Annotated in this window: 179 protein-coding genes and 3 tRNA genes (1 of these 182 cut by a window edge); 106 read left to right on the top strand and 76 right to left on the bottom strand. The window is 35.2% G+C overall.

Annotated elements, in window-relative coordinates; translation table 11 throughout:
- The first annotated feature begins 650 nt into the window (after positions 1–650).
- The 9 genes from NTX65_12400 (at position 651) to NTX65_12360 (ending at position 7,884) form a co-directional block, all read left to right on the top strand.
- A complete protein-coding gene (locus NTX65_12400) occupies positions 651–1,214 on the top strand; it encodes a hypothetical protein (GenBank protein MCX6170137.1) in 564 nt (187 codons plus the stop codon).
- 286 nt (positions 1,215–1,500) lie between these two features.
- Complete coding sequence (locus NTX65_12395) at positions 1,501–2,103, top strand: ATP-dependent Clp protease proteolytic subunit (GenBank protein MCX6170136.1); 603 nt, start codon at positions 1,501–1,503, stop codon at positions 2,101–2,103.
- A 194-nt stretch (positions 2,104–2,297) separates the two neighbouring features.
- Complete coding sequence (locus NTX65_12390; protein MCX6170135.1) at positions 2,298–3,101, top strand: hypothetical protein; 804 nt, start codon at positions 2,298–2,300, stop codon at positions 3,099–3,101.
- Between the two features lie 40 nt (positions 3,102–3,141).
- Positions 3,142–3,414 carry a helix-turn-helix domain-containing protein gene (locus tag NTX65_12385; GenBank protein MCX6170134.1) on the top strand — a complete coding sequence of 91 codons (273 nt, stop codon included), beginning with the start codon at positions 3,142–3,144 and terminating at the stop codon, positions 3,412–3,414.
- Positions 3,411–4,475, top strand: coding sequence for a tyrosine-type recombinase/integrase (locus NTX65_12380; protein ID MCX6170133.1), 1,065 nt, complete (start codon positions 3,411–3,413; stop codon positions 4,473–4,475). The genes NTX65_12385 and NTX65_12380 overlap by 4 nt, the downstream gene beginning before the upstream one ends.
- 51 nt (positions 4,476–4,526) lie before the next feature.
- Complete coding sequence (locus NTX65_12375) at positions 4,527–4,979, top strand: hypothetical protein (GenBank protein ID MCX6170132.1); 453 nt, start codon at positions 4,527–4,529, stop codon at positions 4,977–4,979.
- Between the two features lie 109 nt (positions 4,980–5,088).
- A complete protein-coding gene (locus NTX65_12370; protein ID MCX6170131.1) occupies positions 5,089–5,658 on the top strand; it encodes an NADAR family protein in 570 nt (189 codons plus the stop codon).
- A gap of 84 nt (positions 5,659–5,742) precedes the next feature.
- Complete coding sequence (locus NTX65_12365) at positions 5,743–7,089, top strand: hypothetical protein (protein MCX6170130.1); 1,347 nt, start codon at positions 5,743–5,745, stop codon at positions 7,087–7,089.
- Between the two features lie 69 nt (positions 7,090–7,158).
- A complete protein-coding gene (locus tag NTX65_12360) occupies positions 7,159–7,884 on the top strand; it encodes a hypothetical protein (protein MCX6170129.1) in 726 nt (241 codons plus the stop codon).
- A 179-nt stretch (positions 7,885–8,063) separates the two neighbouring features.
- Here the strand turns inward: NTX65_12360 and NTX65_12355 are convergent.
- A tRNA-Ser gene (locus NTX65_12355) sits at positions 8,064–8,150 on the bottom strand.
- A gap of 152 nt (positions 8,151–8,302) precedes the next feature.
- On the opposite strand from NTX65_12355, the gene NTX65_12350 reads away from it, so the two are divergent.
- Positions 8,303–10,147, top strand: coding sequence for a glycoside hydrolase family 13 protein (locus tag NTX65_12350; protein ID MCX6170128.1), 1,845 nt, complete (start codon positions 8,303–8,305; stop codon positions 10,145–10,147).
- A gap of 53 nt (positions 10,148–10,200) precedes the next feature.
- On the opposite strand, the gene NTX65_12345 is transcribed toward NTX65_12350, so the two are convergent.
- From NTX65_12345 to NTX65_12335, 3 genes are all read right to left on the bottom strand, one after another.
- The gene (locus tag NTX65_12345) at positions 10,201–11,208 is read right to left on the bottom strand and encodes a DUF4249 family protein (GenBank protein ID MCX6170127.1); all 1,008 of its coding nucleotides are present in this window, start codon (positions 11,206–11,208) and stop codon (positions 10,201–10,203) included.
- Positions 11,205–13,424 carry a TonB-dependent receptor gene (locus NTX65_12340; protein MCX6170126.1) on the bottom strand — a complete coding sequence of 740 codons (2,220 nt, stop codon included), beginning with the start codon at positions 13,422–13,424 and terminating at the stop codon, positions 11,205–11,207. Before NTX65_12340 ends, NTX65_12345 begins: the two co-directional genes overlap by 4 nt.
- Before the next feature lie 115 nt (positions 13,425–13,539).
- Complete coding sequence (locus NTX65_12335) at positions 13,540–13,698, bottom strand: DUF5989 family protein (GenBank protein ID MCX6170125.1); 159 nt, start codon at positions 13,696–13,698, stop codon at positions 13,540–13,542.
- A gap of 128 nt (positions 13,699–13,826) precedes the next feature.
- On the opposite strand from NTX65_12335, the gene NTX65_12330 reads away from it, so the two are divergent.
- The gene (locus NTX65_12330) at positions 13,827–15,806 is read left to right on the top strand and encodes a GDSL-type esterase/lipase family protein (protein MCX6170124.1); all 1,980 of its coding nucleotides are present in this window, start codon (positions 13,827–13,829) and stop codon (positions 15,804–15,806) included.
- A 167-nt stretch (positions 15,807–15,973) separates the two neighbouring features.
- Here the strand turns inward: NTX65_12330 and NTX65_12325 are convergent, their stop codons facing one another.
- Genes NTX65_12325 through NTX65_12305 form a run of 5 tightly spaced genes read right to left on the bottom strand, consistent with a single transcriptional unit; the run spans position 15,974 to position 27,103 of the window.
- Positions 15,974–17,854, bottom strand: coding sequence for a T9SS type A sorting domain-containing protein (locus tag NTX65_12325; protein ID MCX6170123.1), 1,881 nt, complete (start codon positions 17,852–17,854; stop codon positions 15,974–15,976).
- Positions 17,855–17,914: 60 nt separating this feature from the next.
- Positions 17,915–18,940 carry a PorV/PorQ family protein gene (locus tag NTX65_12320; GenBank protein ID MCX6170122.1) on the bottom strand — a complete coding sequence of 342 codons (1,026 nt, stop codon included), beginning with the start codon at positions 18,938–18,940 and terminating at the stop codon, positions 17,915–17,917.
- A 33-nt stretch (positions 18,941–18,973) separates the two neighbouring features.
- Positions 18,974–22,657: a hypothetical protein gene (locus NTX65_12315; protein ID MCX6170121.1), complete on the bottom strand. Its 3,684-nt coding sequence runs from the start codon at positions 22,655–22,657 to the stop codon at positions 18,974–18,976.
- 47 nt (positions 22,658–22,704) lie between these two features.
- A complete protein-coding gene (locus NTX65_12310) occupies positions 22,705–25,386 on the bottom strand; it encodes a TonB-dependent receptor (protein ID MCX6170120.1) in 2,682 nt (893 codons plus the stop codon).
- Between the two features lie 43 nt (positions 25,387–25,429).
- Entirely contained in the window at positions 25,430–27,103 is a 1,674-nt protein-coding gene (locus NTX65_12305) for a peptidylprolyl isomerase (GenBank protein MCX6170119.1), read from the bottom strand.
- 249 nt (positions 27,104–27,352) lie between these two features.
- Here NTX65_12305 and NTX65_12300 point away from each other — a divergent pair, with 249 nt between their 5' ends.
- From NTX65_12300 to NTX65_12240, 13 genes are all read left to right on the top strand, one after another.
- Complete coding sequence (locus NTX65_12300) at positions 27,353–28,393, top strand: LacI family DNA-binding transcriptional regulator (GenBank protein ID MCX6170118.1); 1,041 nt, start codon at positions 27,353–27,355, stop codon at positions 28,391–28,393.
- A 163-nt stretch (positions 28,394–28,556) separates the two neighbouring features.
- Positions 28,557–29,459 carry a ribonuclease HIII gene (rnhC, locus tag NTX65_12295; GenBank protein MCX6170117.1) on the top strand — a complete coding sequence of 301 codons (903 nt, stop codon included), beginning with the start codon at positions 28,557–28,559 and terminating at the stop codon, positions 29,457–29,459.
- A gap of 45 nt (positions 29,460–29,504) precedes the next feature.
- Entirely contained in the window at positions 29,505–30,608 is a 1,104-nt protein-coding gene (locus tag NTX65_12290; protein ID MCX6170116.1) for an ATP-dependent 6-phosphofructokinase, read from the top strand.
- Positions 30,609–30,673: 65 nt separating this feature from the next.
- Positions 30,674–30,750, top strand: a tRNA-Asp gene (locus NTX65_12285).
- Positions 30,751–31,059: 309 nt separating this feature from the next.
- Complete coding sequence (locus tag NTX65_12280; GenBank protein ID MCX6170115.1) at positions 31,060–31,398, top strand: RNA-binding protein; 339 nt, start codon at positions 31,060–31,062, stop codon at positions 31,396–31,398.
- A gap of 118 nt (positions 31,399–31,516) precedes the next feature.
- Positions 31,517–32,275, top strand: coding sequence for a class I SAM-dependent methyltransferase (locus NTX65_12275; protein MCX6170114.1), 759 nt, complete (start codon positions 31,517–31,519; stop codon positions 32,273–32,275).
- 177 nt (positions 32,276–32,452) lie between these two features.
- On the top strand, positions 32,453–32,983 hold the full coding sequence (locus NTX65_12270) for a PDZ domain-containing protein (GenBank protein MCX6170113.1): 531 nt from the start codon (positions 32,453–32,455) through the stop codon (positions 32,981–32,983).
- Between the two features lie 17 nt (positions 32,984–33,000).
- Positions 33,001–34,488: an NEW3 domain-containing protein gene (locus NTX65_12265; GenBank protein MCX6170112.1), complete on the top strand. Its 1,488-nt coding sequence runs from the start codon at positions 33,001–33,003 to the stop codon at positions 34,486–34,488.
- A gap of 9 nt (positions 34,489–34,497) precedes the next feature.
- The gene (locus NTX65_12260; protein MCX6170111.1) at positions 34,498–35,250 is read left to right on the top strand and encodes an ABC transporter ATP-binding protein; all 753 of its coding nucleotides are present in this window, start codon (positions 34,498–34,500) and stop codon (positions 35,248–35,250) included.
- A gap of 84 nt (positions 35,251–35,334) precedes the next feature.
- Positions 35,335–36,735, top strand: a complete 1,401-nt coding sequence (locus NTX65_12255) for an ABC transporter permease (GenBank protein MCX6170110.1) — start codon at positions 35,335–35,337, stop codon at positions 36,733–36,735.
- Between the two features lie 12 nt (positions 36,736–36,747).
- Positions 36,748–38,217 (top strand): ABC transporter permease, encoded by a 1,470-nt coding sequence (locus NTX65_12250; protein ID MCX6170109.1) that lies wholly within the window; start codon positions 36,748–36,750, stop codon positions 38,215–38,217.
- 148 nt (positions 38,218–38,365) lie between these two features.
- The gene (locus NTX65_12245; GenBank protein MCX6170108.1) at positions 38,366–38,770 is read left to right on the top strand and encodes a hypothetical protein; all 405 of its coding nucleotides are present in this window, start codon (positions 38,366–38,368) and stop codon (positions 38,768–38,770) included.
- 1 nt (position 38,771) lies between these two features.
- Positions 38,772–38,960, top strand: a complete 189-nt coding sequence (locus NTX65_12240) for a hypothetical protein (GenBank protein ID MCX6170107.1) — start codon at positions 38,772–38,774, stop codon at positions 38,958–38,960.
- An 11-nt stretch (positions 38,961–38,971) separates the two neighbouring features.
- On the opposite strand, the gene NTX65_12235 is transcribed toward NTX65_12240, so the two are convergent.
- Positions 38,972–39,460 (bottom strand): thioredoxin family protein, encoded by a 489-nt coding sequence (locus NTX65_12235; GenBank protein ID MCX6170106.1) that lies wholly within the window; start codon positions 39,458–39,460, stop codon positions 38,972–38,974.
- A 102-nt stretch (positions 39,461–39,562) separates the two neighbouring features.
- Here NTX65_12235 and NTX65_12230 point away from each other — a divergent pair, with 102 nt between their 5' ends.
- From NTX65_12230 to NTX65_12220, 3 genes are all read left to right on the top strand, one after another.
- Entirely contained in the window at positions 39,563–40,399 is an 837-nt protein-coding gene (locus NTX65_12230) for a transglutaminase-like domain-containing protein (protein MCX6170105.1), read from the top strand.
- Positions 40,400–40,423: 24 nt separating this feature from the next.
- Positions 40,424–40,753 (top strand): GlsB/YeaQ/YmgE family stress response membrane protein, encoded by a 330-nt coding sequence (locus NTX65_12225; protein MCX6170104.1) that lies wholly within the window; start codon positions 40,424–40,426, stop codon positions 40,751–40,753.
- 272 nt (positions 40,754–41,025) lie between these two features.
- Positions 41,026–41,964 carry a hypothetical protein gene (locus NTX65_12220; protein MCX6170103.1) on the top strand — a complete coding sequence of 313 codons (939 nt, stop codon included), beginning with the start codon at positions 41,026–41,028 and terminating at the stop codon, positions 41,962–41,964.
- A 20-nt stretch (positions 41,965–41,984) separates the two neighbouring features.
- Here NTX65_12220 and NTX65_12215 read toward each other — a convergent pair whose 3' ends face one another.
- Positions 41,985–43,475, bottom strand: a complete 1,491-nt coding sequence (locus tag NTX65_12215; protein ID MCX6170102.1) for a T9SS type A sorting domain-containing protein — start codon at positions 43,473–43,475, stop codon at positions 41,985–41,987.
- Positions 43,476–43,710: 235 nt separating this feature from the next.
- Between NTX65_12215 and NTX65_12210 the strand changes: the two genes are divergently transcribed.
- On the top strand, positions 43,711–45,771 hold the full coding sequence (locus NTX65_12210) for a thioredoxin domain-containing protein (protein ID MCX6170101.1): 2,061 nt from the start codon (positions 43,711–43,713) through the stop codon (positions 45,769–45,771).
- Positions 45,772–46,189: 418 nt separating this feature from the next.
- Here the strand turns inward: NTX65_12210 and NTX65_12205 are convergent, their stop codons facing one another.
- The 4 genes from NTX65_12205 to NTX65_12190 form a co-directional block, all read right to left on the bottom strand.
- Entirely contained in the window at positions 46,190–47,350 is a 1,161-nt protein-coding gene (locus tag NTX65_12205; protein ID MCX6170100.1) for a hypothetical protein, read from the bottom strand.
- A 17-nt stretch (positions 47,351–47,367) separates the two neighbouring features.
- Positions 47,368–49,797 carry a hypothetical protein gene (locus NTX65_12200; protein ID MCX6170099.1) on the bottom strand — a complete coding sequence of 810 codons (2,430 nt, stop codon included), beginning with the start codon at positions 49,795–49,797 and terminating at the stop codon, positions 47,368–47,370.
- A gap of 308 nt (positions 49,798–50,105) precedes the next feature.
- On the bottom strand, positions 50,106–51,266 hold the full coding sequence (locus NTX65_12195; GenBank protein MCX6170098.1) for a metallophosphoesterase: 1,161 nt from the start codon (positions 51,264–51,266) through the stop codon (positions 50,106–50,108).
- Positions 51,267–51,275: 9 nt separating this feature from the next.
- On the bottom strand, positions 51,276–52,166 hold the full coding sequence (locus NTX65_12190) for a hypothetical protein (protein MCX6170097.1): 891 nt from the start codon (positions 52,164–52,166) through the stop codon (positions 51,276–51,278).
- A 270-nt stretch (positions 52,167–52,436) separates the two neighbouring features.
- On the opposite strand from NTX65_12190, the gene NTX65_12185 reads away from it, so the two are divergent.
- Entirely contained in the window at positions 52,437–53,390 is a 954-nt protein-coding gene (locus tag NTX65_12185) for a recombinase zinc beta ribbon domain-containing protein (GenBank protein MCX6170096.1), read from the top strand.
- 700 nt (positions 53,391–54,090) lie between these two features.
- On the opposite strand, the gene NTX65_12180 is transcribed toward NTX65_12185, so the two are convergent.
- From NTX65_12180 to NTX65_12165, 4 genes are all read right to left on the bottom strand, one after another.
- A complete protein-coding gene (locus NTX65_12180; GenBank protein ID MCX6170095.1) occupies positions 54,091–54,375 on the bottom strand; it encodes a BrnT family toxin in 285 nt (94 codons plus the stop codon).
- Positions 54,376–55,453: 1,078 nt separating this feature from the next.
- Positions 55,454–57,427 (bottom strand): hypothetical protein, encoded by a 1,974-nt coding sequence (locus NTX65_12175; GenBank protein MCX6170094.1) that lies wholly within the window; start codon positions 57,425–57,427, stop codon positions 55,454–55,456.
- Between the two features lie 239 nt (positions 57,428–57,666).
- Positions 57,667–58,032, bottom strand: coding sequence for a hypothetical protein (locus NTX65_12170; protein MCX6170093.1), 366 nt, complete (start codon positions 58,030–58,032; stop codon positions 57,667–57,669).
- Between the two features lie 62 nt (positions 58,033–58,094).
- On the bottom strand, positions 58,095–58,736 hold the full coding sequence (locus tag NTX65_12165) for a hypothetical protein (protein MCX6170092.1): 642 nt from the start codon (positions 58,734–58,736) through the stop codon (positions 58,095–58,097).
- 283 nt (positions 58,737–59,019) lie between these two features.
- Between NTX65_12165 and NTX65_12160 the strand changes: the two genes are divergently transcribed.
- A complete protein-coding gene (locus NTX65_12160; GenBank protein MCX6170091.1) occupies positions 59,020–60,480 on the top strand; it encodes a M20/M25/M40 family metallo-hydrolase in 1,461 nt (486 codons plus the stop codon).
- Between the two features lie 461 nt (positions 60,481–60,941).
- On the opposite strand, the gene NTX65_12155 is transcribed toward NTX65_12160, so the two are convergent.
- The 5 genes from NTX65_12155 to NTX65_12135 all read right to left on the bottom strand — a co-directional run bounded on the left by NTX65_12155 (position 60,942) and on the right by NTX65_12135 (position 67,238).
- Positions 60,942–61,682 carry a hypothetical protein gene (locus tag NTX65_12155; GenBank protein ID MCX6170090.1) on the bottom strand — a complete coding sequence of 247 codons (741 nt, stop codon included), beginning with the start codon at positions 61,680–61,682 and terminating at the stop codon, positions 60,942–60,944.
- Between the two features lie 53 nt (positions 61,683–61,735).
- Complete coding sequence (locus NTX65_12150; protein ID MCX6170089.1) at positions 61,736–64,144, bottom strand: hypothetical protein; 2,409 nt, start codon at positions 64,142–64,144, stop codon at positions 61,736–61,738.
- Positions 64,145–64,249: 105 nt separating this feature from the next.
- Entirely contained in the window at positions 64,250–64,975 is a 726-nt protein-coding gene (locus NTX65_12145) for a class I SAM-dependent methyltransferase (protein MCX6170088.1), read from the bottom strand.
- An 83-nt stretch (positions 64,976–65,058) separates the two neighbouring features.
- Positions 65,059–66,480, bottom strand: coding sequence for a glycosyltransferase (locus NTX65_12140; GenBank protein ID MCX6170087.1), 1,422 nt, complete (start codon positions 66,478–66,480; stop codon positions 65,059–65,061).
- A 35-nt stretch (positions 66,481–66,515) separates the two neighbouring features.
- Positions 66,516–67,238, bottom strand: coding sequence for an FkbM family methyltransferase (locus NTX65_12135; protein MCX6170086.1), 723 nt, complete (start codon positions 67,236–67,238; stop codon positions 66,516–66,518).
- Between the two features lie 760 nt (positions 67,239–67,998).
- Here NTX65_12135 and NTX65_12130 point away from each other — a divergent pair.
- The 3 genes from NTX65_12130 to gmd are packed head-to-tail and all read left to right on the top strand — an operon-like array spanning position 67,999 to position 71,460.
- Positions 67,999–69,342 carry a nucleotide sugar dehydrogenase gene (locus NTX65_12130; protein ID MCX6170085.1) on the top strand — a complete coding sequence of 448 codons (1,344 nt, stop codon included), beginning with the start codon at positions 67,999–68,001 and terminating at the stop codon, positions 69,340–69,342.
- A 32-nt stretch (positions 69,343–69,374) separates the two neighbouring features.
- On the top strand, positions 69,375–70,331 hold the full coding sequence (locus NTX65_12125) for a GDP-L-fucose synthase (GenBank protein ID MCX6170084.1): 957 nt from the start codon (positions 69,375–69,377) through the stop codon (positions 70,329–70,331).
- Positions 70,332–70,338: 7 nt separating this feature from the next.
- Positions 70,339–71,460 carry a GDP-mannose 4,6-dehydratase gene (gene gmd, locus NTX65_12120; protein ID MCX6170083.1) on the top strand — a complete coding sequence of 374 codons (1,122 nt, stop codon included), beginning with the start codon at positions 70,339–70,341 and terminating at the stop codon, positions 71,458–71,460.
- A gap of 410 nt (positions 71,461–71,870) precedes the next feature.
- Here the strand turns inward: gmd and NTX65_12115 are convergent, their stop codons facing one another.
- The 18 genes from NTX65_12115 to NTX65_12030 form a co-directional block, all read right to left on the bottom strand.
- Positions 71,871–72,593, bottom strand: a complete 723-nt coding sequence (locus tag NTX65_12115) for a glycosyltransferase family 2 protein (protein ID MCX6170082.1) — start codon at positions 72,591–72,593, stop codon at positions 71,871–71,873.
- Between the two features lie 32 nt (positions 72,594–72,625).
- Complete coding sequence (locus NTX65_12110; protein MCX6170081.1) at positions 72,626–73,747, bottom strand: glycosyltransferase family 4 protein; 1,122 nt, start codon at positions 73,745–73,747, stop codon at positions 72,626–72,628.
- A 5-nt stretch (positions 73,748–73,752) separates the two neighbouring features.
- Positions 73,753–74,601: a glycosyltransferase family 2 protein gene (locus NTX65_12105; protein MCX6170080.1), complete on the bottom strand. Its 849-nt coding sequence runs from the start codon at positions 74,599–74,601 to the stop codon at positions 73,753–73,755.
- Between the two features lie 23 nt (positions 74,602–74,624).
- A complete protein-coding gene (locus NTX65_12100) occupies positions 74,625–78,317 on the bottom strand; it encodes a hypothetical protein (protein ID MCX6170079.1) in 3,693 nt (1,230 codons plus the stop codon).
- A 333-nt stretch (positions 78,318–78,650) separates the two neighbouring features.
- On the bottom strand, positions 78,651–79,421 hold the full coding sequence (locus NTX65_12095; protein MCX6170078.1) for a class I SAM-dependent methyltransferase: 771 nt from the start codon (positions 79,419–79,421) through the stop codon (positions 78,651–78,653).
- 10 nt (positions 79,422–79,431) lie between these two features.
- Positions 79,432–80,472: a glycosyltransferase gene (locus NTX65_12090; protein MCX6170077.1), complete on the bottom strand. Its 1,041-nt coding sequence runs from the start codon at positions 80,470–80,472 to the stop codon at positions 79,432–79,434.
- A gap of 3 nt (positions 80,473–80,475) precedes the next feature.
- Complete coding sequence (locus NTX65_12085; GenBank protein MCX6170076.1) at positions 80,476–82,695, bottom strand: hypothetical protein; 2,220 nt, start codon at positions 82,693–82,695, stop codon at positions 80,476–80,478.
- 113 nt (positions 82,696–82,808) lie between these two features.
- Complete coding sequence (locus NTX65_12080) at positions 82,809–84,107, bottom strand: hypothetical protein (GenBank protein ID MCX6170075.1); 1,299 nt, start codon at positions 84,105–84,107, stop codon at positions 82,809–82,811.
- Between the two features lie 141 nt (positions 84,108–84,248).
- Entirely contained in the window at positions 84,249–85,121 is an 873-nt protein-coding gene (locus tag NTX65_12075; protein ID MCX6170074.1) for a polysaccharide deacetylase family protein, read from the bottom strand.
- The gene (locus NTX65_12070; GenBank protein ID MCX6170073.1) at positions 85,121–86,107 is read right to left on the bottom strand and encodes a lysylphosphatidylglycerol synthase transmembrane domain-containing protein; all 987 of its coding nucleotides are present in this window, start codon (positions 86,105–86,107) and stop codon (positions 85,121–85,123) included. The genes NTX65_12075 and NTX65_12070 overlap by 1 nt, the downstream gene beginning before the upstream one ends.
- Positions 86,104–87,141, bottom strand: coding sequence for a GNAT family N-acetyltransferase (locus tag NTX65_12065; GenBank protein ID MCX6170072.1), 1,038 nt, complete (start codon positions 87,139–87,141; stop codon positions 86,104–86,106). The genes NTX65_12070 and NTX65_12065 overlap by 4 nt, the downstream gene beginning before the upstream one ends.
- 15 nt (positions 87,142–87,156) lie before the next feature.
- Positions 87,157–88,035, bottom strand: a complete 879-nt coding sequence (locus tag NTX65_12060) for a glycosyltransferase family 2 protein (protein MCX6170071.1) — start codon at positions 88,033–88,035, stop codon at positions 87,157–87,159.
- Between the two features lie 22 nt (positions 88,036–88,057).
- Positions 88,058–88,990, bottom strand: coding sequence for an SDR family oxidoreductase (locus NTX65_12055; GenBank protein MCX6170070.1), 933 nt, complete (start codon positions 88,988–88,990; stop codon positions 88,058–88,060).
- 30 nt (positions 88,991–89,020) lie between these two features.
- Positions 89,021–91,333 carry a glycosyltransferase gene (locus NTX65_12050; protein MCX6170069.1) on the bottom strand — a complete coding sequence of 771 codons (2,313 nt, stop codon included), beginning with the start codon at positions 91,331–91,333 and terminating at the stop codon, positions 89,021–89,023.
- Between the two features lies 1 nt (position 91,334).
- Entirely contained in the window at positions 91,335–92,231 is an 897-nt protein-coding gene (locus tag NTX65_12045) for an FkbM family methyltransferase (protein ID MCX6170068.1), read from the bottom strand.
- Positions 92,232–93,629, bottom strand: a complete 1,398-nt coding sequence (locus NTX65_12040) for an ABC transporter ATP-binding protein (protein ID MCX6170067.1) — start codon at positions 93,627–93,629, stop codon at positions 92,232–92,234. It lies immediately after the preceding gene.
- Complete coding sequence (locus NTX65_12035) at positions 93,629–94,453, bottom strand: ABC transporter permease (GenBank protein ID MCX6170066.1); 825 nt, start codon at positions 94,451–94,453, stop codon at positions 93,629–93,631. The genes NTX65_12040 and NTX65_12035 overlap by 1 nt, the downstream gene beginning before the upstream one ends.
- Before the next feature lie 53 nt (positions 94,454–94,506).
- Positions 94,507–95,556 carry a glycosyltransferase family 1 protein gene (locus NTX65_12030; protein ID MCX6170065.1) on the bottom strand — a complete coding sequence of 350 codons (1,050 nt, stop codon included), beginning with the start codon at positions 95,554–95,556 and terminating at the stop codon, positions 94,507–94,509.
- A gap of 39 nt (positions 95,557–95,595) precedes the next feature.
- Between NTX65_12030 and NTX65_12025 the strand changes: the two genes are divergently transcribed.
- Positions 95,596–97,497 carry a tetratricopeptide repeat protein gene (locus NTX65_12025; protein ID MCX6170064.1) on the top strand — a complete coding sequence of 634 codons (1,902 nt, stop codon included), beginning with the start codon at positions 95,596–95,598 and terminating at the stop codon, positions 97,495–97,497.
- A 266-nt stretch (positions 97,498–97,763) separates the two neighbouring features.
- On the opposite strand, the gene NTX65_12020 is transcribed toward NTX65_12025, so the two are convergent.
- Both NTX65_12020 and rpiA read right to left on the bottom strand, forming a co-directional pair.
- Entirely contained in the window at positions 97,764–103,952 is a 6,189-nt protein-coding gene (locus tag NTX65_12020; GenBank protein ID MCX6170063.1) for a T9SS type A sorting domain-containing protein, read from the bottom strand.
- 1,070 nt (positions 103,953–105,022) lie between these two features.
- The gene (gene rpiA, locus NTX65_12015) at positions 105,023–105,856 is read right to left on the bottom strand and encodes a ribose 5-phosphate isomerase A (GenBank protein ID MCX6170062.1); all 834 of its coding nucleotides are present in this window, start codon (positions 105,854–105,856) and stop codon (positions 105,023–105,025) included.
- Between the two features lie 525 nt (positions 105,857–106,381).
- Here rpiA and NTX65_12010 point away from each other — a divergent pair.
- From NTX65_12010 to NTX65_11855, 32 genes are all read left to right on the top strand, one after another.
- On the top strand, positions 106,382–106,780 hold the full coding sequence (locus tag NTX65_12010) for a four helix bundle protein (protein ID MCX6170061.1): 399 nt from the start codon (positions 106,382–106,384) through the stop codon (positions 106,778–106,780).
- Positions 106,781–107,117: 337 nt separating this feature from the next.
- The gene (miaB, locus tag NTX65_12005; protein MCX6170060.1) at positions 107,118–108,473 is read left to right on the top strand and encodes a tRNA (N6-isopentenyl adenosine(37)-C2)-methylthiotransferase MiaB; all 1,356 of its coding nucleotides are present in this window, start codon (positions 107,118–107,120) and stop codon (positions 108,471–108,473) included.
- 11 nt (positions 108,474–108,484) lie between these two features.
- On the top strand, positions 108,485–109,195 hold the full coding sequence (locus NTX65_12000; GenBank protein MCX6170059.1) for an SPOR domain-containing protein: 711 nt from the start codon (positions 108,485–108,487) through the stop codon (positions 109,193–109,195).
- 73 nt (positions 109,196–109,268) lie between these two features.
- Positions 109,269–110,375 carry a sigma-54 dependent transcriptional regulator gene (locus NTX65_11995; GenBank protein ID MCX6170058.1) on the top strand — a complete coding sequence of 369 codons (1,107 nt, stop codon included), beginning with the start codon at positions 109,269–109,271 and terminating at the stop codon, positions 110,373–110,375.
- The gene (locus NTX65_11990; protein MCX6170057.1) at positions 110,362–110,913 is read left to right on the top strand and encodes an LptE family protein; all 552 of its coding nucleotides are present in this window, start codon (positions 110,362–110,364) and stop codon (positions 110,911–110,913) included. Before NTX65_11995 ends, NTX65_11990 begins: the two co-directional genes overlap by 14 nt.
- 18 nt (positions 110,914–110,931) lie before the next feature.
- Positions 110,932–112,407: a glycosyltransferase gene (locus NTX65_11985; protein ID MCX6170056.1), complete on the top strand. Its 1,476-nt coding sequence runs from the start codon at positions 110,932–110,934 to the stop codon at positions 112,405–112,407.
- Positions 112,404–113,072, top strand: coding sequence for a hypothetical protein (locus tag NTX65_11980; protein ID MCX6170055.1), 669 nt, complete (start codon positions 112,404–112,406; stop codon positions 113,070–113,072). The genes NTX65_11985 and NTX65_11980 overlap by 4 nt, the downstream gene beginning before the upstream one ends.
- A 192-nt stretch (positions 113,073–113,264) precedes the next feature.
- Positions 113,265–113,870, top strand: coding sequence for a DNA-3-methyladenine glycosylase (locus NTX65_11975; GenBank protein ID MCX6170054.1), 606 nt, complete (start codon positions 113,265–113,267; stop codon positions 113,868–113,870).
- Positions 113,867–114,907 carry a glycosyltransferase family 9 protein gene (locus tag NTX65_11970; protein ID MCX6170053.1) on the top strand — a complete coding sequence of 347 codons (1,041 nt, stop codon included), beginning with the start codon at positions 113,867–113,869 and terminating at the stop codon, positions 114,905–114,907. Before NTX65_11975 ends, NTX65_11970 begins: the two co-directional genes overlap by 4 nt.
- On the top strand, positions 114,904–115,770 hold the full coding sequence (locus NTX65_11965; protein ID MCX6170052.1) for a DUF3108 domain-containing protein: 867 nt from the start codon (positions 114,904–114,906) through the stop codon (positions 115,768–115,770). The genes NTX65_11970 and NTX65_11965 overlap by 4 nt, the downstream gene beginning before the upstream one ends.
- 170 nt (positions 115,771–115,940) lie before the next feature.
- Entirely contained in the window at positions 115,941–116,897 is a 957-nt protein-coding gene (locus tag NTX65_11960; GenBank protein ID MCX6170051.1) for a CPBP family intramembrane metalloprotease, read from the top strand.
- Between the two features lie 8 nt (positions 116,898–116,905).
- Positions 116,906–117,247, top strand: coding sequence for a hypothetical protein (locus NTX65_11955; protein ID MCX6170050.1), 342 nt, complete (start codon positions 116,906–116,908; stop codon positions 117,245–117,247).
- Positions 117,248–118,078 (top strand): phosphatidate cytidylyltransferase, encoded by an 831-nt coding sequence (locus tag NTX65_11950; protein ID MCX6170049.1) that lies wholly within the window; start codon positions 117,248–117,250, stop codon positions 118,076–118,078.
- A gap of 80 nt (positions 118,079–118,158) precedes the next feature.
- Positions 118,159–119,442 carry a 30S ribosomal protein S12 methylthiotransferase RimO gene (rimO, locus tag NTX65_11945; protein MCX6170048.1) on the top strand — a complete coding sequence of 428 codons (1,284 nt, stop codon included), beginning with the start codon at positions 118,159–118,161 and terminating at the stop codon, positions 119,440–119,442.
- Between the two features lie 28 nt (positions 119,443–119,470).
- Entirely contained in the window at positions 119,471–120,745 is a 1,275-nt protein-coding gene (locus NTX65_11940; GenBank protein MCX6170047.1) for a GWxTD domain-containing protein, read from the top strand.
- Between the two features lie 123 nt (positions 120,746–120,868).
- Entirely contained in the window at positions 120,869–121,840 is a 972-nt protein-coding gene (locus NTX65_11935) for a PfkB family carbohydrate kinase (protein ID MCX6170046.1), read from the top strand.
- 38 nt (positions 121,841–121,878) lie between these two features.
- Complete coding sequence (locus NTX65_11930) at positions 121,879–123,708, top strand: BamA/TamA family outer membrane protein (protein ID MCX6170045.1); 1,830 nt, start codon at positions 121,879–121,881, stop codon at positions 123,706–123,708.
- Positions 123,708–124,349: a ribonuclease HII gene (locus tag NTX65_11925; protein MCX6170044.1), complete on the top strand. Its 642-nt coding sequence runs from the start codon at positions 123,708–123,710 to the stop codon at positions 124,347–124,349. The genes NTX65_11930 and NTX65_11925 overlap by 1 nt, the downstream gene beginning before the upstream one ends.
- Positions 124,350–124,434: 85 nt before the next feature.
- A complete protein-coding gene (locus NTX65_11920) occupies positions 124,435–124,794 on the top strand; it encodes a YraN family protein (protein ID MCX6170043.1) in 360 nt (119 codons plus the stop codon).
- A 277-nt stretch (positions 124,795–125,071) separates the two neighbouring features.
- Complete coding sequence (locus NTX65_11915) at positions 125,072–125,878, top strand: ABC transporter permease (GenBank protein ID MCX6170042.1); 807 nt, start codon at positions 125,072–125,074, stop codon at positions 125,876–125,878.
- Positions 125,863–126,612, top strand: a complete 750-nt coding sequence (locus tag NTX65_11910) for an ATP-binding cassette domain-containing protein (GenBank protein ID MCX6170041.1) — start codon at positions 125,863–125,865, stop codon at positions 126,610–126,612. Before NTX65_11915 ends, NTX65_11910 begins: the two co-directional genes overlap by 16 nt.
- A gap of 11 nt (positions 126,613–126,623) precedes the next feature.
- Positions 126,624–127,661 carry an MlaD family protein gene (locus NTX65_11905; GenBank protein MCX6170040.1) on the top strand — a complete coding sequence of 346 codons (1,038 nt, stop codon included), beginning with the start codon at positions 126,624–126,626 and terminating at the stop codon, positions 127,659–127,661.
- 113 nt (positions 127,662–127,774) lie between these two features.
- The gene (locus NTX65_11900; GenBank protein MCX6170039.1) at positions 127,775–131,086 is read left to right on the top strand and encodes a SpoIIE family protein phosphatase; all 3,312 of its coding nucleotides are present in this window, start codon (positions 127,775–127,777) and stop codon (positions 131,084–131,086) included.
- A 113-nt stretch (positions 131,087–131,199) separates the two neighbouring features.
- Positions 131,200–133,977 (top strand): excinuclease ABC subunit UvrA, encoded by a 2,778-nt coding sequence (gene uvrA / locus NTX65_11895; protein ID MCX6170038.1) that lies wholly within the window; start codon positions 131,200–131,202, stop codon positions 133,975–133,977.
- Positions 133,978–134,059: 82 nt separating this feature from the next.
- Positions 134,060–134,776, top strand: coding sequence for a hemerythrin domain-containing protein (locus NTX65_11890; GenBank protein MCX6170037.1), 717 nt, complete (start codon positions 134,060–134,062; stop codon positions 134,774–134,776).
- On the top strand, positions 134,777–135,379 hold the full coding sequence (locus tag NTX65_11885) for a LuxR C-terminal-related transcriptional regulator (protein ID MCX6170036.1): 603 nt from the start codon (positions 134,777–134,779) through the stop codon (positions 135,377–135,379). It begins immediately after the preceding gene.
- A gap of 191 nt (positions 135,380–135,570) precedes the next feature.
- Positions 135,571–138,060: a ferrous iron transport protein B gene (gene feoB, locus NTX65_11880; protein ID MCX6170035.1), complete on the top strand. Its 2,490-nt coding sequence runs from the start codon at positions 135,571–135,573 to the stop codon at positions 138,058–138,060.
- A 9-nt stretch (positions 138,061–138,069) separates the two neighbouring features.
- Positions 138,070–138,228 carry a hypothetical protein gene (locus NTX65_11875; protein MCX6170034.1) on the top strand — a complete coding sequence of 53 codons (159 nt, stop codon included), beginning with the start codon at positions 138,070–138,072 and terminating at the stop codon, positions 138,226–138,228.
- A gap of 241 nt (positions 138,229–138,469) precedes the next feature.
- Positions 138,470–138,898 carry an SRPBCC family protein gene (locus tag NTX65_11870; GenBank protein ID MCX6170033.1) on the top strand — a complete coding sequence of 143 codons (429 nt, stop codon included), beginning with the start codon at positions 138,470–138,472 and terminating at the stop codon, positions 138,896–138,898.
- A gap of 41 nt (positions 138,899–138,939) precedes the next feature.
- Positions 138,940–139,395, top strand: coding sequence for a DUF1572 family protein (locus tag NTX65_11865; GenBank protein MCX6170032.1), 456 nt, complete (start codon positions 138,940–138,942; stop codon positions 139,393–139,395).
- Positions 139,392–139,847, top strand: a complete 456-nt coding sequence (locus NTX65_11860; GenBank protein MCX6170031.1) for an EVE domain-containing protein — start codon at positions 139,392–139,394, stop codon at positions 139,845–139,847. Before NTX65_11865 ends, NTX65_11860 begins: the two co-directional genes overlap by 4 nt.
- On the top strand, positions 139,828–141,210 hold the full coding sequence (locus tag NTX65_11855; protein MCX6170030.1) for a deoxyribodipyrimidine photo-lyase: 1,383 nt from the start codon (positions 139,828–139,830) through the stop codon (positions 141,208–141,210). The genes NTX65_11860 and NTX65_11855 overlap by 20 nt, the downstream gene beginning before the upstream one ends.
- Before the next feature lie 26 nt (positions 141,211–141,236).
- Here the strand turns inward: NTX65_11855 and NTX65_11850 are convergent, their stop codons facing one another.
- Both NTX65_11850 and NTX65_11845 read right to left on the bottom strand, forming a co-directional pair.
- Entirely contained in the window at positions 141,237–141,740 is a 504-nt protein-coding gene (locus tag NTX65_11850) for a TlpA disulfide reductase family protein (protein ID MCX6170029.1), read from the bottom strand.
- Positions 141,737–142,318, bottom strand: a complete 582-nt coding sequence (locus NTX65_11845) for a thioredoxin family protein (GenBank protein MCX6170028.1) — start codon at positions 142,316–142,318, stop codon at positions 141,737–141,739. Before NTX65_11845 ends, NTX65_11850 begins: the two co-directional genes overlap by 4 nt.
- Before the next feature lie 160 nt (positions 142,319–142,478).
- Here NTX65_11845 and NTX65_11840 point away from each other — a divergent pair, with 160 nt between their 5' ends.
- Both NTX65_11840 and NTX65_11835 read left to right on the top strand, forming a co-directional pair.
- Positions 142,479–143,945, top strand: a complete 1,467-nt coding sequence (locus NTX65_11840) for a PQQ-dependent sugar dehydrogenase (protein MCX6170027.1) — start codon at positions 142,479–142,481, stop codon at positions 143,943–143,945.
- Between the two features lie 99 nt (positions 143,946–144,044).
- The gene (locus NTX65_11835) at positions 144,045–144,542 is read left to right on the top strand and encodes a hypothetical protein (protein ID MCX6170026.1); all 498 of its coding nucleotides are present in this window, start codon (positions 144,045–144,047) and stop codon (positions 144,540–144,542) included.
- 43 nt (positions 144,543–144,585) lie between these two features.
- On the opposite strand, the gene NTX65_11830 is transcribed toward NTX65_11835, so the two are convergent.
- Positions 144,586–144,870, bottom strand: a complete 285-nt coding sequence (locus NTX65_11830; GenBank protein MCX6170025.1) for an HU family DNA-binding protein — start codon at positions 144,868–144,870, stop codon at positions 144,586–144,588.
- A 209-nt stretch (positions 144,871–145,079) separates the two neighbouring features.
- On the opposite strand from NTX65_11830, the gene NTX65_11825 reads away from it, so the two are divergent.
- From NTX65_11825 to NTX65_11815, 3 genes are all read left to right on the top strand, one after another.
- Positions 145,080–147,146, top strand: coding sequence for a hypothetical protein (locus NTX65_11825; GenBank protein MCX6170024.1), 2,067 nt, complete (start codon positions 145,080–145,082; stop codon positions 147,144–147,146).
- Between the two features lie 71 nt (positions 147,147–147,217).
- Positions 147,218–150,085: an alpha-amylase family glycosyl hydrolase gene (locus NTX65_11820; GenBank protein ID MCX6170023.1), complete on the top strand. Its 2,868-nt coding sequence runs from the start codon at positions 147,218–147,220 to the stop codon at positions 150,083–150,085.
- A gap of 4 nt (positions 150,086–150,089) precedes the next feature.
- On the top strand, positions 150,090–150,539 hold the full coding sequence (locus tag NTX65_11815; protein ID MCX6170022.1) for a hypothetical protein: 450 nt from the start codon (positions 150,090–150,092) through the stop codon (positions 150,537–150,539).
- Positions 150,540–150,542: 3 nt separating this feature from the next.
- Here NTX65_11815 and NTX65_11810 read toward each other — a convergent pair whose 3' ends face one another.
- Positions 150,543–151,304: an RNA methyltransferase gene (locus tag NTX65_11810; protein ID MCX6170021.1), complete on the bottom strand. Its 762-nt coding sequence runs from the start codon at positions 151,302–151,304 to the stop codon at positions 150,543–150,545.
- 132 nt (positions 151,305–151,436) lie between these two features.
- On the opposite strand from NTX65_11810, the gene NTX65_11805 reads away from it, so the two are divergent.
- Positions 151,437–151,509, top strand: a tRNA-Thr gene (locus tag NTX65_11805).
- 230 nt (positions 151,510–151,739) lie between these two features.
- On the opposite strand, the gene NTX65_11800 is transcribed toward NTX65_11805, so the two are convergent.
- Positions 151,740–152,144, bottom strand: a complete 405-nt coding sequence (locus NTX65_11800; protein ID MCX6170020.1) for an ArdC family protein — start codon at positions 152,142–152,144, stop codon at positions 151,740–151,742.
- A gap of 937 nt (positions 152,145–153,081) precedes the next feature.
- On the opposite strand from NTX65_11800, the gene NTX65_11795 reads away from it, so the two are divergent.
- On the top strand, positions 153,082–153,741 hold the full coding sequence (locus NTX65_11795; protein ID MCX6170019.1) for a hypothetical protein: 660 nt from the start codon (positions 153,082–153,084) through the stop codon (positions 153,739–153,741).
- Positions 153,742–153,790: 49 nt separating this feature from the next.
- Here NTX65_11795 and NTX65_11790 read toward each other — a convergent pair whose 3' ends face one another.
- Positions 153,791–154,474 (bottom strand): hypothetical protein, encoded by a 684-nt coding sequence (locus tag NTX65_11790; GenBank protein ID MCX6170018.1) that lies wholly within the window; start codon positions 154,472–154,474, stop codon positions 153,791–153,793.
- 1,157 nt (positions 154,475–155,631) lie between these two features.
- Between NTX65_11790 and NTX65_11785 the strand changes: the two genes are divergently transcribed.
- The 3 genes from NTX65_11785 (at position 155,632) to NTX65_11775 (ending at position 156,997) form a co-directional block, all read left to right on the top strand.
- Positions 155,632–156,174, top strand: coding sequence for a D-Ala-D-Ala carboxypeptidase family metallohydrolase (locus tag NTX65_11785; protein ID MCX6170017.1), 543 nt, complete (start codon positions 155,632–155,634; stop codon positions 156,172–156,174).
- A gap of 102 nt (positions 156,175–156,276) precedes the next feature.
- Positions 156,277–156,534 carry a hypothetical protein gene (locus NTX65_11780; GenBank protein MCX6170016.1) on the top strand — a complete coding sequence of 86 codons (258 nt, stop codon included), beginning with the start codon at positions 156,277–156,279 and terminating at the stop codon, positions 156,532–156,534.
- Between the two features lie 73 nt (positions 156,535–156,607).
- On the top strand, positions 156,608–156,997 hold the full coding sequence (locus tag NTX65_11775) for a 3TM-type holin (protein MCX6170015.1): 390 nt from the start codon (positions 156,608–156,610) through the stop codon (positions 156,995–156,997).
- 52 nt (positions 156,998–157,049) lie between these two features.
- On the opposite strand, the gene NTX65_11770 is transcribed toward NTX65_11775, so the two are convergent.
- Positions 157,050–157,904 carry a nucleotidyl transferase AbiEii/AbiGii toxin family protein gene (locus tag NTX65_11770; GenBank protein ID MCX6170014.1) on the bottom strand — a complete coding sequence of 285 codons (855 nt, stop codon included), beginning with the start codon at positions 157,902–157,904 and terminating at the stop codon, positions 157,050–157,052.
- Positions 157,885–158,889 (bottom strand): type IV toxin-antitoxin system AbiEi family antitoxin, encoded by a 1,005-nt coding sequence (locus NTX65_11765; GenBank protein ID MCX6170013.1) that lies wholly within the window; start codon positions 158,887–158,889, stop codon positions 157,885–157,887. Before NTX65_11765 ends, NTX65_11770 begins: the two co-directional genes overlap by 20 nt.
- 312 nt (positions 158,890–159,201) lie before the next feature.
- On the opposite strand from NTX65_11765, the gene NTX65_11760 reads away from it, so the two are divergent.
- From NTX65_11760 to NTX65_11750, 3 genes are read left to right on the top strand one after another with little or no spacing between them, the layout of a single operon-like run.
- The gene (locus NTX65_11760; GenBank protein MCX6170012.1) at positions 159,202–159,564 is read left to right on the top strand and encodes a helix-turn-helix transcriptional regulator; all 363 of its coding nucleotides are present in this window, start codon (positions 159,202–159,204) and stop codon (positions 159,562–159,564) included.
- Positions 159,548–160,276 (top strand): ImmA/IrrE family metallo-endopeptidase, encoded by a 729-nt coding sequence (locus NTX65_11755; protein MCX6170011.1) that lies wholly within the window; start codon positions 159,548–159,550, stop codon positions 160,274–160,276. The genes NTX65_11760 and NTX65_11755 overlap by 17 nt, the downstream gene beginning before the upstream one ends.
- Positions 160,260–160,799 (top strand): hypothetical protein, encoded by a 540-nt coding sequence (locus NTX65_11750; protein ID MCX6170010.1) that lies wholly within the window; start codon positions 160,260–160,262, stop codon positions 160,797–160,799. The genes NTX65_11755 and NTX65_11750 overlap by 17 nt, the downstream gene beginning before the upstream one ends.
- A gap of 104 nt (positions 160,800–160,903) precedes the next feature.
- Here NTX65_11750 and NTX65_11745 read toward each other — a convergent pair whose 3' ends face one another.
- From NTX65_11745 to NTX65_11705, 9 genes are all read right to left on the bottom strand, one after another.
- Positions 160,904–161,818 (bottom strand): TIR domain-containing protein, encoded by a 915-nt coding sequence (locus NTX65_11745; GenBank protein MCX6170009.1) that lies wholly within the window; start codon positions 161,816–161,818, stop codon positions 160,904–160,906.
- Positions 161,819–161,949: 131 nt separating this feature from the next.
- Positions 161,950–163,902, bottom strand: a complete 1,953-nt coding sequence (locus NTX65_11740; GenBank protein MCX6170008.1) for an ATP-dependent helicase — start codon at positions 163,900–163,902, stop codon at positions 161,950–161,952.
- Between the two features lie 35 nt (positions 163,903–163,937).
- On the bottom strand, positions 163,938–164,663 hold the full coding sequence (locus tag NTX65_11735; protein MCX6170007.1) for a SprT family zinc-dependent metalloprotease: 726 nt from the start codon (positions 164,661–164,663) through the stop codon (positions 163,938–163,940).
- The gene (locus tag NTX65_11730; GenBank protein MCX6170006.1) at positions 164,653–167,682 is read right to left on the bottom strand and encodes an HsdR family type I site-specific deoxyribonuclease; all 3,030 of its coding nucleotides are present in this window, start codon (positions 167,680–167,682) and stop codon (positions 164,653–164,655) included. The genes NTX65_11735 and NTX65_11730 overlap by 11 nt, the downstream gene beginning before the upstream one ends.
- A 9-nt stretch (positions 167,683–167,691) precedes the next feature.
- Positions 167,692–168,723, bottom strand: a complete 1,032-nt coding sequence (locus NTX65_11725) for a hypothetical protein (protein MCX6170005.1) — start codon at positions 168,721–168,723, stop codon at positions 167,692–167,694.
- Between the two features lies 1 nt (position 168,724).
- On the bottom strand, positions 168,725–170,002 hold the full coding sequence (locus NTX65_11720; protein MCX6170004.1) for a restriction endonuclease subunit S: 1,278 nt from the start codon (positions 170,000–170,002) through the stop codon (positions 168,725–168,727).
- Positions 169,999–172,509, bottom strand: coding sequence for a type I restriction-modification system subunit M (locus NTX65_11715; protein ID MCX6170003.1), 2,511 nt, complete (start codon positions 172,507–172,509; stop codon positions 169,999–170,001). Before NTX65_11715 ends, NTX65_11720 begins: the two co-directional genes overlap by 4 nt.
- A 53-nt stretch (positions 172,510–172,562) precedes the next feature.
- Positions 172,563–173,348: a nucleotidyl transferase AbiEii/AbiGii toxin family protein gene (locus NTX65_11710; GenBank protein MCX6170002.1), complete on the bottom strand. Its 786-nt coding sequence runs from the start codon at positions 173,346–173,348 to the stop codon at positions 172,563–172,565.
- A gap of 82 nt (positions 173,349–173,430) precedes the next feature.
- A complete protein-coding gene (locus NTX65_11705) occupies positions 173,431–174,279 on the bottom strand; it encodes a type IV toxin-antitoxin system AbiEi family antitoxin (GenBank protein ID MCX6170001.1) in 849 nt (282 codons plus the stop codon).
- Positions 174,280–174,630: 351 nt separating this feature from the next.
- Between NTX65_11705 and NTX65_11700 the strand changes: the two genes are divergently transcribed.
- The 7 genes from NTX65_11700 (at position 174,631) to NTX65_11670 (ending at position 183,980) form a co-directional block, all read left to right on the top strand.
- Complete coding sequence (locus tag NTX65_11700) at positions 174,631–175,479, top strand: hypothetical protein (GenBank protein ID MCX6170000.1); 849 nt, start codon at positions 174,631–174,633, stop codon at positions 175,477–175,479.
- Between the two features lie 145 nt (positions 175,480–175,624).
- On the top strand, positions 175,625–176,206 hold the full coding sequence (locus tag NTX65_11695) for a helix-turn-helix domain-containing protein (protein ID MCX6169999.1): 582 nt from the start codon (positions 175,625–175,627) through the stop codon (positions 176,204–176,206).
- A 45-nt stretch (positions 176,207–176,251) separates the two neighbouring features.
- Positions 176,252–177,364, top strand: a complete 1,113-nt coding sequence (locus tag NTX65_11690) for a tyrosine-type recombinase/integrase (protein ID MCX6169998.1) — start codon at positions 176,252–176,254, stop codon at positions 177,362–177,364.
- On the top strand, positions 177,364–179,670 hold the full coding sequence (locus NTX65_11685) for a bifunctional DNA primase/polymerase (GenBank protein MCX6169997.1): 2,307 nt from the start codon (positions 177,364–177,366) through the stop codon (positions 179,668–179,670). Before NTX65_11690 ends, NTX65_11685 begins: the two co-directional genes overlap by 1 nt.
- A 738-nt stretch (positions 179,671–180,408) precedes the next feature.
- Positions 180,409–180,999 carry a hypothetical protein gene (locus tag NTX65_11680; GenBank protein MCX6169996.1) on the top strand — a complete coding sequence of 197 codons (591 nt, stop codon included), beginning with the start codon at positions 180,409–180,411 and terminating at the stop codon, positions 180,997–180,999.
- A 56-nt stretch (positions 181,000–181,055) separates the two neighbouring features.
- Entirely contained in the window at positions 181,056–181,859 is an 804-nt protein-coding gene (locus NTX65_11675; GenBank protein ID MCX6169995.1) for a DUF5683 domain-containing protein, read from the top strand.
- A gap of 33 nt (positions 181,860–181,892) precedes the next feature.
- Positions 181,893–183,980, top strand: coding sequence for a carboxypeptidase regulatory-like domain-containing protein (locus NTX65_11670; GenBank protein ID MCX6169994.1), 2,088 nt, complete (start codon positions 181,893–181,895; stop codon positions 183,978–183,980).
- A gap of 39 nt (positions 183,981–184,019) precedes the next feature.
- On the opposite strand, the gene NTX65_11665 is transcribed toward NTX65_11670, so the two are convergent.
- Entirely contained in the window at positions 184,020–185,039 is a 1,020-nt protein-coding gene (locus tag NTX65_11665) for a tyrosine-type recombinase/integrase (GenBank protein ID MCX6169993.1), read from the bottom strand.
- Positions 185,040–185,585: 546 nt separating this feature from the next.
- Between NTX65_11665 and NTX65_11660 the strand changes: the two genes are divergently transcribed.
- The 3 genes from NTX65_11660 to NTX65_11650 are packed head-to-tail and all read left to right on the top strand — an operon-like array spanning position 185,586 to position 188,570.
- Complete coding sequence (locus NTX65_11660; GenBank protein MCX6169992.1) at positions 185,586–186,221, top strand: PIG-L family deacetylase; 636 nt, start codon at positions 185,586–185,588, stop codon at positions 186,219–186,221.
- Positions 186,218–187,360 (top strand): glycosyltransferase family 4 protein, encoded by a 1,143-nt coding sequence (locus NTX65_11655; GenBank protein MCX6169991.1) that lies wholly within the window; start codon positions 186,218–186,220, stop codon positions 187,358–187,360. Before NTX65_11660 ends, NTX65_11655 begins: the two co-directional genes overlap by 4 nt.
- A gap of 1 nt (position 187,361) precedes the next feature.
- Complete coding sequence (locus tag NTX65_11650) at positions 187,362–188,570, top strand: hypothetical protein (GenBank protein ID MCX6169990.1); 1,209 nt, start codon at positions 187,362–187,364, stop codon at positions 188,568–188,570.
- 120 nt (positions 188,571–188,690) lie between these two features.
- Here the strand turns inward: NTX65_11650 and NTX65_11645 are convergent, their stop codons facing one another.
- Positions 188,691–190,166, bottom strand: coding sequence for an RNB domain-containing ribonuclease (locus NTX65_11645; protein MCX6169989.1), 1,476 nt, complete (start codon positions 190,164–190,166; stop codon positions 188,691–188,693).
- A 484-nt stretch (positions 190,167–190,650) separates the two neighbouring features.
- On the opposite strand from NTX65_11645, the gene NTX65_11640 reads away from it, so the two are divergent.
- The 13 genes from NTX65_11640 to NTX65_11580 all read left to right on the top strand — a co-directional run bounded on the left by NTX65_11640 (position 190,651) and on the right by NTX65_11580 (position 205,546).
- Positions 190,651–190,845 (top strand): hypothetical protein, encoded by a 195-nt coding sequence (locus NTX65_11640; protein MCX6169988.1) that lies wholly within the window; start codon positions 190,651–190,653, stop codon positions 190,843–190,845.
- Between the two features lie 593 nt (positions 190,846–191,438).
- The gene (locus tag NTX65_11635; protein ID MCX6169987.1) at positions 191,439–191,864 is read left to right on the top strand and encodes a hypothetical protein; all 426 of its coding nucleotides are present in this window, start codon (positions 191,439–191,441) and stop codon (positions 191,862–191,864) included.
- A 151-nt stretch (positions 191,865–192,015) separates the two neighbouring features.
- Positions 192,016–195,360 (top strand): CusA/CzcA family heavy metal efflux RND transporter, encoded by a 3,345-nt coding sequence (locus tag NTX65_11630; GenBank protein ID MCX6169986.1) that lies wholly within the window; start codon positions 192,016–192,018, stop codon positions 195,358–195,360.
- A 2-nt stretch (positions 195,361–195,362) separates the two neighbouring features.
- Entirely contained in the window at positions 195,363–196,727 is a 1,365-nt protein-coding gene (locus NTX65_11625) for a TolC family protein (protein ID MCX6169985.1), read from the top strand.
- 88 nt (positions 196,728–196,815) lie between these two features.
- Positions 196,816–197,190 carry a four helix bundle protein gene (locus tag NTX65_11620; GenBank protein MCX6169984.1) on the top strand — a complete coding sequence of 125 codons (375 nt, stop codon included), beginning with the start codon at positions 196,816–196,818 and terminating at the stop codon, positions 197,188–197,190.
- A gap of 1 nt (position 197,191) precedes the next feature.
- A complete protein-coding gene (locus NTX65_11615) occupies positions 197,192–198,475 on the top strand; it encodes an efflux RND transporter periplasmic adaptor subunit (protein ID MCX6169983.1) in 1,284 nt (427 codons plus the stop codon).
- Positions 198,476–198,526: 51 nt separating this feature from the next.
- Positions 198,527–198,856 carry a hypothetical protein gene (locus tag NTX65_11610; GenBank protein MCX6169982.1) on the top strand — a complete coding sequence of 110 codons (330 nt, stop codon included), beginning with the start codon at positions 198,527–198,529 and terminating at the stop codon, positions 198,854–198,856.
- Positions 198,857–198,952: 96 nt separating this feature from the next.
- Complete coding sequence (locus NTX65_11605; protein ID MCX6169981.1) at positions 198,953–199,474, top strand: cytochrome c; 522 nt, start codon at positions 198,953–198,955, stop codon at positions 199,472–199,474.
- A gap of 424 nt (positions 199,475–199,898) precedes the next feature.
- Positions 199,899–200,537 carry a DUF305 domain-containing protein gene (locus tag NTX65_11600; protein ID MCX6169980.1) on the top strand — a complete coding sequence of 213 codons (639 nt, stop codon included), beginning with the start codon at positions 199,899–199,901 and terminating at the stop codon, positions 200,535–200,537.
- 561 nt (positions 200,538–201,098) lie between these two features.
- Complete coding sequence (locus tag NTX65_11595) at positions 201,099–201,329, top strand: hypothetical protein (GenBank protein ID MCX6169979.1); 231 nt, start codon at positions 201,099–201,101, stop codon at positions 201,327–201,329.
- Between the two features lie 59 nt (positions 201,330–201,388).
- Entirely contained in the window at positions 201,389–202,072 is a 684-nt protein-coding gene (locus tag NTX65_11590) for a hypothetical protein (protein ID MCX6169978.1), read from the top strand.
- Positions 202,073–202,146: 74 nt separating this feature from the next.
- A complete protein-coding gene (locus NTX65_11585) occupies positions 202,147–203,766 on the top strand; it encodes an AarF/UbiB family protein (GenBank protein MCX6169977.1) in 1,620 nt (539 codons plus the stop codon).
- Positions 203,767–204,013: 247 nt separating this feature from the next.
- Positions 204,014–205,546 carry a T9SS type A sorting domain-containing protein gene (locus NTX65_11580; GenBank protein MCX6169976.1) on the top strand — a complete coding sequence of 511 codons (1,533 nt, stop codon included), beginning with the start codon at positions 204,014–204,016 and terminating at the stop codon, positions 205,544–205,546.
- Positions 205,547–205,680: 134 nt separating this feature from the next.
- Here the strand turns inward: NTX65_11580 and NTX65_11575 are convergent, their stop codons facing one another.
- The 8 genes from NTX65_11575 to NTX65_11540 form a co-directional block, all read right to left on the bottom strand.
- On the bottom strand, positions 205,681–206,613 hold the full coding sequence (locus tag NTX65_11575; protein ID MCX6169975.1) for a hypothetical protein: 933 nt from the start codon (positions 206,611–206,613) through the stop codon (positions 205,681–205,683).
- A gap of 56 nt (positions 206,614–206,669) precedes the next feature.
- The gene (locus tag NTX65_11570) at positions 206,670–206,972 is read right to left on the bottom strand and encodes a hypothetical protein (protein MCX6169974.1); all 303 of its coding nucleotides are present in this window, start codon (positions 206,970–206,972) and stop codon (positions 206,670–206,672) included.
- Between the two features lie 52 nt (positions 206,973–207,024).
- Entirely contained in the window at positions 207,025–207,291 is a 267-nt protein-coding gene (locus NTX65_11565; GenBank protein ID MCX6169973.1) for a hypothetical protein, read from the bottom strand.
- A 26-nt stretch (positions 207,292–207,317) separates the two neighbouring features.
- On the bottom strand, positions 207,318–209,774 hold the full coding sequence (locus tag NTX65_11560; protein MCX6169972.1) for a protein kinase: 2,457 nt from the start codon (positions 209,772–209,774) through the stop codon (positions 207,318–207,320).
- Between the two features lie 2 nt (positions 209,775–209,776).
- Positions 209,777–212,413, bottom strand: coding sequence for a protein kinase (locus NTX65_11555; protein ID MCX6169971.1), 2,637 nt, complete (start codon positions 212,411–212,413; stop codon positions 209,777–209,779).
- Between the two features lie 182 nt (positions 212,414–212,595).
- Positions 212,596–215,085: a protein kinase gene (locus NTX65_11550; protein ID MCX6169970.1), complete on the bottom strand. Its 2,490-nt coding sequence runs from the start codon at positions 215,083–215,085 to the stop codon at positions 212,596–212,598.
- A 55-nt stretch (positions 215,086–215,140) separates the two neighbouring features.
- Complete coding sequence (locus NTX65_11545) at positions 215,141–215,479, bottom strand: STAS domain-containing protein (protein MCX6169969.1); 339 nt, start codon at positions 215,477–215,479, stop codon at positions 215,141–215,143.
- A gap of 12 nt (positions 215,480–215,491) precedes the next feature.
- The gene (locus tag NTX65_11540) at positions 215,492–216,808 is read right to left on the bottom strand and encodes a SpoIIE family protein phosphatase (GenBank protein MCX6169968.1); all 1,317 of its coding nucleotides are present in this window, start codon (positions 216,806–216,808) and stop codon (positions 215,492–215,494) included.
- Positions 216,809–217,167: 359 nt separating this feature from the next.
- On the opposite strand from NTX65_11540, the gene NTX65_11535 reads away from it, so the two are divergent.
- Positions 217,168–219,147, top strand: a complete 1,980-nt coding sequence (locus tag NTX65_11535) for a hypothetical protein (GenBank protein MCX6169967.1) — start codon at positions 217,168–217,170, stop codon at positions 219,145–219,147.
- Between the two features lie 60 nt (positions 219,148–219,207).
- Entirely contained in the window at positions 219,208–220,563 is a 1,356-nt protein-coding gene (locus tag NTX65_11530) for a thioredoxin-like domain-containing protein (protein ID MCX6169966.1), read from the top strand.
- A 30-nt stretch (positions 220,564–220,593) separates the two neighbouring features.
- Here the strand turns inward: NTX65_11530 and NTX65_11525 are convergent, their stop codons facing one another.
- Complete coding sequence (locus tag NTX65_11525; protein MCX6169965.1) at positions 220,594–222,177, bottom strand: DEAD/DEAH box helicase; 1,584 nt, start codon at positions 222,175–222,177, stop codon at positions 220,594–220,596.
- An 836-nt stretch (positions 222,178–223,013) separates the two neighbouring features.
- Here NTX65_11525 and NTX65_11520 point away from each other — a divergent pair.
- A complete protein-coding gene (locus NTX65_11520; protein ID MCX6169964.1) occupies positions 223,014–225,455 on the top strand; it encodes a TonB-dependent receptor in 2,442 nt (813 codons plus the stop codon).
- A 206-nt stretch (positions 225,456–225,661) separates the two neighbouring features.
- Positions 225,662–228,913, top strand: a complete 3,252-nt coding sequence (locus tag NTX65_11515; protein MCX6169963.1) for a S41 family peptidase — start codon at positions 225,662–225,664, stop codon at positions 228,911–228,913.
- Between the two features lie 446 nt (positions 228,914–229,359).
- On the opposite strand, the gene NTX65_11510 is transcribed toward NTX65_11515, so the two are convergent.
- The 4 genes in view from NTX65_11510 to fliD are tightly spaced (at most 48 nt apart) and all read right to left on the bottom strand, a layout consistent with a single transcriptional unit that may run on beyond the window.
- Complete coding sequence (locus NTX65_11510) at positions 229,360–229,761, bottom strand: response regulator (protein MCX6169962.1); 402 nt, start codon at positions 229,759–229,761, stop codon at positions 229,360–229,362.
- A gap of 48 nt (positions 229,762–229,809) precedes the next feature.
- Positions 229,810–230,061 carry a hypothetical protein gene (locus NTX65_11505; protein ID MCX6169961.1) on the bottom strand — a complete coding sequence of 84 codons (252 nt, stop codon included), beginning with the start codon at positions 230,059–230,061 and terminating at the stop codon, positions 229,810–229,812.
- A complete protein-coding gene (locus NTX65_11500; protein MCX6169960.1) occupies positions 230,062–230,397 on the bottom strand; it encodes a hypothetical protein in 336 nt (111 codons plus the stop codon).
- Positions 230,397–230,686, bottom strand: partial view of a flagellar filament capping protein FliD gene (gene fliD / locus NTX65_11495; GenBank protein ID MCX6169959.1) — the 3' end only. The gene runs 1,546 nt beyond the window's last position; the window shows 290 of its 1,836 coding nt (coding positions 1,547–1,836); the start codon falls outside the window, past its right edge; its stop codon occupies positions 230,397–230,399. The genes NTX65_11500 and fliD overlap by 1 nt, the downstream gene beginning before the upstream one ends.

Below are 230,686 nucleotides of genomic sequence, written 5' to 3'. Positions count from 1 at the left end.
ACAAGAAGATAGGCGCATAAATAGAAGTCTTTATGCTGATAGTATTTCGAATCCATTGGGATTCTCCTAGTTTAATAAATTAATAGGTTTTCAGTCAATGATAGAATTACAGTTGTCAGATAGGCTGTTTTGTGTGTATCAAGTATTCAATTGCTATGATTAAGTATAAATGATTCTGGAATATAAAGCCAAGTTTTATTTTCAAAAAATGAAAGATTTTTTTGGCTCTGTAACTTGTTTTAAATAAGGGGTTTCCGGTGTAGGTTTTGTTGGTTCGGCGGTTTTTCAGTGGCAACAAGCATTAATGACTTGTATTTTTATTTACCTTTTGATGTTGGGCTAAGAGTTTGTTTTGGAGAAGAAGAAAAGATTGTTTTTTAAGCTAATCAACTTCGGCTGAAATATATTTTTTCTGTCTCATTTGAAATAATGGTCAAACTTCTGTATTTTTGTATTAGTGGTGATTCTTTGATGAAAAACCCAGCCATGAGAATGCTTGGACTAAGTGGTGGAGTTGCTGGTAAATAGACCCCGACTTTCTCAATATAATGGCATACATAATAAGAAACGATATTTTTTCCTCTCAACTCCGGGATTATAATTCTTCCTTATAAACTTTTTTTAGAACTGTAAAGTTTATAAGGTGAAATATGCTCAAATCATCAAAGAAGCCATCTGGCGCTCCATTAAGTAATCCGGATTATGCATTATCAGGAAATAATAATTCGGAAGGTGTTAATTCCTCATCATCTCTGCAATACTTAGGTTTCAGTAATAGCTCATCCTCAATTGAGGACGATCTTCAGATAATTCGTAATAGAAAAAAAAGAATCTATTTAAGATTTACTAATTATCCGAACGATCAAAAGCTTATTGAAATTTATCCTGATCCTAACAAAGCTCCAATCGTAACTGAGCCTTCAATTTATTGGACATATTTTTCTTACCTATTCACGAATCAAGACAAATATTCCTTATCTGATTACGCTAAAAAATCAGGCCTTTCTAAATTCGATACGTTCAAGAAAGGAGTTGCAGTTGAACCATTTAGAACCGCAGCAACTCGATTGTACAATTTAGTAAAAGGTACCCAACATAATGAAGCGAAAGAAATCGCTGAATCAATTCGAAGATCAATTGTCATTTCTAGTAGAGGAAAACAAAAGTTAATCGAATTCATTCATTTACCATTCATTCAGTTTGAAGTTTTTTAGTAGCACACGACTTGTTTCTGTTCAGAGACCAATTTCACATAAGAAATTGGTCTTGCTATTTCAAGATATGACAAACCATTTCACACAATTTCACAATAGAATAAAATGTTGCAAGGACATTCAAAATGTTTCTTTTTTTATTTAACGCAGGAAATACGAAATGTTCTTTGAAATACTGATTGGATTAGCAAAGCCTAATCGTTCCCCAATAAGGTTACGGGGATAAAAGTAGCCTTAGAAAATATTATTAACTAATTCTTTACTAAATAATTAAAAGGAAACAAAAGTGAAATTTTTAAACAGATTAAATAATGACGGCAGCATAAATCCAGAGAAAGTTAGTAACAATATGCAATGTGGAATTGACGTACATGATAGGATGGTGTTTTCTGATCCACAAATTCAGTTATTATCCTTGGGCGATTTCGTTCTACGTTGTAGATCAATTATTAATCAAAGCGGAGATGATAAGTCTGATCTTAATTTCTTTATATCATCATATGGGGGTGATGTTCATACTGCTTTAGGGATCATCGATTATATGCGCATTATGAAGCTAAAAGTAAATACCATTGGAATTGGGCCTATCATGTCAGCAGCCGTTCCGATCTTAGCTAGCGGCACTGGTAAAAGATCAATCACCAGAAACTCAGTAGTAATGATTCATCCAGTTTCTGCAATGTTTAATGGTACAGCATTAGACCTGACCAATGATGTTGCGCAAGCCAAGCAGTCTCAAGATAAGATTTTCGGAATACTAGGGAAGTACAGCACACAAACTGCTTCATTCTGGAAAAAGAAAGCTTCAACTAATTTTTATTTATCTCCCGAACAATGCCTTTCTTTTGGTTTGGTCGATGAAATAATCGACGACCATCAAAAGATCTAGATGAATGGAAAAAACCGGGGGATCTACCAATCCTTCCGGTTTATTTTTCCGGGTCAAAATCTTAAAAAAACAAAAGGATAAAAAATGAAAAGCCTCATGTATCCATTACATGGAACTGATATTCCTCCGTAAAAAGACAGCATCCTTATATCGAGAGGATTTAGCTCCTCATATTAACTTTAACAAATAAATACATGAAAAATAAAAAATCAATAAATACTCAGAAGCACAGAGATTGGACGAATAAATCGTTCAATTTCATCCACGGGTGTGAGCACGGCTGTCTGTATTGTTATTCTCTTGAAATGGCAACGCGTTATGGGTGGAATAATCCAAAGGATTGGACTACAGAAAGAGTTCGGCAACATGATCTTAATAAAAAGATCGGAAACGTTGGTGAACTAGTTATGTTCCCTTCATCTCATGATATAACACCGACACATCTTGAGGAATCTATACAGTTCCTTAGAAAAATTCTGGAAGCTGGCAACGATGTATTAATAGTCAGTAAGCCACATCCCGAATGTATCGAAAGAATCTGCAAAGAGTTTGATCAATGTAAAAACAAAATATTGTTCAGATTCACAATTGGTTCTACAAATGATAAGGTGCTGAAATTCTGGGAACCAAACGCTCCTAGTTTTAAGGAAAGACTCTCTTGTTTGAAACATGCATTTGATAATGGATTTCAGACAAGTGTTAGCTGCGAACCGATGTTGGATAATCACATTGAGCGAGTAGTTAAACGAGTTGATCCTTATGTAACAGAAACAATCTGGATGGGAAAAGCCAATAGACTTCTTGGTGTTACCGGACGCGGTCGTCTTGAGTTTAACGGTCATCTAAATCCAGAGACAGAAAAGAAAGCTCTGCAGTTAATTGACTGGCAAAGCGATCAAAACATTATCAAGCTTTACGAATTACTTCATACTAATCCGAAAGTTCGTTGGAAAGAGAGTATTAAATCAGTGTTGCGAAAGCATTCTCTTCCGGTTTGATGATAGATACTTATTTATAAAATTCGGCATAAGATGAGTAATGGCGAAGAAGATATGTATCCCCGCTCTTGATAGCGAGGGCTCTTCTGATCACCAGATGTTAAACAGCTCTAAGTTCTTTGACAAATTGAATATTCTATTTCCAAACAAAATTCAATTCACGATTAAAGAAGTAGCAACGATTCTAAATCTCAGCTACGATTTTGTTCGCGAGAAGATATCCGGCGGATCAATAACCGCTGTAAAGTTTGGAGATAGATATATGATAAGCGTTTTTGAGCTTGAGCGAATTTTAGCGCAAGGTGTCAAATGAGTAAGATACGCAAACTGGAAAATGGCGGGTACCGCGTAGACGTTACTACTTTTGAAGGTATTCGTTTACGCCCGACCTTCCCCAGAAAAGAAGATGCTTCAGATTACATCGCTACAATTGAAAAAGAGAAGCTTGATTTCAAACTAGAGCGCCATGGTGTTCGCAGAAGAAAAATCAAATTCTCTGATGCAATTGACAGCGCAATTCTGGAGAAAAAGTCTCTAGCTAATAAATCGTATGTGAAGTACAAGTATGTTTTTGAAACACTGCTTGAATTCGCAGACGCTAATGGGCTAAAGCATATTAACGAATTCACAACTTCTCATGCAGATGAGTTCAAGAAAGTTCTGATGCAAAGCAATGCATCACCTAAGACGATAAATTTCTATTTGACAGCGATTAAATCTCTGTTCAAGGAACACGTCTTGCGGGATATCATTCTGAAAAATCCATTTGATTCTGTGAAATTAGAAAGGGTGAAGCAAAAAACTCTTCTCGAAAGAGAGGAGGATTACTATGATACTTCAGAAATCACTGCTTTCTTTTTGCAGGAAATGGATCCAAAGTTTAAGATTGCTTTCATCGGACTTTTCTTAACCGGTATGAGGGTAGACGAATTCATTAATCTAACTTGGGAACGTGTGGATTGGAAGAACAAGCTTCTCCAGATTAGAAGTGTTCCCGGCTTTGTAACAAAAAATGCTTCTTCGGAACGTGATATACCTATGAGCAACGTGTTATTTCAGGTTGTTAAATCTCTGAAAGAAAGCACGTCCTCAGAATATATTTTCGTCCATCCGAAGGGTAAAAAACTTAGCGAAAAAACCATGCTTAGTGCCTGTAAAAAAATCGCTAAAAAAGCCAAAATTAAGAAGAACGCAACTAATCACAAGTGGAGACATAGCTTTAACTCCCATCTTAGTCAACAAGGCGTTGATTATTCAGCAAGGCAATACTTGATGGGACACAAACCTCAGTCAATGACGGATCACTACACTAAAGTAGATCCGAAGAAATTGCATGAGGTGATTTCTAAGTTAGATAGTTTAATTAATTATTAACATTCAGCTGCTGTCGAAATTGACGGCAGCAAATTTATTGTGGAATTATTTATGATAGAATATGATTTCGAGGAAGTAAAAGATAAAAAATTGGCGGATTTGAATAATGCGTTCAGTCTTTTTATAGAAGAAGATCCTATTAAAGAAACTTACGACATTAACAATGCTATTTTTTTAAGGATAAATAACAATTATATCAAATGCCAGTTTGAAATAGATGCCATTGGGGAATTTGATTGTATCGAGGCTACCAGAGTTGAGTTTGGAATTGATTTTGTTAAAGGAATGGAAATCTATAAACCATTAATTAAGAAATACAGCATTGACTCTAAAGACGTTGATTCAGTTTGCTTTAATTTGGACCAAGTCTTGCAATTTCAAATAACTTTGGAAGCTACTACTTTGAACGAATTGGTTCAAAAACTAAAGAGCTTTTTTAGAGAATGGCATAAAGAAAGAAGAGACCAAGCTTCGGCATTCTGTAAAGAATTCAATTTGAGCTGACCACATTATTCCTAATTCTCAGTCAGTACTAATTAATTTATTTCAAATAATATAAAACCGTCACAACTGTGGCGGTTTTATTAAATCATAAAAAAAGGTGAAAAATATAATGCAAAAATTAAAAGGGATTATTCTTGGTCCTGAGGAAGTAACAATAACAAAAGTAAAAGATCCCGGTGGTTGGCTCTCAAATATGTCGCCACACCCAATTCAACATGACGGGAAAATATTTAGAACTGCTGAGGCTTTATTTCAGTGGCTCAGATTTTCAAATCATCCGGGTGTCCAAAGTACAATTCTCGAACAAAAATCTCCGATGGGAGCGAAGATGAAAGCCCGAAAAAATCGTAATCTTCTCGGCCGAGGTGAAAAATGGGATGAGGCACTGGATGATATTCCAAGAATGAAAGAATGCCTAATACTTAAACTCGAACAACATCCGGATCTTAAGCAGCGATTGATAGAAACCGGTGATGCAATCATTATTGAAGATTGCACAACACACGATAGAGAATCCGCTCGATTCTGGGGTTCAGTGAAAGTAGATGGCACTTGGGTGGGAGAAAACAAACTTGGAAAACTTTGGATGGAAATACGAGATGAAATAGTAGCTTCTAAAAACGATGGATATTTACAACTCTGCCGTGCAATTCTTTATGGCTCATCGGTTTCGGAATAATAATTAACATACAAATAATAACTTAAAAAGCCGTCACGTAACAGTGGTGGCTTGATATTTAATATCTAAGAAAAGGCTAATTAAATGAATACAATAAAAAGAATAATAGTTACACTCTCAGCAGCATCATATTCTAAGACTACTGACATAATCAACAGAGCCCGCACTTTATCGATTAATAATATAACTTTCATTCCCGATGAACAGCCACTACTACCAGATGGACTTAACAATTATGAGCGATATGAGTACTTAAAAGAAACACTTGTTGTTACAACTCGCAAATCAACTCCGTTTGTGACAACTTTTGCTTCACCCGGTAAAATAGTTGAAGACCTTGGTTCGATCCTAACCCTTAACTGGCATTGTTCTTATAATTGCCAGTTTTGTTATTTGATAGGATCAATGTATCAGAGACAATGGCAGGAAGTCTATGTAAATATTGATGACTTAGAAAAGCAGATTGTGCTGGAACAATTTGTTCACTGCTCAATTCTAACTATTTGGACTATGCTTAGTCGTTTATCAAATGAAAAGCTGGTTAAGATTCCGAAAAATCTGAAACAAACAGCCGATTGGTTAAGAAAGCGATTTATAATTGAGAATATTGATTCCGATCAAAAAGCAAAAGACTTTTTAGATACTAACCTCGATAAAATATTTAATAGGCTGGATCAGAATATTGATCACACTACTAGGGAACAATTGACCAAAAGCATACCACAATATTATCAAGCTAATCGGAAAAATCTTCCGTGGCTGAATGTTTCGGAGTATACAGATTTTTTGGCTATTGATCCTTTAACTGATTTTTCATCAGACCTTATCAGAATGTTAGATAAGTATCCAGAGCTTCAGATAAGTATGCGAACTAAGTCTACAAATGTTACTAACCTATTAATGTGTAAATCGAAGAGCCGTCTGAAGATAGCAATCAATCTTAATACGAAATATGCAATTGACAATTATGAAATTGGTGCAGCCTCTTTGATTGAAAGGATCGATGCTGCGAAAAAGATTCAGGCGGCAAAAGGAATTCAATTAAAAATAGTAGTAGAACCCATCATGGTCTATAATGGGTACAAATCTGACTATCTTCAATTAATTGATCAGATTAAAAAAGAAATTAATTTAGATAATGTCATTGATTTCTCTTTTGGCGCTGTTCGGTATAAAACCAAATTAGTAAATCAGATTAATAAATTTATTCCACAAAACAATCTCTTCATGAACGATGCGAATCTAATCAACTATCCTAAAGACAGAATACGCTATCATGAATCAATCAGAAAGAACATTTACCAAATGATTATTAAAGAACTTAAATCACATAAAAATCTGGTCATTAGATTGTCCGCTGAGACACCGGAGATGTGGGATGAAATCGGGTTAAACAAAGAGGCTCATATCGCTAAGTCAGTGAGTCAATAAACAATATAATATCTATAATTCCAAGCCGTCTCGTAACTGTGGCGGCTTTTGTTGTTTAAAGGAGGCTATATGAACATGATTGAACTATCAAAATATTTACAAGACGAACAAGCTGCGGAAAATTACCTATATGAAAAAGGAATCCTAAAAAGATTTACCGAATGCCCACACTGCGGATCAGATAAACTGGGGCATCTCAGTCGGAGCCGTATTAAGTGTTACAAGTGCAAGAAAGAATGGCACAAGAGGAAAGAAAGTTTTCTCGAAGGGAGACATATCAGTTCATCAATTTTTTTAGGAATCGTAAAACTATACTCAGATGGGTTCGGAGTCACACGGATATGCGCCGAATTAAATCTTGATAGAAAAACAATTCTTGAGATAGTTCCCTTATTGAGATCATTAATCATCAATCGTACAATTTTAGATCAACTAAAAGAGGTATTAGAATTCAGTATCACTCAGAATTCATCCAATAAAATAAATGTACGATTTCCAATAGTTTCTAAAAGTTGCGTAGGAGAAAAAGTAGCTGCAATTGTAAAAATCAAGAAAGTTAGACTACCTGATAAGTCCTTTTCTATCACAAGCAATCTTGTATGGCAGAATCTGGAAATGGCTGCAGAATGGAACACCGTCCATAGATTCGCCAATTATTTGCACTCACAGTTGATTAATTACCGAGGCTTGAGCTCGAAGAGTTTTAATGAATACTTGCTTGAACTTATTGAAAGATTTAATAATAGTGAAAAAAAATTCTTCGATATACTTATTGAAAAATTGAAAATTACTTAGGGTGGTTAAAACTCCACCTGTCTGGGGGTAGAGCATGTTTTACTCAACAAAGTTGTGCCATGTTTGTGCCAAGTACACATCTTTTAGGGCCATATAAGCCGTCTAGGCAGACCCCTTTTAAAAACAAAAACCTCGAAAACAGCGTTTAATTGATATAATCGAGGTTTTATTTTACTATGCGGAGAGTCAGGGATTCGAACCCCGGATAGACTTGCGCCTATAACGGTTTTCAAGACCGCCGCATTCAACCACTCTGCCAACTCTCCATTTGCATAACACTTTTCAAAAAGCGCCCACAACAATAGAAAAAAAAAACTTAATTCTCCATATTGAATAGGTCCATTTTTACTTTATGATTCTGTTTAAAGATAGATATATTTCGTGCGTTTATTAAGAACACTTTAAAAAGTGAGGCAATATGAAGATCGTAAAATTTGCTGCTTTATTTGTATTCTGTACCTTACTTACCGTTTCGGGACAACAACAGAGACAATTAGATCGTGTCCCAGAGTGGGCAAAAGAAGCAATTTGGTATCAGATATTTCCCGAAAGATTTTCGAATGGAGATAAATCAAACGATCCCAAACCTGAAGACATGAAAGGTGCATGGCCATATTTTGTTCCCGATGGATGGCAGAATCATCCATGGACAAGCGATTGGTATAAACTGCAGTCATGGGAAATTAAAACCGGAAAAGATTTTTATTGGAATGCAGGCGTCCGCAGATACGGCGGGGATATTCAAGGAATAATTAACAAACTCGATTATTTAAAAAAGTTAGGCATCAACGCAATTTTCTTGAACCCGATTTTTGAATCACCCTCACTTCATAAATACGATGCATCAATGTATCATCACATAGATAATAATTTTGGACCGGATCCTAAAAAAGACAGAGAAATTTGGGCAGAAGAAAATCCCGGTGATCCATCAACCTGGCAATGGACTACTGCAGATAAACTTTTTTTAAAATTAATTAACGAATGCCATAAACGCGGAATGAAAATAATTATTGACGGGGTCTTCAATCATACCGGAACAACATTTTGGGCATTTCAAGACATTGTAAAGAATCAGCAAAACTCTAAATACAAAAATTGGTACACAATAAAATCTTGGGATGAACCTTCTGCTGGGAAAAAGTTTGATTATGAAGGGTGGCTTGGTGTAAAAGATCTTCCTGAAATTCGTGAAGATGAAAACGGACTTGTAAAAGGTCCCCGCGAACATATTCATGATATTGTGAAAAGATGGATGGACCCGAACGGTGACGGAAATCCTAATGATGGAATTGACGGCTGGCGTTTAGATGTTGCCGAAATGGTAAATCATAATTTTTGGAAAGAGTTTAGAACATGGGTGAAAGGAATAAATCCAGACGCATATATTGTTGGAGAAATATGGTGGGACGATTGGTCAAAGTATAAAATGATGAATGCCTCGCCTTGGCTTAAAGGTGATGAATTTGATGCAGTTATGAATTACCGGTTTGTACGCGCGCTGAAAAATTTTGTAATAAATAGAAAAGATCGGATTGGACCACAAGGATTGATCGATTCATTAAACACTCTTTACAAAGAGTATCCGGCTGAAAATACTTACGCAATGATGAATCTTTTAGATAGTCATGATGTCGAACGTGTGGCGTCTATGGTTGTTAATCCGGATCTTTTGTACGATCACGGCGGAAATCCTGCACAGACAAAAACATTCGATGTCCGCAAGCCGGATGAAAATGAACGGCTGATTCAAAAACTCATTGTAGGAATGCAGTTCACATTGCCCGGCGCGCCTCATATTTATTACGGCGACGAAGCCGGTATGTGGGGCGGAGACGACCCAGATTGCCGTAAGCCGATGGTTTGGAAAGAATTTAAATATGAAACTGAAATAACTCACCCATTCGGATTACAGCGACCCGCAGATGAAGTTAAGTTTGATGAAAATATTTTTAAGTGGTATCAAAAAATGGTTTCAATTCGTAAAGAAAATAAAATTTTATCTCTGGGAGATATCAACTTTTTTGTATTTGATGAATCAAAGAAGATAATGGGTTACAAGCGCTCGTTTGAAGGAGAGAATATATTCGCTATCATAAATAATAATTCCCTCTCAGATAAAATTGAATTGACTAATGAGAAGTTATCTGCTGGAAAGAGTATGTATATTGATTTAATTACCGGGAAGATGATTAATGCAATTGGAAGTAAAATTCAAGTTGATTTGAATCCGTATCAAATTCTTTTGTTAAAAGAGAAATAATAGACGAATAAATTGAATCCTGTGGAGGAAGAAACGAAAGGTCATGACTAAATTTATTTAGTTGATGACTCCGGCAGATAGCCAAATTTTTTGAGAAGATAATTATCGTCAAATTTGATGGTTCTCTTTGTTTGAGAATACGAAGCAAAGAAACCTAATCCTCCATTTATATTGGTCATGTCTGCTGGAAAATTTCGGATTGTAAAACCATAGTCGAAATAGAGTTTCGAATTGTAATATTTGGATAAGTTTTCGTCAAACAATAAGATTTCAATTTGTATCGGGCCCACATAATATGTGCTTTTTTTCAAATCTCCTTCCGAAATTTCTTTAAGCGCCTGTTCAACTAATTTTCGCTCAATGTGCAATTCATCCTTTAATGAAACATCATTGTAATCGAACCCGGTTTGAATCCCTTCCTGTAAAGTGCTTATTGGTATTTGTTTCACAAACAAGGTCTTCTTTCCGGTTTCATCTTTATGGTAATAGTTGAATGATATTCTCTTTGCTTTGAACAAATAGGGGTTTTCATTCTTCCAAAATACATTCACATAGACACTATCATAGTTGTAAACTATTAGAGGAGGAATGAAAATTAAATTTGTGGTTTTGGATTCATCAAAATTAATTTTACCTGGCACCGTTGTTTTTGAAGTCAATTTTTGTCCATCTGGAAGATTAACACTCAGTTCTATTTCACTGTTATAATCAGGACGAAAAGATTTTAAATATGAATACTTCGATGGAGAATTGTACCGGGGATTTAGATTATTGTTATCTAGAGTGTCTCTAAAATAATAAGTTGTTCCTTTATTGATATACTTGATCGAAATCTGGGATCCTAACATTACCGGATCCTCACTTAGAGTACTTGGATCAAATCCAGCAACATCATATAAATGTGATATGTAGGCACATTGTAAAGTAGTATCTCCTCTTAGCAGCAAATTCACAGAATATTTTTGAGTCAATTCACCTTTGGGAGATAAATTCTCATCGCAGCTGAATAGCCATATAATCAAAGGAATTATAATTAGTATTAAGGTGAAGTGTTGTTTCATATCTCAATCTTCATGGTGGCTGTTAAAAGAAATGGCAGCATATTAACTCTCTTTCCGGTAGTTTGCTCGAAGTAGTAGATGTTTGCCCGGTTATAAACATTTATAGCGCTGACATCCAAGTGTAGCCGCATAAAATTCAGATTTAAGTTTTTTGATAGCACCAGGTCAAGTCTGTGATAGTCAGGTAATCGTGCAGCATTTTTATTGGCAAAGTATGTAACCGGGAAGATAGAATTATAAATTCGATAGTCATTTAAGAAATTATTTAATGACAATTTATCATAGTAGCCTGATTGTTGTGTAAACGGATAACCTGAATTGTACGCCCAGTTGGCACTAATCTGCCAATCGTCAGCCAAGTTTAATGTTAGAGATATATTTAGGTTATGTCTTGAATCATATCTTGGCACATAACGAATTCCCTCGACTTCTTTGAAGGCCCAGCTTAAAGTATATGAAATGGACAGATCAAAAGGGCTTAAGTGAGATTTCATCTGCACTTCTTGCCCGTAAGATTCACCGGAACTTGCTAGAAAATCCGGATCAGAAAAAGTTACCTTCTTTTCATTCAAAGTAGGTGATGAAATTATTTTTTTATAGTAGGTTTCAAGATCAACCGAAAAATATGAGGACAAATTCGATGAGATACCAAAAATATAATGAACCGCTTTTGATTTCCTTAAATATCCCGGTATCACAATAACCGGATCGAATAGAGACAGAACTTCCCTTTCATCAACAATTGTTGTTAGGTCTTGCTGGTAAATACCAAAGGCACCTTTCAGTGAAATTTCCGGAGTTAACAAATAGTTAATACTTACACGTGGTTCTGCAAGATCACCTTCTGCAGGAAGATCACGCGATAGATTGAACCGCATGCCGATATCCGCACCAAAATTTGATAGCCTTAAAAATTTGTAACTGAGATACGCTTCCATTGCAATTCCCGCATCACCGACATCAACTTTATAATCAAAATTATTTAATAAAAATAATTTTGTTGATAATGATTTTACTTCCGCCCCGATATTAATTTCATCCTTGCTCTCAAAAACATATAGAAAATCTGTAGAGACGGTAAAGTTGGTAACTTCGTTTGATTTGGGTCTGATATCACTTTCTTTTGGGATAATTTCATTTTTATAGTTGCTTACTGAAATCCCAAAATCCAAAAAAAGCGGATTCTCGCCGACAGAAAACATTCTCATTCCCCAATTATTATTGGCCCATTTGTAATCTGGGGTTTTAACGTCTTCATATTTTAGATTGTCTTTACTCCATAAACCCATTAATGTAATTTTAGATCCGTTTAAAAAATTAGGATTAGCAAAATTTGCTTTAGCTGATAGATCGAAAAAATCCACAGGCAGATCGTTATTATTAACAAATTTCTTTAATATGTTTTTTGAAGTACTTTTTCTTCCGGAAAGATAAAACGAACCATAAGGAAGAGGACCTTCCAAAACTCCTTTTAACGATAAAAAGCTTGCCGATAATTTAGCCGCATATTTATTCTTATCACCATCTTGAGTTATTATGTTCACAACAGAAGAAAGTGCTCCACCATATTTAGCGGGAAATCCACCTTTGAAAAATTCGACATTGTTAATTAAATCCAGGTCCATAACGCTGAAAAGTCCGATTGCATGAAACGGATAATAAATGGGAATGCCGTCTAAAAGAATTAAATTCTGATTCGTTTCTCCGCCTCTAACATTAAATTTTGCCGAAACATCGCCCGTAGATTGTACACCCGGCAATGAAAATAATGACCGCAGTAAATCCGCTTCTACACTGTGCGGCAACGCTGCAAGATCTTTAAGTGTGATAATTGTTTTACCCAGATCCGGGACATTTTTTTCTTTTATCATATACTCAATTTTTTCTATGGCCTGAAACTGGATACTTGTTGGACTTAAAAGAATTTCAAGATCCGTGACTTTATTGTTTTCAACTATAACGCTTAATTGTTTTGTCAGATAACCAATGTAAGAAACAATAACAGAATATTTTTTATTTGCCGGAAGAGATCTTATAACAAAGTACCCTTTATTATTTGTTGAGGCTCCAATAGCTTCCTCCTTGATTAATACATTTCCAAAAGCCAAGGCTTCTAATGTCGTAGAATCTCTTACGATGCCCCGGATTGTTCCTTTTTCTTGTGAAGAGACAATACCTGTAAGAATAAAAATTAAATAAATTGTTTTTTTGATCATATCAACTTTTTAATCGCGAAGATTAATTTGATTTGAAGAATTTCAGTCGTCTTTGATCTTTGAATAAATTATCAATTTTTGCGGCTTCAAAAAATTAGAGTGGCGTTTGAACAAATTAGAAAATTGCATATATAAAAGGGGCAAGTGCAGAACCCTTTGTTAAAATTATTAATCCGCCAAGAATAATTAAGAAAAACACAATTGGCATCAACCACCATTTTTTTCTTTCACGTAAGAAAGTCCAGAGTTGACCGATTGTTGAAAGCTTGCTCATTTATTCCCTCAAGGTTATTCTTTATTTACATGTACAGTCTACTCATAAAAAACATTTCAGTCAAGAATTCATTTTTTTCTCTTTATCATTTTTGTTTATTTTAATAATAGTAATCTGCTGGAGTTAAATTGACACTCAACAAAAAACAGATTTATTTTACTGAAAAAAAAAGAAGAAAATTTTCAGCTGAAGAAATTTCCAAAAAGCTAAATATCCCGATTGAAGAAATCAAGCAGTATCTCAATTCACATCCGGTTCAACAAACTCCATTTTATTTTTACATCATATTGATTTCCATCCCAATACTATTTTTTATTTTGCTCGAAGTTGGGCTTCGTATTTTTTCTTACGGCATTGATTTATCTATGTGGGTAAATCCAATTAACGGCAAAATGATGCTAAATCCGGATGTAGCACACAGATATTTTTCAACCGTGAAAAACGTTCCGACCTCAATAGAGGATATCTTCGATTCGGAAAAAGCACCGAATGCATTTCGTGTGTTTATATTGGGTGAAAGCAGTGCTGCAGGCTATCCTTACATGCCGCTGGGATCTTTCTCACGATATATCCGCAAGCGGTTAGAGATTGTTTATCCTAATACAAAAATAGAAGTCATTAATCTTGGACTTACTGCTGTAAACAGCTACACAGTTAGAGATTTTATACCAGGTGTTCTTCAGCAAAAGCCGGATTTGATTTTAATCTATACCGGACACAACGAGTATTATGGAGCACTCGGTGTCGGCTCTATTGAATCCTTCGGAACATCTAGAACGTTTGTAAATCTAGTTCTTAATCTGAATAAATTTAAGACAACTCAATTGCTTAGAGATTTTATTCAATGGTCTGAAAAAATCTTTTCCAGCGAACAAACTGCAAAAACCGGAACATTGATGTCGCGCATGGCTAAAGATCAAACCATAACTTTAGAGTCTGATAATTACAAAATTGGTTTAGAACAGTTCCAAGATAATATGCGTGATGTAATAAAAATGGCCAAAGATGCAGACGTTCCTATAATTCTTGGAACGTTAACGAGCAATTTGAAAGATCAGAAACCATTCATTTCTTTAAAGATTGATAAATTTCCACTTGCCGAAAATGTTTTTTTTGAGGCAAGAAGTGCTTATAGCTCCGGTAACTATAAGAGAGCGGATTCACTTTTCAGATTTGCAAAGGATCTAGATGGACTTCGCTTCAGAGCACCGGAAAAAATTAATCAGATTATTAGGCGTTTCGGATCTGAGTTTGACGTTCCGATCGTTGATGTAGATTCCGCTTTCAATGCCGAAAGTTTAAACGGAATTGTTGGCGATAATTTAATGACCGATCATCTTCACCCGACTTTACAAGGATACGAGTTAATGGGCAAAGTCTTTTTTGAAATGATGAAAAAAGAAAATGATTTGCCAAAAAATTCTGCAGCTGCAATACCATACGAGAAACAAGATTCTACTACAATCGCTCAATTCCCGTTTTCAAAGATGGATTCTACAATCGCTGTTTATAGAATTAAGTTGCTCAAAAATGATTGGCCTTACATTGATTCTCGAAACAAAATTCCCGACTCACAATTGCTCGATCAAAAAACATTTGAAGATTCTCTTGCGTATAAATGCGTTACAAAGGGAATTTCATGGATTGATTGTCATCAGGAATTGGCTGATAAATATTTAAGAGAAAAAAATGTTGACGGTTTTTTGCAGCACATAGAAATTTTAATTTACCAATATCCGATTGTGGTAGAATATTATGATTTTATTGATAAACTTGGTCTTGATTTAATAAAAGATAAAGAATTTGATAAAGCATACAAAGTATTTCTGAAACGATACCAAATTAAGCCGAACGATATCTCAACCAAATGGCTCGGCACTATTGATTTGAATTTTTCACGAATTTCGGCGGCAATTAAATATCTTGAAGAAAGTGTACGGTTTAACAAGGCTGACACACAAACGCTTTATAATCTTGCCGGTGCATACGCATTGAACAAAGATTACAAAAAAAGCTTTGATACAATTACCAGAGTTTTGAATTCCGACCCAAACTATCCCGGTGCGCAAAATTTAATGCAACAATTGCGTAGTCATTTGGAGAAGTGAGTTTATTGAAATATGAGTTGTGGATAATGAGATATTGATAATGTTCCAATTAAATGAAATAATTTAATGCGCAATTAAAAATCAACGATACTCTTTAAAATAAAAATCCCGCTTATTCAGCGGGATTTTTTCTAATCGCTAATAGCTTAGCATTAAAAGGTGTGCAATTACTTCATCAGAATCATTTTCTTGGTAACGTTGAAATTTCCAGCCTCAATTCTGTAAAAATAAACACCGCTGCTTAACTTTGAAGCATCAAATTCATATGAATATGAACCGGACTTCATTTGTTGATTTAGTAGTGTTGCGGCTTCTTGGCCTAAAACATTATAGACTTTCAAACTAACCAATTCATCAGAAGGAAGAGTAAATTTAATCTTTGTAGTAGGATTAAATGGATTAGGATAATTTTGTGATAGCGTAAATGTTGTAGGAACAGTATTCAACTCCTCAACACCGGTCAAAGTACGCGGTGCAAGTTCATATTCGCTTGCAGGCTTTGCGGCGTCTCTTGTATATTTATCCACTATTACAAAATAAGGTTGTTGAAATTGTCCTGTACCTGACATAGGAATATATCTAACTCTTCTATTCCAGTTGTCAAAACCCGTCTGTTCACTCTGCAAAGAACCGTCAGCTGTGTGAGCAAATTGATATGTGTACATAAACCCATTAAAACCACCAGCGGGAATGTGTAATGACACTGAATAAATATTACCACTTTCTAATGTCAATCGGGCACTTCTGGATTGATCTTCTTTCCAACCCATAACTTGCGCCCAAGCTGCTTGACCGCACACCAAGTAAACTGAATCCTGAGCTGGATCAAATACGATCGGCACTTTAGCCGGATCCATTGCATTAGTCATATCCACTTTGAATACTGCCGTCAGACCTGGACCAGCCGGTACAATATATTTAGGATCAATGTCATTAAAATAGTATACAGCTGGGTCAGTATTTTGACTTTGTGATCCAGCGAATATTACGGAACGGTTCCCACCTCCTGTTGAAAATGGTCTTTCATACTGCGCATCACCAACAAGTGCACCTTTTTCAGTTCTCAATTGCATCTTGAACTTATATAGTTCCGCTTGTCCAACTTTTTCTCCAACAAAAGCAATGGAATTGAAAAACTGGTTTGGACTAATTGGGTCCTGGAACATTGTTGATTTACTTCGATCGTTGTCTCCCCATCCATTGAAAGCACCTCTTATTTTCAGAGTATCAATTGCAGGGTTAAACATATTCATCATTGACATCGGGGTCATATCAACTGTAAAGTTAATTGCACCATCTTTTAGAGTAACTGATGGATCTGTATCATTCCAGAACTTTGTAATTGCCTGGGCACCGTCAACAATCCACGTTTCTCTATTACCAGATCCGGTTGCAAAGTTATCTTCCCATGGAGTTCCGCCGCTTTTATCATTGAAGAGGAATTTGTAATGAATAAGCTGGGCAGAATTAATCGGTATTAAAGCAGTGTAAGTTGAATCAGCCGCGGGTCCCGTTAACTGGTTTGCGGTTGTATTCCAGCCGTTAAAATCACCGGCTACGAATACTTTACCTGTTACCGAATCTAACTTCTTCTGCTTGAAAGGAATTCTCATATCAATCTTAAAGGTTACGTCTGCAGAAGCTCCAGAAGGCATTACTTCATTATTAAAAAACACTACTGGAACAGTTGCTACAGCAGTAACCGCAAATTCACGGTTATGTGAATCTGTAGCTTGATCACTTTCCCAGACATCGGCAGTTACACCGGTACCGTGTTTGAAGTAATACTTATACTTTGCGGTACCCGCTGCGCAGGCAATTGTTGCCCGATAAATTTTGCTATCCGCGGAAATTGGAGTCATGTCGGTTGTGCCCCAATTATTAAAATCTCCTCTTACTTGAATTACATCTTTAGTTGGATCAAATGTTGTCTTTGCAATTTGTACAGACATGTCCACCTGAAATGTAACATTGAAAGTCTGTGCAACTGCAGTTGAAATCCAAGCGCCGAAGAAGAGAACTACAAAAAGTAATGCGTACTTTTTCATTGTGCCTCCATTAGTTGGTTTTGAGTTTATCCATTATAAAATGGAATTTTTTTAATAACTTCAAAAACTTAACATCACACCGAAACTGTGGACGTTATCAAGATATTGCAATTTTTGAAACGAATAATCAATCGATATTTTGAAAAACTTTAATCCATCATATTTAATACCTGCACCAAGAGTCAAACCTTCTTGAGTTTCTTTTAAGAAAAGAGCTTTGTAACCTCCTCTAAAAGAAATTAGATCGTTGAATAAAGAAATCTCTCCACCGACATCGACCCACTGATTATTATCATTTGGGTGAATTGCATCTACAGAAATTGTAAATCTGTTTTGATTGAGAATTTGAAAATCTCTCGAGATACCGACTTGTAATCGCAATGGAAGGTCGAATTGTTCAGTTGCAAGATTTGCATCAAGAGTATTATTACTTCCGGCTCTAGTCGCGTCTGCGATATGGCGTATAAGAAGATCTTGACCACTCATTTGCATTTTCGATCCATAATTTGATATACTACTTGCAAAGCGAACACCATAGAATGGTGTTTTAAAAATGGTCCCGATATCGAATGCAAATGCATCCGCATAAGAATTATAAATATTTTCGCGGATATACTTCACGTTTGCACCTACAGCAAATTCTTCTGTAATATTTCGTGCAAATGAAAGTGCAAATGCATAACTGCCTGCTGAAAATTTTTCTCCTGTACCTTCAGGATAAAGTTCTGTTGTAACATACATGTCACCGACATTCATTGCAGTAATACTAATTCCAATAGTTCCAACACTACTGAGAGGCATTACTAAGCCAAAATAATTAACATTAATATCAGCGAACAATTTAGTATAAGTAAATAAAGTTTGTACCTCATTAACGTTTGAAATGCCGGCCGGGTTCCAATACATGGCAGAAGCATCATTAGCGATCGAAGAAAATGCTCCACCCATTGCATTTGCTCTCGGGCCCAATCCGATACTTAAGAATTTAGCGGCGGAGGTTCCTGTTTTTGTAACTTGCTGCCCATTTATTGGTTGCAGAAGTGCCGCAGCTAAAATCAATCCAAATAATAATTTTATTTTTATCACGACTCACTCCTTAATTTTTTCGTCCGATAACAATTATTTAATTACTGCAAATTTGCCAATCTTCGCTCCAACCCCAGGTGCATCTATTTGATAGACATAAACACCATAAGAAATAGAAAGATTGTCTTTTGTTAGCATATTCCAATCTGCAGTTCCATCGCTAAGCGGATTATCGTGTTGGATCTCATTAACTAATTCACCATTAACCGTAAAGATTCTAATTGTGCATTTTGGCGGTAGGTGAGTAAAATGCAACGAGCGTGGACCGCGTCCGCTGTTATATGGATTCTTCGGCTCCCATGTTGCACTTGATACGTATGGATTAGGCACAACTTTAATATTATCTAAATCAGCACTCGCATTAACCGGATCAATTTTTGGTGAATGCGCAACAAACCTAAATGCATCTCCGGATAAGAATGGTTTTTTCAATTTAAGATCAATTTTATCTCCAGACTTTGGCAATCTAGTCCCCAAAGTTGCATCAGGAGAATCAAAAAGATAGAACCACCAGGTATAAACAAGATTTCCGTTTTGATCTGGTTCTAAGAAAATAATTCTATCTTTATAAATACCATTAGTGGAAAGTAGACCATCGGTACCGTCCACTTCAAGAAATGCAAAATCAATATATTTTTGATTGGTCACATTATATACTTTTAAATTTGTTTGTTTAGATGGGAATGGCCTACCAGCAAGTGTTATTGCTTTGGAAGTTCCAAAACCGAGTGCACCAAATTCTATACGATAATCGTTTGGTCTTTCTTCACCTTTGATACCGCCAGGGTAAACAAATTTTTCAAAAGCATAATTTACAATCTTTGGATCGTTCCAATTACTAATTGATCTATCAAGTTCAACCCGAGGTGCATTATTGAATAGTAGTCTAAACCCATCGGTTAAAGGCTGTTCATAAGTTGGATCGAGGTTTTTATTTTTATTCACAATAATAACATTATCGGTTGAATCCTTTAGGGTCCAGTTCTTGGTAGTGAGCGTATCTGGGACAGTCGAATTCTTTGCAATTTTAATAGTGTCTTCAAATGTGATATAATAAACATGCCCATCTCGTATTTTATTTATATCAACAATATTGTAATTGACTGTTCCGGATGTTGAACCTCTTGCAAGTGTAAAATTGCCGAGGGATGGTTCTACATAACCGCCAGATGGAGCTTCCGGTTTAATGCGGGCAACATTAGATCCAAGTTTTACACTTCCATCGGCTTGTAAACTTACTCTTATAGGACATTCAGCGGGAACAATTTGGCCGGCTACAAATCCTTTACTGTAAGATGTAATTGCATAATAGTAGGTAAATCCATTCCTAGCAGTAGAATCAACAAATGAATGCTTAAGACCATTGTCGCTTCCCGTCCAAAAATGAATGCCCTCTATACCTACGGGTTCATAACCTTTAATTCCATCAACGAGATCAAATTGCGCAATTGGTAATTTGAACTGTCTGGAACCGGCTCCGTTTGTGATTACAGAAGCATCTATAAATGCCGGATCCGAGGCTCTGTAAATTCTGTAACCTTCAAAGTTATGTCCATCTCCTCCGATTTTATCTAAATAGGAATCGAACGATGCTTCGGCTTTGTCATCCCAATAAAGAGTAACTTTATTGTTACCAGGTAATGCCGTTAATGTTGGAGTGTTTGGTGCACTCGCAAATTGGTAATCATTATTATACGTCTCTTGTACTCTAATTCTTTTCTTAAGGATTTCATTTTTTCTATAACTACCATCAGGATCGTTTGCAGGACCATTTGCCAACACAACAGCCACTGAGAATGGCTCGGTTTGACCGGATTGTAACGGGAATAAACTGCACGAAACAAATAGATCGTAATCAGCCGCATGAATTAACTGTGGGTCGTAGAATTTTCCGGGAATCATATAGTCGAACCACATTGTAGCGTCACTTTGAATATTTAGACTTCCTGCAGGTTGATATTGAGCATTTGTAATTCCAATTCTATCTGTCTCATGAACATCTGTTACATCAATATTTGGTTCGCCGGGTAATCCAAATCGTGCGCCAGAAGTTGGTTTGCCATCTCCTTCTCCAAGATCTCCGGTATCAGGTACACCATCAAGACCAACATCATCTCGTAAAACATTCCAATCGTAATCATCATCAAGTCCATTATCCCGTGCTTCATCAATCATCACATCAATACCTTCATCAATTCCTTCGTCTATAGCTCCATCATTATTATTATCAATGCCATCTGCATATTTATTACCAAGAGTTGACTGAACAACATTATAAAGCACAATTTTATCATTAACTCTGTAGCGATAATAAGGTGCATCATGAGTAGCCTGATCTATCATTGCTTGAGTAATTTTAGGACTCCCATCTTCGCCATCGCCGTCGTTATCAATTTCATCTTTGAAAGGTAGTCCTATTTTGTCAGCGGTTAATTCAATTAATTGTACTTGCCCATTTTGGAAAGAATCTAACGGGGGCCAAAGTTTCCAGCGATTATTTGCAGCCTGATCGACCATTGATTGAGTAACAATTGGACTGTTAGTTTCTACATGGAACGGGCGAATTCTGGATGACAACCAACCTGGTTTAAGCGGCTGGGCTACACCATCCGCATAAACAACTCCTGTTTGTGTGCCAAATGCAATGTGAGTTTGGTTCTCATCAACAAGTCCATTACCGTTGTCATCTATTCCGTTATCTGGAATTTCACCGGCAAGTATGTCCAGAGTTACGATTGGCCCTGTTTCAGGGCTGTCCCCATCGTCATCAATTCTGTTATGTGCATTTCCAGGCGTTTCCAAAAAAGTTACACCAACAATTCCAACCGGATCGTTCCCGAACTCCGGAGATCTATTTGATCGTGTCCGTGAGAATGCAATTGCATTTAAGATATCGTATTCTGAAATATTATCTTGTGCATCGGGGTTTCCTCCGACAAAATCTGCATGCCACATTGTAACACCAAATTTGGGAATGTCTTTTGTACCATCATTTCTAATTTGAAAAAGAAGATATAGTGCATCTTCCACAAGAACTTGTGACCATGCGAGCGTTCTCGATTCAACTATGATTCCCATTCCCTTTCGTGTCAAATCCGTGCTATCTGGGAAATAGTTGGTGTATCTGGTATAGCCATCATCTGAAGCACGATAATACATTTCCTGATCTGCATTAAATTTATTTTTTCCAAAATATCCATTCCAGGAACCCCGCCAGCCTGGGTCAAGTGCATCGTTTGTCCTATCAGGCCAAGATGTAGGCCATGTAGAAGGGTCAACACTGGTTGCAATTTGATTTGCCTTCTCATTGTGATATCCCGGAACTGGTTCAAGATTCCAGCTCTTGCCTTCGGGCGATTGACGGAAGTCAGATACATCAATTATGTGCTGTAGTTTTCCTGTATTATCAGTTACTTCACCACCCATCATTAAAGCCTCAAGTGCAAGGTAAACTTGACCAGTATTTTTGGGCCATTCATATGGCGTTTGAACCGAGTATGGATATTGTCCTCCCTCGCGGCCTGTAAAACCAAAATTAAAAATGGTTGCACGAATTTGGTTTCCCTCCATCTGCCCCTTTACTCTTTGTGTTACGTCTCCTCTCTCTTTACCTGGTTTATAGTGCCCGGGAATAAATGGGACCCATTGTGCCGAGAGATCAACTGTCAAGAGAATCGTTATCACAAAAGCAGTCACTAGTTTGAATTTTCTAGTCATTTATTTCTCCTTATTAATCTTTTTTAAACTTATTCCTAATCATAGAATTAAAATTGAAATTCAAAACCAAATTGAATATTACGCGGTTCGCCATAGTTATAAGGATATTTCAAATATTCCGCAACCGACGTTGGGCGGCGAGGATCAGCACCAACATTTTGCCCACTTGTTGTAAAATCCGGCTGACCGGTATCTCCAAATACATTTACCACAACTCTTGTATCAAGCAAATTAAAGACCTGGAGAAATGCTGTAATATTGAATCCGGCAAGTTTAAAAGATTTATTCGCTTTCAGGTCAATCACAAACTGATCTGGTTTTCTTCTACTGTTTTCTGTAAGTCCGGAAGTAATTCCACGCTCAGCAGTAAATTGTGTAATCGAAGGTGTATATGGAAGACCCGTGCCGTACCTACCAATTAAACTTACACCCCAATCAACATCGCCGACATACATTGAAAGATTCAAAAGGTGTCTTTGATCCCAAGATAATGGTAGTAGATAAAGTTTTGGTTCTGCGTTACCCTGCTGCTGATAAAAAGCATCCTCTGGACTCGAGTTGCTTCCTTCAGCAACCTGATATGTATAATTCAAATCAATTGAGTAGTGATTTGAGAATCTTTTGTTAAGATTAAGTGTAATTCCTTTTACATTGGAGTAATCTTTGTTTATGTAAGTTGAATATGAGACCAAATTTCTTGTTACAATTAGGGCCCCGGCAGTTACCCAGTTTCTTATATCGCGGTAAAATCCTGTAATATCAACATTAAAATCATCAAAGAAATCTTGGCGGAAACCAATTTCATAAGTTGTAGTTTCCTGTGGTTTCAAATCCGGGTTACCGTATGGTCCGTAAAAATTTCCTGTATTAGGCACATAGTAAGGCCCGTTGTTGAACAGATAAGTAAATGTTGGAATCTGTAAAAACTGTCCGTAAGAAAAATGGAGAACACCTTTGTCGCTGATTGGATAAGCAATACCAAAACGAGGGCTGATTGCCGATTTAGCTTTAGCATTTTTATAGAAGAAGGGATCTCTTTCAACAATAGAAAGATTTTTCAATTCCGATCTTAATGGCAAATTAATGTTTGGATCGGTTGGATCAACTAAGACTTTTCCACGCGAATCAAAATAATCGAACCTCAAGCCAAGGTTTATTATCACACTTTGATATTCGATTTTATCTTGAAAGTACGCCGAAAACTCAACCGGCTTATTATTGAATTTTTGTCTGTTCGGAGAAGTTTCAATAGGGATTGAAGGAACAAATGGAGTGGCCGGAATACCATTTACCAACAACGGCTCTAGATTATAATTATCGAAAGATAAATCATGAATTCGTCCTTCCACACCAAGCTTAACTAAATGATTTTCCGAAATCTGATTAGTGTAATCAATCTTTGCAATATTGGAATTAGTTTCTCTCCAAAAACGATTTAGATTGGTTCCCTTGGTTAAAAATTGGTAAGCAACTGTGATAAGGGAATCCGGATGCATATACCGTGGATCTTGCGGATCATCATATAATTGCGCTCTATAATCTCTAAAAAATTTAGATGCTTTCAATGTATAGAATGACGAATTGTTTAAGGTATGAGTAAGTGTAAAAGTTGCATTGTAACTGTGAGATACATCTAAATTATCTCCATCCGGATTTAATTTAAATGCATGGTTATAATTTTTATAATTTTCTTTGGAGTAAAGAATTTCTGCATTCAGTTTAATGTTAGAAGAAACGGCAAAGCTTATATTCGCTTGTCCGATAAAACGTTTATTCCAATTCATCGGGACGAGAGAACTGTCGCCCGGTTGTCCTGAAGGTAGATAATCTCTCCATCCGTATAAATATCCGTCATCATAAGCGTATCTGCCGTTTATAAAGAATCCAATTTTATTTTCCGTATACGGAACAGAGCCGCTTATACTTCCCTGGAAGTTATAATTTTTAACGGGTTTAAATTTATTTGTACCCGGAAAATAATCTGTGAAATTGCTTAAGTGATCTCCGCTATAAACTTTTATATCACCTTTGAACTCACGCCCGCCTTCTTTTGTAACCGCATTAACTATACCAGACATGGCTTGTCCGTATTCAGCATTAAATGTTCCGCTGATTACTTGAAGTTCTTGAATACTTGAGTTATCAAGCTCAATGCCGCGGCTGTTATCATAACTGTCTGAAACGGAAATTCCATTTACCCAATAGGCAATTTCAGACGATCGTCCGCCTCTTATATGAAATCCACCGGCAGCATCTTTTGTAACTCCTGCTTGAAGCTGAAGTATGTCGTTAATTTCTGCAACTGGCAGATTTTTAATTTCTTCGGAAGTAACTCTAGTCTGGCTTGAGGTTATATCTTTCTGAATTTTCTGTACGTTGCCTTGGACAACAATTGCCTGCATTTCAACAGCAGTCTCATCAAGAGTTGCATCTTGATTGGTAGTTAAGTCAATCGAAATCTGGACATTTTGAACCACCTTAGACTGATATCCCACATATTGGAATTTTAAATTGTACTTTCCTGGCGGGATATTAAGGATAAGATACTTACCATCGATATCGGTTTGTGCTCCAATTGACGTACCCTCCAGCATAACACTCACAAACGGAAGGCCTTCGCCTGTTTTTTTATCAGTAACCCTACCAGTTAATTTGCCAGTTGTTCCGGCAAATAAATTAGCTGATAGAATTATGACCAATAATAACAAAACAGTAAATTTTTTTTTCATGGTGCCTCCAGAAAAAGCTGTTAAATGTTTTAAAGAAACTTTATCAATTATTCATGATCGCACTGCCTAGCAATTTTTCATCTATACTTATTTTAACTTTTGATTTTATCCTATTTACATATTCATCAACTAACAATGAGGATTTTTCTTTCTTAGCCAGATTTTCTGCAATCTTTTTAACTTGATCAAAATTCTTTAGCTGACCATTTTTTTTTCCTATGACTTTAAATATTCCGTACATCTCTTGAATTTTAATCGGGCCAATAACTTTATTAATTTCACTCTTCCAAAGTGTGTCCTTTAGAATTCCATATTTTGACAATTCAGCAAATCCCATAATTCCTTTATTCTTGGCAGACCATTCCCTCAATGAATATTTCTCAGCTAATGAACCAAAGTCTGAATTGTTTTTTAAGTCATTGATAATATTTTCTGCTAATGATTTATCCTTCAAAATGATTTCCTGTACATTCATTTCATCTGATGCTGTAAAATATATTGAATTGTCGTCATAGAATTTTTTGATTGTGCTATCCGGTAAAGTCACAGCATCACTAATCTCTTTTCTTTTATAGGCCAAATAAATCATATTATGGTACTTTGGAATAATATTTCGAACAGCCGGATTGACATCATAACCTTTCTCAACTGCAATTTTGTATAGAATATCTTGTAATACAATTCCAGCAATAGCAGATTTTAAGTTGTCAATGGAAACTATTTTTTCTCGATGGAATGTAGGAATTTCATTTAATCTTCTTTCAATTTCATTCTGCTTATAAGATCTACCGGGGTATTTCACACAGATAGACGAAGAAGAGAAAGGTTTTCGAATTTCGGCAGATTCTGCTGATGAATATGGTAAATTATCTAAAATTTTCCCAAGCAATTTTTCATTGAACAACAATTTATCTGGAGTGAAATGTGTGTTTATGTAATCCTCTTCTGCAGGTTTTTTCTTTCTTAATCTTACTACTCCTTCCATATGATGTTTTTTACGAATAAACTCATCTTCGGTTAAGAGAGGATGAGGTACACGGTCTTCCAATTTTATAATGCTGTAACCATTTTTTGTTTTTACTGGCTTCGATATTTCACCAATTTTTAATGAATATGCTGCATCTTCAAACGCTGGATCCATGTCTCCCCAAGAAAAATAACCAAGGTATCCACCGTTATTTTGAAGAGTTGAATCGGTAAAAACTTGCTTAGCTAAAACTTTGAAATCAGCTCCGGTCTGCAAGAGCTGATACAAACTATTTGCTTCTTCCTCGGTTTGAGCAAATAAATGACGAGCACTAAGCTTTTCATTAGACCGATAGTAAGCTTCTCTAATTTCGGCATCAGTTACAGTAATTTTTGCGTAAATTTCTTGATCTTCCAGATAAGCAAGAATTGTTTGCTTGTCGGCCCATTTTAATTCTTTTTGGTATTCCGGATCGTTAAATATTTTTTTATTATCGTCATAATAATAAAGAAGAATTTCATTTATCATATTGTTCATAATTGATTTACGAAGAACAATATTGTCTTTTATGCCGGTAGAAAAGATATAATCGCTACACCGGGTAACAAAATCTTTTACCGTTATCTGATGTGATCCTACAGAGGTAATTACTTGATTAGGTAGCGCTAACTGTTGAGATTTGAGAGAAGAGTTGATAAAAAATAAAATAAAAAGAATAAATTTGAACCCAGCCTTATACTGTGTTTTCATTTTTACATTTCAGTAAGGTAAAAAACAAAGGATCAAAAGAATGACCCAACTTGTGATTTCCGTAAAAGTGCGATTGGTTTGATTTTCAATATTAATTTACTAAAACCATTAACTAAAAATCAAATTATTATTGATAGGATTCTTTTTTTACATTCCTGTTGTACAGCGTAATTTGAACAAATACTTTCACTATTTTTTAACATCTATTTCATTATGTTAAATAGTAATTTCTCCGGAAAAAGATGACCCATGAATAAAATAATACGTCCTAAACAAGTAACGCTAAACGACATTGCCCAAAAATTAGGTGTTTCAATTATCACCGTCTCGAAAGCTTTGCGAGGACATCCGGATATTTCCCATAACACTACTGAGCTCATTAAAAAAACTGCAGATGACTTAGGATATTCACCTAATTTCATGGCACGAAATCTAGCTTCAAGAAAATCCAATACTATAGGCGTTGTTCTTCCACAAATTTCACATCATTTTTTCAGCTTGATTATGGATCAGATTTATAATTATGCAATGATGATCAATTACGAAGTCTTTCTTACGGTTTCTCAAGAAAATGCCGAAATGCAGAAGAAACAAATTCAAACTCTTCTTTCAATGAGAGTTGATGGCATAATCATTTCAATTTCTCAAGATACCAACGATTTCGGAATCTTTGAAACCGCTAAAAACAGACAGGTGCCGTTAGTATTTATGGATCGCATTCCTAATTTGGACAATTGTAATACTGTTACAGTTGATGACAGAGGCGGCGCCTATAAAGTAATCGATCATGCGATTAATCTCGGATATAAAAAGATTGGTCATTTCGCAGGCTATACAAATATTAACATCGGACGGGAAAGAATACTTGGTTTTACACAAGCGATGACCGATCATGGATTTGAAGTTAACCATGATTGGATTTTAGAAGGTGACTTCGGTGAAAAGAGTGGTTACGATTCTTTCATGAAATTGTATCACGATAAAAATCTTCCGGATTTAATTCTTGCGGTAACATACCCGGTTGCAATCGGTATTTATACTGCAGCGAAAGAAGTCGGGATGAAAATTCCGGATGATATTGATTTGATCTGCTTTGGAAATTCTCCAGTTCAGAATTTCTTATCACCTCCGCTTAGCTGCGTCAATCAACCGGCAGAAGAGTTAGCAACTAAATCGATGGAACTTCTTCTGGATAACATTGACAATATTGGTGATTTTATAAATAAAAACATTGTCATAGATACTGAATTAATATTGCGCGGCACTTGTATTAAATGCAATAAATGTTAAGCAGAAAATTGTTTGTCTACCGGTCGGATTAACAATTACTTACATCTATTGGTCTAACTTGTTTACAAAATTGATTTGAGCAATCTCCACTGAATTTATTACCTTTTGCAACTTAATAAACTTTTACTTTCATAATCTTTTTTCTAAGGATCTGAACATTCAAATGGAAATTGAAGACAAGGCCAAAAAGCAAATTGAATCACTGCGCCTTCAATGTGAAAAGGAAGGACTTTTCAATTCACAATTATCGAAAAAAGATTATAATTATGAATTCACGGTAAACAGCGGAAAGGAAAAAATTAAGGTTCAGGTTTATTTCGGTAAAAAAGGAATAAAAACTATTCTTCAAGGTGATTTGAAATCTAATCTTTACAAAAAACTAAATAATCTAATATTAGATGAACCTAAACTTGATTTGAACGACTCGTCGTTTATAGAGCCGGTAAAATATATAGGTTCGGACGAATGCGGCAAAGGAGATTTTTTTGGACCGCTTGTCGTAGCGGCTGTATTTGTAAATGAAGAGACTAAAAAGCAACTTACAAAAGTCGGGGTTCGTGACAGCAAAGACTTAAGCGATAACATGATTACCTTATTGGCTAAAGAAATAAAACATATAATTGGTGAAAATTTCGAGATAGTTAGAGTTAATCCTCACAAGTACAATGAATTATACAAACAATTCAATAACCTCAATAAACTCCTTAACTGGGCTCACTCTAAAGCAATTGATAATTTGCTCGATAATACAATGTGCAAATTTGTCATTACTGATAAATTCAGCAAAAAAGAATTGGATGTGGTTTCTCTTTCTAAACATTCTGATGTTGAGTTTATTCAAGAAACCAAAGCCGAAAAATATATTGGGGTTGCTGCCGCATCGATTCTTGCAAGGAACAGTTTTGTTGATTGGTTTGAATCTCATTCAAGAAAAGGGCTGGTTCTGCCAAAGGGTTCATCAATTGAGACTGAAAAATTTGCAAAAAAATTACTCCAAAAAATCGGAGAAGAAAAATTGAGTGAACTTGGAAAATTACATTTCAAAACTTTTGCAAAAATAAAATAGTTCTGAAGCTTCATAAATTTTTCATCATAAGTAACGGGTAAACAAGTGGCTAAATCAAAAGTAAAAAGAATTGGTATTTTAACCGGGGGTGGAGATTGTCCTGGATTGAATGCTGTAATACGCGGTGTTACTAAACCGGCACAGGATATGGGTTTGAAAGTGCTTGGTATTCTTGATGGATTTGAAGGACTCGTTGAAGGGAAATCTCATGAGCTATACAATAAAGATGTATCCGGAATTTTAGCAACCGGAGGAACAATCCTTGGCTCCTCTAATAAAGGAGATCCGTTTCATTGGCCGGAAGAAATTAATGGTAGACTAAAAATAGTTGACCGCTCAAAAGATGCGATGAGAAATTATCTTGCATGGAATATTGATGCTATGATAGCAATTGGCGGCGATGGAACAATGCACATCTCAAATAAATTGAGCCAGATGGGAATGAATATCATCGGTGTTCCGAAAACAATTGATAATGATCTTGAAGCAACCGATCAAACATTCGGGCACGACTCCGCTCTTTATGTTGTCTCGGAAGCATTAGATCGCCTGCATACAACAGCTTCGGCGCATCACCGTGTTATGGTTATAGAAGTTATGGGAAGATACGCAGGATGGATTGCTCTGAACGGCGGTTTGTCCGGCGGTGCGGATATAATATTAATTCCTGAACTTCCATTTGATTGGAATGTGGTTTATGATAGAGTTATTCAAAGAAATATGAGCGGAAAAAGATTTAGTCTTGTTTGTGTAGCGGAGGGCGCCAAACCTAAAAACGGTTCATTAATTACAAAAGCAAAAGACATAAGAAGAACCGATCCGATTCAGCTTGGTGGCATCGGCGAGTATGTCGCAAAGATGATCTCTGAAAATACTGGATTAGAAACACGTTATACCGTACTTGGGCATCTGCAGAGAGGCGGAAGTCCATCACCTTTCGATAGAATATTAGCTACAAAATTTGGAACGAATGCTATTCAACTCGCCGTTAAAAAACAATTTGGAAAAATGGTTGCCTTAAAAGGAGCAGAAATTAAAAGCGTTCGCATTGTAGATGCAATTGCACGGCAGAAATTAGTCAAGCCGAAAGATCAAGCAGTATTAGCTGCAAGTGCAGTAGGTGTAAGTTTCGGGACAGAAAAATTATAACTCTTGCTTTGGATATGGTTTAATTGCTATTTTTGTCCGCCCTTAAAAAAGGCACGTTCTTTTACGGGGTCGTAGTTCAGTTGGTTAGAACGCCTGCCTGTCACGCAGGAGGTCGCGAGTTCGAGTCTCGTCGGCCCCGCCACTTAGACTGTTAAAAGAGATTTCTGAAGTATAGAAATTATTATGCGTGCAATAATATACAGCACGTTAACGAAACAATAATTCCACATTGATTAAGGAAGGGAATTAAGTTCTTAAATTTTAACTCTGAGCAACAATTAATTTAGCGATTCTAAATTAGATGGAAGAGAATCTTCACATCAACCTATTTTCTCCTTATCCAATTTAATCTCCGTCATATACGTTTTTCATTTAACTCGTCTTGAGTCGGATCGCAAATCGGTTATTTAATTTCTTGTCAGGGAAATAAAAACAACAAAAGGAGTAAGTGATGAACATTTACGTAGGTAATTTATCCCAGCAAGCAACCGAACAAGATTTAGAAGGTCTTTTCAAAGAATTCGGCGCCGTAGCAAGCGTAAAAATTATACGCGATATGTTTAGCGGCGAATCAAAAGGTTTTGCATTCGTAGAAATGAATGACAAAGCCGCCGGTACAAAGGCAATTGAAGAACTAAACACCAAAGAAGTAAAAGGCAAAAAAATTGTTGTCAACGAAGCTCGTCCTAAAACAGATACCAGACGCGGCGGCGGCGGCGGTGGAAACCGTGGCGGTGGCGGCGGAAATCGTGGCGGCGGAAGCAGCGGCGGTGGCGGAAAACGCTGGTAATATTTTTTTTAATTTTTGATTATCTTATATTGTGTTTGCCCCTAGGGCATATTCTAAAATAATTATAGGGATCTTGGTCCCACTACTTGCATCCCGCCTCTTGGCGGGATTTTTTTATATGAAAATGACAACCAATTATAACAACCTCTCACCGGACTATGATTTACGTTATAAAGTAAATCCAATGGAGGGAATCAATAAAGCACTTCTCAATATCATTTCTGAAAATAAATTTAGCAATATTCTTGAGATTGGGTGCGGAACCGGGCATTGGCTGAAAAAATTAGATCATGGCCTCAACAAATTCGGTGTTGATTTTTCTGCGGGAATGCTTAAAGAAGCGCAAAGGAACATTAACAAAATTAATTTGATACGCGCCGATGCCAATTCCCTTCCCTTTGCCAGCAGTAAATTTGATTTTATCTTTTGTGTCAATGCAATCCATCAATTCGAGAATAAAAAAGAGTTCATTCGGGATTCTTCCCGGTTTTTAAAACCAGATGGAGTTCTAACAATAATTGGTTTAGATCCGGGTAATAAAAATGATAACTGGTATATATATGATTTCTTTGAAGGTACACTTGAAAAAGATTTGAACCGGTTCCCCTCATTCGAATTAATTGAGCTCTGGATGAAAGAAGCCGGATTGCGGAATGTTAAAATAAATATTGTGGAAAATATTATTAATGATATGACCGGGGAAGAAGTTTTTAACGACACATTTTTACTTAAGAACCAATCATCACAACTTGCCTCATTGAGCGACAAAGAATACTCTGCTGGAATCAATAAGATAAAGGAAGCGGTAGAGATAAATCCGAAAATGATTTTTCCAGTCAGACTAAGTTTTATTTCTGTCTCCGGGAAGAATATTTAATCGTATAAAATTGTAAATCGACCGGGGAATTAAGTCCTCCCTTTATTAGTTAATATTAATTAAAAAATGTTAAGAACTGTTAAATGTCAATCGTGATTGATAAAAACCGGCAACTTTTTTTATCTCATGGAACTCTAACGGTATAACATTTCAGGCTACAAGCTAAGGAGAACTCAAATGAACCGTTTTATTACTACTACATTTATTTCACTTTTATTTATTTGCAATATCATGTCTGCCCAGCAGATGAAAACATTTAGTTTTAACAAAGATGCAGCAGAATTTTTTCCGGAGATTAAAGGGATGGCAATCTTCGAAAATGGAAAGGTTGTGCTAGGTCCAATGCCCGAATCTGATCAGCGGGAAAAAATATATCAGCAGCTCGATCTTCAGACCGGTGATGAAATACAATTTGTAAACGGTAACAGAATTAAAACCATGAGTGATTTCAAAAAATATTTCGGCACTGCTGAAGTAGGAAAAGAAGTTAAGCTGGGAATAAAGAGAAATGATCAGCGCTTTATTGTCTCATTTATAAAAGCAAAACAGGAGATGGGAGGAAAACAGGTTATTAGAATCGGCGGTGATGGCACCGGCAATATGAAAGTTGAGAGTGGAAAAGTTATTGTAGGGAATAAAAAACTTGACCCGGATTCACTGAAGAAAGCCGGCGGAAATGTTATCATCAAATCTGAAAAGAAAAAATAATTTAGCCAAGAGGACAGATGAAAAAACTGATACTGTTATTATTCATTCTAATAGTAGGCGATCTTTGTGCTCAATCCTCGGGATCTTATTACAATCCTAAAGACGATAAATACCGTTTGCTCGGATTGAAACGCGCAAAAGAACAATATGATGTTGCCAAATCCGATTACGATCGTCAACAGGCAATGTTTGGTAAACAACTGATCTCACAACAGGAATTACAACGATCGAAAAGTGTTTACTCCGACGCCGAAGTAAATTATTACCAGGCGCTGCTCGCAGTTTTGTTTGAGGAACAATATGTAACCGTTGCCGAAGCCGTAAAATACCAATCAAAAGACGGCAAAAAACATGTAAGACTTAAACTTGCCAACGCTTCAAGCGGCGGAGAAGAGTTTAAAAAACTTATTAACATTGAAGATGCGTTATTCAAATCTCTGCAGCCGGAAGTAGTTAATAATATTTATGTCTCTATTCTGAACGGATCAAACTCAATAATAAGCCAACCGTATGAAGCTAAAATAGATGAGTTGCATTACGGGAAACCGCAGACAATTGATTTCACACTGCTTCAGGATTTAGATGAAGTTACTGTAAACATAATTTATGGTAATGGAACACAACGAGCGCCCAAAATTTTTCTCCAGAAAGATCAGTCTGTAAATAAAGTTGTTCTACAATCAGATCAATTCTCACAGGAAGTTGATCTTGGCGGCTCGGCTTCATTTTCAATGTCGTTAGAACTTTTCAGCGGGACTACAAACACTTATAAATTAGAAGCAGTTAATCTCCCAAAACAGATAAATAAATTTTTTGTTGATCCGGCTACACAAGCACGTTTGAGCCAATTCAAATTCGGCGAGAGTACTCAAACACGTAAAACAAATTTGCAAGTCTTTCTACCCGACCGTTCAACCGGTGAAGTACAGATTGATAAACCGATTTCATTCTTTGTTCTGGCAATTCCGTATGACAAAGTAAACAGTATCGATTTGAACGAAGATAGAATTTGGAAAAAGGAAGAATTAGATAAACTCGATATAGGTTATCTTAAACTAGAGATCATACCGCGAGGCACTGGCGAATTAAAAGTAAACTCGGGACAACTCTATTTTTCGATTCTGCCGGGAAATAAAATTGAAGTGCCGATCGATATTAAGAACGAAGGAACTCGCCGTCTTGACAATGTTGAATTTGAACTTGATCTTCCTTTGAATTGGACTCAATCGATCAATCCGAAAATTGTTGAATCAATTGATATCAGAGAAGAAAAACGAATCGTATTCACATTAACACCCCCGGACAATGTTACAGTCGGCAAATATGATATCCGTCTGCGCACAACATGTCTGGCAGATGATAAATTAGTAAAAGCCGAAGACAAGACAATCACTATTGAAGTGAAACAATCCGACAATGTAATCGGGACCATCTTGATTGTATTATTAATTATAGGTCTGGTTGCTGGAATAGTAATATTCGGAATTAAACTTACAAGAAAATAGAGGTGAAAAATGAGTGAGCAAAATGGAAATTATCCTATGCTGCAGGCTGTACATCTAACCAAAAAATATGAAGACGGGCTGTTGGCTTTAGACGATATCAATTTTACAGTTAGCACCGGACAGGTTTACGCAATGCTCGGGGGAAACGGAGCCGGCAAAACAACTACAATAAATATTTTTCTTAATCTTATTGAACCGACAAGCGGACATACAAAAATTAACGGCATTGTCTCGCACGAAAATCCCCTTAAAGCAAAAGAGTTTGTTTCCTTTGTTTCGGAAAATGTAATGCTCTATCCCGAGTTCACCGCAATTCAGAATTTAGACTTCTTTGTAAAGCTTGGCGGAAAATTAAATTACACTAAAGATGATTTTAAGCGCGTTCTATTGAGAGTTGGATTGCAGGAAAACGCATTCAATAAGAAGTTGAAAGGGTTTTCTAAAGGGATGCGTCAGAAGTGCGGAATCGCAATCGCAATCTTAAAAAACGCACCCGCAATTCTACTCGACGAACCGACAAGCGGTCTCGATCCGAAAGCTGGTCTTGAATTGATCCGGCTTCTTGATGAATTGAGAAACGAAGGAAAAGCAATTTTAATGTCAACTCACGATATCTTCCGCGCCAAAGAACTTGCTGATGAAGTTGGAATTATGAATGACGGCAAAATTGTAATGCAGAAATCGAGAGATGAAATTAAGCATGAGGATCTTGAGAAACTTTATGTGGAATACATGGCAGGCTATATGGAAAAAGTTGCTTGACAAAACGGCGGTTTGATTTAAGCAAATCTTTGTTCCGTTTGAAACGGGTTTTTAATTCGTTATGACTTATTAAGGAAAAAAATTATGCTTACACTTATAATTAAAAAAGAACTGAAGGAAATTGTTGGCTCATCCAAATTTGCTTATAGTTTTGCTGTCTGCGCCGTATTGATTCTGCTTACTTTTTATGTCGGAGCTCAAAACTACAGAATAAATAAACAGCAGTATGACGCTGCAGTTGCAGAAGATATACGCTCTATGTCCGGCATAACCGACTGGAGGATGATTAACCACAAAATATTTTTACCGCCTTTGCCTCTTTCCTCGCTTGTTTCGGGTATCTCGAATGATATCGGAAGAAACATAGAGGTACGCGGACGAGGGGAACTCTCACCAACAGATAGCAAATTCAACGAAGACCCGATCTACGCAGTATTTCGGTTTCTTGATCTAAATTTTTTATTTCAAATCATCCTTTCCCTATTCGCAATTCTCTTATGTTATAATTCGATAAACGGAGAGAAAGAAAACGGCACTTTAAGATTGGTTTTCTCCAACTCGCTTCCGAAAGATAAATTCATTCTCGGCAAAATAATCGGATCGTTCATTGCTCTTGTCGCTCCTTTAATAATTCCAATGCTTGTCGGCGCTTTATTATTGATGATTATGAAAATTCCTATGTTTGCGGAGGATTGGTTCAAACTAGCTTTGATTATTTTTTCGGGGATTCTTCTTTTTGCAGTCTTCTTAAATCTTTCTGTTTTCCTGTCAACGTTAACACGTAGATCGTCAAATTCATTTCTTATTCTTCTTGTGATTTGGATAATGTTCATTCTTGTAATTCCTAAAATTTCCGTTATGATTGCAGGGCGTGCGGTTAACGTGCCATCTGTAGATGAGATCAATTCTAAAAAAAATATTTTTGCCCAGCAGCTTGGAAGAGAATATATGAACAAGATGAGCAAATTCACCGCTCCGAACAACGGCGATGTGATGAAGGAATTTCAAAAGTTTATGGAGAAGAATAATGATGAGAGAGATGAGAAGACAAGAGCATTTACTGAGAAAGTGAATCAAGAACGAAGTAACAAACAGATTCTTCAGGAGAATCTTGCGTTCGGTATTTCCAGAATATCGCCGTCGGCTAGTTTTTCATTAGCAAGCGCAAGCTTAGCAGGTACTTCCTTAGATCTTGTTCGCAGCTACCGAGATCAAGCAGAGAATTATCAAAAAACTTTCGCGAATTTTCAAAAAAGTAAAACCGGCGGTACAACCGGTAGCGGAATGATTTTTACAATCAGAAATGAAGGAGACAATAAACCACCGGAAATAAAACCGTCGGAGCTGCCTCAATTCGAATTTAAACCCGAGCCGCTTTCCAAATCTCTATCCGCCTCTCTTGTCGATTTCGGTTTATTGATTCTGTTCAATTTTATCTTTTTCGGTGCATCATACATGGGATTTCTAAAATTCGATCTGCGTTAATCAGGAGGAACTATGTTTAAATTACTCGTAGAGAAAGAATTAAAAAATATAATACAAAGCCCAAAGTTTGTGGCTACGTTTATCACTTGTTCCGTGTTAATTATTTTAAGCTTCGCGATCGGAATAAATGAATACAATAATTCGGTTAAACAATTTAACACAGCAAAGGAATTGTCTAAGCAAGAAATGACGCAGTCGCGTTCGTGGTTTGGACTGGCTTCAAAAGGATTCAGGCAGCCTGACCCGATGCAGATCTTCTCTGCCGGTGTTAATAATGATATTGGTAGGTACTCAATTGTACATAGCACTAAAGATGTTAAACTTCAAAACAGCTATTATTCCGATGACCCGGTCTTCGCGGTTTTTCGTTATGTTGATTTCACATTTATTGTAACGGTTATATTCTCATTGTTTGCAATATTGTTTACCTATAATTCTATAAATGGGGAAAAAGAAGACGGAACGATGCGGCTGATCTTTTCCAATTCAATTCCCCGCACAACATTTATAACGGCAAAGTTTGTTGGCTCCTGGCTTGGATTAGTAGTTCCGCTGCTAATTCCGATTCTGATAGGACTTTTAATGCTGCTTCTATTTAAAATCCCGCTCTCGGCATTTCATTGGATCAGCATTTCAATTCTGATTTTTATGGCAATCCTTTACCTAACATTTTTCAGTGCGTTCGGAGTTTTTATTTCATCACTTACAAAATATTCATCAGTTTCATTTTTAATTTTGCTTGTAGCCTGGATACTATTTGTTTTTATTATTCCCCGCGCCGGCGTTATGACAGCCTCACAATTTATAAAAGTGCCCTCGATTGCAGAAGCAGAGAGTATGAAAGATGCATATTCAAAAAATAAGTGGGATCAACATTTTCAGCAATTATCAACACTCTGGGCTAATCGAAACTCAGAAATGAAGGGAATGAGCGAATCGGAAAAACAAGCATATCAAGATGATAATAGTTACGCTTGGCTTGAACAAGAAGATAAACTCCGCACCGAAATGCAAAAACAGATTAGCGATTATTCATTAAAATTAGGAGAGGATTTGAGAAATAAACAATCCGCTCTTGAAAAAATGGCGTTAACAATTTCACGGTTTTCTCCTGCTTCATCATTTCAACTTGCGTCTATGAATCTATCATCAACCGGAATTGATTTGAAAGCCCGTTATGAGAAAGAGATTCAGGATTACAAAAAGAATTTTGTTGATTATACCGCCAAGAAACAGAAAGAGAGCGGCAATCAGGCTGGGATGTTCAGAATTTCAGTCGATAGTAAAAGTGGTGTAAAAATTAGTACCGGTAGAAATGAAAGTACTCTTGATATTAAAGATGTACCTATATATACGCCATCAAATTTTACACTAGCCGAGGTTATTAGTCCGACAATTATTGACATCGGTTTGTTGATATTATATTCTATTCTTTCATACGGGGCAGCATTTTTTGTTTTTAGAAAATATGATTTAAGATAACGATCTATAAATATTCTGTTTGTAATCAATTTTTCCAGCAGCGGCATAAATTTATTTTGTGCCGCTTTATTTTTACCCAAAAAATAATTTAAAACCTTTCAACCTTTTGTGTGAATGTTTCGTCTAAAGATGTGAAAGGAAAAATAAAATGGAACAGATTAATGGAAGACAGCTTCACGAGAAGCTCGGAATAAAAGAAGGATTTCAGATCAAACTTATAAATGAACCAGAAAATTTCATCGATTCATTCAATGGAATGCACGACCGGGTTCATTTTCACCAAAGACTTAAAGAACCGGTTGATTTGATCCACCTTTTCACACGTTCTAAAAAGGAATTAATGGTTGAATTTCCGACATTGAAAAATTACCTAAAGGAAAACGGCGCTTTTTGGGTATCATGGCCAAAGAGAAATTCTAATCATATTTCCGACTTGAACCACAATGTAGTTAGAGAAATCGGTTTGATGAATGGTCTTATTGATTCTAAAGTTTGCTCAATTGATGAAAATTGGTCTGCATTGAAATTTATTTTCCGAACAAAAGAGAAATAAAATGAAAATTTTTTTATGGCTGGTACTGCTCTTCTTCTGTGCGCCTTTAGCAATATTTGTTTTGGTCCTCTATCCCATTGTCTGGCTCTTTTTGCTGCCGTTCAGAATGATTGGCATTGCCGTGGATGGTGTGTTCGATTTGCTCGGTGCGATACTTAAACTCCCCGCAAAAATTCTACGGGGAATTTAGAAATTAGCTCATTATGATTTTTCTTTCTTCGGCGACCATTCTTTTAAGAAAGTCATGATCTTTTCAGCATCATAAGATTTCTCTTTTTCAAGTTCTTCGGTTTTCTTAGAGAATAAGAATTTTCCGTCTTTCTCTAATATATAAATATGCGGATAGCCGGCAACTGCTGGGTACTGAGAAAGAAATTTTTCGTTCTTGTTATCAGGACTCCAGTTTACTTTTAATACAACGAAGTTATCGTGCATATAATTTTTTAATTCCGGATTTGCATCAAAAAATCCATCCAGCCGGTGACACCAAATGCACCATTCCCCTCCGACATCAAGTAAAATTCTTTTATCTGTTTTTTGTGCTTCTTCAACTGCAATCTTAAGATCCTCAAAAGGATTTTTAGACGGATCGAATTTTGGGGCGCTACTTTTCTCTTGTATGGTTTGAGCATTCATAATATTCATAAAGAATACAAACACCATCAATCCTGACAAAAACAGTTTTTTCATGACAACCTCGATTGATTTGGAAATTTATTTACATTTTTTAAATACGCTTCAGTATTCAGATCAAAAATAATACTATTTTGGGATTAGAAAGAGCAAAAACAAATGACTTCTGAGAATAAATTATATTATTTGATCGAGCTGGTTGATGACTTGAGCGAAGAGGTACGCGCTGAAATAGTGCAGCAATTGAATAATTACGGTTTTACTTTGGAAAGGGATTTGAAGGAGCTTCCCGCAAATGTTGTAGCTGATAAGATGATTCACTTAGCTCCAATCCTTACTTCTAATAGAATGAACTGGCTTGAGAAAAATTGGCAGAACTGGTTTAATAAAACTACTCATCACGAAAAAATCGAATGCGCTCTCGATCTTATTTCACGGTTTCATTACGGAATCTATTTTACTCCCGCACTTTCAGAACTGCTCGACCAACTATCGAATGAATTTAAAAATAAAATACCGTACGGCGACGAACTTGATTTGACTAATTTTTTATTTCATGAAAAAGAATTGAGCGGCTCAAAAGATGATTATTATAATCCGTTTAATTGCAATCCAATTTATACTATCAAAGAGAAAAAGGGCCTTCCAATAACTCTTTCATTGATCTACATACTTATTGGCGATCGCCTCGGATTTGATATTCACGGCTGCAATTTTCCGGGACATTTTTTAGCCAAGATATATTCTGATGATGAGATTATTTTAATTGACTGTTTCAACAAAGGAAAAATTATATTCGAGAGTGATATCAATGAAGCACTTGATTACCCGGTGGATTCCATTATCGATGTGATTCACAATGATGTTTCGGCTGAAGTGATTATTACTCGCGTTGCTAATAATCTAATAAATGCCTACAAATTCATTAATGATTACAATTGTACAAATCTTTTCAAAAACCTTTCGAAACAAATTCCAAGTAAATCTTCCATTTAAACAATCTTTCTTCTTGAGCTAAATTTGTTTAGTTTAATTCAGCATAAACAAAATAGGTTAACCGATATGTCACTTGGAGGATTTCTTTTACTGCTGGTTATAGCCGCTATCTGCGGCGCAATTGGTCAGAGCATTGCAGGTTATTCGCTCGGAGGATGTTTTGTTTCTATTTTTATTGGATTTATAGGCGCGTGGCTCGGTCCTTTAATTGCCAAAGAATTGGATCTGCCGATGTTCTATACAATACGAGTTCAAGGAAGAGAATTTCCATTTGTATGGTCAATAATCGGCTCGGCTATTTTTGCTCTCGTTGTTGGAATGTTGACAAGAGGAAGAAACCGACCATCGAATTAATTTTCCTTCGAGAGATTATGAACTAACATTACCCCGGACTGGTTTTAGATTAGAAAGACCAATTAAATGTCATTAACGGACAGAAATCCCAACCGGCTCATCCACGAAAAAAGTCCTTACCTTTTACAGCATGCACATATCCTTGTTGTGCGACTCAAATAAAATACGTTTTAATATAAAATAATTTCTTAGGATAATAGACACCTTAATAATATTTTTTACATCTTTATTTTTACTAAAAAAATATTATTGCAAAATGAAATCAAAGAATTATGAATAAAATATTTGGACTATACAAAGTAAAAAATGTAAACAGCATGAATATTTTACTTTTTGTTTTTTCATTAGCTTACTGGTTTTCATGCAGTACATTGCATCTAAAAGTCACCGACTTTCTCACAGATTGGGTTGAAACCCCATGGGGCAAGTTTATCCCACGGGATTCATCTATTGAAGTGGGAGTTCTTATATCGGTTTTATTTTTTTTCACCATCATCTATAAATTTTCCAAAGGCAAAAAAAGGTTAATCTCTTCATGCTATTGGTTGTTTGTAATTATTTCAGTGTTCTTGTCATTTAGATATTTAATAACAGCCCCCATTGAGATTGTCCACTATCCCCAATATGCTATACTTTCCTTTTTGATCGCAAAATCAGTTGATCCCTCAAAGAAAAAATTTTTATTAGGACGTATTTTATTTTGGGTTACAATCTTGGGAATTATTGATGAGATGGACCAATATTTCTATTTGACAAAGCAGTTTACTCAGTATCTGGATTTTAATGATTTTTCACTGAACACAGTTGGTGCGGCTATTGGCTTGATGACATATTATGGATTCGCTGATTTTGAGGAAACTAAAATTATTTTTTCGAAGATTTTTAATTCACTTGAGATTAGAATAACAATAATATTTTTTACAGTTTTTTTTATTTTAATAGTTGTTGGTATTATTGTGAAATCCCCGCCCAAAGAGGTAACATCAGCTGATATTATTAACAGTCATGAATCTTTTAAAATATTTTTAGAAAGGATTCCGGGTAAAGTAGGATCTTGGCAAGAGAGAGATCTTGGAGGTTATTTTTACACACTCAGTTACTTGAGCGGTTCGTTATTAATTTTAATCCAGATATTAATTTTTAGTTTATATAGTACCGACATCTTCACAAAACTAAAACTATTAATCTCAAAACAGAAACGTTTTAGTTAACCTCCAATTATTTTAAAAAACTATTTCATCAAGATCATTTTCTTTGTTTGTGTAAATTCTCCTGCTTCAATTCTATAAAAATATATTCCGCTTGGTATTTCTTTGGCATCAAATTCAATCTCGTAAAAGCCTGCTGTTTGTTCTCCACTTAGAATTGTTTTTACTTCTCGCCCCAGCATATCAAATATTTTTAATTGTATAAACGCATTTTGTGGGAGCTCATATTTTATTTTTGTAGAGGGATTGAACGGATTCGGAAAATTCTGATAGAGTGAAAATTCATTTGGAATCGGATCGCTTGTAACATCTGTCAAACCAACATTAATATCAAAACTGGTTGCTAAAAAGTCATTGTTAGCCGCATCAATTGCGGTGACAGTAATGATACAATCACCTATTGAAAGAGGAGTAACGCTTAATGAAGATCCGGTTACAGATGCGCTTGCAACTAAGGTATTAGATGATTGAGCAGTAAATGATAGTGTTCCAACATTGCCTTGGAATGTGTTTGCTAATGAAATATTCCTTACCCCAGCTGATATAACTAACCATTGTTTTGGAATTGTTGTTTTAACAGATAGATTGGTTAACATTTCTGACAAAGGACGTCGCCATATATTGCCGCTCCCATTAGCAAGAAATAGATATGAACCCATTATTGCAATACATTTTGTATTAAATTCAGTAAGACCCGTATTTACAGCAGACCAATTTGAACCATTATTTTTTGATAAATAGACACCTCCACCATTAATCCCAGCGAAAAGATTTGTTTGACTAACCACTAGAGAAGGTATTGTTAAACTGGTTAGTCCATTATTTACTAACGTCCAAGTCGCTAATATCGTGTTGAAAAGATATACACCATCATTTGTCCCAGCGAATAGATTAGTGCCAATAACAGCTATTGTGTTAATGGATAAACCGGATATCCCAGCAACTGTCCAAACAGTTCCACCATTGGCAGTTTGAAAAACACCGCCTGATGAAGTTCCGGCAAAGAGGGTTGAGCCCATTACAGCTAATGACTGAACGATATGATCTGATAATCCGGTATTAACACTTGTCCAGCTAGTGGCATTATTAGAAGATGCATAAACACCACCTCCATTGGTCCCCGCAAAAATATTGGCACTACCAACAGCAAGAGCATTAACTATTGTATAGCTCATACCATTATTTCCTTTGTTAACGATATCCCATCTGCCACCATTGTTTGTAGAAAAATAAACTCCGTCATTAGTTCCGGCAAATACATAGTTACCACTGACCGTCATAGTATTCACTGTAATATTCACAAGCCCGCTGAATACCCAAGTTAAACCATTGTCTGTTGATGTATGAATACCACTTTGGGTTCCCGCAAAAAGTGTTGATTCCTTTAATGCCAAACAATAAACATTACCCGCTGAAGGTTTGCCGACCTTTATCCATCCCTGAGAAAAACTTGTGTTAACAATAATTAAAGTCAATAAAATAGTTATTGGAATAAGACGTGCAAATATCTTCATCACAAATTCCTCCGTTTTATTTATAACTTAAATTCAATTGTTCATTTTCCAATGAACACATTTTTCTCACCGTTCTGAACTGTTTAATGGGAATGTTCGTTATTGAGTTAATCAGGACACTGGATTTTCAAATAGATTATAGCAAGATAATATGACTTTGTAAAGCAGAATTACCGATACTTACCAAAAATGAACTATGGAAAATTTAATTCCGTTTATGATATAAAAGGATTTAATGATTCAATCTCGCCAAAATTCTAATCGACTCATCAACGAAAAAAGTCCGTACCTTTTGCAGCATGCACATAATCCCGTTAATTGGTATCCGTGGAGTGACGAAGCTTTTGAGAAAGCAAAGCGCGAGGATAAACCTGTCTTTCTTTCAATTGGATATTCAACCTGCCATTGGTGCCATGTGATGGAACATGAATCATTTGAGGATGAAGAAACAGCACATCTAATGAATCAAGTTTTCATTTCAATAAAAGTTGACCGTGAAGAACGTCCTGATATTGATAACATTTATATGATGGTCTGTCAAATGATGAACGGCAGCGGTGGCTGGCCTTTAACTATTATCATGACTCCCGGTAAAAAACCCTTCTTCTCGGGAACATATTTTCCCAAGGAAAGCCACTACGGAAGAATCGGATTTAAAGATTTAATTTTGAAAATTGATGAAGCATGGAGAACAAATCGGAATGAGATTGTAAAGAGTTCGGAAGAAATTACAAATTATCTCAAGGAATCATACTCTTTCAATACTCCGGAACAATTAAGTACAGAAATTTTTGAGGATGCATACAGGAATTTTGAAAAACGATTTGATGCTGTACACGGCGGTTTTGGAACAGCACCAAAATTTCCTTCACCCCACAATTTGATGTTTCTTCTCCGTTATTGGAAAAGAACCGGCACTCAAAAGGCACTTGAAATGGTAACCAAAACTTTGCTCAAGATGCGTCAGGGAGGGATTTTTGATCAAATTGGTTTTGGTTTTCACAGATATTCAACTGATGCTAAATGGCTTGTTCCGCACTTTGAAAAAATGTTATACGATCAAGCGCTTTTAATAATGGCTTATATTGAAGTGTACCAAGCAACGGGAATTAGCGAATTCAAGGAAACTGTAGATGAAATTGTATCGTACGTTTTACGTGATATGACTTCACTCGACGGTGGGTTTTATTCTGCCGAAGATGCGGACAGTGATGGTGTTGAAGGCAAATATTACATCTGGAATCAACAAGAATTAATAGATGTTCTTGGAAAAGATGATGCTGACATTGCATTCAAAGTATTTAAAATAAGCGCTGAAGGTAATTTCAAAGAAGAATCAACAAATCAGAATACAGGTTCAAACATTTTACATCTTGCCGATTCAAAAGAAAATTTAGTTAGTGAAAATCGTTTGGAAAAAATTCGGATTAAACTTTTTGAATACCGCAAAAATAGAATTCGCCCTTATAAAGATGATAAGATCCTTTCGGATTGGAATGCTTTAATGATTGCTGCACTAGCAAAAGCAGGACGTGTGTTTGATAATTCTAAATATATTAAGACTGCAGAGCTCGCACTTGAATTCATAAATAGACATCTAACAATCGCAGATGGTAGATTATTACACAGATTCAGAAATGGTGAATCGAGTTTAACTGCCAATATCGATGACAATGCATTTACGATCTGGGCGCTGCTTGAATTGTATGAATCAACTTTCAAAGCTGATTATATAAAGGAAGCAATTCTATTAACCGAATTATCTATTAAACATTTCTGGGATAATAATAACGGTGGTTTTTTCTTCACACCTGACTTTGGCGAATCGTTAATCGCAAGGACAAAAGAATATTATGACGGTGCAATCCCTTCGGCAAACTCGGTTTTGGCCACTAATCTTTTGCGCCTTGCAAGAATTACTGCTGACTCTAAATATGAAACCTTTGCCAATAAAATTTTTGACTCTGCTTCATCAATACTTTGCAAAAACCCGCAGGCATTCACGCTGCTTCTTTGCTCATTGGATTTCGCTTGGGGCCCGAGTTTTGAGGTTATTGTTGCGGGCAACTTTCATGATGAGAAAACAAAAAAAACATTAGCACGACTCTCTCAACCATTTATACCAAATAAAGTTGTTGTTTTTGAAGATGAAGAAGATGAGAATCATTGTCTCCCATTCAACTATCTCAATAAATACACAACCATTCAATCTCAACCAACCTTTTATGTGTGTAAAAACTTTTCTTGTAACATGCCAACAACAGATTTGGATGAAGCGTTAAAACAGCTAAGCTGAAATACGAATTTACATTTCTATTTTTTACAAAAAGACACTAGTTTTTGTCAAAGGTGCCGGGTTTTGGATGCTTTTAGAATGTATTAATTTCTTAAATATTGTGGTTTCGGTTTATAAAGCAATGATTTTGTAAAAATTTTCATATACCCCCCCACCACCATCTAGTGAAAACCAATGTAAATTTTGGAAAAGAACTATCTTTAAATATAGTCTCAAAGATTAGGTTCAATTTGTCGTAAAATCGCCTAAGGTATTCTATTTACTTCTCGAGAAAAAATTTTGATGTTCATATTCCACTTTGATTTTGGTAACATTATCTTCTTTACTTAGTAAATTGTTACGACGATGGTTTTTTTTTAATGATATATCAAATTATCTTTGGATTTACGTTCGTAGTTTAAAAGGATTTTTATAAAATTTATTGATATGAATTTTGTTGATGTAAATTTGAATCTTCTAATATAATTTTTGCACGTTCGTCCCCATTCTCTGAACCGAAAATGAGTATCTTTTCTTTGAAATCATCGGGAATATCTAGATTTAAAAGTAAATTATTCCTTTGCCAAAAATGTTCTGCATGCTGGGAATTACGTAAAAGTGCCCGAACATACATGTCTACAGATAAATGATCTAGCCCCTGAAAATGATAGTTGAGTGCGATATTGTAATAACACTCGCCATAATCCGGATCTATTTTTAGCGCATCTACATAGCACTTAGTGGACTTTTCATTCTCGTCAATTAGCGAAAAACAAAAACCTAACTTAAAGATGAGGGTAGGGTCGTCTGGATAAAGTAGTATAAGCTCTTGTAATAACTTTATTGATTCTAGATATTCTTCGGCATGTAAATAAGCATAAGAAAGTTTTTCTAATATTTCTCTATTCCCATTCATTTTAATGGATGCAGCAAGTAGAATTTCGATTGCCATTTTATAAAACTTTAAATCGATAAAATTGTGTGCATAATTAATAATATAGTCAACATTTTCGGGATTAAGATTCTTTGCCTTTTCAAAATAAATTCCGGCAACCACAAAATCATTTGACTTCCTATAACAAAGACCCAAATTGAAAAAGGCAGGAGCGTGGAAAGGGCTTTGTTCAATATTTAATTTTAAGTGGTAACATGCATCCTCAAGCAGATCTAATTCATAATAACAAAAAGCAATACTATTTAATACTTCATAATCCCTTGGGTTTAATGCAATGGATCCTTTATAGTATTCGATAGCTTTAAAGTAATGTCCTTCTTTTTTATGAAAATTAGCTACTTTTTTAAGTTCATCAAACAGATATCCTATTATCTTTTGTTTTGAACAACAAATAATTTTCCATTCTTCTCCCAAATATTGCTGTATCTCTTCTTTTAATTTTAGAGCATACCAATGAATACTTTTTATGCTGTAATAACTATTTGGTTTTTCAACATAACTTTTAATCGTTTTAACCCAGAGTTTTATTTTATTTTTGATTTCATCATTTATAGGTAAATCTTCATAAGTCGTATACAATGGATCTACAACATTATGGTTGGAATCCAATATGTAGGGTGTAATTCTGAAATAGTATTTAATCATGATCTTCTCCATAATTTTCAGTTAAGAATTATTCTAATTCCTTCTTCATCCAAAAGGATTTTTTGAGATATAAGCTCAAGCAATTCTTGTCGGTGTGTTATTATAATAGTATTGAAGACATCAGCTCTTCGGTGGGCACTTTCTATCATCTGACGATAATTAAGTGCGTTTTCTATATCAAGTGATCCATCCTGTTCATCCAAGAAACTTGTCTGAAGATTTTTCCCCTGATGTCGAAGAAGTATTCCTATTGCTAATTGAATGCTAGTTTCGATCCATACTCTCTCACCACCTGATTTATTTTTTAATTCGCATATTCCTTCTGAGTCAATAACATTTATGTCGAATACTTCTTTCATTTTCTTCTTATCCTTAGTTGGTCGCATAGTTTCAAATACAATTCTAAAATCATTATCAAAATACTTTAGAAGATCATTCGCGAGGGATGTAATTTCGTAACCTGTATTTTCCAACTTCAATACCGGTATTCCTGTTTTATCGAATGCCCTTTCAAGAAAGTGATAGTCAGCATGCTCTTTTTCAAGTTGTTTGAGAGCAAGATGTGAGCTAATCAAACTGATTTCGATTTCTTCCTTTCTTTTTAGTTCCTCAGAATGAAGAAGAATTTTTCCTTGATGCTCCATTATCTTCTTCTGAAGTGTTGCCAGTTCAGTCAACTGAAGCTGCATTGAGTTTTCTAGCTTTCTCAGATTTTCTTTAAGTATTATTAGTTTGTTGTTTAACATCGGGTCCAATTTAATTTGAGCTTCGGCAATCAGTTTGTTGAAATGATCACATCTAAACAACTCTTCATTTTTAAGTGCAATTTCTTTTTGAACATATTGACTCTTGAGGCTTTCAATGGCAGAAATTTTTTGAGCTTCTAGATTTTCGATCTGATTGATGATATCTTTTATTTTATTATTTAATGCTTCTAGATTTGAATTCTCTTTCAGCGATATTTCATTTAACAGATCTATCTTCACCAATATTAAGTTCTCATTATTTTCGATTTTTATTAACGAGGAAGAGCTAAGAATTTTATAATCATCAATCTTTTTTTTACGAAAATCTAATTTGGAAGCTTCAAGTATTTCTAATTCTTTAAGCTTGGAACTCTTAGTGATTTTTATTCGATCTTGTTTCGCCTGTATCTGTCCGTATAGTCGCTGATATTTTATAGTTAGAGCTTTTTCTGAATTTTGCAGTTCGATGGTCTTCCTATTAAATGAATTATTTCGGTCATCAATCTCGGAAGATGTTTTACTTAGTCTAACTCCAAATGCCGATAGTATTTTCTCATAATCCTTTCTTAGGGGTTCAATCGATTCTTTACGTAAGTATGCATTTTTTATGAGAGGACAGTTCATAGCAACCATCTCTTCACATGGAACTAAATCAAGAGTTTTTATTTCATGTTCAATACTTTCTAATTTTTCTCTATTAGTACTAATAAGGCTTTCTCTATCTGAAGTAAACATCTTAAATTGATTGGTTAATTCCACTAATTCATTTTTAACAATTTGTATCCCTTCATATAATGGTAAAATCAAATTAGCTTCTTGTTTTTCTTCATGCTGTATTCTAGTTAATTCTGTTGATAAGGATAATTCTGATTCAGTCAGCTTCGTCGATTCTTCTCTTAAAGTATCTCTTGTGAGGATAAGTCGATCGACTTCTTCTTCTTGAGCTGAATATTCTTGGAGAAGTTTGATTTCTTCCTTCAATTTGATATTCTCCAATTGAAGACTCTCTATCTCGTGTTTTATTATTACCCAATGGTCATGACTATTAACTTGTTGTATTTCATATTCGAGGCGCGATCGTTCAGCTTTCAATGAATTTGAGGCCCCTGATTTATCACTCTCTCTTTTTAGAGCTTCATCCCTCTCCTCAAAGAGTGCATTGAGTCGATCTTCGATATTTTTTTCCACGTTAATGAGATCTTCCGATAAGGCAGCGATGTTTCCATTAAGAATTGCTTGTTGGTTGATTTTTTCATTGAGTAGAGCTTCCTCTTTGTGCATCTCTTCAATATTAGAACGGCAAAGTTGAATTTGTTCTTCATGAATAATTATTTCATTTGAAAGTGTTACATTTTCTATCACTATTCTATTGTAGTCCTCTTCAATAGATTTCAATTTTTTACATTGACTTTCAAGCTGGTTGATTTCCCCTTTTTTCAGGGAATGTTCTAATTCTATAGATCTTATTTTTACTTTTGCTTCCTGGCAGTAGACCTCATATTGATTGAGTCTGAGCAACTCATAAAAGAGTTCCCTCCTTTGATTTGCTGATAGGCTTGATATACCTCTACTTTTCTGAGCACTAAAAACACTATTTATAAATAGTTCCTCACTTCCTAAAAGTCGTTCGATGAGCTGGTCGTAACTTGTCGGCTTTCCATCATTGAGAGCATACCCATCGCATCTAAGATATGCCTCCATCTTTTTTGTTATTCCGTCGATGTAGATTTCAGAGTTATAAACTTTACCATTTAATTCAAATGCTAATTTTCTAAAAGAATCCTTCATGATAAAATGATCAGAAAGATTTCCTTCTCTCGATATGAGTCTTCGAAAGGGATGCAGATTCTCTATTATAGTTGTTTTCCCTCGCCCGTTTTCTCCGACAAGCGCAATTAATCCATTATCAAAAATTGAAAAATCAATTGCAATTTCTTCTCTTCCAATCCCTTTCAGAATTCCAATTGCGCCTCTGAGTTCAAGCTTTAATATTTTCATAATTCATTCCCCTAAATAAATTCTAAATCTTTAATTTTTTCATTTATTCCATCAGGCACCATCTCACCTATAACATTGGCATATTCATGGATCTCTTCAAGGAGAGTTTTGGATTGCATGATTTTTTCATTACGGCTGGATCGAACAGTGGGAGTAACATCAAACTCGATTTTGAGATCACTTCCTAATTCTGATTTCAGTTTATCCAAATCGCTTGAGGTTATAAGGATTCGTTCTGCTTCATTAACCGAACATCTTAATTTTATTTCGGCCCCATGTGGAATTGTTTTGTTATAATGAAAGTGTCCTCCTTTAAATTCTGCATCAATGATTATCATAGGTCTACTGGACCGAAGAGGAATATTGGTTACTGAACATTCAACACCATTAAATTCGATCAGACCAAAATACTTTTGTTCAATCTCACCAAAATCTTTATTATAAAGAGAACCCGAATAACGCATAATCGGACTAATATTTTGAGGAAGATGTATATGCCCGAGCGCGTAGTAATTGCTTCTGGTTTTTTCAAGTTCGTAGGATGGAATAATTATGTCCTGACCAACAAGAGTTTGCCCCGAAGACAATTTACAACCAGAAACATTTCCATGAAAGACTGTAAGTTTCGGCACTTCAGGGTATCGGCCACTTATATCTCCATGCAATCCTAAAAGTCGAGAGAATATTTCGATAAAATTGAAATTTTGCTGATCGATTTCTGTACCAATTAAAAGATTAGCTTTTGTCGGATAACTGATGCCATGTATTAATAAGTCGATCGGTCCTTGAGATTTTTCTTTGAACAGATCGGTTGCAGTAATCCCATTAAAGATTTTAAAACCAAGAGCAACATTATTTTCAATTGTAAATATATTTTGTTCCAGATGGTCTAAAAGTTTTATGCTTTCACGTGCATCATGAGCTGAATTACCTTTGATTATAAAAATAAATTTTACTAGATCCGAAAGAATCCTTAAGTATTCTAGTGCAATTTTTATCCCAGTATCATTACCGAAGCTTTGGATTGAATCCCATAGATCACCTGCAATAATGATTCCATCGATCTCAACTTCATTGCAATACTTAACAATTTGATCTAAGCTCTCTCTCGCTTTTAATTGTTGCTTAGGATCTGAACCTAAATGCCAGTCGGCAGTATGAATTAATTTCATTTAAGCTCCCTACGAAATTAAAGATTGATTTGTTTCTTCTTTTTTATGAATTAATTCTATTTGCTTTGAGTTGGAGTTTTTTCTTGCACTTCTTTTTTTAGTAGCAAGTAGAATTTGATTTGATACATTATTGTTTACACGGTTTGAAGCAGAAGACAATAAATCTTTATTGTTAATATTGAGCGGTAGATTATATGCAAGGTTAGAGATATCGAGAAGTTTTGCTGCATAGTGTGATTTTAATTCTGGATTTTTCAATAGAATGTCTTCAATATCTACAACGACCCGCCCGACAAGAATCGGGATTTGTAATTCTTCTAGTGTGAACGATTTTTTAATTTCAGAAAATACTTCTCCGAGCGCTTTCGACTTTGCATTTCCTTCTGCAAAAGATCCAGAATTGTTTCTGCGTCGCTCAACTAGCTCAATATTTAGATCTCCCTTTTTATGAATTATTACACCCTCATGAATAATGTCCTCCAAAAAACGGAATCTTGATAAATCTTCGTGGTAGTTATATTCACCGGTTGTTGATGAACTTCTATTGCTTCCGTCGGTACAAAGAAGTTCATATTGGATTTGATGCTTGATGTAAATTACTCTTCCATCGTCATTGACTTCTCTTGATAACATCCTGCTGTTAGAAAATTTAATCCTTGCTGCAGTGGCTATTTTGTCTAGAGCATTTCGAGTGAGTGAAAATTTATTACTGGTTAATTTCCAGATATCACCGTTAAAGCTTGAGCTCGGCTCAAATTCGGTATCAAGTTCTACCGGGACTATAGAAATAGTTAATCCATTATCATAGAGCCGCATTGGTGGGATAAGTATAATCTGTGATATTTTTTTCTTACTTAAAAAATTCTCCAACTCTAAGTTGGTTCTGAGCATTATGTTCATATTTTCTCCATTTCTAAACTGTTCTAAATTTTATTCCAATTTAATTGGCTCAAGCTTATCTTGCTAAATATACCTTATCACTTAGCAAGATTAATAAATTAGAACTTAATTGTCAAGTCGTAAGAATAGATAGATGAAGTCGGCGATGATTCATTCGAAAATTCGCCATTTAAGACCCAAATGAAGTACTTTTGTTATTTATTGCTCTATTCTCTATATTTTGTTATTGATAAGCTTTTCTTTGGCAAACAGAATTTATTGGAGTTATACATGGGAAAATGGAAAGGTGGAGGTCAACCGTTTGGCTATTCATTTGACAAAAAAACATCAACATTGATTATTAATCCTGATGAAAAAATCGTAATCCTGAAAATATTTGAACTTGCAAAAAGAGATTATGGTGTAACAAATATTGCTGACGAGCTAAACACAATTGGATTTATGCCAAGACGGGGAAAGCGATGGAGCGCTACTACAGTTAGTTACATGCTCTCCCCTGCTCGTTTGAAGTTTTATCAGGGACTGACTAACCATGATAAACCAGGAGATTGGGAAGCGCTTTTATCAGAACTTGACTATTTCAGATTATTGAAAATTAGAGCCGAGAGTTTATCAAAATTTGTAGCCCCGAAAAGAAAGGAGCGGACAAAATACTTACTCAGTGCTATTGGAATTTTTAAATGTGGTTACTGTCATGGACCGGTTAAATCATCCGTCACTATTAAAAATAGTGAAAAGACTTTATACTATTATTGCACTTCAAGACAATCATCCGGCGAAAATACTTGTAAGAATTCTCGGTTGCATAAACAAGATTTAATTGACCACTTCGTAATTACTGAACTCCACGATAGGATCTCTGACAGTTCGAGAATCAATAAGTATATAAAATTATTTCAAGATAAATTACTTGATGAAGCAAGAGTGACATATAAAAATCTTGGAGAATATTTTGCCGAGCATTTGGATCTTGAAATTGAGCAAGCACAGAATTATTTGCTCGCACAACTTAAGCTCCTTGGCGAATTGAATGATAGTAAATCGAAATTAGTTCTCCCCTATTCGAACGAAAAAGCTTTAACTCAGGAAATCATTTTACATAATATTGAAAGTATAAGACTCTTCAACGATTACATTGAAGTTCAGTATAAATTTCCAATTAATCATTCATTGGAATTCGTTCAGACATTGAAATTCACAAAAAATTTTCGAGGATATGAATAGATCAGAGCAACTGAAAAAAAATAAATACCGATAAGATATAAAGATATGATCTGTTGCCGATTTTCAATCACGCCTTTCATCATAGATAATTCTAAAGGGACTTGGTTAATGCTGATTTTTTTGGATTTACCAAACTTTTCATTTATCTAAGCGTTAAGAATAGTTGACATTTGGCAAGAATAATAGACACATGATAATCAACAAAATATTAGATTATCTCTTCATCTCGAAAGATTCTAACCTCTTATTTACCGGGAAATAAACAAAATCAATATCAACGGACAACCCCAGTAATTCACGAACAAAAAAATTATTTGCAGTTCCGCCCTTTAAAGCAAAAACATTTTCTTGATTTACAATCGGAAGTATTCTCAATAACAACTCTGTATGTTTAAATAATTGACTATCCCTCATATTCTTTCTATACGTTTATATTTATCATACAATTTCTCTACTTCTTATAAACGGACAGAATTTTGGATACAGACATCACGAAGAATAGTGAGAAGAATAAGAGTCCAATAGTTTGCGGATTATCTTTTGGTACTTGCTACCCTTATTTTTTGCTATACCCTTAAAAAAATCTATGCTCGATTTACTTAGGTTAAGTGTAACCTTAACACTATCATCTTTGAAGATTAGTTCTTCAGGTTTAGGCAGAAAGTCTTTAATTATTTTGATTTTGCCAATTTTGTGATTGCTATATTTTATTTTCTCTTTCATAGATTTGCTTTCCTTTACGCCAGTAACCGGCGCCAAATATTCTTATAATATTTTCTCTGTGAGTGAAGCGAACTGTAACTTTAACATCTTCAATTTGACCGAAACAGTAATATCTTTTTTCTTTCTGGCTATGCTCTATATCTTCAGCAATAATTCTTTTAGGATCTGAGAATGCGGCCTGAGCATCTTCGAATGAGATAGAATGTTTTTCCTGATTTTGCAGATTTTTTAGTTCATCCCATTCGGAAGAAACATTTAACAAGTACAGTCCTATGAATTAGCCATACAATTATACATACTTTTATAAGTATAAACAAGAAGAAATGATTTGGTACGTATACTTCATTTGTAGGGGTCATACCCAAAATCTTATCAGCTATCACAATAATGGTCATGAATTATATATATCAAATTCATAAACTTCAACTTGGATCTTCTATTGGAGACAGGGCAGTATTTAAAGAGCAAAGCATATTTTGAAGATAAACTTTAACATGTTGCTATTCAGAGCCTCGTCAAAACTCAAATAATGATTTTAGCATAAAAACACTATTTTTTGTCCGTCAAATTATAATGCAAGAATTCATTATGCTTAAATTTCTACTTTATTTTTGCCTTGGTTTCTTTAAATCAAAGACACAATAAAGGTAAATCTTGAATTTTAAATCAATATTATTGTTATTTCCAGTAAATCTTTACGAGGAACAAGACTATACAGAAACTAGACTATTTTAAGTTCCGTTCGAAGAATTTCCTTAACAAAAGTGTCATCCTCTGTAAAATCTTATGTTTTAAATGGATGGACTTCGAGATCAAATAAATATTTAACAAGATATTTTCCTAATTTCTCTCGATCCCAAAAGCGTTTTCCTTCAAATTTATCGGAGACAGTAGCTATATTATATCACTATAATCATGGGAAGCACTATAGGTATTCAAGACCTTGTCTGACAATAAATCTTTCAATTTGATCTAGATTCGTTTTTTTTATACTTCTTAAATTAACTCGCCCAAACTCATCATGCTTTAATATTTACTCTGTTTCTTCAAATTAAGAACACAAATCCAATTGGAAATCATCTGGCTTAACTTAAACAATTTTAGATAGGTCCTTCTTCATTAGAAATGAACAATGTTGTTCAGTGTATTGAACAAATCTGTATGTAGAATTTATACTAACCTCCATTTGTCAATTTTGGTCTGAGTGGAAAATTATAAATTTTGTAGTAGGCCGAAGAAAAATGAAAGTACTAATGTGACATGAGAGGAAACATTTCTTAAAAATCATTCTTCAGAAATTAGTATGAATATTCCAGCGGTATTTTATTCGTATGTTTTTTTCATCTATCTATTCCATATTTCTCCGCATATAAGGTCGCTACTCTATCAACTTGGTGCTGTGATAAATGCATGATTCCTACTAATCGTTTCAATATCTCTTCATAGGGCAAGTCGAATTCTTCTAATTTCATGTATTCTTTAGCAAACTGATTGAGGTATGCTATTAAGTTTTCATCCTTCAAATCTTCATTAGTGTTTCCTTTGGCTTCCAGCTGCATTAAATCCCAGTTGAGAATTGTAAGCGAATCAAGAATATCCTTACTTCCCCATGCCGGATGGTCGATTTTGTTGCCGTCCTTTAATACCGCTCTAGCTTCCCAAATGAGAGCTTCGGTTATGTTCATATCTTTATTGGCAAACTTTAAGGTGTGTCGGTCTTGATAAAATTCAATGTTATTGTTCCACACATTCGCTCTTAGGTAGGTGTATAGCTGAACTTGTTTACTGTTTGAAAAGAAATACGTCTCGGCTTGTACTCCTTTTGCGATAACTTCTTGGCGGAGCTTTTCATTCTGGAAGTGGTCGGAGTTTACGCTCTGCGTATTCGGAAAGACTTTTATTAGCTGGGTGAAAATGTCTCCAACTCCGATATAATCTACAGGCGCTTCTGGGCTAGGCTCGATTACAATTACAATATCCACAACTGGTCTTACATTGGTTGCGATTATCTCGGGCTTGTCTTCAATAAAAACATCCATTTTGAGCGGGTCTATATTTTCGTTGTATCCGCCTAAAATTGTAAATCTGTCTCTTACTTTTGAAGGGTCGAGCGTAAAACAGCGCTTACGTAAATCTCCTTTAAGGGCTAATATCTCTACGCTTGAAAAGTGGTAGTCGGTTCCGTCCGGTCTGTTGGTTTTTCTTGTTATGATGGTCGGCTTATAAATGAGTTTGCCTTCGACGGCTGGGTTTACCATTTGGTCTAACTTCTCAACATACGGCTGGAAGAAGTTGTCTTTTGAAATGGATTTCTCGCACTCATAAACTCTGCGGGCTTTCTTCGGGTCGATTCTATATCTATCTTCCAGCATTTCGCGCGTTAAACTGGGATTGAATTCAAACGTCGGGCACTTCATACCTAAAATATTCTCTTCGGTGTGGCTTAATTCATATCTTTCATAGGTGAGGTCAAAATCTGTATCGTTCGGGTAACTCCATTCAATCACTTTTCCAACTCTATTCGGGAAGCTCGCGCTTGTGTTATTGAGCCCTAATTCCAGCAAACCGACGGCTTGGTGATGTTTCATTTTGCTACTTGCTCGGCTTAATTCATCTGCATAATATCTTAAAATGTGGATTCCTTCGGGTGCGGTGCTGGTACTGTTAAAACTTAAGAGTCTTATTCCGCCTTTTCCGTGCTGGTCGGTAGGGAATATAATCTCTCGCCTTCCAAAGTCTCCGAACTGCTCGCGCAAATCTAGTCCGGCGTATTTTTCAAACCAATTTTCTCTACTCAGCGGGTCTTTGGTTAGTTTTAGAATCTTCTTAACTGAATCAAAGAATGAACGTCGCGCTTGCCCTTCATCTACGGAGCTCACGTTTACTAAGTCGAATGTTTTCTCTATCGTGTACGGTACTGGTCTGCCCGTTATTTTACTAAAGAAGTCGTGCGGGTCTCTCATGCAACTGATAAGATAGCAAGTATATGCTATGTCGCCTTCCGCCCAAAAGTTTTTTCCGCCTTTCATCCCGATTAGCAATACTGTTTCGTGGTGTTTGGTGTTCCATTCTCCGCCTTTCTTTCCCCAAAGGGCTAAATATGCTTCTGCTTGTTTCGGGCTTAACTCGTTTCTTCCTAAGAATTCTCTTTGGAAGGATAGGACGTCTGCAACTTCTTTTACTTTGAAGTCGCTCCTCGTGATGATGTTAGCGGACTTGCCTTCAGACCATTCTCTGCGTGCTTTCAATTTAATCTTAGCAAGCGGATTACTTTCCCGCATAATAATTGGTGAATCAAAGACCGCAATATTCAATTTAATTATGCTGTTTTCTTGGGTTATGATATTGGTTCCATGTCGGGCGCTAGTCCCTTCTCTTCGAATGAGTCAAAATAATTACGACTTGTAGGTTGCAACTCTAATAATTTCTCTTTGTATCGGTAATAATTCTGATGGTCAAGTACGCTTAGAGCCTTAAAAGTATCTTCTAAAAAAATCCCGGCTTCTTGATAATATTTTGCCTCTTCGTCGTTCTTTATTGCGATTTGTACAACTTATAAAACTCCCTTAATTCCCTGTATCGTAAGGTTAACTTTATTTGGAAGATCTGAAATTATTATTAATGCATTTTCAATTCTTTCTTTCCAATATCGGTGTTCATCATCGGAGAACCTCCTTTTATTATTCGCCAACATTGCATTCGTCTCTTTTAATAAAACAACTATTTCTCCTTCAAAATTCTTTGAGTCTTCTACAATTTGGATTAGGGTGGCCATTGCATATTTAAGTCCGGCGTGTGGATTGACATAACTAGATATGATTTGGTCAACGGCCCTGGTATTTATGTGTGCGTGTTCCAAGGTTTCTATTGTTCCAGCGTTTGGTTGTTTAGACGATTTCTTAATCTTTTTTATATCCATGATTGCCTCCAATCTTCAATGAGTTTAAAAAATAAATATTCCTTTGAGAATAATAATTCAAACTACAACTTTGATTTTCCTTCCGGTACGATTATGTCATAATTTCTGCTTTTGATAAATTCTTCTAATTTCTCTACGTACGATGGCGGCAAATTGATAATTAGATTTTTAATGTTCTGAAAGTTTATCTCGTGTTCTTTGCTTGAATTGTCGATGACGCTAAATCCTGTCTCCTTTTTAATTTTTTTTAGAAGATTCTCTTTCTCATCTTCAAGGTTCAATTGTGAAGAATTCCATTTCTCATTATATATTTGATTTATCTTCTCATTTTTTTCATCATCATTTATTATCCATCGAACCGCTTGTACAAAAGCCATAAACTTATGGTGGATTTCAACTCGCAAATTTTTCATGCTCATATCTATTAAAGGTACAATTTTTGACTCTTCGATTTTCATTTTTTCGAATGAAGCCCATGTCTGAAGGCCAAAACTTTGAGTTTTAAAGTGCTGATCTGTTATCAGTCCATTTTGATGATCTTCGAGTTGGTTCTGAATAGACTTCTGGGCAGAGACAAGATCTGTGACTTTAATATATTCAGATTTTTTTACCTTGCGGTCCAGTGAGTTTTTCCCCCCACTCTGTTTTGGTAGGTTAGAATTGTCTGATTGGTTTGCTTTTTTACTTCCGTTACTTCGTTGCATTTTTACTCCATATCAAATAAAGTTTGAAAAATATTTTAAGTAATTCGCTCGCTAACATAGATCTATTATTAAGTACTGTGGTGTATCGATTTGGCAAAAGTTTAAAAAGAATAGATATACATTCTCGTTAGTTTTACTACAAAGTGAGGGTATCTGAATCTGATGAAAAGGCAAAAAGTGCTGAATTAACCGACTGAAGCTTTGGTTTATATTTCACTTTTATCAAAAAGTATTTCTGTATATTTTTAATAGAATTTTTCAGACATTAAATCCGGAGTAAAAAATGGCAATTCGACGCTGGGTTATTTGCGTTTTATCTTTAATCGTTCTCTTCACGCCTTTGATTTACTCTCAACCAAAAGATAGTGCCGTCGCTTCAATTACAAAAAGTGAATTGATGAAAACAGTGAAGTTTCTAGCGAGTAAAGAACTTGCTGGTAGACTTCCTGGAAGTAAAGGTTATACTAAGGCAGCAAATTTCATTTCGGCTGAATTACATAAAACAGTTCTGAAACCGGTCAATGGCAAAGATTATTTTCAAAAATTTAAAGTCGAATACAATGAAATTCTCGCTCCCGAACATTTTGCCGTTATTCAAAATGGAAAACGGATTGATCACAAAATCGGTAGAGATTATGTTTACCGCGGATTCACCGGCGCTGGTAAATTAACTGCGCCTGTTGTTTTTTGCGGATACGGATTGGCTCAGCCAGATAAAGGTTATGATGATTATTCGGGTATCGATGTAAAAGGAAAAGTAGTAATGGTTTTTAAGTATAATCCCAAATGGAATATTGATGAAAAGGCATTTACGAACGGCAACCCGCGCGAGAAAGCAATAGTCGCAGCTAACCACGGTGCAATCGGAATTCTATTCACTTCATTTCCAAATGATGCAGAACCTCAAAGTCCAATCGGAAGTGTTATCAACGGTGAAGGCGAACAGATGACTGATTTCCCGGAAATTCACATTGATCTTCCGGTTGCCGATGAATTGATGAGTGGAAGTTCCTACACACTAAAAAAATTACAGACAATAATTGATTCGACAAAAAAACCTTTATCGGTTTCGCTAGTAAATAAAGTTGATCTTGAGGTTCACACCAAGTACGAAAAAGAAAAAGAGGTCGTGAATGTTGTTGGCATTTTGGAAGGAAGCGATCCGGTGTTGAAAAATGAATATCTGATAATCGGAGCTCATCTTGATCATGTCGGCAGTCAAGCCGGTAAAATCTATTTTCCCGGTGCAAATGATAACGCCTCTGGATCTGCTGCGCTTCTACAGATTGCAAGAGCTTTTTCAAAAAGTAATATTAGACCAAAACGATCTATCGCATTCGTGTTTTTTGCAAGTGAAGAACAAGGTTTGTACGGTGCGAAATTCTTCTCAAATAATTTGCCTTTTCCCAAAGAAAAAGTAAAAGCAATGATCAACATGGATTGTGTTGGTTACGGGGACAGCATCCAAATCGGCGGAGGGAAAAGCGCACCGGAACTATGGAATATCGCAAGACAAATTGATTTTGAGAATAACAAACTTTTAGTACCGGCTACAGGTAACGGCGGCGGCGCTGACGCAGATCCATTTTTTGAAAAAGGGATTCAGACTTTATACTTTGTTACGACAAATAGTTACAAACATTTGCATATGTTATCAGATAAACACGAAACGCTAAATCAAAATTTATTTGAAGCGATAACAAAACTTTCGTTTCGAACAGCACTACGTATTTGTAATCGGTAATAAAATAATAGTTTTTTATTTCAAATAATTGGATTATAAGTCGAATAGAAATGTAAAAAAGGTGCTTTTAAGTGCTGATAATTGTCAACTTTAGTCTAATTTATACTTCTTTTTACAAAGATAATTAGTCAATTAGTTAGAATTTAATTCACACTTAATCTTTTCATGAAGAAATTTTACCACCCACTCCACCCAACGTATATAATTTAATCTTATCTCAGTCCATATCAGATTATAAAAAGAGATTTTTTCTTCTTTCGAGGTATATAAAACTCTTGCCGAGTAACTCTGAGTATAACTTACTGTTTTTACTCACACAAACTATCTATCTTGTCCATAAAAGTAATTGCTGTTTGATAAAAAGAATTCAACTCTTAATTTCAATAAGAAAACGTTTTCTTCATATCATAATTAGATGGGCAAGTTAGGAGAGTACCAATTTATGCAATTCTCAATGTAAATTAATCTTTAATACAACGTACACTAAAGCCGTTTACTTTACTATTCCAAATCAGATCAATAGCAGCACTTTCTTCTTTAAAGAGATAAAGATAATATGCGCCAGATGAATTATTCTCAGTCGAACTCCAAATATTTGCAATTGTACTTAAATTTCGGAAAGTACCATTATCATTGCGACGATATCCAGCTAACAAAGCAGAAAATCCAGTACTGTTGGTTCCTTCTAATTTTAATGCAGTACCTCTGTTATATACTTCTGCTAATAATGTTTGTAATTCTTCAAATGTTGGGATATGCCAACTTTCCGGACAGATACCTCTTGCACCGGGTGTTTTACCATATTGCATCGCTTCATCCCACTGGTACAAACCACCATATTTATCACAATTCTCTTGTTTATTATCATAACAATATTTTTCAATTATTCCGTTATTGCCTGCACTTTTATTCCCTGGTATCATCTCTCCAACATCAAGATTCTCTCTCAGCCATACTTGGGATCCTATTTCTACTGTATGATATGTCTTCCCATTATAAATAACTGTCTTAGTAAATTTTGATTTTTTCTTAACGATTTCGTGGGGTTGATCCTGATTACTTATTTTTAAAGTACAATTCACCTTTTCCCTGTAAATTATAGTTTCTGTACCCGTTGATTTTTTACTATTAAAAATTATTATTATGCTAGTAATAATTAAAACGGTTAAACTTAAATTTTGATTTTTTCTTTTTCCAAACATAACTTAATAATTTAAATTTTTTGTTGTAAAACAGCAAAATGTAAACAGTTGAATTAGTCTTTAACACAACGAACAGAGAAACCACTTTCTTTATAATCATAGAACATATTTATATAGTTACCATTTCCGTTCAGACCAAGATTTTGCGCAAACCTAGGACCACTTTCTGAAGAACTCCAGAAATAAGTATGCTTTCCATCATAATTAAAATAGCCATTAGTGTAACGATAACCAGCGAGTAATGCAGAAAATCCATCGCTGTTTGTCCCCTCCAATTTTAATGCATTACCTTTATTATTTACTGTCGCTGATAATGTTTGCAATTCTGCAAATTCGGGTATATGCCAACCGTCCGGGCATATGCCCCTTGTACCGGGTGTCTTAGAATACTGCATTGCCTCGTCCCATTGGTATAAACCACCATATTTATCACAATTTTCTTGTTTATTATCATAACAATATTTTTCTATTATTCCGTTATTGCCTGCACTTTTATTCCCTGGTATCTTCTCTCCGATATCTAGATTTTCTTTTAACCAAACTTGGGATCCTATTTCTACTGTATGATATGTCTTCCCATTATAAATAACTGTCTTAGTATTTGTTGGTTTTTTATTAAAAACAAAAATTAGTATTGCAATGAGGATAATTCCGACGAAAATAGTAACCGACTTAATTCGATTATTTCCTTTTTCTTTTCCGATAATCTTTTTCTTAAGGATTAGAATCAGTTTGTAATTTGTAAGACGATTAAAAAAATGTTTTATAAAACATATTCTTTCCGGGAGGAATATTTTTTTGTTGTGGGCTGAAGATTTATTGCCCATCCTGTGACTTTCTCCAAAATGTCTTAAAATTTCCGTTATTTCTTTTCTTAGTATAATTTTTTCGTTTTTATTATCATTATCATAACTAATTTCAAGACTTTTCAAGATATATCTTATAAGTTTTATTATTTTTTTTATTCGAATAAATTTTTCGTCTTTTTTAGAAAGTCCATAATTTATTCCAAGGTTCGTCATAAAATGTTTTACTGAAGCTACCCAAGTTCTCTTATTAATTGTAGAGCTTTTTCTAAGTTTTTTTACTATTTCTTCAGACGAGTTAATATTATTTTTTAATGGGTCTTTCGGATGCTCATCTAGAGTATCTTGCTTTATCATATCATCATTTCTAACAATATTCTGTATTGATAAGAAAATTTTGGATAAAAATATCGAAAGTAAAATATAAAATGCAGGAAGAGCCATTATTAAATAATGAGCTTGTGGTTTTGTCATCATCCATGGAATAAAAGCAAAACATACACAACATGTCAGGATTAAAGCCTCCTTAGGTAAATATTTTTTCTGACTTTTAATATAATATTGAAGACTCCAACCAAAGTTGCTTATTCTAACATTTTTGATAAATTTAAAAAGTAAAATTACTAATGCTGGTATTATAGTTAATAACAGACATAAAAGAGGATGAATCTGATCAAGCTCAGTGAAAGGAATTCTTAATTTAAACGGGTCTATAAGTAAAATAGGAAGTTCTGAAATCAATTTTTTATATCTGGCCATCATAAGCTGAGGATTTGCTTTCCAAAGATCAAAAAAAGAACCATTGTCTAACTCAGTCCGACTTTTTCCGAAATTTTCCATTAGAACTTTATTAATATCTTCATTTGTTATCGAACCTCTATCTGCATTAGTATATTTTTTGAAATCCCCTTCATAATACAAGTAATCATACATATACCAAACAACTGAAGTCTGCCCCCTGTGAAGTAAGTCGTTCGGAAGCATTGTTATACTACTACCGTGCCAATAGATTAGCGAAATAAAAATTAAAACAGGAATTATAAGTTGTTTAGCAAATTTTCTCGAAAAAATAATTTTCCAAGAACTTATAAGGAGACAGATAAAAAATGCAAGAGCAATAATCAGTATTTCAAATCTAACCAGTCCCCCTAATAACAGTAGACCAAACGCAATGCCTGACCTTTCCGTTCGGGAGTAAATAACTAATAAAGATACCAAATAAAAAAGCATTGCGAGATAAGAGTAGGTCGGAATTGCATATGTATTTATACTATATTGAAAATAGGTTGTTAATACGAACCCTATCCATATATTACTAACTCTTGATAGCAATAAAAACAACGTTATTGATGCCAAAATATAAATTATTATTTTCCAAACAAGATAACCAGTGAGCATATTAACAAAAATTCCAGAGATGAAAGGATAAATTAAATCGCAAAATAACGGAACATGATATATAGGACTACCAGCGTGTTGTTGACCTATGTAATAAAGAGAATACTTAATCCACTGATCTTCATCCGCTCCCATATAATAAAAATTTTTAATACCCCATGACATAGCGAAGACTATAAAATTTGTTACTATTAAAGAAATAAATAGTAAATAAATCGCTTGGTCTTTCTTAAATTTTGATAGAAACTTTAAAATCATTTTTGTACATAGTTTAGTTTAATGTAAAATGAGATATCGAATATATATATATAATTTTAAAATAACATTCAGAATTCTTTCTCAAGACCCAGAAATATTCAGTAATTAAATTTTCTCAATTACTATGTAGCATCTAAATGCCATTAACCAATTAAATGGTGTTAAAATATTTTCTATGAATTTAATTATTGGAACCAACTTATTTAGAATTATCTGTTTGTTTTCAAATCCCCCTGTTGCAGGATATAAAACAAAACTGATTTTTTTTCTTTTAATAAATTTTAGTCGATTTAAAAATTTGGTTTGAAATCTATTCTTGTTTTTAAAAAAAAGTAAGTATGGAATAGCTTGATTAGCATCCCATGTCTTCTTTGATTCTAGATTTTTCACTTCGTAATAATCTATATCCATAATAAACGGTTCCGGATGAAACCTTCTATAAATAAGAAGAGAAAAAGGAGATGGAAACGGCTCAATCAATATAAGCCTTCCCCCTGCTTTAAGTACCCTTAAAGCTTCTTCTAAAAACATTATCGGATTATATAAATGATGGATGGTATCAACCAAGACAATATTTGAAAAAGTGGAGGAGTTAAAAGGAAGTCTATGTGCATCGAATGTTAAATCTACCCAGGGATTAACATGGATGTCGGAACTGAGGATATCCGGTTTAAACTCTTTGTAATTACCAATCCCGCTCCCAATCTCAAGTGTTTTTCCTTCTATAGCACTTAAATCGTTTTCAATCCATTTATACCACTGTAAGTATATGTCCCTGAGTATCTTTTTGCTTTGCCAAACTTGTCTATGTCTTAATATTTTCTCATCCATTAAATACTGCTATCCATAGTTATGTAGAATTAAATATTTTTTAAATATCTATCGCTCCTTTTACAACTTGTGGAAGAACACTTTCAGTAGAATTTGATTTTGAATAGAGCAAAGAAAGACATTTTTAACAATAACCAGCCGTGCAGAAACCTGGAAATATTTGTTTGCCCATATTGCCGAGAATAATATCTTATCGGGATTTCAATAAATTTGAGATTCAATTTGGATGAGCCTAAAATCAAGTCAAAATCGCCAAACGGATCAAAATTGCCAAAATATTTTCTGTTCTTAATTAGTTTTTCATAGTTTTGCTTTGTAATAACTTTAGTGCCGCAAAGTGTATCTTTAATACGCTGCCCCAACAGCCAGCTGAAAACAATTGAGAAGAATTTATTCGCTAAGAGATTCAGAATTCTCATAGAATCTTTTTCCAATGGGTAAACCAGCCTGGAGCCGTATACAAACTCACCAACACCTTTGCGCATTATATTAAAAAATTTGGGAAGTTCTTCGGGGGGAACCGACATATCAGAGTCGAGAATTATTAAAATATCTCCTTTGGCTTTTGAAAAACCACACCGGACAGCATTGCCTTTTCCTTTTCCTCCCTGAACGAAATACTTAATGTCAATCGAACCTTTATATTTTTCACAAACTCTTTTTATTTCTTCTAATGTGCCGTCAGTTGAATTACCCTCAACAAAAATAACTTCCAACGGTTCTTTTAAACCAATTAGTTTCTTAGCAATTATTTCGATATTTCCTTTCTCATTACGCGCGGGAACGATTATACTTATTGAATTTAATTTCTTATAATCGGACGGATCAAACTTCATTCTTGAAATGATATAACCAGTAAGACATAATCTGTTTATCAGTGGAAAATGTGCAATAAATTTGTTAAGAATCGTTGAAATCAAAGGAAAATATTTAGGAAATAATAGTCTCTTTCCATAAGTAACTATTTCAAAACCTTCGCATTCAAGTAATCCGATTATATCGTTTTGGTTCAGCCAATTCAATTTTTTCTGCGGCATTTTTAACCTCAGCAATTCCGCAATTCTTAGAAAAGGTGTCCATAAAAAACTGTGGTAGGTAATTACTATTCTGGTAGATGAATCGGCAACTTTATGTAGTGCAGAGAATACTTTTTGAATATCAAAAAAATATCCGAGAGTATCGGAAATAATAATATACTCGAATTTATCTTCAAACATAATTTGTTCCGCATCCATTTGAATAAATTTTAGGCGAGGATATTTCTTCGCAGCAATATCAATCATTGCTGCGGATATATCTATACCAACGCCATACAATGGCTTTACACTTGCTAAAATTTCACCCGTTCCACAACCAACTTCCAGTACCGAACTTCCTTCCGGTATATTGTATCTAAAAAACTTTATTAAATCTTTATAGTAATATTCGTTCTTTTTAATCCATTTATCTCTATCCCTCGCAACATTATTCATCAAGTCAGCTAAATTATTTTTTTCGATGTTCATGATGTTCAATTATTTTTTTGTGGTTTTTATCCGGATTATTTATGAGCCCAAAAATCGGTATAGTAATTTATATCATTTTCGAAACTTTCCGATGCCGTGGCTTTTGATTTATCAATAAACTCAATGTTAAATTTCAAGCTCGATAACAAACTAATGTATTGTTGTGACTTGACGCCCGCTTTGGCTAAACCAAACGGCCAGAATTCTCCCAAAATCTTAACGTCTTTTGAATTGGTTATAATATTTTTCATACCTTCAACAACTTGGTAATCGAAGCCTTGGACATCAATTTTAACGAAATTTATTTTCTTGTAAGGATCAAAAAATGTATCCAAAGACACGCACTCAACATCAATAGTATCCCTCATTTCTCCAGAGTCATAAGTCTGGTGGTCAACATTTAGATATTTTGAACAATATAATTTTATTAAACCGTTACTCGGCCCAGCAGCCAGTTTATATATTTTTACATTTTTAAACCGTCGGGTATTATGCTCCAAATGTTTATAGTTTACCGGATCCGGTTCAAAGACATGTACTTCACCTTTTCCCCCCACAAGTTTAGCCATAAGAGACGAATAGAAGCCGATATTACCCCCTATATCAAGAACAATATCTCCGGGTTTTATATTGTTTTTTAATATTTCTATTCTCTTGCGGTCGCTGATATTTTTATAATAGAAATATATTATGCGGTAAACATTTGGTAAATTCTTATAAATAAAATTTACGACGCTATAAAACAACTTTTCTATCATATAAGTTATTAAATAAATACTGTCAATTTTTTATGTACATATTCAATCTTGGAATAACAGATTACCACATAACCATTATATGTATTTTTGATCGTCTGGAATGAAACATCACTACCAACTGGAATAATTCCTTATACATTCTGGACATGAAGTAAAATTTCTTTCTTATCGCATCCTATATCTAATAGTCTTTCATTTTTTAATTTTATTTAAATCAATAACTCGAGAAATGTTTGAAAAAATCAGATTGCAATTAAGTCTAACATTATTGGTTTGTCTTCTTTATTGGTTTGTCTTCTTTTTTAAAATAAGGATGATGGTAGTAGGTTTGATTATCCTGTAATAGTTCCTGGTTCACAATATTTTGGCAAGTCAAATCAATCCAGCTCCCATATTCATTACATGTTAACAAACAACTTCCAGACAATCGTACAACGGCATTATTATTATTTAATATGCCATCACAAATAGGACAATTAATAAAGTCATTATTCAAAAATCATCTCAATCTGTACTACGGTTCATAAAATTGATACTATTATCATTTATTTAAAAATAAAATATAGTTAGGACAAATTAATTTACTATAATTTACTTGTTTATACACATTCAGAGGGAAAATTGTTTGAACGGATATATTCATTTTCTCAAACAATATAATTATTGTATTTTAGCATTGAGCGTGGGAGAACATTGGACAAATTTTCAGTTTTTAATAATTGTCGAAAATTTTTTTAATTAAAGTAAGAGTAATAATTATATGAATTCTTATCATCAATTTATATATAAAATTAACTCTAAAACTGCTACAATTGCGGTTATAGGCCTTGGATATGTTGGTTTACCTCTCGCTTTAGAATTTTCGAAAAAAGGCTTTAAAACTATTGGATTTGACATTGATGAAGGGAAGATTCCCCTTTTAATGAGCGGACAAAGTTACATTAAACATATTCCTTCAGAAAAAATTGCCTTAGCGGTTAAATCACAGTTGTTTTCAGCAACCACAGATTTTTCTAGAATTAAAGAAACCGATGCAATATTATTATGTGTTCCAACTCCACTTGACGAACACCGGGAACCTGATCTCACTTATGTGAAAAATTCCGCTGAATTGGTGGCTCAATTTCTGCGAAAAGGTCAGCTTGTTGTTTTGGAATCCTCGACCTATCCGGGTACGACAGAGGAAATTTTACTTCCTTTATTCGAAGATAGCGGATTAGTAGAAGGAAATAAAAAATTTGAAGTTGGGGAAGACTTTTTTTTAGCTTTCAGTCCAGAGAGAGAGGACCCTAATAATCCGAATTATTCAACATCAACGATTCCTAAAGTGGTTGGGGGTACAACAAGCAAATGCCTTGAAATTGCATGCTTACTATATGACCAAATTATTATCAAAACAGTGCCCGTTTCATCAACCAGAGTAGCTGAAGCGACTAAATTATTAGAAAATATTTATCGCTCTGTAAATATTGCACTAATGAACGAACTCAAAATGGTATTTGATAAAATGAAAATAGACGTTTGGGAGGTAATTGAAGCCGCGAAGACTAAACCATTTGGTTTTCAAGCATTTTATCCTGGCCCAGGCCTTGGTGGTCATTGCATTCCCATCGATCCTTTTTACTTAACATGGAAAGCACGAGAATATGATATCAGTACAAAGTTTATAGAATTGGCCGGTGAGATCAATACATATCAGCCATATTATGTTGCAGAAAAAGTAATTAGTGTTCTTAATCAAAATTGCAAATCAATCAAGGGTGCAAAGATTCTTATTCTTGGAGTATCATACAAAAGAAATATCGACGATAAACGTGAATCGCCATCACTAAAACTCATTGAAATATTTCAGAACAAAGATGCAAAAGTTGATTTTAGCGATCCTTATGCCCCCCAACTAACTCCTTCAAGAAAATATGATTATAACATACCGTCTATCAATCTTTCTGCAAAAAATTTATCTTCTTATGATCTAGTCCTTTTAAGTACAGACCACGATAATTTCGATTATGAATTGATTGCTAAAAATTCTAAGCTAATCGTTGATACACGGAATGCATTTGAACGTCATGGAATTAAGAGTCCTCATATTTATAAATCATGATTGATAAATTAAAGTGAATTTGAACTTGTTCTATGAATAACAAAAAGATATATATAGCGGGTCATAAGGGGATGGTCGGTTCAGCAATATTAAGAAGATTTAAAAGTGCAGGATTTGACAATTTCGTTTTAAGATCTCTAGAAGAATTGGATTTGCGTCAACAAAATGAAGCCAACCGTTTTTTTAGCTATGAAAAACCTGAGGTTGTAATTATAGCGGCAGCAAAAGTTGGCGGTATTTTAGCCAATAACAAATATCGCGCTGAGTTTCTTTACGACAATTTGATGATAGAGGCTAATATTATTAATGAAGCATATAAAAATGGAACTGAGAAACTAATATTTCTCGGAAGTTCTTGTATTTATCCTAAACTTGCACCTCAACCTTTAAAAGAAGAATATCTTCTTTCTGATTATTTAGAATACACCAACGAACCTTATGCAATTGCAAAAATTGCTGGTATTAAACTTTGTGAAAGTTATTATAAACAATATGGATGTAATTATTACTCTATTATGCCGACTAATTTATACGGCTACTATGATAATTTCGATTTAGAATCATCCCATGTATTACCTGCCTTGATGCGAAAATTTCACGAAGCAAAAATTAATAATAATGATAAAGTTCAAATTTGGGGAACAGGAAAACCATGCCGTGAGTTTTTGTTTGTGGATGATCTTGCAGATGCAATTTATTTTCTATTTGATAAAATTAACGCAAGGGATCTTTACGATAATAGTCTAACTCATTTAAATATAGGCACGGGTCAAGATATCTCAATTGAAGAATTATCTAAAATGATTAAAAGAATAATCGGCTTCAATGGCGAAATAAATTATGATTCTTCCAAGCCAGATGGTACTCCGAAAAAATTGTTGGACGTCTCCCGCCTTCATCAATTAGGGTGGGAACACAAAACATCTTTAGAAGACGGTATAGAACTAACTTATAAGTGGTACTTAAATAATAACATAAAAATATTATAGGTGAGATTTGCCAAAAGCATTAATAACCGGAATTACAGGACAGGATGGAAGTTATCTGACTGAGATCCTTTTAGAGAAAGGATATGAAGTTCATGGTATCATTCGGAGGAGCAGTTCTTTCAACACAAACAGAATTGATCACCTCTACAATAATCATGAGATAATGAATAAGAAATTATTTCTTCATTATGGTGATTTAGTAGATACAAGTAATCTGAACCGCCTTCTTGAAAAAATTGAACCAAATGAAATATATAATCTTGCGGCTCAAAGTCATGTAAAAGTATCATTTGAAATACCGGATTATACTGCACAAGTGGATGCATTAGGCACTTTACGATTTTTGGATGCCATCAGAGAGGTGGGATTGCGCAAAGTAAAATTCTATCAAGCATCCACGAGTGAACTATTTGGAAAAGCACAAGAAGTTCCCCAGTCCGAAAAGACTCCATTCTATCCACGCTCTCCTTATGGTGTAGCAAAATTGTATGGATACTGGATAATTGTGAATTATCGTGAAGCATATAATATTTTCGCTTCAAATGGTATTTTATTTAATCATGAATCTCCTAGACGCGGTGAAACTTTTGTAACAAGAAAAATAACACGTGCTGTCTCCCGTATAATTACTGGAATTGATAAAGAGTTATCGATTGGTAATTTAAATTCCAAACGAGATTGGGGTTATGCACCTGAATTCTGTGAAGGTATGTGGAGAATATTGCATTATGAAAAAGCCGACGACTTTGTTCTTGCTACCGGAGAAACTCATACAGTAAGGGAATTCATTGAAAATTCATTCAGCGAAGTAGGTATTGAGCTAGAATGGAATGGAATGGAAGAAGACGAAAAAGGAATCATTAAAAAGATTGATCTTTCAGCTGCAGAACAATTAGTTGAGGTTGATAAAAAAGATCTAAGATTTTCACTTTCAAATAATGTAAAAGTCGGCGATGTTGTTGTTTCAATTAATTCAAATTATTACAGACCTACAGAAGTTGATTTGCTAATCGGGAATGCAGAAAAAGCTAAGAGAGAACTTGAATGGAAAGCAAAAACAAAATTTGTTGATTTGGTAAAGATTATGATAAAGTCGGATTTGGAAAAAGTTCTCAAACGTGGCTATTAATTCTATTTTATTAAAATAATTATCTATTGCTCTCTTCTTCTGATTTATTATTTTTTTTCATCTCAAATTCTAATAAAGCAATTTTCTGGGAGAGTTTTTTTACCCGATTTGACAAAATCGAAATCTTCAATGAAAAGAATAAACCAAGGAGCATAAGAAATACAATACCTGTAAAAAATAACGTGTTGATTGGCAATTCGGTCCCGAAAGCATTAGAAATATAGTAGATTAATTGAGGGAAAAAAGTTATCAACAATAAAACAATTCCAATTATCAACCATAAAAAAGAGTATTCCTCGTTCAATTTTCTTCTTCTTACGAGTTCTATAATACCAACCACAATTATAGCACCTATTATAATTACAATAATATTTAATCGCGTAGAGATGGAATTTCTCCTCTAAAATTGTTCAACGTTTTTTTTCTCTTAATAAGATAATAAAAATAGAAAGTAACATTTTGAATATATAGTAGAGCGGCTTAAGTCCTCTGTGCTGCGATTTACCACCCAACCGTTTCTGCATAACTACCGGTATTTCACAAAATTTAAAACCAGCTCTATGAAGAGTTAAAAGAAAATCGGCATCAGGGTAATCGAAGTTGAATGTGTCAATAAGTGCAAAATTTAGAACTGCTCTGTTCATACCTCTAAAACCGGAAGTTACATCGGTCAATTTTTCTCTTATCAATAATGAAATTAATTTCGAGAAGAACTTAATTCCAAGGACTTTAACCATTGCGCCATCGTAATTGCTTTTTTCGAGAAACCGGGAGCCGATTATTATATCATATTCTCCATCATGCAACTTCTTAATAAATTTTGGGAGGTCTGATGGGTTATGTTGTCCATCAGCATCTAGATTAATTAAGAAATCATAATTATTCTCAATTGCGTAACGAAATCCTGTCTGAAGCGCATTTCCAATCCCTTGATTAAAAGGAGTATTTATAACATCGACTCCTTCTTTTTCACATACCAAAAGTGTCCCGTCAGTCGAGCCATCATTTATTACTAACAGATCTGTTTCATTTGATAAATATTTCCTACACTCGCAAATTACATTGCTTATTCTATCCTCTTCATTGAAAGCAGGGATTAAGATTAAAAATTTTTTCCCGTAACGATTAGTCAAGCAATACCCATATTTATTATAATTTTGCAGCTCTAATTTATTATTTCTTTATATAATTTCACGTAACTATTTATAGAATTTTCCCATTTAAATATTATGGGTTCTTTATACACGTATTCGTTTTTAAAGGCTTTAATACAACCGGATTTAATAGCCTCGGCAGACTGCGGCTCAACAAAAATGTACTTTCCGCTTATTACTTCTGGGATTGCACCAACCTTTGTAGCCACGATATTCTTATTCATCTTAACAGCTTCAAGAGTTGTGTAACCGAATCCTTCTGACAAAGAAGGAATTATTATTACATCTGCTGCGTTTAGATAATCGAATAATTTTCCTTTATGCAAAGATGTGAAAAATATAATTCGTTTTTTATCTATTCTATTAATTTTTGCAGTGATCCTATTCCATATTTTCTTATCATCCTTGGTCAGAATCAATAGAAAGATCGCATTGCTGATTTCATTAAGGACCAATGGAATAGAGTCGACGAGATATTCAAAGCCCTTTGTTAAACCTGTTCTTCCATATGCAGCGAACACCAAATCATTTGGCTGAATACCTAATTCGTTCCTAATTTCAGAAGCAGATTTACTAAACTTGATCTCGTTGAAACTTTCGCCGTTATAAATTAGAGTTACTTTCTCTTTCTTAATACCGGCATTGATCAAAATGTTTTCAGTATAATTTGAGACTGCAACAAATTTCGAAAATGAAAGTCTTGCGAATATTTTTTCGGCAAGAAAATAGAATAAGGCAGAGAAATAATTATTGCCAAACCTAAACCAATTATTTCCCATAAATTCGTGAATAGTAAGGACTATTGGTTTATGTAATAGTTTGCCCGCAATGAATGTTGGCATAATACCGCCGTAACTTGTACCGTGAATAAGATCTGCATCTTTGGCATGTCTTAAAATCTGGGAGATAGAAAAAATCAAAAACCAAAAACGACTTAAAAATTTTGGAATTTTGATTCGTATAATGTTTTTTTCTTCGGATTGGACTCCTGATGATAAATGACCATTGGGACGGGTTGTTATTACTATAGTCTCAATTCCATGTTTTGCTACTCCCTCCACTATATTCTGAATAACTATTTCGGCACCGCCAATGTTTGGCGGGTAGGAATCGGTAACAAAACAGATTTTCAAAATAATTAGCCTTTAGATAATTTTTTGTTTTTTCTCTTCCAATAAGATCTGTACACGAAAATAAAAATACTCTCTTTTAATAATCGGCCTAAGTAATTCTTAATTCTAATATAGCCATAATTGGACCATACATTAATTCTGGAGAAATGATTCAATCTTGCAAGCCTAGTTTCTTCAAGAGCGTATTTATTATTTTTATCAGATATTCCTTCCAGTCTGCTATTAGCTAGAACGTCATTAAGTGCGTAAAATTTTACTTCATTCATTTTTAATCTTAAGAGAAACTCATAATCCATCGCGTATTTATAATTAACATCAAAACCGCCGTAAGCATCATATATATTTTTTTTAATGAAGACCGTTGAATGATGAATTGATGTCTCTCTTTTTATTTTTTTTATATCCGAATGAGAGATTATTACTTTTTCATTCTTCTGCCAGAATCGGGCAGCTCCGCAAATCAAATCCGGATTTACCGATTTATATGAATTAATCATTTTTAGAACAGCATCAGGTTCATACCAATCATCGGAATTGATCATCCCAATTATTACTCCATTAGCTTTCTCAATGCCAAAATTAAAAGCAGAACTGATTCCGTTGTCCGGCCGGCTGATCCAATAATCAATTGATTCATTATATTTTTGAATTATTTGAAGAGTACCATCCGTTGATCCCCCGTCAATTATGATATACTCTATATTGCCATACGATTGTTCAAGAACACTTTTAATTGTCTGCTCAAGATATTTTTCCCCATTTAGTACTACGGTGATAACGCTGACTAACGGATTCTCCTCTGAAGAGATTCTCGAAATATTATTTATTCTTTTTCCGCCTTCTTTTATCATCATACAAGAAATAATTTTGGTTGATCCTATTTGAGCAGACTTATGTTAAATGTTCTGAAATTTAAAATTCTTTTGTCGGACTTGATTGCTAAATTCTTACTCACTGGAAGAAGTTTTAGAACAACCGGTTTATATTTTCTTGAACGTTCAGGTAGATCTATTATTAAGCTTTCTCTGCCAACTGCAGTTTTTTCTCCGATAAATCTATTGTCAAAAAACATTTTTATTCGTAAAGGTTTTCCAGCACATCCCGGACCCGGTTCAATATCAAGTTTAATTTTATGAAATGTCGTGTCTGGATTTGAAATCATAATTTCGGCCGGCTCCCTGCCAACCCAACGGAATGATTCATTATTATATGTTTCATACGTGTACCAGCCCGCACCAACTTGTATCTCGTCTCTATTAATAGCTTCTACAATATCGTTCTTTTTCAATTCTATTTGCTTCAATGAAATATTATTTACGCGGTAATTTAGAATCCGCGGATCCGAAGCAATTTTATGATCTTGGCTGTTCGTGATTAATTTTAGAATAATCTGATCAGGAGAATTTTTAAATGTTTCTCTCGGAAAAGAAATTTCAACGTTTCGCTTCCCTTCCACCTTAAATTGTTGAAAAATATTTCCATTATACAAAACATTTAATTCAAGCGGCGAACCGGTTGTACCTGGTCCAGGCTCAAGATTAAGAATTAAAGAATTTTCTTTCGGCTTGAAATGGTTCAAGATAATTTCAGCAGTATCTTTACCAACCCAGCGGAATAATTCTCCTTTATATTTATCTGGATTATACCATCCTAATCCAAAAAAGACTTTATTGGTGTCGGATGTTTCGATAATATCTTCAGTTTTTTTAAGATTAAACAATTTTTTGATGATAGGATTAAATCTTGGTTGAGGTTGACTATTTAATATCCGAAGTATATTAGATGAATAGCTATTAATATTATCCGTTAGTTCCATAGCTAAAACATTATATAATAAATACCTTTCCTCAATAGGAAGCAAGGAGTGCCCAGTTAAGTTTTTGCCACTAAAATCCTTTCCTTCTAAATTTATTCGAATTTGTGTTTGAGTGTCTAAAGTAAATTGATTAATAGGAATATCTATTTTGGTTACCGGTGACTGAATCAAATAGGTTTTATTGAATGATGAATCATTTGAAGTTACAATTAGGTTAAAGCCTTTAAAATCGATACTTGGGCCGGGAGCGATTAACATTCGGATAAATTTAACGGCTTCAGAAGGATTATCAATAACAACTTTAAAATCTTCCTTCCTTTTTCCTAATAAGAACCGGTCTCTGAAAAAACTTTTTCCATCTCTTTTAAGTGTATCTCTACCTTTGAGAGGTATTTGTATTAATTCGAAATCTACGGGAAAGTTTTTATCGATATTATTTGTAGTTCTGTATATTAACTTTTCCTTGGAAGATGTTATTGTGTAATTAGACAGACTAGTCAGTGGGGAATAAAATTTATATCTGCAGAACAACATTGTACTGTCAGGATCATTTACTATTCTGATACCATGCGGCACAACCCTCTGTTTAAAAAATAGCTGTAAAACATCATCTTCTCTAGGAGTGTCAACATATATAGTATTACCGATTTCTTTTATTTTTGAAACCAAAGTTGAGACATTCATGTTCATTACAATATCGTGAGCCAACGTTCTTTTGTCTTTTGGAATAAGAACTATTTCAAAAAAATCATTTTGCCATATTATACGTTCTTCCTTATTATTCTGAATGATAGATTTGAAATTGGTTTTATCCCCTCTCACTCTTAGAAAATAATCTGCACCATTTGGATCTTTTTGCGCTTTGATCCTCTCATTCACAAAGATATTATCAACGATATAAAAAGTATAATCTTGGATATCATCGGTAAAAATGTCGACAAATATTTTTCCACCTATATCCATTTTATTTATTTGATTGGCAACTTCTAACACAGAATTGGTGATTACACCTCTCTGTAAACTCAGTTGGTTACCCACCCAATGAATATTCACGCTCCCATTATATTCAGGCGGATATTGAGTTTCTATTGACATCCTGTTGCATATGTTTGGTTTGATTAATTTCAAGAGATCATTGGAATATATGATAGTGTCTTTATCTACAGTATTGTATGATACGTCTCCTATATTTTTAACTTGTACAACAAATTCACCTTGAGTGCGATCTTGAACTATTCCTATTCCATTTTTATTAAATATATACCGGAAGGCTTTACTATAAAGATCACTTGGTATATCTAATCTTATTTTGCCTTCATATTCCTTTCCTGATAAATGTGTAACGAAATCAGAGATAACATTTTTTTGATTATATATTCTTCTATAAAAATCATAACTAATTGAAATATCCCAAGCAATGTTCAATAACCCGACTAAACTGAACAAATATATAATGGGGTTTATCTTCCAGACACGATAGCTCTTATTGTTCTCACATAACCAGATAATAACAATAATTACTATTAAGAAGTAGTTTGTATACAAAAATTTGTAGAAGTAATACGGGCTACCCCAAAAGTAGCGCATTATTATAAAAAACGGTATGAATAGGATCGAATAAACTAACAGGTACGATCTGTTTCTAATATGATAATTAGTGATTGCAGCGATAATAGATATGCATGTTACTATTATAGCACCCAATAGCGAAAGAGCGTTAATCGTTCCGTTAGAGATTAATAACGGCAATAATGAAAGCGTCCCAGAAGAGCCGGATGGGTAAATACCCCAGAATACCATTAGCATTTCTTTGAATAATGATATTTTCCAGCTAACATTTGTTCTTAATATTGCACTTATTCTTCTTGGCTCGAAATAATTATAAGACCACAAAGCAATAGACATTACAACGAGCAAAATTATTCCAGACAAAATCAAAACACGTAAAATGTTGACTCTGAAACGAGGGCCATTAATAGAGTTTTTGGATTGATTTTTTAGAAATTTTAGAAATTTTTTGTCGAATTCTAATGGTAAAATTATTTTTTCATAGATAACAATAATGAGCGCAGGAATCAGCACGAAATAAATGGGGCCGGGATAAGTGATGTGAATCCATAAGAACAGAAATATCAGAAAAATCAACCATTTTTTGCCTAGCTTATTTTGGCTCCACAATAAAATAATTCCAACGAAATAAGGGATCACAGAGCCATACATCAATGAGCCGATATGACCATTTAAATAAGTTGTCAGATAAAAATTCGAAGCAACGCTCCAAAAACTTGCTAACAATGCGATATAATGTTTGGTATTGAATACATATTTAGTAAGCCAAAAGACTCCAATAGCGGTAAGAAATAGATTTAATATGGATTGTTGGAGAAATCCGTCTACCCAGTCGTTTCTCAAAAACATATGCCAAAATGTTTGGCTGCTGTATTGTAACGGAAAATTGCTTCGAAAATCTTCTTCCATCAATTTTAACGGTACATTAGTAAAATAATTCTTACCTCCGTTTATTGCATCGAAAAAGTCCTCGTTTGCAGAATGCAAATAATTTTCTTGCCCAACAATTAAATATTGCCAAGAACTTAAAATCACAATTGCAATCAATATAAAAAGAAGATTATAATTTTCTTTTATTATAGCTTTTACAGAAGCTATGGAATATCCTCTTTTAGATTTATTATATAAATTAACAGTAATTGTAATTAACAATAAAGAAATAATCGTTACCCAAAAGGAAATCAAAACATTTTCCTTTATATAATAAATAAACAAAAACAGTAGCTGTGATGTGCAATATCCGACTAATGGGCTAAGGAAGATGAGGTGTTGATTATTTTTATTTATAGAATCAGTCGAACTAATTAGTTGAAGAATTCCATAACCAAAAATGAATGAAATAAATAGTATGAATAAAACACTGAACAGTATGAACATGGATTTATTTTAGATATCTGTTAAAATTATTAATGAACTTTAAGAAAGATAACATGCAATATGCACTAGTATCGGTTTAGCCACTTACTACAACTAAATACAATTCTATTCACTTTATCTTATTCCTGCCAAATTATTAAATTATTTTGGATTAGTTTTACTCTTTACAACAATCATAATATTCCAAGATAGATAAAAATTAAAATGCTTTTGGATGAAGCCATCCATCATAGTTGTCAAATAAGAAATAGATTTAAATATAAACTGTGGTTGGATAATAACTTGGGCAAAGGGTGGTGAAAAATATCCCTCATATTTTACACCCTCCACAACAAAACCATTTCGACTAAACAGATCCAGCAAATCTTTTTTTGAAAAGAAAGATTGATCTTCTGAATAAGATTTATCAATTATTTTCCGAATCATTCTCAATAGTTGAATAAATGGATTTCCGGAATTTGGCTCAATGAAAGCGATAATGGTCTCATTATTAGTAAATTCATTTAATTCTTTTAATGCAGTATCTAAATCTACCATGTGGTGAAGAATACCAATTCCAATCACCAAGTTTGGTATTTGAGTGGTTCTAAATTCTTTGATATTAGAGCAGATGAATTCAACATTATCCTTACTATATCTTTTATTGGCAATCTGGATAATCTCTTTCGAATAATCTATACCAACATATTGCTTGTAATATCCGTCTAAATACTTACTTGATGCACCTACGCCACAACCTATTTCAATTATTCTTTCAAAAAATGATTTAGTGGAGATAGATTTAATAAGTTCCATTAAACTAAATAATTGGAATCTTCGTGCAATGCTTGACGATAATACATCATCCTTCCGGCTATACTTATTTGCGATTGTATTAAATAAATATTGGTCTTCTTTTTCAATTTCGTTCATAGGTATTATTCTATTTTTTGGTAAATACTATACTTCTCTGTAACTGATAATTCATAAAGAACAGTAATGTTTCTGTTAATATTTTTGCAACAATAATATTAATTCCAATTGGTAATAATAAATTTTTTATTACCAGCAAAGCTGTAGTTGCTGATACAAGTAATAGTAAATAATACTTCAGTAAGGTAATTCCGCTATTCCCTTTTATGGAGAAGACATATGTTTTGTTTACCATAAAATTTATTAAGGACGAAACAAGCCGTGCAATAAAAATGCTTGCGGTAATATTGTAAGTAGAATAATAGACCAAAGAGAAGATAATAAAATCAACAATACTTGCACTTATTGAGGATGCCGAATATTTAATAAATATGTAATAGATCCTAATTGAGTCCAATATAGGATAAAAATGAGACGATTCATTGTTATCTAAATAAATAGTCTGAATGGGTACTTCTATAATCTTTATACCAATATCACGTGTAGATAGCAACATATTCGTTTCATAATTATAACCTTCCCCATATAAAGGTAAAAGTTGGGGAATTATTGACCTCGGGATTCCCCTTAGTCCTGATTGAGTGTCGGATATTTTTAAACCTGCGAAAAAATGAAACACAAATTTTGTCACAATATTTCCGAACAAACTTCTGAGCGGTACATCTCTTTTGAATTCTCTTACACCCAATATGAGACTGGCAGAATGCTCGCATAACTCATCGGCCACTTTAAGAATATCATGAGCTATATGTTGTCCATCAGCATCAGCAGTAACAACACCGATGGCATAATTAAATTTCGAATAAATATAGTTCAATCCTGTTTTAAGGGAACGACCTTTTCCTAAATTTACTGCATGCTCAATTACGATACATTTATTTATAGATTTCAGTTTATCAAAATTACATTGAAATTCTTTTTTGCTACCATCGTTGACTACTACAATATTCGCAATCATCGATTCGGATAAATCACGAACTAACTTCAGGATTTTTTCGCTAGGATTAAAAGCTGGGATAAGAACCACTATTTGATTGTTTTGATCTAACATGAATTATTCCCTATCAAACAGAATATTTCTAATTAGTATTTGTGAGCCTGCTTTTTGATTAAAAGTAATAGTTGTCACACGCTTTGGAAAATCATTTTTCCTAGTAAACGATAATAAATAATTATCCGCGGAAAGCACCTTCAAATTTTCCTTTGTAACTGATTTATTGCCGATCATAACAGAAAACAGAGGTTCCGTTGAAAGATTAAGTGGATTCTTACACTCAAACTCCACCTGAAGTTTTCCAAATTCCCCATTATTCACAAAAGTGATAATAGACGTTGTGTCTTTAGTCGTCTTTGAATATTTATCAACATGGCTTGAACCTTTTTGTATTCGTTCTAAAAACTGATATTTCCAAGAAAGATCAAAATCAAAGTAGCTAGCTGTTTTATTATAAATGCTAAAATAATTATTAGAGTAAATTAAATAATCTTTATCCGCTGAATAATCAACTGGATCGGTCAAATCATTACCAACTAACAGAATATTATTCTCATAGTCATCGAATTCTTTTGGATATGAATCTCGTTTGTACATGAATTCGGCCCATAATGATTCGTCCTTAATTGGTTGCCATTGAAATTCTTTGAAAAACTGTCGCAACAATAAATGTCTTTCCAGGCCATAGTCTATTACAAATATTTTTCGCTCAAATGGATTATTAATCAATAAATGATCTTTCATTTTGATCATCTCGCTATCAACATTTGTTTTTCGTTGGTCCGCAATTTCTGCAAATAGACGAAGATTTTTATAGCCACTATAAACGAACAATCCTATAATCAACAATGAAACGAAAGGTAAAATAGCTTTTATGATAGAGAATTTTTTAAAATTTATAGTCGATAAAAAATAAATTGGACTTAAAAAAAATAGAGGCATCAAGAGGGTTGAAACTTTATTTAAGAAGTAATAATTGTATGTTCTATAGAGGAGGATTATTGTTATAATCGAAATAATAAATAAAGATGCAAAACTTATAACTTTTTTCTTCTCCTTCAGCATTAGGTATACTGATGTGCTAAAAAATATTATAAAAAACGCATAGATATAGGTTGTAAGAGTTCCAACATCCGCAATCTGAAAATGTTTAGAGAGTAAGCCACTAAGGTTCAATAAACTAAGTGTCAATCCATAATCATATCCAGCATTTCTTTGCGACACAAAATCTGAAGGATTATACTTGTGAAGTTCATAGCTAAAAATGAAAAGTGATATTAAGCAAGTTAAAGCTAGTATTAAAACAAAAATCGCTGCATGTTTATAAGATTTATCTCTGATTATGTATTCCGGAATTATTAACGCAATCATGAATAAAACGAGCAAAACAGTATTTCCAGTTGAATACATAGCCGAATTAACTATAAACCCAAATAGCAGAAAAACAAAATGTTTGCTCGTCTTTTTATCAATTGAAATTATGCTCAACATAAATAAAAAAGGAAATGCGGCATAATATTGTCCAACAAACCCTTCGTAATATAATCTCAAGAAAAATCCAAAAGTACCAAAAACAATAGAGGATAAAATAACAGTCCTAATGACGCCCTTGTTATTAAAAAGTGATGAGATAAGAAGACCTAATGACAATGAACTGAAAATAGAAAACATAGAGGAGACAGCCGAGTAAGAGATAAATCCGTTTGTATGGAATAGTGAAACCGGTATGGCCATTGCGTAATGCATCAATGGCCTATTAGCCATGGGGTAAAATAATGTCTGATTTAGCGTAACACCATACATGAACCTCTGCTTTTGTAAATAATCCACCATCATCAAATATCTGGATCCATCATTTCCAATAGAATAAGACATTAACCATGAATACTTAATCATCGGAAAAACAATATGGAATATCGCTATAGGAATTACTATCACCCCGATAATTATTAGAAGCAACATATTGGATTTGATTATTGAGAAAAAAAGTTGGATCTCATTCATGTTTTTTACATAAAAAGCAATCACTAATAGAACTAGAATTAACATTACCGGTAAAGCAAGCTTATCTACACCGCTTTTCAATAGTCCGGAAAGTGTAAATACGATAAGATTGAATACCAGAAATCCAAGGAGTGGTGATGCAAGAATAATTTTATATCGCAATATTCCATCTTCAACACTCACTTTACGATCACTCCAAAAATATCTAGCTAGTGGAAAACCTATAAAGAATGAAATTATTGTATAGATATAAATTATTAGTAAGTACATTAACATTTTTTATCTCAAATTATTTTAGCAATAAATGATAAAACACATAATTATATTCTTGGTTATTCAAATTGTCACAGATAATGACTTTTAAGATTATAATAGAAATTAATCCTAACCTAATCATTTTCTAAGCGGAATGTTTTTCCTAATATTTGAATTGTCTTTTTTAATATAATAGCAACCGACACATAGATTAATGGAATTGCAAGTATTAAATACTGTGGTTCTGGCATTGTTAGCAACCATGGAATGAAACCTATAACAGAAGATACAATTAAGAGGGCCACCTCCGTTGGCAAATGAAATTTGCTAATATCATGCTTGATGGTTTTTATAATATCGATGATGGTTTTGTTATTCTTTTTGAACAATTTTGAAAATCCTAGAAAGATAATGTAAATAAATCCGATAAATATGGTCAGCGCCAGGAATCGAAATTCTTTTTCCTTTGAAACAGGATTATATATCAAAAAAGTTTGCACAAGACCTTCGGGCAAATGTTTTGAAAAGATTGTTTCGTAATGTTTTTTCATTACTGTTGGATTCATTCGAAACAAATCAACGAGTGTACTGTTTTTAACAAGTTCTTCTTGATTTTTGCCAAAAGTATCTAACAAGACCCTATTAATATCTTCCGTAGTTTTTGATTTTCTATCGGCATTAGTATACTTATGAAAAGCCCCTTCATCATATAAAAAATCGACAGTATACCATACTACGGTTTCTTGGCTTCCCGTAAAATAATCTTTATAAAAACGAATTATATTACTATTATGCCAATAGATTAGAATAATAAAGAGAAGCAAAGGAACGATTAATTGCTTGTAAAATTTTTTTTCAGTTATAATTTCTCTTGAAAATATTACCAAAAGAACCAGAAAAACCAACGCAAATAAGAACAACTCATACCGAACGAGACCCCCTAATATCAATATTCCAACGGATAGACCACTATACTTTGGATTTTTTATTAAGACCACCAATGCCAGAAGATAGAAAATTAATGCGAGCAAGGAATAGGTTGGACTTGTGTAGATATATATTGAATATTGAAAATATAGAGTTAACAAAAGGCCAAACAATGTATTTGTCAATTTTGATATCAGCAGAAACAAAAGTAATGAAGAGATTACTACCAGAATAATTTTCCAGACCACAAATCCAGTTTGCGGATTAATGAAAGTTCCCGATACAAAAGGATAAATAAGATCTAGAAATAAAGGCGAATGTTTAATTGGACTGCCCATATTCGACTGAGTGATATACTGCAGTGATGTCTTAATCCAGCCATCCTCATTTGCGGACATATTTCCCGCATTTTGAATTCCCCAATTTGAGAGGAATAAGAATAGATTAAGCCCTAGAACAATAATAACAAGTAGATACCGGATTAGATATTTTTTGGAGATCATCATTCAATTCCACACAAGTTGATAAATCATAATAATATTTGCAAAGTTCTAAAGTAAAAGCTAAATAAGATTCCCGTTTTTAGCATTAAAAGTTGGTATAAAATAAACAGTGAACATCTTATTTGTTTGATTAAAGACCAGTCTCTATTCCCGGGAATAAAGAGGAATGAACGAGCTATAATCTTTTTCACTTTTAAAAAGTGAATTTATAGAATTGAACTTAAATTCTTTTAATACGTTTTCCAAATATTCGCCTGTTTTATTTAAGTGATAATATCTCATCCTGTTAAATGCAAAATTAATATTAATTATCGGGGTTTGAATATCAAATTCAAATGGGTGAAGATATATCATACCATAATTAAACTTTTGGTTCGATCTTAAAAGAGCAACTTTAGTGAACCAGAATGGGAGAGCTCGGAAAAAAAAGCCACCACCAACCGGAATTCTTATACTACCCACCGAGAACACTTGCGCTGGGAATTCAATAATAGACCTATTATTTTTTAACGGGACAATACACGGCTCATTGCTAAATTTGGAATTTCCAAATGGATAAATATTAGAAGGGAATATACTGGAATCATATTTGAACCCTTCTTCGGCTAAAATATCTAATGCCCAAAAATATTTAACCCCTAAAGACCATCTGGGTGCCCTAAAACCTATTATTTCTTCACCAATAATATTATTTAAAACATCTTTTGACTTTTTAGTATCCTCTCGAAATTGTTCAGGAGTTTGTTCGGGAATTATAACATGAGAATAACTATGTGATGCAATTTCATGTCTTGCATCATGAATCAGTTTAACAATCTCAGGATTTTTATTTGCAAAACTTCCGAGAATAAAAAACGTTGCACTCTGATCATATTTAGCTAATAATTCTAAAATAGTATTAATGTTACTAATCTCTCTCGATCCATATTTTTGCCATCCATCAATGCCTCTATGAACAAATCCCTGGTACCAATCTTCGACATCAAAACTTAGTATGTTAACAATCTTCTTTTCCATTATCCCATGTTCATTTTATTACCAGAACGAATATTTAATAATTTATACCCCAATGCTAACAAACTAGCTATTGTAAATCCGAGTACTGTACTATCAATGAACGGAATTAAGAGCGCTGTCTCTTTGGGGATTGATATTTTACTTAAGAACATTATAAATATCGCTTCGCGCGTCCCAAAACCTCCGATTGAAATTGGCAGCAAGGAGATCAAAGCCGATATTGAGAGGCAAAGAGATAAGTAAATAAATGAAATAGAAATATTGAATCCCAAAGCAACTATATACGTCATAGAAAAATATGTTATATAGATAATGAATGAATATATTGTCATAATTGGAATCGTTGTTGCGGCAATTTTATTAAATTCCGATATAAATTCTCGCCAATTATTTTGAATAATAACATATTTTGAATCTGAGGTAAACCTCTTAAGTATTGCTATTAACAAGGACCAGATCCAATATCTTGACAAAAAAATTACTATACCAGCTACAACAATAAGAGCTATAGAGAATAATATATCAATCATTTGGATATAAAAATGATTTACGAAGTAAATCATTGCAATGAAACTAAAGAGAATCAACATAGCCATATCATATAATCTATCAATTATTACGCTTACAATACTTTTAGAAAACGTTAATTCATCTTTTTGCAGATACGCAATCTTGCTAAGTTCCCCTATTCTTCCAGGTGTTACGATTCCCCAAAAATTTGCCATTATATTAATACTTATAACTTTACTCAAGGGTAAATATATGTCCTGTGAAATCAAAAGCGTCCTCCATCTAATCGACTTCATCAGAACCATAAAAACATAGCAAAACAAATAAAGAAGGAGCCACCACAAATTAAAATTTTTTATTTCCGTTAATACTTTACTAATATCAATTTTTGTAATAATATAAATGAAAAGAAGGATTCCGAAAATTTTGATAAAATTTTTATATAGATATTTTGGAACTCTGATCTTCTTACTCATGGTATATATTTTCTTATTTTTGGCCCCAGCCATAACGAGATCTTATATGGCATGAGTTTCCACATATTTTTAACATGTGCAGCTTTATTTTGATTATATGTTGAAATAGTAGTTTTAATCTCTCTCTCCGAATAATTGATCAGTCGATAATCCAAAGCAATGGGATAAGCACCCCATTGCTTCTTAAATTTAAAAGTTCCAGAATTATACTCACTACGACCGAAATCAAATTCATCAAGGTTCAATGCGCAACCATATTTCAGAGCCTCCCAATACATCAGCATATTAGGGCAATCGTCCAAATACTCTTTTAATGATGATGCCCAGGGATCAGATAAACTATTTTTAAATTTCACCAAAAACATACCCGCAATAGCTATATCTCCTTTGTATATTGTAAGAATTTGAACATAATCATTCAAAATTTTTATAATATTTTCGAAAAAGTTTTTGCCGTGAACGGGCGTACCTAAATCGCGCATATTTCTAGCGTAAATTGAATAGAAAACGTCAAGCTGGTTCTTGCCCCATTTTGGAGAGAGCCCGATTTTTTCCGCTTTCCTAACTTGATTCTTCACTTTCGCATTAAGTTCATCCCATAATTGCATATGATCTTGTGGAAGTTTCCTCTGAAGTGTACATATACCAGAGACAAATTCACCAGGTTTATGTGAAATACTTCTTAGTTCTATATAAGACAAACCTTTATTTTTAAGATAAACTTCTATTAATTCCAATAAAGTACTTTCTTCATAAGAATCTGATTTTATTAATCCAGTAAAATTTAGATAAGGGAGTGAAATTGCGAATGTCTTTTTAGTGGGATAATCCATCAAACATAATGGCAGAGCAGCAATTAACACGTTATCATCAAAAATGCTTATATAAATTGTTTTAAGTGAGTATGAATGCTCAAATATCACTTTCCATTCATAAAGGTGAGAGTAATTTGAATGAATATTTGAAATGACAAAATCATTCCATAGCTTGCTATCATTATGGTTTATTTCCCGAATCTCTAACATCTTATTCATTCCTGGATCAAAATATCAATCATGAAATTGGTGTTTTCTCATTTCACTTATTTGATCAACAACAAGCCCAAAGAAGAATATCAATATCCCTGTGATCATTAGAAAAAAAGCACCAGGGATCAATCGAGCAGCTCCAGGAGGCATTAAAATTATCCCTTGAATTAATTCATATATAATTCCAGATATAAATATCAAAATGCTTGCAGGAACAAATATTTTCAATGGATTAAAAAGTATGATGAGCCTAAGTATCAAAAGTAAAACATTCGATCCATGCTTTAATTGTTTAACAGTACTTTTACCGATTCTCTTATTAGTCTTGATTGGGAAATAGCCTAAATTATATCCAAGATTTAGAAAAGCAATTGTACTGGTTGTTGAAAAAGAAAAACCATCCGGGAACAAATGAAGTAATTTTATTATAACATCCTTTCTAATTAACCTTAGACCTGAATTAAGATCAGGTATTTTTCTGCCAGTAAGAAAATTTGCAACACTTGAAAGTAACCATTTCCCGGGTTTACGAACCCATTCCTGATGAGAATCTTTTTGTCGCTCACCCACCAGCATATCATATGTATCAAAATTTTTGATGAGATTTTCAATATCTGATGGATTATGTTGACCATCCGCATCATAAAAGCAGACTAATTCAGTTGTTGAATTTTTGATTCCCGTTTTAAGCGCTGCTCCATATCCCTTATTATACGGATGATTAACCACTCTAATGGATGGGGCATTTTTAAGAATATTTTTTGTGTTATCAGTAGACCCATCATTTACTACCAGAATTTCCCAATTATTTTTACTGGAACCGACCAATAGCTCTTTCAGGGTATTTTCTATCGCTGTTTCTTCATTAAATACAGGGATAATTACAGTCAATTTATTCAAAATTTCCTCATCGATTAATAAATTATTTACTCAGGTGATTTACCGTTAATTCTAATCCATCATTGAAGAATATTTCCGGATGATAGCCTATTTTTTCGTGTGCTAAGCTTATGTCAGCACAAGAATGCTTTATATCACCTAATCTTTCTGGATCATATAATGGTTGAATATTTTTCCCGAACAATCTATTTAATTCAAAGATAAGACTATTAAGAGTTATCTGTTGATTACATGCACAATTGAGAATAAGATTTTTTTCAGTACTTTGTTCGATGGCAAGCATATTACATTTTACGACATTCTTGATAAACGTAAAATCACGCGATTGTAGACCATCTCCAAAAATTACTGGTTGTTTATTTTCATTAATTAGATTAATGAATTTAGGAATCACAGCTGAGTATTGGGAGTTAGGGTCTTGTCGTGGACCAAATACATTGAAATATCTCAGGCAAACAGTATTTAACCCGTAGGTCATCGAAAAGACTTTACAATAATATTCAACTGTCAATTTGGAAACTGCATAGGGGGATAACGGGTTCGGAATCATTCTTTCATGTTTAGGTAATTCTATGGTATCACCATAAATAGAAGAAGATGATGCAAATAAAAATTTATCAACCTTATTGACAACAGCAGCCCACAATAAGTTAAGAGTTCCATCAATATTCACACTATTTGTTGTTATTGGGTCAGCAATAGACCTGGGGACTGAGGGCAAAGCAGCTTGATGAATTATGAAATTAACATCTTGAACAGCTTTAGAGACAGTATGAAAATCTCTAATGTCTCCTTCAATAAGTTCGATATCATTTTTAAAGCTGTCAATATTAATTCTATTCCCTGTTGAAAAATTATCAATTATTCTAACAGAAAATCCTTTATTTAGAAATTCCTCAGCAAGATGTGAGCCTATAAATCCACCGCCTCCTGTAACCAAAACTTTCATATGCATTTAACCTCTGAATGAGTAAATATATACGGGCTAATATCTAAAAATTCCGCCTCTGTATAATTTATGATAGATCTCTGATTTTAGAAGATATTTGAAAATTTTCTTATTTATCTCAGGGTAACTAACATTTTCTCCTATGTACTTACTCCGAAGTTTCGTCATTTCCTTCTCTCCAAGTGAGGAAATTTGTGAAGAGGTCTTTTGATTTGGATGAACTCTGAAAGCCGCCAAAAAACGAGGGAGCCGAACTAATTTTGCCCCAACCTCCTGAAATCTTAACAATAAATCCCAGTCTAAAGCAAAATCGAATTCATCGTTCAGACGGCTTCCAACTTTTTCCCAAATTCTACGTCGCCAAAATAATGTTTCTTGCGGAATAAAATCGGCCCAGATTAAAACATTTTCATCGTGGGGAGGAAGAACCCATCTTCCAATTTCTCCATCACAATTATTTATCAAAACACGGTGGCCATATACAACATCGACTTCCGGATGCCGTTTAAAATAATTTATCACATAATTAAAAGTTCCAGGGAGATATACGTCATCAGAGTTTAGCCAAGCCATAATGTCGCCCGAGGTCAATTGAAATCCTTTATTTATTGCATCAGTTTGGCCTCGATCCTTTTCTGATTTAGCAGACTTAAGTTGTTTTCTATATGTATTAAGAATTTCTTTGCTGCCATCATTTGAACCACCATCCTGAACAATATATTCAAGGTTGGGATATTTTTGATCGAGAACACTTTTTATAGTTCTTTCCAAAAATTCACATTGATTGTACGAAGGTGTTACGATAGACAATCGAAGAGGGTTAACTATTTGTCTAGTATTTGAATATCTTTTAGGAATAATTAATTCAATTGGTTCGTAATGATTTAGCTGACCTAATCTCGGGATATGAAATTTTAGTTTATTCTTTTTAACTTTTATTTTTTCCTGCTCTAGTTTATCTGGCTTATCATCAATCTTTTCAAGTTCTTGCATAGTAGGTTGCACTAATTCAGTCTGTTTATGTTCAACTCTTTCTTCCTTTACAGCCTTATTCTTTTTGTTATATAAATAGTTCCATATTTTAGGAAAATGGAATTGGAATAAAGTTATTAAACCCCAGATTGGTGTGGATAGACGTTTTTTTAGAATACTCAAACTTTCAGATAAGAAAATAACTTCTTGTTCTTTATCCACAAGTTCATTCGAAAGAGAAGTGATGGCCGATTCCTTTTGATGTATAGTTTCTTCTTTGATGACTAAATCTTCTGATAATGCGAATATTTTTTGGTCTTTCTCAACAAGATCTTCAGATAATGATATTATTACTTTTTTCTTTTCTGCCAAGTCTTCTAATAATGTATCTATCTCTTTTTCTTTCCCAACAAGATCATCTGATAAAGATATTATTACTTTTTTCTTTTCACCCAGATCTTCTAATAATGTATCTATCTCTTTTTCTTTCCCCACGAGATCATCTGATAATGAACCTATAGTTTGATTTTTTTCATTTATGCTTACAAGTAATGAATCGATTTCCTTTTCTTTACCTACCAAATCATCCGAAAGCGTAAGAATGGTGTCGTTCTTTTCTACAAGATCATCTGATAATTCAAAGATTTTCTTGTCCTTATCTACTAAATCATCAGACAAGTCAATTATTTTTTCATCCTTCCCCTTAAGTTGAACCAGCATATCTTCTTGCTGTTTCAACAAACTATCAAAATCTCGGGATTTATCTAATACCGTTAACCAATTTATAGAATTGTTATAGGCATATTCCTGTACTATTTCTTTAACTGATTTAGGATAATAAATAATCGTATCGTTTAAAATTATTACTTCGTGAGCACGGCTTAAGCTACTTAATAATGTTATTATAGAATTAAAATCAGGCCATTGTGTAATTTCATGAGGTGATGGCGGAGGTGCTATAAATAACCGAGCATCGTCAATAATAATCAGGCTTTTGTTATTGAGTGATTCGATCGATTTTAGTTCTTCAATTAATGGGCATTGTGATTTTTCCCCAGCGGTTTTGTCCGCTACACACCAGTGGGCATCGAGCCAATATAGAACTGATTTTTCTTTTAAGTCTGGATGGACTTTCTTTAAAAATTTTTCGGAACTATCCAGATATAAATGAACAGTTCCCAGTTTCTCAAACCTATTTTTAACGTGTTTGTAATATTCTTCGGAAAGTTCGACCGAGTGAATTTCTCCAAAAAGATTTCTAACGTTCTCTATAGTATCGCCTTCGAAAGTGCCGGTTTCAACAAAGATATCTAGAGGAAGATATTTTTTGAGATTCTTAACCAGATTCAAGTCTAACGAAAAATTTACTGCACCCATATTATTTGTTAAGACCTTTTATTCTTGATAATTCAGTGTCTAATAATTCTATTATTTTCAATCTTTCTTCTGCCTCATGCGAGACTCTATTGATTAATTGCAGCCGTTCCTCACAAATCAATTTTAATTTAATGTTCTCTTCCAATAATGCGAAATAATCAGTGCATTGATAATTTGTAGATGGATCAAGGACCTCAATCACTTTGGTGTATTTTAAATCATGTATGAATAAAATATCGGCAAAAGCTAACAAGCCACCTTTGGTGTAATGAGTATTATAAATCCCGGCAAAACAATAGCTCATTCTTTTCAAGAATTCAAATTGTTCGAAATAGGAACCCTGATTTTTGTATAACGGTGCAAATATGAATTCAGTTAAAATACTTGGTCTATATTTAGCAATCGTGCCAACAGCACCGTTCAAAATGCGTAAGTCTAATCCTTGAGTATCAATTTTAACGAAATCCAAATTGGAAATATTATTACGTGAACTCAGAAAAGCATCTACTGTTTCCGTTTTCACTTTTGTTTTTGTTAAAATCGAATTAGCAGATTCGAAATTCAATAAACTATTTTGAGATGCATCTTCAATTACAAAAAAATCTTTTTCACCTGCATCACTATCTAGAGCAACATTGAATATTTCAATGCTGGAATTATTCTTAAATTTTTCGGTGAGTATTTTAAAATTTTCTGATGTTGGTTCAAAAATATATCCCTTAAGATTTGGATTTGATTGCAATAATGATTCTGTAAAGTCGCCGAGATAAGCTCCTATATCTAGAAAAGTACTATCATTGGTTAGTAATTTTTGAATAGTGCTATTCAGATTCAAAATATCTGTCTTTTCTGGAGAGTCAAGAACATCTTTATCAAATCCTTCAGCTGAGTCATTCATTTAAGCATTAACTCCTTTAGGATATACCATAATCTGATAATCCCCACCCAGATCAGCATACCCATGGAATGGTAACATTATGTTGCGGGAATCTGGACGTATAAATATTCTTCCAGCTTGTGGAATTCTTAGAATTTGTTTGATCATCAAATCTCTTTTTTCAAAATCCACTTTGTTAACTTTTTCTAAATCTTCTTTCCTAATCGTAGCCAGTCCAATTGCGAAGGTGTATTCACCTGGAGAGATGTTTAATATGAAGTGCTGTTTGAATCGTATTATTCTTCCTGCTTCAACTTTATCAATCAGTTCAGCTGATGACTTAGAATATTGTAAAGTATCTTTCCCATGAATAACTATATTTAGTGAATTATTAAAGACCACTGCTCCAATCGGTATCTGGATATCTCCAAGCATTTGGAATTCGTAAAAAACATTTATTCTTTCACCAACCAAAAAATCAGAAGAAATCTCTCCTCCAGAATTACATACAGTGACTTTCTTTAGAACAGCTAAATTCTTATCTCCATACATTTCAACTTTACCAGGATCAACCATATTTTCTTGTTCTGGCCAACTGTCAATCAAATTGAAAGCATCTCCTGATTGAATCAAATTATCTTCTCTATTTATTCCAACATCAGTACTCGGCTCCACATGCCTATAATTATTATCCAGACTATAATATTTATGAATTGCTTTGTGCGGGTTTCCAATAAATAACAATTCACCATTGGATAAAACAATTATCTCTTTACTGTATTTTTCAACCAATTGCATATCGTGAGATACAATAACTAAGGAAGTACCTTTACTCAACATTTTTTCGATACGCGAATGGCATTTTTGCTGAAAGAAGATATCTCCAACACTTAACACTTCATCTACAATTAGGATATCCGGTTCAAGACTAGTCTGAACACTAAATGCAAGCCTTACAAACATACCGCTCGAATATGTCTTAACTGGTTGATCTATAAATTCTCCGATGTCAGCAAATTCGATAATCTCTTTAATCTTTGCCTCAACTTGATTTCGCTGGAATCCAAGGATTGTACCATAAAAATAAATATTCTGACGACCGGAAAATTCAGGATTAAATCCTGTTCCCAGTTCTAATAATGCAGAGACGGTTCCATTAACAAGAACACTTCCACTGCTGGCTTGAATGACATTAGCAATTATTTTAAGCAAAGTAGATTTGCCCATACCGTTCTTACCAATTATACCAAGACATTCTCCCTGTCTTAATTCGAAGCTGATATTCTTTAACGCATAAAACTCTTTGTGATATCTTTTCCCAAATGGATTCAATGCCTCTTTGAGCCTATCTTGAGGCGAATTATAAAGTTTAAAGAATTTTGAAACATTTTCTAATTTTACAACTGTCTTGCTACCCATTATATAACCTCTGCAAAGTGAGGTCTTAATCTTCTAAAAACAATCGCTCCTATTACTAAAATAATGGAGACCGTTCCCCAAAAATAGATTAACTCCAAGGGTTTTTCCCAGAATGGAATTTTATAAATGAGCGTGTCTCGATAGCCAGATACGATATAATAGACTGGATTAACCTTTACCATCCAATGATATTTTTGTGGGATCATAGAAATACTCCAGAAGATTGGAGTTAACCAGAATCCAAATTGGATTAAAATTGAGACTATGTTATTCACATCTTTTACAAATACACTAGTAGAAGATGTTATCCAACCAAGACCAATGAGAAGAACAACCATTGAGAAAATATAATAGATGATTTGCAGAGTAAAGATGCTTGGGAAAACAGAGTAAAAACAACCAAGTACAATTGTTAAGAAAATAAAGACTAAGTGATTAATCAAAGCACTGAAAATCTTGACCAACGGCAATATTCCAAGACTAAAGTCTACTTTTTTTATCAGAAAATTAAATTGTTGAATCACGCTCGTCATAGCAATAAACACTTCGGAGAAATAGAGCCAGACGATCATTCCACAAATTAACCAATAGGCGTGTGATGTGTTCTCAATATTTTGTAGTCTAAAACCAATCGATAGCACACCCCAAATAATAAGTATAAACAACAGCGGTTGAATATAGGTCCAAAAAAAGCCTAAATAAGATCCTTTATATTGAACTTGATAATCTCTTTTAGCTAGTTCATATATTATTGATTTTTTATAATAGATCTCTTGGATAAAGCCAGTGAATAACTTGATATAATTTGGTCTTATATTATACATATTTTGAAGCGTAACTAATATTCCGAGTTTTTAATGTTTTGAATTAATTCCCATTATGAGACTTTATTTATTAAATCCAACATCATTCTAGCACTATTATTCCAACTAAATTTCTGTCTGAAAAGCTCTAGCCTTTCTTCCTCAATTTTAACGTCATCAGTTAGGATCTTATCGAATTTAGAGACAATATCATTTGTGCTATAAGCGTCACAATAATTTGCAAATTCACCGCAAACTTCAGGTAAACTACTTGTATTTGAGACTATGGTTGTACATCCACAAAAAATCGCCTCGATTGGTGGAAAACCAAATCCTTCGTAATATGAAAGATAAGCAAAAAGCTTTGCATTTTTATACAAACCGACCAATTCTTGATCCGAAACGTAACCAAGCATAAGGATGTTTTTATTTTTAGTGAAATCAAGCCTGACTTTCCTGAAAACCCTCGGGTGTATTTTTCCAACAATAAGTAGTTTTAAATTAGGTCTATCGAGCTTAATAAAAGCCTCAACCAAGTTTGTTATATTTTTTCGGGGTTCTATTGATGAAACAGTCAAGATATATTCACCATACTTGTTTTCATACTCATTATTATAATATTTCTTGACGAAAGAAGGGATGGCTGATGGGATTACTGTAATTTTTTCTGCTGGAACATTTAGATATTTAATAATCTCCTGCTTTGTAAAATTGCTCATTGTAATAATTGCTTTTGAAGCATTCGCTGATTTACTTACAAATAGACGGAAAGAAATGGCGGCCTTTCTTGTGTACCAGTTGGGCTGATGAAGAAAGGCTAAATCATGAATTACTAAAACCTGATTTTTATAAAAAATAGGAGCAGTGTTTGTCAGGTTAATTAGAAACGGTTTCTTGTTCTTTATTAAATAGAGGGGTAAACTTATTTGTTCCCAGAGATGGTCTCTAAATATGCCGATCCTTTTGGGAATTAATTCTTTTTCCAATTGTGGGTTGGATAAATTGGCAGGACATAATAATAAAATATCGCTGTCGATTTTTTTTAGTGCATAGGAAATTTCAGTAGCGTATCTTTCAATTCCAGTTATGGTTCTTGTAAGAAAACGGGCATTAATACAAATCATAGATTATAAATATCCCACAAATGAATAAATACTTAGGCTATGAGCAAAAGTAGAGAATTAAAAAATAACATTAAAAAAGTAAATAAAGATAAAACTCTTCATGTCAAAAACGAAAAAGATTTCCTTGTTTTAAATCTGCCAAATTGGATCTTAATTCTTGCTGTAATTGCAGTAGGAGTTATATTATACTCAAATACATTTAAAGTGCCATTTTATTACGATGATTATGACTCCATAGTCGGCGATCCACTAATTAAGAATCTTGATAACTTTTTTCGATTTCCAAGCTTTTACGATTTCATACATGCCCGGTATTTATCCAGTTTAACTTTTGCACTAAACTTTCATTTTGATGGAATAAATGTTACCGGTTATCATATTGTAAATATTGCCATTCACCTCGTCAACTCATTATTAGTAATGATGTTAACCTCGCTTACTCTAAATACTTCCAAATTGCGTGAGATTTTCAGTAATAAAGATAAAACTGCATTTATCCTGATTGTAGGATTAATTTTCATTTCTCATCCAGTTCAAACACAAGCAGTTACTTATGTTATTCAAAGGATGACTTCTTTAGCCACTATGTGTTATTTAGCATCATTATGCATTTACATTAAAGCCAGATCGATTTATTTAAGCAGTCCTGTTAAATCAACCAAAAAGTATCTTAAAGTCACGATTCTTTTTATCTTTTCAATTATTTCAGCATTCATGGGGATGGGAAGTAAGCAAATTGTCCTTACTATTCCCGCAACAATTATTATTTATGAAATTCTTTTCTTCAGGAATAAAGAGAAAAGAATTAACTGGAAAGTAGTATTACCACTAATATCAATATTTATCATTTTTGTAATAATCGCAATTCTAATTTTTGGTTTACCTTCAGAAACAGATGAAATCTCAAGAAAAGATTATTTACTTACTCAAATTAATGTCTTAGTAACTTATCTTAGACTTTTCTTAATCCCAATTAATCAAAATTTAGATTATGATTTCCCAATTTATCAATCACTGTTAGATGTTAAAACTATCGGTTGTTTACTTCTATTGACTTCATTGATCGCCGTTAGTATTAAATTCTGGAAAAAGTATCCTCTAATTTCTTTCTCGATTTTGTGGTTTTTTATTACCCTTTCCATCGAGTCCAGCATCATTCCCATTAGAGACGTCATTGTTGAACACCGTCTTTATTTACCGTTATTCGGACTCTCATTACTCATTGCCTCATTGGTTTTTATGATTCCTCGGCGATACAACGTTCTGAAATTTTCCATTCTTGCTGTTTTTATACTTAGTTGTTCGGTTCTAACCTATCTAAGAAACGAATTGTGGAACGATCCGATTGCAATGTGGACTGATTCAATGAACAAGTCGCCTAATAAAGTTCGTCCGGAGTTTTTTAGAGGATATGTTTATTTACAAAAGAACGAAGTTGATATGGCGATATTAGATTTCAAAAATGTTATTGCAAAAGATAAAAATTATTACCGCGCATATGATAATCTAGGTATTGCATATCAGGAAAAGAAGGATTTCCAAACTGCAATTCAGTATATGAATGAGGCCATTCGGATTAAACCTGAATCGCCATATGCCTACAACAACAGGGCAAGTGCTTATATCTATATTAAAGACTACGAGAAAGCTCTTGTTGACCTTAACAAGGCTATAGAACTTCAAGGTAATTACACAGATGCATTTTATAATCTAGGTTATGTTCACTATTTTATGCACAATTATGAAGAAGCGATCAAAAAATTTTCCATTGCTTTGGTTTTTAATCCAACCTATACTCAAGCACATTATTATTTAGCAAGCAGTTTTTACAACATTGGTAAATACAAAGAAGCCTGGGATCAAATAAACATTATTAAAACGAAAGGCTTGGAACCAGATATGAAATTAGTAAATAAATTAAAAAATAAATCGCCCCAGTAAATAGAAAGAATATTCAAATAATCATTCGTAAATAATATCAGATTCTGAACTCACTATGTTTTCCTATTACTCTGCAATTCAAGACTAAAATTGGCAATAGCCATTAAAGATAGCTTTATTCCCTTTCCAGTCATTTCTAAAAACACTTTGATACCTAAGTAAGCAACTTCATTTTATAATCAACATAGTTTTAATAAATTGATTGATTTAAAAAAGAAATCCCGCCGAAGCGGGATTTCTAAAAGCTGAATATTCAATTCAGAAGATTACTTCATTAATAACATCTTCTTAACTTGAACAAAGCTACCAGCTTCAATTCTGTAGATATACATACCACTTGCTAATTTTGTAGCATCAAAATTAACGGTATGATATCCAGCAGGCATTACTTTGTTAACTAAGTTAGCAACTTCTTCACCGAGGATATTGTATATCTTCAATGTTACATTGCTTTCTTTTGGTAATGCGAACTTAATGTTTGTTGTTGGGTTGAACGGATTCGGGAAGTTCTGCATGAGCGCGAACTCAGTTGGAATTTCCTCTGTCGTTGCAACGTCTGTATTACGTGAATCAACTGAGAAGCTATATGCAAAGAAGTCATTGTTAGCTGCATCTACTGCCGTAACAGTAATAACTGCTTCGCCGATTGTAAGTGGGGTCAGTTTAACTGATGATCCAACTATTTCAGCTGTAGCAACTGCTATGTTTGATGATTGGGCTGTGAATGACAACGTGCCAATATTGCCTTGGAATACATTAGCTAAAGAGACAAGCTTAGCACCTTGTGGAATTACTAACCACTGTTTTGCAATTGCGTTCTTAACTGACAGATTCGAACTCATTCCAAATGTAAATACTGCGCCACCAGCTCTTAATCCAGCATTAGCGCCTCTCTGAATGATAGTAGGTGTAGTGGCATTCATTGAGTTATCATATGAAGTATTAACACCCTGGAGCAACCATGAATTTGATACATCAGCTACCGCACCATGTCTACGGATTAGCCTAACGTTACCAATAGCATCAAATGTTGTAAAGTCCTGAGCACTTAATTCTAAATCAAATGGAGTACTTGGACCAATATCACTAGGTGAAGTAGAAACTGTCCAATAGAAGTTTGGATATCTTGCAACATCAATACCAGTTGCAACACCATCTTTTATCGGTAAACCTACTGCGCCACCTGGGTTACCATCAACTGCATTTACTGTAATTGTAGTATTTGGTGTAGTAGGTAATCCAAATGCTGGATTGAAAGTAACTGCCGCCATTCTATATTTTGTCATTGTACCAACTGGGAATACCTGTCTTGGTTCAGATGAACCAGCTAAACCAGGACCTCCTGCATTGAACAATGTCTTAGCAACATTTCCAACAACGTGACTGATATTTGTTCCAGTAACACCAGTTCTTGTAAATCCTTGTCCACCGCCAAATGCAGGAACAACCATATTAAATGTATTAGCTCCAGTTACAAACAAGCCGTTTACAAATGTTGTATTAGCAGTTGATGCTAAATTACCGCCTGCTAATGTAACTGTATTTGTATTGTTTGTTTTGCTAAATGTCAATGCACCAACTGTAGCTCCAGCAGATGGAATAGTAAACGTAGCATTTGCAGTGCCTGTAAATACTAAGTTTGTAAGCGCATTCATTGAACTACCTGTTGCCATTGTAACATCTTTCGATGCTGTAATTGTTCCACCGGTATAAGCACCGTTGAGAGTTAAATTATCAGCGCTTGTTATGTTACCTTTAAATCCAGCTACTGAACTAGCATTTGTAGCTGTTGCTGATGTATATGACGTAGTAGTAGCTGTGCCGTATAATGCTTGTGTGAATGGACCAGCCAAGGTCATTGTTGCAGCAGTAACGTTAACGTTAATAATTGATGCAGCTGCAGCAGAAGTAAGTGTACCAGTTACAGTTAATGTGCCAGCAACGTTGCTTGTAGCAGGTGCTGTTGGATTAGTTTCACTTGACAAAATACCTCTTGTAAGTGTAGCGCTTGTAGCGTTTGTTACACTTAATGTTTTACCATTTAGATCGAATCTAACATCATTAATTGGTGTTGTTGAGTTACCTGATGCAAGAACGAAATCTCCGCATGAACGATCTGCATGTAGTTTGAGTCCAACAGTCGTAGCACCGGTATTGCTATTTACATTTAGAACACTTACAAAAGCAGCTGTTGCAGGATATTCACGTGAAGTGATTAATCTGTAAGCTGTGTTTGAGTATGTCAATGTAACTGGACCGCCAGCTAAACCTGTGACAGTAGTGCTTCCGGAATTTAGAAGATTTCCGTCACGTACGTTTACTGTTGAAGCAGCACCCATTGTGATACCATAGATTGTACCTGCAGTTGCTTCGAAATCATAGTCACCGGTATATAGGTATAAAGTTCCAGTAACTGTAACAGGCTTAGAAGCATTTACAGGGATTGCTGCTGTGTTATTAACATATAAGTTTCTAACTGACAATGGGGTTGTTGCTGTTCCGGGCATTTCTAATGCAGGAGTAATTGCTGCAGTAGCAGTGTATTGAACATCTACAACGCCAGCAAATGTTGGAAGTGCACTAAGAATTCCAGCATTATTCATTCTCTTTATCAATGCTCCATCACCAATAACCAATTTAGTCGTAGCAGCTGTTACATCGCCGGTATTAGCAAGAACAAGTCTGTTAGCAACTGTAAATATGTTATTATTTGGAGATCCAGCTAAAGTTAAACTACCGGTATTATTAACGCGAACGTTCGGGAATACTAAACCGGTTGCTGTTGTGCTTAATGCTTGAGCTGCTACGTTATCAAATACAAATTCGCCGTTAGCATTGTCTGTTGCGGTAATTGTATTTGAAGTTGTAGCTGTAAAAGTACCAGCAACAAAAGTGAATCCAGCTGTACCGTTAATAATAACATCCTGAGCACCAAGTGCTAATGTACCGCTAGTAGAAGTAAATGAACCGGTTGTTAAGCTTGGAGGAGTTGAAATACCGGTGTTATTTACTAATGTAGCTGTATTTGTTGTATTCTTTAATTGGAAGTTAGGAACAATTAAAGAAGCACCTAAATTAATATTTGTAGCTCCAGTAACTATTGTAGTACCGGTACCGCTATATGTACCGCCCATAGTATTCCAAGTTCCGCCACCAAGTGTGAATGTATTAGCACCCATCGCAAATACACCAGCTGTTGGTGTTGCATCATAATCTTGGAAAGTATCAGAAACACCACTATTACCACCTAAGGTAACGGTTGAACCATTTTGAATCTGAATCTTTGGAACTAATACTGTACCAGTGTTAAGTCCGGCTGATGCTTTGAACATGAGCCAACCTTTTGTTGTTGCGCCGGTAGCTAAGAATGTACCACCTGCAACTGTACCAAAAGTACCGCCAGTTACATAGAGGTTTTGATTGTTAAAATCAAATGTAGCTCCGGTTGCCATTGCAAATGATGTAGAAACATTTGCATCTGCTGTTAGATCTACAGAACCACCTGTTAAGTTGAAGTTTGCAACTGTACCTAATGTTCCAGAACTCCAAGTTCCCATGCCAAGATTAACAATTCCAGCAACAACATTTAATGTAGTAATTGCTTTTAAGTTAGTAATAGTATAAGTAGCTGAAGTAGTTGCAGTATTAATGGTCATAGTGGTTATTGCAGAAGCATCTGCTGGGGCTGCTGTAGCTAATCCGCCAGTAAGAGTACCATCTCCAGTTAAAAGAAATTGAGCAGTACCATTAATTGTTCCTTTAACTGAATGTACAGCACTAGAACCAGTTGATACTAAATCATCTGTTCCGCTAACGCCGGCTAAAGTAGCAGTTGCACTATTAGCAACAGTTAAGTTTCCTGTAAACTGATATAAACCAGCTGCTGGGAAATTAACTGCACCTGTGGTTGCTGAAATTGTGAGATTAATAACATAAGGTGTAGCACCAATTACAAATTCTGGACCTACATTATATGTTGCACCAACAGTACCAGTACTGAAATATTCTAGATTGTATAAAGTATTTGTAATATTAAATAAACCAGTATTCAAGTTTATCGGTTGACCATCAGGAGCTCCACCTAATGTATTACCCATATTTCTACGGATTGTAGGTGTGGTTATTAAATTTGATGGATTAAAACTATTTCCAGCATTGATTCTAATTGTACCAGAACTCAATGTTAAAATACCGGAGAAATTAACTTGCCCGTTTGTTGTGTTAGTAACATCAACAAAATTTGCTGGATTTGTTAATCTAACTTCGATATTTGTGTTTGTACCATTACCAGAAATAGAAAGTTGACCAGAGGTTGGGCCTAAGAATATAACGCCACCGCCACCTGAAGAAAGTAAGCTGCCTTGATTTCCGAATGTTGGGAAAGCAGTACCATTACCAAGCATTCTAATGTTATATGTTCCTACATTAACGGTAGTATTTGAAATAATTGTAACTGTGTTCAATACTTCAAGCGAACCGTTTATAAATGTAACATTGGTATTCGTAACAGAAGTTGAAAAGTTATATACTTGAAGGTTTGTACCGCCAGAGAAGGTTTGAGCAATTCCACCGCTGAATCTTAACAATCCAGAAGCTGGGGTAACAGTACCTGCATTTCTAATAAAATTAGCTTTAATATCTAAAGAAGCGTCGGCAGTGTATAAAAGAATACCACCGTTTTGTGTATAATCTTTGGTTACGCGTGTAGTTGATGAAGCCGGTAGAGTAAGTTGACCACCGGACATATTAACACCAGCATAAAAAGTTGTACCAGGAGCTGAAGTAACAACATTTGTTCCTGTTGCAGGTGTGTTTATTGTTAATAGACCTGTAACAGTAACATCTGTTCCTGTCCAAGGTGATAATGTAATTCCACCTTTATTAGATGTGATATTACCATTAACAGTCACTCCTTTAAGGGTTAACAATCCAGCACCGTCTTTTTGAAGATTCGGAATATTTCCAGTACCAGCAGTTTCTCGGAGAGTTGTTGCTCCAGAAACGTTGAATACTAAAAGACCGCTACCGATTGCGGAACTTGTGATATTGCCTTCATTTGTATGAACTGCAGCACCAGAAAGTGTTAAAGTTAAAGTATTTGCAGCAAGAGCGATAGTATGGCCAGCGTTGTTTATTAATGCACCAGCAATTGTAACGGGACCTTTTACGTTAACGGTACCTGCAGCTGCTGCAGTAGTTAATCCACCACTGATTGTTGTAACTACACTTGTACCACCTAAGTTCATTGTACCCGTGCTGCCATTCTGCACATTAAGTATTGGAGTGAAGCCACCCCCTGATCCAGTTGTGTAATCTGAAGTACCAGCGCCAGTATCAAAAGTATCACCTGTATTTACTTGGCTTACACCACCGGTAAGAGATAGTGTTCCTGTTGTTCCACCTGAATTTAAAAATAAAGATGTATGGGCACTATTAGCTGATGCAACACCATAACCGGCTGCAGCTGCATCAAATTGAGTATAAGTAACGGGTCCAGAAATAACAATAGCACCTGTTGATTGATTGTCAATTACAGTACCGTTAGCAGCTAATGTTGATCTAACAGCAACTCCGCCTGAGAAAGTAAATGTACCAGTACCGGCATTTACAATTGTTGCTGTGAATTGTTTAGTCCCTAAATCTGTTTCACCGTCTTGATCATAAAGAGTAACTAACCCTCTAAATGTTCCGCTTGTATTAGTTGTTCGGAAAATTCCACCGCCAACATAACCAAAATTAATTGGGTTGTTGAAAGTGACTGTTTTACTTGTAGCTGTTGCGGAAAGATTTAAAGTTCCAAGTTCTGTAGGAACTTCACCGCCAGCTGTAAGAGAAACAGCATTAATATAATTCAATGTTCTGTTTGCTTTAGTAAATGTCGGAGTTCCTACTATAGTCCCTGCAGTTACGTTAATAGTTGTATAGTTAACACCGATTGTAAAACCGCCGGCACCCATAGCACTTACATCAAGAGTACCGCTTACAAGGTTCATCGTTTGTCCGACGGTAGGGTTCAAAACTACATTTTGAACACCAGCAGTCGTAGGTTGAAATGCAATGACTCCAGTACTGCCTGCGTCTAGAGTAAAAGTTCCATTTCCGTTTAAGGTCACTGTATTATTACCAAGGTATGTTTGGACTACAAATGTCATACTCTTGCTGAGAGGACCAGGATTAAAATTGTAACCATTAGCATCGCTAATAGCACCAACGCCTGCATAATTGTACTGCCCAGCAGCCATATACACAGTAGTACCACTTGCAAAAGCCGAATACGCACCTTCGATGGTTCTTACTGGACCAGTACCCAAAGGATTGTTTGTAGGATTCGCTCCCGTATATGTGTCATCACCATCGGTCGAGTTCAGATACTTTTGACCGTAGGAGAGCGAACTTAGCATGATCGTAAAAAGAAAAACGATCGTGCTAAATTTTAATAGATTCTTCAGATTCATTTGAATCTCCTAGTTAGTTAAATAAATAAAAAATAAAAAAATGTTACATACACACAAAAATATAAAATTTAAATTGCCCCCTAGGTCGGTAGGCGTGTTTGCATGTAGTTCCTCCTTATCATTTAGAATAATAGATGAATTAGTTTTAGAATTAAAATAAAGATTTTTGAAAGTTAAGTTCAATGTTTTTATACGTTTAATATAATTATTGTAAAAATTTACTTTAAGATAATTGTTAGAGTAAAAAAAAGCAAGCTTCAAACAAAAAAATCCTTTACTTTGTTTAAGAAAGTTTTTTGTTGAAAAAAGAGAAATTTCCTTGTGTGTTAGGAAATTTTCATTGTCACTATTTAAAAGATAGTTATTCATCTTAATCTTGTCAACTTTTTTTAAAACAATTAACAGAATCATAATTAGTGAAATGTGAGTTGCCTTCGATCAATAAAGACTTAGTGTTTAGCTTTTCGTAAATGAGCTGATAACTGACAGCTGATAGCTGACGGCTGATGGGGGTTTGATACGTAAAATATTCGCAGTTCTGTAGAATTATTCGCACTAAGTTATAATCTCCAAAGAATTAAACAAGATGTTTTCCGCTTTTTAAGCGAATAAAAACACTTTATTAATGAAATATTTTTTTTATTTCTGTTTACCTTTTTTCCGACAGCCCATATATTCAATCATCATGCCAGAAAAAGCAATTGAGAATTGATAATTGCCAATTGAGAATTTCGGATAGAGTTTATAGAGTGTTTAATCATAATCTTGATCATAGTCGCCGTGCAATTCATAGTGCTTAATAGAACACGGATTACGCTGATCGATTATGATTTGCTCAGATTATTCAATTTGATAGAAATGTATTTTATTAAATGATCAAACGACATTGCTTGAGTTTCAAAAGTAATTTTCTTGGAACGAATCAAGAGAGGCGTTCAGGTTTACTGCTCTCAATTGCTTTATGAGTTTTTTTTCTGTTCAGGTTACCAATACTTTAGAATCTCCAGCTAGCAACTAACAATCCACAACCGATAACTGAAATCTGACAACCGACAACTAAAAGCTAATAGCTAAAGGCTAATAGCTGATTGCTTCACGCTTACAGTCCCGTCATTCATTGCGCATATAACTTCGCTTGTCATTCCAACAAATAAACCGTGCTCAACAATTCCCGCACGCTGATTTAATAAGGATGAAAGTTCATTTACATTTTTTATCGAACCGAAGTTTGCATCAAGTATAAAATTATTTTCGTCTGTTATATAATCTTTTCCCTCAGCATTTTTTCTTCTTACAACTTCAGCACCGAGTGCTTCTAAAAATTTTTGTTCTACATCTGCAGCAAATTGAATTACTTCAACCGGCACCGCCCATTTTGTACCAAGATGTTTTGAAAGTTTTGACTCATCAACAACTATGACCAACCTTTTACTTGCCTGAGCTAAAATTTTTTCTCGAAGAAGAGCACCTCCGCCACCTTTAATAAGATTGAGTTCTTCATCCACTTCATCGGCGCCGTCAATAGTGATGTCTATAAACGGAAGACGGGAAACGGAAGACGGGAAACGGGGTGCTGGTGATTTTGTTTGATCTAATTTCGTCTGTGGTTTTTCATCTTCCGTTTCACTTTTCACTTCTTCATTTTCACGTTTCTTAATCAATTCTCCAAAACTGATTAACGGTATTCCGAGCCTCTTTGCCTCAGTTTCCGTTCTAACAGAACTTGGAATGCACTCGATATTTTTTAACTCTCCATTTTTTATCTTCTCCGAAATTTTTTCAAGAGCGAATTGAAATGTACTGCCGGAACCGAGTCCGACAATCATTCCGGATGAGATTTCTTCAACAGCTTTTTCAGCGGCAAGTTTTTTGAGCTGGTTAATCATAATAACATTTTTACTCAATTATTGTTTCCAAATTAATTAAGCTTCATATCACTTACAAACTAATGGAATTCAGATTTTCACAATGAGTAGGCAATTATATAGATCAAGAGCATGATCATAATCCTTATACTCTTCATATAATATTGTATATCAGTTTCATTCTTCATAATTTTTCATCCCCTTTCGGTAATAAAGTTTTCTATTCCTGTTTTATATTGTTAAGAAAGAGCTAAAATGTATGTACGAAATTGATATTAAAAAGCATAATAAAAGAAAACGGATATGGATTACGGTTATATTTTTCACCTTAGCGTTGATTATAATTAATGTGGTACTTTACCTTTTATTCATGAATAACTGAGGATGATTTATAGGGATGTTAAAAAAAGATTAAGATCAAGAACATGATCATGAGACGAATAGTCATGATCGTAATCATGATCATAATCTTAATCGGCTTCTAAGAAATATCATGATTAAGATTAAGAGCAAGATCATGAAAAAGAGTAAAATCATAAGAAAGAATATGTGTGAGGTTGAAAAATGGAAGAGACTGAAAAATACTTTTTCGATCATGAAAAATTACGTGTATATCAAAGAGCTATCGAATTTGTAAAATGGACCGATTCGCTGTTAAAAAAAATCGAGATCAGGAGTTCAACCAAAGATCAACTAGAAAGAGCATCTGAATCAATAGTATTGAATATATCCGAGGGAAATGGAAAATTTCTACCAAAAGACAGATGCAGATATTTTGATATTTCCCGAGGTTCAGCTATGGAATGTGCGGGTTGCCTGGATGTTCTATTTGCGAGGAATCTAATTGATTATAAAGATAGAGAAGAGGGTAAAGTTATTTTAAAAGATGTTATTAATATGTTAATGGGATTAATAAAAAGTAATTCTGATAGAGTATATGAAACTCAAGGAAATTACGAGTAATAATATTACTAAAATCTTGATCGTAATCATGGTAATAATCTTATTCAGCTTTTAAGAATGCAAGATCATGAGCATGGTTATGAAAGAAACTGTCATAATCGTAATCGTGATCATAATCTTAATCGTCTTATAAGAAATCAAAATCATGAAGATGAACAAGATCATGAGCATGAAAAAGTAAACAATTGCAAAATAGATCATGAGCAAGATTAAGAGCAAGATCATGAAGGGAATAATCATGATCATATTCGTGATCATAATCTTAATCATCTTTTAAGAAAGCAAGTGCCAGAATAAGTTCATGAGCATGATTATGAAAAAGAATAAAGGTTAGAAAATGAGCAAGAACAAAATATATATTGAAACTTACGGCTGTCAAATGAACTTTGCCGATACTGAATTGGTAATGGGCATTTTGAAAAATCAAGGTTACGAATTAGCCAAAGAGATTGTTGATGCAAATGTAATCCTCCTTAACACATGCAGCATTAGGGATAATGCCGAGCAGAAAATTTATGCACGGCTTGAACATCTGCGCGGAATTAAAAGAAGGAGGAACGGAACTGTTATCGGAATTCTTGGATGCATGGCGGAGCGTCTCCGTAAAAATCTAATTGAAGAGAAGAAAATTGTCGATCTTGTTGTTGGTCCGGACGAATACCGGCGTTTACCGGAATTTATTGATTCGGCATTTGCAGGTGAAAAAGGAATCGGTGTTAAACTTTCGCGCACAGAAACTTATGACGATATCATTCCCTACCGCGAAGATGGACTGAACGCATGGATTTCCGTCATGCGCGGATGTGATAAGTTCTGCACTTTCTGCGTGGTTCCATTCACACGAGGACGGGAAAGAAGCCGTGCATTAAATTCAATCATAGATGAGATAAAACAACTTTCCGAAAGAGGATTTAAGGAAGTAACTCTTCTTGGTCAAAATGTAAATTCATACAGAGATAATGGAAATGATTTCGCCGACCTCCTTGCCGCTGCTGCTGTTGTTGATCGTTCAATACGCGTCCGTTTTACCACCTCTCATCCGCATGATTTATCTGATAAGCTTCTCTACACCATTGCCGAACATCCTAATATTTGCAACTACATACACCTTCCGGTTCAATCCGGCTCAAATCGAATTCTTGAGTTAATGAATAGAACATACACAATCGAACACTATCTTAATTTGATGGAGCGCGCAAGAACAATTATTCCGGGTGTAAGTTTTTCTACCGATATTATTTCCGGCTTTCCTACAGAAACCGAAGAAGATCATTTGATGACGCTTGATGTTATGAGAAAAGTACGCTACGATGGCGCTTACATGTTTAAATATTCTCCTCGTGAAGGGACAAAAGCATTTGAGATGAAGGATGATATTGTTGAAGAGCTCAAAGCAAAACGGCTGAATGATATTATTGATCTGCAACACCAAATTTCTTTCGAGATCAATCAATCGCAAATTGATACCGAAGAAATTATTCTTGTTGAAGGGAACAGTAAAAAATCGGATGATTTTTTTGCCGGAAGAACAGATACAAATAAAATTGTTGTTTTTCCTCGCAGTGAAGAAATATTTGTAGGTGATTATATTAAAGTAAAAATCAATCGCGCAACTTCGGGAACTCTCTTTGGCGAGGTTGTTGAAATAATAAATCATACAAAAGAGAGAGATTTAAAACGTATTATTGGGTAATAACCTTGATAATGAGATCTAAATTTTTAGCCATTTTATTCTTTCTAATCGTACTTCCGATGTTCGGACAAGAAGTTGATATAGCTCCAGCTCTTCAGCAAATCAAAAGCGGAAACATTCAAAATGCTTCAAAGATTTTACTGGAACTCAAATCGAAAAGTGTTAACGATCCGTCAGTAATCTATCTTGATGCAGTACTAACTAAAGATGGCGATGAAGCACTTCGGAAATATTCTGTCATTCTTGAAAAATACCCCGATAGTAAATACGCGGACGCCTCTCTCTACCGAATTTTTTCTTATTACTATTCTCTGGGCTATTATAAAAAAGCAGAATCCTATCTTGATAGATTAAAAAAAGATTTCCCGGAATCATCATACATCAAAACAGCCGATAGGAAAATACCCGACATTGAAGAGCCAAGTACAATTCCGGAAAATGCACCTCAGCTTGTGGTACAGCAAAAAAAAGTTGATACAAAAGAGTATAACTTTACAATTCAAGCTGGCGCTTTTTTAAATGTTGAAAATGCTCAAAAGTTAAGCGATCAATTAAAGAAAGAAAATTACTTTACCGAAATCACTTCGAAGGAAGTTGGAGGTAGTATTCTAAATGTAGTAAACGTAGGCAGATTTGCCAATGAAGAGGAAACAAAACCGGTCTTAAATTTTCTCGAAAGTAAATTTAATTTAAAAGGAAGAGTTGTTCCTATAAACCATTAATTCCAATTTCTCCATTATATTGATATAAAAACCGCTATTTTAAAGGGCAAAAATTTTCTAACTATATTATTGAATGAAGATAGAAGAGTTTCAGAAAAAATTCGGAATAATCGGTAAGAGCCACGAGATACGCGATCTGGTAGATATCACCATGCAAGTGGCGCAATCAGATATCTCCGTATTAATCGCCGGTGAAAGTGGAGTTGGGAAAGAAGTTTTCGCGCAGGCAATACATGGATACAGCCGTCGGGCAAACAAGGAATTGGTTAGTGTAAACTGCGGAGCTATCCCGGAAGGAATTTTAGAAAGCGAGTTGTTCGGTCATAAAAAAGGTTCGTTCACCGGATCCACCGAAGATCGCAAAGGATATTTTGAAATTGCAGACGGCGGTACACTTTTTCTTGATGAGATTGCAGAGATGCCGCTCACTACTCAAGTAAAACTTCTCCGGGTATTGGAAACTCAAGAGTTCATGCGGCTTGGCAGTGAAACGGTAACAAAAGTTGATGTGCGGATTATTGCAGCTTCAAATAAAAATTTGCAGAGAGAAGTTGATTCAAAAAAATTCCGCAATGATTTGTATTTCAGACTAAAAGCAGTGACTTTGAATATTCCTCCATTACGCGAGAGACGTGGAGATATATTAGAATTGACTTCTCATTTCATAAAAAATTATTCTACTAATAATAGAAGAACTCCACCGCAGATTACACAGGAAGCGGAGACGCTTCTTATCAATTATAATTGGCCCGGTAACATTCGCGAACTTAAAAATGTAATTGAGACTTCAATTGCATTAAACCGGACAGGCACGCTAGATGTTGATTCTTTCATTCCACTTCTGACTGAGAAAAGAATTGATGATGAACTTAGGAATCTTCCAGTTCATCTAAACCGCTCAGCCGAATCACTTGACCGGGAAATGATTTACAGGGCGCTGATTGAGATCAAAAAAGATTTAAATGATTTAAAGCAGATCGCTGATAAAAATCAAAGTGATATAAACAATTCAGCAATCAGTCAAAACGTAAATGAAGTTATTCCGTTAGAGGAAGTTGAGAAGCATGCAATTTTAAATGCGATTAATTTTACAAAATATAACAGAAGAAGAGCCGCGCAGATGCTGGGAATAAGCGAACGGACGCTTTATAGAAAATTGAAGGATTATGGAATTGAATAAAGAGTGCCTGAGTAAAAGAGTGCGTAAGTGCCTGAGACTTTTTTTAGTATTCATATCACTTATTAGTGGGATTATAATTTTACAATCGTGCAGTTATTCATTTACGGGATCCTCTGTTCCTTCTCATTTGAAATCAATTTCTATCCCGGTATTCAGCGACAAAAGCGGATCCGGTGAATTTGATTTGAACAGAAAATTAACAACTCAGCTTATTCAAAAATTTATTGATGATAATACATTGCTTGTAAGCGACAAACTGAACTCCGATTCATTTTTAGACGGAACAATCATAGCATTGAGTGACGCTCCGAATATTGTATCTGGCGGGGAAAGGGTTACATCAAGAAGAATTACAATTACGGTACACGCAGTTTATAAAGACCTGGTAAAAAAACAACAAATTTTCGACAAAAATTTTTCCAACTATGGGGATTATATTGTGAGTGGCGATATAACATCTGTCCGCAATGTAGCAATCCAAACAGCAATTGATAAAATCGCAGAAGATATTTTGTTGGGTGTAGTTTCAAATTGGTAACTAATTTAAGGCGCTTAAATGATATTTGATGAAATAGTTCTTTTTACATACATATTTTCTTTGTCAATCATTTTGGTTTTTGGAAGTCATGGTTTTATCATGATTTATTATCATCACAAGTACAGGAAAAACAATCCGCAGCCAAAAGAATCCCACGAAAACGATCTGGTTACAATTCAGCTTCCGATGTTCAACGAAATGTATGTGGCTGAAAGATTGATAAATGCTATTTGTGAAATAGATTACCCGAAAGACAAATTGGAAATTCAAGTGCTGGATGATTCGAATGACGAAACAGTAGACATAGTTGCAAAGATAGTAAAGGAAAAGCAGGATGAAGGATTTGATATTCAGCATGTTCGCCGAACTAACCGTTCTGGTTTCAAAGCCGGCGCACTTAAGGAAGGATTAAAAACCGCAAAAGGAAAATATGTAGCAATTTTTGACGCGGATTTTATTCCAAAGAAAAATTTCCTTCATAAAACATTAAAATATTTTACAAATGATAAAATCGGTCTGGTTCAAACCCGCTGGGAACATTTAAACGAAGATTTTTCAATTCTTACAAAAATTCAAGCGCTCGCTCTCGATGGACATTTTGTAATTGAACAGACAGTCCGTAATAAATCCGGATTCTTCATTCAATTTAACGGCACCGGGGGAATTTGGCTGAAAGAATGTATTGAAGATGCCGGCAACTGGCATGCAGATACTTTAACGGAAGATTTGGATCTAAGCTACCGCGCTCAGCTTAGAGGATGGAAGTTTATTTATCTCCGCGACTTTACAACACCGGCAGAACTTCCTACGGAAATGAATGCGTTAAAAGCTCAACAGTTTAGATGGACCAAAGGCGCAATTGAAACCGGAATGAAATTGCTTCCGATGGTTTGGAAAGGAAAAATTCCTCTTCGGGTTAAATTACAAGCAACATTCAATTTGACAAATAACCTTGTCTTCCCTTTTACGTTAATGGCGGGAATTTTAAATGTGCCACTAATCTTTATTAAGAACTCCGGACCTTACTGGAACTTCTTCAACTTCATGGCAATTTTTGTAGTTGCGTTCATCAGCACATTTTTATTTTATCTCTTCGCTCAAAAAGATGTTCATGCGGATTGGAGAAAGAAGATTACATTGTTTCCATTGTTCATGGCGGGGAGCATGGGATTTGCACTAAACAATACACGCGCAGTAATTGAAGGATTGATGAACAGGAAAAGCGAATTTGTACGTACTCCGAAATTCAAAACAGAAAAAAAATCGGAACATACGGTAGTAAAGGATAAATATTTAGCAAAGACAAAAGTGCAATCGTCAACATATGTTGAGCTTCTTCTTGCCGCTTATTGTTTAATAGGCGTTGGCGCAGCTATCTATTTTATGGAAATAGCCGCTCTTCCATTTCAGCTGATGTTCTTTTTCGGATTTGCTACTGTTTCAATAATGTCGTTAAAACAATCATTCACTAAAAAAGAGCTTTTGCCAGAGTGAACGGAACAGAAAGAGATATAGCTACAGAAAAAGTTAAGTTGATTTTCGAATTCAATGATAGTTCGCCGCTCTTTGCGCGTGTCGCCGCTTCTGAAATTGAACTTGGTAATGTAAATGATGCCGTTAAATTACTTGAGAACGGAATTACAAATCATCCGTCATATCCAACCGCTTATTTTATGCTTGCTATTGCAAATGCATATGCCGGGCTTGAAGACGAAGCAAAAAGTTCTGCCGCAATCGGTGGTGAGATTCTCGGCTCACCGGAAACATTAAAGTATTATGAGAATAAAATTTTGGAAATAATTTCCGAGAGAAATTCTTTAAGCGAAGCAATGAGACCTACATTTATTTCGAGCGAAGAAGAAGAATCGGCAGTCGAAAACAATGACGAGAATATTGAGGACAACCTTGATCTTCTTGCAGAACAGTTGAGTAAAGCAAAAATAATTCCTAAGGGAATTGATGAACCGGCGGCAGAAATTAATTCACCTGCGGCCCCTATTAAGAAAATTGTCTCCGATACGATGGCAGAAATATTTTTATCACAAAAAAATTATACCGAAGCGCTTTCAATCTACGCCGAATTGCTGCGACAGAAACCGGAAAAAGCCGGAATCTATCTTCAAAAGATATCAGACATAAATTCTTTGAAGCTGTACTAAATTAACTCGTTGTATGAATTAGAATGTAAACCGTTAAAACGGTTTTATTGTTGCACATGATTTTTCAAACTGTTTTAACAGTTTATTGAAAAACATTTCTTAATTCACACAACATGTTAAGTTATATTTCAGTATAACTTTGATTTAAAATTAAATCTGAGACGACTCACCGGGTCGTCTCTACTTTAAACAATGTACATAAAGCAAAAACTCTCTAAAAAATTTTACACGCGCGATGTTCACATTGTCGCAAAGGAATTACTTGGAAAGTTATTGGTGCGAAAGTTTCGGGGAAAAATAATTTCCGGTAAAATTGTTGAGGTTGAGGCGTACGACGGTTCTATTGATGAAGCATCACATTCATTCGGCGGAAAGACAAAACGGAATGAAGTTATGTTTAAGAATGGGGGACTGCTATATGTTTATTTTACTTACGGAATGCACTTCTGTGCAAACGTCGTAGCCGGAAAAGAAAATGAAAGTAAAGCTGTTTTAATCCGCGCTCTTGAGCCGGTTGACGGAATTGATCTGATGACAAAGAACCGTTTTAACAAGAAAGAGATTACGCAAAAAGAATTTGTAAATCTCACAAACGGTCCGGCAAAATTATGCAAAGCTTTTAAAATTGAACGTGCACAAAACGGAACAGATTTAACCGGCAGTGAGATTTTTATTCGCAATTCGCCTAAACTAAATTTTTCCAAAATTGCGGCTACTACAAGAATCGGTATTAAAAAATCTGTAGATTTGCCCTGGCGCTATTATATAAAGGACAATCTGTTCGTATCGAAAAAATGAAGTCACCAAAAAACATTTTAATTGTTCGGACCGACCGTATTGGGGATGTTGTTCTTTCTCTCCCAATGGCGTCAATTATTAAAAAATATTTTCCGGAATGCAAAGTTACATTTCTGCTTCGCCAGTATACAAAACCGCTGGCAGAAAATAATCCTTACATCGATGACGTTATTACATTAATCGAGGTAAATGGAAAACCTTCCATCTCAAAAAATGTTTCCCAGCTCAAAAATAGATTTGATGTGAGTGTCGTTGCTAATCCAACGTATTCAATAGCACTGATCCTTTTTCTTTCCAATATAAAAGAAAGAATTGGAACCGGTTACAGATGGTATTCGTTTTTCTTCAACAGGAAAATTTACGAACATCGCAAGTTTGGCGAGAGGCATGAACTTGAGTACAATGTTAGATTGCTTCAACAGCTTGGTATTGATGAATCCGTAAATGAAGAGAATGTTTCCTTTGGAATCTCTTCTTCTAAGAAAGACACTGCAAAGATAAAAAATCATTTAGCGTCTATCGGAATTGATTTTTCGAAGAGAATCGTTATTGTTCATCCCGGAAGCGGCAAGAGCGCAGTTGATCTTCCGGTAGAGAAAATGAAATCACTTGTAAAATCTTTATCAAAGGAAGAAGTTGAGATATTCATCACAGGAAGCGGTCCCGAAAAAGAACTTTGCCAATCTCTTGTTGTTAATAACTCTACAAAAAATTTGGCGGGCATTTTTAATCTTGGCGAACTGACGGCATTGATTGATCAAGCGGATCTATTGATTGCAAACTCAACCGGACCGATTCATATTGCCGCCGCATTAGGCAAATATATTATTGGTTTTTATCCAAAATTCATTGCGGCGTCATCTAAACGCTGGGGACCATATACGACTAAGAAAAAAATATTTTCACCAAATATTGATTGCAATAATTGCACGCGTAAACAGTGTGAGAATCTAAATTGTATGGATAGTATAATAGTAGAAGATGTTGTTAGTGCGGCAAAAGAAATTCTCGCTAAAGTTTCATTGGAGAAAAAATGAAGTTTGGAGTTTGGGTTATAAATTTTAACGAGAAGATCATGATTATGAGCAGGATCAAGAGTAAGAATCATGACTCGGTTTTGAGGAATTCCCTAATCTTTTTCTTGATCTTACTCGTCTCTTCCGGGAACTTATATTCACAAAAAAGTGAATTCCGAAAAATTGAGAACAAAGCATTCAAGGTTGGCGAGTTACTTACATTTGAAGTCAATTATGGTTTTATTACAGCTGGTTATGCCGAATATTCAATTCCAAGAATTGTAAAGATCGCGGGACGGGATGTTTACAATGTAACATTTAACGTTAGCTCTGTTTCAACATTCGATTCCTTTTACAAAGTACGCGATCATTACGAAACATTCATTGATGTTCAAGGAATATTCCCGTGGCGTTTCGAACAGCATATTAGAGAAGGCGGATACTCGCGCGATTTTTCCGCGTTCTTCGATCAGCGAAAAAATAAAGCTAAAACTTCCGAAGGCTCTTACGATATTCCGAAATATGTAAACGATATTGTTTCTGCATTATATCTCGCCCGCACTTTTGATTATTCGAAGTTGAAAGAGGGCGATAAATTTCATCTTGAAAATTTTTATAAGGACAGAACTTATCCTCTTGAAATTCTTTATAAAGGAAAGGAAACGGTTTCTGTTTTGGCTGGAAAGTTTGACTGCATTATTTTGGAACCTCTTGTTCGGGAAGGCGGACTCTTTAAAAACGAAGGAAGTATTGTTATCTGGCTCACCGACGATGTATTAAGAATTCCTGTAAAAGTAAAAACGAAAGTACTAGTTGGATCGATTGATGCCGAACTAAGCAGTTATTCCGGTCTTGCCGGTGAACTTAAATCGAAGAGGAAATAATTTCTTGGGAGAAATGGATCACGGCTTATGGATTTATAATTTTTCTCAATTCATCCATTTTCCATCTTCCGTCAACCATAATCCATCAACCATCTTCCATGAATCATCAACCATCTTCACTTTCTCTTTAATTAGCAACTCACTCACCTTTTTTATAATTTGTAAATACTATGAATGAAGAATTTAAAGATCAACATGAACCAAAAGAAGAAGAGCCGAAAGTTGAAATTGTAAAACCATTTTCAACAATTCCTCCAATTACAGCGGCATTTATTGCGCTTATTGGAATCTTCCTTCTTTATCAATTCGGCGGCGCAATTTTAACTATTGCAGTTTTCGGTTTCAATTTTGAAAAAGCCGACGTGAATATGGCACGCTTGCTTACAATGGGCGGACAAATACTCTTAATGTTATTTCCTACTCTTTTGCTTGCAAAGTATATTTATAAAGAGAACATTTCATTAATTCTTCGCGTAAAATTTCCTTCCTTTAAGGAAGTTGGAGTATTTACAGTTGGTTTGATTCTTCTGACTCCGCTTCTTCAGAATTTTCTATCATTGCAAACTTATGCATTGGAAAAACTGGCGGCAGTTAGCCCGTTCGTCAAAAACATAATGGATATGCTTGATAAGCTCGATAAACTTGTTGAAAGTACTTATAGCACTTTACTAACATCTCATTCGGTGTATGAATCATCATTCATCATATTCGTTGTAGCGGTTATTCCTGCACTTTGCGAAGAAACATTGTTCCGGGGATTTGTTCAAAAAAGTTTTGAACAAAAGCTGAAACCGTTTTGGAGTATTTTAATCACGGCAGTCTTTTTTGGATTATATCACTTTAATCCGTACGGATTAGTTACTCTTATAGCACTCGGTGCTTATTTTGGCTTTGCCGCGTACATGAGCAATTCTATTTTTGTCCCTATGGCGTTGCATTTCTTTAATAATCTTGTAGCCGTTCTTGCATTTCTTTTTCTGGGGAACGAGGAATTAATAAAAACTACTGTGACAAAAACCCAATATATTATACCGCAACTTATCAGCTTTGCAATGTTTGCCACTCTTTTCTTTGCTTATATTATTTTTATTAAGACTAACTATAATAGAATAGTCTCCAATAAATAGGAGGTATTATGATCTGTCCGAAATGTGAATATGAATATTTTGAGGGAATTAAATACTGCGCCGATTGCGGTGCCGAATTAATTCCAGATGATGAATTTGAAAAAAATTTACTCCACCCTAAAGATTGGATTGTAGCATTCGTTTCAACAGATCCTTATATGGCAGAAATGTTGAAAGCAAATCTCGAAGGTGCGGAGATCGACAGTATAATAATTTCCAGAAGAGACCGGAGCTATCCGTTTCTAGGAGATCAGGCCGGCGTTAAACTGCTTGTAAAAAAGAAAGATGCAGAAGCCACATTACAAATTATCAATGATATTAATAGTGCCAAAATGGACGATGAGGAATAAATGACTAAAAAGATGAACAACTTATCAACGCGTGTTATAGTTGCTTTGATTGGTGTGCCGTTGATTGTTATTCTCAGTCTGATTGGAAAAATTCCTTTTTTAATATTTACACTTGGAATTGGACTTGTTTCCTATTACGAATTTTCCAAAATGGTACGAAATAAACACAGCTATACAAATAGATTTATCGGTTATCTGGCTGTTGCCCTAATTATAATTAATGAATATAAAAATTTCTTCGACTACCGCATTTTCTTCATCTGCTTAATCTTATTATTACTTCTCTTCGAACTCTTTAGGAATAAAGAATCCGCAATTGCAAATCTTGGAACTACATTGCTTGGGATTTTTTATATCGGTTTTTTTTCCGCGGCAATTTTAGATTTACGCGAATTCTATAATGATTCTGCTTTTACATACGCGCAGGGCGGATACTTAATTATTTCAATTCTTGTCTCCATTTGGATCTGTGACTCTGCGGCTTATTTTATTGGAAGTGCATACGGTCTGCATAAGTTAATGCCGCGTGTAAGTCCCAATAAAAGCTGGGAAGGAGCAGTTGCCGGTTTTTTCTTTGCAATTGTAGGAATGATTGCCGCCCGTGAGCTTGTACTTGCTTTTTTAACTATGAAAGATGCTATTGCAATTGGAGTTATAGTTGGAATTTTTGGACAGCTTGGAGATCTAGTTGAAAGCCTGTTGAAGCGCGATTCTCATGTAAAAGATTCATCATCTCTAATTCCGGGTCACGGTGGAATTTTTGACCGATTTGATTCGTTACTATTCACGGCGCCAATTGTTTATCTTTACCTTACTTTTTTTACGAAATAAAACGGCAGATTGTTAAGGTTGTTTATGATTTTAATAATCATAAACTTTTTTATTAACCGGTTTGCCATTAGAAAGTTTTCATGAACGAAAATAAAATTTCTATTATAACCCTCGGTTGTTCGAAGAACACTGTGGATTCCGAACGCTTGATGAGTCAATTCAAACTCAATAAGTTCGATTTGATTGACGATCCAAACCAGGCAGATTCAATTGTAATTAATACATGCGGATTTATAGATGCTGCAAAAGAAGAATCTATCAATACGATTCTTTCCGCAATCGAGTTGAAGAAACAAGGAAAAATTAAAAAAGTTGTAGTTGCCGGGTGTCTTTCCGAAAGGTATATGAATGATCTCAAATTAGAAATTCCCGAGGTTGATGCATTCTTTGGCACGGAAGCTTACGAAGGAATTGTAAAAGAGTTTGGCGGTAATTTAAGATACGAACTGCTTGGCGAACGCATCATTACTACACCAAAACATTTTGCCTATTTGAAGATAAGTGAGGGATGTGATAATCCTTGTTCATTCTGCGCGATTCCATTAATGCGCGGACTTCATAAAACAAAACCGATGGATGAACTTATTGCTGAAGCAACTTCATTAGCAAATCAAGGTGTAAAAGAGATTATTATTATCGGTCAGGATACAACAGACTACGGTATTGATCTTTATGGAAAAAGAAATCTTGCTGAACTGCTTCATAAAATCTCCGAAATTTCCGATATCGAGTGGATTCGCCTTCTTTATGTTTATCCTTCACACTTTCCGGATGATCTGATAAATGAGATTGTGAGCAATCCGAAAATTTGTAAATACATTGACATACCGCTCCAGCACATTTCCGATCCTGTATTAAAATCAATGCGGCGCGGAATTACACAACGGCGGACAAAAGAACTTCTCAATACTCTTCAAGATAGAATTCCGGGTCTAACTTTGCGCACAACATTTATTGTCGGCTACCCGAATGAAACCGAAAAAGAATTTGAGGAACTTTGTCAGTTTATCTGCGATATAAAATTCGATCGTTTTGGAGTGTTCACATATTCTGTTGAAGAGGACACGCCTAGTTTTATACTTGGTGATCCGATTCCTCCGGAAATAAAAGAGGAACGGAAGGCAACATTAATGGAAATTCAGAAAGAAATTTCGGAAGAGAAAAACCGCGTTTACATAGGCAAGAAAATAAAGGTTGTAATTGATTCACTTGACGGTGAGAATTACATTGCCCGCTCGGAACGCGACGCTCCAGAAGTTGACGGCGAAGTATTAATTAATGCGGCAAATAAAAATTTTGAAGTAGGTGAATTTTATCATGTTGATATTTACGATTGCAATGAGTATGATTTATTCGGCAAGTAAATTGAATTCGGGAAAAGGAGTGTTATAAGTGAAAAAAATAATTTTATTATCGTTTATTTTCGCATCTGTTTTGTTTGCTCAGGTTGAATCCTCATCCAGCAGCAATACATTTAACAGGGAAGGTAACTTCTTTCTTGATTACGCCGGATACATGAGCGCCGTACCTAATAAAACACGCATAGATGTTTTCGTTCAAGTCCCCTATTCAAATATCTCCTTTGTTAAGAAAGATGACGGATTCCGCGGCGGTTTTGATATTACCTTAACTTTTATGGATGAGAAGAAGAATAATATCATCTTTGAACGTAACTGGAAAGAAAAAGTCAGTTCGGAAGATTTTACAAATACATTGTCCAAATCAAATTTTTATCTAAGTTATAAATCATTTGATCTTTCACCCGGCAAATATTTTTTAAAATGTGTAGTGGAAGATTCCGATTCAAGACGAATTTCATCTAAAGAACTACCGCTCAATGTTCGTCAAATAACAGATTCACTTGGAGTGAGCGACATAATGCTTATCTCGGAAATTGTTAAAGAAGCAGGTGGGGAAAGAATTGTACCTAATATTTCTTCGACTGTTACAAGCAAGAATACATCACTCTCCTTCTTCTTCGATCTTTATTCCAGCAAGCAACAGGATGTTGTTCTTGAATACACATTTAATGATATTAAAGAAAATACTTCTTTAAAGCAGGAAGATCCGCGGACCCTAAAACCAGGTGTTAATACAATTACACATACCATAAAAAATACAAATTTTACTGTCGGTGATTTTGAATTGACCGTTACCTTAAAAGATATTAATAGGAAAACGATTACTTCAGTCGACAAAAAATTACACGCCAAAATCGGCGGTCTACCTTCTACAATAATTGATCTGGACATTGCGATTAATCAGATGTTGTACATAGCTTCTCCAGAAGAACTAGATTATATAAAGGATGGAAAAGCCTACGACGAAAAAATGGCCCGCTTCCTAACGTTTTGGGATAAGAAAAAACCAAACCCTAAAGAAGATGACAATCCAATTCTTTATGAATACTACAGACGTATTGATTACGCCAACAAACACTTCAAAGGGCTTGGTGATGGATGGAGAAGTGATATGGGGATGGTTTTTGTCACTTTCGGTCCGCCAAGTTCAGTTGAGAGACATCCTATGGATATGGACTCGAAGCCTTATGAAATATGGCAATATTACGAATTGAACCGATCATTTGTGTTCCTGGATCATACTGGCTTTGGCGATTACCGTTTGTTGGATCCTGATTACAGCCGGTGGCCGGGATACAGACAATAACAGTGGCGAGTTTTGAATGATGAGTTATGGGTTCTCACTCCTGAGTACATAAATTGATATTTATCAACAATCATATAATAACCATTCACTATTAACTGAAAACTAAAAACTACTTATTGATAAATGATTCTCACTATTACACTTAATCCTCTATTAGAACGCAGATTATTTTTTGAATCCGTAGAACTCGGCAAATCAAATAAAAGTACAAATGAGATTTTTTATGCTGGAGGAAAAGGAATTAATGTAAACCGTCAATTAAATTTCCTCGGCGTTCAAAATTCAGCATTCACTTTTCTTGGGGGAAACAATGGTAAAGTTTTACGTCATTGTTTAACTCATGATAAAATTGAATTCTCCGTTGTATCGGCAAAATCAGAGACTCGAATTGCCGATTTAATTATCGAAAAAAACAATAACCGCGTTTCTACTTTCTTTGGAATGAATAGCATAATTACTTCAGAGGAAGCTTCGGAATTCAAGAACAAACTTGAAAAAATGATTCTGAACTGTTCCATAGTTGTATTTGCAGGAAGTTCACCTTGCAAAGAGACCGATGATATCTTTCCTTTTGGAATTGAGCTTGCAAATAAACACGATAAAATTTCGATATTAGATACGTACGGAAATCATCTTAATGATTGTATATCCGCCTCTCCCACAGTAATTCATAATAATGTAGAAGAAGTAGAAAGATCTCTGAATATTTCGTTGAGTACCGAAAAAGATAAATTAGATTTTCTGCATGAACTCTATTCAAAAAATATCAAGCTGATTTTTTTAACGGACGGCGCCAATCCAATTTATGCTAGCAAATTTAATTTCCATTATAAAATAATTCCGCCGCGGGTTGATGTGTTAGATTCGACCGGAAGCGGCGACGCATTTGTCGCCGGTGTTGCATACGGATTGGAAAATGCTCTTGTCTTTGACGAATTTGTTAAGAGAGCCGCAGCGCTTGGTGCTTTAAATGCTACACGATTTGAAACGTGCGAAGTTACTTCTGAACTTATGGAAGGATTGGCTCTCGATGTGGAATTAAGTACAATCGGTAAAAAGATGAAGATCATCAATGACACTCCGAATTATAAATAGAAAATGGAACGCGGATTAATTATGTCCGAAGGACTCCTATGGAGATAATTAAGATTATTCATGATCTAATTCTCGTTACTCATAATAATCAGCGTCACCTGCGTTCTTTTACGAATCTAACTTTCATTATTTATTTCATAATCATCATAAATTCATTCTCTCAAACAATTTCAAGAATCCAGATCACAGGAGAAAAAGTATTTTCGGCAAATGACTATTTGAGCTGGTCTAAAATTTCAACGGGCTCTAAATATTTTGCCGGATTGGAAGACTCGGTAAAATCTAGAATCACTTCCGCTTTGGAAGAGAGAGGATATCTTAACTCTTCCATTCGTAAAATTGTGATTGAAAAAATTGATTCGGTAAATTCTTCGCTCTTTATAAATGTTTCTGAAGGTAAGCCAACTCTCATCAATAAAATAAAATTTGGTAGAGCAGTTAAAGATTCAACCCGGATAGCAGAAATTCTCTCTCAACTTGAAAACCAACCGTTAACAAACGCTAATATGAGCTTCGCTCTTTCTGAAGTTCTAGATTATTATGAAAATATTGGTTACCCGTTTTCTTCAATAAGAATTGAATCCGTTGAACTTACAAATCCTTCCGGCGAAGAGACAAATGAAGACCGCTTTGCTAATCTTATTCTTTACATCGATGAAGGCGTTAAAAGTAAAATCGACAAGATAGAAATTCAGGGCAATGACAGAACAAAAGATTTTGTAATTACACGTGCTTTACATTTAAAAACAGGCCAAGAGTATTCTCAAAAAAAAATTGATGAAATACCGGACCGTTTAAACCGTTTACGTTTCTTTGAACCGGTTGAACAGCCGGAGTTTTATTTTAACTCCAAACAAGAAGGTGTCTTAAAAATATCTATAAAAGAAAAGCAGACAAATTATTTTGACGGAATTCTTGGATATGTGCCCGCAGTAAATGATAAAGAGAGAGGTTATTTAACGGGTTTTATAAATGTTAACATGCGCAATCTATTTGGAACAGGCCGCGCGGCATCATTCCGATGGCAGCAGGAGAACCGTTCTTCTCAAGAACTTGAGCTGCATTATCTTGAACCCTGGCTCTTTGATCTCCCGTTTAATATTGAAGGCTCATTACTGCAGCGAAAACAGGATTCAACTTATGTTCAGCGCAACCTCGAAGGAAGTTTGGAATATTTGGCGACAGATGAAATTTCCGCTTCAATTATTATCGGTACACAATCCACTATTCCATCAGAACTGAATTCACAAAACTCTACCGTATTTAATTCCACTTCTTTCACAACCGGAGTTAATTTTAGAATTGATACCCGCGATGATTTTTACGCTCCGACAAAAGGAATTTATTTAAATAATAGTTACAAATTCATTTCGAAAAGAATAAACGGTCCGACCGGATTTATAACTCCAGATACAAAATTGAATATTTCACTGCAGCGATTGGAATTCGATTTTACTATTTTCAGTCAACTCTTTCAGAAACAGGTTGCTGCTATAGGTGTTCACGGTCGCGAATTACGAGGAGACAACACAGATTTAAGTGATTTGTATTTTCTCGGCGGTGCAAATACTTTACGCGGATATAGAGAGAAGCAATTCCAAGGCAACAGAATTTTTTGGTCTAATCTTGAATACAGATTTCTTCTCTCTAAACGTTCGTTTACATTTCTGTTTCTCGACAGCGGATATTTTTTACGCAACGAGGATAAACAGAAAAACATTCCGGAGATTTCTTCTTTTAAGATCGGTTACGGCTTTGGTCTGAATATTGAGACCGGTCTTGGTGTTCTGGGTGTAAGTTTTGCTCTTGCTAAAGGAGATTCCTTCGGTGATGGAAAAATACATTTTGGAATAATAAATGAATTTTGATGCGCACACTAAAAGATTTTGACAACAAATTCCTCTCCCCAAAAATTAAACTTATTGCCGGAGTTGATGAAGCTGGGCGCGGTCCGCTTGCCGGGCCTGTTGTTGCCGCCGCGGTTATATTTGATAAAAACACCTTTCATAAAGAGATCAACGATTCAAAACAAGTTACTGAAAAGAAACGGGAAGAACTTTATGTGTGGATTTTAGAAAATTGTCTTTCGTACGGAATTGGAATTATTGGACACGAAGAGATTGATGAGATAAATATTTTACAAGCGTCACTTAAAGCAATGAAACATGCTGCGTCCAAGCTTTCCCTTATTCCAAATTTAATTTTAATTGACGGTAACAAATCTTTTATCTCTGATATTAAAACAAAAACAGTGGTTAAGGGAGACGCAAAATCATTCTCAATAGCAGCCGCATCAATTATTGCAAAAGTAACACGTGATGGAATTATGAAGGAAGCTCACAATAAATTTCCGGAATACTTATGGAACCGGAATAAAGGCTACGCTACTCTTGCTCACAGAGAAGCTGTAAAGAAATTCGGAGCTTCGCCAATTCACCGTAAAACTTTTTTGAAAAATATTTTAGAAGAAGTACAAGAAAAACTTTTTACTGAAGAATTCAGGCAATAGAAAATGAGTAGCTGAGTTCCTGAGTAACTAAGTGCCTGAGTGCCTAAGCATACTGATAAATTGGGTTTGACTATTGACAACTGACTTGAATACGAACAAACGTAAGACCGGCAATTACGGCGAAGACCTTGCTTGTAAATTTTTACAACAGCTTGGTTACCAAATTGTTGAACGGAATTATTTTTACGGGCATGGCGAAATTGATATTATTGTCAAGGATAAAGACGAGTTAGTTTTTATTGAAGTTAAATACAGAACTAATGATGAATACGGACCGCCGGAACTGTCCATTTCAAAAGGAAAGCAAAAACTGATCAGAAGAACAGCCGAAGCTTATCTTTTTGACAAAAAAATCAGCGAACAGAATTGCCGAATAGATTTGATTGCTATCCTTCATCTAAAAGATGAAAAACCAAAGATCAATCATATCAAGAACGCATTTTAATCCCATTTGTCATTCCCTCATGATTAAATCGGGAATCCATTTGTGAATTAGGTTGCCAATAAAAATACTAAGCCATTCCGATCGGAGATGCAAAGTCATTTCGAGCGAAGTCGAGAAATGGATGTATTGCGTCGCTCATGTTTCGTGGAGTTTATCACGATGATAATCGGGGCTCAACATGACTGAGTTTTTCTGAAATTTAATGGAATATTTCCGGTGTTACTTCAAAGTATTCGATTCTTTTACTATTTTGTTACTGTCATAAAAATAATTTCGAATGAATCTTCCAAAACATAAATACGGGCGCCGGTTAACTTACGGGGATTACCTTTATAATTTTTTTGCAACGTTAACGGGCTTAACCATATTCAACTGGGAATTTCTTAAGCAGGCATTCATGCCTCCTTACGAAATATCGGAAATTAAAAAACATATGACCGAGCTAGGTGTTAAAACGCTTGGGATTGTAAGCATCACCGGATTTATAATTGGACTTGTACTTGCAATGCAGAGTCAGCCGGTAATGCAAAGATTCGGCGCAGGCGATTTTCTTCCGGGAATGGTTTCTCTTTCTGTTGTACGTGAACTCGGTCCCGTAATAACAGCTTTAATATTTGCCGGACGTGTCAGTTCCGGTATTGGCGCAGAACTTGGCTCGATGCGAGTTACAGAACAAATAGACGCAATGGAAGTTTCGGCAATTAATCCATTCAAATATCTTGTAGTTACACGCGTTATTGCAACAACAATGATTCTTCCTGTTCTTACAATCTACGTTGTTATAATTGCAGTCATGGGCGCTTACCTTGCAATAGTTATTGTCGAGCCGATGAGTTTTCAATATTATCAAAACTCGGTAGTTCAATCGGTTGAATTTGGAGATTTTATTCCCGGTATTGCAAAGACATTTATCTTTGGATACATAGTTGGGCTTGTAGGTTCATATAAAGGATATTCTGCCGAAGGCGGAACAGAAGGCGTCGGACGCGCGTCAACAACTTCCGTGGTTCTTGCCTCTCTGCTTATTTTAGTTTTTGATATGGTCTTAGTTAAAATTACGTTGTGGTTATGGCCGACTCTATAGTTAAAGTTGAAAATCTTACAAAACGTTTTGAGGAACTTCTTGTTCTCGAAAATGTTTCCATTGAAGTTCTCCGCGCAGAGAATCTTATTGTTTTTGGAAAAAGCGGATCCGGTAAAAGCGTTTTGCTCAAATGTATAATCGGTCTGATGAAACCCGACAGTGGAAATATTTTCATCAACAATGAAAACATTTTAGAATTATCAATAAAACAATTGAACAAAGTGCGTAAGGATATCGGATTTTTATTTCAAGGCGCGGCTTTATACGATTCAATGACGGTGCGTGAAAATCTGGCATTCCCGCTAAAACGCCACTTCGATGAGATGACGCCGGAACAAATTGATGATAAAGTTAAATACACTTTAGAACTTGTTTCACTTGAAGAAGCAATTGATAAAATGCCTTCCGAACTTTCCGGCGGTATGAAAAAGAGAATCGGGCTTGCACGTTCAATAATAACCGATCCGGCGCTGATGCTTTATGATGAGCCGACAACCGGGCTCGATCCGATTACATCGAAAGAAATTAGCGAACTAATACTCAATCTTCAGAAAAAATTGAATATGACTTCAATTGTTGTAACACACGATCTGATCTGCGCGGAAATTATAGCCGACCGCGCTATATTTTTGAAAGAAGCCCATGTTGCTTACGAAGGAAATATTGATGAATTGATCAAGTCCAATGATCCTTTCTTGAAAAATTTTTTCAGTCATGAAATTATAAAAGTTTAGCGGAGTAAAAGATGTTAAAACAACTTGAAGGCGCTCGTCTCGGAATTTTTGTTTTTTTTGGAACTGTACTATTTGTAATCTCCATTTTTCTATTGGGCAGCAAAGAAAAACTTTTTACCCGCTCTACTGAGCTAAAAGCATACTTTGCGCAGATCGAAGGATTGAAAAGCGGCGCCCCAGTTCGATTAAGTGGTTACGATATTGGAAGCGTAAGTTCAATTTCATTTTCAAACGATTCAACAGGAAACGTGGAAGTGAAAATGAGGATTGATAATGAACTTAAACATTTCATTCACATTGATAGTGAAGCTTCTATTGAAACCGAGGGTTTGGTCGGTAAAAAAATAGTTACAATAACTGCAGGAAGTACAGAAACTTCTGAAGTTGGTGACAATGGAGTCATCCGTTCCAAAAATCCGGTTAACATTTCCGCAATTATGGAAGACACTAAATCAATAATGGGCAACATCAATAATCTTACAAAAGATTTTTCAGAAATTTTTACAAAGATAAACAAAGGAGAAGGTTCAGTCGGCAAACTTGTCAACGATGATCAACTTTATACTTCGGCTGTGAACGCAACAAAATCCGCCGATAAAAGTTTGAGTGTAATTACAAAGCGTCTGGATGAAATTGCCGACATCGTTGTAAGTACAAGCACTAGTTTGAAAACAATTATCGGAAATATAGACAGCGCGACGGTTGACGTTCGCAATCTTATACATAAAGTTAAACGCGGTGAAGGTGCTCTTGGTTCTTTAATTGTGGACAACAATGTTGCAGACTCTGTTAAAATAATAATCAAGAATTTGGCTAAGACTTCTGATGATGCACGTATTGCAACATCTAGTTTAGCGGAAAATATGGAAGCTCTTAAGCATAACTGGCTCTTTAAAAGTTATTTTGAAGAACGTGGATATTGGAACCAATCCGAATATGAGAAAGCGATTGATCTTCAACTTACAGAACTGAAAAAGCAGCAGGCAATTCTTGATAATAAAATGAAGGAACTGAAAGAACTCGAGTCAAAAATAAACACTAAAAAATAGCATTATAGAGAACTGAATTATAAATAATATTTAGATGGTTGTTCAATCTTTTTAATTGCACATCACCACGATAAGCATACTATTTTTCAAAATAGATACAGCTGAAAAACGTGTTGAAAGTTAGAGAATATATTGAATTTGTTTTTAATCTTATATTTTCCGATAAAGATGTAAAATCAATTCTGTTTTTAGTATTATCATTCATACTCACTTCGTATACAAACAACTATTCCCAGAACAACAATCCAATTTTCGAACAAATTTTTCTGCAGCATGGTCTTTCACAGAGCATCGTAACTCATATTATTCAGGATAAAACGGGATTCATCTGGATTGCAACAGAAGATGGCTTGAATAAATTTGACGGATATGAATTCAAGGTATATAGAAACGATCCGAATAATACAAATAGTCCTTCCTACAATCAGATAACCGCTCTTTACGGTGACACAGATGGAAGAATCTGGATAGGTACTTTTTACGGTGGCTTGGATCTGTATGATCCTTTAAAGAATAAATTTACTCATCATCGTTTCGATCCGAAAAATGAGGCAACACTAAGCAATAATAACGTAAATGTAATCTATGAAGATAAGGAAGGATACCTGTGGATTGGCACAGATGCAGGATTGAATAAATTCGATAAAACAACACGTAAGTTCACGCGTTTCCAGAACAATCCCAAAAATGATAAGAGTCTGAGCCATAACATTATAAGATCTATTTGCGAAGATAAGGAGGGAAATCTCTGGATAGGAACGGATAACGGTTTAAATAGATTTGATAGAAAAAATGATTCTTTTACAGTATTTCTAAATGAGCCGGGAAATTCAAAGAGTATTAGCCATAATGAAATTTATTCTATTTATTGCGACAGATCAGGAATTTTATGGATAGGTACACGCGGCGGCGGATTGAACAAATTAATTCCTCCTACAAAAAATAATTCACTCTCATCTTTCATAAGATATAAAAATGTACCTGGCAACCCCGGCAGCATCAATAATGATCAGGTTTATGCTATCTACGAGGATACGAACGGAACACTTTGGATTGGAACGAACGGAGGCGGACTAAATATTTTCGACAGGAAGACAGAATCATTTAGACATTACCTGCATAATCCGTTGAATCCTGCCAGTCTAAGCTATAATGAAGTCAGGTCCATTTTTGAAGACAGATCCGGTCTTATATGGATTGGCACTTACGGAGGGGGAATTGATTTGGTTAATAGGGGAAGAAAAAAATTTAATCTTTATAGTAAAATTCCAAACACTCCTAACAGTCTAAACGAAAACATTGTTTGGTCTATTTACGAAGATAATTCCGGTATAATTTGGATAGGAACTCACGGCGGCGGATTGAATAGCTTGGACCGTTCAAAAAAACTTTATACTCATTATCTGCATGACCCGAATAATACAAATAGTCTGAGCCATAATATTGTTCGCTTAGTATTTGAAGATAAAGAGAGCAATTTTTGGGTAGGCACAAACGGAGGAGGATTGAACCTATTCTACAAAGCGACGGGAAATTTTAAATCATTCACCCACAGAGAAAATGATACTTACAGTATCAGCTATAATGAATTGCGATCAATTTATCAGGACCGTTCGGGAACTATATGGATAGGAACAAACGGCGGTGGACTTAACAAGATGATTTTTGATAATAACAAAAAATCTTCGCCAAAATTTATTACTTACAGGAATTCGCCTGATGATCAAAATAGCCTTAGCAATGATTTTGTACGTGTAATTTTTGAAGATCATAACGGAAACTTTTGGATTGGAACACAAGGAGGAGGACTAAACAAGTTTGACAGAGAAAAAAATATTTTTACTCATTACCGCGCAAAAAGCGGTGATATAAAGAGCATCAACAATGATTATATTTTTGCTATCTATGAAGACTCACATAATAGATTGTGGCTTGGCACCTGGGGAGGCGGACTAATTGAATTTGATGTACTGAATAAAACTTTCAGAAGTTATACAATAAAAAATGGCTTACCAAGTGATGCTATTTATGGAATGCTGGAAGATGAAGACGGCTTTCTTTGGATAAGTACTAATAACGGTCTTGCCAAATTCGATCCTGACAAAAAAACTTTTAAGAATTTCAATGTCAGCGATGGTCTGCAGAATAATGAATTCAACGGAGGATCATTTTTCAAGAGCAAAAACGGCGAAATGTTCTTTGGCGGCATTGGAGGATTTAATTCCTTTTATCCTAAAGAAATTAAAGATAACACTCATATTCCTCCAGTTGTAATAACCAGCTTCAAAAAACTAAATCGGGAAGTTACTTTTGAAAGACCGATTAATACCATAAACGAGATCGAACTTTCTAACGAGGATTATCTTTTCTCATTCGAATTTGCATCACTCGATTTCAACTCGCCTCCTAAAAACATGTACGCATATAAAATGGAAGGACTTGATGAAAACTGGATCACTACAACTGCAGATAAACGATACGCTGTTTATACAACTTTGTCGCCGGGTAAATATGTGTTTCATGTAAAAGGTTCCAACAATGATGGAATCTGGAATGAAACCGGAACTTCAATTAACATTATTATTCTGCCTCCTTTCTGGAAAACGTGGTGGTTCATTGCGATTTGTTTAATGCTTACCGGCGGTTTATTTGTTTTTTCATTAAAGAGAAGAATGAAGAACGTGAGAATACTAACCGAACTGCGTACAGCTCACGAAACTCAAATGTCTATTATGCCCAATAAAGATCCCGAGATTGAATTGTTCGATTTCTCAGCTTTATGCATTCCTGCAAGTGAAGTAGGAGGTGATTTCTTCGACTATATCTGGATGGACGAAGAGAAAACGAAACTTGGAATAATCATTGGCGACGTTTCAGGTAAAGGAATGAAATCTGCCATGAATGCTCTCCTGTGCAGCGGAATGATTACTTCTCTTATTCACGGTAATCTTACAGTAAAAGAAATTATGACACGTGTAAACAGATCTTTATTTTCAAAAACAGACAGAAAGATGTTTACAGCTTTATGCTTTTCAATGCTTGATATTAGAACTAAAGAATTAATTTTTACAAATGCGGGCTTGAATCCACCGCTGGTAAAAACCAATGGTAAAGTTTTTTCTTTGGAAAGTTCAGGACCTAAATTTCCTCTGGGCGGACTTCCAACTACCGAGTACAAAGAGCAGAAGCATCAATTTACATCGGGAGATATTTTACTCTTTTCCACAGACGGAATTACTGAAGCACAGAACAAAGAGAAAGAATTATACGGAGCGGGCAGATTAATAACTCTTCTCGAATTGATGGACACACATTCACTCTCGGCTCAACAGATCAAAGAAGCTATATTTGAGAACGTAACACAATTCACGTTTCATACAAATCAAAGCGATGATATGACTTTGATTATCATAAAAGTGCTCTAAAAAACGTTAATCCCTCGAACAATAAATAATCGCGAAGGATTTCCAGTCTCAATTACTTATGTGTCTCCCTAAGAATTTTTGTATTTTAATTTTTGGAAAAAGAAAAACCCGGGATGAAATCAAAACATAAAGTCTCACAAGAGAACAAAATAATTGTCAAAGGAGCACGGCAGCATAACCTTAAAAACGTTTCGTTAGAAATTCCACGAAATAAATTAGTTGTGTTTACCGGTGTAAGCGGCAGCGGAAAGTCCTCTCTCGTATTCGATACAATTTATGCGGAAGGTCAGCGGCGTTATGTAGAAAGTTTATCATCCTACGCGCGCCAGTTTCTTGAACGGATGAACAAACCGGATGTTGATTTTATTTTTGGAATTTCTCCCGCAGTTGCAATTGAACAAAAGACCGGCGCAAGAAATCCGCGCTCAACAGTAGGAACAAGCACAGAGATATTTGATTATTTGCGTCTACTTTATGCCCGCATCGGAAAAACAATTTGTTTTAGCTGCGGTAAAGTTGTTAAGAAAGATACGGTTGCAACCGTTTCCGAATGGTTGGAAGATCAAGATGAAGAAGCGAAATTTTACCTCGGATTCCCGATCCATTCGCATGAAGGAAGAACTGTTAAAGAAGAAATTGACTTACTTAGGAAAAAAGGTTTCTTCAGAATCTTCTTGAAAGAAAAATTAATTGACCTGAATGAAACTAAAACTATTCCTAAATCGAAAAAAGATATTTTTGTTGTTCTCGACCGCTTCAAGATCAAGAAAGGAAAAGTAAGGGAAACTCTTGCGGAATCAATTGAGGCGGCGTTTAAAGAAGGAGAAGGTCGGCTTGCAATCATAAATGCCGAGACTAACCAGTCCAAGCAATTCACAAAATTTTACGAATGCTGCGGAATCCGTTATGAAGAACCCGAACCAAGATTTTTTTCATTCAACAATCCTTTCGGTGCATGCCCGGTCTGCCAGGGCTTCGGCAAAACGATGGGATATGAGATGGATCTCATCGTTCCTAATCCAAGATTAAGTTTGATGGAAGGCGCCGTGGCTCCATGGCGCACTGTGAAGAACAGCAAATATCTCAGAGACTTGATTAGAAACAATGATAACAGAATTCCTTTGAACATTCCATTCAAAGATTTATCCGAAGAACAATTAACATTCGTCAAAGATGGATTCAAAGGATTTGTAGGAATAAACGGATTCTTCAAACATCTTGAAGAAAAAACTTACAGGATGGGAATCCGGATTTTGTTGAGCAAATACCGGGGGTATACAACTTGCGCAGCATGCCGCGGCTCACGTCTGCGCCGCGAAGCTCTTCAGGTTATGATTGATGAAAAATCAATACACGAAATTGTTCAAATGTCTATCGAACGCGCCCAGATTTTTTTCAAACTCTTATCTCTTACAGATTACGAAAAGGCAATCGCACAAAGAATTTTTGATGAAATTGTAAAACGTCTCGCATTTTTAAATGATGTAGGGCTTGGTTATCTATCATTAGACCGTTTGAGCAGCACACTTTCCGGAGGCGAAACTCAGCGGATCAATCTTGCGACTTCTCTTGGCTCCGCATTGATGGGAACGCTTTATGTTCTGGATGAACCGTCAATAGGTTTACATCCGCGTGATAATGCTAAGCTGATTAATATTTTAAAATCGCTTCGTGATCTTGGTAATACAGTTTTAGTTGTAGAACACGATAAAGATATGATGCATGAATCCGATCTGATTTTTGATATGGGACCACGCGCTGGTATTCACGGCGGGGAAATCGTGGCATCGGGAACATGCGATGAGATAATAGCAAATGAGAAATCACTCACGGGAAAATATCTTTCCGGTACTCTTCAGATTCCGATTCCTAAAAATCGAAACACTTTGGAAACAGAATCAATAAAAATTATCGGTGCACGAGAGAACAATCTTAAAAATATTAATGTCGAGTTCCCTCTTAAAAAATTTGTTGTAGTTACCGGGGTTAGCGGTTCGGGTAAATCAACTTTAGTTCATGATATTCTTTACAGCGGCATAATAAAAATAAACGGCGGCAATCCCCGTAAGCTTGGTAAGTATGATTCAATTGAGGGCTCCCGTTACATAGATGAAATAGAGATTGTTGATCAGTCTCCTATCGGAAAATCTCCCCGTTCAAATCCGATCAGTTATGTAAAAGGATATGAAACAATACGCGAACTTTTTGCAAATACACCGCAAGCACGTTCGCGCGGTTACAAGCCGGGTTACTTTTCGTTCAACGTCCCGGGCGGAAGATGCGAGACATGCCAGGGCGAAGGATACATAACTATCGAGATGCAATTTCTTGCCGATCTTTATCTTGAATGTGATGATTGCAAAAGTACACGATTCAAAAAAGAAGTAAGGGAAATTACTTACCGTGGGAAAAATATTGTTGATGTTTTGAACATGACCGTTGACGAAGCAATCGAATTCTTTGTTAACAACACAAAAATAGTTTCAATGCTTCAAGTTCTTTCAGATGTTGGGTTGGGCTACATAAAACTCGGTCAGCCTTCAACTACACTTTCGGGCGGAGAGGCACAGCGTGTTAAACTTGCCTTGCATCTTTCCCAGCAGAAGAAAAATCAGCATACACTTTTTATTTTTGACGAACCGACAACCGGTCTCCACTTCGACGACATTGGAAAGCTTCTAAAATGTTTTCAGATGCTAATAGAAAACAAAAATTCGGTTGTTATAATTGAACACAATTTAGATATAATTAAATGTGCCGATCATGTAATTGATCTTGGTCCCGAAGCCGGAGATAAAGGTGGCGAGGTTGTTGCCGTTGGTACTCCAGAAGAGATTTCCGAGAATGAAAAATCGCACACTGGAAGATTTCTTAAAAGCTATTTAAACTAAGAGAGATATTGAATTAAAATAAATTGTACTTTGTTCTATACGTATTAATCTAATTTTAATAGAATTTAATTATGGAACTGATATGTACCAGACAGATAGAAAATATATAACTCCCGAAATGAAAATGTCCGCCTTGATTTTCGACAATCCGTTGATCCTTTTGCTTATGGAACATTCAGGATTGGATTTCATTGTTCACGACAAAACCGTAATGCAATTGTGTGAAGAGAACAAGATCAGCGAGAAAGTTTTTGTCACATTCGCAAATTTGTACAACGGTTTTAATCTTTCAGGAGAAGAGAATTTTTCTAACAATGATATAGCCGATATTATAACATACTTGAAAAACTCTCACAACTATTATGAGAATGAAAAGTACCCGGAGATTAAAAAATACATTCAAGAGCTTTATTCAAAAAACACTTCACCCGAAATAAAACTGATAGACAAATTTTTTAACGAATATTTTGAAGAAGTGAAAGAACATCTTTCGTACGAGAACAGAATTGCATTCCCCTATTTTAACGAACTTCTGCGAATCGGAAATCAGAAAAAAGCCGACCGGCAAAAAACCAATTTTTCAGTGGACGAGTACAGCGAACATCATACGGATATAGAATCGAAACTAACCGACTTGAAAGAGCTTTTATTAAAGTACGTTCCGGTTCAAAATGACAGAGTACTCAGAAGAAAAATTGTTGTCAGTTTATTCGAACTTGAGTATGATTTAAATGTTCATTCAATAATTGAAGAGACTGTATTAATGCCTTTAATCGGCAAATTGGAGAAAAGTTTATAATTGAATAACCGGCATATTAATATTGCGGTTCTTGAACCTTCTCAGATTATTTACGAAGGACTTTCGAATATATTTTTAAAATCGGGGCAATATTTTCAAATGCTCAGGATAGACACTTTTGACGAGTTGGAAAATTATTTTGGAAAGAAGAAACTTGATGTAATAATCATCAACCCTTCTCAAATTCAAAACAAGGACAAAGAATTCACTGCATTGAAAAATGCTCAGACAGATACATACTGGGTTGCGCTGGTTTATACTTTTTTCAATCAGAAGATGTTGTCGTTATTCGATAAGACAATCCATATCACGGACACGCCCGATTCAATTATCGGTTTGATTAATAAAATAAATGAATCCAATTCGTCGGCTTCACCCACTGCGGGGCACGAGCAGCTTTCCGACCGCGAGATAGAAGTATTAAAATTAGTTGCCGCGGGTTTATCAAACAAAGAAATAGCCGATAAGTTGTTCATAAGCATTCACACAGTAATAAGCCACCGGAAGAATATCTCTCAAAAGACCGGAATAAAAAGTCAAGCCGGATTGACCATTTACGCCATTTTGAATAAAATCATTCAGATAGAAGACTTTTCAGGCTAATTTCCCGTAAGATATCCCTATTAGTTGGGATACAAACCTCAATAATTCACCTTATTTAGCGATTGTAAGAAGATCGGACTGTCCATAATTTTCTTACCGAATTATGAATCAATGATAAAAGTATTGTGATTAAACTCGACAACAGCTTAGCGATAACTGTGAGATCCAGAATAAATTTTTAAGAAGATTATATGACAACTCAAACATTAACGGCAATCCTTCTTTCCGATCTTCAGAATGATGAGACCGGAATAATTACGAAAATAAACGGACACGGTGCATTTCGAAAACGAATAACAGAAATGGGATTTGTAAAAGGTAAATCTGTAAAGGTCATCAAAAACGCTCCATTGCAGGATCCGATCGAATATGAAGTAATGGACTTCCGAGTATCTCTACGCAGAAGCGAAGCTCGTTTGATAGAAGTTGTTCCTGCAGATGAATATGATCAACTCTTCCAGTCGTCTTATAAAGGAATGTTTGACGAAGGTATGATTGAGAATACAATCGTTGAACAAAGTAAGACAATCAATGTCGCACTTGTTGGAAATCCGAATTCAGGTAAAACAACATTGTTCAATTTTGCAACCGGCAAACATGAAAGAGTTGGAAATTACGGCGGTGTAACAGTCGATACGAAAGAAGCTTTTGTAAATCAAAACGGATACTTGATAAATGTTACCGATCTACCCGGAACATATTCAATTTCGGAATATTCACCCGAAGAACTCTTTGTGCGTCGTCATCTTACCGAAAAGAAGCCTGATGTAGTTGTCAATATCATCGACTCTTCTAATCTCGAACGGAATCTTTTCCTGACTTCTCAGTTGATGGATATGAACATAAAGGTTGTTATAGCATTGAATATGTACGATGAACTGGAAAACAAAGGTGATAAATTTGATCACGAAACACTCGCAAAAATGATCGGTATTCCCATTGTTACAACAGTTGCTTCGAAAGGAAAAGGCATCAAGGATTTGTTTTCAAAAATAATTGATGTTTATGAAAACACAGATCCCATCGCCAGGCAGGTTCACATCAATTACGGAACAAACATTGAAGAAGCCATCAATATTTTAAAATCGGAAATCAATAAGAACGAAGAGGTTGGTAATCTTTATTTCCCGCGTTATACTGCTATCAAACTAATCGAAAACGATAAAAGTTTTACTGATCAAATATCAAATGTACCAGGTACAGCAAATCTTCTTTCACTGGCTCAAAAAGAAAAAACAGAATTAGAGCGCGAATACAAAGAAAAATCCGACACAATCATTGCCGATGCGAAATACGGATTTATAAACGGAGTTCTTAAAGACACATTTAAACAACACAAGATTAATAAGAGGCAGACAAGTCATTCTATTGATTTCATGTTAACGCACAAATACCTGGGTTTCCCGTTTTTCATTTTCTTTTTGTGGGTAATGTTCCAATTAACTTTTTCGCTCGGAAGCTACCCGATGAATTGGATCGATTCAGGTGTTAGCGCGCTTGGCGATTTATTAGGTAATGTAATTCCGGCAGGTTCTTTACACGATTTAATTGTTGACGGAATTATAGGCGGTGTTGGCGGCGTAATAGTTTTTCTTCCGAACATTTTAATTCTCTTTTTCTGTATTTCTCTGATGGAAGATACAGGCTACATGGCCCGGGCGGCTTTTATTATGGATAAGCTGATGCATAAAATGGGCTTGCACGGAAAATCATTTATTCCTTTAATAATGGGTTTCGGATGCAATGTTCCTGCGGTCATGGCAACACGCACACTAGAGAATAGAAAAGATAGAATCTTGACTATGCTAATTCTTCCGTTCATGTCATGCAGCGCACGGTTGCCGGTTTATGTTTTACTAATCTCGGCGTTCTTTCCAAAGAATCAAGGGCTTGTTCTTTTATCCATTTACGTAATTGGAATAGCACTCGCGATTTTAGTGGCGCTGGTTTTCAAAAGAATATTTTTTGCAAAGGAAGATGTTCCTTTTGTAATGGAACTTCCGCCATACCGGATTCCGACTTTAAGAAATACAACTATTCACATGTGGAATAAAAGCGTTCAATACCTTACAAAAATGGGAACTGTAATTTTAACAGCATCAATAATTATTTGGGCGCTCGGTTATTTTCCACGCGATATAAAATATTCAAAAGATTACAACACAATGAGCAATCAAATTTCTTCCAATTCTTCTTTAACAAGCAAAGAAAAAGAAAAGGAGATTGCTCTGATTGAAATAAATAAAGAATCCGAACGGATGGAAAATTCTTATATCGGCAGGCTCGGACATTTGATTGTTCCCGTAATTCAGCCGCTCGGCTGGGATTGGAAAATCGGAGTGAGCATAATTACCGGTCTAGCAGCAAAAGAAATTGTAATCGGTTCGATGAGCGTACTTTATCAATCTGAAATTACATCCGGCGATAATTCGGTTAATCTTAAGAACAGATTGCAGGAACAGGTATTTACAAGCGGGCCTAAGATAGGAGAGAAAGTTTTTTCACCGCTGGTAGCATATTCGCTGATGTTGTTCATACTTATTTATTTTCCTTGCGTTGCAGTAATAGCGGCAATCAAAAAAGAGGCAAACTGGAAATGGGCATCATTCACAATGGTATATACTACTGTACTGGCGTGGTTTATTGCTTTTAGTGTTTATCATATTGGAAATATTTTTTAGGACAAAATTATGAATCAAGATTTAGCAGTATTTGCAATTATCGGTTTGACAGCAAGCCTCACAGTTTTTTCTTTCATAAAGAATTTACTGACTAAGAAAACTAAAAACGGCTGCGGCGGATGCACGGGATGCGAGTTATCCAAGTTCGATGCTGGATGTAAACATTAAAATACACAATTAGTTTACCTGCCTTGAAATTACCCTACATGAATCTCAAATTCAATTTCTAACATTAGTGTATTGAATTTTAACTAGCATGATTCTATCTTTTGCCAGAATTATAGGATGAAACCGGATAAACCTCTTGAGTATTACGAGAGTTTGAATTTTCCGTTTACACCCGGTATTTGAAAACTATTTTTGAGGATTTTCTGTTATTATAAAAATCAATCATTAAAGAAGGATTCCTTTGACAAATAAGTTTTCTATTGTAATAAATAAAGAAATAAACGCTCCTTCATCTAAAGTGTGGGATGCTCTTACTAATCCGGAAATTATAAAACAATATCTCTTTGGAACAGAAACGGTGACAGATTGGAAAGTCGGCAGGCCAATCGTTTTTCAAGGTGTTTGGGAGGGAGTGGAATATAAAGATAAAGGAACCATACTCGAGTTTATTCCCCAACAAAAACTTAAGTATAATTATTGGAGTTCGTTTTCCAAGTTGGAAGATGTACCGGAAAATTATCAGCAAATCACATTTAATCTTAAAAGCCAAGGGGATAAAACAATTCTTACACTAACTCAAGATAATGTTCCTAATCTGCAGTCTAAAGAACACTCCGAAGCAAATTGGTTGATAGTTCTGAATTTGATGAAAGAAATAATTGAAAGATAATTTTAATCCAGTCATGTAAAAAAATTTATAAAGGTATAATTATGCTTAAAGATACTTTAGTAGAGTTGTTTGAGCGAGATTTGAACAAACTGATTGAAGAGATCAAGTTATATAAAAATGAAAGCGATCTGTGGATCAAGCAGGGTTCAATTGCAAATTCAGCAGGAAATTTAACTTTGCATCTCATCGGTAATCTGAACCACTTTATTGGTTTTGCATTAGGAAATACGGGTTACAAAAGAGAAAGAGAAGCAGAGTTCAACACTGTAATGGTTCCGCGAAAAGAATTGCTAACCTCACTTGAAAGAACAAATTCTGTTGTTAAAAATGCTTTATCAAATCTTAAGACAGAAGATTTTGAAAAACCATTTCCGCTAGAAAAACAGGGCGAAATATTTTCTACAAATTATATGCTTCTCCATCTGCTCGCTCATCTCAGCTATCATCTTGGACAGATAAATTATCACAGAAGACTTATTCGAAGAGAATCATTATGAAATATTGGCTTATTAAATCGGAATCGGAAACTTTTTCGATTGATGATCTTGCGAAGAACAAAACAACATATTGGGACGGAGTCCGCAATTACCAGGCTCGTAATTTTATTAGAGATGAAATGAAAGCCGGCGACAAAGTGATATTCTATCACAGCAGTACAGAAATTCCGGCAGCAGTTGGAATTTGCGAAGTCGTTAAAGAAGCGTATCCGGATTTCACCGCTTTCGATCCTAAAGACGTTCACTACGATCCAAAAAGTAAAAAGGATTCTCCCGCATGGTTTATGGTTGATATTAAGTTTGTGAAAAAGTTTAGTAACCCGGTTTCAATAGCCGAGATAAAAGCAAACAAGAAATTGCAGAAGATGAATCTTATTCAGCAAGGAAACCGTTTATCTGTAATGCCGGTAACTAAAGAAGAGTTCGAAGAAATTGCTAGAATGGGAAATTAACCTGTCATCATTAGTTAATAATATTCATCCAAAAAGAATTAGAACCCTCAAAGAAGGAATAATTAAAAACGGTCCGGTAATTTATTGGATGCAGCGTGATCAACGTGCTCATGATAACTGGGCTTTGCTTCATGCCCAGCAAATTGCACTTGAAAGGAAAATTCCTCTTTATGTTATTTTTAACCTTGTTCCAAATTTTTTAGAAGCAAGCATCCGTCAATATGGTTTTATGCTGAAAGGACTGGAAGAAGTTGAGAACGAACTTCTGCGATTTAACATTCCATTTTTATTGTTAAGCGGTAATCCGGAAATTGAAATTCCAAAGTATGTTGTTGAATCTGATGCTTCGGCACTGGTTACAGATTTCAATCCTCTAAAAAGTGTACGCCGTTGGAAAAAATCTGTAGCAGAAAAAATAGAAATTCCATTTTATGAGGTTGATGCACACAATATTGTTCCATGTCTGGTTGCATCAAACAAGCTGGAGTTCGCGGCTTATACTATACGACCCAAGATTCAAAAATTATTACCGGAATTTATGGATGAGTTTCCTTCCTTGAAGAAAATGAAACGAAGTAATTTTAATAACGATAAAGTTGATTGGCAAAAAATTAGAAGTTCACTTAAAATAAATTTTGATGTCCCGGAAGTTGATTGGATTATACCCGGCGAGAAAACTGCTCATCTTATATTGGAATATTTTATAAAACATAAATTGAAAAATTATAACGAGAAGCGTAATGATCCGAACGCAAATGGTGCCTCTAATCTCTCACCTTACCTTCACTTTGGGCAGATTTCTCCTCAGCGTGTTGCTTTAATGATACAACCGATGACCGAATATTCTGAATCACATAAATCGTTTTTAGAAGAACTGATTGTGAGACGGGAATTAGCCGATAATTTTTGTTACTTCAATGAAAATTACGATTCATTTGATGGTTTTCCGGATTGGGCAAAGAACTCGTTGAATTCTCATCGCAAAGATAAACGTGAGTATGAATATTCACTCAAGCAATTTGAGAACGCCAAAACTCATGACGAACTCTGGAATGCCGCACAATCAGAGATGATAAGTAAAGGTAAGATGCATGGATATATGCGAATGTATTGGGCAAAAAAAATTTTGGAATGGAGCAAATTACCAGAAGAGGCAATGCGCATTGCAATTTACTTAAATGATAAATATGAACTTGACGGCAGGGATCCGAATGGTTATGCAGGAATTGCATGGTCAATAGGCGGTGTTCACGACCGCGCTTGGTTCGATCGTTCTGTTTATGGTAAAACCCGTTACATGAATTACAACGGCTGCGCTAAAAAATTTGACGTAAAAAAATATATTGCCGGCAATCAATTTTGATCTAACTCAAAGCTTTCCGGCATAAATCAATTCTGTTCATCAGCTTTTTTTATGTCTGCCTTAAATTTCTCGTAAGATTGTTTCCCTTTTAAGAATGAAATCTTCTTTCCGTTTTTATCATAAATTAAAGTAGCCGGTAAAGCGCCGTTCCATTTTTTATCAAGAGCATTTATCAAATCTTCATCTCCCGAAAAACCGCTTACGTAATTAGTAAAATTCGCTTTATTCGATTTTAAGAATGGAATAATCTTGGTTTTGACTTCATCCGGATAATCCGCACTAATGCCAACGAACTCAACATTTTGCATTTCGCCAGCCAATTTAACTATCGATGGAAATTCCTCTCTGCAAGGAATGCACCAAGTTGCCCACAAATTTAGAAAAAGAACTTTTCCGTTCCGGTCCTTTATTAGCTTTGTCAGTTTTGTTTTATCAATCGGTTCAACTTTTATTTCTTGTGCTCGATAAATTTCAAATTGAGAAGCAATAAAGAGTAAAATCAAAACCATGAAAATTTTTCTCAACATCATTCCGCTCTTTTTATTGAACAGCCAAATGCTTTAGTCTCCGAAACTTCAACCTTCTTGCCGGTAAGAACTTCATCTAATGCTGCTCTTAAATCTTTAGTTTTAACATCAGACTCGCGGCGATTGTCGTCTATTCTGCCATGATATAATATATTCATATTGGCGTCAAGCACGTATGTCTCCGGCGTAACTGAAGCATCAAATTTATCGGCTACAACATTGTTTGGATCTTTTAGAATTAAAAAATCGAGTTTATTTGATTTTGCATGTTCTTTGATTTCTTCAACGCTCTCCTTCTCATTGGAATTAACACCAATGAATGTCACACCTTTATCTTTATAATCGGCATAAAGTTTAGCCATACGCGGATTATAGGCATTGGAAACCGGGCATTGAGTTGCGATGAACATTACAACAGTAGCTTTGGAATTTTTAAAATCGCTTAATTGATATTCTTTGCCATTATAGTCTTTCAATCTAAAATTTGCAGCTTTCTTTGGCTCACTTGCAAATGACTTAGAAGTTATCAGCATTGCAAATAAAAGAACAACCTGAATAAGAAAATTTATTTTGGTTTTCATCTTTGTATCCTTTCTTTTATGAATTCATTTTTAAAATATTCAGACAAGTGATAAAGGTCAATATTAAGTCCGTTAAGAAACGTTAAAGGCAAAATTTTTACACTGGGTGAACATTCTTCAACCGAAAAATGTTCCATATACTACGGACAGAAAGGTTTATATGAAAAAGATTACTCAATCATACCTCGCTATAATTTTTTTGTTTTCATCTTGTAATCCGGCGCAAACACAATTACAAATAGAATTGGCTTTTCCTAATCTTACATTCGAGCAGCCTGTCGATATCCAAAATTCCGGAGATGGTTCGAATCGGCTTTTTATTCTGGAACAACGCGGAGTAATTTCTGTTTTCAAGAATACTCAATTTACTACCTCAAAAAAAACATTTCTCGATTTAAGCGATAAAGTGCTAAGCGGCGGAGAGATGGGTTTGCTTGGCTTAGCATTTCATCCGGATTATAAAAATAACGGTTATTTTTTTGTTGATTACACAACCGATAATCCTAGGCGTACAATTATATCGAGATTCAAGGTTGATGCTAATGATCCGGACAAAGCAGATCGAAACAGCGAATTGATTTTGCTGGAAGTAAATCAGCCGTATACAAATCATAATGGCGGACGAATTTCTTTTGGACCGGATGGCTTTCTCTATATTTCTTTCGGCGACGGCGGCTCGGGCGGCGACCCTCAGAATAACGCGCAAAATCTTTCTTCACTTCTCGGAAAAATTTTACGAATCGATATTAATAACAAAACCGGGTCATTGAATTATGCCATTCCGCCCGATAATCCATTTAAAGGAAATACATCGGGACACCGGGAAGAAATTTTTGCATATGGTTTTAGAAATGTCTGGCGTTTCAGTTTTGATTTTGAGACTAAAAAACTTTGGGCTGCAGATGTTGGGCAAAATGCATGGGAAGAAATTGATCTAATAGAAAAAGGAGGCAATTACGGCTGGAGATGTTTTGAAGGGAATCATTCATACAATACATCCGGATGCAACGCTACCGATTATATTAAACCGATTTGGGAATATGGACACAACAATGACGGCGGTTATTCAATTACGGGAGGATTTGTTTACCACGGCAAAAATGCATCGGAACTCTTAGGAAAATATGTTTATGCGGATTATGTCTCCGGAAAGATTTGGGCAATTGAACTTCAAGGTTCGGTTGTTAAAAATAATTTGTTGTTCTCATCTTCAAACCCAATATCAACATTTGGTCTTGATGAGAATAACGAACTTTACTTTGCAAACTACGCAATAGGTAAAATTTATAAATTCATCGGAACCCCGGTTACAAAAGTTGGCAAGTTAGATTTACCCAGTGAATATGAGCTTAAGCAAAACTATCCGAATCCATTTAATCCAAGTACTATTATAAGTTATCAAATAGCAGTTGGCGGTTTAGTGACTCTAAAAGTTTACGATTTCATTGGCAGAGAAGTTGCGACATTAGTAAAAGAATTCAAACCACCGGGAATTTATAACTCTCAATTCTCAACATTGCTTACTGGAAGGCATGTTAACAATTCTCAATTAAGTTCGGGTGTTTACTTCTACACTCTCCAAGCCAATGATTTTATAAAAACAAAAAAAATGCTTCTGGTAAAATAATTCAGCTTCAAGTTCTCCCGCCGGTATTTCACTCTTACAAATTACTCTTTAGAATCTTTAATAATGTTTTAGTAGCTTTATAAAAACAATTTACACCTTATGAAAACTTTCAGCTATTCATTCTTAGCAAAATTATTTTACCGTTACGGAAATATTCCTCTAAGCATACTGCTTCTTATTTATCTCGCCGCTTCAATCATCGGGGCTTTATCGCATTGGTACTTCGCTTTCTTTGTGGCAATTAATTTTGCAATTATCATTTGGCTCAATAGATATTACATCAAAACGTATAGACAATTTCCATTTAGAATCTCTGCGGATAATGAGAGATTAGTTTGTTCCGATTTCTTTTTCTCCTCAAAGACTTTCGAAATAAAGGTTGAAAATATTGATAAAATATCCGGTGGTATTTTTAATGGCTATCCTACACGACCGGTTTATATTCATGATAGTTTACAAAACAGAACAATCGGTTTTTATGCGAGTGCCGGAAAATTTAATGAACTGCTTTTAATAATCATGAAGAATATAAATGAAGATCTTTATCAACAACTGATAGATAAAATGAAGGGGTTAAGATCCGGGCATAAAGAATGAAAAAGAAAGTCCCGGCAAAGCGGGACTTTCAGTTTTTCAAAAATTACTTTTTATAGATAAGAATAGCGTCTTTTGCTTGTTTAGCAATTCTGAATTTCACAACTTTTTTTGCTGGGATTTGAATTGTTTCACCGGTTTTTGGATTTCTGCCTAATCTTGCTTTTCTATCAACAAGAACTAATTTTCCAAGACCAGGAATAACAAAAGCTTTTTTTGCTTCTTTGTAAGCGAGAACTACAAATTCTTGAATAAATTCTCCGGTTGCTTTTTTGCTTAGACCGGATTTTTTAGCCATATAGGTTAACAGTTCGCTTTTTGTCATCGACATATTTTTACCTCTTTTATTTGTGGATGAAATTCGAATGAAATTTAGTATTTTTTTAATTGAAAACAAACAGTTTTTGTCTTTTATCATCATTTTGACTTAGCAAGCAATGCCGTTATCAGGCAATAGATTTGCAGTCAAAAACATGCATCATTTCTTTTTTGTTGAGAAATAAAATCGAATTATCTTGTAAACAAATTTTAGATTCGCTTGTGAAAAAAAAATTATTACTTCACTTTTCCATTTATTTTTTTCTTGCAGCAAATATTTTTGCGGGGAATCACTTTCCTAATTCTTCTTTTTCAAAAAAAAACCTACTTAGCGATACTGTAAAAACAAATCAGACTTCTTTGAAGGACACTACCGTTAGCAAAATCAAAAAAGAAGTTCTTCTCCCTATCAAGAATCAATCTCTGCTAAGTAACCGGTTGAATAATTTTATCATATCAAAGGAAAAATTGAGAACAACCGATTACCGAACTGCGGCTGATTTTTTCTTTAATGTTCCCTTCGGATTTGTGCGCGATCTTGGCACTGTTGGGCAGCCAAGCGAAGCCTTGATTTATGGTAATGGTTTCGGAAATGTTTCATTTTTGTCTGACGGTATTTCTATCAATAACCGGTTAACAAATTCACTCGATCTGAATCTCTTTCAGTCGGAAAGCATTGATTCCATTGAGGTAATTCCGCTTGCGCGCGGTTTTTTGTTTGGAAATGCTAATAACCCGGTTTCTATTAATTTCATTTCAAGAGAATCCGATTCGCGTAAACCGTTTTCCCGGTTAAAATATTACCAGGCGCCAAACGGAGAAGGATTAATTGATGGAATATTCAACATTTACCCGATACATAAATTAAATACTTATATAGAAATTACGAATCAAAACACAAACCCCAACTACATAAACACAGATTACAGTGTCTGGAGCGGAATAACCCGTCTAAGTTATCTTTTTTCTAAATCGATTAATCTGACTGCAAGTTATAGATATGTAAAATCCAAAGTTCAGTTGAACGGAGGCGTAGATGCCGATTCAATTCTCGCCACTTACCCTTTGGCACAATTTAATGATGTGGTTTATAATAACCTTCAAGCCCCGGTTAATTTTCCGAACCGCTATCAGAAAGTAACGGTTAATGATTTTAGATTACGAATGCTTGCCAATTTTTTAGATTCGGCTTACACCGATCTTGCCTTGTATTATCAATCGAATCTAATAGAGTTCCGCCAAAACGAATTATTGACAATCAATCAAAATATATTGAAAAAAATTGTTGATAATAATTTTCACAGAACAATCGGTTTGAATTTACGGCAAGATCTTAATTTTAAATTTGGGAAATTAATTTCGACAACAAATTTAGAGCGATCGGTTTTCAACACACCGTTTCTTGCACAGGAAACGCGTAAAGCTTCTTTTTCAGAATCAATGCTTGCATCATTTACAATGTTCGGTAATTCATTCAATCCGTCAATATTCGGAAAGTATCTGAATTACTCTGACAAGGGATACATAGGACTGGGTGCAGACGCTGATCTTTTAATCGGTAAATCGTTTAATCTGTATGCAGGTTTTTCTTCATATCAAAAACCGTTTAACCCATGGGAAGAAAGATTTGTTCGACCGGTTATAAAATTAGAGACTCAGAAGAAATCTTCTTTTGAATTTATCTTGTCTTATAAAAATAAGTTTGGCAACCTTTCCATCGGCTATTTTAGCCAGTCAACTGCAAATGCCCTTCTATCTACTACTTTTATCGGTGATTCATCGTACGAGCAGACCTCTTTTTTTGCAATTAAAAATCTTCTATTGCAGGGGATGAATGTAAAACTGAATTACAAAGTTTGGAAAATTCTGCTTAGTTCAAATTTCAGTTTCTATTTTTCACCGGAAAACAGAAAGGAATACAAACTTCCAAGTTTCAATTCTTCGGGCGGAATTTATTATGTTGATACACTTTTCAACACAAACCTACAATTAAAAACAGGATTGAATTATTATTCAATCGGCACAAGGGATTTTATTTATTTTGATTATGAAAAGAATATCTCTTCTTATTTCGATTTCAATCCGGTAACGGCAGATCAAGTATTGTTGTCTCCATCGGTCTCCCCATCATTCCAGGTTGATTTCTTTCTTGCCGGGAGGATTCAAAAATCAGCCACTGTTTATTTTGTCTTGGAAAATCTAATAAATACAAAATATTTTATTGTTCCCTATTATCCCAAACAAGAGCGCGGCATACGCTTCGGTTTTGCTTGGGAATTCCTTGATTAGCAAATTATCCATACCTAACTTTACACGAAAATATTAGACAACTATTATTTAACCGAAGAATCGAAGTTACTATGAAAAATAAAATTATTATTTTGTTTTTATTTTTTACTTCAGCAGTATTTGCTCAAAAGATTTGGACTACATCACCGACTTATCCAACTCAAACAGATCAGATTGCAATTACGTTTGATATTACGTTATCAACAGATAGTAGAAAACCAATTAATTATACTAATGATCTTTATGTCTACACAGGAGTTACAACTCAAGCAGGAAGATGGCAGCATGTAATTGCGGATTGGAGCGTTAATTTATCCCAAGCCAAGCTCACACGCATCTCACCTAATGTCTATCAATTACTGATAAATAATCCGCGTCAATACTACTCCTACAAAACACAAATTTTAGCAAGTGAAAATATTACAGAACTTTGTCTTGTTGTACGAAGCTATGACGGGACAAAACAAACCGAAGATATTATTATTCCGCTTTACACTTCTGGTATATCGGTTGTATTTAACTCACCGGTAGTAAATGTTTCTTTTGGTGATCCTCTACGCTCACCGGTTTTTGTTTCTACCGGCGGAACAGTTCCGATTTCCGTTTCAACTTCTGCAATCGATACGAAAACTAAATCCGTCCAACTTTTTGTAAATGGAGAACAAAAGGTTGAAAGAACTACAGACACTCTCAGTTATGTCTTCAATGCAAATGATTACAGCAGCGGAAGTAATGAAGTTAAAGTCATCGCAACTGATACGGCGGATGTAACCGATACTAAAACATTTATTATAATGCGAAACCCGGAGATAAAAAACCTTCCAATCCCCTCGGGGAGTCAAATCGGAGTAAATTATAATACAAGAGTTCTTGCTCTTTACGCACCGGGCAAAAAATTTATTTACTTGATCGGAGATCATTCAGATTGGAAAGTCGACCCTCTCTGGTTTATGAATCGTGATAACTCAACTCCAGATAGTTTGTGGTGGATTAATATGCCATCTAGTATAGCAGATCCTCCTGGGGAAATTGCTTATCAATTTTTGATAGACGGCAGCTTGCGAATTTATGATCCTTACACAGATAAAATTCTTGATCCGGCAAATGATCAGTATATTCCTTCGACCGTTTATCCAAATCTTAAATCTTACCCCACTCAAAAAACAAGCGGCATTGTTTCTGTTTTACAACCGTACAAATCTACTTTCAACTGGAAAGTTCCTAATTTCATTCGTCCTTCAAAAGAAAAATTAGTTATCTACGAATTGCTGGTACGCGATTTTGTTTCTACTCACTCTTATAAAACTCTTGTGGATACGCTGAGCTATTTCAAAAAACTTGGTGTTAATGCAATTGAACTAATGCCGATAAGCGAGTTCGAGGGAAATAATAGCTGGGGTTACAATCCGATGACATATTTCGCACCGGATAAATATTACGGAACGATAGATGATCTGAAAAATTTTATTGATGCATGCCATCAAAACGGAATTGCCGTTATACAAGATATAGTTCTTAATCACGCATATAATTCTAATTCAATGGTTCAAATGTATTGGGATATTGTTAACAGCCGTCCCGCTTCAAATAATCCGTGGTTCAATGTAAAATCTAATTTTGCAAATCCCGATGCTCAATGGGGAAATGATTTCAACCATGAAAGCCCGGCAACTCAATACTTTGTTGACCGTGTTCTTCAATATTGGTTAACAGAATTTAAGATTGACGGATTTAGATTTGATTTTACAAAAGGATTTAGCAACACTCCAAAGCCCGCAACAGGCGATATTTGGGGAAGTATTTATGACGCGGCTCGAGTTCGCCTCTTAGAGAGAATGGTTGATAAAGTCTGGTCTTACGATCCGACTGCAATAATTATTTTTGAACATCTCGCCGAGAACCGCGAAGATCAAGAGCTCGCTCAGCACGGAAATGGAATTCTTATGTGGGGAAATTTTAATTATGCTTACAATCAATCAACAATGGGATATTCAACAGGCTGGGATTTTTCAGATATTTCTTATAAGAAGAGAAATTGGACCATTCCAAATATTGACGGCTATATGGAAAGTCATGATGAAGAGAGATTGATGTACAAGAATTTACAATTCGGAAATTCTAACGGGAGTTATAACATAAAAACTCTTACAACAGCATTAGAGAGAATAAAACTTGCCGCCACATTATTCATAACCGTTCCCGGTCCAAAAATGATCTGGATGGGCGGCGAACTGGGTTATGATGTTTCGATTAATACAAACGGCAGACTTGGAGAAAAACCATTCGCCTGGAATTATTTATCAAACACAGATAGAAAAAATTTGTTCAATACTTTTGCGGCATTAATCCGGTTAAAAAAATATTACCCAGCTTTTTCAAGTTCAGATTTTACACTAAATGCATCGGGTGCAATTAAAAGTTTGTACATTAATCATAATTCAATGAATGTCGCTATAATTGGCAATTTTGATGTTTCTACTCAGAACGCCACAATTGCATTTCAAAACGTTGGGAAGTGGTATGAATTTTTTACAGGGGACAGCACCGATGTAATGAATGCCTCAACTTCAATTACGTTGCAACCCGGCGAGTATCGTATTTATACTTCCGTACGAATACCAAAGGCATCCGAATTGGCAACAGATGTTAAAAACGAAACGGCAATTCCTACATCATTCCAACTCAATCAGAATTATCCTAATCCATTTAATCCCAGCACAGTTATAAGTTATCAACTGCCAGCTGGAACTCATGTTTCTCTAAAAATCTATGATTTATTGGGAAGAGAGGTCGCAACTCTCGTGAATGAATTTAAACAAGCGGGCAGATATGATTCTCAATTCTCAATTAAAAATTATCAATTACCAAGCGGCGTTTATTTTTACCGCCTGCAAGCCGGGAATTTTGTTCAGACAAAAAAAATGATAATATTGAAATAATCTCATGAATGAACATTTTATAAATCTATTCGAATACAATATCTGGGCGAATAATCGAATTTTTTCTGCGTTAAAATTAGTTCTACACCCGACTCAAAAAATTTTAGAGATCATGAGTCATCTCGTCCTTTCGCAAGAAACATGGCTCGGCAGAATTCAAGGCAAACACACAAATTCATTCTGGGATAAAGTTGAATTAGACCTATTGGAAAAAAGGTCGCAATTAAATAATGAAGAATGGCTTAAGTTGTTAAACAGTTCGAGTAAAAATGATTTGGTAAAAAAATATTCTTATCAGAACACAAAAGGTGAATCATTTGAAACTTCGTTACAAGATATAATTACTCATATAATCAACCACTCCACATATCACCGCGCACAGATAAATTTGCTGCTGAGACAGAATGGTCACGAGCCAGCGGTAACCGATTATATTTATTACACACGGAGATGAATTCTAATTTCTTGTTAATTCGGAAAGTAAAACAGCCGATGCACTCGCAACATTCATTGATTCTGCTTCTCCTTTCTTTGGAATTGTAATTTTCAAATCGCAGATTTCCAAAATCTTTTCGGATGGACCATTGGCTTCGTTAGCCAAAAGAAGAATCATTTTTTCGTTTTGAGATATATGGTAAAGGTTTTCCCCTTTAAGATCAGCGCACAAAATTTTATAACCATACTTCTGTTGTTCTTCCAACACACCGTAAAAATTATTCTTGTAAAAAAGATTAAGATGAAAAACGGAACCGGCTGAAGAGCGAATAACTTTGGGATTATATTTTTCCGCACAATCGGAAGTTAATAGAACATTCTTTACACCGAACCAATCGCAGTTTCTAATTATGGTTCCTAAATTGCCCGGATCAGAAATGTTTTCCATGGCAACGATTAATTTATCTTTAAGAATACCAGCTTCGGCTTTTTCATTGAAATTGAAGACGCCGATAACTCCTTGGGGAGTTTTTGTATCACACAGTTTTTCAAGTTCCGTTTTTTTCACCGGATCATACTTAATATTATTCTTCACAAGGATGTTAACAAAACTATTATTTTCATCTAAAAAATCTTTTAAAGCAACAACAAGTTCACACCGGAAGTCGGATTCAATCGCTTCGTAAATAAGTTTCGGACCTTCAACAATAAATTTTTTCTCTTCTTGTCTTATCTTTTTATTCAGAAGAGATGAATAATATTTGAGTTGGTTTTTAGATAGCATGATTATCAATTATTTCCAGTTCAAATATATAGTTTTTGCTGCTTCAATAAATTGATAATGGGGATGGAATTATTCATTTGAAATTGTTGCGCTGAATGTAGTTTTTATATTAGATTTGCCGCACGAAAAAATGCTGGCTTAGCTCAGTTGGTAGAGCAGCTGATTTGTAATCAGCAGGTCGCGGGTTCGAGTCCCATAGCCAGCTCTTCAAAAGCCCTAAAATGATAAATTTTAGGGCTTTTTTGTTTCTGCAAATTTGAACTATCACGCTGATTCACTGAACTAAGTAGGGACTTTAGTAGGGACTTTTCGAGTCCTAGTCCTCTTTACTACCAAACAAAATTTAATATGAACATAATTGTTAACTAAAAGCTGCTTTAACTTTTTTCATTTTCAATATACTGAAATAGTATAAAAAGAGAAACAACCGGAAGCTTATGCAGCTTCCGATTTTGCTATAGCTTCTGTTTGTGAAATATCAAAAACCGTTGCTATAAAAAAGTGAACATCTTCCTCATCAGAAATCATTTCTGAATTATTTTCTTGCTTGGCTTTAGATGGAACAAAGATTAAAAAGCCGTGTTCACCTTTGCGAACAATTCTTCCGGCTTTCTTCCACTGTTGAAACCCACCAACAATTGAAAAGTTTATTTCTGATTGAGCAACCAAAAAGCATTGGTTGTGAGGTGTTAATAAATGCCCTTCAACAGTAACAATGCCGAATTTATCAGCTACGGCTTGGCGCTGTTCTTCTGTCATTTCAGAAAGAGTTTTCCGAATGCGGATGATCTTTTCTTTTTTCTCTTGTCTTAATTGTTGTTTTTGTTCTTGTGATAACATGGCTAATCTCCTTTAAGATTTTTTGATTGATTTGATAAAAGCATTTAGAAAAGTATTTGCTGCGGTATATGTTTTAAATGGTAGTGAATGAAGTGAACCGGCGGGAGTAAATATATTTACAAAGAATTTTTGATTTGATTGAACTAAGCGAATAAGAAAACCTTTGTGCCGTTTGGAGTAGTGAACTATTACAGATGACATGACCCAACCTTTTACGCCGTTAAAAAACATATTTTGCCCGCTTAGGCGCTCTTTTGCGAAATAATGACTTGATACCATGTTGGTGTAAGAAAAGATGAAAATTCAAGGCAAGGGCGAAACCCGATTGACTAAAATTTATTGAAATAAATTAGAGGGTGAGTTTCATATACCCTTGCCCCGATTGACTACCAAGATTCGAATAAGACTAAGCTTGTTTGCCGGCGGGCAAAATAATGCTTGTAATAGCTGAACGAAGTGAAGCAAACAATTTGGAAAGGAAGTTGCTTTAAGCAATTTATGAGTTTGGAAATTGGCGCATCTTTTTGTCACAAAAAGTGTGAGCAAGAGACAAACGAATAATTTGCGTTCATGCTTTATGAGGGAAATATTTTTGAATGCCTTTGATGAAAAAGTATTGACCGAACTGAAAGTAGATCCTTCTTTTCATCAGGACTGGTTTACGCTGTGTGAGGCGAATGAATGAGCCGAATCAGAGCGGCTTTTTTCTAGCGAACAATTTTAAGTGAATCGAAGTGAACTTGCCTATGCCGGCAGGCAGGCGCAAATTTGTGAACTAAGGGTAAATTCGTTATCCCAGAAATGAAAGAATCTTAATAAGAATTCTTATAACCTCATTGCAACATTATCTGAAAAAATTCTTCACGATGCTTCTGATTTATTTTAATTAGTATTTAAGTTATGTTCAGTGTAATCCTAATTTAACAATGGAGTTTATATGAGAAGAATGAATTACTCTTTCATTTTACTTATTTGCCTCTTTTCGTTGAGTGCCAGCATTGGACAACCAACAGAATTAAATCCAGGGATTGCTAGATGGAGCATTAAAACAAGTCTCCCTCCAAAATCTACTAAGATGACAATTCCTTTAACCGAATTATTAGCATTGGACAATCCAATTGAATCTTATTCATCAAAAATATATGTGGCAAAGAGAATCCCTACCACGGTTCAGAAAGGATTGAAAGAAGGTGATATTGTAACAACACGAGGGTATTTACATTTGATAGCATTAGAGAATGATTCCAAGAACCATCGGGATGGTGATTATCATATACAGATTAGGAATTCAGAGGAATGGAAAGATAGTTGCCTAATAGTAGAAGTTCCCTTACCGGAAGAGAGATTTGTTGAAGATTCAAAATTGCGTGCAAAATGTAAGGTCGTAAGAGATTTTATTAAGGAGAAATTTTTAAGGGGGAAAGAACCAGGGGCAGGCAATGTAATGGAACATAAAATGTATGTTGAGATAACCGGGCAATTGTTTTTTGATGCACCTCATTTGAATGGAATTCCAAGAGGTAAAAAAGGAATGAAGTCATATACTTGCTGGGAAATTCATCCGGTCACAGCAATTAAATTTGTAAAGAATAAATAATAAGTTAAACAGGTAGAGATGGGCGGAGTGAACCGCCCACGTGAAAGGTTTAATTAAGTTTTGTGTAGGTGCCGGAGTTTTGAACGACTTTTCCATCAGCAGTCTTGGTTACTACACACACATAGAGAATGCTATGTTGATACTTCGCGGCTGTATTTTTCTGCAATGCGTTAAGATCGATTTCTAAATCGTATGTCTGCGCGAAATTGTAACCCGCTGCATCTTTAGATAAAGAAATTATCTTAAATGGTTCGTCTGCTTCATTAGTTGGATCATAATAGCAGACTAATGCATTAGCAGAAAGATTAACTTCATCAGCACCGAAAACAGATGAAGTATTAAGTATTGGAAGTGTAGCTGTGATTTTATCAGCGGCTACTGCAGCGGTTGAAATCTGCAAAGGAAATCCTTCCGGTGCGAGAATGTTTTGCTCGGTTGGTTTTTCAATGGAAGAATAAGCGAAGTTGCTCTGAAAGATTTCATTAAAAACTGAGCTTGCGACATTTCTAACTTTCTTCCAAATTGAAACGAGAGAAGTAAGTGCAAGAATAGCACTTGCAAATTTTGCAGTAACTGAGAATTTCTGACGAACTTGTAGAACAGCCGGATCTTGGCTTGCATTAAAGCTAGATGGACGAGCTGCTAATACAGTGTGACCATCAACTGTTCTCGCGGAAAGGTTGCCAAGCTTCCCGGATAAGTTTCCAAGGACATTTCCATTTACGATTGCCATGGTAAAACCTCCTAAAGTTATGATTAATTACGAAGGCAATTCTACGTGAATGAAATGACGTGTTCACTGTAATAATGGGAAAGTAAAAGAAAATGAGATTGTGGCGGTCTTATGGCTTGGATATGGCTTGTTACAGGCTTGTTAGGGGTTGGTTTGATGAGGGCAAGAAAAAGTGTTGAAAACAGAAATCAGAATTCAGAAATCAGAGTGTAAAATTTCTAGAAAATTGAAATAGGTTTTGTGTTCCTTTTACGAAACAAAATTGTATTAATTGAATCATAAGAACGATGATATTTTTCTGAGAGTATAAAAATTGATTCGATCTGATTGTGAATCTTTCGCAATTCAAGGTATTCTGATTTGATTTGCAAATTCCGAAGGACCAGTTCATTGATTAATCCAAGTTTGTGATATTTCTGGAATTTGGATTCATTTCTTATATGTGATATGTCTATTAAGTGAGCCATTAGCTTTTAGTTTTTAGCTGTTGGTGAAAATTATTTTTGTGATTTGATAAATGCAACGCTCGATATTTATGATTTGTTTTCTTTTGTTTTCAAAGAATCATAAAAAGATGACGAAATGAATGGAACACAGATGACACTGATCAAACGGATTAACGCGGATTTAATTTTGAATGGAGCGAAGTGGAGTGTGTGTGGCAAAGCCACGACATCCCGAAAAAGAACGGGATAAACTCCACTCGCAGTTTGTATGAATGAAAATAATAGGATTCGATTAAGGAGTGGGCGTGTCGAGAGCGCGAGCCGCCCACGAGTGGAATTTAATGTTCGGTTAGTTAATAAATGCTATGACCGGATGACAGTTTTGAAAATGTATGATGAGGCGATTAGTATTCTTTAGTGCCGAGTTTGCATAATGCAACATTATGCTGAAATGACAGAACTACAAAGTTTAAGTTGGGACTACACAAAGCCTTTGGCATAATGTTCGTTATGTAATACTGGCTGTCACATGCCCCGACCCGTCAGGGCCGGGCAAGTTGAGCTGAGACCTCACACAAAAGGTTGCTTGCCTATCCAGAATCGAGTTCGGAACAAGTTTAATCTCCAATCTGATGTAAAGTGAAATACAGTGGTTTGATAGCATTCAGCAATTAGCTTTTGGCCATCAGCTAAAAATTATTGGAAATTAAAATGAATGCTTTGGTGAAGACAAAGAAAGATTCCTCGCCGGATAAATCCGGATTCGGAATGACAAACTCACATGATATAAAACTAACAAATAATTTCTATCTGAAAGAGTTTGTCATTTCTCAAGAAGCTGAAAGGCATGGTTATAAAAATGAACCGAATGAAAAACAGATTGAGAATTTGAGATTACTTTGTGTGAATGTTCTCCAACCTTTGAGAGAAATCATCGATGTGCCGATTTTTATTAATTCAGGATTTCGTTCATTCGATGTAAATACTGCAGTTGGTGGAAAATTTAATTCTCAACATCTTGAAGGAAAAGCTGCCGATTTTATAATCCCCTCCTTGAAATTAGTTGATGTGTTCAATATCGTTTTACAAAAATTATCATTCGATCAATTGATTTATGAATTCGGAAAGTGGATTCATGTTTCTTGGAATGGTGAATCGAATCGTAAGGATGTGATGATTTCAAGAAAGGTTCATGGGAAAACGGTGTATGAGAACGTGAAAAGTGAAACGCTAGACGTGAGAAGTATTTTATGAAGGAAAATATATACATATGGATAATTGGAGGATTGTTAGGTCTTAGATCCTTTTCCCGACAAGTCGGTATCAGGATGACCAGACTATTTTCATGAGGTTTTTATGAATGACAATATTTTCTTTTGGGTTATAAGTGGTTTAGTAAGTCTGGTCAATTTTTTATTCTGGTCCAGGATTAAACGTATTGAGAAAGATGTTGATGAAGCGAAAAAGAAATCGTCTTCAATTGAGAAAAATTATTTATCGCGATTTGAAATATTACATAATAAGTTGAGTGAAGTTGAGAAAAATATTATTCGGGAGATTTACAACGTGAAGCTGTCAGCAATCAGTAGTCAGAAATCAGCTACTAGCGATTAGTATTTAGCTGTTAGAATAGAAATGGATTCCGGCTAAAGACATGCCGGAATGACAATTGAACGAGGAGGTTAAAATGGGAGTGTTAGATTTTTTGAGTGGAATTGTAAAGCCAATTACTAATTTGATTGATAATCTTACAACGACTGACGAAGAGCGCGGGAAATTGCAAAATGAGTTGACGAAAATTGAGAATGAGTTTTTAGGTAAAGCTTTAGAATATGAATCAAAGTTATTGGATTCTCAATCCCGGGTTGTTGAAGCAGAAGCGAAAGGACAAAGCTGGCTGCAGAGAAATTGGAGACCAATTACAATGCTTACTTTTCTTATCCTAGTTGTGTGTGATTCTTTTGGGTGGCTTGCATTTCGTTTAAGTAATGAAGCATGGACTTTATTGCAAATCGGCTTAGGCGGTTATGTAGTGGGTAGAACGGGAGAAAAGATTGTTGAGAAGATTAGGAAATGAGTTGGTCAAGAAATGGCTTGCACCAAAAAGTGAAACGGTCACAAACCGTTCCCTACAGTTTATTTTTCAAACCTATGAGTAAATTATTGAGAAGATTAGTATAGTGTTTGATCTTTTCATCTCTTTGTGAAATTATATTGGCGCCAATCATCATATCAGAAATGAATTTTGAATTGCCCCCGTTTTTAATTTCTTCTACCAAAATATTTATCAGAAATTCAAGAGTTTGAGGAGTTGAAATTTCAGCAATGTCCCGACCAAGTAGAATAGCTCCAGTTAGTTCGAAATCAAATTGATCATTGACTAAATCATTATGTTCAGATTGTAACCGCTCCATATTGCCGGCTTCAATGTAATTCTTAATGATATATTGAATATCAAGTGCATCTCTGGAACGTGTAGGAAAACCATCTTTCCATGAAATTAATTTCATTAGAACTAATCCTCTTGTGGAAGCAAATTTAATATCGATTTGAGGATTTGTTTGGATCCGAACAGATTCTGAATCAAGAAAACATTCTTCGAAACCGAGAATACTCATTTCTTTTGCTTCTTTATCCGGCCACCGAATTGAAGAAGAATCAAGGGAAACCTCTCCAAAGGGAATAATATCAATGCTTGGAATAGATTTGTATGTGAATCTGTGAACAATCTTAGAAGGTGAAAAATTATTGTCTATAAGCGCGTTGGTAAGTTTTTTAAAGTCATCCCAATTCCTTACTCGAACACTAAAATCGATGTCGTTTGTTCCTCTTTGGATTTTAATTCCATGGATAAGATTGAAGACTATATCTCTTGCGGTGGCTCCGATTACAAAGAAATCCATATTCAAAGTATCGGTAATTTTAGATACCAACGTTAACACTTCTGAAGTAAACGGATCTATTTTAGTTGAGATGTCCAGCAATGTCTCTCTCGTAAATTATGTTGGCTGTTTCTATGTTTCTTGGATCACCGGTTGTCATTAAATCTGTATAAATGAGAATTGCAGGTGCCAGATTTTTAAATTCATATTCACCGCTAAAATTCCAGAATTTTTTAATCAGTTCGATATTACCATTAGGATTTTTTTTAAGGCGATTTCTCAAAATAAACTCTCCTAATTTATCGCCAATATAGATGGTATGGATTAGCGGACGCAAGTAATTTGTTAATTGAGCAGCTGCGGTCTCACCACCGAGCAAAGCACCAAAATAATTGAGATCGATTTTATTGATGGTTTCATGATCATCAATCTGATATCTGCCGAAAAAGTATTTTTGTTTAATAAGTCTTGGAAATCCAAGGGTCCACTCTTTCAGCAATTCTTTTGTATTAACAAGTTTTTTACCACCGCTATTAACATTGACTAAATAACCTAGTTTTTCCAATTGAATCATTGTAAGATGAACGGTGCCAAGTGCAACATTGGCCCAATCAGCAATATCGCGATAAGGATCTCTTTCCAAACCAGGATTACATAAGAGAGTAAAAACTATTTGGAGACCAGCGGTTTTGAAAATAGAAGTTTCATTTTTCAAAGGGTTTTCTATAGCAGTGAGTTTTTGCCCTTTTATTTTTATTAATAATGGGTGAATATTAATATAAGCATTACCAGCTGCATCGATAAAATTAATACCAAAATTTTTAAGGAGATCGGCTGTTTCATTGTTCGCAATCAGAGTAATAAGAAGAGGAATATTACCTAATCGATCGAGTTGATTTTTAATTATTCCCAACTTCGTTTTATTTACCAATGGAATTACTTCAGCGTTAAATTTGAGGTCGTATTCTTTATCTCTTAAAACCAGCTCGACTTTTTCATCAGTGGTGTTGGTTGTAAGCCGAAAACCGGTTTCATCCTCGAACTTGGTAACTGCCTTAGTTATTATATTTTTTTCAGTGTCTTTCATTATGATATAGCGTGTTCATTTGTTGCGAATATATTTGATTATTGAACAATAAGCAAGAAAAAACGTGTTTATACAAGCATTATGTTCAATATATTGGTTAAAACAGGAATACTGAACAAAGATGTTTGAAGTATCGCTGAATAAGAGGGGGTGACTAACTATAAACAGTTACAAACTATTAACGATAATAAATACAAACATTGAAATTGAATTAAAAACGGAACTCTTTTGTTACATAGTACATCTAATTAGGAAATTATTTGACAATATGTAACAAAGATATTAACTTTGATCACCCTCAAGGAGTACAAAATGGATTCAAAATTTAAAGTAATTGGGAACAATATAAGAGTTCTCAGGGAAAAATATAATTTTACTCAAATCGAAGTGGCCAATTTTCTTGGTTTGAAGGACCATACAACAATAAGTTATTATGAGAGAGGTGAAAGAAATATCCCCTTGGATCACTTGACTAAAATTGCGGATCTATTCGGGGTTGAATTGGAAGTTTTATTGACTGATAATCCCGAAGAACAAATTATCAACAAAGTATTCGCTTTTAGAAAAGATGAGTTAAAAGAAAAAGATTTTATTACAATTGCGAACTTCCACAGGATTGTTAAAAACTATATTAAACTTAGGAACTTAGAAAAAAAACATGCCGTCAAATCTTAACTTAGAAAAAGCAGCAGCAGAATTTAGAGAGAAATCCGGTTACAATACAATTAACCCAATTAGGGTAAAAAGTCTATTGCTACAATTAAATGTGCTGACAATATTTAAGAAAATGGAAGGCACTTTCTCAGGTATGTCACTGAAAATTGGTGAAGACAAATTTATGTTGATCAACTCGATACATTCTTTGGGAAGACAACATTTCACAATTTTTCATGAACTGTATCATTTATTTGTTCAAAAAGATTTCGAACATATCATTTGTGATAATAACCTTGATAAGAAAGATAAAAAGGAAGAAGAAAACGCAAACATATTTGCCGCTAATTTGATGCTACCAAGGGAAGGATTATTAAAGTTCATTCCAAATGATGAATTAAAAAAAGACAAAATTTCTGTAAGCACTATCTTGGCTTTAGAACAATACTATTCATGTTCAAACAAAGCAATGCTAAGAAGGTTGGTGGATTTACATTTGATCACCGAAGAATTTAGAGAAAAATTTGGCGAAGATATAAAGACACTGGCCAAGCAATATGGATATGACACGGCATTATATGATGCGGGAAACGAGGATCTTGTAATTGGAGATTATGGAGTAAAAGCAAAAAAGTTGTTTGATGAAAATATAATTTCTAAAGCTCATTATTTGGAATTGATGAGAGAATTGGGAATCGATTTTGGGGACAAAGAAGATGCTGAAGAACAATGAGCTTATTGGACCTAAAATTTTAATTGATGCCGACGTAATAATACACTTCGTTGATGGTAACAGATTAAATACAATACCAGCAATATTTCCAAATAGAATAGTTTTTATAGACAAGGTTCTTGAAGAACTTTATTTATTCCCGCAATATAAAGTGCAAGTATTCAATTTTATTTCCGTTAACAATTTTGAAAGAATAGATTTAGATAGCAATTTAGATTTTATCTTAGAATATGCCAAGCTACAAAAATTTGTTGGGAAAGGGGAAGCCGCATGTATGGCAGTAGCTAAAATTGATAAAAAATATATTGCAAGCAGTAATTTGAAAGATATTAAAGATTATTGCGATAAGAACGGAATAAAGATAATAACGACTATGGATTTTTTATGGGAGGCTATGAATTGCAAAGTATTAACCGAAGAGGAATGTGATGAATTTATTAAAGATGTGAAAAAGGCAGGGAATAGATTACCAGTAGATAGTATTGCCGAATATGTAAAAAAGTATGTGATGGTAAAAAAGTGAAAAGATATTTTTAATAATCTTTCAGTTATAACTAATTCCCCGCTTTATGAATCAAGTGAGTATTCGTTTATTAGAATTCCGCTAATAATACCATAATATTTTGATCAATAATCAAGATCTCTTATCAAACGGTTCCAATAGTATTTTGTCAAGTCTTTGATACTAGCATGTTTCAGATCTATTTTTTCTTCACCCGGGACAGAGAAAAATACCATACCAAGAATATTGAAATAAATATGATAGCCGTCATCTTCAACGGTTGCACTGTCATTATATGAATTGAATATATACGAATCATTGTGATCTACACTGTATAATATTGATAATCCGTGATTGCCACTTTTATCTATCCATATTTTGCAGCCGATTTCATGATCTTCCGTTTTTATTACAGTAATAAATTTAGATTGAGTCTTTTCATTAAACTTTGTTTTAACATGTTTGTTTTTATTTGAAAGTTTTTCCAATCTGCTCTTGAACCCATCTTTCAATTCTTGAAATGCTGTTAATAGAAATTCCTTCTTCTCTTTTTCGGTAATTCTTCTCTTTAGTAATGGAATATCCTTATCGTCATCCGCTTCTTTTTTGACTGAGGGTATAACAATTAATTTTGATAAAATTTTCTTACAGATTTGTTGAGGATCGTATTTCCTTCCATCAATATATCCTAGTGTGGGTCTTATACCGGGTATTTCTGTATCATCTAATTTTACGGGTAAGATATAGTCTTCATTTTTTTGGAAAGCCCTTGCTTGAGCACTTTGGCGTTCATGGTTTGTCCATACTTTTTTAGCATAATTCTCTGAAAGAAACATTACACAGAATCGTGATTCTTTTCTATAAATATTATCCAGATACTCATATAAATCTTTTCCCCAGAGAATATCTTCCTCAAAATTATCATAAAAAACTTTAACGCTTTTTTTTCTCAAACAATTAGCAACTTGATCTGCATAAGCCCTATCCTCACCGGCAAATGACAATGCTACTTGATATTTGTATTCTTTTTGTTTTTCCATTTATCGTAATTTTTATTCCAATGCTTTTATTAGATCATTTTCAATTTGTTTGTATTTTTCTTTTAGTCCTTCACCGCTGTAAAAAAAAGGAATGGTCATTGACTGCCAAATGAAAGTCTTTTGAATTTATTCTAGATATAGTTATTAATAGCCCACGTAGTTCCTAATTTTGAAATAGGGGTACTTGGCCCTAATTCGGAAATAAACTGGCTAGCGATATTTCGTTGTTGATTGATACTAATTCTTCTACCTCCTAATGCTCCAATTTTATATGCAAGTGCAATATTCATTTCGTTAAAGGATGATATTAAAAGGATTTCACTAGGACGAGTGATCGCGACGTAAAATAATCTTCTTTGTTCTTGTAGGTTAACTTCTCGTTCAGCCCTTTCAAGCGTTGCATCTACCGTAGGAATCAATCCTTGAATAGTTGAAGGAATAATTACAATCTTACTAGTTAATCCCTTGGATTTGTGAAGGCTCATAATTTTTACATAATTACCATCGGTTGGATTTTCTGGTTGAGATATAAAGGTTTTAACCAAATTAAAGAGTTCAGGAATACTTGAGTTCTCATTAATTTTATCTAGTACTGCATCTCTTATTGCAGATGACCATTCATGACCAATTGGAAATAACTCTTCAAAAACCTCGAGGGTTGATAACTGTCGCAATCTACCTAAGAATTCGATTAGAGTGTTATATTGATGTTGAACTTGTGTAGTATTGGGAATATTGACTTCTTTACTTAAAAGTTTTTGCATGACTTCATTTGGAGAAATATTATGAGTAAATGAATATTCTCTTATTCTTTGGTATTGGTTTGCTCTCCAGTTAGTACCATCAACTCCTAACCAAAAACGAAGGGAAACCCTATCTTCAATATTTGTTAATAATGAAAGAATTATAAACGACTTCTGGCCTTCAGTTTCTTCTAAGACTGCATCATAATAATAGCTATGTAGTGGTATAGAATAATTTCTAATTTGTTCTATTATTTTGTAAGCGATAAGTCTTCTTGGTGAAAGAATAAGTATATCCCCAGCATTATATCCCTTATTTGAGATGAGATAATTAATATATTGAGCAATTCCAATTGCTTCTTGATCCAAGTTTGCCCATTGGACAATATTAACTATACCAACTGGATTCGAGTTTCTGATTTCTAAACGAGGCTGAGTATTTGGTCGGTGATTATGGAGAATTAGACTATTTGCTAGATGAACTACTTTCTGTGGGCATCTGCGGCATTCTGTTAAACTTTCATCATGAGTATCCGGATGAGAAATATTGAATGAAATAATTCCTTCGGGATGTGCGAATCTAAAACTATAGATAGATTGATCCTCATCCCCGATAATAAAATAATCTTTACCACTAGCAATCAGATCAATAAGAACTTGTTCTGCTTTGTTCAAATCTTGGAATTCGTCAATAACTACGTGATCAAAATCGGTAAATGAATTGGCCGTTGGATTAGATCGTAAGTACCTAAGCGTTTCGGGAATTATTTCACCAATTAACATACTGTTGTGAAAATTTAACCATTCAATTAGAAAACGATGAAAATTATTATCGATTGGATCAATTGGCCATCCAGGTATTTCAGATTGTAATCTAGCCCAAGCACTTTCAAATGCTCTAATTCTTCTACACATTTCTCTTTTATTTCCGAACTCACCTTGGAGTTTTAAATCTTCTAAAAGTGGCGAGACTTCAAATTTGAGTATCCCTCTTTCCATATATGTAATAAGTGGTCTTGGGAATCTACCGAGAGTTTCAAGGACATTGTTTTGCATCAGGACTGAGAAACAATATGAATGTAAGGTGTATGCTTTTATATCCTCACTCCCTCTAACATTTAATGAAGATAATTCCTTAACCATGTCAGCAGCTGCTGTTCTTGTAAATGTAATAGCGAGTACTTTTGAAGGATCAATATCTTGAGTCTCTAATAAACGTTGAATTCTTCGTTTCATTGAAAAAGATTTGCCAGTACCAGGACCAGCCATTACACGTAATGGACTTTGCTCACATGAAGCTATACTAAGAACTGAACCTTTAATGTCAGAATTCCATGCCATAAAATCTCCTTAGCTAATAATTAGAATAAATAATTTCAGTAATCCCACTCCTCATGATTAAGTGGAAAACGGTTGAGTTCTTCTTTATATAACTTCCATTGAGGGAGGAATTTTTTCATCAAGGCAAGGAATCTTTCGTTGTGTGTTCTTTCTATAAGATGAATCATCTCATGAACGATAATATACTCTAAACATTGAATCGGTTTCTTGGCTAATTCTAAATTTATCCAGATTCGTTGATCTTTTATATTGCATGTGCCCCAACGGGTTTTCATTTTTTTTATTCCATACTCATTAACTTTTACATTTAATATCTTTTCCCATCGTTCAATGTATTCCGGAATAATTTCTTTTAAGCTTTCTCTATACCACTCGTTCATCAAAGTTTTTCGCTGTAATAGAGTAGAGTTTTCACGAACATGTAATTCAATTGTGGAGTGGTTAAGAATAATTTTAGGTGTGGAATTAGTAATGATTACATTCAATAAAAATCTTTTACCAAGGTAATAATGAGTCTCACGAGTGATATATTCTCTAGGCGCTTCTCTATCTTGTGATTGAATTTTATGTTGTTGTTTTTTTATCCAATTTAATTTTGAAATTGCATAAACCCGCAGCGAATCCAATTTGAATCGAGTAGGAGAAGCGATTCTAACTCTGCCGGTTGGAGGATGAACACTTAGATGAATATTCTTAATATTCTTATAAATCACATCAATAGAGATATCACCTAATTTTATTTGTTGTTTCTCAATATTCATTTTGCTGCTTAACAATTGCAAAAATTCTTTCTACTTCGTTTATGTCTTTTAAAATTTTGTACATCGCTGCTTTTACTTCTTTTTCTCTCGGACCATTATTATCGCGCCAATCAGCTTTCCGTGATTCCATAATAGCTTTGTCTAATGCTATAGCCAAATCTTTTTGTTTACCGACATTATTGTATAAAGCCTTCTGTGCCTTAGTCTTAATTTCGGATGGAAGATCCGGCGGATTACCAATAACAACTCGTTTTGCAAGGGCATCAATTTTTTTCAGATATTCTTCATAGCTAACCGCATTTTGTTTTCTTTCTTTAATTAATTGATCTAAGAGTTTAGACATTTCTTCAAAGTATGCGGGATCAATAAGATGTTCTTGAATAATTTTCTGACGGATATTATTCTCGATAGCTTCTTGAATGGCTTGTTTGCTGTTCTTCATGCTTTGTGGTAAACTGTTGATTGCATCAGCTATACCGGATTTAACAATCAGATCCAAAAGTGTAAGCTCACCAAATTTAGAAATAACTTTACTTTCATCAGCTTGAATAAAATTATCAATCAAGAAACGCATGTCAGCTTCATAAGTTTTTAGATCGAGAGTTTCTCCACTTGTTTTACGAATCTCTTCTCTAAGGTTGAGATAGAAATCGAGTTTAGCTTTGATCTCTTCGATTTCCTTCAATGAATAACCAGCTTCAGCTAATTCTATAGCGATATTCGCGTATGCCCTAATAAATGCGACTACTTTTAAATAAAGAGCAGTTCTTTTTACTTCATTGGCTTTAAGGTCATTCGGATTTTCCGGATCGCCACAGAAAAATCTTATATATGACAACTGATTTTTAGGAGGAGGCGCAGGCTCACATAAAAGTGATAATTCTTCCATAGAAGAATCTAAACGCTCTTTACCTTTTTCCAATCTGCTCTTGAGCATAATATCAACGTCTTCTTTATCAAGCTGATCATAATCCAGTTCCGATGTATAAACGGCAACAGCATATTCTACTTTCTTGAATAAATCCTTGTAATCTACGATGTAACCAAATGGTTTATCATCTCCATCCAAACGATTAACACGGCATATAGCTTGGAATAAGCCATGGTCTTGCATATTCTTATCAATGTAAAGATAACTACATGGTGGCGCATCAAATCCAGTAAGTAATTTGTCAACAACAATAAGCAGCTTCATAGTGGCAGGTTCTTTTTTGAAAAGTTCTTTAGCTTCATCTTCATAGACTTCTGTTCTTTTGCCATTAAGAAGTGATTTGTATGTGTTATAAATAAATTCTTTATCTGTATCTGTGTTAGCACCAGTATCCTCCGTACTTATATCTCGAGTTGTTGGTGAATATGAAGTAATTATTGCACATTTATTTCGAAGTTCTGTTTCTTGGAATAGGTCATAGTATCTTGAAGCGTCAAAAATACTGCGAGCAATTAGAATTGCATTTCCGTAATCTGAGCTAAGTCGCGGTCTAAGACTGAAATCAATTATAATATCTCTAACAATTTGATCAAGACGTTTTTTTGAACTAAGCACTTGCTGCATAGTTCCCCATTTTCTTTTTAGTTCAGATTTCTGGAAGGAATTTAATTCTTTGGTCTTTACTTCAAACCACGCATCAATTTTCTCGGGAGAAGAAATTCTTTGATCGATATCTCGTGCTTCGTAAACCAAATCCAAAACAACTCCATCTTCAACTGCTTCATTAAATTTATATGTATGAATGTATCTACCAAAAACATCGATACTTGTTTGTTTATCTTTTTTAAGAAGCGGGGTTCCGGTGAAGCCAATAAAAACAGCATTTTTAAGTATTGCCTTCATAAACTTGTGAAGTTTACCGGAATTTGTGCGATGACATTCATCAACAAAAACAAATATCTCGCCATATGTATGGGTAGGCCCGCTTTTTAATTCTTCAATAAACGAATCAAAATTATCCACATTTTTCTGACCGAATTTGTGAATAAGGGAACACATCATTCTTGGTAATGGATTATTAAGCAACTCCATAAGATTCTTACCACTAGAAGTGCGTTTAAGAGTTTCACCTACATCTCCAAAAACTCTTTCAATCTGTTTATCTAATTCATCTCGATCAGTTAGAATAACAATTCTAGCATTGGGATTATGTTCTAGTATCCATTTGGCAAGCCAAACCATAACCAAACTTTTACCGCTACCTTGGGTATGCCAAATGATTCCGCCTTCTCTTTTTTTATAAAAATCTTGAGCGGCTTTAACACCAAAGTATTGATGGGTGCGGCAAAGTTTTTTAATACCGCCGTCAAATAGCAGGAAATCGTGAATAATTTCTAAAAATCTTTTTTTATCACAAAGAAGTAAAAGATATTTATCCAGCAGATTTTGTTCGGAGCTGTCTTCTTTCCATTTAAGAAAATATTTTTCGGGAGTACCGATAGTTCCATAACGTAAACCTTCTGTATCATTGCCGGCAAATACAATTTGAACAGTTGAGAAGAAGGATTGAATAAATTCCTTTTGCTGGTTAACAATACTTTGGCGTATTCCATCACCAATTGAAACAATACTGCGTTTTAATTCTAAAACAGCGAGAGCTATGCCATTTACATAGATAACAATATCCGGTCGTTTTTCATGATTACCAAAAAGAGTAACTTCTTCTGCTATAGCGAAGTGATTATTTCCAGGGTTATCCCAATCGATAAGTTCAACATTATCATGATTTTGCCCGGCTTCTTCTTGGATTTGAACACCATAGCGAAGTAAACTATAGAAATTTTTGTTGTTGGTGTAAAGAGTTTCAGAATCATTATTAGCAACAATGCGAAGTTTATCCAATGTTTTACTGATAAGTATTGGACTGACTTTTTTACTTTTGAGATATGCAGTTAAATATTCTACTTCGATGTTGTTATTGTTAGGGCGATCTTCCCAATTATCAAGGTAATCGTATTTAAGCAGATTTTTAAATAGTTTTACAATACGATTTTGAGTTTTACGCTCAACGTCACCAATTTGTATCATGGCTATATTCTATAGTTTGTAAAGTTCTTTGTACCAATTAATCCAACAATCAAGCGTTGAATCCTTTTGAGTGGCCGCTGCATTAATAAAATCTACTGATGTATAATCTGAGAATTTCGGATTATGATCTACAAGAGTTTTATAATCAGTGATTGCTTTATCAAGGGAGTGATTGTCCGGATGCTTAACCACTGAAAAATAAACGTGTTTATATGCTGGTTGATTTGAATCATCCTCAATGCTAAGTCCAAGAATTTGATTTCGCCATAACTGATTCATTCCCCCTCGAAATGGACAAGAAGAGTACGCATTTTGATTACTAAAAAAGGGTAAATGTTTCTCAGTTATCTCCCAATACTTATAACGGCACTTATCATGATAATAACAATAATTTTTATTAATTATAATTTCCAAGAAAGATTTATTGCAATTATGTTTTACTTTATCTTTTCGTCCTTCGCTAGTATATCCACCACATTCAGTAAATTCGGCTTCAGTAAGTTTGTGTTCAATTAACCAAAGACAAAGCTGGTTTTCATTATTGTAGTATGCAATTGCAATATCCGAGTCGGTTCCGGATACTTTTGTTTTATCATTCAAATTGCCGAATCCTTCATCCCAAAATTCAATCCGAAAACCGTTATCAAGTTCATTAATGGCCAATCTGTCAAAATCTGATTTTATCATCTTTAATATTTCATTTGCTTTGGAATGGGTAAGAATTGGAAGAAAGAGATTAACATTAGCAGCTTGAGAGCTTGCCATATGATTAAAAAATTCGTGGACTCTAAATGGATATTTTAAGTAATGAGATAAAAACTTAGATAGTACAGATGGATAAATTATAGGATAACTACTAGTAACTGATGCCGGGAGAATAGCATCATACTCAATTAACTTTCCTTTATGTTTATTCACACCCGGAGAAGGTGTAATATATTTCCATTTCCAATTGATTAAATGAACATACATTCCTAATTGAAAATCATTTAAGTGATTTGGGAGTTTGTATGTTATTCCACTAATTATTTGTTTAAACATATTATACCAGTCTTATTCTTCCAGTTAACAGTTCTTGCATTATACCTTGTTTGATGGCTTTATATTTATCACGTTTCTTCTCGAGAGATTCAATTTCGGAATCCATATCGCATAGAATTTGCGAGATTGCAATTTGTTCATGTAAAAAGGGGAGTATTAATGGAAGAGTTTTCAAATCGTTTAGTCCAATCCTTTTTCTTGTAGAACCAGTACTTGCAGAATCTACAATGGTTCTAAAAGCACGAAAATTCAGATAATAATAGATAAATACTTTGCTAAATCTATTTTTATCAACCGCAAGACGAATTCCATCGGATGACATTAAATAACGCTTTTCATTACTCGGAATAATACAGGCTCTAGCAACAGGGTCACCCATTTTTGAAAGTATAAGTTCACCAGGATATATATTACAGCTAATTAATTCATTAGCTTTTTGAATTGATGTATAAATTTTATAATCATCAATAAAACAGCCATCCCCAATATTTTGCAACTGAATAATTCTGATTCCTTCATTAGTATAATGAGTAGTTTTAAGATTTGACCCAAATGGACCGCCAGTAAAACTCCATTTGATAGTTTTGTCAGCCAGTTCTTGAAATAAAACGATTTTCCACTCACCTCTAAAACCAGGTAAACGTTTTTTGCCGGTTAGGAGTTGCTGCATCGCGCCTTGTTTTATGTTGCGTTTTTTGGCAATGAGTCCATCTAGTGAGTTAATGAGTTCGTCTGTATCACTAAGCGCTTGGGCAATGGTGGTTTGTTCTTCTTTTGTTGGAGGAAGAGGAATTAGTATGGATCTTAAATTACGCGAGTAAATATGTACTACTGCATCTCCTTGTCCAAGTTGAGTTTTTTGCTTTGTTACAATATTATTGTTCAGTAAAAAACAAAGGAATTTTGAATCATAGTCTTTTGGTGAGAGAATAATGATATCACCTCCAGCATATGCTTCAATATTATCTAGAAAAGCAACGCACTTTCCAATTTCTTCAGCGGTTTCTCCAGAACCAGCAAACAGCAAATCACCTTGACTAATTTTTTGACTATCTCTAGCTGTTTCATAATTTATAAATGAATTAAATTTTTTAATGTATTCATTGTGGTGTGTATAAATTTCACCGTACCTTATGCAAGGTAATCCATCAGAAATCACATTATCTTTATTGATTCCCTTTCCCTTTTTAAAAGAACCTAAATCACCTAGTCTTTTTATTTCCCAATCATTAGGAATAATTCCAACTTCCGTTTGTCTATAACCCTCTTTCAATTTCATTTGAAACCCATTTTTTGAATGTGCGCGTTTACTTTCTTTTCAAGTTCTTCAACTTCATTCTTGAGTTTCGGCAAAGGTGTTTGGTAACGTTCGGCAAGTTCTTTAATACGCTGTGTTAATCTTTGTGAGATACGATCCATATCGCTTTTAACATCATTACCAATTGCGGTCATCCATTTATCAGTTACAACCAAATCTTTTATTTCGGTTTCGGTAAGAGCTTTGTATTTTTTTTTGAGCAGTTCCAAAAGTTTTTCTTCTGCTTCTTTAATTTTCCTTTTGAGAACGGCTTCTTTTTCGATAAGTTCAAGTAATGATTTTAAGATTGATAATTCATCTTTTCCATCTTCTTCAGTAGCAATCCCTTTATAAGCGACTTTAGGTTCAGCTGCTTTCCTTATAGGTTCGTTAAGCTCTTCCTTTTCAAGTTCTTTAATTCTTTTTTGCAGACGTGCTTTTGTTACTTTTCCTTTATCAGTTTTCACTTCTGCAAATAGATCGTCTTCTCCACTTTGTTCTTCAATCATTTCTTCCATTTGGCTTGCAAGAGCTTCACGCTCTGATTCAAGATTTTCTATCTCTTCTTTTTCTATAATAAAGTAACGGTTAATTACATACTGTTTAGGAAGCAGATCGCATTCGTATTCTTTTTTCTTTTCATCATAAATAAAATCTGTTTTCCATCCGTCAATAGAAATAAGATAAATATCGTCTTGCATTACCGAAGCCCAGTATTCCATAAGATGCTGATAGATGTCATACTTATCAATAAGCCGAAGATCTGTAAATGATTTTAAAATACCTTCTGAAAGATTGCGAATTATAAGTTTTGGTTTATCACCAATTGCAAGATTTTTAAGAATTGTTTTATTCTTTTTCTTCCAAGTGTTGAAAACATTATCAACTTGTTCTCTGTAAGAGATGAATTCAGGATGGCTGAATATAACTTCTTTAATGTTGCGCTTTGGCACCTCGACTTCGCTCGGTGTGACAGTGCCATTCTTTAGGTTGCTATAACCACTACGAACAGAAGGTTCGAATAATTCTTGTTTGAGGGTGGGATAAACATTCCAGTAATTTTGTAATGCTTCAATATTAGAGTTAGGAATACCGCCTTTAAGATGGGCTTCAATATCTTGAATGTCTTCGGGCTCGGAGCTATCTATATAACGTGGGATGTTAAGATTGAATTCATTCTTTTCTATCTCTACCACCGGAACAATGCGGGAGTATTTTAGAATTTCAATTTTATTATTAAACACATCCACAATTTTGTGAATATCTTGATAACGCAAACGATTTTTGTTGCCATCTTTAATAAATCCTTTGCTAGCATCAATCATAAAAACAGCTTTGCGGTTATCAGCATTTTCTTTATCAATAACTATAATACATGCCGGGATACCAGTACCAAAAAACAAATTTGCAGGAAGGCCGATGATACCTTTGATGTATCCTCTCTGAATAATATTCTTACGAATTTCAGCTTCGGCGTTACCTCTGAACAAAACACCATGAGGTAAAATACAAGCGCCTTTGCCTTTACTTTTGAGTGAGCGAATAATGTGAAGAAGAAATGCGAAGTCGCCATTTTTATTTGGTGGGATACCGTAACCATCAAATCGTTTGTATGGATCGCTGATTGAACCGTCTTGTGCTGTTAATCCGTTTGACCATGATTTATATGAAAATGGCGGATTAGCAACTGCAAAATCAAAAGTCTTAAGACGATTATGTTCATCTAGAAAAAGCGGTGTTGCTAATGTGTTGCCTTGTTTGATTGTTTGAATATCAGAAGCATGATTGTGAAGGACCATATTCATACGTGCAAGAGCTGCAGTTGCAACATCCATCTCTTGACCGAAAAGAGAAATGTTTTTATCAGTTTCGTCTGAAACTTTTAAAAGCAAAGAAGCGGATCCGCATGTGGGATCGTAAACAGTTGTCTGTGCATTCGTAATTTTTGGATTGATTCCAATAACCTTTGCCATAACACGGCTGACTTCTGCGGGAGTGTAAAACTGACCTTTGCTTTTGCCGCTCTGTGTGGCAAAGTTCTTCATCAGGAATTCATAAGCATCACCAAGCAGATCATCACCTTCCGCACGGTTCTTACTAAAATCGAGCGAAGGACTTTCAAATATGGCAATAAGTTTGGTGAGCTTATCAACCATATCTTTACCACTGCCTAATTTTTCCGGATCGTTAAAATTAGCGACATCAATTGTCCCGGTTAGTTTATTGGCTCCGGCAATCTTAGCAATGATCTTTTTGTTGATATCATCGCCAATAGTCGGTTTGCCTTTAAGCGCAACCATATCTTTGAAACTGGCACCTTTAGGGACAGTGATTGGCGCATAAGGAACTCCGGCGTATTTATCAGAGATATACTTAATAAAAAGAATAACCAAGACGTAATCTTTGTATTGCGAGGCATCCATACCACCGCGAAGTTCATCACAGCTTTGCCAGATTGAGCTATATAATTCGCTTTTCTTAATTGCCAATTTTTAGTTCCCTTCTTCTATAAAATATAATCATTGTCTATTATCACCGATTTTTACAACATGTTTATAATTTTCTCTTTGATGATATCCCAAGCATCATTACCATCATAATTTATTTCCGGTCTAATCAATCCGGCAACATCACCATGGAAGGAGTCGTCTTCCAGCTTTTCTTCAAGACTAAGGATAAACTCTTTACTTGAAACCCGCAGCTCGTCATGTTCAAGATATTTATGAAATGTCTTTATGATTTTGGGAATATCTAACTTCCAGTTGAGATTGGCATACCAGAGATCGAAGAGGTCTCTTCCTTTACTTCTCTGAAACAATGCCCGGAGTTTTGTTCCTAGTAATTCTTCAAGAGAGAATGTTTTTATTTTACATTCGCCATTAAACCATTCGTTTTCAATTTTATGATCTACTTCTTGATAACCAAACACCGTGAAGTGTTCACGTGTATTAATTTCTATTTTTAATTTGGGCTTTATGATCGGCTCGAATTCTGTATCAAACCGATAAGTTAGAGTGTTGTTGTGCGCTGATCTTATATATTTGGCATCACCAAGAAACGATAATTTTTCTCTAACAAGTGTAAGTATATCTCCGATTGGTCCGGAATCAGTTTGAACAAGGTCTATATCTTCTGAATAGCGTGGCTGTGGGTGAAAGAACAATTTATGAATAGCTGTTCCGCCACGGAATGCTAAACTTTTGTTTAGATCGGGATCAAAAAAAATTTCTGAAAGAGCACGTTCAATAATTAAATCTTGCTCAACAAGATAATTACTCGTCCAAGGTGAATGTTTAGACCATGCTGTAATATATGGTTTGGGTATCATCTAAAAAGTAATTATGAATTTAGAATTATGATTCATGAATGATAATCTCATTGTTTGCATCCCTCGATAAACTCAGGACGACTTAAAAGTCGGTTTCTATTTTTGTGTTCTCTATTACTTTCCAAATCAAATTAGTTGAAGCCCCATCTTTGTTTGCGGTTGAACTGAGAGGAATCCGAAATACTTTTTTATCTGCCATATGGTTTTTAATTACCGAGGCAAGTTCATTCTTATTCAACACACAATCAAGCAAGTAACCTAACCGCTGGAGTGATGTTAAAGAAAATTTATTTTGTAAAACTTCGGTTAGTTTCTCAGGCGACATTGCTTCGGTTAATTCAAACAATACGGTTGCAACGCGGTTTAATCCACCAACTCTATGCTGGTATTCAACCAGATCAACAGCAGTTAATTCTGCAGAAGAAATATTTATGTAACCAGTTTCAGTTTTTCTTTTCTCTATTCCAACTTGAGGAAGGAGCGATTTAACTACATAATTTATTTTGATACCTTCAACTTTAGTAGACCTAAGAGGCGGCTTGTTTATAAAAACATAAGATTCTTGCGGCTGTTGATGAGCCGCGCCATGGAGAGCCGCTGCAGAAAGAAGTCCTAAATAATAAGGGCGTTCCAAGAACTTGAAAAGAGAGTCAATAAATAATTCCGGAGGAAGAATTTTTCTGTTTGAGTATTCGGGCGGGATTATGACGTAGAACCCTTTTAAGACCGATCTAACTTTATTCTTTTGTGATAACCGTTTTAAGTTGACTTGAATGGCATTATCGGAATAACCAGGGAATTCCTTTCTCAGAATATCGAGAGAAAAGTTGAGTTTACCCTCAGCTTGAATATTTTGGAGGTAAGACTCCAGATAATTATAAATGCGCTCTTTCTGCATGTTTATGGAGTGTTGGTTTGCGAATATGGTCACAATGTGACCTTTATCGCAAATGGTTACTCTAATTGTTTAATTCTTGAATAGAGTTTAAGGTATTTTTTATTAAAAAGGAAGAGAAATCCAGGATAATGCAATTTATTGCATGTGTAGTAAATTCACCTCTGATGAGAATTGCATATTAGAAAAATTGTGGTGAAAATTTAAAAGAAAATTATTATATAACATATCAATTAGTGATAATTTATTACTTGTTTGGGGAATAAACCATATCGAAACTTTCTTCTGCTTAAAGATCGGGACGATGTAAGAAAGCCCTCACTTCTAAGGGCGACTGACTTAATTAATTGTGTGTATAGAATTACTCTCTTAATGTAAGGGGGAAATATGCGCATTGAAAGGTTTTCGTTTACTGCTCTTGAAAAGCAATTAGAAGGAATTGAACTCGATGTGGAAAAGATCGAATTCATCTCCAATGAAATAGTAAGATGCCGGAACGCGATTCAGGATGTAAAATGTGAGGTAAAGAATATAGAGCCCGCCGACATAAAGATATCTGCAAAAACTACAAAACAAGAAACCACCCTAGTTGAGCTAATAAATTCCGATAAGAAGATAAAACAAGCTGTAACAATGGACGCAGTCCAATTATGCGGGGATAAATTATGTGAAGAATATTTTGATTATTTGGAAAGGACTGAAGCGCTCCTAGCGCACCACAGAACAAAACTTGAAGCTAAAGCAAAATGGATGGAATGTTCTAGAAGTGAAAATAATGTTACAAATAAAGTTGATATATCAGAACGAATAGTTTGGCGGAGCGGAAAAGAAAATCTGTTGAAATTATTTGATTGTCTTTATAGGAACGAAATCATTCCCAAGTATTCGAAAGAGGAAATACTTATTCATTTTACGGATGAGAAACAGGAACCGTTATGCAGAGGGTTTCACCATTCAAAAAAGTTTAGTTGGAACGATAGCGATTGTTCCTTTGCAATTTTTGTTGATGAGTTAGCAAAACGTGGTGCGATTGACGACGAGAACAAATTCAAGGTAATTGCAAAGCACTTTGTTAATAAAAAAGGAACGGTTTTTAGAGACCTACCGCAAAAGAAAAATTATACAGAGAACTTTACTCAAACAGGAAATTTGATCAGACGAATTCTTGGAGAGATCAATTTTTCAGTGGTAATATACTTTTATGCTCTTTTATCATCTTTTATGTCTGAGGCATAAAATGCCATAAAAGAAATGAGGGGTGTGCTGAAATCTTTTATCCTCTTTTATGGCTTTGCCATAAAATCGCATAAAAGCCGATAAATTCTTTTTGTTGATTTTCTATTTCATATTACTCATGTAATTATTCAACATGAGGTGTGAGATGAGAAAGCAGAAAGACACTTCGAAGGTTCGACTACCTCTTCGACAAGCTCAGAGCTACGGCTCACCGCAGGCTTCACTCAGCGGGGTTATCCTTCAGAAACTTTCCACACTTGAAAATTTACTCAAGAAAAAAGATGATAAGCCGCTGACGTTCAAAGAGGCGTGCGCTTATCTTGGTTATGCGCCAAGTTATCTTTACAAGTTAACCTACCGAAAAATAATCCCACATTACAAGCCAACAGGCAAAATAATTTTCTTCTCGAAAGCTGAATTGGATGAGTGGATTTACAAAAGCGGATGTCAGAATTCAGAAATCAGCAAACAGAATGACTCCTCGACTTCGCTCGAGGTGACTAAAGAAAATGAACGTGGTTCGACAGTTCGACAAGACTCACTGCAGGCTCAGCTCACCACTAAAGATCCGAATCAGATGGAAATAGGATTTGATGAACAAAAGGGAAGAAGGAATGAAGAAAAGAACAAAAGATTTGATGAAGAAAAAAGCAAAGAAAATGCTTCGTTGAACTCAACACAGGGTCATAAAATTGTTATTGAGTTTCCGCGAAAGAAGAAAAGATAGCAATTAGCTTTTAGCAGGCAGCTCTTAGATGAAGCGGAGTAAAAAATGGAAGAGATATTAAAAAATATTTCTGCTGATGATTTAGAAAAACTCAAGTTGTTGATCTCGATAATGCCAGGACAGGAACCAAAAGAAGTTGTTACGCTGAGGGTATTCAAAGACGAGTATTCCACTCTAATAAAGAATAGCCGTTCAAAAGCTTATTACAATTCAGTGAATATTGCATTAAATCATTTAATTGATTTTTTCGGTATACAACATTCAATCAAGGCAATTCAATTGAAAGATATTGAAGATTTTCTTACTCACCTTCAGCAAAAGGTGAAGAAAGGTCATGTCGTTTACTACCGCAATCTTAAAGCAGCATTTAATAAAGCGAAAGACTGGGGATATATCAAAGAGAATTGCTTCACAAAAGTAAAGCTTCCTAAAAGACAAAAGATGGCACCGATATTCATCAATAGTGATCAGTTGTCGGTTATCCGTGATCAGATAAAAAGCGAAAAAGTAAAAGATTTTGTGATGATAGCGTTTTATACCGGAATGCGTTTGGATGAGATTGTAAATCTAAGATGGAAGAATGTGGATTTGAATGGACGGATTATAACTGTTGGTGATGAAGAGTTTACCACGAAAGGAAGAACACAAAGATTTATTCCGATGAGTGAAGAGGCTCTTAAAATAATTGAGAATTTAGACACTTCGACAAGGCTCAGTGCAGGATTGAGAATCCGCCAAAGGAACGGCGGACAAGTTCAGAATGAAAAACAAAAAAAGATTATTTCGATAAAATCTAGAAATGCTACACATAACTTCGTGTTTTGCAAAGAGAATGGTAAAATGTTTACAGGAAATTATTTCTCGAGAAGATTCAAAGACGCTTGCAAATCTGCGGGAATGGACAATGGAATTCACTTCCACTCTTTAAGACATTCCTTCGCTTCTAATCTTGCCCAGAAAGGTGTTTCGCTTTATACAATAAAAGAACTGCTGGGACATTCGTCTATTTCTACCACTGAAATTTATTCACATTTAAATATGGATTGTTTGAGAGAAGCGGTAAAGAAGCTAGATACTGGAGATAAGATTCTTGATACTGAAGAAAAGCAAAAAAATGAACTAAAGATTTTTAGAATTAATTCCGGAGAGAATAAATAATGCAATTTCTGGAAATGGCAAAAATTTATAAAAATGCTTTTGGATTCAACGTATTACCTATACAAGGTAAACGGCCAACTATTCCTTGGGAAAATTGGCAATTGATTGAACAAACCGAAAATGATGTGGTTAATCTTGGATGGAACGCAAGTGTAACCGGTATCGGCGGAATTTGCGGAATTAATGATTTGAGAAATATTGATTTCGATAAAGTGACAGACCCGAGTATTGTTGATATGATTTGTAAAAGATTAGGATTAGGTGATAAATATTCGTGGACAATAAAAAGTGGTAGCGGAGTTGGTTATCATATCTGGATTAAAGTAAGTGAGAGTGAAAGATTGAAAGAGAGATTGAACGGACCTAAAAGTGTTTACCGGTTATATCTAAAAGATGAAGGATTATGCGATCATATTGAATTGAGATGGGGTCAATCACAAACTGTACTTCCCTATTCGAAACATGAGAGCGGGAACAGATATTTGTTTTTATATGATGAACCAAAAAAACCGCCGGAAGAAATTGATGCTGATGTTTTGATTGAATGCTTGGAAGAGTTTTGCGATTTACAAAAAGAAAAAGAAGTCCTTGAAGTTGGTAAGAGAACATTTGAACCGACAAGTTTTGATAAAGAAAAATTGGAAAGCGCAATTGAGTTTTTAGAGAATAATCTTCCGGTCAATTGTTATGATGATTGGTATAGAATTGGTTTTGGGTTGGTAACGATTGGTGAAGAAGGAAGGAAATATTTTCTGAGGATGAGTCTTGGAAATCAGCACTATCATGATTCTGAATTTGAGATAAATAAAAAGTTTGATGAATTGATGAAGAAATCTGATGGAAGAATAACACTCGGAACGGTTTATCATACTGCCGAAAAATATGGCTGGCAAAAACCGTTTGTAAAGTTCTGGTATATAGAGAATGATAAGACACATATTTCAAAACAGAACTTCAAAAGATTTCTTGAAGAGAATGGCTTCTGTAAATTGCAATTAGAACGAGGATATATTCTGCTGAAGGTTAGTAAGAATATAGTGCGTGAAGTGGAGATTTTTAACATAAAGGATTTTGTTATTGATTATCTAAAGAGATTGGATGATGAACATTTCAAAGAAACTCCTCGAATAAAAGTGATTGATGCCGTGATTAAAGGAGCACCTCAACATTTTGTTCAGACATTTCTTGAGTTTCTGGAAACGAAGAATTTAGAATTTTTACGTGACACAAAGGAGAAAGGTTTTCTCTTTTTCTCAAATTGTTTTGTTGAAATATCCAAAGCAAAGGTAGAGGTAAAGAAGTACGAAGAATTGGAAGGGTTTATATGGGATAGACAGGTTATTCATAAAAGATTCACGGTTGAAAAACGAGAAGCTGAATTTGCAAAGTTTATTCGAAACATATGCAAAGATGATGAGCAAAGAGTTTTCTCTCTGCGGAGTGGAATAGGTTATTTACTTCATAATTACAAAGATTCAACTAACGCAAAAGCAATTATTTTTCTTGATGAGAAGTTGAGTGATGGTGCTGCAGGAAGAAGCGGGAAAGGTTTAGTTGCTCAAGCGATTGGTAAACTTAGAAAGACGATTCGCTTGGATGGCAGAAATTTTAATTTCTCAAAGAGTTTTAGTTTTCAATCGGTTACTCTTGATACCGCAATTATCGAGTTTAATGATGTAACTAAGAGATTTAATTTCGATAAGCTCTTTTCAATTATTACCGATGATATCACAGTTGAAAAGAAAAACCAGAATGAGATCATCATCCCCTTTCATGAATCACCCAAAATTATTATTTCAACAAACTACACTATTGAAGGATCGGACGACTCCACTTTGGATCGTCAATTTGTTGTAGAATTTTCGGACCATTACAACAGAACGAATAGACCGATAGATGAATTCGGCCATAGATTTTTTGATGAATGGAGTAATGAAGAATGGAATTATTTTTTGAATTATATGATCGGTTGCTTACAGCTTTACCTTAGTAAAGGAATGATACAGTGTAATCATATCAACTTGGAAAAGAAAAAGTTGATCAACTCGACTTGTGAGGAATTTGCGGAATATTTTGAAGCATTGGAACTTGGGAAGGAATTCCAGAAGAAAGATTTGTTAGAAAACTTCAGAAGTGAGTATGAAGAATTCGCTGAAATTCAACCGGTAAGATTCTCCAGGTGGTTTAAAGAAGCAGCCAAAATTAGAGGAATTAAGATAACTGAGCGAAAATCAGGTACCGATAGGTATATCAGACTGGGTGAACTACGTGATTTGGACAACTTGGACAGATCATTTTTCGATTAGCTCTCCGAAGTACAAATAAAGTTGTCCAACTTATCCAAAATATAAACTGGGGATAAAATGAAATTAACACCATTGAAAGCGATTAAGAAACATTGTCTTGAATGTTCCGGGTATGAAAAAAAGCAAGTTCGGGAGTGTGCGATTAAGGATTGTGTGCTATTCCCTTTCCGGCAAGGGTCTAACCCAAATCGTAAGGGATGCACAATTACTAAAAATGGCGTTTCAACGAAAGGCTTTGAAAAAGACAGTAGTTATGTATCGGTTGGGTGAGTTTGAGTTGAAAAACGAGCGTTGAAAGGGAAGTTTTTTATACGAAAATAAATATAAAAAACATGCTAAGATGGGTATTATTGATATATAAATTTGCCTATAACCATTTGACAGATATCCATTTATATATTAAGTTCTATTTGAAAAAAGGTAAACCCGCAATGGGGACACAAATTCAAATTATACTTTCTTGTAAACACATTAAAATAATAAGTCGCAAGACTTTATATATATCAAAATATTTTAATCTCGTTTTCCGAATATTCTAATGTATGCGCAACATATGACGGTGTGGGGATAAATGTGATAGTAGATTATAACGTACTAACACGTGAGTTTATTAGATGGATAAATATTCATTTCTATAAGTAAATATCAAAATAATTTCGAATAGCTTTTATGAACGTTTATTAAAGAAAAACTGAATAATAAAAAAGAGACTTAAAACAGTAACAAAAAGAGGTTAATATGAAAAAGTTAATGTTAGTTTTTTTCGTGGGTTTATTCTCTTTTATTCTAATATCATGCTCAAGTACTCCAGACATCAAGAATCCGCCACTTACTGAAAGAATAGAGAAGGAAATACCAATACCATGCGGTGATGAATCCTTTGACGATGATGAAAACTACCGGGACGTAGGCATGTCTGAGGGCAAAGACCGTTCTAAAGTAAGGAATCTTGCTTTTGAGGATGCGCAAGGTATGTTAATGAGAAGATTAATTGGACTAGTTGAACGTGTTACTACAAATTGGCTAGAAGGTGCGAGTTCCAAAGCAGATAATTCAGGTATAGAAAGACTAATAAAAGATAAAATTCAAACTACAATAAGCAAAGTAGTCAATGATGCCTATAAGACATGCGAAAAAAACACAATAGATGACCTTGGAATTTATCACGCATACATTGCCCTAAGAGTACCAAAAGCTATACTAAAAAAAGAGTTGAATAAGCAGATCCAAGCAGAGGAAGAATTAAGAATTAAGTTTAATGAAAAGGAATTTCAAAATTTCTTCGATGAGCAAGTGAAAAAGTATAAAGAGTTTTCTAAGGAGAAATAGAATAATAATTTGTGTGGGATGTACCTTAAATTTCTCAATTACTTGCGGCTTTATTTATGAATAAGTTATTAATACTGATAACGTTATTTTTTACATTTTATGAAAATATTTTCCCTCAGGTACGACCGAATTGGATACAGAACCCTCCATTACAATCGTCAGGTTATGGTACATTTTATTATAAAGTAGCAAGTGCAGAAGATATTGATGCAGCGAGTGCTCGCATTAGTGCTATAGCAACGGCGCTCTATGAAGGTGCATTAAAAATCGGATTGTTCGTAAACTTAGACGAAATAAAAAGTGCTATCAAGAAGAAAGGAATTCCCGGCGCTTCAGTTGATATAAAACTACCCATTAATATTGTCTGTGATTATACTGAATCTCTCTTTACAAAGAGAGGCTACAAAGTTTGGGTATTGTGCCAAGTAGCGGAAAGAGGAAACATTGATCCTAATTTTGAAAATTTTAATGATTGCTATCCGACAACTCTCATTACGGGATTTAATGCTCTATGGCGATCTATTGTTGTGCCAGGATGGGGACAACTTTATAAAAATGATTCATTCAAAGGGATTTCATTTATGGTTGGAAGTATTGGCGGGCTTGCAGGAGGATTAATTTTAAAACAATTGAGTATTGATGCAACTAATAAAGCCCTTTCCGCAAGAACCCAAGCGGTTAGAGATTTTTATAATAATGAATCTAAGAACTATGATACATATAGCAAGATAAGCCTCATTACTGCAGCAGCTTTATACATTTGGAATGTAATTGATGCCGTTGCGGTTAAACAAGATAATTTACACGTCGGTTTAGATAGTAATCAAAATTTGCAAATTTGTTATAGATATAATTTTTAATGTTTTATAAAGAACAAAGTAAACGGAATTTTTATGAAACTTACATGGAAGAACTATAGTTTATATTTTATTGTCTTCATGACTCTTGTATTAATTTTTACATGTAAGCAGGCACCGACTGACGCACCAATTATACAAACACAGATAACCGGAAAAGTAACAGATAGTAAAAACACTCAACCAATAGTAGGTGCACAAATAACTTCAAACCCCGCTACGTCATCTGTAGTTACCGGTAATGATGGTAACTACACAATTCCAGATGTTAAACCGATACAATATACTATTACTGCAAAAAAAGATGGATACAATGATAATACGACAACTGTAACTGTTCTCGATGGAAAAACTGTAAATGCGGATATTCAATTAGTTAAGTTAAGTCCCGAATTGGAAGCATCTCCATCAACCTTAGATTTTGAAACAACAAAAAACGATTTGAGTTTTTTTATTACTAACAAAGGGAAAGTTGGAACTATTACGTGGACGATTACTTCGAATCAACCATGGGTAACAATAACACCGACCTCAGGAACTACAACGACTGAAACGGACCCGATACAAGTTTCGGTTTCACGAAATAATATTGCAATCGGGACTTATACAGCACAAATAAATGTCGTATCGGATGCTGGGGAAAAAATTATAAATGTATTGATGGTAAAACCAGATCCAAACTTACCTCAGTTATCAATTTCACCAACTAGTATTGATTTTGGTTCATCGATTTTAACTTCACAAGTTGAGCTAAAAAATACTGGAATGAGTGTTATGAATTGGACGTCCACAATTAGTAATATTTGGATAAATCTTTCATCAACAAGTGGGAATATAAATGCCGGAGATAAATCTATAATAAATGTTTCCATAAATAAAAGTGGATTGGCGCCGGGTAGTTTTAATGGTACTGTTGTTTTTAATTCTAACGGCGGATCGAAAACTCTAACAATTACTATGATAGTTCCTCCAGGGACAGCTCCGAATGCACCAACATTATTGACACCCAGCGATGGATCAGCAAATCAATTAACATCACCGACTTTAAGTTGGGATACAAGTACCGACGCAACAAGTTATACATTACAAGTATCTCAAAATAACAGTTTCTCCAGTTTTGTTTATAACCAGAATGTTGGGAACGTATTGAGTAAGCAAATAAGCAGTCTAAGCAACTTGCAAACATACTACTGGCGGGTAAGCGCGAGTAATAGTTATGGAACATCTTCCTATTCGAGCACTTGGAGTTTTACGACAATAGTAGCAGGAACCGCCCCTAGTGCACCAATATTATCAGCACCGACAAATAATGCAATTAATATTGCTATTCCACCAACTCTTTACTGGAATGCGAGTGATAAAGCAACCAGCTATACTTTACAGGTATCCACAAGTAGTTCTTTTACAAGTACAGTTTTATCTCTAAGTGGATTTACAGGTCTAAGTTTACAAGTAAGTGGTTTAAACAATTCAACAACATATTATTGGCGTGTTAATGCGACCAATAATTACGGTACTTCCAATTGGTCAAGTACTTGGTCATTCTTTACTAATTGTGTCCCAATAGTTTCTTATCAAGGTAAAATATATAACACTGTACAAATTGGCTACCAATGCTGGTTAAAAGAAAATCTAGATATAGGTACAATGATAAATGGTAGTATTAACCAGATAAATAATGGTACAATAGAAAAGTATTGTTATAACAATGATCCTATAAATTGTGCAACTTATGGAGGATTATATCAATGGAAAGAAGCTATGGAATATAGTGTAACAGAAGGAACTAAAGGAATATGTCCTAATGGATGGCACATTCCAACAAATGCTGAGTTTGAAATATTAAATAAAACAGTAAGCTATGATGCGAAGGCATTATTAGCTAGTGGGCAAGCGAATGGCACAAATGCAAGTGGATTTTCGGCATTACTTGGCGGTTATCGTCATAGTGATAGTTATTTTCTTGATTTAAGCGTTAATGGTATTTTCTGGAGTTCTTCAGAATACAGTAATAGAGGTGATACTTCCTATGCACAAATAGAAGACTTGAGCTTTCTAATCTCTGGGTGGTATAGATTCAATCCGAAAGATTATGGTTATAGTGTTCGATGTTTGAAGGATTAAATAGTGTAAAGTGGAATCCTTCTTAGTACGAAAAATTCTTTATAATAGATTCACAGCATCTCTCAAGTTTTGTTGTTGTAGATGACTGTAGATTTGAGTAGTTGAAAGCTCTTCATGTCCGAGCAATTCTTTGACCACATATAAAGAAACTCCACGCTGGACCAATAGCGAAGCGAAAGAATGCCGCAAAGTATGAAAGTGAATTCTTTCATCAAGTTTGGCAGCACGAACGAAATCCTTGAACTTTTTGCTTATAAAGTCTTCATTGAATTTTATTCCGGGGAGTTTTGAAAAAATATATTCGTCATTTTTGATACTGACTACTTTTGGAAATCGATTCATAAAAATCTTTTTGAGATTAGAATTAAACGGGATGATCCTTTCTTTTTTACTCTTGGTTGTGAAAAACTCTGAGCATTGAACAGTAATTTGATTCTGTTTTAGATCGACCCACGACCACTTCATATTTACTAATTCACCAAGACGCATTCCGGTATAAAAAGCGGTGAGAAATAAATCTTTGAGATATTCCTCTTGTGTATTTTCCAGAATAGTTTTCAATTCTGTTTCGGAAATGAAAACCGGAAAAGCTTTAGAAACTTTTGGAGTTTTAATTTTCTTAAGTGGATTTTCAGTAATGTAATTCCAAAGAACAGCTTTACTAAAAGCAGCTTTCAGTGTACGGTAATAAAGAGAAGCTCCTCTCGGAGTTCGTGAAAAAGTGTGAGTGATAAATTTATCGATTGTGTGAATATCTAATCTGCTTAATGAAATATCTCCACTGAAAGCAATTAGCATTTTGAAAGAAAGATTAATAGAACGAAGATAGCTTTTTGATTTTGTTGGCTTAATGTAATCATCATATTCCTCCTTGAATTTAGTTAATGATATGGATTTTATTTGTTCTTTGGATTCTCCATCTCGTTTTTTTTGAAAGTATATTAAAAAGAGATGGGCATCAGTGCGGTTTTTAGCTTTCGTTGAGATGGTTGTTTTCTTTCCATCAACTTCATAAGTCAATTGATAGAATGGTGATTTTTTTGTTTTAGAAATGAACATAAGGAATTCTCCTCCTTATGTTTGGTAGGGACTTTAGTAGGGACTCATGTAAAATCCTTCGTTCTTAGGCTACAATCCTAATAGTCACTATTATTTGTAATCAGCAGGTCGCGGGTTCGAGTCCCATAGCCAGCTCAAAAGACCCCAAAAACGAAAGAATTTGGGGTTTTTTATTTTTCACAAGTCCTGAATTTACCTAAAATGGCTGCTTTAACCTACCTATTAACAGTCTACTAATACAAAACTATTGCAGCGATCATCTCAATACCTTGTGACTATGAAGTAAAATGCACTGGAATCATAGTATCAGCAGGACCTTTTACCGAATCAATTCTTACTCCCTAGCCGGTAATATTTATTCTTACAGATAATAAACAATAAATGCATCCTTGGGCGACAGATCTCTGAGGCCTACCTAGATTTTTTTTAAAGCATCCGTTAATTAAAAGATGTAGTTCTTTTTTCATCCCTTTGATTGATTGAATCAAGTTACCTCTCTTCATAGTTTTATAATGGATTACAATGGTATATCGTTAGGATGAAAACTTGAATTCAAATGAAATTGCTTTAATTGTAGCACACCCCGATGATGAAACATTATGGGCCGGCGGAACGATACTAATGCATCCCAATTGGCGAAGGTTTATCGTTTCGTTATGCAGATCTAGTGATATAGAACGTGCTAATAGATTTTTTAATGCACTAAAAATTCTTAAGGCTGAAGGAATTATGGGTGATCTTGACGATGGCCCTGAACAGAATGCTCTGGATGAGAAAGAGGTGGAGAATCTTATCAAAAAATTATTAATAAAAAAGCATTTTGACTTGATAATTTCTCACAATCCAAATGGAGAATACACAAGACATAAAAGGCATGAAGAAACAGGTAGAGCAGTTATTAACCTCTGGTATAATGGAGAAATACTCACTCGTGAACTCTGGGCCTTTGCTTACGAAGACGGCAATAAACAATATTATCCGAGACCTCAAGCAAATGCCGATCTTTTTCAAAATCTTAAAGAAAAAATTTGGAAAACAAAATATAGAATTATCACTGAGACATACGGATTTGAAATAAATAGTTGGGAAGCAGTAACGACTCCAAAGGCAGAAGCTTTTTGGAAATTTACAAACCCGAATGATGCAAAAAAATGGCTTGATAATAGAGGAGTTTTAATATGAAAGTATTGGTATTATATGACTATCCACCATCACCCGGGGGACTTTCTACACAGGGAGATCTACTCTATCAGGGTTTAATTGAACTGGGAGTTGATGCGTATGCGGTTCATTTTGAATCCGCTCAGGAAAAGGAATGGTACTATCGTTGGTTTGAACCTGATGTTGTTGTAGGCGTGGGTTATTGGGGACATACACCACAACTTGTACTTCATCCGTTACGTTATGGGGTGCAACCGGTACCTTGGTTAGTGGCAGACGGTTACATTGCAAACTATCAGGAAGTTTTGAATTCCCTTCCACTCATTCTTGTAACATCGAATTGGGTAAAAGAGATGTATGTACGCGATGGTATTAATGGCGATAAAATTGAAGTGTTACCTGTAGGCTGTGATACAGATATATTCAGACCGTACGCTAAAAACGATCCAAAAATATTAGCAGTGCGCGAATCTTTGGGCATATCACCAGATCAGTTAATGATATTGACCGTTGGCGGCGATGCTGCTTCAAAAGGCGCACAAGAAGTAATGCAGGCACTCGCCCTCATTGACACTAAAGCACCTGATTGGAAATATGTATGCAAAGTATGGCCACAGCCACGAACAAAAATTCAAAATCTAGCTGATCTTGAAATGGCAACACATCTGGGTATTGAAAAAAATGTAACGTACGAAACAAATACAATTTCTCGAAATTTTATGCCTTACCTTATTGGCGCATGCGATATATATGCTGCCCCTTCTAGACTCGAAGGATTTGGAATGCCACAAGTAGAAGCCGGTGCCTGCCAAAAACCGGTTATAAGTATTAAAGCTATGGGAATGCTGGATACCCTAATCCATGAGGAAACAGCATTGCTGGCAAGTGTTGCCCAGAAAATTGTTGTTAACGATGTATTGCTTGGCGACGACGCTGGCTTTGAGGATCAACATAAAGTTACTTTTAAAGTACCAAGAACAGTAGATTACCGTGCAAATGTTCATGACATCGCAAAATATTTAATGATGCTGATGACGAATGCTGAGCTTCGAGATAAAATGGGAAAAGCAGGAAGAGAACGTGTAATGAAAAATTTCGATTTCCGGATTGTTGCAAAAAAATTTGTTCAGATAATGAACGATAGATTAGGAATAAGGTAATTTGAAAATTAATTCGAAACAGACTGAAAATTGGTTAGAGATAAATAAAGCAAAGGATGCCGCGCTTGAAGTACTAATTCATAATAGCCATGGACCTTTTCAAGGTCTTCCGCGTACTGCAGGTTGGGGTTATCCAGAACCTTATACAAGAGATTTAATGTTTTCTATTTTGGGAATTGCTGTTTCTGGAAATCAGAAATTACTCGATAGTATCCGGAGAGTATTAGAAACACTTGCAAAAAATCAAACTGAGCATGGTCACATTCCTTCACTCGTGCATGATAAAGAAGATCGAGGAGCTAGTGATACTACTCCGCTCTTTTTGCTGGGTGTTGGTATCTTTAAAAAAATTTCCGGTGAATTGGACTTTCTGAATGAATCAATTGAGAAAGCATTGACTTGGATGGAATATCAAAGTCCATCTGACAGATACCTTGTTGCCCAGCAGCCTACAAGTGACTGGCGCGATGAACAATGGGTTACAGGATATGGATTGTTTGTAAACACTTTAGAGTATTCTTACCTAAGGATCTTAGGCAAGTTTGAAAGAGCCGATAAAGTAGCACGTGAAATGGGTCGCTTTACTATTACAGGAGGAACAATACACCACCACGTTCATGAAGGTCTTGTAGTGAAACACAAACCATACTATGCTTTCTGGTCCTACAAAATTTATAGCAGTGAAAGATTCGACTTACTCGGAAACAGTCTTGCTATTCTTTCTGGTTTGGCTTCTCCCACAAGATCCGATGAAATGATTTCATGGATCGAAGAGGAATGTAGGGTTATGAGAAAGAGGGGTGAATTGAGTGTTGATCTACCTCCTAATTTTTTCCCATTTATAAAACCTGTGGACCCCGATTGGCTGCCTAGATATGAAATTTATAACAAACCGGGTGAATACCACAACGGAGGAATTTGGCCATTTATATCTGGACTTTATGTGGCAGCCTTAGTTGCCGCAAAAAGATACGAACTTGCAGAAGAAAAACTCTTAGCACTTACTCATACTATTAAAATGTCTGCTACCGGGAATGTCGATTTTGGATTTAATGAGTGGATTAAAGCACAAGATGGAAAACCGATGGGACAGGATTGGCAAACCTGGAGTGCTGCACTTTATTTGTATGCAGTAAAATGCGTTGAAGAAAAAAAGACTCCTTTCTTTGATGAGATTCGTAATCTTCCAATTCAAACCAAAAAAGTTTAGTATTCCGAGACTTTAAAATTGAAGAGAGTGATTAACTATTTTCTCTTATTGATAATCCGGTCAGTCTCTAAAATTTTTCTAATTCTAGTATCTCGTAACCTTACATTATAGTGCCGCTACTTAATTCACTCTCTTAAAATCAATATATCCGCGCTCCACATTCGTGCTAGCAAGTTGCACTCGGAGTTCGTGACCAACATCCATACCTTCAAACCCGCTCTCAAGCCTTCCTTCTATTGGAGGGTGTAGCAGACGGATCCAAGTGCCCTTCTCAGATGCGCCGGTAACTATGGCATCGAAACGTTCTCCAATTCTTGATTCCAATAAAATTGCGGCCGCAGATTTAGTTACCTGCCTTTCAACTTTTTTCGCGGCGTCTTCTGCTTCAGAGCAGTGTTTAGCTAGCAATTCTAATTCGTCATTCGTGTATGGTTGAGGGTTTGATGCCAAAGCAGCTTTCAGTAAACGCTGTGTTATTATATCAGGAAAGCGACGGTTAGGAGCTGTCGAATGAGCATAATCCTTGACCGCAAGACCGAAGTGCCCACTGACGTCACCTCCGGGAAGTTCGATGACATATTCTCCGGGACCAAGAAGTTTGATGACACTCAATGATAGATCAGGAAAGCGAAGCGGATCATTTGCTTTTGCTGATACAAGAAATTGTTCAAGTGATTTAGCATCGGGTTCCATAGGTAATATTGAACCGCGTTCTCTGGCAAGTTCAACAATTCGTTCCCAACGCTTGGGTACTCGCACAACGCGTCGAAGAGAAGTAAATTTTTGGGAAGCAAGGTACCGTGCAGTTACACCGTTTGCCGAGATCATAAAGTCTTCAATAATTTCTGTGGCTCTGTTCTTTTTTTCAGCTTTCAGATCCTTGAGTTCGTCTCCTTCAAAAACCGGTCGTGCTTCTATTGTCTCAAGGTTAAGAGCGCCGTGCTCGTGCCGAAGTGCTCTTAATTTCTGGGCAGTGCGGTCTTGGAGTTGAAGGTTCTCAGCAAGTCCTTCTATAGTGCGAACCTCCTCGGGAATCGGACCATTACCTTCGAGCCAATTTGCAACGCTGTTGTAGGCAAGCTTTGCATGATTACGAACTGCTGCTTTATAAATGCTCGAACTATTAAGAGATCCATCCTCTGAAATATTCATTTCAATAACAATCGCAAGCCGGTCAGATTCAAGATTTAGAGAAGTAAGATCTGTAGAAAGTTTTTCGGGCAGCATCGGGAATATCTCGGCGGCAGTATAGATCGAAGTAGTGTTTTGTCTAGCATGATCATCAAGTGCCGAACCTTTCTTTAAAAGAGCATCAACATCGGATATGGCCACAAGTATCTTTGTAATTCCGCCCGTCAGTGATTCAGCAAATGTAATTTGGTCAAGATCACGTGAATCATCATTATCGATTGAGCACCAGATTAGATTCCTAAGTACAGGTGTCGATTCTTCGGGTTGTGTTGCCGGCCCCTGTATTTTATCAAGCTCAGCCATCGCATAAATAGAAAAATCCGGAAAGAAACCTCTTTCTTTCATCACACGACGTGCAATTTTTTTTAACCTTGAGCGGTGCTGTCTGTCGTCTGTATTCGTCATATTATTACCTTATTTTATAATTAACAAATTTCATATTGACACTATTATACTAATTTATTCAGATATCCGAGGTATTTCAATCGAGCGAAGGGATGAAAACGGAACTACATATTTAAACCAATGAACGATTAGAAATAATACTAGTGAATGTGAGGTCCGATCATTTGCAATTTTATATGCCGTTTATGCTATGAAACATTAGAATATGTTGAGATTTTAGGCAAATATTAAATTTCAGTCCGTATGATTCAAAAACATTTTTCTTTAGAATAGTATCGGAATTCTGTTTAATAACTACTTCATCTAATTCATGGCAAAACATCAATTGAGAAATTATGGTCGTTATTGAATAAATTTGATCTTTATTGCCGAAAAAGATGTAGTGCACATTTCATCCCTTTGCACTATTTACTTCTCATAAATTCTTCTATAATTTCTGACCACGATTCAATAATATTCTATGTGAAGAAAAAAAGGAGTCTATATGGAATTGGAAAGAGTTTTTAGAAAAAATTTTACTCCGTTGAACAAAGAATATAAATTCACCGGCGGTGACAAAGCTACTGTTCTGGATGTAACAAAACCTGATATAAAAATTTCAGTTAATAATAAATCTTACAGATTACCCTATAGAGATTTCATTGTTATGACAAAGAGCAAAGAAACTGAACTTGAGTGACAGAATTTCTTAATGTTTAATCCGCTGAAATTTTTATATAAGTAGTAATGTTTACAATTAATATTACAGCCTTAGGCCTTTGCATTTTTAAGTAAAGTAAATTGTTCTTATTGCAGAACTATTGCATAAGAAGAAAAACCTTTGAAATTAATTTGTTCTAAAAGGATTTAAGAAAAAGAAGTGCTTTGTAATCAGTCCCGACTGGTCGGGACGGGTTCTCCCGAAGGGATTCCTTTGGAAGAGCCCTATAGCCAGCTCTTTAGACCCCAAAAACGAAAGAATTTGGAGTTTTCATTTTTCAATGATTCGCTGCTTCCTTGAGATTTGATCTTAAATTTAATGTCGTCATCCCATATTTGCTTTTAATGACTAATTACAGACGCAGTATTGAAATTTTTGCGGTTCTTAAAAAGAAAATTACCGTTCCTATCACAAAATGAAAACACTTAGATATATGTAGATTTATTTAATTTTCATAAAATCCTCCGTATTGGGAACTATTGTATATAGGCTATGGTTGAAACATTGATCATAAAAATATTTTCTTATTAAGTAAATAAATCTTTATTTTGTTTCGTATTAGATAAAGAAAAATGATTCGATCCAGACAAAAAATATTAAAACAAATTACGCTATTAGGGTTATCAGTCCAATTAGTGTTTACTCTTAGCGGATTCATTTCGAATGTAAGTCCAATCGATTGCTGCCATACAAAAGAAATAGAAAAGAAATTTGATACTTGCTGCCAGGAAACTACACAAGAATCAACTTCCGGTTGTGAACTTGAGTATTCAACATCCGCACACTGCATTTCGAATTGCGGATGCATTCATTCCAAAACCAATAATTCTGATTATACCATTCAGAATAATTTTGAGTTACAAAAAGAAAATATTTCTGCCGTTATCTATTTTCCTTCGGATTATCAAAACAAATCAGTTAGTTTTCATTTCAGACAAAGAATAGAGAAAGTTCATAGTCCTCCTCTATTTTTACTCGATTCCATTCTTCTCATTTGATTCTCGTCTAATTCTTTTTCCTTAACAGAAGTTAAATAGCTTCTCCGTATATCTCTGTGCATTTTAAGCAGTTTAAGTAATTCTATTTTGTTAAGCTATCTGCAAAAGAGATCGAGTTTATAAAAAAACTAAAGATCAAAAGAGAAATATTATGATTGAAAAAATTATAGAATGGTCATCACAAAATCGTTTCATTGTAATTCTGATTTATCTAATTGTTATCGCCGCTGGAATTTATAGTGTGGTCAATCTTCCGGTTGATGCAATTCCAGATTTATCCGAAAACCAGGTTATCATTTATACAGAATGGATGGGAAGATCACCTCAGATAATTGAAGACCAAGTTACCTATCCAATTGTTTCCGGTTTACAAGGATTGCCTAAAGTTAAAGCAGTGCGGGCAACTTCAATGTTCGGTATGTCTTTTGTCTTTGTTGTATTTGAAGATGGCGTTGATCCGTATTTTGCTCGCACACGTGTCCTTGAAAGGATGAATACAATTCAAGCTCAACTGCCATCCGGAGTTGTCCCTTCACTAGGTCCCGATGGAACCGGTGTTGGACATGTTTATTGGTATACAGTCGAGGGCAAAGGATATGATCTCGGAACTCTTCGAGCAGTTCAGGATTGGTATATCCGCTACAAGCTTTCCTCCGTCGCGGGTGTTGCGGAAGTTGCAAGCATAGGCGGATATGTAAAACAATATCAGGTCAATGTTAACCCTACTGATTTACGCGCTTACAATCTAACGGTTTCCGATGTAGTCAGTGCCGTTCAGAAAAGTAATAATGAAGTCGGCGGGAAAATCTTAGAAATAAGTAATGCTGAATATTTTGTGCGCGGTCAAGGTTACATTCAATCAAAGAATGATATTGAAAATACCGTAATAAAAACTGCTTCAAATGGAATTCCGATTCTAATTAAAAATGTTGCATCGGTTGAACTTGGCGGCGATATACGGCGTGGGGCGCTGGATAAAAACGGCGAAGGAGAAGTTGTTGGCGGAATAATAGTAATGAGAACCGGTGAAAATGCAAAAGATGTAATTGATCATGTAAAAGAAAAGATAAAAGAAATTTCTCCCGGTCTTCCACCCGGGGTTGAGATTGTTACATCATATGATAGAAGCACGTTGATTAAAGAAGCCGTAGGAACTTTAGAAAGAGCATTAATAGAAGCTTCAATTACCGTTTCAATTATGGTGATGATTTTTCTTCTTCACTTCAGAAGCATCGTCAGAATTTTGATTGAACTTCCCATAGCAATTCTTATCGCTTTCATTCTTATGTATTTGTTCGGAATTTCTTCCAACATCATGTCACTCGGAGGAATAATATTAGCTGTTGGAGTAATAGTAGATTCTTCAATTGTTCTTGTGGAAAACGCATACAGAAACTTAGCTAAGGCAATTGAGGTAAAGGGACACCTAACACCGGAGGAATATAAACGCATTTCAATTGATTCGGCGAAGCAAGTTGGAAGAGCAATCTTCTTTTCTGAATTAATAATTCTTGTTTCATTTCTTCCTGTATTTATGTTAACCGGGCAAGAAGGAAAATTATTTCATCCGCTTGCGTATACAAAATCGTTTGCATTGATCGGGTCTGCCATTGTAGTTATTTCTCTAATACCGGTCTTGATGACTATGCTGATGCGCGGTAAATTCAAACCGGAAGAGAAAAATCCAACCACGCATTTTTTTATTAAACTTTATGCCCCGGTAATTCATTGGGTGCTCAAACACAGAAAAATTACAATCGCGATAAATGTAATTGCTCTTCTGATTACAATTCCAATGATTCTTAATACCGGAAGTGAATTCATGCCTCCGCTTGATGAAGGATCAATTCTTTATATGCCCGTAACTTTGCCCGGTGCGTCAATTGGTGAAGTGAATAGAATTTTACAGGAACAAGACAAAATCATTAAGTCTATACCAGAAGTTCACCATGTTCTGGGAAAAACCGGGCGCGCAGAAACTGCAACAGACAACGCTCCGTTAAGTATGATTGAGACAATTATTTTACTCAAACCAAAAAGCGAATGGCGCCCTGGAATTACAAAACAAGATATTGTTGCAGAACTTGATGCAAAATTACAAATACCCGGTGTGCGTAACGGCTGGACTCAACCGATTATCAACAGAATTAATATGCTTTCAACCGGTGTGCGAACAGATATTGGTCTCAAAATCTTTGGACCGAACTTAGATACTCTGGAAACATACGCAATCAAAGCAGAAGGTATTTTGAAGAATGTTAACGGTGCTGCCGATGTCGTTGCAGAGCGAGTTCAAAATGGTTACTATCTCGATATTAATATTAAAAGAGGAATAGCCGCCCGTTACGGTGTAAACATTAGTGATCTTCAAGATATTATTGAAACCGCAATCGGCGGTCAAAACCTTGGAATTGTACTCGAAGGAAGAATGCGTTTTCCGATTAGAATGCGCTATCAAAAAGATTACCGTGATAACATTGAAGAACTAAAAAGCTTAATCGTTCCGGTTGCATTATCAAATCCTATGGCTTCATCATCTGGTTCGATGAGTAGCGGAACAAATAAAGGTAACTCCAGCGGAATGTCTTCGATGGGAAGTTCGAATCAAGCTAGCGCTATTCCTGAAGCACCAGCAACGCAAAATGATTATTCACTAACAAGTGTAAATCAAAATGCGGTTACTTATCTGCCTCTCACTGAATTAGCCGATATAAATTTAGTAACCGGTCCGCCCATGATCAGCAGTGAAAACGGAATGCTTCGTTCAATAGTCTTTATGAATACACGCGGGCGTGATATGGGAAGTGTAATGGTTGACGCTAAAAAAGTTATCGAAAATGGATTGAAACTTCCGGCAGGATACTCTTACACTTGGAGCGGACAATATGAAAGCAAAGTCCGCGCGCAGCAGACAATTGAAATTATTATGCCTATAGTTTTCGTGTTGATCTATCTTCTTCTTTATTTGACACTTAAAAATTACGTTGAAGCCGGGGTTGTAATGCTCTCGGTTCCGTTCGCGCTAATCGGCGGAATGTATATGATTTACATTCTTGGTTACAATTTCTCCGTCGCAGTTTGGGTTGGATTTATTGCTCTATACGGAATTGCTGTTGAAACCGGTGTTATAATGGTTGTATATCTGCATGAAGCGTTGGATAGAAGGATTCGCGATCATCAAAAAGGGAAAAGAGGACCAATAACAAATGATGATATTTATGAAGCAACTGTTGAAGGTTCGGTTCTAAGATTGAGACCAAAGCTAATGACTGTTTTCACTGCTATGGTTGGACTTATTCCAATCATGTGGGCAACCGGAACCGGATCGGATGTGATGAAACCGCTTACCGCACCAATGATTGGAGGACTATTAACATCCGCGGTTCACGTACTTGTAGTTACTCCTATTTTGTTTGCAATTATGAAAGAACATGCGCTTAAAAAAGGTACACTTGAAATTTCCAAAATGGCCGATTGGATGAAGGAGGGAGAATAATAATGGAGAATTTAGAATTGAGAATTGAGAATTATATAATGGGAAAAACTCTGCGGAACTCTGTGATATTTTCTGTACTCTCTGTGTTAAGTTTATTATTAGTTATTAACACAAGAATAAATGCACAGTCAGTTGACTCTTTGGTTTCAGAAGGGGTAAAAAATAATCCGCAGTTGAAATCATTACAATATAAAATCACCGCATCAGAAAGGAGAACTGAATCAATCAACACTCTTCCTGCACCAAATTTTTCGGTTGAGTTTTCTCAAGTGCCAACGAGCTCGATAGATATTCTTAATCAATCCAACTCAAACAGCATTGCTCTTTCGCAAATGTTTCCTCTTGGCGGAAAACTGAATGCAATGGCTGACGTTGAAAGGAAGAATACTTTTGTTGAAGGAAACAATTTTGATATATATAAAATTAATCTCACGGCTCAAATAAAAATGTCTTATTACACACTTTGGCTGATTGATAGGAAGATCGATGTTCAGAAAAAAAATATTGCTTTAATTAAAAATGTAATTAAATCGGTTGAATCATCTTACTACACAAATAAGATCAATCAAGCGGATCTTCTTACTCTCCAGAGTGAAATCGCTTCGGATGAAACTCAGCTTCTGATTTTGGAAAAGCAGAAAGAAGCAGAGATTTACAAACTCAATAAATTTCTCGGACGAAATCTTGATTCAAAAGATGTTTATGCTGTTAAAGATTTTTCTGCAGATTCTCTCTCTTCAACTCAATCTAAGTTGGAAGAAATTCTCGCTGATTCAAATCCTACTCTCAAAAAAATGGGCGGCATGATCGAAATGAATAAAGCGATGATTAATGCCAACAACCGTGAGTTGATTCCCGATTTAATGGTTCAAGGTATGTTTATGAGAATGCCGCGAGGAATGATTCTTACATCAAAGACAGATTTAGCAATGCTTGCAATGGAAACTCCCAAGACAGAGTACATGTATTCACTGATGTTCTCAATCAATCTTCCATTTGCCCCGTGGTCAATCAACAAATACAAAGCAAAGGAAGAAGAACTATCTGCCGGAATAAGCAGTATTGAATATGAGAAGAAAGATATGCAGCGCGAGATGACTTCTCAATTAAAAGCTGCTCTTGTTAAATATAACACGGCTGTTGATTTGGCAAAACTCTATAATGAAAAAGTAATTCCGCTTTATAGCAACGCCGCTGAATCGCAAGTGTCGGCTTATCAGAATAATAGAACCGGTGTTACAACAGTAATTGATTCTTACCGCATGTTGTTGATGCAGCAGATGAACTATTACATGGCAAAAGCTGATACTCAAATGTCGCTTGCGGAAATTGAAATGATGGTTGGGAAAAAAATGGATGAGTTTTGATGTATGATTGTTGAGGTGAAACAATGGTCGATGGCTAATTGAAGAATTTAAAAATGAGTATCAGATAAAAGAATTAAAGGAGTTTATTATGAATGAGAAAACAGAGGAAATGTTAAATCGAACTTTTCGATTTGCAGTGGATACTCTGAAATTATTAGATGCTCTTCCGCCTACAACTATAAACAAAGTTATAATTAATCAGCTGGCAAAAGCAGTCACATCAATCGGCGCAAATTATGAAGAATCGCAAGCGGCAGAATCAAAAAACGATTTCATTCATAAAATTGGAATTGTTTCTAAAGAAGCAAGAGAGTCCAAATTTTGGTTAAGAGTCTTAATTGAATTACTGAAAGATGGTAATCAACAAAAGCAATTGAAGATCTTATTAGAAGAATCCGAACAGCTTTGTAAAATCTTTGTATCAATAAAATTAACCTCACAAGAAAATAAAAAGAAGAAATAATATGAAAACATTAAAGTCATTTTTCACATCAACCATCAACCATCAACCATTATACATTGCGATACTTTTGATTATTATCTTGATAGGTTGTTCGGCAAAGAATAAAAACGAAAACCCACAAACAAGTGTTAAGGAGTATTGGACTTGCACAATGCACCCGCAAGTTCATATGGATAGACCGGGTGCTTGCCCGATCTGCGGTATGGATTTGATTAAAAAAGTTGTCGATGAAAAAGTAGAACCGGCTAACGATAAAGATATGGCAGACATGGTTACGCTGAGCGGTAAGAAACAAATTCTGGCGAATGTTTCTACAGTTGTTGTTAAGAAAGAAAATCTTCAAAACCAAGTTACTGCTTATAGTTATTTAGATTTTGTTGAGAATAACCGCAAAACAATCTCGGCGAGGTTCAATGGAAGGATAGAAAAACTATTCGTTGATAAAACCGGCGACTATATCAAAAAAGGTCAAGCTCTATTTGAAATTTACAGCCCAGATTTGGTTCAAGCGCAGAATGAATATTTAATTGCCCTAAATAATTCATCGAACTCTACTTCTCTTTTGAGTGCATCAAAAAAGAAGTTAGAGATTTTCGGTTTGACATCAGAACAAATTCTAACACTTGAGAAGACACGCGAAATAAATCTAACACTAACATACTTTTCTCCGGTAAGCGGGACCGTAATTGAGAAGAAAGTTCAGGAAGGTGTTTATGTAAACGAAGGAACCGCAATTTATGACGTTGCCGAGCTTTCAACTCTTTGGAATATTGCTGAAGTGTATGAAAATAATTTGGCAAGTGTAAAAGTTGGAAGTCCGGTTAAATTACACTTACGTGCTTATCCCGGAGAAGAATTTAACGGAAGAGTTACTTTCATTTATCCGGTGATTAATTCGCAAACTAGAACCGTAAAAGTTAGGAGTGAGTTTTCAAGTTTAGGCGGAAAACTTAAACCGCAGATGTATGGCGAAACTGTGTTCAATAGCGCAGGCGGACAAGGATTACTTGTTCCGGCAGATGCCGTTATCATTGCTGGCCAAAGAGCCGTAGTGTGGACAAAAACTGGCGATGGAATGTTCGAAGCGCGAAGCGTTCAAATTGGTAATCGGTTCGGAGATAAATATCAAATCCTTTCTGGATTAAATGAAGGCGACGAAATAGCTGCTACCGGCGGATTTTTAATCGATTCCGAAAGTCAGCTAAAAACCGGAATACCTAACGGTGATAAAACAAACGGTTCAAAAAAATCAACTCCCGGCACAATGCCTGGAATGAAAATGTAATATCTAATTCATGATTAACAAGTAAAAACAAAATAAATAAGGAGTAGCAAAATGAAATCAATAAAAATTCTTTTAGTTGCATTTGCAGTAATTATGACATCTTCTACAGGAATATTTGCTCAAATGAAAATGAGCGCTGATCATTCAAAAATGGAGATGAAAAAAGATACTGCAAAAACAGATAATATCGTTCGTAAAGGTGTTGTTGATTTGAAAGCAATAGACAAAAACAAAGACGGCAAAGTATTCGAAGATCTAATGGATTGGAATGTAATTTCCGACAAGCCCGGTAAATGTCCGTTATGCAAAATGACTTTGAAAGAAGTTACTGTTAAGCAGGCAAAGAAAAATTTGTTGGAGAACGGGTTCAAAGTAAAGTAGCATTTACGTAAACGATTTTGCATGAACACAGATTTGTTATCCTTCGATTAAGAATAACAAATCTGAATTTTTTCTTTTTCCTTCGAAAGGATTGAAATGAAAAAGTTTTGGAAAATCTTTTTTACTCTAATAATTATTTGCGTACTGGCAATTCTTTTTCTCTATTCTGGAATCTATAATATCAGCGCATTGGAACCTCACAACGGTTTGACTCTTTGGGTTGTAAGCACTTTAACAGATAACTCAATAGAGCATAATTCCAAGGACATCAAAGCTCCAGATTTATCGGATTCAACTTTAATAAAAACCGGATTTATTCATTATAGAGAAATGTGCGTTGGATGTCACGGCGCACCGGGGATTGAACATGATGAAATTGGAGAAGGTCTTTATCCACGTCCGCCGAAGCTTTCTGAAGCTGTCAAAGATTGGAAACCATCAGAACTTTTCTGGATCACTAAGAACGGTATTAAAATGACAGGAATGCCGGGATTTGGAACAACTCACAGCGATGATAAGATCTGGGCTATAGTGTCATTTATACAAATACTTCCTAATATGACGATAGAGCAGTATGAATCATTTAACAAAGATGCAAAGAATATGGGTGACGAATAAAACCTGCCATAGTCAGTATTTATTTAATATTTACACTAAGCGGGCATTGCGGTTCGGTTAAACTTTCTAATAAAGTTGACTGGAGATAATAAACAGACGGAATGTTATTCTCCTAATCGATTTTATTGAACCCGGCTTTACGAGCAACTTCTATCTCTTTGAGTACTCTCATTGTTTCTATGAATATAAAACTTTTGAGAATGTAGTCTAAGTTATTTATATGTGCCCAGATATCCAGGCTTCTAAAGTGTCTCATGCTGAGTTGTAATTCCTAGCTTAAAAGCACTAACTCTCTTTTCATCCCTTTGGGCGATTGTCTTTAGACTCATCCCCCCATAATTTCGGATAGAGTCAATAGATCAAATGAACCTGAAGTGCGGGTAACAGCGTAACTGAAGCGTTCAAAAAATAATGGGTAACCAAAATGAAAACAACCTTAGCCACATTAATAATTATCCTTTTAGCATCATTTTTATTCATGCCTGGATGTGTAAATAAAGACAATAATTCCAAAATCCAACAACACGATACCACTGCAACTCTTACAAAAACAACCGACATGAATAATATGGGAATGATGCAATCCATGAACAAAATGAATTATAAAATGACTGAAATGAAAATGACAGGAGATTATGATTATGACTATGCAAAGATGATGATCGAGCATCACAGGGGCGCCATTGAAATGTCGGAAATAGAATTGACTGCTGGTACTGAAGCGAAAATGAAAGCAATGGCTCTAAATATTATCACCGTTCAAAAAGATGAAATTTTAAAAATGGATGAATTCATTAAAAAGCATTCCGCAGTCAAATCAAACTACAAAATGGGAACAATGGATTCGATGGATGAAAATTTCAAGAAAATTAAGATGACCGGAAATACTGATAAAGATTTTGCAATGATGATGATTAAGCACCACGAAATTGCTGTAACAATGGCCAAGGGTGAAGTTTCTAATGGAAAATTTTCGGTAATGAAAAATATGGCACAACAAACTATTGTGAACCAAAATAAAGAGATAAAAGAGTTCCAATCGTGGCTTGACAACATAAAATGATAAATCGGGCAACAGCGAATCTGAAGACCGGGCGACAGCGGAACTGAAGAAAACTATAATTAAAGGATTTAAACAAAATGAAAAATTCCAAAAATTGCATAGACGCTTGCCTTGCTTGCTCAATTGAATGTGAACATTGTGCAACTGAATGCATCAACTTGAACGATAAAAGCCATTTAAAATGTATCGCACTCTGTCGTGACTGTGCAGACATTTGTGCTTTGTGCGCAAGATTTGAAGCAAGGGGTTCATCATTCTGTGATGCACTTTGCAAACTTTGTGCAGACCTTTGTAATGCTTGTGCTTCTGAATGCGAAAAACTTTCAACACACGATTGTTGTAAAAAGTGTGCAGATGCTTGCAAAAAATGTGCTGCTGCTTGTGCTGCTTAATCACATTAACAAGATGTACAAATAATTCTATATAAATGTTAAAAGTAAGAAAACAGTAAGTGCTGCTAAGTGTAGCAAAGCAGCACTTTGTTTTGCGAAAATCGTAACTGGGTTTCATCTATAAAACAAATAATTACTTTTAACCTTTATCTGAAAGGAGAATATTCTAATGAATACAAAAACTAACAATCCTTTAATCATTGCTTTAATTGTGGTCATCGTGCTTTTCTTACTCTTTGGAGGTGGTGCAATGTCCGGTGGAATGATGAATGGTGGGATGCATAATGGCTTGAATGAAATCGGATGGATGAGTAATCGCAGTTGGATGTGGACACCTACTGTACTGACACTGGTTATCGGCGTCATACTTGGTTGGTTCATCTTCAAAAAGAAAGTATAATTGAGTTGCACCTCGAACTCAACTAAAACAATTTATAAACTAAATCAGAAGGATTTATCATGAAATTAAAATATGTATTTCTCTCTACGATATTAGCACTTGCTTTGACAGCGCCGTTGTTTGGACAGCACAATGATGACGACATGACAAAAAAAGACATGAAGAAGCATGAGATGTCGAAAATGATGGGTAAGCCGATAGTTGATGCAACAGTGGAAGGGCTTCACATGAAGGTGTGGCTCATGACTCAGAAACATCATAAAAAGATGATGAAAGAAAAAATGGGTAAGATGATGGGTGATGATATGAAAGGAATGAAACATGATGGCATGGAGATGAAAGACTCCAGTATGGCTATGCGAAAAGATATGATGGGAATGAAACACGAAAGTATGAAGATGAAAGACTCTAGTATGGCGAAGGGAAAAGATATGAAGGGGATGAAACATGACGGTATGGAGATGAACAAGAATATGATGGACTCGATGATGGTTGGCACGCATCATATTATGCTTGAAATAACAGATGCTGCAAACAGAAATGAAATTGATAATGCAAGCGCAAAAATTATGATTGTGCCTCCTTCAAAGTTACACTCGTCGGTCGACCTCAAACCTATGATGATGAGCAACTGTTTTGGAGCCGGGCTCACCCTCGATAAAAAGGGTGAATATGAATTTAAGATAACCGTCAATGTTGATGGAGTTTCAAAAATAAAGACGTTTGAATACACTGTGAAATAGATTGAGTGAATAAGTTTTTCGATGATATCAGTGAGGAGAAAAATGACCCTACTTATGATTATTTGGAGTAACTCATGGCTGTAACTAGCGACTCGGAGAAAATTAGTTTTCTGCGAGCGGCACCACGATTAACACAAATTATGCGCGTACTTGTCCGGCACAAATTTTTGCGTTCACTATTCGGCAAGAAACATTTGCCTCCACCAAAAGAACTACGGAAAACTTTCGAGGAACTCGGGCTAACTTTTATCAAATTCGGTCAAGTGCTTGCTATGAGGCATGATCTTCTTCCAGCCGCTTATATTGATGAGTTGGAATTGTTACACGATCATCTGCCGCCGATGGGAATCAAAACGGTCCGAGCGAGGATCGAATTCGAACTAGGTTCACCATTGATTACATTGTTCTCTTCGTTCAGTGAAACACCACTCGCAGCCGCATCAATTGCGCAAGTCCATGAAGCCACAATGCACACCGGTCGACACGTGGCAGTGAAAGTTCAACGACCCGACCTTAAACAAATAATCTCAAGAGATATTGCAGCAATGAAGTACCTTGTAAATCTGGGAGAAAAATTCTTCCCGCGTTTACGTGCACTTGATCTCCCTGTTGTGGTACATGAATTTGCAAATAGTCTGAATAAGGAAATCGACTTCAGCATTGAATCGCGTTCAATAGTACTACTTCGCACCGCCTTAGCAGATGTTAAAGGTCTTTGGATTCCTGATGTCGTTGCTGAGTATTCGAGGAAAACTGTTCTTACAATGGATTATTCCGCCGGCCAAAGGGTGGACCTTTATGCAAAGTCGAATCCGAAAGCAATGCCTCGGGTGATTAATACATTGGTAAAACTGATGCTGCAATCGATCTTCGAAGAAGGCTTGTTTCATGCCGATCCGCATCCGGGCAATGTCTTTGTTCTTCCGGACGGGCGGCTCTCTCTTCTCGATTTCGGAATGACCGGCGATCTTGATGAATCAATGCGTGAGTCCTTGATACTCCTGCTCGAATCTGTTGTCAAAAGCGATGCGCGTGCTGCAACAGAGGCATATCTCGAGATGGCACCTGCAAGTGAGGAAGTCAACCAGGCAGCATTGTTAGTCGATATAAAAGCTACGCTTTATGAAATGCACAAGAACGGTCCGGAAGATATTTCAATCGGCGATGCATTTGAGTCATTACTGAATGCCGGCAGCCGAAATGGTGTTCATAATCCAAGTGAGTTTTTCTTACTGACTCGTGCGTTCGTTCTTCTGGAATCTCTAATGAGCGAACTCGCACCTCAACATAATTATATGAAATCATTTCGCGTTGAGATATCACGTCTGACTGCGAAACATTTTTCACTTGCAAGGATAAAGGAAAAGACAACAAAGTTTGCCCGTGAAATGGAGCGCTTAATAAATGACGCCCCTAGCGATACACGCCGTATCCTCCGGCATATCGCAGATGGTAATCTTGGTCGTGTGCAAGCACCGTCTCTCGAGGCTTTGGGAAGTCGACTAAGTCACAATCTTGGAAGATTAACTGGCGCAATCGCTTTCGCGGCTTTAGTGGTTGGAGGTTCAATGCTTTTAATGACTCCGATGGGCGACTGGCACGATACTCTTGGTGTAACTATGATTTTCGGTGGGATTGTCGGCATGTTAATAACTCGTATTGGGATATGGCTTCGTGAGCGTGGACGACGTTGACGCTCGGCTATTGTTTACAACTACCGAAAAACGGCGATGGGATAACCAAGTATTATTAAAAGAATATTGATTCTAGGGGAACCTAATTTCATTATTAGTTATCTAACATGGAGTACTTTAGATAACTTTACAAACAGCTTTCTAAAAAAATTGTCGTGATATTTTGATATTTCTTAACGGTTCTGGTTGAAATGATAATTATAAATAAGAGTAAGTATTTAATACGAAATAATAATTAGGATATAAGATGAAAAAAAATATAAATATATTTTTACTGTTCATGTTTCTGTCAGTCATATCTCTTTCTGCGCAAGGAATGAGAAGCGGCGGAATGGGATTTATGTTTCCAGATACATTAGCACAGATCACTCTCTCGGGTAAAGTAACCGTAGATACATCTCTTCCAATGCCAATTTACTATCTCGATATAAACGGTGATAACACAAATGACTGCTATCTTAACTTTGGTCCCATCTGGTATACACCGGATAATTCTACAGCAGTAAGACCAAAAACGGGAGATCAAATAACTATCATCGGCGGTCAGATGAACACTTCATTGAATATGAATGGACTTCCCATGATTATTGTTTATAAAATTGATGGATTATTGTGGCGAGATCCATTCGACCCGATGTGGAATGACTTTGGAAACAATACACACATGATGGGGCAGCATGCTGGTAATTGCAGCGGTTATGCTTTTGGCGCAAGCGGAACCAAACCGCAAGATGTAACTTTATCCGGAAGAGTATTGGTAGATACAACTTATTTTATGGATCACTACTATTTAGATGAGAATAATGATGGAGAGCCGGATTACTTTTTGAACTTCGGTCCATGGTGGTATGAATCGAGCACCGGTGCAACGAGACCTAACAACGGAGATAACGTAACAATCGTTGGCGGAAAATTGCAAGCGACAAATGGTTTAAGCGTTGTTATAGTTTATCAAATAAACGGCAAAGTGTGGAGAGATCCGGTTTTAATAGGAAATAATTTCGGCGGTGGTTGGATGCGCAAAAATAATTCCAATGATAAAGTCACAAATCCATTTGATGATAAAGATTTTATGATGATGGGCAGCGGTTGGAATATGGGCGGGATGATGTCGGATTCCATGTTTGCGCGAATGCTTGAACTGAATCCTTACAATATGCCGAACGGTAAAGGACAGAATATATTTAAGGGTTACGAAATGGGCATATTCAATTCAAACGGTTCCAATGGAATGATGCAGAATGGCGGATGTGGCGGAATGATGAACTTTGGCGCTAACGGAAATATTCAATTCCATTTCGACGATAAACAAATACAAGCTTACCACATTGATAAAAACAGTTTGAGAGTAAAATACTGGAACAACCAGACTAATCAATGGACAACAATTATCAACGCTGTAATTAATCACTCTACAAACACAATTACTTTTTCTAATAGTCAGATTGCCAGCTACTATATTTTAACATCCGATAATGTTACTTTTGTTGAAGAAAGTACGGCTATTCCTACTGGTTATTCTCTCGGACAAAATTATCCAAACCCATTCAATCCAAGTACTAACATCAGTTATCAGATACCGGTTGGAAGTAATGTTACTTTAAAAGTATTCGATTTACTTGGAGAAGAAGTCGCTACACTTGTCGATGAGTTTAAATCTGCCGGCAGCTATAATTCGACATTCTCAATTCAAAATTATCAATTACCTTCCGGTGTTTATTTCTATCAATTAACCGCCGGTTCTTTTACCGCAACCAAAAAATTTATATTAATGAAGTAGCTGTTTCCATATTTTCAGCAAAGTCCTCTTCAGCGTGAGGACTTTGCTGATCTTAGATGCACTAAGGAATAATCGACTTTTCAGAAGCTGCAACACTCGTTTACATTTTAAGACGCGTAGAACTCAGAACAGAATCACATTAGATCTCCGAGAACTAAACGAACTCTATCATGATGAATTTTATTTTGATGTTTGTTCAAGCGCATTAATTCTACAGAATGATATTTATCTTCTTTTACCAAATGGTAGACCATAGCAGCATCGTGGGCTTTATTATAATGAGACCGGACGAGATCAAAAATAATTTTATGGTTGTTTGTACGAATTATCGACTCAATGATTTTTTCTAATATTTTTACTTGCGAAAAATTTTCGTGAAAACCACTCAGCAATATTCGCGCTGCATAATTCAATTTACCGGAATGTAAATCTTCTTCATAATCTAAAAAATCATCAAGTATTTGTCCCCCGGTTGACATCTCGTCTAGATAATTATCCGCAGGCTCAAATTCATCTTGCTTTTTGTTAACTGAAAATATTGCAAGAGTAGCGATCTTCAAAGCTGAAGAAAGCAAATAATATTCTTTTTCCAACTGATCGGTTTCTAAAGACCAATTATGCTGCAGTTCATTTACACTGCTAATTGCTGAATTAGTCTCAATGAGATAATCATGATAGTATTTCCAAAAATTTGCCGATGGGGCAAAATAATTTGAAAGTGTAAATTCGGCTTCGGTTAATAATAATTTAGAAATGGATCCGGAAGAGGTAATATTAGTCTGACCATCCAGTTCGTCATCGCCGATTTTAATGCTAAGGTAAACGCAAAATTGAGCCCAGAGTAGATCCTCAAGAGAATATTGCACACGTAAGAGATTCTCCGTTTTCCATTTATAGTGTATCCAGCAAGGGAGAGAGATCCAATAAGGTAATTCTTTTAGTTTGTGCGTAATACTATTCCGCAGCAAATAAACGTTTGATGATTTTAAATAATCATTCAGCAGTTCAGTTTGCTCTTTAGGCCACAAACCGGCTTTTTTCTCTAGACGAGTATTAAACGAAAACATTCAGCATCTTTTACATCTTAGTGTGCACGCGAAATTTTTTACATTTTCAAATTGCTTCAGCTCCAAGGAACTCTTATTTCTTCACTGTCAAGAAACTCATTCTCAGCTGTTTCAGATTTGGAAATTTTACTCATTTTACGATTTACTAATACCTCTTTCGGTGCCGGTGATTCATGTCTGCGTCTTTCAAACTTCACAACAGTGACCGGATCATGAATGCGGTCCATTAAATAAATAAGATCTTCTTGAGACAATTTAAAATTCGCAGAGTCGAGCGCTTTTTTCGAATCTACTAAAAGCTGGTCCCAAAATTTTTCATCTTTGAGCGCCCTATTCAGCACTTGAAGGATTGTTGCCATAACTTCTCCTGCTTATTTTTAATATTAGCCGAGTAATTTTCACCAAGGTCAATTATGTTTGACCCCACGGAACTTTACAATCCCATCCCGTAATATTATCCGTCGGTGGTATTTTAAGCTTGGGTCTCCTATACCTATCAAAAGCTAGGACAAGCGAGAAGTCCTTCAAAGCAGAGAAAAGTTTTTCTTCATCATCTACATTTAAAGAGATTCCATATTTGTCAAGAGCATGGGCTGGTTTTGCAATCAGCATATGCCAAAAATCATCGTCATAATAAGCTTTTTTAAGAACATCAAAGTAAGTAAGATTCTGTAGCATTTTTTCCTCCGATATTTAATTTGTTATTAATCCGGCAATTTTTTTAATGAATCAATTTTTTGCCGTAGATATTTACTCTCTTCATCCGAGCGACTGAATAACAATGCAGTATTAAGACTTTCAACTGCTTTTAATTTCTTGCCCGACTTTCGATAAAATTCACTCATTAATTTATAAAAGCGAGAATTCTTATGGTTAGCGGGAAGAACTTTACTTATTTCCAATTCAGCTTCTGAAAGTTTATTCCTAACAATAAGGATATTTATTAAACCGAATTGGACATCAGAATTTTTAGGGACTAATGAATTTGCTTTACGGTAGAGCCATTCTGCGCGATCATATTTTTTAATACTCAAAAACATTTCACCATGCTCGGATAATACTGATACACTGGAAGCAGTGCTCGCTCCTGATTCACGGATTTTTCTATCATATTCATTTTCGAATTTGGAAGATTCTGTGCTGTTATTTTCAATTGAAGCTAAAGATGAAAGCAAAAGATATACTTCCGAGTCTACAACTTTCAGATCGAGTGATTCTTTAAGAACGCGTTTGGCTTCAGAAAGATTATTCTGTCTAATAAAACATTTAGCGTAAAGAGGGTACAACGGAGGGTAGTTCCATTTTGATTTCAGAATCTTATTAATAGCATCGAGTGCGCCAGACAAATCGTTCAGATAGTATCTATCATCTGCCAGATTAATCAATAAAATATTATTATTTTCTGAATAAGTTAAAGCTTTTGATAATGACTGAACCTGTTTTTCAAGGTCATGTTTAACAAAAGCTCCAGCCCACTCAATCATTGCACGGTCAAATGGATCCGCGGTCGCTTCAAGTTTTTTAAGCGCATTTAATTGTTTCCGTATCTCCTTGAGATCATTTTTATCAGACAATGTCGGTATCAACCAAATCCTCGGCGAAATGAAGGTTGAATCGAGAGCAATTGCTTTTCTAAGATGTATTTCACTGCCGGGCTGCATATCATAAATCATTTTATACGCTTTCATGAATTCACCGTGCGCTTCTAAATTTTCTGTCCCATGTTGAATCCACGGCTCAATTATTTTTTTCTCGGTAGACTGCAAAACGTACAGTATAAAAAAATTATAAATATCTTTTGAAAGACTTGAAACCGTAGCGATAAGATCTTTCTGCTCTTTTACATTAGAATTAAATGAATGGAGACTTTTGCGATCCGCAGGATTCATTAACCTCAACTCTATTCGGTAACCAACGTTTTCTTTAGATATTTGACCGTCAACTAAGTAATTTGATGTTCCTGATATAAGTTTATATAAGTTCGGTGTTCGTGTAGGATTAGACGAACCGAAAGTACTTTCCAATAAACCATTCAAGCTATACGGATCATAAATCCCAAGTGCTACCAAATAATTCGCAACTATAGATTGGATTCTCTTGGGCCAATCTTTAATACTATTATCTTGTTCATCGTTGTTCAGTAATGGAATGACGCATAGATTTATTTGAGAATTTTTTGTCGGATCCACTGCGATAGCTGTTTTACTTATTGAATCAACTGTCACAGGCGTTTTAGATGTATACCATATTCCTATGATTAATAGTGAAATAAATGCCAACGACGCTAAGATTTTATTTTTGTGTTTTCTAAATGATCTTAATGAAATGACATTCAGATTTTTGCGCAGAGTGGGTTCAAACATAGTAAGTGATTTTATAACTTCCTTCATATCGTGAGGACGATTTTCCGGATTTTTTGAAAGCATGCTATAACACAAATTAATTAAATACCCCGGAACATTTTTCTGCGAATATAAATTTTGTGACGGATGCTCATGTAAAATTGAGTAAATCATAGCTTGTTCATAATCACTTTTGAAAGGAAGTCCGCCTGTCAGTATTTCGAAAAGAATGACACCAAGAGCCCAGATGTCCGTGCGGTGATCAACTTGAGTACCGCTTGCCTGTTCGGGCGACATATATGAAGCTGTTCCAACTGTCTCATTGATTTTTGTTACCATCGTGGAAGCAGACAATTTTGCAAGACCAAAATCCAAAATTTTTATGACGCCGTCTTTAGTAATGAAAATATTTTCCGGTTTTATATCTCTATGGATGATTCCATTCTCATGCGCTTTTTGCAAACCTTCAGCAATTTGTTTTGAATAATCAATTATTTCTTCAATTCGCAATTTTCCATTCACAATTTTCTGTCTAAGTGTTTCGCCTTCATAACATGCCATGCAGATGAATATTTGCCCATCTTCCGTTTCATCTATATCATGAATTGTACAAACATTATTGTGCTGGAGAGAAGATGCGGCTTGAGCTTCTTGAAAAAATCTTTTTTTAGCATCTTCGTTTCGGGTTAATTCCGGAGGTAAAAATTTTAATGCGACTGTTCTGTGAAGTTTAATATCTTCGGCTTTATAAACTACTCCCATTCCCCCGCCGCCTAATTTTTCTGTGATTCTGTAATGTGAAATTGTTTTACCGATCATACTCATTTAAAAATGTTATCTAAAATAATATACTTTACTTTCCAGTAACTTTGAACATAGACAATCTCTTTTCCGTCGTTGCTTAAATTAAAATCGTAAGTTGGTGCTAAACCATTAAAATCAAAATTCACTTGTAAATCGCTTAGGTCAGGAAAAGTGATTTTTCGTAATTCATTTTCTGACCCTTTGCGCCTATAATAGAATTCGGTGGTTGAAGCAATAAAAGAATAAATAAGATCTCTAAAAAGATAAAGTGGTTTTGCATTTTTTATACCTGATAATTTGTAAGAAGTCATTGAGTTTGTATATAATCTTTTTTGTGCGGTGCGGTTATCACCAATTGATACATATTTCCCATTTAAAATAGGTCTTACAACAATAGAATCTTCTGAAAATCTTTGAACTTCTTTAGAATCAACTGAACCCTTATATGTTGTTAGTGATAATTTAACAAATGTAAACTCTTTCTCGTTAAACCAAAGAGGCCCGAATCCATATCCCACCATTCTTGGCGGACCTGGTTTATCTGCTTGAATTAAATATACTCTCATTGAATCTAAGGGCTCATTTGTCGGACGGGCAGCATATATTATCCATTTTTTATCTGCAGACCAAGTTGGATAATTTTTGAAAGAAACATCATCCGTCAATTTACGCACATTACTTCCGTCTTTATTCATTACATATATATTGCGGATGTAGCTAATGTCATCCAGTTCTTGAGCAATAAATACAATCTCTTTCCCATCGGGCGAAAATGACGGATTCGCCCGTGCACGGTCGTCAAAAGTTAGCTGCTGTATACTGCCATTATTTAAATTCCCAAGTTTGATCTGACCAATATTTTCATGAATCTCCGAGTACAATAATCTTTTTCCGTCACTAGTAATACCCATTCTCATGTCATGGCCGCTTCCCCGTGTTAGTTGTGCAGCTTCTCCACCGGAAGCAGAAATTATCCATAAATTGATATTTCCATTTCTGTTTGATGAATAGATGATTTGATCATTTGGAGCCCATATTGGGTCATCGGCAAATTTTTTATCGAAGGTTAGTTGACGATCCGTTCCTTTTTCTAAATCCCGAATCATTAATTCGCAATACCCCTCTTTAAAATTTTTTGTCCAGACAATTGATCTCCCATCAGATGAATAATTGAATGCATTGCGGTAACCAATTCTGTTTGCAAAGGTGTCGGCAAATTCAAATCGGCGATCTAATCCATCTGGTTTGGAACTCCAGCATTCTAAAACCCTCCGGTTATATGTTATCAACTTTCTGATTAAAAATAGAATTCGTTGACCATCTGTTCGCCAATCTGCGACAGTTGCATTTTCCAATATAACTCTCTCGGAACCGCCTGATGAGGAAACGCTAATAATTTCATTAAGATTTGTATTATAATTATAACGTGTAAATAAAATTGTATTTGCATCAGGGGAAATCGTTGCATTAGGAATACTAACACTGAAATCATTTGTAACTTTTCTCGGTTGACCTTGAGAAAGGTTCATCATGTAAATATCAAATTTTCCTTTATCATCAGCAGCAGGAAATACCACCCAGTTTCCATCTTTCGACATTGTTGCATACCTGACACTTTGAAATGGTAGAGTTATTACTTGTGATTTCATATCGGGATTTAATTGTGGTCCGCGTGAAATAAATAAGACAGCAACAACTGCACAAACAATTAAAAGAACAAATAACAAAATAACCGCTAATTGTTTTTTGGATTTGCTGCGTAAAAATCCAAATGATTTTGTAGTTGGTTCAGTTATATTCTCAAAATGTTCATGGGTTGTAGTATGGTGTGTAACTCCGCCCGTTTGTTTTTTCAGCCTTCTTAGATCAATTACCATATCATGAACGTTCTGATACCGGTCTTCAGGATCTTTTTCCAACGCGCGGTTAAGCACATGAAGCATTTCCGACGGAACTTCTGATAAATATTTATTTATCGGCTCCGGTTCCTCATTTAGTATCGAGTAGATCATTGCCGCCTGATGATCTCCCCTGAATGGCAGTTTGCTCGATAGCATTTCATAAAGAAGAATGCCTAAAGAAAATATATCCACTCTACCATCAATTGCTGAATTTGATAATTGTTCAGGAGCCATATATGAGAGTGTACCGGAAGTGCTCATCGTTCGTGTAACGCCTAATCCTTCTTTCAGCTTAGCAATTCCAAAATCCATTACCTTTATTTGGTTCTTGCTGTTGATCATTATGTTATCAGGTTTGATATCCCGGTGGATAATTCCCTGCGCATGTGCTTCTTCTAATGCCTCTCCTATTTGTGTTGCGTAGTTTATAGCTTCTTCGAATCTCAAAACAGTTTCTTTCATTTTCGTTCTGAGCGTTACACCGTCAACAAATTCCATCACAATAAATTTTTCTTCATCCGCTTCTTCAATATCATAAATAGTACAGATGTGCGGGTGATTTAATTTTGCGGTCATCTGCGCTTCATTTAGTAAGCGCGCATTATCTTCATTAGAAATTGATAGGTGATGAGGTAAGAACTTTAAGGCTACAATGCGTTTGAGCTTGGTGTCTTCTGCCTTGTAGACAACACCCATCCCGCCTTCACCGAGTTTTTCTAAAATCTTATAGTGTGAAATTATTTTACCAACCACTCAATCCTCACAAAATTTTATTTCTGTGGAAATCCTTCAAGTATCCAGATATCAGATTTATAATCATAGGCTGTTGTTACTATGTTTTTGCCGTCAGGAGTTAAACAAGCAAATAAGGAAGCATTCCACCTAGTACTATAACTTCGAATATTTTTGTATTCTTTTATTATTTTGCATTTACCTCAATTGATATCAATAGAGCATAAACTTCTCTGCGTAACTCCATAAAGAATAGAACCTCCTTTAGGCCAGACCACCAAACCGACAACATTAATGCCTGGAATTGGAATCACTTTTTTCGTTTTACCATCTGTTGAAACCAGAATTAAATTTTCTCTTCCGCTCTGTCGGTAGTAAATCCATTTTCCATCGGGAGACCAATACACCCAGCCTGCGAAATCCTTAGTATTAGGAAGGATAAATTTTCCTTCCGGGTCACCTACTTTTACAATTGCCAGACCACCTGGATCTAAAGTTACTAAACACTTACTGTCGGGGGACCAGGATGTAATTAGTTCAGCATTTAACCGAGTCGGTTTACCGCCCTCAGTAGAAACAACATAAATTCTAAAACCGCTATTATCGTGGATTCTGAAAGCTAATCGAGTGCCGTCTGGAGAGAGATTTGCATATGCAATTGTAAATCTTTCTGCCTCAGGAAAATCTTGTTTGCCTATAAGCGGCCTGACATCTTCTTCATTTTTTCTTAACCAGATTTCATCTTCTCCATTACGATTAGTGATGTATATGGATTTATTCCCATTATCCGAGTATGAAATGGATGATTCATTTCGAGAAGAAGCTATAAATAGTTCTGGTTCCGATCCATCTAATGGAATTCGAATGATATTAAAATCAGAACGGCCTATTGCTAAAGCAATCCGGTTTCCATCCGGCGAAACATCACAAGAATAATTTCCTCCAGGTATTTCTTTTGTAATGTTTTTTATTTCATTTGTTTCAGTATCTCCAATAAATAGACCGTTTCCTCTATATGAAGAAGAAACTAAATTTCGCGAGTCAGGCATCCATGAAAATGGTTGAGGGGTAAAATCTTTATTGTTATGGAATATTTTAAATGGTTTTACATCATTTCCATCGGGCCAGGGTAAAATCCAGAATCCAACATCTTTAGCATCCTGACTATAAGTCGATAATCCATTTTTTTTTCCATCAGGCGAGAAGTTAATATATTTTGGAACATATCCTCCAGAAACTTCAAATGGAGCAGGCATATATTTCCGGCGTTCTCCTCCATTTGCGGGAGTAATGTAGACAGATGCAGAATATTTATCGGGTTTGTTTGCATCTTTACTTTTTACCACATCCCAACTCCAGTAAGCAATTGTTTTGGAATCGGGTGAAATAGTTGCGGCAGAAACTGATTCAATAATTTTTTTGGGCTCACCTCCGGCAAGACCTACAGAGTATAATTTTTCAGTTGAAATAAAGTAAATCAAATTTCCGTTAGGGGACCAAAATGGAGATGAAGCACTTTTCTTATCAAGATTTGTTATTTGATAAGGAATCGGTTTAGAGAGATTCCTTACAAATATTTGTGAATATCCGTTAACAACTTTTGTATATGCAATACTTTTCCCATCACGAGACCATGCAGGACTACCTTCGGGCTCAGGGTCTGTTGCCAATGGTGTGTATTTATATTTTGATAGATCGAGCGGTTCCGGCTGTGACAGGATAAGGTAAAGCAAAATCAGTGTGCATATTGTAAAAAACCCAAATAGTCCAAGTAATATCACTGCTCTTTGTTTTATTTTGTTATAATCAGCTTTATATCTTTTAGATTCTTCACTCTTTCTTGAAGTTATAACTTTTTGATGACCGGTTTTTGTTTTTGTTTTTTTGCTAGAGGCGGAGATTGACTCCAGCTTTCTTCTTACTTCCGCTACCGATTGAATTCTGTCGTTAGGCTCTTTAACCAAACATTCTTGTATTAGTAAATCGAGTTCAGTGTTTATTTCCGGTTTTATTGTTGATACAGAGGGAGCTTCCACATTCACTATTTCATACATCAATGCTGAAGAGTGCATTCCTTTGAATGGCAATTGTCCGGACATTAATTCATAAAGGACTACTCCAAGAGAAAATATATCTGCTTTGTGATCGGACTCATGTCCTAATATTTGTTCCGGCGCCATGTATCCCGCAGTTCCGGCTGTTAATCCTGCCTGCGTTAGTTTTGAAGCACCTCTAAGCTTTGCTAATCCAAAATCCATTATCACAACTATTCCATCTCTTCTCACCATTATATTTTCCGGTTTGATATCCCGATGGATTATTCCATGTTCGTGCGCTGTGCTTAATCCTTTTGCAATTTGGATCGCGATATCGAGTGACTGCTTGTAAGTGAGTGTCGGTATAACTTCTTTAAGTGTTCTTCCATCAATAAATTCCATTACAATAAATGTTTCGCCTTCATCTTCTTCAATACCGTGAATTGTGCAAATGTTGGGATGGTTTAGAATTGCAGCTGCTTTTGCTTCATGAATAAATCGCGCTTTATCGGATTCATTGGCAATAAGATGATGAGCTAAAAATTTAAGAGCCACCATACGATCAAGCGAAATGTCCTGAGCTTTATAGACAACACCCATCCCTCCTTCGCCGAGTTTTTCTAAAATCTTGTAGTGTGAAATTGTTTTACCGATCATATCTTCACTCCTAATTAAAAGGAAGAATCAGAACGATATAAATCTACAATGACTTTTAACTAAAACTTTTTACAGCTTCATCAACACTTGCATAGTTTTCGAATATTGTACTCAGTTTAGTAATCACCAATAAACTTTCTATTTTTTTAGTAACGTTAGCAAGTTTTAAGTCGCCGCCGGAGTTTTTCACAGTAGTATAACCGCCAATAAGCATTCCCAAACCGGAGCTGTTCATGTATTTAGTTTCTGCCAGATCAATAACAATATTTTTCTTTTCTTCAGCAATTAGTTTTCGTAAAGTGTTGCTAAATTCCTCATTATGCGGTGCGCCGGTTATATCTCCTTTTAATTCGATGACCGCCGCAGTATATTTTTCAACAACATTTATTTTCATAACAAGCCTCCATTATAAATGACTAATTTTTTTTATAATCAGTAATGTCATATCATCAGATTGTGGTTCATCTTTGATGTGAGATTTAACACTAGTTAAAATCTTTTGAGCAATCTCTTCACATGAATTATCTTTTATAATTGATAATTCTTCAATTAATTTTTCTTCGCCATATTCATCTTTTTGAAAATTCATTGCTTCAGTAATTCCGTCCGTGAAGATGAATAACAGATCGCCGTTCTTGAACTCAATTTCACCTTCGGAATATGGATAGTTTGGAAGACAACCGAGAATAATTCCGCCATCTTTTAATCTAGTAATTTTTCCATCATTAGAAATTAATATTGGATAATTATGCCCGGCGTTACAAAATTTTAATTTGTCAGATAATGGATCAATCATTCCTATGAATAATGTTACAAACTTTGCTGCTTCTGTGCTTCTATACAAAAGAAGATTTGAACGGTTTATCGCTTGGCAACAAGGCAGGTTAAATAATATTTGACTACGCAACGTTGCTTGAAGGTTTGCCATGAGCAATGCAGCCGGTAATCCTTTACCGGAAACATCACCAAGACAAAAAGCCATCTTGTTTTCATCAATATTTATAAAATCATAGTAATCACCGCCAACTTCTTTTGCGGGAATATTTACTGCATAGAAATCGAAGCCGTCGATAACGGGTAATCTAGCAGGTAAAAGATTTTTTTGAATCTCTGCAGCTCTTTCAAGCTCTTCCTGTAAAATTTCCAGTTTTTTTTCATCTTCAAACAAGCGTGCATTTTCTATAACATGAGCAGATTGAGCACCTATAATTGACAGCAGTCTCTCTTCATCATGTGTAAATTCGCGGTCATTTTTTTTATTGAACACAGCAAGAATTCCGATAAGGTTGCCTTTCATCAACAGTGGAACACTTATTAAAGATTTGATAATTGATTCTCCTGAAAGATTTAGTACAAATCTTGTGTCGTTTTTTAAATCATTGGAAATCAATGGACTTTTATTAAGAATCATCCACCCTGTTAATTGTAGATCGAGTTTAAGTGGGAGATTACCTTTACTTTCGTCTTCTTTTCTAATAAGAGTATGAAAGTTTTGTGAATCGGGTTTTTTATCTAATAGCATTACGGCGCACTGTTCAACTTTCAAATGCTTGATACATTTTTTAACGATTAGTTCCACAATGTCTTCAATTGAAAGTGTCGAACTGATTGCGGTAGCTATTTCATTTAGAACTGAGAGTTCCTGCACAGAAGTTTTTAGTTTGCTGTTCTCTTCTTCTAATTGGAATATTCGAATTTGATTGTTCTCAACATTTTTCAACATAAATTTGAAATATATTGATATGGAATCAAAAATATTTGAGAGCAACAAGAAATGACTGAATACTTACTCTGAATAAACTTAAAGATTGGTAAGTGAATAATCAATAAAAATAAATAATATTATACCAAGCAGTTAAAGTTTAGAAAAGTTTTACTTTGTTCATTCTGGTTCAAATTCAATTTTTGATTAACCTAAAGTACTTAGTGCATAACTACCATTACAAGGAAATTTTTTGAAGAGGATGTGAGTGGAATACATTTGATTAATTAAATCAAGAAAAGAATAGCAGATTATATACACAATCCCTCGTAATTGTGCGGGAAAGCACTAAAAAAGTTAAGATCGGACTCTAAAAGAGATTGTGGGTTGATTTCAAAATATTCTTTACCAATATTATAAATGTGAATGATATTGATATAATCGGAATGAGGGAAGTAACCGAGTTGCTATCTAAAAGTAAGATATATAAAACAATCAAACGGATGAATTCTGCCACAATTAAGATCATTTTTTATATTGGTCTTCTTTTAGTGGCTTATTCATGCAAATTTGCAGATCCAACAATTCCGGAAACTTTAATACCGGCACCTACTTTAATATCTCCGGCAAAGAACGCGATTGATATAAGCACTTCTCCTACTCTAACATGGAATGCAACTACCGACGCAATAAGTTATACATTGCAGGTATCAACCGATAGTTTGTTTTCAAGTTTTGTCTTCAACCAAAATGGATTAACGGCTTCAAATCAACAGTTAACCGGTTTGAGTAATCTAACAACATATTACTGGCGGGTTAGCGCAACAAATATTAATGGCTCATCCGGCTGGTCGTCTCCCACATGGGGATTTACAACTACAGGTTCAGCGCCCAGCATACCGTTATTATCATTACCGACAAACAATTTAGTAAATGTTAGTACTTCTCCATCGTTAAACTGGAACGCAAGTTCAGGCGCAACTAGCTATACGCTGCAAGTATCAACCAATAATTCTTTTTCAAATTTTGTTTACAACCAATCCGGACTAACAACAACGAATCAAATAGTTACAGGATTTAATTTTTCTACTGTTTATTTCTGGAGAGTTAACGCCACTAATAGTTACGGAACTTCGGGTTGGTCAACACCAATATGGTCTTTTACAACAGCAGGCCCTCCTCCTAATCCACCGACGTTATCATCTCCAGCCAACGGGGCTATTGATGTAAGCACTTCTCCAATTTTAGCATGGAACACGAGCGCAGGTGCGTCTAGTTATACATTGCAGGTTTCCACAAATAGTTCATTCACCAATTTAGTCCACAATCAATCGGGTATAACTCCTACAAACCAACAACTCGCCGGTTTGAGTAATTTGACAAAATATTATTGGCGAGTCAGCGCGACAAGTATTAACGGAACATCGGATTGGTCAACACCGGCGTGGACATTTACAACTACGGGTACAGCGCCATTTGCACCTCCATTATTTTCTCCTGTTAATAATTCAGCTGATGTTGATATATCTCCTATGTTTTCATGGAACACAAGTAATGGTGCAACTAGTTATACACTTCAAATATCTTTAAATAGTTCGTTCACAAGTCTTGTCTATGATCAAAATGGATTAACTAATACATTCCAACAAGTGACCGGTTTTAATATTTCAACGTCATATTTCTGGCGGGTAAGCGCATCAAATAGCTATGGAACATCGGGCTGGTCAATAACATGGACTTTCAAAACAAGATGTATGGGCACGCTAACCTATTCCGGTAAATCATATAATGTTGTTCAGATCGGAAGACAGTGCTGGATGAGAGAGAACCTAGACGTTGGAACGAGAATTAACAAAAACGAAGCTCAAACAAATAACGGTGTAATTGAAAAATATTGTTACGATGATAATGCCTTGGCAAATTGTACAAAATTTGGCGGTCTTTATCAGTGGGACGAAGCGATGCAATATAGCAGTATCCAAGGTGCACAAGGCATTTGCCCAACCGGATGGCATGTACCAACCTTATTTGATTTCGAAACTCTTAGCACGAGCAGTGCAGTTGATAATGATGGAAACGCATTAAAAGCCGGAGGCGAAGGAACTGCTGATGGAGCGGGAACAAACACAAGCGGGTTCTCAGCATTGATAGCCGGTTATGGCTATGATACAGGCCTCGGCGGGGTCGGCTTTGCCCCTCTTACTTTGGGATCTACCACTTTCTTTTGGAGTTCAACAAAAACTTCTGATGCTAATCATTCCTATTACCTTAATCTCTTATATAACACTAAAATTATCACTCGAGATTTTCTATATTATAGTAAGAAGAATGCATTCAGTGTTCGCTGCATCAAGGATTAATCATACATCAATTTCTTCTTTCTTTTTATTATAATTCGAATGAATTTTTGAGAAATATTTATGAATTACATTTTGCTTTCGTTCTTTCTAATATCCTTCAATTTTTTAGAAGCACAGACTGTAAGCATTACGATAGATGGAATTAATACCAATAATGCGGTTTTATTTTCTCTCCAAGGCGAAAAAACTTTTTTTATCGATTCGATTAAATCCACTCAAATAAATAAATTCAGTTATCAATTTGTCCCAACCCAACATCATCCCGGCATTTACTTTTTACAATTCGGCAACAATAGGCGAATAAATTTTATTTATGATGGAGAAGATGTAGATATTAGCGCCGATGTTAATAGTATTCCAGACTCTGTTGCAGTGAATAGATCTGAATCCAATAAGTTGTTTTATTCTTTTATTAATCTTAACAAACAGTATAAAACAAAGACAGAATTGCTGCAGTTGATATTAGCCCGCTATCCTAAAGATGATGATTATTATGCTGCGACGAGAAATAAATTTGCACAACTCCAAAAGCAATATCTGGAATTTGTGAATCTCATCTCTCAAAAAAACCCCAACAATTTTATTGCCAGATACATTAGATCATCACAATTACCGGTGGTTGACTTTACATTTCCATTGGAGAAGCAATTGGTTTTTCTGAAATCTCATGCATTGGATAAAGTTGATTTTAAGAATTCCGGATTAATCTATTCGGATGTTTTTACCAACAAAACAATTGAGTACTTAACTTATTACCGGAACCCGCAGCTTCCCAAAGAGCTTCTTGAAAAGGAATTCATGATTGCAGTTGACTCAATTCTTAACAAAGCAAAAATAAACCAGCTTGTGTATCAGCATATAACCGAATATATGATAGACGGATTTAAAAAATTCGGCTTAGAACAAACGCTCGATTATATAATTCAGAATTATGTAATCAAGGATGATCTTTGTCTCGATTCAAAAACCGAGAGTTCTATACAAAGAAGAATTGACCAGAATAAAAAACTATATGTAAATGCTATGGCTCCAAATATAATTCTGCCTGATGTTGATGGTAAAAATGTTGATCTGGAAAAAACAACTTCTGATAAATTATTAATAGTATACTATGCCAGTTGGTGCCCCCACTGTAAAGATTTAATCCCGGAGTTGAATAAGTTTTATAATGCTCAAAGAGAAAAAAAATTTGAAGTAATTGCAATCTCTCTTGACGAGAAAAAAGATGACTGGCTTGGCTTCATAAAGAGTAATAATTTGAAATGGATTAATGTTTCCGATCTGAAAGGATGGAATTCAAAAGCTGCATCTGATTATTATGTTTATGCAACTCCAACTATGTTCTTACTGGATGGGGCAAGAAAGATTCTCGGAAAACCATTATCAATTGATGAGCTAAAGCAACTATTAAAATAATTTTTGAGTAATTATTCCTTTGTATCGTAATCAGTTTCTTCTTCTTGGACCGCTGCTTTTTCTTTTCACGGGTTCACTTCTACGCGGTTTCTGAGAAACTATTTTCTTATACATTTCTGGAATCGGGATTAGCAATTCATCTTCGGGAAAAATACATTCAATTTTTTTACCTAGAAATTCTTCCAGCTTCTGAAGTTCATACGAATCTTCTTCATCGGCAAAATTAATTGCAATACCGGAAGCGCCGGCACGTCCTGTGCGACCAATACGATGCACATATTCTTCAACATCTTGAGGCATGTTGTAATTGATAACATGCGAAATCGCTTCAACATGAAGACCGCGAGATGCGACATCGGTTGCAACAAGAACACGAACTTTTCCCTCCCGGAAATTTTCCAATCTTTTTATTCGTTGGATTTGATCCACTTCTCCCGAAAGAAGAGCGCAACTAATTCCATACATTTTAAATGTTTCCACTAAACGCCTGGCTTCATGCCGCCTATTAACAAATATCAAAACGCGTTCAAGTTTTTTCTGCATTATGATATTATAAAGCAATGTTGGTTTTTCTACAATTGTTGTTATATAGGTAATCTGCTCAATACTTTGGACCGCAATATCTTCCGGCTTCACTGTAATTTCAAATGCTTGCCTCGTCCATGATTCTGCAAGACGCTTTACATCGCCCGTCATTGTAGCGCTGAAAAACATTGTCTGCCGTTTCGCTTTCTGTGGAGTAGCAATTACAATCTGTTTAACAGATGGGATGAATCCCATATCAAGCATTCGGTCGGCTTCATCAATAATTAGAATCTCCACTTTGCTCAAATCAACTAGCTTCTTTTTCATGAAATCAATTAAACGTCCTGGAGTACAAATTAGAATATCGCATGGTTCACTACGAAGAATTTTTTGCTGTTTTATATAATCCACACCGCCAAGAAGAGAAAGTATTGAACAAGGAATATACTTGCCAAGTCCGCGCGTGTCTTTTTCAATTTGCAAGACAAGCTCCCGCGTAGGCGCAAGAATTAATGCGCGCGGTGTTCCGGGTTTTCTTTTTTTATCAATCGGTTGTTTGAGAATATGATTGAAGATGGTAATAAGAAATGCCGCAGTTTTACCGGTTCCTGTTTGTGCCTGCGCAGTAACATCATCTCCGGTAAGCGATCTGGGAAGAGTCTCAGCTTGGACCTGCGTGCAATACTGAAATCCTAAATCAAAAACTGCGTGCAGTATTTCTTTTGCCAAATCAAAATCGTGAAAACGCGATTTCCCGTCAACCACTGGAACTTTAAATAATGAATCATCCCATGGTTCAGAGGAAATAATTTGAGCCGGACGAGGGATGCTTGGCGTACTCGGCGGTGTACTTGAAAGAGTTGTTTTTTTTCGAGTACTTTTTTCATGACGAAGACGGTATTCTTCGCGCGTTTCTTTTTTATGAGGTTCACGAGGATGATGTACACCGCTTGGTTTAGTTTGAGAATGTGGCTTCTGTTTTTGAGCAGATGGTTTCGAATCGATTGGTTTTGATGTTGATGCACCTGAAACAGATTTTGGTTTAGCACCAAAGAAGGCTTTGAATTTTGTTATATATTTTTTAAGCAAGATTGACTTTGAATTTGTGTAATAAACGTAAATTTGTGGTGTAATATAAGCAAAATGAGATTAAAGAATGAGCGGTTATGTATAAATGATAACGCTTTAATTAATTTCAATACTCTTGCTTTAATTCCGTTAAGTTTTACCATGAATTTGCTCACTGATCAACCTAATTTTAAAAGCGATGTTTTTGCATATTAATTTTCTCATTATAGATTCGATAATTAATCAAAAACCTTAATTGAAATGCCCGTTGATTGCAAAAAGTGTGTTTATTTTAGAATAACATGGGAAAAAAACCGCCCTTATGCTTGCAAAGCATTTGGATTCAAATCACTGCATCTTCCATCAATTGAGGTATTCTCGGCAGCCGGGAAAGAGTGCTTGAAGTATTCACCTAAACTACATGTGAAGAAGTAGCAATCCTTGTTCATGCTGAGATACAAAGCTCAACAAGCATGAAGATCAAAAAATCAGTTTATAATTTATTTATTATTGCGTGTTTTGTGAATTAAAGAATATAGTTTAATAAACTGTTGAAATAGTTTAAAAGATCATTGTTCCATTGATTAACTACGCGATAAATCGCGGGGTTAGAAAACAAAGCGCAATGTCAGAACCGTTTTAACGGTTTACATTCTAATTCACAAAACGGGTTAATATAATTTTTTAGTGTATTAAAGAAAGTCTAATCAATTTTATATGTGAGCCGACGTTATTCTTTTTATGCCATTTCATAAGTCCATCCATTCATTATCACCAAAAGGAAAGTGAAAATTTTTTGCCCTCTGTAACTTTTTGAATTATTGATTCGTCATAATGCCAAATGAAAGGACATGGCTATGAAGAAAATCTTTTACTGTTTATTAACACTTACACTATTACAAATAAAAATTTCGGCACAGAGCGGACCGAGAGTAGCAGCAACCATTAATAAATCAACAGGACAAGGCGTTATCTCCGGTAAGGTCATAGACGCTTCGGTCAATTCTCCAATCGAATACGCAAGTATAATTCTTCTCTCAAAACAAAATTCTCAAATGGTTAACGGAATTGCATCTGATAAAAACGGGGAATTTTTGTTATCCGGAATTCCCAACGGAGTTTATAATCTGTCTATTTCATTTATCGGCTTTAAGAAAAAAGAGATTAACGATGTTCAGATTTCGGATGGAAGTCAATTTGTAAATCTAAAAGAGATAAAACTTCTTTCGGATGCAGTTACTATGAAAGAGTCCGAGGTGATTGCAGAAAAAAGTGCGGTTGAATTTAAGATTGATAAAAAAGTTGTTAATGTTAGCCAGAATTTATCTGCGACAGGTGGAACCGCCGTTGATGTTCTTCAGAATCAACCGTCGGTTCAAATTGATGCCAACGGAAATCTTTCCTTACGCGGCAGCGGTAATTTTACAGTAATGGTTGACGGAAAACCAAGTGTTCTTCAAGGAACCGATGCATTAAGACAGATTCCAGCAAACATTATTGATAACATTGAGATCATAACCAATCCATCCGCCAAGTACGATGCCGAGGGAACGGCCGGTATAATAAACATCGTTACAAAGAAAACCAATGTTACAAATACAAGCGGCATTGCAAACAGCGGAGCGGGTTCGCGGGATAAATATAACGGCGATTTTAATCTTGGTTACCGAACTCCGGATTATAATCTCAATATCGGCGGAGATGCCAGACGGTATAACAATTTTCAAGATATAAGTGTAGACCGGACACAATTAAGTACAACCGGAATAAATTCTAGGGCGAATATCCATAACAAGCGTGACGCCTTCAATGGAAGATTTGCTTTCGATAGATATTTCTCTGATAAAGTTACACTTGGAATCACAGGTTCTTATGGTTACGTTGACATGAACATGGGTGTAAATACTTATAATAATGTTTCCGACTTAATGGAGAACTCCTCTGGAAGTTACGCTCATACAGATGATCAGAGTAAAACCACAGCCGAATATTTTAACGGATCATTAAATTTCAGTAATATCTTCACGCCAAAAGTAAACGATCTCTATTTTGAAGCGACATTCACTAAATTAAAATTGCCGTCAAATCAATTTACGACTGAAAATACTATTCTCTCAGACGGTACAACTCAAATAAATTTAAGGGGAAGAGAAAATAATACATCAAGGATCGACTCTAGAATCAAGTTGAACTATAAACACAATCTTGTCGATAAAAATACTTTTGAAACCGGACTTCAGGCAACTCTCTTTTACAAAAAGATCGATATAATAAGTAAAGATTTTAATAACGATTCTCAGCTTTGGATATTAAATAACACGTTCTCAAACAATTTTGATTTCAGAAATAATATCTATGCGGCGTTCGCAACATACACAGACAAAATTTTAGGATTGGATTATCAAGCCGGAATGCGTCTTGAATATACGGATCGATTATTGGATCAGTTGACAAGTAATGTTCAATTCAAGTATCAAAAGCTTCATCTCTTTCCAACGTTGAACATTTCCAAAAAGATAAGCGAAGATCAGCAGATGCAATTCAGTTACAGCAGAAGAATTCAAAGACCTTATGACGGACAGTTGAATCCGTACACGTATTTCTCTGATACATATACTTCTACCGGCGGGAACCCATATTTGGTTCCTTCGTTTACGCATTCGCTGGAATTGAATTATCAAAAATCTTTTACCGGTGTTTATTTAACAGTGCAAACATATTTCAGAAAAACCGAAGATGGTATTGAGCAACTTCAAGAGGTTGATAATACCGGAAGATTGAATTTAATACCAGAGAATGTTTTGAACACAACATCGGCTGGAGCGGAAATAACTGCCAATGTAACTTTTGCTCCATGGTTTAAGATGGATCCGGTATTTAATTTTTACCATTTCACTTTGGAAGAAAAACCTCAGCTCGGGATCCAAGGACAAAATACATTTTCGTGGGATGCCCGTTTGAATACAACTGTAATGCTTTCGGCAGCAACACGTATTCAATTCTTTACAAATTATTATCCCAAGAATGTTACTTCACAGGGTGAAATTAAAACTTTCATGATAATCGGCGCATCGGTTAGACAAGAATTCCTTGAAAAACAATTGATTGCTACATTAAGCGCGCAGAATTTATTTGGTCAGACAAAATTTAATATTGTTTCAAACGGAACAGGATTTACGTCAAACTTATTTGTAAGGCCCGAAGCCCCGATATTTAATTTATCATTAAGCTATAATTTCAACAATTTCAAACGACGTTCTAATGAGCAAGTTGATGTTAACGTGAACTCCGGTTTTTAACTTACCGGTGCGATTTTAATAGTTTTCAATCAAAGGTCATATAGCTGAAAGGTTTATATGACCTTTTTAATTTGAGCAGACGGAAATTCATCAATTCTGAGATCAATATTTAATTGATTGGTTCTTCGCCGGGATAATTTTTTATGATTTATTTCTGACTTTTCAAAACTTTATATTTACAACCGTATAAAATATAAGAGGTGTTTATGAAAAAATTCTTTGCCGCGTCAGTATTCTTTTTCGTCATGTTTACAAATTTTATGTTCGCTTCTTCCGAAGGAAGATTCGTGCGCGATCCGGATATCAATAAAAACAAAATTGTTTTCACATATGAGGGCGATCTTTGGATTGTAAATTCTAACGGCGGAACTGCCGCAAGGTTAACAACTTTTCCAGGTGATGAAAGCTCCGCAAAATTTTCTCCGGACGGTTCAACGATTGCATTCACGGGTTCTTATGATGTTCCCTACAATGTTTACACTATTTCAACTGACGGCGGCGAACCAAAGAGAATTACTTACAATCCGGGCGGCGGTCAGTCGGTCTGCTGGACTCCGGATGGAAAGCGAATTGTATTCAGATCAGGATTTGAAAATTATATCATGCGGGATGGAAATCTTTACTTCATTGACAAAGATGGTTCTGTACCGGAACGATTTCCTCTGGAACGCGGAGTGAGGTGCAGTTTCTCAGAAGACGGAACAAAATTTCTTTACGTCAGAAAAGGACCGGAAGAATATAACTGGAAAAGATATAAAGGCGGATGGTATACAGATATCTGGATGTACGATTTCAAAGAAAACAAATTTACTCCGATAACAGATTACGTTGGCAAAAATGCATACCCAATGTGGATTGGAAAATTTATGTATTTCGTTTCCGATAGAGTTGGCGGAGTTGCAAATATTTTTAAAGAAAACCTTGACACAAAAGAAATTACTCAGATAACAAAGTATACCGATGTTGATGTAATTACCCCGTCAAACGATAAAGATCAAATTGTTTATATGCAGGATGGTTATTTAAATATACTTGATACCAAAACCGATCAATCAAAAAAGATTACAGTCGATGTTCCATCTGACCGGTGGGAATTAAGAGACAGAGTGATCAACCCGAAAGATTATATTCACTATGCAACAATTTCTAACGATGGTCAATCTGCAGCTGTTGAAGCGCGGGGAGATTTATTTACAGTTGCAGCCGATAAAGGAAATACTTCCAATCTTTCAAATTCACCCGGCACAAGGGAAATGTATCCGCAAATTTCTCCAGATGGAAAATGGATCGCATTCTTTTCTGATAAAAGCGGCGAATATGAATTATATATTCAAAAAGTTGACGGAGGAGAATGGATTCCATTAACAAGTTCGCTTAAGGAAACCAATTACCATCTGCTTTGGTCGCCGGATGGGAAAAAAATTCTTTTCGGCAATAAAGATTTTAAAATTTTCTATCTAGATGTTGATTCAAAAAAACTTGTTAAGGTTGATGAATCGAATCAGATGAAGAACGATGAATTCTATTGGGAGATAAGCGATTACAATTGGTCACCTGACAGCAAATGGATCTGTTATAGTTTCGTTCAATTTAATAAAAACAGCCAGATTTTTATTTACAGTCTAGATCAAAATAAAAAGTATGCGGTAACGGATGATTTTTATGATAACCTCTACCCATCATTTGACGCCAACGGCAAGTATCTCTACTATGTATCAAGCAGAAATTTTGAAATACAAATGGATTTTTACGAAGACAATCATGTTGTCTCCGAACCTCAGAAAATAATGGTAGTTCAATTGCAGGATGGAGAGAATCCTCCTTTCGCAGACCCAGTAAAAAAAGAAGAAGCTAAAGAGTCGAAAGGATTCAAAATTGATACAGAGGGATTAATGAAAAGAACTTATCCCCTTCCTGTTGAAGCTGGAAATTATTTTTATTTGAAAGCGGGAAACGGAAAGGTGCTTTGGTGCTCGGTTCCAAAATTTACGGAAGCAGAATATGAAGAAATTTTCAAACCGAAAGGCGCTACAAAATGGGATCTTCACATTTTCGATATGAAAGAGAAAAAAGAAAATGTATTTAGCGATAAGGTCAGAAGTTTTGATCTCTCCACAAACGGCGAGCAAATGATCGTTCGCAAAGGATCGGATATTTTTACTTCTTCTGTTAATGATGCATACAAATCAAAAAATGTATCTGATAAATTGAATGTAGAAGGAATGTCATATACAGTAAATGTTCAAAAAGAATGGAATCAGATTTTTGACGATACTTGGCGCTGGTACCGGGATTTCTTCTTCGATCCGAATATGTTCAATATGGATTGGAAAGGATTGGGAGAAAAATATAAATCGTACATTCCTTATTTGACTTCAAGAAATGATTTGAATTGGGTTCTGCTTCAGTTAGTAGGTGAATTAAGTGTTTCTCACACTTACATAGGCGGAGGCGATACCGGCTCTAAGAAAGCTCCATCAGCTACAAATCTTTACACCGGATGGCTCGGTGCCGATCTAATCAAAGACGGAAAAACATCTTACTATAAGTTTGATAAAATTTACGGACCAACTGAATATAATTTAGATTTGAAATCCCCGCTCGTTAGACCAGATATCGATCTTAATGAAGGAGATTATCTAATTGCAATAAACGGAAAAGAAATTAAAGCTCCGGAGGATTACAATAAATATCTTCAGGTAACAGACAAACAGAAAATTTCTGTAACCGTTAATAATAAACCATCTTCAGAAGGTGCAAAAACGTATGAAATTGAACCGATTAGAAATAATTCTCAGCTTAGATATTACAGGTGGCTCACCGGAAATATCAATAAAGTGTTAAAGGCAACAAACGGAGAAGTCGGTTACATGCATATAAATGCAATGAATGACGGCGGCATTGGCGAATTCGATAAATTTTGGAGAGCGTTCAGATATAAAAAAGGAATTATAATTGACATGAGGAGAAATTCCGGCGGATGGACCGAATATTTTATGACCGATAAGCTAAAAAGGAAAATGGTTGGCTATAATGTTCTTCATGATATGGTACCGTTCAGATATCCGGGAAGTACATCAACGGGTCAATTTGTAGTGCTGTCAAATGAATATAACGGTTCGGACGGCGAGGCATTCCTGGAAGATTTCAAAGCAAATGGTTTAGGAAAAATAGTGGGCGTTCCTTCCTGGGGCGGATTGACAGGAATATTAAATCAGCAGTCAACAATTGATAACGGATACGTCGAGCAATCGAACAACGGTTTCTTTGGCAAAGAAAGTAAATGGTGGATCGAAAACCACGGCGGCGATCCGGATATTTATATTGATAACGATCCGGCATCAGTTCAGCAAGGAAAAGATGTTCAGCTGGATAAAGCTATTGAAACTGTTTTACAGGAAATAAAAGATCATCCGTTTACATTTCCATCTCAACCGCCTTATCCAAACAAAAAATAAAAAGGCATATGAGGAATTATTTATTCTTGATCATTGCGATCCCGCCCTGCCGGCAGGCAAGCTTGGCGGGAAAAGCAATCTACATTTTTTGCTAACAATAAAGATTTAGTTTGCTTCGCTTCACTCGCAAAGACAGATATTAGAATATTTCAAAGGTCTCTTAAATTAGAATTTGATGCTAGAGGTTATCTCTAAGAGTTATTTTAGGGATAACCTTTTTTAATAGGTCAGAGAAAATTGAAAAAGATAAATTCCAGTTGTGATAGTGGGGTTATTGTCATGCCCGAATGCTGCTACCGGGCATCAACTTATTGAGCTTGCTTCTTCATTTCACATGCCTACCGATAGGCATGTTCCTAACAAAGACTCTATGAAAACAATATTTCAGAAGTCACATTAAGAAAGTAATTTTTAAGTCGGATGCGGTAATTAATTCCAAAAAATATCTAAGAATTATATTTGAAGATTGGTTCCGGTTTTGTCAACACTGAATTAATCAATTGTAGAAGTGCCTTTCCATCAACCGGTTTTGCCAAAAATTCTTTTGCACCAGCTTCGAATGAACTGTTTCTTTCTTTTGTAGTATTGAACGCGGTGAGTACAAAAACAGGTATGTCTTTATATTTTTCCATCATTTTAAGTTCACGCGTCAAATCAATTCCATCTTTGTTATCTCTTAAAGAGATATCCATCAGAATCAAATCAAAATCTACTGAATTAATTATGCTGTAGAATGCATTAACGCTGCCGCATGTGTGAACTTCAAATTGTTTGGAGAGAAAATATTTCAAAAAATCCTGTGCTAATTCTTCGTCGTCAACTACTAATACTTTATATCGCTTTTCCATAATATTAAACATAGAAAAAAAAACGAGGAGAGGAAAAATATTTATTATTTATTTAGAAACTTCTGATAAAATCTTTTCTGCAACTTTGTTTAATGCTTCATCGGAATCGTAAAATTTAGAGTTAATTCGGTCACGGATCTCTTCTAACCTGGCAGAACTAAGATCAACCTTGGCTAAATCGCGTGCTTCTGAAGAAATCACAATTTTATCCTTTGCATCCTGATTTTGAGCTTCTTCAGGTTTGTTGTTCTTTGCTTGATTAACAAAGAGCGGATTGTTTGAAACGCCTCTGATTTCCATCTAATACCTCAAATAATTTGCAATCTTTTTCTTGCTCATATAGCTTAAAAGTTCTTTTTCAAGCTTTTCCTCTTCATGGGTGAATATCCCTATTATATTATCGAACTTTCTTCCGATTAGTTTAGCCCTATTTAACAAATCCGACCCATATTTTAAAAACTCTTCCAGCCCAAATTCATCAATAATCTCATTTTTGGCTTTTTGCAGTGCTTTCATGTTTTTTGCGATGACAGGGGATGCGGAATCGAAAGTTTCAACTATAAGGTTGTCAAGATTATCGGAGATTTTATCCAACAATTTATTAGTCCGTTCAATTTTAATTTCTATCTTTTTCATTAGCTGCTCGTGGTTGTTGAATTTGATGTTGTAGATGCAAGTAAGCCAGAATAAAAGGTAGCAAAATCGGATTGAAGATATAAAATTGTCTGAAGATCCTGCTGCATTTTAATGTATCGGCTGCGTAATAGTACAGCACTCTTATCTATCTTAGCCTGAATTGCCGTACCCGTATCAGTAATCGATGCTATATTTGAAGTAAATGTAGCTTTTCTCGTCATTATATATCCGGTAGAACCAAGATATGGGGCAATTCTGGTTGAGAAAGTTTTAGCAATACCGTTTGTGG

Source organism: Ignavibacteriales bacterium, assembly GCA_026390795.1.
Taxonomy (GTDB): domain Bacteria; phylum Bacteroidota; class Ignavibacteria; order Ignavibacteriales; family Melioribacteraceae; genus Fen-1258.
The sequence above is the reverse complement of the archived record's forward strand: the minus strand, read 5'-3'. Positions and strand labels throughout refer to the sequence as shown.

Coding starts and splice junctions, on each gene's coding strand:
- NTX65_12385 (MCX6170134.1), top strand. CDS start 3,142: ATGGCGAAGAAGATATGTATCCCCGCTCTTGATAGCGAGGGCTCTTCT.
- NTX65_11620 (MCX6169984.1), top strand. CDS start 196,816: ATGAATGAGAAAACAGAGGAAATGTTAAATCGAACTTTTCGATTTGCA.
- NTX65_11695 (MCX6169999.1), top strand. CDS start 175,625: ATGAGAAAGCAGAAAGACACTTCGAAGGTTCGACTACCTCTTCGACAA.
- NTX65_11675 (MCX6169995.1), top strand. CDS start 181,056: ATGAATAAGTTATTAATACTGATAACGTTATTTTTTACATTTTATGAA.
- NTX65_11750 (MCX6170010.1), top strand. CDS start 160,260: ATGCTGAAGAACAATGAGCTTATTGGACCTAAAATTTTAATTGATGCC.
- NTX65_12130 (MCX6170085.1), top strand. CDS start 67,999: ATGAATTCTTATCATCAATTTATATATAAAATTAACTCTAAAACTGCT.
- NTX65_11775 (MCX6170015.1), top strand. CDS start 156,608: ATGGGAGTGTTAGATTTTTTGAGTGGAATTGTAAAGCCAATTACTAAT.
- NTX65_12185 (MCX6170096.1), top strand. CDS start 52,437: ATGGGAAAATGGAAAGGTGGAGGTCAACCGTTTGGCTATTCATTTGAC.
- NTX65_11975 (MCX6170054.1), top strand. CDS start 113,265: ATGTACATAAAGCAAAAACTCTCTAAAAAATTTTACACGCGCGATGTT.
- NTX65_11765 (MCX6170013.1), bottom strand. CDS start 158,889: ATGAAAGACACTGAAAAAAATATAATAACTAAGGCAGTTACCAAGTTC.
- NTX65_11845 (MCX6170028.1), bottom strand. CDS start 142,318: ATGAAAACCAAAATAAATTTTCTTATTCAGGTTGTTCTTTTATTTGCA.
- NTX65_12150 (MCX6170089.1), bottom strand. CDS start 64,144: ATGATTTTAAAGTTTCTATCAAAATTTAAGAAAGACCAAGCGATTTAT.
- NTX65_12345 (MCX6170127.1), bottom strand. CDS start 11,208: ATGAAACAACACTTCACCTTAATACTAATTATAATTCCTTTGATTATA.
- NTX65_12020 (MCX6170063.1), bottom strand. CDS start 103,952: ATGAATCTGAAGAATCTATTAAAATTTAGCACGATCGTTTTTCTTTTT.
- rnhC (MCX6170117.1), top strand. CDS start 28,557: ATGGAAATTGAAGACAAGGCCAAAAAGCAAATTGAATCACTGCGCCTT.
- NTX65_11545 (MCX6169969.1), bottom strand. CDS start 215,479: ATGAAAATAAATGTTGTTGAAAAATATACTGCGGCGGTCATCGAATTA.
- NTX65_11890 (MCX6170037.1), top strand. CDS start 134,060: ATGTACCAGACAGATAGAAAATATATAACTCCCGAAATGAAAATGTCC.
- NTX65_12325 (MCX6170123.1), bottom strand. CDS start 17,854: ATGAAAAAGTACGCATTACTTTTTGTAGTTCTCTTCTTCGGCGCTTGG.
- NTX65_12025 (MCX6170064.1), top strand. CDS start 95,596: ATGAGCAAAAGTAGAGAATTAAAAAATAACATTAAAAAAGTAAATAAA.
- NTX65_11505 (MCX6169961.1), bottom strand. CDS start 230,061: ATGGAAATCAGAGGCGTTTCAAACAATCCGCTCTTTGTTAATCAAGCA.
- NTX65_12250 (MCX6170109.1), top strand. CDS start 36,748: ATGTTTAAATTACTCGTAGAGAAAGAATTAAAAAATATAATACAAAGC.
- NTX65_12340 (MCX6170126.1), bottom strand. CDS start 13,424: ATGATCAAAAAAACAATTTATTTAATTTTTATTCTTACAGGTATTGTC.
- NTX65_12360 (MCX6170129.1), top strand. CDS start 7,159: ATGAACATGATTGAACTATCAAAATATTTACAAGACGAACAAGCTGCG.
- NTX65_12070 (MCX6170073.1), bottom strand. CDS start 86,107: ATGAGTAAGAAGATCAGAGTTCCAAAATATCTATATAAAAATTTTATC.
- NTX65_11860 (MCX6170031.1), top strand. CDS start 139,392: ATGAAATATTGGCTTATTAAATCGGAATCGGAAACTTTTTCGATTGAT.
- NTX65_11810 (MCX6170021.1), bottom strand. CDS start 151,304: ATGCTATCTAAAAACCAACTCAAATATTATTCATCTCTTCTGAATAAA.
- NTX65_11995 (MCX6170058.1), top strand. CDS start 109,269: ATGAAGATAGAAGAGTTTCAGAAAAAATTCGGAATAATCGGTAAGAGC.
- NTX65_12245 (MCX6170108.1), top strand. CDS start 38,366: ATGGAACAGATTAATGGAAGACAGCTTCACGAGAAGCTCGGAATAAAA.
- NTX65_11560 (MCX6169972.1), bottom strand. CDS start 209,774: ATGATCGGTAAAACAATTTCACATTACAGAATCACAGAAAAATTAGGC.
- NTX65_11790 (MCX6170018.1), bottom strand. CDS start 154,474: ATGGCAATCGTAAATGGAAATGTCCTTGGAAACTTATCCGGGAAGCTT.
- uvrA (MCX6170038.1), top strand. CDS start 131,200: ATGAAATCAAAACATAAAGTCTCACAAGAGAACAAAATAATTGTCAAA.
- NTX65_12040 (MCX6170067.1), bottom strand. CDS start 93,629: ATGGGTAGCAAGACAGTTGTAAAATTAGAAAATGTTTCAAAATTCTTT.
- NTX65_12145 (MCX6170088.1), bottom strand. CDS start 64,975: ATGGATGAGAAAATATTAAGACATAGACAAGTTTGGCAAAGCAAAAAG.
- NTX65_11595 (MCX6169979.1), top strand. CDS start 201,099: ATGAATACAAAAACTAACAATCCTTTAATCATTGCTTTAATTGTGGTC.
- NTX65_11955 (MCX6170050.1), top strand. CDS start 116,906: ATGATCTGTCCGAAATGTGAATATGAATATTTTGAGGGAATTAAATAC.
- NTX65_11540 (MCX6169968.1), bottom strand. CDS start 216,808: ATGTTGAAAAATGTTGAGAACAATCAAATTCGAATATTCCAATTAGAA.
- NTX65_12135 (MCX6170086.1), bottom strand. CDS start 67,238: ATGATAGAAAAGTTGTTTTATAGCGTCGTAAATTTTATTTATAAGAAT.
- NTX65_11610 (MCX6169982.1), top strand. CDS start 198,527: ATGAAATCAATAAAAATTCTTTTAGTTGCATTTGCAGTAATTATGACA.
- NTX65_12375 (MCX6170132.1), top strand. CDS start 4,527: ATGATAGAATATGATTTCGAGGAAGTAAAAGATAAAAAATTGGCGGAT.
- NTX65_11960 (MCX6170051.1), top strand. CDS start 115,941: ATGAATGAAGAATTTAAAGATCAACATGAACCAAAAGAAGAAGAGCCG.
- NTX65_12315 (MCX6170121.1), bottom strand. CDS start 22,657: ATGACTAGAAAATTCAAACTAGTGACTGCTTTTGTGATAACGATTCTC.
- NTX65_11965 (MCX6170052.1), top strand. CDS start 114,904: ATGAAGTTTGGAGTTTGGGTTATAAATTTTAACGAGAAGATCATGATT.
- NTX65_11530 (MCX6169966.1), top strand. CDS start 219,208: ATGAATTACATTTTGCTTTCGTTCTTTCTAATATCCTTCAATTTTTTA.
- NTX65_12365 (MCX6170130.1), top strand. CDS start 5,743: ATGAATACAATAAAAAGAATAATAGTTACACTCTCAGCAGCATCATAT.
- NTX65_11585 (MCX6169977.1), top strand. CDS start 202,147: ATGGCTGTAACTAGCGACTCGGAGAAAATTAGTTTTCTGCGAGCGGCA.
- NTX65_11735 (MCX6170007.1), bottom strand. CDS start 164,663: ATGAATATTGAGAAACAACAAATAAAATTAGGTGATATCTCTATTGAT.
- NTX65_11800 (MCX6170020.1), bottom strand. CDS start 152,144: ATGTTATCACAAGAACAAAAACAACAATTAAGACAAGAGAAAAAAGAA.
- NTX65_12055 (MCX6170070.1), bottom strand. CDS start 88,990: ATGCATATGAAAGTTTTGGTTACAGGAGGCGGTGGATTTATAGGCTCA.
- NTX65_11740 (MCX6170008.1), bottom strand. CDS start 163,902: ATGGCATGGAATTCTGACATTAAAGGTTCAGTTCTTAGTATAGCTTCA.
- NTX65_12260 (MCX6170111.1), top strand. CDS start 34,498: ATGAGTGAGCAAAATGGAAATTATCCTATGCTGCAGGCTGTACATCTA.
- NTX65_11570 (MCX6169974.1), bottom strand. CDS start 206,972: ATGGCAACAATCCTTCAAGTGCTGAATAGGGCGCTCAAAGATGAAAAA.
- NTX65_12165 (MCX6170092.1), bottom strand. CDS start 58,736: ATGCAACGAAGTAACGGAAGTAAAAAAGCAAACCAATCAGACAATTCT.
- NTX65_11905 (MCX6170040.1), top strand. CDS start 126,624: ATGTTAAAACAACTTGAAGGCGCTCGTCTCGGAATTTTTGTTTTTTTT.
- NTX65_11665 (MCX6169993.1), bottom strand. CDS start 185,039: ATGTTCATTTCTAAAACAAAAAAATCACCATTCTATCAATTGACTTAT.
- NTX65_11635 (MCX6169987.1), top strand. CDS start 191,439: ATGATTCGATCCAGACAAAAAATATTAAAACAAATTACGCTATTAGGG.
- NTX65_11970 (MCX6170053.1), top strand. CDS start 113,867: ATGAAGTCACCAAAAAACATTTTAATTGTTCGGACCGACCGTATTGGG.
- NTX65_11645 (MCX6169989.1), bottom strand. CDS start 190,166: ATGACGAATACAGACGACAGACAGCACCGCTCAAGGTTAAAAAAAATT.
- NTX65_12235 (MCX6170106.1), bottom strand. CDS start 39,460: ATGAAAAAACTGTTTTTGTCAGGATTGATGGTGTTTGTATTCTTTATG.
- NTX65_11590 (MCX6169978.1), top strand. CDS start 201,389: ATGAAATTAAAATATGTATTTCTCTCTACGATATTAGCACTTGCTTTG.
- NTX65_11685 (MCX6169997.1), top strand. CDS start 177,364: ATGCAATTTCTGGAAATGGCAAAAATTTATAAAAATGCTTTTGGATTC.
- NTX65_12270 (MCX6170113.1), top strand. CDS start 32,453: ATGAACCGTTTTATTACTACTACATTTATTTCACTTTTATTTATTTGC.
- NTX65_11690 (MCX6169998.1), top strand. CDS start 176,252: ATGGAAGAGATATTAAAAAATATTTCTGCTGATGATTTAGAAAAACTC.
- NTX65_12220 (MCX6170103.1), top strand. CDS start 41,026: ATGAATAAAATATTTGGACTATACAAAGTAAAAAATGTAAACAGCATG.
- NTX65_11500 (MCX6169960.1), bottom strand. CDS start 230,397: ATGAAAAAGATAGAAATTAAAATTGAACGGACTAATAAATTGTTGGAT.
- NTX65_12140 (MCX6170087.1), bottom strand. CDS start 66,480: ATGAACATCGAAAAAAATAATTTAGCTGACTTGATGAATAATGTTGCG.
- NTX65_11795 (MCX6170019.1), top strand. CDS start 153,082: ATGAGAAGAATGAATTACTCTTTCATTTTACTTATTTGCCTCTTTTCG.
- NTX65_12035 (MCX6170066.1), bottom strand. CDS start 94,453: ATGTATAATATAAGACCAAATTATATCAAGTTATTCACTGGCTTTATC.
- NTX65_11850 (MCX6170029.1), bottom strand. CDS start 141,740: ATGATGTTGAGAAAAATTTTCATGGTTTTGATTTTACTCTTTATTGCT.
- miaB (MCX6170060.1), top strand. CDS start 107,118: ATGAGCAAGAACAAAATATATATTGAAACTTACGGCTGTCAAATGAAC.
- NTX65_12000 (MCX6170059.1), top strand. CDS start 108,485: ATGAGATCTAAATTTTTAGCCATTTTATTCTTTCTAATCGTACTTCCG.
- NTX65_12265 (MCX6170112.1), top strand. CDS start 33,001: ATGAAAAAACTGATACTGTTATTATTCATTCTAATAGTAGGCGATCTT.
- NTX65_11950 (MCX6170049.1), top strand. CDS start 117,248: ATGACTAAAAAGATGAACAACTTATCAACGCGTGTTATAGTTGCTTTG.
- NTX65_11785 (MCX6170017.1), top strand. CDS start 155,632: ATGAATGCTTTGGTGAAGACAAAGAAAGATTCCTCGCCGGATAAATCC.
- NTX65_11760 (MCX6170012.1), top strand. CDS start 159,202: ATGGATTCAAAATTTAAAGTAATTGGGAACAATATAAGAGTTCTCAGG.
- NTX65_11575 (MCX6169975.1), bottom strand. CDS start 206,613: ATGTTTTCGTTTAATACTCGTCTAGAGAAAAAAGCCGGTTTGTGGCCT.
- NTX65_12370 (MCX6170131.1), top strand. CDS start 5,089: ATGCAAAAATTAAAAGGGATTATTCTTGGTCCTGAGGAAGTAACAATA.
- NTX65_11520 (MCX6169964.1), top strand. CDS start 223,014: ATGAAGAAAATCTTTTACTGTTTATTAACACTTACACTATTACAAATA.
- NTX65_12075 (MCX6170074.1), bottom strand. CDS start 85,121: ATGGAAAAGAAGATTGTTAACATACTAAGTTTTGATGTCGAAGATTGG.
- NTX65_12170 (MCX6170093.1), bottom strand. CDS start 58,032: ATGGATATAAAAAAGATTAAGAAATCGTCTAAACAACCAAACGCTGGA.
- NTX65_12190 (MCX6170097.1), bottom strand. CDS start 52,166: ATGAACATAATGCTCAGAACCAACTTAGAGTTGGAGAATTTTTTAAGT.
- NTX65_11930 (MCX6170045.1), top strand. CDS start 121,879: ATGGAGATAATTAAGATTATTCATGATCTAATTCTCGTTACTCATAAT.
- NTX65_11720 (MCX6170004.1), bottom strand. CDS start 170,002: ATGAAATTGAAAGAGGGTTATAGACAAACGGAAGTTGGAATTATTCCT.
- NTX65_11710 (MCX6170002.1), bottom strand. CDS start 173,348: ATGATACCCAAACCATATATTACAGCATGGTCTAAACATTCACCTTGG.
- rimO (MCX6170048.1), top strand. CDS start 118,159: ATGAACGAAAATAAAATTTCTATTATAACCCTCGGTTGTTCGAAGAAC.
- NTX65_11640 (MCX6169988.1), top strand. CDS start 190,651: ATGGAATTGGAAAGAGTTTTTAGAAAAAATTTTACTCCGTTGAACAAA.
- NTX65_12030 (MCX6170065.1), bottom strand. CDS start 95,556: ATGATTTGTATTAATGCCCGTTTTCTTACAAGAACCATAACTGGAATT.
- NTX65_11550 (MCX6169970.1), bottom strand. CDS start 215,085: ATGATCGGTAAAACAATTTCACACTACAAGATTTTAGAAAAACTCGGC.
- NTX65_12155 (MCX6170090.1), bottom strand. CDS start 61,682: ATGTTTGGAAAAAGAAAAAATCAAAATTTAAGTTTAACCGTTTTAATT.
- NTX65_12125 (MCX6170084.1), top strand. CDS start 69,375: ATGAATAACAAAAAGATATATATAGCGGGTCATAAGGGGATGGTCGGT.
- NTX65_12255 (MCX6170110.1), top strand. CDS start 35,335: ATGCTTACACTTATAATTAAAAAAGAACTGAAGGAAATTGTTGGCTCA.
- NTX65_11600 (MCX6169980.1), top strand. CDS start 199,899: ATGAAAACAACCTTAGCCACATTAATAATTATCCTTTTAGCATCATTT.
- NTX65_11780 (MCX6170016.1), top strand. CDS start 156,277: ATGAATGACAATATTTTCTTTTGGGTTATAAGTGGTTTAGTAAGTCTG.
- NTX65_11985 (MCX6170056.1), top strand. CDS start 110,932: ATGATATTTGATGAAATAGTTCTTTTTACATACATATTTTCTTTGTCA.
- NTX65_11655 (MCX6169991.1), top strand. CDS start 186,218: ATGAAAGTATTGGTATTATATGACTATCCACCATCACCCGGGGGACTT.
- NTX65_12300 (MCX6170118.1), top strand. CDS start 27,353: ATGAATAAAATAATACGTCCTAAACAAGTAACGCTAAACGACATTGCC.
- NTX65_11990 (MCX6170057.1), top strand. CDS start 110,362: ATGGAATTGAATAAAGAGTGCCTGAGTAAAAGAGTGCGTAAGTGCCTG.
- NTX65_12210 (MCX6170101.1), top strand. CDS start 43,711: ATGATTCAATCTCGCCAAAATTCTAATCGACTCATCAACGAAAAAAGT.
- NTX65_11935 (MCX6170046.1), top strand. CDS start 120,869: ATGATTCTCACTATTACACTTAATCCTCTATTAGAACGCAGATTATTT.
- NTX65_12305 (MCX6170119.1), bottom strand. CDS start 27,103: ATGAAAACACAGTATAAGGCTGGGTTCAAATTTATTCTTTTTATTTTA.
- NTX65_11925 (MCX6170044.1), top strand. CDS start 123,708: ATGCGCACACTAAAAGATTTTGACAACAAATTCCTCTCCCCAAAAATT.
- NTX65_12215 (MCX6170102.1), bottom strand. CDS start 43,475: ATGAAGATATTTGCACGTCTTATTCCAATAACTATTTTATTGACTTTA.
- NTX65_11865 (MCX6170032.1), top strand. CDS start 138,940: ATGCTTAAAGATACTTTAGTAGAGTTGTTTGAGCGAGATTTGAACAAA.
- NTX65_12240 (MCX6170107.1), top strand. CDS start 38,772: ATGAAAATTTTTTTATGGCTGGTACTGCTCTTCTTCTGTGCGCCTTTA.
- NTX65_12195 (MCX6170098.1), bottom strand. CDS start 51,266: ATGAAATTAATTCATACTGCCGACTGGCATTTAGGTTCAGATCCTAAG.
- NTX65_11815 (MCX6170022.1), top strand. CDS start 150,090: ATGAATGAACATTTTATAAATCTATTCGAATACAATATCTGGGCGAAT.
- NTX65_12010 (MCX6170061.1), top strand. CDS start 106,382: ATGGAAGAGACTGAAAAATACTTTTTCGATCATGAAAAATTACGTGTA.
- NTX65_11580 (MCX6169976.1), top strand. CDS start 204,014: ATGAAAAAAAATATAAATATATTTTTACTGTTCATGTTTCTGTCAGTC.
- NTX65_12280 (MCX6170115.1), top strand. CDS start 31,060: ATGAACATTTACGTAGGTAATTTATCCCAGCAAGCAACCGAACAAGAT.
- NTX65_11510 (MCX6169962.1), bottom strand. CDS start 229,761: ATGGAAAAGCGATATAAAGTATTAGTAGTTGACGACGAAGAATTAGCA.
- NTX65_11625 (MCX6169985.1), top strand. CDS start 195,363: ATGGAGAATTTAGAATTGAGAATTGAGAATTATATAATGGGAAAAACT.
- NTX65_12335 (MCX6170125.1), bottom strand. CDS start 13,698: ATGAGCAAGCTTTCAACAATCGGTCAACTCTGGACTTTCTTACGTGAA.
- NTX65_12065 (MCX6170072.1), bottom strand. CDS start 87,141: ATGAATAAGATGTTAGAGATTCGGGAAATAAACCATAATGATAGCAAG.
- NTX65_11680 (MCX6169996.1), top strand. CDS start 180,409: ATGAAAAAGTTAATGTTAGTTTTTTTCGTGGGTTTATTCTCTTTTATT.
- NTX65_11615 (MCX6169983.1), top strand. CDS start 197,192: ATGAAAACATTAAAGTCATTTTTCACATCAACCATCAACCATCAACCA.
- NTX65_12230 (MCX6170105.1), top strand. CDS start 39,563: ATGACTTCTGAGAATAAATTATATTATTTGATCGAGCTGGTTGATGAC.
- NTX65_11565 (MCX6169973.1), bottom strand. CDS start 207,291: ATGCTACAGAATCTTACTTACTTTGATGTTCTTAAAAAAGCTTATTAT.
- NTX65_12045 (MCX6170068.1), bottom strand. CDS start 92,231: ATGAATGACTCAGCTGAAGGATTTGATAAAGATGTTCTTGACTCTCCA.
- NTX65_11670 (MCX6169994.1), top strand. CDS start 181,893: ATGAAACTTACATGGAAGAACTATAGTTTATATTTTATTGTCTTCATG.
- NTX65_12205 (MCX6170100.1), bottom strand. CDS start 47,350: ATGATTAAATACTATTTCAGAATTACACCCTACATATTGGATTCCAAC.
- NTX65_12400 (MCX6170137.1), top strand. CDS start 651: ATGCTCAAATCATCAAAGAAGCCATCTGGCGCTCCATTAAGTAATCCG.
- NTX65_12200 (MCX6170099.1), bottom strand. CDS start 49,797: ATGGAGGCATATCTTAGATGCGATGGGTATGCTCTCAATGATGGAAAG.
- NTX65_12350 (MCX6170128.1), top strand. CDS start 8,303: ATGAAGATCGTAAAATTTGCTGCTTTATTTGTATTCTGTACCTTACTT.
- NTX65_12310 (MCX6170120.1), bottom strand. CDS start 25,386: ATGAAAAAAAAATTTACTGTTTTGTTATTATTGGTCATAATTCTATCA.
- NTX65_12105 (MCX6170080.1), bottom strand. CDS start 74,601: ATGATGATAAAAGAAGGCGGAAAAAGAATAAATAATATTTCGAGAATC.
- NTX65_11725 (MCX6170005.1), bottom strand. CDS start 168,723: ATGTTTAAACAAATAATTAGTGGAATAACATACAAACTCCCAAATCAC.
- NTX65_11745 (MCX6170009.1), bottom strand. CDS start 161,818: ATGGAAAAACAAAAAGAATACAAATATCAAGTAGCATTGTCATTTGCC.
- NTX65_11515 (MCX6169963.1), top strand. CDS start 225,662: ATGAAAAAATTCTTTGCCGCGTCAGTATTCTTTTTCGTCATGTTTACA.
- NTX65_11630 (MCX6169986.1), top strand. CDS start 192,016: ATGATTGAAAAAATTATAGAATGGTCATCACAAAATCGTTTCATTGTA.
- NTX65_11820 (MCX6170023.1), top strand. CDS start 147,218: ATGAAAAATAAAATTATTATTTTGTTTTTATTTTTTACTTCAGCAGTA.
- NTX65_11875 (MCX6170034.1), top strand. CDS start 138,070: ATGAATCAAGATTTAGCAGTATTTGCAATTATCGGTTTGACAGCAAGC.
- NTX65_12050 (MCX6170069.1), bottom strand. CDS start 91,333: ATGGGTGCAGTAAATTTTTCGTTAGACTTGAATCTGGTTAAGAATCTC.
- NTX65_12160 (MCX6170091.1), top strand. CDS start 59,020: ATGGCAATTCGACGCTGGGTTATTTGCGTTTTATCTTTAATCGTTCTC.
- NTX65_11910 (MCX6170041.1), top strand. CDS start 125,863: ATGGCCGACTCTATAGTTAAAGTTGAAAATCTTACAAAACGTTTTGAG.
- NTX65_11730 (MCX6170006.1), bottom strand. CDS start 167,682: ATGATACAAATTGGTGACGTTGAGCGTAAAACTCAAAATCGTATTGTA.
- NTX65_12080 (MCX6170075.1), bottom strand. CDS start 84,107: ATGATGATCTCCAAAAAATATCTAATCCGGTATCTACTTGTTATTATT.
- NTX65_11605 (MCX6169981.1), top strand. CDS start 198,953: ATGAAAAAGTTTTGGAAAATCTTTTTTACTCTAATAATTATTTGCGTA.
- NTX65_11755 (MCX6170011.1), top strand. CDS start 159,548: ATGCCGTCAAATCTTAACTTAGAAAAAGCAGCAGCAGAATTTAGAGAG.
- NTX65_12380 (MCX6170133.1), top strand. CDS start 3,411: ATGAGTAAGATACGCAAACTGGAAAATGGCGGGTACCGCGTAGACGTT.
- NTX65_11835 (MCX6170026.1), top strand. CDS start 144,045: ATGAAAACTTTCAGCTATTCATTCTTAGCAAAATTATTTTACCGTTAC.
- NTX65_11840 (MCX6170027.1), top strand. CDS start 142,479: ATGAAAAAGATTACTCAATCATACCTCGCTATAATTTTTTTGTTTTCA.
- NTX65_12085 (MCX6170076.1), bottom strand. CDS start 82,695: ATGTTAATGTACTTACTAATAATTTATATCTATACAATAATTTCATTC.
- NTX65_11830 (MCX6170025.1), bottom strand. CDS start 144,870: ATGTCGATGACAAAAAGCGAACTGTTAACCTATATGGCTAAAAAATCC.
- NTX65_12390 (MCX6170135.1), top strand. CDS start 2,298: ATGAAAAATAAAAAATCAATAAATACTCAGAAGCACAGAGATTGGACG.
- NTX65_12275 (MCX6170114.1), top strand. CDS start 31,517: ATGAAAATGACAACCAATTATAACAACCTCTCACCGGACTATGATTTA.
- NTX65_11700 (MCX6170000.1), top strand. CDS start 174,631: ATGCGCATTGAAAGGTTTTCGTTTACTGCTCTTGAAAAGCAATTAGAA.
- NTX65_12095 (MCX6170078.1), bottom strand. CDS start 79,421: ATGAACGAAATTGAAAAAGAAGACCAATATTTATTTAATACAATCGCA.
- feoB (MCX6170035.1), top strand. CDS start 135,571: ATGACAACTCAAACATTAACGGCAATCCTTCTTTCCGATCTTCAGAAT.
- NTX65_12090 (MCX6170077.1), bottom strand. CDS start 80,472: ATGTTAGATCAAAACAATCAAATAGTGGTTCTTATCCCAGCTTTTAAT.
- NTX65_11915 (MCX6170042.1), top strand. CDS start 125,072: ATGAATCTTCCAAAACATAAATACGGGCGCCGGTTAACTTACGGGGAT.